207 protein-coding genes, 1 tRNA gene and 1 pseudogene (1 of these 209 only partly in view) are annotated in these 225,422 nt (G+C 72.2%); 104 read left to right on the top strand and 105 right to left on the bottom strand.

Features of this window, described 5'->3' with window-relative positions; all coding sequences use genetic code 11:
- The first annotated feature begins 63 nt into the window (after window positions 1–63).
- The gene (locus tag ACIP5M_RS03900; protein WP_401191446.1) at window positions 64–1,401 is read left to right on the top strand and encodes a histidine kinase; all 1,338 of its coding nucleotides are present in this window, start codon (window positions 64–66) and stop codon (window positions 1,399–1,401) included.
- Window positions 1,398–2,057 carry a response regulator gene (locus ACIP5M_RS03895; protein ID WP_401191445.1) on the top strand — a complete coding sequence of 220 codons (660 nt, stop codon included), beginning with the start codon at window positions 1,398–1,400 and terminating at the stop codon, window positions 2,055–2,057. Before ACIP5M_RS03900 ends, ACIP5M_RS03895 begins: the two co-directional genes overlap by 4 nt.
- Window positions 2,058–2,081: 24 nt before the next feature.
- On the opposite strand, the gene ACIP5M_RS03890 is transcribed toward ACIP5M_RS03895, so the two are convergent.
- The gene (locus tag ACIP5M_RS03890; protein ID WP_401191443.1) at window positions 2,082–3,032 is read right to left on the bottom strand and encodes a GlxA family transcriptional regulator; all 951 of its coding nucleotides are present in this window, start codon (window positions 3,030–3,032) and stop codon (window positions 2,082–2,084) included.
- A 245-nt stretch (window positions 3,033–3,277) separates the two neighbouring features.
- On the opposite strand from ACIP5M_RS03890, the gene ACIP5M_RS03885 reads away from it, so the two are divergent.
- Window positions 3,278–3,868, top strand: coding sequence for an HD domain-containing protein (locus ACIP5M_RS03885; RefSeq protein ID WP_401191881.1), 591 nt, complete (start codon window positions 3,278–3,280; stop codon window positions 3,866–3,868).
- A gap of 19 nt (window positions 3,869–3,887) precedes the next feature.
- Window positions 3,888–5,090: a cytochrome P450 gene (locus ACIP5M_RS03880; protein WP_401191441.1), complete on the top strand. Its 1,203-nt coding sequence runs from the start codon at window positions 3,888–3,890 to the stop codon at window positions 5,088–5,090.
- Between the two features lie 56 nt (window positions 5,091–5,146).
- Here the strand turns inward: ACIP5M_RS03880 and ACIP5M_RS03875 are convergent, their stop codons facing one another.
- Together ACIP5M_RS03875 and ACIP5M_RS03870 are read right to left on the bottom strand one after the other, a co-directional pair.
- Window positions 5,147–6,796, bottom strand: coding sequence for an ABC transporter permease (locus ACIP5M_RS03875; RefSeq protein WP_401191440.1), 1,650 nt, complete (start codon window positions 6,794–6,796; stop codon window positions 5,147–5,149).
- Window positions 6,793–7,698: an ATP-binding cassette domain-containing protein gene (locus ACIP5M_RS03870; protein ID WP_401191438.1), complete on the bottom strand. Its 906-nt coding sequence runs from the start codon at window positions 7,696–7,698 to the stop codon at window positions 6,793–6,795. The genes ACIP5M_RS03875 and ACIP5M_RS03870 overlap by 4 nt, the downstream gene beginning before the upstream one ends.
- Window positions 7,699–7,773: 75 nt before the next feature.
- Between ACIP5M_RS03870 and ACIP5M_RS03865 the strand changes: the two genes are divergently transcribed.
- Window positions 7,774–8,262 carry a GbsR/MarR family transcriptional regulator gene (locus tag ACIP5M_RS03865; protein WP_401191878.1) on the top strand — a complete coding sequence of 163 codons (489 nt, stop codon included), beginning with the start codon at window positions 7,774–7,776 and terminating at the stop codon, window positions 8,260–8,262.
- 76 nt (window positions 8,263–8,338) lie between these two features.
- Here ACIP5M_RS03865 and ACIP5M_RS03860 read toward each other — a convergent pair whose 3' ends face one another.
- The gene (locus ACIP5M_RS03860; RefSeq protein ID WP_401191876.1) at window positions 8,339–9,166 is read right to left on the bottom strand and encodes a diacylglycerol kinase; all 828 of its coding nucleotides are present in this window, start codon (window positions 9,164–9,166) and stop codon (window positions 8,339–8,341) included.
- A 184-nt stretch (window positions 9,167–9,350) separates the two neighbouring features.
- On the opposite strand from ACIP5M_RS03860, the gene ACIP5M_RS03855 reads away from it, so the two are divergent.
- Entirely contained in the window at window positions 9,351–10,634 is a 1,284-nt protein-coding gene (locus ACIP5M_RS03855; protein WP_401191436.1) for an adenylosuccinate synthase, read from the top strand.
- Window positions 10,635–10,712: 78 nt separating this feature from the next.
- On the opposite strand, the gene ACIP5M_RS03850 is transcribed toward ACIP5M_RS03855, so the two are convergent.
- Complete coding sequence (locus tag ACIP5M_RS03850; RefSeq protein WP_401191434.1) at window positions 10,713–10,982, bottom strand: hypothetical protein; 270 nt, start codon at window positions 10,980–10,982, stop codon at window positions 10,713–10,715.
- A 136-nt stretch (window positions 10,983–11,118) separates the two neighbouring features.
- Between ACIP5M_RS03850 and ACIP5M_RS03845 the strand changes: the two genes are divergently transcribed.
- The gene (locus tag ACIP5M_RS03845) at window positions 11,119–11,607 is read left to right on the top strand and encodes a carboxymuconolactone decarboxylase family protein (RefSeq protein WP_401191433.1); all 489 of its coding nucleotides are present in this window, start codon (window positions 11,119–11,121) and stop codon (window positions 11,605–11,607) included.
- Between the two features lie 11 nt (window positions 11,608–11,618).
- Here the strand turns inward: ACIP5M_RS03845 and ACIP5M_RS03840 are convergent, their stop codons facing one another.
- From ACIP5M_RS03840 to wrbA, 5 genes are all read right to left on the bottom strand, one after another.
- Window positions 11,619–12,503 carry an alpha/beta hydrolase gene (locus ACIP5M_RS03840; RefSeq protein ID WP_401191431.1) on the bottom strand — a complete coding sequence of 295 codons (885 nt, stop codon included), beginning with the start codon at window positions 12,501–12,503 and terminating at the stop codon, window positions 11,619–11,621.
- A gap of 171 nt (window positions 12,504–12,674) precedes the next feature.
- Complete coding sequence (kynU, locus tag ACIP5M_RS03835; RefSeq protein WP_401191429.1) at window positions 12,675–13,898, bottom strand: kynureninase; 1,224 nt, start codon at window positions 13,896–13,898, stop codon at window positions 12,675–12,677.
- Entirely contained in the window at window positions 13,891–14,739 is an 849-nt protein-coding gene (locus ACIP5M_RS03830; protein WP_401191427.1) for a tryptophan 2,3-dioxygenase family protein, read from the bottom strand. Before ACIP5M_RS03830 ends, kynU begins: the two co-directional genes overlap by 8 nt.
- A gap of 192 nt (window positions 14,740–14,931) precedes the next feature.
- The gene (locus tag ACIP5M_RS03825; RefSeq protein WP_382635129.1) at window positions 14,932–15,345 is read right to left on the bottom strand and encodes a DUF3151 domain-containing protein; all 414 of its coding nucleotides are present in this window, start codon (window positions 15,343–15,345) and stop codon (window positions 14,932–14,934) included.
- A gap of 100 nt (window positions 15,346–15,445) precedes the next feature.
- Window positions 15,446–16,069 carry an NAD(P)H:quinone oxidoreductase gene (gene wrbA / locus ACIP5M_RS03820; protein WP_401191425.1) on the bottom strand — a complete coding sequence of 208 codons (624 nt, stop codon included), beginning with the start codon at window positions 16,067–16,069 and terminating at the stop codon, window positions 15,446–15,448.
- Window positions 16,070–16,424: 355 nt separating this feature from the next.
- Between wrbA and ACIP5M_RS03815 the strand changes: the two genes are divergently transcribed.
- Window positions 16,425–17,216, top strand: a complete 792-nt coding sequence (locus tag ACIP5M_RS03815) for an alpha/beta fold hydrolase (protein ID WP_401191423.1) — start codon at window positions 16,425–16,427, stop codon at window positions 17,214–17,216.
- A gap of 129 nt (window positions 17,217–17,345) precedes the next feature.
- Window positions 17,346–18,674 (top strand): IS701 family transposase, encoded by a 1,329-nt coding sequence (locus ACIP5M_RS03810; RefSeq protein WP_401191421.1) that lies wholly within the window; start codon window positions 17,346–17,348, stop codon window positions 18,672–18,674.
- A 73-nt stretch (window positions 18,675–18,747) separates the two neighbouring features.
- Here the strand turns inward: ACIP5M_RS03810 and ACIP5M_RS03805 are convergent, their stop codons facing one another.
- The 5 genes from ACIP5M_RS03805 to ACIP5M_RS03785 form a co-directional block, all read right to left on the bottom strand.
- On the bottom strand, window positions 18,748–20,658 hold the full coding sequence (locus ACIP5M_RS03805) for a GAF domain-containing protein (protein WP_401191419.1): 1,911 nt from the start codon (window positions 20,656–20,658) through the stop codon (window positions 18,748–18,750).
- A 574-nt stretch (window positions 20,659–21,232) separates the two neighbouring features.
- Window positions 21,233–21,991 carry a BTAD domain-containing putative transcriptional regulator gene (locus ACIP5M_RS03800; protein ID WP_401191417.1) on the bottom strand — a complete coding sequence of 253 codons (759 nt, stop codon included), beginning with the start codon at window positions 21,989–21,991 and terminating at the stop codon, window positions 21,233–21,235.
- Between the two features lie 283 nt (window positions 21,992–22,274).
- Window positions 22,275–22,991, bottom strand: a complete 717-nt coding sequence (locus ACIP5M_RS03795) for a ScbR family autoregulator-binding transcription factor (protein ID WP_401191415.1) — start codon at window positions 22,989–22,991, stop codon at window positions 22,275–22,277.
- Window positions 22,992–23,065: 74 nt separating this feature from the next.
- Window positions 23,066–23,833 (bottom strand): SDR family NAD(P)-dependent oxidoreductase, encoded by a 768-nt coding sequence (locus tag ACIP5M_RS03790; RefSeq protein WP_401191413.1) that lies wholly within the window; start codon window positions 23,831–23,833, stop codon window positions 23,066–23,068.
- A 73-nt stretch (window positions 23,834–23,906) separates the two neighbouring features.
- Window positions 23,907–24,614: an HAD family hydrolase gene (locus ACIP5M_RS03785; protein ID WP_401191411.1), complete on the bottom strand. Its 708-nt coding sequence runs from the start codon at window positions 24,612–24,614 to the stop codon at window positions 23,907–23,909.
- Between the two features lie 393 nt (window positions 24,615–25,007).
- Between ACIP5M_RS03785 and ACIP5M_RS03780 the strand changes: the two genes are divergently transcribed.
- The gene (locus ACIP5M_RS03780; protein ID WP_401191409.1) at window positions 25,008–26,015 is read left to right on the top strand and encodes a ScbA/BarX family gamma-butyrolactone biosynthesis protein; all 1,008 of its coding nucleotides are present in this window, start codon (window positions 25,008–25,010) and stop codon (window positions 26,013–26,015) included.
- A gap of 203 nt (window positions 26,016–26,218) precedes the next feature.
- Here ACIP5M_RS03780 and fbaA read toward each other — a convergent pair whose 3' ends face one another.
- The 6 genes from fbaA to ACIP5M_RS03750 all read right to left on the bottom strand — a co-directional run bounded on the left by fbaA (window position 26,219) and on the right by ACIP5M_RS03750 (window position 32,189).
- On the bottom strand, window positions 26,219–27,241 hold the full coding sequence (fbaA, locus tag ACIP5M_RS03775; protein ID WP_401191407.1) for a class II fructose-bisphosphate aldolase: 1,023 nt from the start codon (window positions 27,239–27,241) through the stop codon (window positions 26,219–26,221).
- A gap of 258 nt (window positions 27,242–27,499) precedes the next feature.
- Window positions 27,500–28,039, bottom strand: a complete 540-nt coding sequence (gene pyrE, locus ACIP5M_RS03770) for an orotate phosphoribosyltransferase (protein ID WP_381752184.1) — start codon at window positions 28,037–28,039, stop codon at window positions 27,500–27,502.
- A gap of 21 nt (window positions 28,040–28,060) precedes the next feature.
- Entirely contained in the window at window positions 28,061–28,849 is a 789-nt protein-coding gene (locus ACIP5M_RS03765; protein WP_401191406.1) for an aldose 1-epimerase, read from the bottom strand.
- 59 nt (window positions 28,850–28,908) lie between these two features.
- Window positions 28,909–29,793, bottom strand: coding sequence for an SRPBCC family protein (locus tag ACIP5M_RS03760; protein WP_401191404.1), 885 nt, complete (start codon window positions 29,791–29,793; stop codon window positions 28,909–28,911).
- 33 nt (window positions 29,794–29,826) lie between these two features.
- Complete coding sequence (locus ACIP5M_RS03755) at window positions 29,827–31,470, bottom strand: polyamine aminopropyltransferase (RefSeq protein ID WP_401191402.1); 1,644 nt, start codon at window positions 31,468–31,470, stop codon at window positions 29,827–29,829.
- Between the two features lie 164 nt (window positions 31,471–31,634).
- Window positions 31,635–32,189 (bottom strand): DUF2617 family protein, encoded by a 555-nt coding sequence (locus ACIP5M_RS03750; RefSeq protein ID WP_401191400.1) that lies wholly within the window; start codon window positions 32,187–32,189, stop codon window positions 31,635–31,637.
- A gap of 733 nt (window positions 32,190–32,922) precedes the next feature.
- Here ACIP5M_RS03750 and ACIP5M_RS03745 point away from each other — a divergent pair.
- A complete protein-coding gene (locus tag ACIP5M_RS03745; protein WP_401191398.1) occupies window positions 32,923–34,122 on the top strand; it encodes a pyridoxal phosphate-dependent aminotransferase in 1,200 nt (399 codons plus the stop codon).
- A 130-nt stretch (window positions 34,123–34,252) separates the two neighbouring features.
- Window positions 34,253–35,443 (top strand): hypothetical protein, encoded by a 1,191-nt coding sequence (locus ACIP5M_RS03740; protein WP_401191397.1) that lies wholly within the window; start codon window positions 34,253–34,255, stop codon window positions 35,441–35,443.
- Between the two features lie 26 nt (window positions 35,444–35,469).
- Here the strand turns inward: ACIP5M_RS03740 and ACIP5M_RS03735 are convergent, their stop codons facing one another.
- Complete coding sequence (locus ACIP5M_RS03735; protein ID WP_401191395.1) at window positions 35,470–36,015, bottom strand: YbjN domain-containing protein; 546 nt, start codon at window positions 36,013–36,015, stop codon at window positions 35,470–35,472.
- Between the two features lie 133 nt (window positions 36,016–36,148).
- Window positions 36,149–38,749 carry an ATP-dependent chaperone ClpB gene (gene clpB / locus ACIP5M_RS03730; RefSeq protein ID WP_401191393.1) on the bottom strand — a complete coding sequence of 867 codons (2,601 nt, stop codon included), beginning with the start codon at window positions 38,747–38,749 and terminating at the stop codon, window positions 36,149–36,151.
- Window positions 38,750–38,896: 147 nt separating this feature from the next.
- Between clpB and ACIP5M_RS03725 the strand changes: the two genes are divergently transcribed.
- A complete protein-coding gene (locus ACIP5M_RS03725; RefSeq protein WP_401191391.1) occupies window positions 38,897–39,310 on the top strand; it encodes a pyridoxamine 5'-phosphate oxidase family protein in 414 nt (137 codons plus the stop codon).
- Window positions 39,311–39,460: 150 nt separating this feature from the next.
- Here the strand turns inward: ACIP5M_RS03725 and ACIP5M_RS03720 are convergent, their stop codons facing one another.
- Window positions 39,461–39,775: a (2Fe-2S)-binding protein gene (locus ACIP5M_RS03720; RefSeq protein ID WP_073917230.1), complete on the bottom strand. Its 315-nt coding sequence runs from the start codon at window positions 39,773–39,775 to the stop codon at window positions 39,461–39,463.
- Window positions 39,776–40,158: 383 nt separating this feature from the next.
- On the opposite strand from ACIP5M_RS03720, the gene ACIP5M_RS03715 reads away from it, so the two are divergent.
- Window positions 40,159–41,172 (top strand): helix-turn-helix transcriptional regulator, encoded by a 1,014-nt coding sequence (locus tag ACIP5M_RS03715; protein ID WP_401191389.1) that lies wholly within the window; start codon window positions 40,159–40,161, stop codon window positions 41,170–41,172.
- Window positions 41,173–41,231: 59 nt separating this feature from the next.
- On the opposite strand, the gene ACIP5M_RS03710 is transcribed toward ACIP5M_RS03715, so the two are convergent.
- Genes ACIP5M_RS03710 through dnaK form a run of 4 tightly spaced genes read right to left on the bottom strand, consistent with a single transcriptional unit; the run spans window position 41,232 to window position 45,422 of the window.
- Entirely contained in the window at window positions 41,232–41,702 is a 471-nt protein-coding gene (locus ACIP5M_RS03710) for a heat shock protein transcriptional repressor HspR (RefSeq protein WP_215016044.1), read from the bottom strand.
- Between the two features lies 1 nt (window position 41,703).
- The gene (dnaJ, locus tag ACIP5M_RS03705) at window positions 41,704–42,885 is read right to left on the bottom strand and encodes a molecular chaperone DnaJ (RefSeq protein WP_401191386.1); all 1,182 of its coding nucleotides are present in this window, start codon (window positions 42,883–42,885) and stop codon (window positions 41,704–41,706) included.
- Window positions 42,886–42,921: 36 nt separating this feature from the next.
- Entirely contained in the window at window positions 42,922–43,572 is a 651-nt protein-coding gene (gene grpE / locus ACIP5M_RS03700) for a nucleotide exchange factor GrpE (protein WP_401191384.1), read from the bottom strand.
- Window positions 43,572–45,422 (bottom strand): molecular chaperone DnaK, encoded by a 1,851-nt coding sequence (dnaK, locus tag ACIP5M_RS03695; protein WP_401191382.1) that lies wholly within the window; start codon window positions 45,420–45,422, stop codon window positions 43,572–43,574. Before dnaK ends, grpE begins: the two co-directional genes overlap by 1 nt.
- 275 nt (window positions 45,423–45,697) lie before the next feature.
- Between dnaK and ACIP5M_RS03690 the strand changes: the two genes are divergently transcribed.
- From ACIP5M_RS03690 to ACIP5M_RS03680, 3 genes are all read left to right on the top strand, one after another.
- Window positions 45,698–46,249, top strand: coding sequence for a sugar transferase (locus ACIP5M_RS03690; RefSeq protein ID WP_401191381.1), 552 nt, complete (start codon window positions 45,698–45,700; stop codon window positions 46,247–46,249).
- Window positions 46,250–46,359: 110 nt separating this feature from the next.
- Window positions 46,360–48,960, top strand: coding sequence for a (Fe-S)-binding protein (locus ACIP5M_RS03685; RefSeq protein WP_401191379.1), 2,601 nt, complete (start codon window positions 46,360–46,362; stop codon window positions 48,958–48,960).
- 193 nt (window positions 48,961–49,153) lie between these two features.
- A complete protein-coding gene (locus ACIP5M_RS03680; RefSeq protein ID WP_401191377.1) occupies window positions 49,154–50,074 on the top strand; it encodes a Yip1 family protein in 921 nt (306 codons plus the stop codon).
- Between the two features lie 89 nt (window positions 50,075–50,163).
- Here ACIP5M_RS03680 and ACIP5M_RS03675 read toward each other — a convergent pair whose 3' ends face one another.
- Window positions 50,164–50,664, bottom strand: a complete 501-nt coding sequence (locus ACIP5M_RS03675; RefSeq protein ID WP_401191375.1) for a phosphoribosyltransferase — start codon at window positions 50,662–50,664, stop codon at window positions 50,164–50,166.
- Window positions 50,661–51,248: a dCTP deaminase gene (dcd, locus tag ACIP5M_RS03670; RefSeq protein ID WP_401191373.1), complete on the bottom strand. Its 588-nt coding sequence runs from the start codon at window positions 51,246–51,248 to the stop codon at window positions 50,661–50,663. The genes ACIP5M_RS03675 and dcd overlap by 4 nt, the downstream gene beginning before the upstream one ends.
- Window positions 51,249–51,705: 457 nt before the next feature.
- Here dcd and ACIP5M_RS03665 point away from each other — a divergent pair.
- The 8 genes from ACIP5M_RS03665 (at window position 51,706) to ACIP5M_RS03630 (ending at window position 62,210) form a co-directional block, all read left to right on the top strand.
- Window positions 51,706–51,779, top strand: a tRNA-Gly gene (locus tag ACIP5M_RS03665).
- 216 nt (window positions 51,780–51,995) lie between these two features.
- Window positions 51,996–53,561, top strand: a complete 1,566-nt coding sequence (locus ACIP5M_RS03660) for a sigma-70 family RNA polymerase sigma factor (RefSeq protein WP_401191371.1) — start codon at window positions 51,996–51,998, stop codon at window positions 53,559–53,561.
- 382 nt (window positions 53,562–53,943) lie between these two features.
- Window positions 53,944–56,316, top strand: coding sequence for a non-reducing end alpha-L-arabinofuranosidase family hydrolase (locus tag ACIP5M_RS03655; protein WP_401191369.1), 2,373 nt, complete (start codon window positions 53,944–53,946; stop codon window positions 56,314–56,316).
- A gap of 40 nt (window positions 56,317–56,356) precedes the next feature.
- Window positions 56,357–58,981: an RICIN domain-containing protein gene (locus ACIP5M_RS03650; protein WP_401191367.1), complete on the top strand. Its 2,625-nt coding sequence runs from the start codon at window positions 56,357–56,359 to the stop codon at window positions 58,979–58,981.
- A 389-nt stretch (window positions 58,982–59,370) separates the two neighbouring features.
- Window positions 59,371–59,574, top strand: a complete 204-nt coding sequence (locus ACIP5M_RS03645; RefSeq protein WP_401191365.1) for a cold-shock protein — start codon at window positions 59,371–59,373, stop codon at window positions 59,572–59,574.
- A 307-nt stretch (window positions 59,575–59,881) separates the two neighbouring features.
- A complete protein-coding gene (locus ACIP5M_RS03640) occupies window positions 59,882–61,396 on the top strand; it encodes a DEAD/DEAH box helicase (RefSeq protein ID WP_401191363.1) in 1,515 nt (504 codons plus the stop codon).
- A 46-nt stretch (window positions 61,397–61,442) separates the two neighbouring features.
- Window positions 61,443–61,847, top strand: a complete 405-nt coding sequence (locus tag ACIP5M_RS03635; RefSeq protein ID WP_401191873.1) for a CBS domain-containing protein — start codon at window positions 61,443–61,445, stop codon at window positions 61,845–61,847.
- A 51-nt stretch (window positions 61,848–61,898) separates the two neighbouring features.
- A complete protein-coding gene (locus tag ACIP5M_RS03630; RefSeq protein ID WP_401191361.1) occupies window positions 61,899–62,210 on the top strand; it encodes an SCO5918 family protein in 312 nt (103 codons plus the stop codon).
- 151 nt (window positions 62,211–62,361) lie between these two features.
- Here ACIP5M_RS03630 and ACIP5M_RS03625 read toward each other — a convergent pair whose 3' ends face one another.
- A complete protein-coding gene (locus ACIP5M_RS03625) occupies window positions 62,362–62,643 on the bottom strand; it encodes a hypothetical protein (protein WP_401191359.1) in 282 nt (93 codons plus the stop codon).
- A 390-nt stretch (window positions 62,644–63,033) separates the two neighbouring features.
- On the opposite strand from ACIP5M_RS03625, the gene ACIP5M_RS03620 reads away from it, so the two are divergent.
- The 5 genes from ACIP5M_RS03620 to ACIP5M_RS03600 all read left to right on the top strand — a co-directional run bounded on the left by ACIP5M_RS03620 (window position 63,034) and on the right by ACIP5M_RS03600 (window position 67,187).
- Entirely contained in the window at window positions 63,034–63,237 is a 204-nt protein-coding gene (locus ACIP5M_RS03620; RefSeq protein ID WP_023586116.1) for a cold-shock protein, read from the top strand.
- Between the two features lie 341 nt (window positions 63,238–63,578).
- Window positions 63,579–65,081: a DEAD/DEAH box helicase gene (locus tag ACIP5M_RS03615; protein ID WP_401191356.1), complete on the top strand. Its 1,503-nt coding sequence runs from the start codon at window positions 63,579–63,581 to the stop codon at window positions 65,079–65,081.
- A gap of 155 nt (window positions 65,082–65,236) precedes the next feature.
- Window positions 65,237–65,464: a hypothetical protein gene (locus ACIP5M_RS03610; RefSeq protein WP_401191355.1), complete on the top strand. Its 228-nt coding sequence runs from the start codon at window positions 65,237–65,239 to the stop codon at window positions 65,462–65,464.
- A gap of 685 nt (window positions 65,465–66,149) precedes the next feature.
- On the top strand, window positions 66,150–66,488 hold the full coding sequence (locus ACIP5M_RS03605; RefSeq protein ID WP_401191353.1) for a helix-turn-helix domain-containing protein: 339 nt from the start codon (window positions 66,150–66,152) through the stop codon (window positions 66,486–66,488).
- A 117-nt stretch (window positions 66,489–66,605) separates the two neighbouring features.
- A complete protein-coding gene (locus ACIP5M_RS03600) occupies window positions 66,606–67,187 on the top strand; it encodes a hypothetical protein (RefSeq protein ID WP_401191352.1) in 582 nt (193 codons plus the stop codon).
- Window positions 67,188–67,237: 50 nt separating this feature from the next.
- Here ACIP5M_RS03600 and ACIP5M_RS03595 read toward each other — a convergent pair whose 3' ends face one another.
- The 6 genes from ACIP5M_RS03595 to ACIP5M_RS03570 form a co-directional block, all read right to left on the bottom strand.
- A complete protein-coding gene (locus ACIP5M_RS03595) occupies window positions 67,238–68,005 on the bottom strand; it encodes a GNAT family N-acetyltransferase (protein ID WP_401191351.1) in 768 nt (255 codons plus the stop codon).
- Between the two features lie 89 nt (window positions 68,006–68,094).
- Window positions 68,095–68,730, bottom strand: coding sequence for a histidine phosphatase family protein (locus ACIP5M_RS03590; protein ID WP_401191349.1), 636 nt, complete (start codon window positions 68,728–68,730; stop codon window positions 68,095–68,097).
- Between the two features lie 5 nt (window positions 68,731–68,735).
- On the bottom strand, window positions 68,736–69,215 hold the full coding sequence (locus tag ACIP5M_RS03585) for an SRPBCC family protein (RefSeq protein ID WP_401191347.1): 480 nt from the start codon (window positions 69,213–69,215) through the stop codon (window positions 68,736–68,738).
- Window positions 69,216–69,244: 29 nt separating this feature from the next.
- Window positions 69,245–71,038: a carbamoyltransferase gene (locus tag ACIP5M_RS03580; protein WP_401191345.1), complete on the bottom strand. Its 1,794-nt coding sequence runs from the start codon at window positions 71,036–71,038 to the stop codon at window positions 69,245–69,247.
- Window positions 71,039–71,060: 22 nt separating this feature from the next.
- Complete coding sequence (locus ACIP5M_RS03575; protein WP_401191343.1) at window positions 71,061–72,107, bottom strand: NAD(P)/FAD-dependent oxidoreductase; 1,047 nt, start codon at window positions 72,105–72,107, stop codon at window positions 71,061–71,063.
- Window positions 72,108–72,209: 102 nt separating this feature from the next.
- Window positions 72,210–73,157 carry a hypothetical protein gene (locus ACIP5M_RS03570; RefSeq protein ID WP_401191342.1) on the bottom strand — a complete coding sequence of 316 codons (948 nt, stop codon included), beginning with the start codon at window positions 73,155–73,157 and terminating at the stop codon, window positions 72,210–72,212.
- A gap of 574 nt (window positions 73,158–73,731) precedes the next feature.
- Between ACIP5M_RS03570 and ACIP5M_RS03565 the strand changes: the two genes are divergently transcribed.
- From ACIP5M_RS03565 to ACIP5M_RS03555, 3 genes are all read left to right on the top strand, one after another.
- The gene (locus tag ACIP5M_RS03565; RefSeq protein WP_401191340.1) at window positions 73,732–74,277 is read left to right on the top strand and encodes a potassium channel family protein; all 546 of its coding nucleotides are present in this window, start codon (window positions 73,732–73,734) and stop codon (window positions 74,275–74,277) included.
- Complete coding sequence (locus tag ACIP5M_RS03560; RefSeq protein WP_401191338.1) at window positions 74,274–75,641, top strand: chloride channel protein; 1,368 nt, start codon at window positions 74,274–74,276, stop codon at window positions 75,639–75,641. The genes ACIP5M_RS03565 and ACIP5M_RS03560 overlap by 4 nt, the downstream gene beginning before the upstream one ends.
- 144 nt (window positions 75,642–75,785) lie before the next feature.
- Window positions 75,786–76,427 carry a hypothetical protein gene (locus ACIP5M_RS03555; protein ID WP_401191336.1) on the top strand — a complete coding sequence of 214 codons (642 nt, stop codon included), beginning with the start codon at window positions 75,786–75,788 and terminating at the stop codon, window positions 76,425–76,427.
- Between the two features lie 31 nt (window positions 76,428–76,458).
- On the opposite strand, the gene ACIP5M_RS03550 is transcribed toward ACIP5M_RS03555, so the two are convergent.
- The 7 genes from ACIP5M_RS03550 to ACIP5M_RS03520 form a co-directional block, all read right to left on the bottom strand.
- Window positions 76,459–77,721 carry an ATP-grasp domain-containing protein gene (locus ACIP5M_RS03550; RefSeq protein WP_401191334.1) on the bottom strand — a complete coding sequence of 421 codons (1,263 nt, stop codon included), beginning with the start codon at window positions 77,719–77,721 and terminating at the stop codon, window positions 76,459–76,461.
- A complete protein-coding gene (locus ACIP5M_RS03545; RefSeq protein ID WP_401191332.1) occupies window positions 77,714–78,946 on the bottom strand; it encodes an MFS transporter in 1,233 nt (410 codons plus the stop codon). The genes ACIP5M_RS03550 and ACIP5M_RS03545 overlap by 8 nt, the downstream gene beginning before the upstream one ends.
- Complete coding sequence (locus ACIP5M_RS03540; protein ID WP_401191330.1) at window positions 78,939–79,505, bottom strand: RBBP9/YdeN family alpha/beta hydrolase; 567 nt, start codon at window positions 79,503–79,505, stop codon at window positions 78,939–78,941. The genes ACIP5M_RS03545 and ACIP5M_RS03540 overlap by 8 nt, the downstream gene beginning before the upstream one ends.
- Window positions 79,506–79,509: 4 nt before the next feature.
- Window positions 79,510–80,307: an arylamine N-acetyltransferase gene (locus tag ACIP5M_RS03535; protein WP_401191328.1), complete on the bottom strand. Its 798-nt coding sequence runs from the start codon at window positions 80,305–80,307 to the stop codon at window positions 79,510–79,512.
- A 51-nt stretch (window positions 80,308–80,358) separates the two neighbouring features.
- Window positions 80,359–81,306 carry a 2Fe-2S iron-sulfur cluster-binding protein gene (locus ACIP5M_RS03530; protein ID WP_401191326.1) on the bottom strand — a complete coding sequence of 316 codons (948 nt, stop codon included), beginning with the start codon at window positions 81,304–81,306 and terminating at the stop codon, window positions 80,359–80,361.
- Window positions 81,303–82,304, bottom strand: coding sequence for a diiron oxygenase (locus ACIP5M_RS03525; RefSeq protein ID WP_401191324.1), 1,002 nt, complete (start codon window positions 82,302–82,304; stop codon window positions 81,303–81,305). Before ACIP5M_RS03525 ends, ACIP5M_RS03530 begins: the two co-directional genes overlap by 4 nt.
- 270 nt (window positions 82,305–82,574) lie before the next feature.
- The gene (locus tag ACIP5M_RS03520; RefSeq protein ID WP_401191322.1) at window positions 82,575–83,381 is read right to left on the bottom strand and encodes a helix-turn-helix domain-containing protein; all 807 of its coding nucleotides are present in this window, start codon (window positions 83,379–83,381) and stop codon (window positions 82,575–82,577) included.
- 230 nt (window positions 83,382–83,611) lie between these two features.
- On the opposite strand from ACIP5M_RS03520, the gene ACIP5M_RS03515 reads away from it, so the two are divergent.
- From ACIP5M_RS03515 to ACIP5M_RS03505, 3 genes are read left to right on the top strand one after another with little or no spacing between them, the layout of a single operon-like run.
- Entirely contained in the window at window positions 83,612–84,985 is a 1,374-nt protein-coding gene (locus tag ACIP5M_RS03515; RefSeq protein ID WP_401191320.1) for a beta-ketoacyl-[acyl-carrier-protein] synthase family protein, read from the top strand.
- On the top strand, window positions 84,982–85,395 hold the full coding sequence (locus tag ACIP5M_RS03510) for a MazG nucleotide pyrophosphohydrolase domain-containing protein (RefSeq protein WP_401191318.1): 414 nt from the start codon (window positions 84,982–84,984) through the stop codon (window positions 85,393–85,395). Before ACIP5M_RS03515 ends, ACIP5M_RS03510 begins: the two co-directional genes overlap by 4 nt.
- 59 nt (window positions 85,396–85,454) lie before the next feature.
- Window positions 85,455–86,723 (top strand): benzoate/H(+) symporter BenE family transporter, encoded by a 1,269-nt coding sequence (locus ACIP5M_RS03505; protein ID WP_401191316.1) that lies wholly within the window; start codon window positions 85,455–85,457, stop codon window positions 86,721–86,723.
- Window positions 86,724–86,729: 6 nt separating this feature from the next.
- On the opposite strand, the gene ACIP5M_RS03500 is transcribed toward ACIP5M_RS03505, so the two are convergent.
- Both ACIP5M_RS03500 and ACIP5M_RS03495 read right to left on the bottom strand, forming a co-directional pair.
- Window positions 86,730–87,194: a hypothetical protein gene (locus ACIP5M_RS03500; RefSeq protein WP_401191314.1), complete on the bottom strand. Its 465-nt coding sequence runs from the start codon at window positions 87,192–87,194 to the stop codon at window positions 86,730–86,732.
- Entirely contained in the window at window positions 87,191–87,751 is a 561-nt protein-coding gene (locus ACIP5M_RS03495; protein WP_401191312.1) for an RNA polymerase sigma factor, read from the bottom strand. The genes ACIP5M_RS03500 and ACIP5M_RS03495 overlap by 4 nt, the downstream gene beginning before the upstream one ends.
- A gap of 454 nt (window positions 87,752–88,205) precedes the next feature.
- On the opposite strand from ACIP5M_RS03495, the gene ACIP5M_RS03490 reads away from it, so the two are divergent.
- The 3 genes and pseudogenes from ACIP5M_RS03490 to ACIP5M_RS03480 form a co-directional block, all read left to right on the top strand.
- Window positions 88,206–88,409: a cold-shock protein gene (locus ACIP5M_RS03490; protein WP_030011983.1), complete on the top strand. Its 204-nt coding sequence runs from the start codon at window positions 88,206–88,208 to the stop codon at window positions 88,407–88,409.
- 97 nt (window positions 88,410–88,506) lie between these two features.
- Window positions 88,507–88,866, top strand: coding sequence for a hypothetical protein (locus ACIP5M_RS03485; protein WP_401191310.1), 360 nt, complete (start codon window positions 88,507–88,509; stop codon window positions 88,864–88,866).
- A gap of 120 nt (window positions 88,867–88,986) precedes the next feature.
- Window positions 88,987–89,886: pseudogene (locus ACIP5M_RS03480) on the top strand (SigB/SigF/SigG family RNA polymerase sigma factor); the annotation flags it as partial.
- Between the two features lie 163 nt (window positions 89,887–90,049).
- Here the strand turns inward: ACIP5M_RS03480 and ACIP5M_RS03475 are convergent.
- Window positions 90,050–90,337: an ATP-binding protein gene (locus ACIP5M_RS03475; RefSeq protein WP_401191870.1), complete on the bottom strand. Its 288-nt coding sequence runs from the start codon at window positions 90,335–90,337 to the stop codon at window positions 90,050–90,052.
- A 366-nt stretch (window positions 90,338–90,703) separates the two neighbouring features.
- Here ACIP5M_RS03475 and ACIP5M_RS03470 point away from each other — a divergent pair, with 366 nt between their 5' ends.
- A complete protein-coding gene (locus ACIP5M_RS03470) occupies window positions 90,704–92,065 on the top strand; it encodes an aspartate aminotransferase family protein (protein ID WP_401191308.1) in 1,362 nt (453 codons plus the stop codon).
- A 230-nt stretch (window positions 92,066–92,295) separates the two neighbouring features.
- Window positions 92,296–93,213, top strand: a complete 918-nt coding sequence (pucL, locus tag ACIP5M_RS03465; RefSeq protein WP_401191306.1) for a factor-independent urate hydroxylase — start codon at window positions 92,296–92,298, stop codon at window positions 93,211–93,213.
- Between the two features lie 79 nt (window positions 93,214–93,292).
- On the opposite strand, the gene ACIP5M_RS03460 is transcribed toward pucL, so the two are convergent.
- Window positions 93,293–93,733 (bottom strand): histidine phosphatase family protein, encoded by a 441-nt coding sequence (locus ACIP5M_RS03460; RefSeq protein ID WP_401191304.1) that lies wholly within the window; start codon window positions 93,731–93,733, stop codon window positions 93,293–93,295.
- A gap of 190 nt (window positions 93,734–93,923) precedes the next feature.
- Between ACIP5M_RS03460 and ACIP5M_RS03455 the strand changes: the two genes are divergently transcribed.
- From ACIP5M_RS03455 to ACIP5M_RS03430, 6 genes are all read left to right on the top strand, one after another.
- On the top strand, window positions 93,924–94,136 hold the full coding sequence (locus ACIP5M_RS03455) for a CbtB-domain containing protein (RefSeq protein WP_215015957.1): 213 nt from the start codon (window positions 93,924–93,926) through the stop codon (window positions 94,134–94,136).
- A 31-nt stretch (window positions 94,137–94,167) separates the two neighbouring features.
- A complete protein-coding gene (locus ACIP5M_RS03450) occupies window positions 94,168–94,926 on the top strand; it encodes a CbtA family protein (protein WP_401191302.1) in 759 nt (252 codons plus the stop codon).
- 21 nt (window positions 94,927–94,947) lie between these two features.
- Window positions 94,948–95,190, top strand: coding sequence for a hypothetical protein (locus ACIP5M_RS03445; protein WP_401191300.1), 243 nt, complete (start codon window positions 94,948–94,950; stop codon window positions 95,188–95,190).
- Between the two features lie 263 nt (window positions 95,191–95,453).
- Entirely contained in the window at window positions 95,454–96,083 is a 630-nt protein-coding gene (locus ACIP5M_RS03440) for a hypothetical protein (protein ID WP_401191298.1), read from the top strand.
- A gap of 92 nt (window positions 96,084–96,175) precedes the next feature.
- On the top strand, window positions 96,176–96,532 hold the full coding sequence (locus ACIP5M_RS03435) for a hypothetical protein (protein ID WP_401191296.1): 357 nt from the start codon (window positions 96,176–96,178) through the stop codon (window positions 96,530–96,532).
- Between the two features lie 55 nt (window positions 96,533–96,587).
- On the top strand, window positions 96,588–96,746 hold the full coding sequence (locus ACIP5M_RS03430) for a hypothetical protein (RefSeq protein WP_401191294.1): 159 nt from the start codon (window positions 96,588–96,590) through the stop codon (window positions 96,744–96,746).
- Between the two features lie 68 nt (window positions 96,747–96,814).
- On the opposite strand, the gene ACIP5M_RS03425 is transcribed toward ACIP5M_RS03430, so the two are convergent.
- The gene (locus ACIP5M_RS03425) at window positions 96,815–97,222 is read right to left on the bottom strand and encodes a hypothetical protein (protein WP_401191293.1); all 408 of its coding nucleotides are present in this window, start codon (window positions 97,220–97,222) and stop codon (window positions 96,815–96,817) included.
- Between the two features lie 205 nt (window positions 97,223–97,427).
- On the opposite strand from ACIP5M_RS03425, the gene ACIP5M_RS03420 reads away from it, so the two are divergent.
- The 4 genes from ACIP5M_RS03420 to ACIP5M_RS03405 all read left to right on the top strand — a co-directional run bounded on the left by ACIP5M_RS03420 (window position 97,428) and on the right by ACIP5M_RS03405 (window position 102,404).
- The gene (locus ACIP5M_RS03420; protein ID WP_401191291.1) at window positions 97,428–98,255 is read left to right on the top strand and encodes a hypothetical protein; all 828 of its coding nucleotides are present in this window, start codon (window positions 97,428–97,430) and stop codon (window positions 98,253–98,255) included.
- 109 nt (window positions 98,256–98,364) lie between these two features.
- Window positions 98,365–100,344 carry an FUSC family protein gene (locus ACIP5M_RS03415; RefSeq protein ID WP_401191290.1) on the top strand — a complete coding sequence of 660 codons (1,980 nt, stop codon included), beginning with the start codon at window positions 98,365–98,367 and terminating at the stop codon, window positions 100,342–100,344.
- An 84-nt stretch (window positions 100,345–100,428) separates the two neighbouring features.
- Window positions 100,429–101,151 (top strand): hypothetical protein, encoded by a 723-nt coding sequence (locus ACIP5M_RS03410; protein ID WP_401191289.1) that lies wholly within the window; start codon window positions 100,429–100,431, stop codon window positions 101,149–101,151.
- Entirely contained in the window at window positions 101,094–102,404 is a 1,311-nt protein-coding gene (locus ACIP5M_RS03405; protein ID WP_401191287.1) for a sensor histidine kinase, read from the top strand. The genes ACIP5M_RS03410 and ACIP5M_RS03405 overlap by 58 nt, the downstream gene beginning before the upstream one ends.
- A gap of 84 nt (window positions 102,405–102,488) precedes the next feature.
- Here ACIP5M_RS03405 and ACIP5M_RS03400 read toward each other — a convergent pair whose 3' ends face one another.
- Window positions 102,489–104,588, bottom strand: a complete 2,100-nt coding sequence (locus ACIP5M_RS03400) for a PhoX family protein (RefSeq protein ID WP_401191285.1) — start codon at window positions 104,586–104,588, stop codon at window positions 102,489–102,491.
- Between the two features lie 295 nt (window positions 104,589–104,883).
- On the opposite strand from ACIP5M_RS03400, the gene ACIP5M_RS03395 reads away from it, so the two are divergent.
- Window positions 104,884–106,341, top strand: a complete 1,458-nt coding sequence (locus ACIP5M_RS03395) for a VWA domain-containing protein (protein WP_401191283.1) — start codon at window positions 104,884–104,886, stop codon at window positions 106,339–106,341.
- 69 nt (window positions 106,342–106,410) lie between these two features.
- Here the strand turns inward: ACIP5M_RS03395 and aspS are convergent, their stop codons facing one another.
- The gene (gene aspS, locus ACIP5M_RS03390) at window positions 106,411–108,228 is read right to left on the bottom strand and encodes an aspartate--tRNA ligase (RefSeq protein WP_401191281.1); all 1,818 of its coding nucleotides are present in this window, start codon (window positions 108,226–108,228) and stop codon (window positions 106,411–106,413) included.
- A 136-nt stretch (window positions 108,229–108,364) separates the two neighbouring features.
- Between aspS and ACIP5M_RS03385 the strand changes: the two genes are divergently transcribed.
- Together ACIP5M_RS03385 and ACIP5M_RS03380 are read left to right on the top strand one after the other, a co-directional pair.
- A complete protein-coding gene (locus ACIP5M_RS03385; protein ID WP_401191279.1) occupies window positions 108,365–110,551 on the top strand; it encodes a SpoIIE family protein phosphatase in 2,187 nt (728 codons plus the stop codon).
- A 39-nt stretch (window positions 110,552–110,590) separates the two neighbouring features.
- On the top strand, window positions 110,591–111,655 hold the full coding sequence (locus ACIP5M_RS03380) for an AI-2E family transporter (RefSeq protein ID WP_401191277.1): 1,065 nt from the start codon (window positions 110,591–110,593) through the stop codon (window positions 111,653–111,655).
- 47 nt (window positions 111,656–111,702) lie between these two features.
- On the opposite strand, the gene ACIP5M_RS03375 is transcribed toward ACIP5M_RS03380, so the two are convergent.
- The gene (locus ACIP5M_RS03375; protein WP_401191275.1) at window positions 111,703–112,344 is read right to left on the bottom strand and encodes a hypothetical protein; all 642 of its coding nucleotides are present in this window, start codon (window positions 112,342–112,344) and stop codon (window positions 111,703–111,705) included.
- A gap of 119 nt (window positions 112,345–112,463) precedes the next feature.
- Window positions 112,464–113,462 (bottom strand): pirin family protein, encoded by a 999-nt coding sequence (locus ACIP5M_RS03370; RefSeq protein ID WP_401191274.1) that lies wholly within the window; start codon window positions 113,460–113,462, stop codon window positions 112,464–112,466.
- A 161-nt stretch (window positions 113,463–113,623) separates the two neighbouring features.
- Between ACIP5M_RS03370 and ACIP5M_RS03365 the strand changes: the two genes are divergently transcribed.
- Window positions 113,624–113,995, top strand: a complete 372-nt coding sequence (locus tag ACIP5M_RS03365) for a hypothetical protein (RefSeq protein WP_401191272.1) — start codon at window positions 113,624–113,626, stop codon at window positions 113,993–113,995.
- 87 nt (window positions 113,996–114,082) lie between these two features.
- On the opposite strand, the gene ACIP5M_RS03360 is transcribed toward ACIP5M_RS03365, so the two are convergent.
- The 5 genes from ACIP5M_RS03360 to ACIP5M_RS03340 form a co-directional block, all read right to left on the bottom strand.
- Window positions 114,083–114,460, bottom strand: a complete 378-nt coding sequence (locus tag ACIP5M_RS03360; RefSeq protein ID WP_401191270.1) for a hypothetical protein — start codon at window positions 114,458–114,460, stop codon at window positions 114,083–114,085.
- 109 nt (window positions 114,461–114,569) lie between these two features.
- Window positions 114,570–115,529 (bottom strand): helix-turn-helix domain-containing protein, encoded by a 960-nt coding sequence (locus tag ACIP5M_RS03355; RefSeq protein ID WP_401191268.1) that lies wholly within the window; start codon window positions 115,527–115,529, stop codon window positions 114,570–114,572.
- 36 nt (window positions 115,530–115,565) lie between these two features.
- Entirely contained in the window at window positions 115,566–116,021 is a 456-nt protein-coding gene (locus tag ACIP5M_RS03350; RefSeq protein ID WP_401191266.1) for an SseB family protein, read from the bottom strand.
- Window positions 116,022–116,069: 48 nt separating this feature from the next.
- Entirely contained in the window at window positions 116,070–116,273 is a 204-nt protein-coding gene (locus tag ACIP5M_RS03345; protein WP_401191264.1) for a DUF397 domain-containing protein, read from the bottom strand.
- The gene (locus ACIP5M_RS03340; RefSeq protein ID WP_401191868.1) at window positions 116,254–117,105 is read right to left on the bottom strand and encodes a helix-turn-helix transcriptional regulator; all 852 of its coding nucleotides are present in this window, start codon (window positions 117,103–117,105) and stop codon (window positions 116,254–116,256) included. Before ACIP5M_RS03340 ends, ACIP5M_RS03345 begins: the two co-directional genes overlap by 20 nt.
- 112 nt (window positions 117,106–117,217) lie before the next feature.
- On the opposite strand from ACIP5M_RS03340, the gene ACIP5M_RS03335 reads away from it, so the two are divergent.
- The 5 genes from ACIP5M_RS03335 (at window position 117,218) to ACIP5M_RS03315 (ending at window position 122,021) form a co-directional block, all read left to right on the top strand.
- Window positions 117,218–117,427, top strand: a complete 210-nt coding sequence (locus ACIP5M_RS03335; RefSeq protein ID WP_401191262.1) for a hypothetical protein — start codon at window positions 117,218–117,220, stop codon at window positions 117,425–117,427.
- The gene (locus ACIP5M_RS03330; protein ID WP_401191260.1) at window positions 117,424–117,819 is read left to right on the top strand and encodes an ATP-binding protein; all 396 of its coding nucleotides are present in this window, start codon (window positions 117,424–117,426) and stop codon (window positions 117,817–117,819) included. Before ACIP5M_RS03335 ends, ACIP5M_RS03330 begins: the two co-directional genes overlap by 4 nt.
- 94 nt (window positions 117,820–117,913) lie before the next feature.
- Complete coding sequence (locus tag ACIP5M_RS03325; RefSeq protein WP_401191865.1) at window positions 117,914–119,740, top strand: acyl-CoA dehydrogenase; 1,827 nt, start codon at window positions 117,914–117,916, stop codon at window positions 119,738–119,740.
- A gap of 156 nt (window positions 119,741–119,896) precedes the next feature.
- Window positions 119,897–120,628: a hypothetical protein gene (locus ACIP5M_RS03320; protein WP_401191259.1), complete on the top strand. Its 732-nt coding sequence runs from the start codon at window positions 119,897–119,899 to the stop codon at window positions 120,626–120,628.
- A gap of 100 nt (window positions 120,629–120,728) precedes the next feature.
- The gene (locus ACIP5M_RS03315) at window positions 120,729–122,021 is read left to right on the top strand and encodes a M18 family aminopeptidase (protein WP_401191257.1); all 1,293 of its coding nucleotides are present in this window, start codon (window positions 120,729–120,731) and stop codon (window positions 122,019–122,021) included.
- Window positions 122,022–122,051: 30 nt separating this feature from the next.
- On the opposite strand, the gene ACIP5M_RS03310 is transcribed toward ACIP5M_RS03315, so the two are convergent.
- From ACIP5M_RS03310 to ACIP5M_RS03290, 5 genes are all read right to left on the bottom strand, one after another.
- Entirely contained in the window at window positions 122,052–123,893 is a 1,842-nt protein-coding gene (locus ACIP5M_RS03310; protein WP_401191256.1) for an NHL domain-containing thioredoxin family protein, read from the bottom strand.
- Window positions 123,894–123,957: 64 nt separating this feature from the next.
- On the bottom strand, window positions 123,958–124,821 hold the full coding sequence (locus tag ACIP5M_RS03305; RefSeq protein ID WP_401191254.1) for a hypothetical protein: 864 nt from the start codon (window positions 124,819–124,821) through the stop codon (window positions 123,958–123,960).
- Between the two features lie 122 nt (window positions 124,822–124,943).
- The gene (locus tag ACIP5M_RS03300) at window positions 124,944–125,744 is read right to left on the bottom strand and encodes a hypothetical protein (protein ID WP_401191252.1); all 801 of its coding nucleotides are present in this window, start codon (window positions 125,742–125,744) and stop codon (window positions 124,944–124,946) included.
- Window positions 125,745–125,823: 79 nt separating this feature from the next.
- Complete coding sequence (locus ACIP5M_RS03295) at window positions 125,824–126,684, bottom strand: GNAT family N-acetyltransferase (protein WP_401191250.1); 861 nt, start codon at window positions 126,682–126,684, stop codon at window positions 125,824–125,826.
- Window positions 126,681–127,475 (bottom strand): carbon-nitrogen family hydrolase, encoded by a 795-nt coding sequence (locus ACIP5M_RS03290; RefSeq protein WP_401191248.1) that lies wholly within the window; start codon window positions 127,473–127,475, stop codon window positions 126,681–126,683. The genes ACIP5M_RS03295 and ACIP5M_RS03290 overlap by 4 nt, the downstream gene beginning before the upstream one ends.
- Window positions 127,476–127,632: 157 nt before the next feature.
- Here ACIP5M_RS03290 and ACIP5M_RS03285 point away from each other — a divergent pair, with 157 nt between their 5' ends.
- A complete protein-coding gene (locus ACIP5M_RS03285; RefSeq protein ID WP_401191246.1) occupies window positions 127,633–128,457 on the top strand; it encodes a maleylpyruvate isomerase family mycothiol-dependent enzyme in 825 nt (274 codons plus the stop codon).
- A 115-nt stretch (window positions 128,458–128,572) separates the two neighbouring features.
- Here ACIP5M_RS03285 and ACIP5M_RS03280 read toward each other — a convergent pair whose 3' ends face one another.
- Together ACIP5M_RS03280 and ACIP5M_RS03275 are read right to left on the bottom strand one after the other, a co-directional pair.
- Entirely contained in the window at window positions 128,573–129,928 is a 1,356-nt protein-coding gene (locus ACIP5M_RS03280) for a nitrate/nitrite transporter (RefSeq protein WP_401191244.1), read from the bottom strand.
- Window positions 129,925–130,575 (bottom strand): GntR family transcriptional regulator, encoded by a 651-nt coding sequence (locus ACIP5M_RS03275; RefSeq protein WP_401191242.1) that lies wholly within the window; start codon window positions 130,573–130,575, stop codon window positions 129,925–129,927. Before ACIP5M_RS03275 ends, ACIP5M_RS03280 begins: the two co-directional genes overlap by 4 nt.
- Window positions 130,576–130,719: 144 nt before the next feature.
- On the opposite strand from ACIP5M_RS03275, the gene ACIP5M_RS03270 reads away from it, so the two are divergent.
- Window positions 130,720–131,919, top strand: a complete 1,200-nt coding sequence (locus ACIP5M_RS03270) for a DUF418 domain-containing protein (protein WP_401191240.1) — start codon at window positions 130,720–130,722, stop codon at window positions 131,917–131,919.
- Here ACIP5M_RS03270 and ACIP5M_RS03265 read toward each other — a convergent pair.
- Window positions 131,906–132,205: a protease inhibitor I42 family protein gene (locus ACIP5M_RS03265; RefSeq protein WP_401191238.1), complete on the bottom strand. Its 300-nt coding sequence runs from the start codon at window positions 132,203–132,205 to the stop codon at window positions 131,906–131,908. The genes ACIP5M_RS03270 and ACIP5M_RS03265 overlap by 14 nt on opposite strands.
- A gap of 12 nt (window positions 132,206–132,217) precedes the next feature.
- Window positions 132,218–134,110: a C1 family peptidase gene (locus tag ACIP5M_RS03260; protein WP_401191236.1), complete on the bottom strand. Its 1,893-nt coding sequence runs from the start codon at window positions 134,108–134,110 to the stop codon at window positions 132,218–132,220.
- 120 nt (window positions 134,111–134,230) lie between these two features.
- Between ACIP5M_RS03260 and ACIP5M_RS03255 the strand changes: the two genes are divergently transcribed.
- Together ACIP5M_RS03255 and ACIP5M_RS03250 are read left to right on the top strand one after the other, a co-directional pair.
- Window positions 134,231–134,767: a nucleotidyltransferase domain-containing protein gene (locus ACIP5M_RS03255; RefSeq protein ID WP_401191234.1), complete on the top strand. Its 537-nt coding sequence runs from the start codon at window positions 134,231–134,233 to the stop codon at window positions 134,765–134,767.
- A complete protein-coding gene (locus tag ACIP5M_RS03250) occupies window positions 134,760–135,038 on the top strand; it encodes a hypothetical protein (protein WP_401191232.1) in 279 nt (92 codons plus the stop codon). Before ACIP5M_RS03255 ends, ACIP5M_RS03250 begins: the two co-directional genes overlap by 8 nt.
- Here the strand turns inward: ACIP5M_RS03250 and ACIP5M_RS03245 are convergent.
- The 6 genes from ACIP5M_RS03245 to ACIP5M_RS03220 form a co-directional block, all read right to left on the bottom strand.
- Window positions 135,004–137,739 carry a PKD domain-containing protein gene (locus ACIP5M_RS03245; protein ID WP_401191230.1) on the bottom strand — a complete coding sequence of 912 codons (2,736 nt, stop codon included), beginning with the start codon at window positions 137,737–137,739 and terminating at the stop codon, window positions 135,004–135,006. The two genes, ACIP5M_RS03250 and ACIP5M_RS03245, sit on opposite strands and share 35 nt — an antisense overlap.
- 189 nt (window positions 137,740–137,928) lie before the next feature.
- On the bottom strand, window positions 137,929–138,063 hold the full coding sequence (locus ACIP5M_RS03240; RefSeq protein WP_401191229.1) for a hypothetical protein: 135 nt from the start codon (window positions 138,061–138,063) through the stop codon (window positions 137,929–137,931).
- Window positions 138,064–138,075: 12 nt separating this feature from the next.
- Window positions 138,076–138,516: a hypothetical protein gene (locus ACIP5M_RS03235; protein ID WP_401191227.1), complete on the bottom strand. Its 441-nt coding sequence runs from the start codon at window positions 138,514–138,516 to the stop codon at window positions 138,076–138,078.
- 2 nt (window positions 138,517–138,518) lie between these two features.
- Window positions 138,519–143,183: a putative T7SS-secreted protein gene (locus tag ACIP5M_RS03230; RefSeq protein WP_401191225.1), complete on the bottom strand. Its 4,665-nt coding sequence runs from the start codon at window positions 143,181–143,183 to the stop codon at window positions 138,519–138,521.
- On the bottom strand, window positions 143,183–143,740 hold the full coding sequence (locus ACIP5M_RS03225; RefSeq protein WP_401191223.1) for a hypothetical protein: 558 nt from the start codon (window positions 143,738–143,740) through the stop codon (window positions 143,183–143,185). Before ACIP5M_RS03225 ends, ACIP5M_RS03230 begins: the two co-directional genes overlap by 1 nt.
- A complete protein-coding gene (locus ACIP5M_RS03220; protein ID WP_401191221.1) occupies window positions 143,740–144,135 on the bottom strand; it encodes a hypothetical protein in 396 nt (131 codons plus the stop codon). The genes ACIP5M_RS03225 and ACIP5M_RS03220 overlap by 1 nt, the downstream gene beginning before the upstream one ends.
- A 186-nt stretch (window positions 144,136–144,321) precedes the next feature.
- Between ACIP5M_RS03220 and ACIP5M_RS03215 the strand changes: the two genes are divergently transcribed.
- Together ACIP5M_RS03215 and ACIP5M_RS03210 are read left to right on the top strand one after the other, a co-directional pair.
- Window positions 144,322–145,536, top strand: coding sequence for a DUF1266 domain-containing protein (locus tag ACIP5M_RS03215; RefSeq protein ID WP_401191219.1), 1,215 nt, complete (start codon window positions 144,322–144,324; stop codon window positions 145,534–145,536).
- A gap of 64 nt (window positions 145,537–145,600) precedes the next feature.
- Window positions 145,601–146,017: a PPOX class F420-dependent oxidoreductase gene (locus ACIP5M_RS03210; RefSeq protein WP_401191217.1), complete on the top strand. Its 417-nt coding sequence runs from the start codon at window positions 145,601–145,603 to the stop codon at window positions 146,015–146,017.
- Between the two features lie 64 nt (window positions 146,018–146,081).
- On the opposite strand, the gene ACIP5M_RS03205 is transcribed toward ACIP5M_RS03210, so the two are convergent.
- The 7 genes from ACIP5M_RS03205 to pdhA (ACIP5M_RS03175) all read right to left on the bottom strand — a co-directional run bounded on the left by ACIP5M_RS03205 (window position 146,082) and on the right by pdhA (ACIP5M_RS03175) (window position 155,010).
- Complete coding sequence (locus tag ACIP5M_RS03205) at window positions 146,082–148,838, bottom strand: PKD domain-containing protein (protein ID WP_401191215.1); 2,757 nt, start codon at window positions 148,836–148,838, stop codon at window positions 146,082–146,084.
- A gap of 178 nt (window positions 148,839–149,016) precedes the next feature.
- Window positions 149,017–149,781, bottom strand: a complete 765-nt coding sequence (locus ACIP5M_RS03200) for a hypothetical protein (protein ID WP_401191213.1) — start codon at window positions 149,779–149,781, stop codon at window positions 149,017–149,019.
- 34 nt (window positions 149,782–149,815) lie between these two features.
- Entirely contained in the window at window positions 149,816–150,748 is a 933-nt protein-coding gene (locus ACIP5M_RS03195) for a GNAT family N-acetyltransferase (protein WP_401191211.1), read from the bottom strand.
- A gap of 69 nt (window positions 150,749–150,817) precedes the next feature.
- Window positions 150,818–151,228 (bottom strand): hypothetical protein, encoded by a 411-nt coding sequence (locus ACIP5M_RS03190; protein WP_401191209.1) that lies wholly within the window; start codon window positions 151,226–151,228, stop codon window positions 150,818–150,820.
- 164 nt (window positions 151,229–151,392) lie between these two features.
- Complete coding sequence (locus ACIP5M_RS03185; protein ID WP_401191207.1) at window positions 151,393–152,802, bottom strand: dihydrolipoamide acetyltransferase family protein; 1,410 nt, start codon at window positions 152,800–152,802, stop codon at window positions 151,393–151,395.
- 13 nt (window positions 152,803–152,815) lie between these two features.
- A complete protein-coding gene (locus ACIP5M_RS03180; RefSeq protein WP_401191205.1) occupies window positions 152,816–153,796 on the bottom strand; it encodes an alpha-ketoacid dehydrogenase subunit beta in 981 nt (326 codons plus the stop codon).
- 5 nt (window positions 153,797–153,801) lie between these two features.
- Window positions 153,802–155,010 (bottom strand): pyruvate dehydrogenase (acetyl-transferring) E1 component subunit alpha, encoded by a 1,209-nt coding sequence (gene pdhA / locus ACIP5M_RS03175; RefSeq protein ID WP_401191203.1) that lies wholly within the window; start codon window positions 155,008–155,010, stop codon window positions 153,802–153,804.
- A gap of 325 nt (window positions 155,011–155,335) precedes the next feature.
- Between pdhA (ACIP5M_RS03175) and ACIP5M_RS03170 the strand changes: the two genes are divergently transcribed.
- Entirely contained in the window at window positions 155,336–155,998 is a 663-nt protein-coding gene (locus tag ACIP5M_RS03170) for a response regulator (protein WP_401191202.1), read from the top strand.
- Between the two features lie 92 nt (window positions 155,999–156,090).
- Here the strand turns inward: ACIP5M_RS03170 and ACIP5M_RS03165 are convergent, their stop codons facing one another.
- On the bottom strand, window positions 156,091–157,671 hold the full coding sequence (locus ACIP5M_RS03165) for a protein kinase (protein WP_401191200.1): 1,581 nt from the start codon (window positions 157,669–157,671) through the stop codon (window positions 156,091–156,093).
- 217 nt (window positions 157,672–157,888) lie between these two features.
- Here ACIP5M_RS03165 and ACIP5M_RS03160 point away from each other — a divergent pair, with 217 nt between their 5' ends.
- The 11 genes from ACIP5M_RS03160 to ACIP5M_RS03110 all read left to right on the top strand — a co-directional run bounded on the left by ACIP5M_RS03160 (window position 157,889) and on the right by ACIP5M_RS03110 (window position 170,973).
- Window positions 157,889–159,550 (top strand): protein kinase, encoded by a 1,662-nt coding sequence (locus tag ACIP5M_RS03160; protein WP_401191198.1) that lies wholly within the window; start codon window positions 157,889–157,891, stop codon window positions 159,548–159,550.
- A gap of 130 nt (window positions 159,551–159,680) precedes the next feature.
- Window positions 159,681–160,160 carry a hypothetical protein gene (locus tag ACIP5M_RS03155; protein ID WP_401191196.1) on the top strand — a complete coding sequence of 160 codons (480 nt, stop codon included), beginning with the start codon at window positions 159,681–159,683 and terminating at the stop codon, window positions 160,158–160,160.
- A gap of 73 nt (window positions 160,161–160,233) precedes the next feature.
- Window positions 160,234–160,905, top strand: coding sequence for a PadR family transcriptional regulator (locus ACIP5M_RS03150; protein WP_401191194.1), 672 nt, complete (start codon window positions 160,234–160,236; stop codon window positions 160,903–160,905).
- 24 nt (window positions 160,906–160,929) lie between these two features.
- Window positions 160,930–161,676: an ABC transporter ATP-binding protein gene (locus ACIP5M_RS03145; protein ID WP_401191192.1), complete on the top strand. Its 747-nt coding sequence runs from the start codon at window positions 160,930–160,932 to the stop codon at window positions 161,674–161,676.
- On the top strand, window positions 161,673–164,522 hold the full coding sequence (locus ACIP5M_RS03140; protein ID WP_401191190.1) for an FtsX-like permease family protein: 2,850 nt from the start codon (window positions 161,673–161,675) through the stop codon (window positions 164,520–164,522). The genes ACIP5M_RS03145 and ACIP5M_RS03140 overlap by 4 nt, the downstream gene beginning before the upstream one ends.
- 95 nt (window positions 164,523–164,617) lie before the next feature.
- On the top strand, window positions 164,618–165,157 hold the full coding sequence (locus tag ACIP5M_RS03135; RefSeq protein WP_401191188.1) for a bacterial proteasome activator family protein: 540 nt from the start codon (window positions 164,618–164,620) through the stop codon (window positions 165,155–165,157).
- Between the two features lie 108 nt (window positions 165,158–165,265).
- Window positions 165,266–166,537 carry an MFS transporter gene (locus ACIP5M_RS03130; RefSeq protein WP_401191186.1) on the top strand — a complete coding sequence of 424 codons (1,272 nt, stop codon included), beginning with the start codon at window positions 165,266–165,268 and terminating at the stop codon, window positions 166,535–166,537.
- A gap of 54 nt (window positions 166,538–166,591) precedes the next feature.
- A complete protein-coding gene (locus ACIP5M_RS03125; RefSeq protein WP_401191184.1) occupies window positions 166,592–167,464 on the top strand; it encodes an NTP transferase domain-containing protein in 873 nt (290 codons plus the stop codon).
- Complete coding sequence (locus tag ACIP5M_RS03120) at window positions 167,461–168,867, top strand: molybdopterin molybdotransferase MoeA (protein ID WP_401191183.1); 1,407 nt, start codon at window positions 167,461–167,463, stop codon at window positions 168,865–168,867. Before ACIP5M_RS03125 ends, ACIP5M_RS03120 begins: the two co-directional genes overlap by 4 nt.
- Entirely contained in the window at window positions 168,855–169,955 is a 1,101-nt protein-coding gene (locus ACIP5M_RS03115; protein WP_401191181.1) for a potassium channel family protein, read from the top strand. Before ACIP5M_RS03120 ends, ACIP5M_RS03115 begins: the two co-directional genes overlap by 13 nt.
- Before the next feature lie 40 nt (window positions 169,956–169,995).
- Entirely contained in the window at window positions 169,996–170,973 is a 978-nt protein-coding gene (locus ACIP5M_RS03110) for an NAD(P)H-quinone oxidoreductase (protein ID WP_401191179.1), read from the top strand.
- Here ACIP5M_RS03110 and ACIP5M_RS03105 read toward each other — a convergent pair.
- Window positions 170,963–171,529 (bottom strand): TetR/AcrR family transcriptional regulator, encoded by a 567-nt coding sequence (locus ACIP5M_RS03105; protein ID WP_401191178.1) that lies wholly within the window; start codon window positions 171,527–171,529, stop codon window positions 170,963–170,965. The two genes, ACIP5M_RS03110 and ACIP5M_RS03105, sit on opposite strands and share 11 nt — an antisense overlap.
- An 80-nt stretch (window positions 171,530–171,609) precedes the next feature.
- On the opposite strand from ACIP5M_RS03105, the gene ACIP5M_RS03100 reads away from it, so the two are divergent.
- Window positions 171,610–172,722, top strand: coding sequence for an FAD-dependent monooxygenase (locus ACIP5M_RS03100; RefSeq protein WP_401191176.1), 1,113 nt, complete (start codon window positions 171,610–171,612; stop codon window positions 172,720–172,722).
- 28 nt (window positions 172,723–172,750) lie between these two features.
- Here the strand turns inward: ACIP5M_RS03100 and ACIP5M_RS03095 are convergent, their stop codons facing one another.
- Genes ACIP5M_RS03095 through pdhA (ACIP5M_RS03085) form a run of 3 tightly spaced genes read right to left on the bottom strand, consistent with a single transcriptional unit; the run spans window position 172,751 to window position 176,228 of the window.
- Window positions 172,751–174,076 carry a dihydrolipoamide acetyltransferase family protein gene (locus tag ACIP5M_RS03095; RefSeq protein WP_401191174.1) on the bottom strand — a complete coding sequence of 442 codons (1,326 nt, stop codon included), beginning with the start codon at window positions 174,074–174,076 and terminating at the stop codon, window positions 172,751–172,753.
- The gene (locus tag ACIP5M_RS03090) at window positions 174,076–175,044 is read right to left on the bottom strand and encodes an alpha-ketoacid dehydrogenase subunit beta (protein ID WP_215014581.1); all 969 of its coding nucleotides are present in this window, start codon (window positions 175,042–175,044) and stop codon (window positions 174,076–174,078) included. The genes ACIP5M_RS03095 and ACIP5M_RS03090 overlap by 1 nt, the downstream gene beginning before the upstream one ends.
- Before the next feature lie 47 nt (window positions 175,045–175,091).
- Entirely contained in the window at window positions 175,092–176,228 is a 1,137-nt protein-coding gene (gene pdhA, locus ACIP5M_RS03085) for a pyruvate dehydrogenase (acetyl-transferring) E1 component subunit alpha (protein ID WP_401191172.1), read from the bottom strand.
- Window positions 176,229–176,407: 179 nt separating this feature from the next.
- Here pdhA (ACIP5M_RS03085) and ACIP5M_RS03080 point away from each other — a divergent pair, with 179 nt between their 5' ends.
- A complete protein-coding gene (locus tag ACIP5M_RS03080; protein ID WP_401191170.1) occupies window positions 176,408–176,977 on the top strand; it encodes an Lrp/AsnC family transcriptional regulator in 570 nt (189 codons plus the stop codon).
- A gap of 88 nt (window positions 176,978–177,065) precedes the next feature.
- Here the strand turns inward: ACIP5M_RS03080 and ACIP5M_RS03075 are convergent, their stop codons facing one another.
- The 3 genes from ACIP5M_RS03075 to ACIP5M_RS03065 form a co-directional block, all read right to left on the bottom strand.
- Window positions 177,066–178,763, bottom strand: coding sequence for a hypothetical protein (locus ACIP5M_RS03075; RefSeq protein ID WP_401191168.1), 1,698 nt, complete (start codon window positions 178,761–178,763; stop codon window positions 177,066–177,068).
- Between the two features lie 123 nt (window positions 178,764–178,886).
- Window positions 178,887–179,477 (bottom strand): TetR/AcrR family transcriptional regulator, encoded by a 591-nt coding sequence (locus tag ACIP5M_RS03070; protein WP_401191166.1) that lies wholly within the window; start codon window positions 179,475–179,477, stop codon window positions 178,887–178,889.
- Window positions 179,474–181,030 (bottom strand): 3-hydroxyacyl-CoA dehydrogenase, encoded by a 1,557-nt coding sequence (locus ACIP5M_RS03065; protein ID WP_401191164.1) that lies wholly within the window; start codon window positions 181,028–181,030, stop codon window positions 179,474–179,476. Before ACIP5M_RS03065 ends, ACIP5M_RS03070 begins: the two co-directional genes overlap by 4 nt.
- Window positions 181,031–181,154: 124 nt before the next feature.
- On the opposite strand from ACIP5M_RS03065, the gene paaN reads away from it, so the two are divergent.
- Window positions 181,155–182,837, top strand: coding sequence for a phenylacetic acid degradation protein PaaN (paaN, locus tag ACIP5M_RS03060; protein ID WP_401191162.1), 1,683 nt, complete (start codon window positions 181,155–181,157; stop codon window positions 182,835–182,837).
- Here paaN and ACIP5M_RS03055 read toward each other — a convergent pair.
- From ACIP5M_RS03055 to ACIP5M_RS03045, 3 genes are read right to left on the bottom strand one after another with little or no spacing between them, the layout of a single operon-like run.
- On the bottom strand, window positions 182,834–183,634 hold the full coding sequence (locus tag ACIP5M_RS03055; RefSeq protein WP_401191160.1) for a TrmH family RNA methyltransferase: 801 nt from the start codon (window positions 183,632–183,634) through the stop codon (window positions 182,834–182,836). The genes paaN and ACIP5M_RS03055 overlap by 4 nt on opposite strands.
- 56 nt (window positions 183,635–183,690) lie before the next feature.
- The gene (locus ACIP5M_RS03050) at window positions 183,691–184,914 is read right to left on the bottom strand and encodes an HTTM domain-containing protein (protein ID WP_401191158.1); all 1,224 of its coding nucleotides are present in this window, start codon (window positions 184,912–184,914) and stop codon (window positions 183,691–183,693) included.
- On the bottom strand, window positions 184,911–185,573 hold the full coding sequence (locus tag ACIP5M_RS03045; RefSeq protein WP_401191156.1) for a DUF5819 family protein: 663 nt from the start codon (window positions 185,571–185,573) through the stop codon (window positions 184,911–184,913). Before ACIP5M_RS03045 ends, ACIP5M_RS03050 begins: the two co-directional genes overlap by 4 nt.
- Before the next feature lie 216 nt (window positions 185,574–185,789).
- Here ACIP5M_RS03045 and paaA point away from each other — a divergent pair, with 216 nt between their 5' ends.
- The 6 genes from paaA to ACIP5M_RS03015 all read left to right on the top strand — a co-directional run bounded on the left by paaA (window position 185,790) and on the right by ACIP5M_RS03015 (window position 190,657).
- On the top strand, window positions 185,790–186,815 hold the full coding sequence (gene paaA, locus ACIP5M_RS03040) for a 1,2-phenylacetyl-CoA epoxidase subunit PaaA (protein ID WP_401191154.1): 1,026 nt from the start codon (window positions 185,790–185,792) through the stop codon (window positions 186,813–186,815).
- On the top strand, window positions 186,812–187,096 hold the full coding sequence (gene paaB / locus ACIP5M_RS03035) for a 1,2-phenylacetyl-CoA epoxidase subunit PaaB (RefSeq protein WP_030009045.1): 285 nt from the start codon (window positions 186,812–186,814) through the stop codon (window positions 187,094–187,096). The genes paaA and paaB overlap by 4 nt, the downstream gene beginning before the upstream one ends.
- On the top strand, window positions 187,093–187,818 hold the full coding sequence (gene paaC, locus ACIP5M_RS03030) for a 1,2-phenylacetyl-CoA epoxidase subunit PaaC (protein ID WP_401191151.1): 726 nt from the start codon (window positions 187,093–187,095) through the stop codon (window positions 187,816–187,818). The genes paaB and paaC overlap by 4 nt, the downstream gene beginning before the upstream one ends.
- A complete protein-coding gene (gene paaD / locus ACIP5M_RS03025; protein ID WP_401191150.1) occupies window positions 187,812–188,318 on the top strand; it encodes a 1,2-phenylacetyl-CoA epoxidase subunit PaaD in 507 nt (168 codons plus the stop codon). Before paaC ends, paaD begins: the two co-directional genes overlap by 7 nt.
- Window positions 188,319–189,419: a 1,2-phenylacetyl-CoA epoxidase subunit PaaE gene (paaE, locus tag ACIP5M_RS03020; protein ID WP_401191148.1), complete on the top strand. Its 1,101-nt coding sequence runs from the start codon at window positions 188,319–188,321 to the stop codon at window positions 189,417–189,419. It abuts the gene before it with no gap.
- A gap of 95 nt (window positions 189,420–189,514) precedes the next feature.
- Window positions 189,515–190,657 carry an acyl-CoA dehydrogenase family protein gene (locus ACIP5M_RS03015; protein ID WP_401191146.1) on the top strand — a complete coding sequence of 381 codons (1,143 nt, stop codon included), beginning with the start codon at window positions 189,515–189,517 and terminating at the stop codon, window positions 190,655–190,657.
- A 7-nt stretch (window positions 190,658–190,664) separates the two neighbouring features.
- Here ACIP5M_RS03015 and ACIP5M_RS03010 read toward each other — a convergent pair whose 3' ends face one another.
- The 5 genes from ACIP5M_RS03010 to ACIP5M_RS02990 form a co-directional block, all read right to left on the bottom strand.
- The gene (locus ACIP5M_RS03010) at window positions 190,665–191,009 is read right to left on the bottom strand and encodes a rhodanese-like domain-containing protein (RefSeq protein WP_401191144.1); all 345 of its coding nucleotides are present in this window, start codon (window positions 191,007–191,009) and stop codon (window positions 190,665–190,667) included.
- Between the two features lie 126 nt (window positions 191,010–191,135).
- Window positions 191,136–191,990: a hypothetical protein gene (locus tag ACIP5M_RS03005; protein ID WP_401191861.1), complete on the bottom strand. Its 855-nt coding sequence runs from the start codon at window positions 191,988–191,990 to the stop codon at window positions 191,136–191,138.
- Between the two features lie 143 nt (window positions 191,991–192,133).
- Window positions 192,134–193,588: a DUF2252 domain-containing protein gene (locus tag ACIP5M_RS03000; RefSeq protein ID WP_401191142.1), complete on the bottom strand. Its 1,455-nt coding sequence runs from the start codon at window positions 193,586–193,588 to the stop codon at window positions 192,134–192,136.
- Between the two features lie 49 nt (window positions 193,589–193,637).
- On the bottom strand, window positions 193,638–194,297 hold the full coding sequence (locus ACIP5M_RS02995) for a response regulator (protein WP_401191140.1): 660 nt from the start codon (window positions 194,295–194,297) through the stop codon (window positions 193,638–193,640).
- 8 nt (window positions 194,298–194,305) lie between these two features.
- Window positions 194,306–195,985 (bottom strand): sensor histidine kinase, encoded by a 1,680-nt coding sequence (locus tag ACIP5M_RS02990; RefSeq protein WP_401191858.1) that lies wholly within the window; start codon window positions 195,983–195,985, stop codon window positions 194,306–194,308.
- 213 nt (window positions 195,986–196,198) lie between these two features.
- Here ACIP5M_RS02990 and ACIP5M_RS02985 point away from each other — a divergent pair, with 213 nt between their 5' ends.
- Window positions 196,199–196,996: a BTAD domain-containing putative transcriptional regulator gene (locus ACIP5M_RS02985; protein WP_401191138.1), complete on the top strand. Its 798-nt coding sequence runs from the start codon at window positions 196,199–196,201 to the stop codon at window positions 196,994–196,996.
- 107 nt (window positions 196,997–197,103) lie between these two features.
- Window positions 197,104–197,739 (top strand): NADH oxidase, encoded by a 636-nt coding sequence (locus ACIP5M_RS02980; protein WP_401191136.1) that lies wholly within the window; start codon window positions 197,104–197,106, stop codon window positions 197,737–197,739.
- Here ACIP5M_RS02980 and ACIP5M_RS02975 read toward each other — a convergent pair.
- From ACIP5M_RS02975 to ACIP5M_RS02960, 4 genes are all read right to left on the bottom strand, one after another.
- Window positions 197,736–198,344: a DNA-binding response regulator gene (locus ACIP5M_RS02975; RefSeq protein WP_401191134.1), complete on the bottom strand. Its 609-nt coding sequence runs from the start codon at window positions 198,342–198,344 to the stop codon at window positions 197,736–197,738. The two genes, ACIP5M_RS02980 and ACIP5M_RS02975, sit on opposite strands and share 4 nt — an antisense overlap.
- A gap of 93 nt (window positions 198,345–198,437) precedes the next feature.
- Window positions 198,438–199,682 (bottom strand): sensor histidine kinase, encoded by a 1,245-nt coding sequence (locus ACIP5M_RS02970; protein ID WP_401191132.1) that lies wholly within the window; start codon window positions 199,680–199,682, stop codon window positions 198,438–198,440.
- Window positions 199,683–199,766: 84 nt separating this feature from the next.
- Window positions 199,767–202,100: a TOMM precursor leader peptide-binding protein gene (locus ACIP5M_RS02965; RefSeq protein ID WP_401191130.1), complete on the bottom strand. Its 2,334-nt coding sequence runs from the start codon at window positions 202,098–202,100 to the stop codon at window positions 199,767–199,769.
- Window positions 202,097–202,291, bottom strand: coding sequence for a hypothetical protein (locus ACIP5M_RS02960; protein WP_401191129.1), 195 nt, complete (start codon window positions 202,289–202,291; stop codon window positions 202,097–202,099). The genes ACIP5M_RS02965 and ACIP5M_RS02960 overlap by 4 nt, the downstream gene beginning before the upstream one ends.
- 331 nt (window positions 202,292–202,622) lie before the next feature.
- Between ACIP5M_RS02960 and ACIP5M_RS02955 the strand changes: the two genes are divergently transcribed.
- The 7 genes from ACIP5M_RS02955 to ACIP5M_RS02925 all read left to right on the top strand — a co-directional run bounded on the left by ACIP5M_RS02955 (window position 202,623) and on the right by ACIP5M_RS02925 (window position 209,002).
- Window positions 202,623–203,315, top strand: coding sequence for a tryptophan 2,3-dioxygenase family protein (locus ACIP5M_RS02955; RefSeq protein ID WP_401191127.1), 693 nt, complete (start codon window positions 202,623–202,625; stop codon window positions 203,313–203,315).
- On the top strand, window positions 203,312–204,172 hold the full coding sequence (locus ACIP5M_RS02950) for an alpha/beta hydrolase (RefSeq protein WP_401191125.1): 861 nt from the start codon (window positions 203,312–203,314) through the stop codon (window positions 204,170–204,172). The genes ACIP5M_RS02955 and ACIP5M_RS02950 overlap by 4 nt, the downstream gene beginning before the upstream one ends.
- Window positions 204,169–204,861: a 4'-phosphopantetheinyl transferase gene (locus tag ACIP5M_RS02945; protein ID WP_401191124.1), complete on the top strand. Its 693-nt coding sequence runs from the start codon at window positions 204,169–204,171 to the stop codon at window positions 204,859–204,861. The genes ACIP5M_RS02950 and ACIP5M_RS02945 overlap by 4 nt, the downstream gene beginning before the upstream one ends.
- A gap of 125 nt (window positions 204,862–204,986) precedes the next feature.
- Window positions 204,987–206,546, top strand: coding sequence for an amino acid adenylation domain-containing protein (locus tag ACIP5M_RS02940; RefSeq protein WP_401191122.1), 1,560 nt, complete (start codon window positions 204,987–204,989; stop codon window positions 206,544–206,546).
- A gap of 239 nt (window positions 206,547–206,785) precedes the next feature.
- Entirely contained in the window at window positions 206,786–207,004 is a 219-nt protein-coding gene (locus ACIP5M_RS02935) for an MbtH family protein (protein WP_401191120.1), read from the top strand.
- A gap of 43 nt (window positions 207,005–207,047) precedes the next feature.
- Window positions 207,048–207,980, top strand: a complete 933-nt coding sequence (locus tag ACIP5M_RS02930; protein WP_401191119.1) for an ATP-binding cassette domain-containing protein — start codon at window positions 207,048–207,050, stop codon at window positions 207,978–207,980.
- A gap of 116 nt (window positions 207,981–208,096) precedes the next feature.
- On the top strand, window positions 208,097–209,002 hold the full coding sequence (locus ACIP5M_RS02925; protein WP_401191117.1) for an ArsR/SmtB family transcription factor: 906 nt from the start codon (window positions 208,097–208,099) through the stop codon (window positions 209,000–209,002).
- Window positions 209,003–209,086: 84 nt separating this feature from the next.
- Here the strand turns inward: ACIP5M_RS02925 and ACIP5M_RS02920 are convergent, their stop codons facing one another.
- The 5 genes from ACIP5M_RS02920 to ACIP5M_RS02900 form a co-directional block, all read right to left on the bottom strand.
- On the bottom strand, window positions 209,087–211,654 hold the full coding sequence (locus ACIP5M_RS02920; RefSeq protein WP_401191116.1) for an FtsX-like permease family protein: 2,568 nt from the start codon (window positions 211,652–211,654) through the stop codon (window positions 209,087–209,089).
- The gene (locus tag ACIP5M_RS02915; protein ID WP_401191856.1) at window positions 211,651–212,460 is read right to left on the bottom strand and encodes an ABC transporter ATP-binding protein; all 810 of its coding nucleotides are present in this window, start codon (window positions 212,458–212,460) and stop codon (window positions 211,651–211,653) included. The genes ACIP5M_RS02920 and ACIP5M_RS02915 overlap by 4 nt, the downstream gene beginning before the upstream one ends.
- 78 nt (window positions 212,461–212,538) lie before the next feature.
- Window positions 212,539–213,057 carry a flavin reductase family protein gene (locus ACIP5M_RS02910; RefSeq protein ID WP_401191114.1) on the bottom strand — a complete coding sequence of 173 codons (519 nt, stop codon included), beginning with the start codon at window positions 213,055–213,057 and terminating at the stop codon, window positions 212,539–212,541.
- Window positions 213,054–214,364: a cation:proton antiporter gene (locus tag ACIP5M_RS02905; RefSeq protein WP_401191112.1), complete on the bottom strand. Its 1,311-nt coding sequence runs from the start codon at window positions 214,362–214,364 to the stop codon at window positions 213,054–213,056. Before ACIP5M_RS02905 ends, ACIP5M_RS02910 begins: the two co-directional genes overlap by 4 nt.
- A gap of 34 nt (window positions 214,365–214,398) precedes the next feature.
- Window positions 214,399–215,952: a tryptophan halogenase family protein gene (locus ACIP5M_RS02900; protein ID WP_401191110.1), complete on the bottom strand. Its 1,554-nt coding sequence runs from the start codon at window positions 215,950–215,952 to the stop codon at window positions 214,399–214,401.
- A gap of 303 nt (window positions 215,953–216,255) precedes the next feature.
- On the opposite strand from ACIP5M_RS02900, the gene ACIP5M_RS02895 reads away from it, so the two are divergent.
- The 8 genes from ACIP5M_RS02895 to ACIP5M_RS02860 all read left to right on the top strand — a co-directional run.
- Complete coding sequence (locus ACIP5M_RS02895) at window positions 216,256–217,053, top strand: BTAD domain-containing putative transcriptional regulator (protein WP_401191108.1); 798 nt, start codon at window positions 216,256–216,258, stop codon at window positions 217,051–217,053.
- Between the two features lie 301 nt (window positions 217,054–217,354).
- Window positions 217,355–218,353 (top strand): LysR family transcriptional regulator, encoded by a 999-nt coding sequence (locus tag ACIP5M_RS02890; protein WP_401191106.1) that lies wholly within the window; start codon window positions 217,355–217,357, stop codon window positions 218,351–218,353.
- A 160-nt stretch (window positions 218,354–218,513) separates the two neighbouring features.
- Window positions 218,514–218,795, top strand: coding sequence for an acyl carrier protein (locus tag ACIP5M_RS02885; protein ID WP_401191105.1), 282 nt, complete (start codon window positions 218,514–218,516; stop codon window positions 218,793–218,795).
- Between the two features lie 31 nt (window positions 218,796–218,826).
- A complete protein-coding gene (locus ACIP5M_RS02880) occupies window positions 218,827–220,059 on the top strand; it encodes a beta-ketoacyl-[acyl-carrier-protein] synthase family protein (RefSeq protein ID WP_401191103.1) in 1,233 nt (410 codons plus the stop codon).
- Window positions 220,059–221,150 (top strand): beta-ketoacyl synthase N-terminal-like domain-containing protein, encoded by a 1,092-nt coding sequence (locus ACIP5M_RS02875; protein ID WP_401191101.1) that lies wholly within the window; start codon window positions 220,059–220,061, stop codon window positions 221,148–221,150. Before ACIP5M_RS02880 ends, ACIP5M_RS02875 begins: the two co-directional genes overlap by 1 nt.
- A gap of 214 nt (window positions 221,151–221,364) precedes the next feature.
- A complete protein-coding gene (gene fabG / locus ACIP5M_RS02870; RefSeq protein ID WP_401191099.1) occupies window positions 221,365–222,111 on the top strand; it encodes a 3-oxoacyl-[acyl-carrier-protein] reductase in 747 nt (248 codons plus the stop codon).
- Between the two features lie 111 nt (window positions 222,112–222,222).
- Complete coding sequence (locus ACIP5M_RS02865) at window positions 222,223–222,927, top strand: 2-hydroxychromene-2-carboxylate isomerase (protein ID WP_401191097.1); 705 nt, start codon at window positions 222,223–222,225, stop codon at window positions 222,925–222,927.
- Between the two features lie 118 nt (window positions 222,928–223,045).
- Window positions 223,046–225,422, top strand: the beginning of a protein-coding gene (locus ACIP5M_RS02860) for an amino acid adenylation domain-containing protein (RefSeq protein WP_401191095.1). 8,675 nt of this gene lie beyond the right edge of the window; 2,377 of the gene's 11,052 nt are visible here — the first part of the coding sequence; its start codon is at window positions 223,046–223,048; its stop codon lies off the right edge, out of view.

Here is a 225,422-nt window from a genome sequence, read left to right as displayed (position 1 = left end):
GACGCCGCGAAATCCCCTTCGGTGCCGACGCGGACCAGGTGGGCACGGACCTACGGTTCTTGTATGAGCGACACGACCACCGGGGGGACAGCCCGGACACCTGAGTTCCGCATGGCATCGGGGGTGATCGAGACCCTGCGCCAGGACCTCGTCACCGATGCCTTCGCCTACCGACCGCTGCCGCTGCTGGAGACGCCCGGGCGTCTCGTGCGCCGGCTTCCCGAGGCGATACGGCGCTACTTCCCGTGGACGCATTATGCGGCGGTGTCGGTGCTGGCGTTCTTCGTCATGCTGCTCACGGCCTCCTCCCAGTCCGGCTACCTGGGAGACGCCGGCGGGTTCCTCATGGGGTTGGTGGCAGCGGCCCCGGTCCTCATGACGCTGGTGCGGCCGGTCGGCGCGTGGTGGGCGGCGGTGGCGATGACGGTGGTGCTCGCCGCGTTCGGCGGGGACGGCGAATGGCCATGGGGCCCGGGCGGTTTCGTCGCGTACATCGCGGTCATGGTCCTGGTCGCGCTGCGCACCGGGCCCCGGGTGGCGGCCTGGATGTGGACGCTGACCCTCGCACTCGGCTTCGTCCTCTCGGTGGTGTTCGGGAGCCGGTTCGGGACGAACCTGCCCGCGATGGCGGTGGTCTCGGCCTTCGCCCTGGTGGTCACGAGCAGCATCCAGATACGCCGCAACGCCAGGGCCGAGGTGAGCGCGCAGCAGGAGGTCACGGCAGTCGAGCGGGACAAGCGCACGCTGCTGGAGGAGCGCACGACGATCGCCCGGGAGTTGCACGACGTGGTGGCGCACCACATGTCAGTGGTGGCGATCCAGGCGGAGGCCGCCCCGTACCGGGTGGAGAATCCGCCGCCGGAGCTGGAGGCCGCCTTCGTCACCATCCGGGAGAACGCGGTGGCGGCACTCACGGAGCTGCGGCGGGTTCTGGGAGTGGTGCGCTCCGCGGACTACGAGGCTCCGGACGCCCCGCAGCCGACGCTGGCCTCTTTGGACGGGCTGTTGGCCAATGTGCGGGAGGCCGGGCTCAGTGTGGAGAAGACGGTCACCGGGGCGGTGCGGGAGCTGCCGCAGGGGGTGGAGCTGTCGGCGTACCGGATCATCCAGGAGGCCCTGAGCAACACGCTGCGGCACGCGCCGGGCGCGGCGGCGGCGGTGGAGGTGTCGTACGTTCTGGGCGGCCTGGGGATACGCGTGGTCAACGGCGCGGGAACCGGGGATGCGCGGCCTTCGCCGGGGGCCGGACACGGGATCACCGGGATGCGGGAGCGCGTGGCCATGCTCGAAGGGGAGATGACGGCCGGCACCACCGGGACGGGCGGGTACGAGGTGGCGGTGTTCATACCGGTGCCCGGCCGTCCGGAGGCGGGACGGGTTGCGCAGGAGGGGGCGGCATGACGATCAGGGTGCTGATCGTCGACGACCAGATGATGGTGCGGGAGGGGTTCTCCGTCCTTCTGAACGCCATGGAAGGCATCGAAGTGGTGGGGGAGGCGGTCGACGGTCGGGAGGCCATCACGCAAGTGGCGGCGCTGCGGCCGGACGTGGTGCTGATGGACATCCGGATGCCGCAGATGAACGGCCTGGAGGCGACGCGGGAGATCGTGGCCGCCGACACGGACGCGAAGGTGCTGGTCCTGACGACCTTCGACCTCGACGAGTACGTGTACCAGGCACTCCGGGCGGGGGCGTCGGGGTTCCTGCTGAAGGACGCGTCGGCCCGTCAGCTGGCGGACGGGGTCAGGGTGGTGGCCGCCGGGGAGGCGCTGCTGGCGCCTTCGGTGACCAAGCGGCTCATCGCGGAGTTCTCGAAGCTGTCCGAGGCGCCGAGGCTCGTGGACCCGGCGGGGTTGGGTGAGTTGACGGAGCGGGAGAAGGAGGTGCTGGTGCTGATCGCGCAGGGGTTGTCCAACGGGGAGATAGCGGGCCGGCTGATCGTCGCGGAGTCCACGATCAAGACCCATGTCAGTCGGATCCTCGTGAAGCTGGGCCTTCGGGACCGCACCCAGGCGGCGGTGTTCGCCTATGAAACCCGGCTGGTCACTCCGGGCTAGTGCGGGTCGGGTACGGCGGGCCGGTCAGGCCGTGCGGGTGGTGCGGAAGCGGGAGGCGTAGGCGGAGGGGGTGGTGCCGAGGTGGCGGGCGAAGGTGCGGCGGAGGGATTCGTCGGAGCCGAGACCGCTGCGGCGGGCGGCCACGGTGACCGGCTCGCCTTGCTCCAGGAGGATCCGGGCGGTCTCCAGGCGGAGGGTCTCCAGGTGGGCGGCCGGAGTGGTGCCGGTGTGGGCCTTGAAGAGTCGGGAGAGGTGGCGGGGGCTGAGGCCCGCGCGTCGGGCCAGGGCGGTGAGGCTGTGATCGGCCGCGGGGTCGGCGGCCATGGCGTCGAGGAGGGGGCGCAGCACCGGGTCGCGGGTGGGTGAGGTGCGGGAAGCCGCGGAGAACTGGGACTGGCCGCCGGGGCGTTGGAGGAACACCACGAGGTCCCGGGCGACGCGTCGGGCGGTGTCGGGGCCGAGGTCCTGCTCGACGAGGGCCAGGCAGACGTCGATGCCGGCGGTGACTCCGGCGGAGGTGAGCACGGGGCCGTCCTGGACGTAGATGGCGTCGGGGGTGACGGTGGTGCCCGGGTAGGAGCGGGCGAGGTCGGCGGCGTGCTCCCAGTGGGTGGTGGCGCGGCGGCCGTCCAGCAGCCCGGCCGCGGCGAGGGCGAAGGCGCCGGTGCAGACGGCGGCGACCCGGTCGGCGCGGGCGGCCAGCCGGGCGACGAGCTCGACCAGTTCGGGCCGGATACGCAGGGTGGCCAGGTCGGCGGGACCGGGGACCACCAGGGTGTCGGTGCGGGAGACCGCGTGGGCCGGCAGGTCGGCGTCGAACCGCAGGCCGGTGGAAGTACGGACGGGGGCACCGTCGGGGGTGCAGACCTGGACGGCGTAGGGGAGGCCGGCGGTGGTGAAGACCTCCAGCGGGGCGGCGACGTCCAGGAGGCGTACGCCGTCGAAGGCCAGGACGGTGATCGTGTGGGTGCCCATGCCCGCACGGTAGCCGGGGCGGGGTGGGATCCGTGTCCGGATGTGTGGGGTGCCTGGCTCTGGGGACATGGCGGGCGGAAGGGGTGCGCGGGGAGGCTGGAGGCCGGTCGAGAGGAGCACTGGTGAATGCGAAGGGGCACGGCGTGAAGCGGGACGGCGTAAGTCGGGACAGCGCGAAGCGGGACAGGGCGGGAGCGCGCGGGGAGGGCGCCGCCGGGGTGGCCGTGCCGGACAGCCGGATCGCCATGGAGGCAACCGAGCTGGTGCGCGACACCGTGAGCGAGTTGATCTACCACCATTCGCGGCGGGTCTACTGGTTCGGCAGTCTCCAGGGGCGGCGGCGGGGGCTGGCGTTCGATCCGGAGCTGCTGTACGTCGGGGCGATGTTCCACGATCTGGGGCTGGGCAAGGAGTTCCGGACGAGCGGGCGGCGGTTCGAGGTCGACGGGGCGGACGAGGCCCGGCGGTTCCTGGAGCGCCACGGGATACCGGAGGACGGAGTCCGTCGGGTGTGGACGGCGATCGCCCTGCACACCACCCCCGGCATACCCGAGTTCATGGAGCCTGAGGTGGCGCTGCTGACGGCGGGCGTGGAGTACGACGTGCTCGGCATCGGCTTCGATGACATAGACGCGGCCGCCCGCGCCGAGGTCACCGCGCTGCATCCGCGGCCGGACTTCAAGCGGCGCATCCTCCAGGCCTTCACCGAGGGGATCGAGCAGAAGCCGGAGACCACCTTCGGCAATGTGAAGGCGGACGTACTGCGGCACTTCGTGCCCGGCTTCGACCCGGCGGATTTCGTGGAGGTGATCCAGGGTTCCCCGTGGGCGGAGTGACACCCCCTAGGCTGCGGGGATGGGCTTTGATCCGTGGGATGCCGCGTTCGTCGCCGATCCGTATCCGGCGTACCGGGAGGTGCGGGAGCAGGGGCGGGCCGTGTGGTGTGAGGCCACCGGGCAGTGGCTGGTGGCGCACTACGCCGATGTGAGTGCGCTGTTGCGGGACCGGCGGCTGGGGCGGACCTATCTGCACCGGTTCTCGCACGAGGAGTTCGGGCGCGAGGCGCCGCCGCCCGAGCACGAGCCCTTCCACGTGCTCAACGGGAACGGCCTCCTGGACCTGGAGGATCCCGCGCACGCACGGGTGCGCCGGCTGGTGGCGAAGGCCTTCACCCCTCGGACGGTGGAGCGGCTCGTGCCCGCCGTGCGGAGGATGGCCGGGGAGCTGGTGGGGCGGCTGCTCGCGGACGGGGGCGGGGATCTGCTCACCACGGTCGCCGAGCCGCTGCCGGTGGCGGTGATCGCGGAGCTGCTGGGGGTGCCGGAGGCGGACCGGGGGCTGCTGCGGCCTTGGTCGGCGGACATCTGCGGGATGTTCGAGCTCCGGCCGGACGAGGAGACGGCGCGCCGCGCGGTGCGGGCGAGCGTGGAGTTCAGTGCGTACCTGAGGGACCTGATCGGCGAGCGGCGCATGCGGCCCGGCGAGGATTTGATCTCCGGGCTGATCGCCGCCCACGATGACGAGGGCCGGCTCAGCGAGCAGGAGATGATCTCCACCTGCGTGCTCCTGCTGAACGCGGGGCACGAGGCGACCGTCAATACGACCGTCAACGGGTGGTGGGCGCTGTTCCGCAATCCCGGGCAGCTCGACGACCTCCGCGCGCATCCCGAAAAGTTGTCCACAGCTGTGGATGAACTGATGCGCTACGACACCCCCCTCCAGATGTTCGAGCGCTGGGTGCTCGACGACATCCGGGTCGGTGACACCGTCATCCCCCGCGGAGCCGAGGTCGCCCTGCTGTTCGGCTCCGCGAACCGGGATCCGTCGCGGTTCGACGCGCCCGACACGCTCGACCTCGCACGGGCCGACAATCCGCACCTGAGCTTCGGGGCCGGGATCCACTACTGCCTGGGCGCGCCGCTGGCGCGGCGGGAGCTGGAGGGCTCCTTCGGGGCCCTGCTGGCAGACGGGGTCCCGCCCCTGCGGCTCGTCAAGGAGCCCCAGTGGCGGGACGGGTACGTCATCCGGGGGCTGCGGGAGTTGATCGTGGAGTTCTAAACGAGTCTTGCCGATCAGGCCGGAGCAGCCGGCCCGGCCTGATCGACGACCACGACCTACGCGAGCATGTCCCGGCGCCTCAGGGCTGCCAGGCCCGTGGCCGTGAAGGCCGCCGCCAGGCCGGTCAGGGTCAGCAGCGGCGCCCAGGCCAGGGAGTCCGCGCCCGGGAGCTTGGGCAGGTGGGCGAACGGGGAGAGGTCCAGGACCGCCTGCGGGAGGTTCAGCGCCGGGCCGATCCAGCCCAGGACCAGCGCGCCTCCCGCCACCGCCCAGGCGGCCGCGGCGAACCGGGGGGCCGCGCCGTGCAGGAGGGCGGCGAGCGCCCCGATCAGCCACACGGCAGGGAGCTGCGCCAGCGTGGCGCCCGCCGCGGCGCCCACGTCCCGGCCGTGCCCGATGCCCAGGCCGAGCCCGGCGAGGAGCAGGACCAGTGCCGAGCCGCCGAAGGCCACGGCCAGGTGCCCGCCGGCCCAGCGCAGCCGGCCGACCGCGCTCGCGAGGAGCGGTTCGGCGCGCTGGGCCGACTCCTCGCCGCTCAGCCGCAGCACCGCCGAGACGATGTACAGGGCGGCGACCATCCCGAACATCCCGGCCATCGTGGCGAGGAACGCGTCGGTGATTCCGCTCTGCCCGCCCATCCGCTCGATGATCTCGCGCGTCTTCTCGTTGTCGCCGACCAGCTCGGCGGCACCCTCCGTCATCCCGCCGAAGACCATGCCCGCCGCGAGGAATCCGAGGCTCCAGCCGACCAGTCCGGGCCGCTGCAGCCGCCACGCCAGCGCCCCGGCCGAGCCGAGCCGACCCCGCGCCGGGCCCGGCCGGGCCGGCAGGAAGCTCATGCCCAGGTCACGGCGGCCGGCCAGGACGTACGCCGCCGCCACCTGCGCGGCGGTGGCCGCCGCGAACAGGCCGAGCACCCACCAGCGTTCGGCCGCGAAGGCCCGTACGTGCTCCAGCCAGCCCAGCGGCGAGATCCAGGTCAGGGCCGAGGAGCCGTCGCGGGTGCCCGCGTCGCCCGCGGCGCGCAGGACGAAGGCGGCGCCGAGCAGCGCGCCCGCGAGCCCCTTGGCCAGTCGCGCGCCCTCCGTGAGCTGCGCCGCGACGCCGGCCAGCCCGGCGAACAGCATCCCGGTGGCGCCGATGGCGAGCCCGAGCGCCAGTGCGCCGCCGGTCCCGCGCCCGGCCAGCCCCGCCGTCACCAGCAGGGCGACCGCCGCGTTGGCCACGAAGGCCGCGAGCAGCGCCGCCGTCAGCGGCGCCTGACGGCCCACCATGGCGGCGGAGAGCAACTCCTGACGGCCCGTCTCCTCCTCCTCGCGGGTGTGCCGGACCACGATGACCAGGCTCATGATCCCGGCGAGCACCCCGGCGAAGACCCCGCCGCGCCAGGCGGTCAGGGCCCCGACCGAGTCCCCGAAGAGCGGGCCGTACAGGGCGCGCAGCGAGCCGTTGGTGCCCATCGTGCGGACCAGGCCCGCCCGTTCCGCGGCCGTCCCGTAGACCGATTCGAGCGCGCCCGGCAGGCTCAGGACCAGCATCGCCACGCCCAGGATCCAGACCGGCATCATCACGCGGTCACGGCGCAGCGCGAGGCGCAGCAGCGCACCGGTCCCGGCCAGCCGGTTCCGCGGCGGCCGGTTCCGCGGCCGCCGGTTGCCCGCCCGCCGGCTCTGCGTCACGCCGTTCCGCGTCGGGCGGTTCCTCATCGCGACGCCTCTTCCGTGTAGTGGCGGAGGAAGAGCTCCTCGAGGGTGGGCGGGGTCGAGATCAGCGACCGGACGCCGGAGGCGGCGAGGGAGCACAGGACGGCGTCGAGCTTGTCGGTGTCGGCCTGGAGGCGGACCTTCAGCCCCTGTACCTCCACGTCGTGGACGCCCGGCAGGTGCGCGAGGCCGTTGGGCGGCCCGACGAGCTCGGCGCTGATCGACGTACGGGTGAGGTGGCGCAGGTCGCCGAGGCTGCCGGTCTCCACGGTGCGGCCCTTGCGGATGATGCTGACCCGGTCGCAGAGGGTCTCGACCTCGCTGAGGATGTGCGAGCTGAGCAGGACGGTGCGTCCGGCGGCGCGGGCCTCCAGCACGCAGGACTGGAAGACCTCCTCCATGAGCGGGTCGAGGCCGGAGGTCGGCTCGTCGAGGATGAGCAGTTCGGCGTCGGAAGCGAAGGCGGCGACGAGGGCGACCTTCTGCCGGTTGCCCTTGGAGTACGTACGCCCCTTCTTGGTGGGGTCGAGTTCGAACCGCTCGATCAGCTCGGCGCGGCGGACGCGGTCCAGGCCCTCGCGGCCTCCCCCGCGCAGCCGGCCGTAGAGGTCGATGACCTCGCCGCCGGAGAGGTTGCGCCACAGGGTGACGTCGCCGGGTACGTAGGCGACGCGGCGGTGGAGGGTCACGGCGTCGGCCCACGGGTCGCCGCCGAGGAGTTCGGCGGTTCCGGAGTCGGCGCGCAGCAGGCCCAGCAGGACACGGATGGTGGTGGACTTGCCGGCGCCGTTGGGGCCGAGGAAGCCGTGGACCTCGCCGGTGGCGACCGAGAGGTCGAGTCCGTCCAGTGCGTGCGTGCGGCCGAACGACTTGTGGAGCCCGGCGACGCTGATTGCCTTCGTCATGTTTCCGAACGTACGCTACTTTCACAAAATTGTGAACCTCGGGAATCGCGTAAAGTTTGGAAGGTGGCGGACGACATGGCGGTACCGGCGGTACGGAACGAGGAAGCGGTCTCCCGCTTCGTGGAGCGGTTCGCCGCGCAGCTGACCGAGGCGGGGATGCAGCGGATGGCGGCGCGGGTCTTCGCGCAACTGCTCGCGAGCGACGAAGGCGCGATGACCTCGGCGGAGCTGGGCGAGGCCCTGCGGATCAGCCCGGCGGCGGTGTCGGGGGCCGTGACGTACCTCAGTCAGGTGAACATGATCAGCCGCGAGCGGGATCCGGGCTCGCGGCGGGACCGGTACGTGCTGCACAACGAGCTCTGGTACGAGACCTTCACCCGGCGGGACCAGGTGCTGACGCAGTGGGAGAAGACGCTGCGGGAGGGCGCCTCGGGGTTGGGAGCGCATTCGCCGGCCGGGGCGCGGGTCGCGGAGACGGCGGCGTTCTTCGAGTTCATGCAGGGCGAGATGCTCGGCCTCATGGACCGGTGGCGGGCCCACCGGGCGACCCTGGACCTCGGCTGACGGGTCGGGCGGTGGTCGCCTTCGTGCCCGCCACCCTGGGCTCCGCCCCGGAGGCCGGGGCGGAGCCGGCCGCCTCTCAGGTTTCCGCCGGGCCCGAGGGATGCGGCAGGGTCAGCGTCCAGGCGGTGGGGTGGAGGATCCAGGTGCGGCGGCGGACCGGGCCCGTCAGGGAGGCGTCGGCGCGGTAGCGGAAGTCCGCGCCCGAGACGGTGATCGATCGGGCGCGGGTCCGGACCGCGCCGGCATCCGTGCGGACCGTCACCTCCGCCAGGCCGCCCTCCTCCCGGGTGGTCACCGCCACGTCGTGGACCGGCCGGTCCACGTCCGCCAGCAGCTCCCCGTCCGCCTCCACCCGCAGCCGGTGCCCGTCGGCGGCCGGGGCCGCCGGGCGGGTCAGCGTCCGGACCAGGGAGCGGTACGCGCTCCACACCGACGGCCCGGCCGGCCGCGGCGGCACCGGCCCCGAGGCGATGCGCAGCGCGCTCAGCACCACCCCGTCACTGTCGTCCACCAGCAGGTCGCACATCCGGACGCGGCCGTCCAGCACCGCCCGCGCCGCCGAGACCGCCGAGAGCGGGACCCCCAGCGACCTCGCCAGTCCCAGGGACCCGACGGGCCCCACCGGCACCAGGGCCAGCGTGGACTCCGCCAGCCGCCGCTCCCGGTGCAGGAGCCCGACGGCCCGCACCAGGGCCCGGTCGTCGCCCACGATCACCGGCTGCCGATGACCCCGGCGGGCGAGAGCCCGCGCAAATTCCTCCTGCGAATCCGGGAGGCAGATTTTCGCCGCAGCTCCCGCTGACAACACATCCTTCGCAATGCGCACGGACTCGCCGTCAAGTCGGCGGGCGACCGGGTCGACGAGCACGAGCAGGCCGCCTACCGGCGCGCCCGCGTGGCTCATGGTGGGCTCTGGAGCCGACACCTCGGTCCTTCCTCGGGTAGCATCTTTGTGCAAGAGGCCCTTGCGCTATTGCGCCAGGGCCTTCGTCTATTCCGGGGTACCGGTCCGACGGCTCAGCCTGCGGTGTACATCGTCGTACGCCCCCTGACCTTGGACATGCCCCATCCGGAAGAGGTGTACGCCTGTGCCCGCTCTTGTGCTGCTCGGAGCTCAGTGGGGTGACGAGGGCAAGGGAAAGGCCACCGACCTGCTCGGTGGATCCGTTGACTATGTAGTGCGCTACCAGGGTGGCAACAACGCCGGCCACACGGTCGTCGTAGGCGACCAGAAGTACGCGCTGCACCTTCTCCCTTCCGGCATCCTCTCCCCCGGATGCACCCCGGTCATCGGCAACGGTGTCGTCGTCGACCCGGCCGTCCTGCTCTCGGAGCTGCGCGGCCTCAACGAGCGCGGGATCGACACCTCCAAGCTGCTCATCAGCGGTAACGCGCACCTGATCACCCCGTACAACGTCACCCTCGACAAGGTCGGCGAGCGCTTCCTCGGCAAGCGCAAGATCGGTACGACCGGCCGCGGCATCGGCCCGACGTACGCGGACAAGATCAACCGCATCGGCATCCGCGTCCAGGACCTCTACGACGAGTCGATCCTGCAGCAGAAGGTCGAAGCGGCGCTGGAGGGCAAGAACCAGCTCCTCGCCAAGCTCTACAACCGCCGCGCGATCGACGCCGCCGCGATCGTGGAGGAGATGCTCCAGTACGCGGAGCAGATCAAGCCGTACGTCGCCGACACCACCCTGATCCTCAACAACGCGCTGGACGAGGACAAGGTCGTGCTCTTCGAGGGCGGCCAGGGCACCCTGCTCGACGTGGACCACGGCACGTACCCCTTCGTGACCTCGTCGAACCCGACCGCGGGCGGCGCCTGCACCGGTACCGGTGTCGGCCCGACGAAGATCAGCCGCGTCATCGGCATCCTGAAGGCGTACACGACCCGCGTCGGCGCCGGTCCGTTCCCGACCGAGCTGTTCGACCAGGACGGCGAGGACCTGCGCCGCATCGGCGGCGAGCGCGGTGTGACCACCGGCCGCGACCGCCGCTGCGGCTGGTTCGACGCGCCGATCGCGCGCTACGCCACCCGCGTGAACGGTCTGACGGACTTCTTCCTCACCAAGCTGGACGTCCTGACCGGCTGGGAGCAGATCCCGGTCTGCGTCGCGTACGAGATCGACGGCAAGCGCGTCGAGGAGCTCCCGTACTCGCAGTCGGACTTCCACCACGCGAAGCCGATCTACGAATACCTCCCCGGCTGGTCCGAGGACATCACCAAGGCCAAGACCTTCGAGGACCTCCCGGCGAACGCCCAGGCGTACGTCAAGGCCCTGGAGGAGATGTCGGGCGCCCCGATCTCCGCGATCGGCGTCGGCCCCGGCCGCACCGAGACGATCGAGATCAACTCGTTCCTCTAGGCGCTACCGGTACGCACCACGAAGGGGCGGTGTGCGCGTCGCGCACACCGCCCCTTCGCCTGCCTCGGGGTGCGCGGGCTACCGGCCGGTCTCGAGGGCCTGGTGGGCCGTGTCGTTCAGGCTGTCCGTGAAGTGCGCCAGGTCCGACAGGACGCCGGGGGACTCCTCCGCGCCCCAGGTCTCGTTGTGGGCGAGGGGGAGGTGGTCGAGGTCGGTGAAGTCGGCGAGGGCGGCGGTGTCGGCGATGCCCGGGGTGTCGTCCGCCTCGGCGGCGGTGGCCAGGGGGGCGGCTGCGGCAACGGTGGCCAGGGCGAGGGCGCCGGCGGCCAGCATGCTCTTGATCTTCATGCCGTGCTCAACGAAGGGCCCGGGCGGACGTCACCGAAAAACCTTCCGGCACGCTGTCACATTCGTCTGCGCCCATCCGTCAGTGCGGTGAAGGCCGGGGCAGACGGCACCGGCCACCGTTGACGGAGACGCGACCATGGAGATCAACACCGCCCCCCGGATGGCCGACCCCACCCAGTTCGTCCCCGAGGTGGCCGACATCAGCGCCGCCCTCTTCCGGGCCACGGGCAACCGCTCGGTTCCGCGCACCACGATGAGCCTCGTCCACCTGCGCGCCGGGCAGATCGTCGGCAACACGTACCTGACGATCCTGAACACCAGCTTCCTGCGCAAGGCCGGGGAGACCGAGGACCGCATCACGGCCGTCTCCTCCTGGCAGGACGCCCCGTACTTCACCCCGGCCGAGCGGGCCGCGCTGGCCCTGGTGGAGGCCACCCTCCAGCCGGCGCCGCACGGCCGGGAGCGGGTGACCGACGAGCTGTACGCCGAGGTGGCGAAGCACTACGACGAGAAGGCGCTCGCCACCCTGATCATCGCGATCGGCCAGATCGGCTTCTTCATCGCCCTGGCCGTCATCGGCAAGCCCACCCCGGTCACCTCCCTGGCCGAGGAGCAGTGGGCCTGAGGCCGCCGGTTCTACCAGGCCAGTTGCGAGATCTCCTCCGAGACCACCGCGCAGGCGTCCGCCGCCGGGTCGATCAGCGGGAAGTGACCGACCCCGTCGAGGAGGGTCAGGCCCACCATCTCCCCCGCCTGCGCGGCCGCGGCCACGTACGACTCCGCCACCCGGGCCGGGACCACGATGTCCTCGCGGCCGTGGACCACCGCGGTGGCGATGCCCGTCGGGAGCAGGGACGCCGGGTCCGCGTACGGCAGGCGGACCGCGAAGTGGTCGGTGCCGCCCAGCAGTTGGGCCGAGGCGCCGCCGCAGACGCCGAGTTCCTCCGCCACCGCGAAGTCCGCGATCGGGGCCAGCGCAACCACACCGCGCAGCGGCGGCGGGGACGGCAGCCTCCACGGGGAGTCGTCCGGGAGCCGGTGGCGGGCGGCCGACCACAGGGCGAGGTGGCCGCCGGCGGAGTGGCCGGTGACCACGGTGCGGCGGAGGTCGGCGGCCGGGAGGGCCGTCGCGGCCAGGCCGGGCAGGGCGTCCAGGGCGGCGGCGACGTCGTCGAAGGTCTCCGGCCAGCGCCCGGCCACCGGCCCGTCGGCGCTCTGGTGCGGGACGGAGCTACCGCGCCGGTACTCGACGTTGGCGACGGCGAAACCCTGGCGGGCCAGGAAATCCGCGAGGGGGGTGATGTGCTGCCGGTCGTAGGGCGCCCGCCACGCGCCGCCGTGCAGGACCACGACCAGGGGCGCGGACGCGGGGCCCTGGCTCTCGCCGCGCGGGGCGTAGAAGTCGACGACCTGGTCCGGGTGTTCTCCGTACGCGGCGGTCGCGTCCGGCGCGACCGCCGGATGGGAGAAGGCCGAGGCGGCCTCGGCGGCGTCCCGTTCCACTGCGGCGGGGTCCGTCATCGGCTCAACCTCTCGGTAACGCGTGGGACAGCGGGGACAGATGTTCCGGTGGTCCGGCAGAGCGGGACCGTATCAGGCTGGAACGGGGCGTTCCGTGCGGGCCCCGGGATGCGGGAGGGCGGGCGGAGCCGTAGCCCCGCCCGCCCGGTGATGTGACGTTTCGCTACCGCGTCACCCGAAAATGTGACCCAGCGTGCGCGCGGCGCGCTCGGCGTCGGCGAAACCGACGTACAGCGGGGTGAAGCCGAAGCGCAGGACGTCGGGGGCCCGGAAGTCGCCGATGACGCCGCGGGAGATGAGCTCCGCCATGACCTCCCGGGCGTTGTCGGTGCTCAGCGAGATCTGGCTGCCGCGGTGGGCGTGCTCGGCCGGGGTGACCGACCGGACCCGCCCCTGCGGGACGTACGCCGCGACGCACTCCAGGAAGAAGTCCGTCAGGGCGAGGGACTTGGCGCGGACGGCTTCGACGGAGACCCCGTCCCAGGCGTCGAGCGCCGCCTCGAGGGCGAGCATCGACAGGATGTCCGGGGTCCCGACCCTCCCCCGGACCGCACCGGCGGCCGGGGTGTAGCCGGATGTCATGGCGAACGGGTCCGCGTGCCCGTTCCAGCCGGGCAGCGGGGAGTCGAAGGCGTCCTGGTGGCGGCCGGCAATGTAGAGGTACGCCGGGGAGCCGGGTCCGCCGTTCAGGTACTTGTACGTACAGCCGACCGCGAGGTCGACCCCGTGCGCGTCGAGGCCCACCGGCAGGGCGCCCGCGCTGTGGCACAGGTCCCAGACGGTGATCGCGCCGACCGCCCGGGCCGCCCGGGTGAGGGCGGGCAGGTCGTGCAGCCGGCCGGTGCGGTAGTCGACGTGGTTGAGCAGGACGACCGCGGTGTCCTCGCCCATGGCCTGCGCCGCCGCGGCCGGGTCCACCGGGACGACGCGCAGGCCCGTCATACGGGCGGCCGAGGCGGCGATGTAGCCGTCGGTGGGGAAGGTGTTCGCGTCGACCAGCATCTGCGTGCGGCCGGGCGGGGCGAGCCGGGCCGCGCCGACCAGCGCCTTGAAGAGGTTGACGCTGGTGGAGTCGCCGACGACCACCTGGCCGGGGGCCGCGCCGACGAGGGGGGCGAGCTTGTCGCCTATTCGCTCGGGGGCGGTCCACCAGTTGCTCTCGTCCCAGGAGCGGATGAGGAGCTCGCCCCATTGCCTGCGGACCACGTCGGCGGTGGTGTCCGGGACGGCGGCCGGGAGGGCGCCGAGGGAATTGCCGTCGAGGTAGACGACTCCGTCGGGCAGGGTGAAGCGGGCGCGGAGCTTGGCGAGCTCGTCGGCCGCGTCGAGGGCCTCGGCCCGCGACGCCAGGTCGGCGGGGCCGGGGGCGCCGGTGGTGGGCTGCGGGTCAGACATGGCTGCGGGCCGTCCAGAGTTCCGGGAAGACGTTCTTCGTGGCGCGCTTCTCCAGCCAGGTCACGCCGGCCGAGCCGCCCGTGCCCGTCTTGGCGCCCATCGCGCGGCGGGTGGCGACCAGGTGGTCGTTGCGCCAGCGCCAGACCAGTTCGGCCACGTCGGTGAGGACCTCGCCGAGGCGGTGGAGGTCGAGGTGGTCGTCCGGGGCGGCGTACAGGGCCGTCCAGACGGCCTCCACCTCGGGCGAAGCCTCGTAGCGCTGCGAGAGGTCGCGGTTCAGCACGGCGTCCGGAACCGGCAGGCCGCGGCGGGAGAGGAGGCGCAGGACCTCGTCGTAGAGGCTCGGCTCGTGCAGGGCCTTCTCCAGCTCCGCGTGGACGCGCGGCGCGCCCCGGTGCGGGACGAGCATGGAGGCCGACTTCTCGCCGAGCAGGAACTCCATCCGGCGGTACATCGCCGACTGGAAACCGGAACCCTCGCCGAGGGCGGAGCGGTAGGCGTTGAACTGGCCCGGGGTGAGCTGGGCGAGGGGGCGCCAGGAGGAGTTCAGGGCCTCCAGTTCACGGAGGGAACGTTTCAGCGCATCCATGGCGACCGGAAGGTCGTCCTTGCGCAGGGCCTCCGCCGCGGTTTCCCACTCGTGGACGATGACCGTGAACCACAGCTCCATGACCTGGGTGGTGACCAGGAAGACCATCTCGCCGGGGTCGTCCGAGCGGAGGTGCTGGAGGTGGGTCAGGACGTCCGCCTGGACGTAGTCCTCGTACGGGGTCGTGCCGGCGAAGTCGAGGTTCGGGGTGTCCGAACCGCCGACTCCGGAGGCATCAAGGGTGTTCGACATCGCTGTCTCCTCGACACGTGCTTCCGGGTAGCGGTCCGCTCCTTCCGTGAGGTGAGTGGAGCCCCGGTCCCCTGCCCGCATCGTAAGACACGGGTGGGGCGGGGCTCCAGCGGGGAGTGGCGTACGTCACATTCCGCTTGTGAGGGTACGGGGCGGACGTGCGGACCGCCGCGTACCGCGTACCGGGGCGCCTCAGGCGTTCAGCGCGTCCGCCGCCGTCTCGGAGGAGTCGCGCAGGAAGGTCGAGCAGCGCTCGTACTCGTCCTTCTCGCCGATCGCCTCGGCGGCGCGGGCCAGCGCGTGCAGGGCACGGAGGAAGCCGCGGTTCGGCTCGTGCTCCCACGGGACCGGGCCGTGGCCCTTCCAGCCGGCGCGGCGCAGCGCGTCGAGGCCGCGGTGGTAGCCCGTACGGGCGTACGCGTACGACTCGACCGTGCGGCCGGCGGCGAAGGCCTCGTCGGCGAGGGTCGCCCAGGCGAGGGAGGAGGTGGGGTGCGCGGCCGCCACCTCGGCCGCGGGGGTGCCGGCGGCCAGGGCCTCGCGGCCGGGCTCGTCGGGGAGGTGGGTGGGGGCGGGGCCCCCGAGGAGGTTCTGGTGAATGGACATGTCCCTAGTCTGGCCGACCGGGAGCCCCGGGCGGGTGCGGGGCCGCGCGGTGGCGCCGGCGCCCCGCCGCGCAAACGGCGGCGGGGCGGGAGGCGGTTCGTCAGGCGGTGGCGGCGGCCAGGCCGGTCTTGAGGGCCGCGGCGATCTCGATGGCACGCCGGGTCTGGAATTCGATCGAGGCGAGGTTGTCGTCCGTGACGGCGGCCTTGCCGCTCTGGGTGACCGCGCTCGCGCCGTACGGGTTGCCGTTCGACACGGCGAACTGGACCGGGTCCGCGAAGCCCGGAGCCACGATGATCGCGCCCCAGTGGTAGAAGGAGTTGTTCAGCGCGAGGAGGGTGCTCTCCTGGCCGCCGTGGGTCTGCGAGGTCGACACGAAGGACGAGCAGACCTTGTTGACCAGCTTGCCCTGGAACCACAGACCGCCCGTGGTGTCGATGAACTGCTTGATCTGCGCGGCCGGCTGGCCGAAACGGGTCGGAGTGCCGATGAGCACCACGTCGGCCCACTCCAGGTCCGCCAGTGTGGCCGTCTCGACGTCCTTCGTCGCCTCCGCGTGCGCGGCCCAGGCCGGGTTCGCGGCGATGGCCTCCGGCGGGGCCAGCTCGGCCACGCGGCGCAGCCGGACCTCCGCACCGGCCTTGACCGCGGCGTTCTCCGCGGCCTGCGCCAGCTGGTGAACGCTGCCCGTGGACGAGTAGTAGATGACGGCGACGTTGGTCATGGTCCGCTGCGCTCCTCTGGTGACTTCCGATGTCCAGGGCGCCGGGCCCCGGGCCTGCAGGTTCCTTGGCGGAGAGCAGGACGCGCCATCGCGAAAGCGGCACTCCGTCACATTCGGCACGGCGCTCGCAGGGCAGTTGACGGACTGTCCCGGGGATGACTGACACCGCCGTTCCGGCAGCAACACGATGGCTCGATCCCACCTCCTCGGAGTCGTTCGCCGACCGGGCCCCGATGCCCGCTGCCGCCGGCGGCCGCGGCACGCGTGCCCGTACGGCCGGACCCGCGAACCCGCGAGTCCGCGCATCCACGGCTCAGCGAAGCCCCCACACCCGACACCTGGAAAGGACTTCCACATGCCTCATGTGACCGTGGGAAGCGCCCGGCTCCCGTACGAGGTCCACGGCGAGGGCACCGGACCCTCCCTGGTCCTCGTCCCAGGAACGGGCCCCGGCTCGGTCATCTTCGACCACCTGGTCCCCGGGTTCACCGAGGGCGGCCGCCGGGTGGTCCAGGCCAACTTCTCCGGCAGCGCGCACGCGCAGGACGACGGCGGCGAACTGACCCTGGAGCTCCTCGCCGAGCAGGTCATCGCCGTCCTGGAGGAGGCCGGCAACGGCCCGGTGGACCTGCTGGGCTTCTCGCTCGGCTCGCTGGTCTCCGCCACCGTCGCCGCGACCCGGCCCGACCTCGTCAACCGGCTGGTCCTGGTGAACGGCTGGGCCGGCCCGGGCGACCAGTACCTGCGCAACATGATGACGGTCTGGCGCGAACTGCGCGGCAACAGCGACGCGTTCGGCCGCTACGCCACCATCACCGCGCTCAGCCACGCCACCCTCAACGCCGGCGGCCACGACGGGTTCGAGTCGATGCTCGGCATCATGCTGCCCACCGCCGGCACCCTGCGGCACATCGACCTCAACCTGCGCGCCGACATCCGCGGCGCGCTGGCCCGGATCCAGGCGCGGACGCTGGTCATCGGCTCGACGCTGGACCTGACGATCCCGGTCCAGAACGCCCGCGAGGTGTACAGCCTGCTGGCGAACGCCACCTACGCCGAGATCGCGAGCGGACACGGCGTGATCGGCGAGTGCGCCGAGGAATTCACCAAGGTCGTGCGGGACTTCCTGGCCGCCGATGCCCGCTGAGGACTGACGGCTGACGAGGGGGTGGTGGGCGCCCCACCACGCGGCGGCTCAGCCGTGTGGCGGGGACACCTCCCGGGGAGGGGGGTCTGCGGCGGACGGTGGAAGGGCAATCGACGAAGGGGGCATGTCGTGAACACCACCATCCGCCGTGAGTTCCGCGGTGAGTTCCAGTTCCACAGCACGGGTCGGCAGCCGGCGGGGGGCCCGGTCCGGGTGCCGCGCGATCCGGTCGATGACGCGGCCGAGGACCTGTGCAAGGCGGTGCTCACCTCATTGCGGCGCCGGGACCAGCGGGAGCGGGGGCGCCAGTACGTACGGGGGCTGCTCGCCACCGAGGGCCGCAAGTCGATCCGCAACATCGCGCAGCAGTTCGGCGGTCCGGCCGCCGAGCAGAGCCTGCACCACTTCATCGCCGGCTCCACCTGGGACTGGCAGCCCATCCGCACCGCGCTGTCGCAGTACCTGGAGCAGTCCACCCCGCTCACGGCGTGGGTGGCGCAGCCGATGGCCATCCCGAAGGGGGGCGACCACTCGGTGGGCGTGGGGCACCGCTTCGATCCGCACCAGGGGCAGATGTTCCGCGGGCAGCAGGCCTTCGGGATCTGGTTCACGTCGGCGGAGGTGATCACTCCGGTGGGGTGGCGGCTGTTCCTGCCGCCGGAGGAGGGCGGGCTTCCGCCGGCGCCGCCCTCGTCGCCGTCGCCGCTGGAGGCGGCCGAGGAGAAGTACGAGTCGTACGAGGAGTGCGCGGTCACCGGTGTCCTGGACACCGTGCGGCAGTGCGGGATGCCGTCGCGGCCGGTGGTCCTGGACATCCGGGGCATCGGGACCCGGTCGACCATGAACCGTTTCGCCGAGGCGCGGCTGCCGGTGCTGGCGCGGATCGACTCCGGGGCGCGGCTGCTGGTCACGGACCCGGCGCTGCCGGGGTACGGGGCCGGGGCACTGGCCGCCCGGGACATCCTGCAGAACGTCAAGGGGCTGCGGATACCGGTGGAGTGGTCGGACCCCTCGCACCCGGGCACGCGGCGCACGTCCCTGGTGACGGCGGTGCGCGCGATGATGCCGGACCCGTCGCCGGCGCGGCGTCGGCAGGTGCTGCTGGTGGGCGAGTGGACGGACCCGCGGCGGCTGCCGTCCCAGCTCTGGGTGACGGACATGACGCGGCTGACGCCGGCCGCGCTGCTGCGGCTGACGAAGCAGGCGCGACGGGTGTCGGCGGCGGCTTCGGCGAGCGTGCAGGAGGTCGGGCTGCGGGATTTCGCGGGGCGGTCGCTGTCGGGGTGGCACCGGCACGTGACGCTGGCTTCGGTGGCGCATGCGGCCCGCTGCCTGGGCGACTCCGTCGGGGCGACCGGACCGCAGGGCTCCGCCGGGCACGCGATCCCGGCCCCGTACCTCCCGGCCACCCGTCGCCGCCCGGCCACCCCGGCCTGCCCCTACCCGGCGGCCCGCTGACCCGGCCCGCTGACCCGGTCCGCGCCCGGTCCCGCGCCCCGGACACCGCGGGCCCGGCCTGATCCGGAAGCCGCTAGCCGGCCCGCGGGGTGCGGAGGGCCGTGCGGGCCTTGCGGAGGCGGAGGGCCATCTGGATCTCCAGGGCCTGGGCCGGCTTCTGCCAGGCCTCGCCCAGGAGTTCCGCGATCCGCTCCAGGCGCCGCGACACCGTGTTCGGGTGGACGTGCAGCGCCTCGGCGGCGTGCGTGGGGCTGCCGCCCGATTCGTAGTACGCGTCCAGGGTGCGCGTCAGGTCCGTCAGCCGGGTCTCGTCGTACTCCAGCACCGGCCCGATCGTCGACGCGATGAAGGCGTCCACGTCGTGGTCCGTGGAGAGCAGCAGCCCCAGGAAGCCCAGCTCGCGCAGCGACGCCGTGCCCCCGGCCCCGTCCAGCGCCGTCAGCGCGTCCAGGCAGCGCGCGGCCTCCTCGTACGCGCCCGCCACCGCCGCGGCCCCGCGCGCCGGGCCCGACGCGCCCGTCGACACCGGGTGGCCGAGCAGCGGGGAGAGTTCCGCCGAGACCGTACGGGCCACCGCCGACGCGTCCGTGCCCGGCAGCAGCAGCACGATGCAGCCGCGCCGGACGCCCTTCAGGCCCCCGCACCGGTAGGCGTACGAGCTGGCCCACGCCACCGCCCTGCCCAGTTCCCCGCCCTCGGGCCGGGCCACCACCACGACGTGCGGCACGTCGAGGTCGATACCGAGCCGCCGGGTCCGTTCCCGCAGGTGCAGGTCGGAGTGGGGCGGCCGCTCCAGCAGGTCCTGGAGCAGTTCGTCGTGGACGGGGCCCTCGGCCGCCGCCGTGCCCCGCTGGATCAGCAGCAGCGCCGCCACCGACTGCGCCGCAAGCTCCAGCAGCCGTACGTCCTCGGGTGTCAACTCAGCCGCGGCGCGCAGCACCAGCACGCCCAGGTCCTCGGCCCCGGCCGTCACCGGCGCCACCCAGACCTCCCCCGGCAGCGGGACCGGCGTACGGTCCGTGTGCGCCTGGAGGGCGGCCCGGGTGACGGCCTCCTCGTCCAGGTCCGGCAGTTCACCGGCGCCGGTCAGCGGTCGCCCGCCCGGGTCCCGTACCTGCAGTACGCCGTCCAGCGCGTCGGCCGCCGCCCGCGCGAGCGTGGACAGCCGGGCCCCGTCGAGCACCATCCGGGCCAGCCGGGCGTGGCAGTCCCACAGGTGGCGGACGCGCGTGAGGGTGGTGTGGGTGGCCGAGCCGAACCGCTCCAGCTCGGTGACCTCGTCGCGGGTGCGCTCCAGCAGGGCCGCCTGCTGGATGGCCAGCGCCGCGAGGTCCGCGAGGGAGAGCAGCACCCCGATCTCGTCGGGGGTGAAGTGGCGCACCGTGCGGTCCGCGCCGTACAGGGCGCCCAGCGTGGTGTCCCCGGTCCGCAGCGGCACCGCGATGACCGCGCGCAGGCCCTCGGCTCGGACCACGGCGTCGATGCCGGGCGGGTGGGGCACGGAGTCGTCGTCGAGGTAGTCGGCGCTCCACACCGGGGCGCGGCGCTCCTCGGCGAGGCTGCCCAGGCTGGGGCCCTCGCCCAGTTCGCGGCCGGCGTTGAGGGCGGTGGTGCCGCCTTCGGAGGTGTGGACGTACGAGGTGCCGTCGGAGCGGCGCAGGCTCACGTACGCCATGTCGAAGCCCAGCAGGCGGCGGGCCCGGCGGGCGATCACCCGGAGCAGGGTGTCGAGGTCGTAGGGGGAGGTGAGGTCGTGCGCGGTGTCCACGAGCGCGGCGAGGGCCGCCTCGCGGTCGCGGCCGCGGAACGCGCGTGCTTGGACGGTCCGGGCCAGTTCCACGGCCCGGGTGAGCTCGGCGAGTTCGCGGTCCGCGGCGCCGGACCGGCGGGCTTCGTGCAGCAGGCTTTCGATGCGGGTGTCCGGGGCCTCCTGGGCGAGGAGTTCCAAGACGGCGAGCGCACCTGTCCCGTTGTCGCCGGTCATAGCCCCTCATCCCCCGATGTGCCGGTGCCGTTCCGTGGTTCCCGAAGGAGCGGAATCAGGCCGTCTGAACCTAGGTTCCCGTACGGCGAGGGTCAAGTGAGGGCTGGTCACGGGAGTGAGGGGTGGCGGGACCACCATGGTTTCCGCCATCCGGTGTCGCCGGCCCACCAGGGCCGGGGACGACCGTCAGGCCGAGAAGGCCGCGGGGTCGGTGACGACGCCCCATCCCTGGTCGTCCCCTGCCGGGCGGTACAGGGTTCCCGTGGCCGAGTGGTGGTTGGTCATGCCGGGCACCTCCACAGATCGATGGAAAAAGACCCGCCGGACGTGATGCTCCGGGGGGTTGGTCCAGTCCATCCTGTGCCGCTGCCCAGTGCCCCGCCAATGCGCCTTCGGGCTATCCGTCAAGTACCGCAGGCAGTGCGTCAAGTCGCCTTCGAAGCCGCCCTGCCGTGCCCCGGAATCCTTGTGACGCAAGGGAGTTCGGGCATGAAGAGGCCCCCCGGGGCGGGGGTTCCCGGGGGGCCGATCAGGGGGTGGCCCGCCGGCGCGGGCCGCGCCGCGGAACGCCCGGTCACGCGAGGGAAGGCGCCGGGGCTCCGCGCAGGAGGGAGCGCCGCAGGGTGTCCGCGGTGACCGCCGGACCGCGTCCGAAGTCCGCGCGGAGCACGGCGGCCGGCTCCCGGTATGTTTCGCTCCGCCCGGCGGGCTCACAGGAGGGGGTCCGGGCTGCGCGCGCCGGGCGCGGAGCGGTGCGCACCGCCGTACGGGCCGGCCCCGCCGACGGGACCGCCCGGTGGAACCGGCCCCAGCCGGAGTCCGTTTCGCGCAGGCCCGGGACCAGGCGCAGTTCGGCCAGTCCCGAGCTCAGTTCGCGGGGCCGGCCGAGGGCCAGCTCAGCCTCCACCCACTGCTCCACGACCGCCTTGCGGGTGGCCTCCAGGTCCGCCGTCCGCTCGCGCAGACGGGGCCCGGGCGTCACCCCGTCGAAGACCGGGCCCTTCCACAGCCCGAGTGCTCCGCGCAGCCGGCGGGCCGCCGACTCGTGGTCCCCGCGGGCCATGGCGCGGTATCCCGCTCCTGCTTCGCGGGAGAATTCGTGCAGGTCAGACCGGCCGTTGTCGGTGTCGAGCAGGTAGCCGCCGGGAGTCTGGACCAGGACCGACTCCGGGGTGCGGCGCCCGCCCGGGGCGGCGACCGAGGCGATCCTCTCGCGCAGCAGGCGCACGCAGGAGTACAGCGTGGTGCGCGCGTGCTCCGGCGGTACGAGCACCGCGAGCTCCTCGGCGAGGACGACGACGGGGACCACCTGGTCGGCATGCGCGGCCAGCATGGCCAGAACCTGTCGCGCGGGCGGTGTGGCGGGCGCGAGGGGAACACCGTTCTCGAGGACCTCAAGCCCTCCGAGCACGTCTATGTCCACAGTCTTCTCCCAGGGCAAGGCAAGGCAGGAGCCGATGACCACGTGCTCCGCTGAAAAAAGAATACCTGGGATTTTGTTTCTGGCTAGCGATCACGGCGGGCAGCTGCCGGGGGCCGCCCGGCCCACGCCTGAAAAAGCGCGATCCCCCGCCCGGTGGGGCGGGGGATCGCGTGGAGGAGAAGGCGGTCCGGGCTCAGCCGGCGATGGCCGTCTCGGCGGCCGGGGCGGCCAGCGGCGAGCCCGAACAGTCGCACAGGTGGGCGCCGTTCGGCCCGTGCAGCGCCCTGCCACCGCGGCCGGGAGCCGTGTCGAGCCGGATCGCCACGGCCGAGACCACCAGGCTGGGCATCACGGTCGTGTAGAGCGCCGACACCTCGTGGTCCAGGTCCAGCTCCAGGGTCTGCGACATGACGTTGAGGCCCGCGAAGGCGCCGACGATCAGCCGCGCGGGCCCGGCCGGGTCCACGTGCGAGAGCAGCTCGCCGCGCTCCTTCGCCTCGGCCATCAGGTCCGTGTGCAGGTCGATCCACCCCTGGTAGGGCGCGGCGCGGTCCAGCGCCCGGCCGTTCTGCTCCAGGGTCAGCCGCGCGCTGCCGCGCATCAGCACGTCGTGCTGGAGGCGGTGCGAGAAGATCATGCCGATGTCGACGAACTCCTGTGCCTTGAACTCCTGCGGAGTGAAGGCCGGGTGCATGCCCACCTGGGCGTCGATGACCGCCTGCGCCAGGTCTTCCTTCGAGTCGAAGTGGAAGTAGAGCGCGCCCTTGGTGACGTTGGCGAGCCGGACGATGTCCGTCAGCTTGGCCGCGTCGTAACCGCGGTCCTCGAACACCACGGCGGCGGCTTCCAGGATCGCCTGGCGGGTGCGCACGGCGCGGTCCTGCTTCGCCTGCGGTCGTTCCGTCCTCATGCGTATCTGTCCCTCTCCATGCCCCCGATCGATCGGCAATACATGCCCCCGGGTACGTACTTTTGAGTTCAGTTTCACACCATCGTGAAGCCGCCGTCCACCGGCATCGTCACCCCCGTCACGAAGGAGGCCCGGGAGCTGCACAGCCAGGCGGCCGCCTCGGCGATCTCCGCCGGCTCGGCCGTGCGCGGCTGGGGGGTGGCCTCGTGCAGCCGCTCCTCCATGCCCGGTACGGCCGCGAACCACTCCTCGACCACCTCGGTGCGGGTGGTGCCCGGGGCCACCGCGTTGACCCGGACGCCCTGCGCCGCGTACTCCGCGGCGGCGGCCTTGGTCAGGCCGATCACCGCGTGCTTGGCGACCACGTAGGGCGCGGCCACCGGGGTGGCCAGCAGGCCGGCCACGCTGCTGTTGTTGACGATCGTGCCGCCGCCGGTCTTCAGCATGGCGGCGACCTCGTCCCGCAGGCAGTTCCACACGCCGCGCACGTTGACGTCCATGATCCGGTCGTACAGCTCGTCGTCCATCTCGTGCAGCGGGGTGCGGCCGGTCCCCCAGCCCGCGTTGTTGAAGGCGCAGTCCAGCCTCCCGAACCGGCTCACGGCCAGGTCGACGGCGCGCGCCGTGTCCTCCCGGCGGGTCACGTCGGCCACGGCGTACTCGGCCTGCGCCCCCGCGGCGCGCAGTTCCCCGGTGAGCTCCTTGAGCCGGTCCTCGCGGCGCGCCACGAGGACGATCCGGGCTCCCTCGCGGGCGAACACCCGGCCCGCGGCGGCGCCTATGCCACTGCTCGCGCCCGTGATCAGCGCGACCTTTCCCTCCAGCATGCGCTCCCCTGCCATGCCTCTCCTTCCATGTCGGTGCGGTGGCGGTTCCCGGCTCGGGGTCCACCGCCCGCTTACGGCTTACTGCCCGTCAGACCGGGGCCCACGCCAGACCGGCGGCGGCCTCCTCGTCGAGCACCCGCAGGAGATCTTCGTCGATCTCGTCGAGCGAGCGGACCAGGTGCCGTACCCCGGCGTCGCGCATCAGGTTCCCCTGGTGGCCGTGCTCGAAGGGGCTGGGGTGTCCGATGAAGGGAACCCGCAGGTCGCGGGCGGCCTCGGAGACCCGGGCGACGTCGTCGATGAAGAGCGCCCGGTCGTAGTCGAGACCGAAGGCGTCCACGGCGATCTCGTGGATGCCGGGGCGGAAGTCGTTGGTGCAGATGTAGCCCGGCTCGTCGAAGAGGTGCGCGTAGCGGCCGAGGTGGGTGTCGAAGTGGCTCGCGTCGAGGCCGCCGTAGCAGACGGTGCGCAGGCCGAGGGCGCGCAGCCGGTGCAACAGCGCCTCGGCGCCCGGCAGTACCTGCAGCGGGTGCTCGGCGAGGTAGGCGGCCCGCTCCTCGAAGTAGACCTCCAGCACCTTCTCCGGAGTCCAGTCCAGCCCGGCCGCGGCGCCGAGCGCCCGGGCGGCCGTGGTGCGGGACTGGGAGAAGACCGCGCGCTCCACGTCCGCGCCGTAGGTGCCGCCGCGGCTGGTGACGAAGTGGTGGATCACCGGGCTGAAGGTGTCGTTGAGCAACACCCCGTCGATGTTCACGGCGGCGAGCCGCAGGTGCCCCAGCGGGCGGAGGGCGTGCATCGGTCTCCAATCGGCGGGGGCCGGGCGGTGACAGGACGCGGTGCGCCGCCGGGAAAGCGGCCGCCGCGATACGGCCCGGGGACCCCCGAAAAATACTCCCGGTACGCGGCTGCCGCTCGGCAAAAAGATACCCGACGGCACTGGGGACCCCCGTCCGTCGGCCGGATTTCGACAGAGCGTGCCCAAACCCTCCCTTGCCGGTCACTGACCTGCGCGACGATCTACTGGAGGCATTCATTCCACTACTCCCAGTGGTGTGGTTTGCGTCACTTTCGGTCCCAGGGGTCCGTAAAAATCAGGTAATCCTCTCTCTAACAAGCAAACCCAGAAGTACGTACTTTGCGTCAGGCAAGTAAGTGCGACTCGCTTTCGGCCTTGATCTCGAGGGACTTCATGCTCACGACCCTGGAACCGACGGAACCGACGGACGTCCTCGCCGACCCGGCCTCCTCCAGCGGCGTGTGCCGGTGCCCCGGCCGGAAGGAAGGGGGACTGACCACCACCGTCCCCCGCGAGCTCGTGCACCGCGCGGCCCTCGCCGAGGTCTTCCTGACGGGTATGTGCCGTCCGGCCGAGGGGCGGTTCCACGTCACCGCGCAACTCCCGCGCGCCCACAGCTTCTTCACGCCGATCGCCGGAACGCACTACGACCCGATGCTGATCTGCGAGACCATCCGCCAGGTCGGTTCGTACGTCGCCCACGAGGCCTTCGACGTCCCCCTCGGCCACCAGTTCCTGCTGTGGGGCCTCGACTACACGACCGTCCCCGAGAACCTGGTCATAGGTGACACGCCCGCCTCCCTCGACCTCGACGTCGTCTGCACCGAGGTGCGCCTCCGTGGGACACAACTCCAGGCACTCCGCTACCAGGTGACGATGCGTCACGGCGATGCCGTGATGGCCACGGGGGACGTCTGCTACAACGTCGCCTCGCCCGCCGTGTACCGCCGGCTGCGCGCCGGACAGCTCGACCGGCGCCCCGAGCCCTCGCTGCCCCCGAACCCGCTCCAGCCGGCCCAGGTCGGGCGCGTCTCCCCCTTCGACGTGGTGCTCGCCGCCGCGCCGCAGCAGCAGGGCCCCGGATGCACCTGGCAGCTGCGCTACGACACCCGCCACCCGGTCCTCTTCGACCACCCGGGCGACCACCTCCCGGGCATGGTCCTGCTGGAGGCCGCCCGTCAGGCGTCGGTGGCCCTGACCCCGGCCCTCACCGTCCTGCCGGTCTCCGTGAGGAGCACGTACCAGCGGTACGCGGAGTTCGGCGAACCGATCTGGATCCGCGCGGAGCGCACCGGTCCGGCCCTGATCAAGGTCACCGGCACGCAGACCGACGAGGTGATCTTCGAGGCCCTCGTCGCCACCGGCGTGGTCGACGCCCTGCCGTACGGCATGACGGCGTGACGGCGTGACGGCGTGACGGCGTGACGGCGTGACGGCATACGGCATGAAGGCGTGACGACATGAAGGGCACGACCGCAGAGCGGCACACCGGGTTCCCGGGCGTCGGGGGGCGTCGCGGGGAACGGGAGATCCAGGAGAAATGCCGAAGGGCCCGGCCGCCGTCGTGAGACGGGCCGGGCCCTTCGCCGCGGAGTGCCGCGGGACTACTTCAGCTTGGTGCCGGTCGAGCGCAGGTTCGCGCACGCCTCGGCGACACGCGCGGCCATGCCCGCCTCGGCGGCCTTGCCCCAGGTGCGGGGGTCGTACTTGGACTTCGTGCCGACCTCGCCGTCGACCTTCAGGACGCCGGCGTAGTTGGTGAACATGTGGTCCACGACCGGGCGGGTGAAGGCGTACTGGGTGTCGGTGTCGAGGTTCATCTTCACGACGCCGTTCTCCAGCGCGGTGGCGATCTCCTCGGCCGTGGAGCCCGAGCCGCCGTGGAAGACGAAGTCGAACGGTGAAGCCTTGCCGAACTTCTCGGCGACACCAGCCTGGAGGTCCTTGAGGAGCTCGGGGCGCAGGACGACGTTGCCCGGCTTGTAGACGCCGTGGACGTTGCCGAAGGAGGCGGCCAGCAGGTAGCGGCCCTTCTCGCCCAGGCCCAGGGCCTCGGCGGTGCGGATCGCGTCCTCGACGGTGGTGTACAGCTCGTCGTTGATCTCGTGGCTGACGCCGTCCTCCTCGCCGCCGGTCGGGGTGATCTCGACCTCGAGGATGATCTTCGCCGCGGCGGCCTTGGCGAGCAGCTCCTGGCCGATGGCCAGGTTGTCGGCCAGGGTCTCAGCGGAGCCGTCCCACATGTGCGACTGGAAGAGCGGGTTCAGACCCTTGGCGACGCGCTCGGCGGAGATGTCGAGCAGCGGGCGGACGTAGCCGTCCAGCTTGTCCTTGGGGCAGTGGTCCGTGTGCAGCGCGACCGTGATGTCGTACTTGGCGGCGACGATGTGCGCGAACTCGGCCAGGGCGACCGCACCGGTGACCATGTCCTTGTTGTGCTGGCCACCCAGGAACTCCGCACCACCGGTGGAGATCTGGATGATGCCGTCGCTCTCGGCCTCCGCGAAGCCGCGCAGCGCAGCGTGCAGGGTCTGGGACGAGGTCACGTTGATGGCCGGGTAGGCGAACTTGCCTGCCTTCGCCCGGTCGAGCATCTCGTTGTAGACCTCGGGGGTTGCGATGGGCATCTGTCCGCTCCTTGGATGTGCGGGGAGTGTGCTATTGCTGGCCCTGACCTGGGGGCGACGTCACCGTCGCGCCTATCTTTCCAGACTCCGCGCGACACTCCACCCCACCTGTCCAGAGTGCGAGCCGAGCGGGCCGGCATGTTTCACGTGAAACACCCCCGCCGCCCGCATACGCGCAGGTCAGCGCCTGCTTCTCAGGGTGCAGAGGACCGACGTCACCCCGTGCGCGTGGCCGGGATCCGGCCCCCGGCAGACCCCCTAGGACAGGCCGAGGTCCTCGAGGCGGTAGCCGGTGAGGTACGGGAGCCCGGCCTCGGCGATGGCGCCGGCCGCGCCGCGGTCGACGATCGTGGCGACGGCGACGACCTCGCCGCCCGCCTCACGGACCGCCTCGACGGCCGTCAGCGGGGACCCGCCGGTGGTCGAGGTGTCCTCGACGACGAGGCAGCGCTTGCCCTTGACGTCGGTGCCCTCGATGCGGCGCTGCATGCCGTGCGCCTTCTGCGCCTTGCGGACGACGAAGGCGTCCAGGCGCTGCCCGCGCGCGGCCGAGGCGTGCAGCATGGAGGTGGCGACCGGGTCGGCGCCCAGGGTCAGGCCGCCGACGCAGTCGAAGTCGAGCTCGGCGGTCAGGTCGAGCATGACCTGACCGACCAGGGGGGCCGCCTCGCCGTCGAGGGTGATCCGGCGGAGGTCGATGTAGTAGTCGGCCTCCCGGCCGGAGGAGAGGATCACCTTGCCGTGCACGACGGCCTTGTCCTTGATCTGCTGCAGAAGCGCATCCCGTACGTCACTCATGCCCTGAAGCTTAAAGGGGCCCTACGGGAGCCGCCGCCACGTCCAGGTGCTGGAGATCTCCAGCGGGTCGACGGGGGTGACCAGGCGCGGCAGCGTGTTCAGCCCGTTCGGCGGGCCCGACTGGGGCTCAACGCAGACGGCCTCGGCCTCCTCGTCGTAGACGACCACCCATTCGGTCCGGCTGGTGACCTTCAGCTCCAGGGCGCCGGGCCAGGTGAGGGTCACGTCGACCCCGTCCGGCATGCCGAAGCAGTCGTCCCACGGGCCGGGCTTCGGGTCGATGCGGCGGCCGGTCGGGATGTGGTCGGCGCCGCGCTCCTCCTGCCAGGCAGGGTCGAAGCCGAGACGCACGTCCTCGCCCCCGGCGCCGAGGTTCCGGCGGAACCAGGGGTGCCAGCCGGCCTGGGCGGGGAAGGAGTCCCCGTACGTCTCGATGCCCAGGGTGAGGGTGAGCGCGTTCTCCGCGAGCTCGAAGATCTGCGTGACCCGGCCGGGGTACGGCCACGGCTCGCCGAGGTCGTAGGTGAAGACCGCGTCGGTGGCGGTGACGCGGGCCGGGCGCCAGGCCGCGTCGCGGCCGAATCCGTGCAGGGCGTGCGGCGGGTGGTTGAGCGGCATCTGGTGGACGGTGGCACCGTCCCAGAACCGGCCGTTCGCGGTCCGGCCGCACCACGGGACCATCGGGAAGGACCCGTAGTGCGCGCCTTGGCGCAGCAGCTCGGTCCCGTCGATGCGCAGGCTGCTGATCCGGCAGCCGTTCTCCTGGTCGACGGTCACCTCGGCGCCCCCGGCGCTCAGTTGCGTACTCATGCGGTCGACCCTAGGGGGTGTCTTGCGGATCAGGCCGACACCCCCCGGGGCACGGCCGGTCAGCGGCGGCGGCGCAGGGCGCGGCTGATGACCACCGCCGACGCGAGGGCGAGCGCGGCGGCCGGGGCCATCCAGCGCAGGCTGTCGCCGGCCGTGGTCGCGGACGGCGCGGGGACCGGGGCGTACCGGCCGCGCGGAGGCGCGTGGTCCACCTCCTCTGCGCTGCGGCCGATCATCGTGCGGCGGGCGTGCGCGGCCTCGGCCGGGGGCCGCGGGGGCCCGTCCAGCCCGTCGAACCCGCCGGAGAGGAAGGGGTCCAGGGAGGGCGGCGGCACCTCGGTGTCGAACACGGACGCGGTGACCTCGGTGACGTCGTCGTCGGTGGCCCCGGCGCCCCCGAAGTCCTCGGTGTCCCGGGCTTCCTCCGCCTCCGCCTCCTCGGCCTCGGCCACCGGATCGGCGACCACCTCGGGCCCCGGCGCGGTGTCCGGCGTGGCGGCGGTACCCGCCGAGTCCTGGGCCGCCTCGGCCAGCAGTTCGGCGGCCCGGTCCAGCAGCCGCCGCACGGCGGTGGCGGTGGCGTCCGCGGTGAAGGCGGCGGCCCGGCCGTCGGCGGTGCCCCCCGCGGTGAAGTCGAGCCGCGTCCCGTCCTCCCGCGGGAGCAGCCGCAGCACCAGCGAGAGGGTGACCGTCCCGCTCCCGCGGACCTCGGTGCCCTCTCCGTCGAGGTCGAAGCGGCCGGGGTCCCGCTCGGTGACGGTCAGCGCCCCGCGGTAGGTCACGGTGCTGCCGCCGACGCGGATCTTCAGCCGGCCCGAGGGCGGCCCGGAGCCGGTGTCGGCGTCCTGCTGGAGTCCCGGCACGCACCGGGCCACCCGGACGGGGTCGCGCAGCACGGCGCGGAGACTGTCTGCCGGTACCGGAACGAACACCTGATGCTCCATGCGGCCGAGCCTACCGACGAGACCCGCGCCGGGTCACGAATACCGCGGGTGCGGCAGGGTCGACGGCGGAAGTCCGGTCATCCGGGTGCGTTCCGCGTCGCGCGCGGCGTCCTGGAGGGAGCCGGTCGACAGCGAGCGGAGACCCGGCGTGTCACGGTCCACGTGCAGCGCCGGCGCCTGTTCGCGGGCGGCCAGGACGAATCCCCAGTCCTGCGGCGGTGTGCCGGTCACCCCGTGCGGGGTGCGGTCGGGCCCGGCGGCGAAGCCGGAGAGCCGGCCGCCGGCGCTGTAGGGGGCGGTGCGCAGTCCGGCCGCGCGGAGGGTGGACTCGACGGTCCAGTACGTACGGGGCCGCGTGGCGAGCGGTCCGGCGTGTACGGCGATCCGGCCGCCGGGGCGCAGGGCCCGCGCTGCCAGCCCGTAGAACTCCTGCGAGTACAGCTTCGTGCTGGGGGTGATGCCGGGGTCCGGGAGGTCGGAGACGATGACGTCGAACCGGTCCCCGGCGGCCGGGCCGCGCAGCCAGCGGAAGGCGTCCTGCGTGACGACGCCGAGGCGCGGGTCCCCGTAGACCCCTGCGTTGAGCGCGGACAGCATCGGGTCGGTGCGGGCGAGGCGGACCACGCCGGGGTCGAGCTCGACGACGGTGACGGAGGCGACGTCCCGGTAGCGCAGCACCTCGCGGGCGGCGAGCCCGTCACCGCCGCCGAGGACCAGGACGCGGCGGTGCGGGCCGGTCATGGCGGGGTGGACGAGGGCCTCGTGGTAGCGGTACTCGTCGTAGCCGCTGACCCGCAGCCGGCCGTCGAGGTACAGGTCGAGGGAACGGGGGGAGCCGGTGGCGGGCCCGGTGAGCACCAGCTCCTGCACCCCGGTCTGGACGGCGACCCGGACCTCCCCGCCGTAGACGGCACGGCGGGCGGACCGCTCGAAGTCGTCGGCGAGTACGGTCGCGCAGCCGAGGACGGCCAGGACGGTCGCGTTCGCGGCGATCAGCAGCCAGCGCTCGCGCCGGCCGAGGTCGCGGCGGAACAGCCACAGCACCAGCCCACCGCCGATGACCACGTTGACGGTGCCGGTGAGCATGGCCCCGGTGAGCTGGCCGAGCACCGGGAGCAGCAGGAAGGGGAAGGCGAGGCCGCCGACCAGGGCGCCCACGTAGTCGGCGGCGAACAGGTCGGCGACGGCCCCGCCCGCGTCCTGTCTGCGGATGCGCTGGATCAGCACCATCAGCAGCGGGATCTCCGCACCGATGAGCACACCGATCCCGAAGGAGAAGGCGACGAGGGCGGGCCGGGACTCCCCCAGCCAGGCGAAGCTCGCGTACAGCGCCATGGCCGAGAGCCCGCCGAGCAGGGCCAGCCCAGTCTCGATGGCGCCGAAGCCGAGGGCGGGCCGGTTCCGGAGCCGTTTGGCGAGCAGGGAGCCGACGCCCATGGCGAAGACCATGACGGACAGGACGACCGACGCCTGGGTCACGGAGTCGCCGATGAGGTAGGAGCCGAGGGCGAGCAGCTCCAGTTCGTACACGAGCCCGCAGGCGGCGCAGACGAACACGGTGGCCAGGACGAGGAGTCGGCCGGTCCGGGGCCGTACGGGCAGGGCGGCCGGGACGGTCGCCGCGCCCCGGGACTCCGGAGCCGGGAGCACCCGGCGCGGGACGGAACGGTCGATCATGAAGCGAACCGTACGTCACCGCCCACCCGCATCCGGTCACCCACATGGGTGCAAGTAGCGTACTGATGGGGCCAGTTGGCGTAACGGCGTCGGAACACCGGCGCCCGGAACGCGCCCGGGCGCCCCAGGCCCCACGCCGCAGGGCCGGACGGGGCGAAAGCCCCCTACCGCAGCGCGGGCGACTCCCGTACGGGGGCGACCGCCGCGGTCGCACCCGTGCGTACGCCCACACGGGTCCGGGTGGCCACCAACTGGCCCTCCTGCGGGTAGGCGTGCCAGGTCCGCCAGCGCACCTGGCCCTCGTGGCGCTGCGCCAGCATGGCGGTGAAGGCGTGCGGACTGCCGGGGAAGGTACCCGCCAGCCCGTTCGGGTGGTCGGCGACCAGGGCGAGCAACTCCTGCGCCCGCCCCGCGAAGGAACCGCGGGACAGGGTCTCGACCCGTGCGGCGAACTCGTACTCCCAGTCGCCCACCCGCTTGGCCACGCCGAGCGGCAGCGGCGTACTGCTGCCCGGCATGCAGGCGACCGTCTCCGAGCAGAGCACCTCACCCTCTTCCAGGAGCACCTGGTGGGAGGCGCCGAGCAGGCGCAATTCCACTTTCGCGCTCGTCAGTTCGAGGTTCAGTACGGCCAGGGCGGGCAGCCGGTCCCGACCCAGGGCCCAGGCGAGATCGGCGGCACGCGTGTCGGTGTAGGTGGTCTGGAGGGTCGTGAGCATGAGTCGGCTCCGCAAACGCGCGAGGGAGATGGGCCGGGGCCCGCCGGCGGGGGTCAACGGGTGGGGGGAGACCGGCACTGGTCCACAGGAAGTCCCGGGAGGTCCCGGGACTGGTCTACTCAACCGAGGGAATCATGAAAGGCACGGCACTCACAGCGCTTTTACCCAACTTGACGGGGTTTACATCCCCCCGGGGGCTTCGCAGTTCACGTGTTCAACAGGTTGCGTCCCGCGCGTCGTGGTGCATCCGTGGCGCATGGGCGAACGAGAGGGCGCCCGGCGGAATCCAGACCGCCGGGCGCCCCCCTCGACGCGGTGCCCGCTGCCCCGTGTCAGCTGGAACCGCACCCCCCGCCACCGCAGGAGGAAGACGATCCGCCGCAGGACGAGGAGGATCCACAGGAGGAAGAGGAGGATCCGCAGGAGGAAGAGGATCCACACGAGGAGGAAGAGGAGCCGCCGTCGCCTCCCCACCAGCTGGTGCTGCCGGAACCGGAACCGGACGACGACCCCCCGCCGCCGCGGACCAGCCGCGCGATCGCGGCCACGACGATCCCGACGAACAAGAGGAGCACGAGCCCGAACACAACGAAGAAGGACATGACACTCGTCCCCTCTCTCACGCCCCGGTCTTCCCGGGGGAGCGGGATCCCCTCGTCCCGCGTGGAAGGGGGATGCCCGCAGGCCACGCGGCCCAAAGCACACTTGAGCAAGTCCAGAGGTTCCCCGCAGGATGGCGCCCATGAGCGCACCCGTGAGCAGCGACCACAGCGACCGCCCCTTCCTGAACCGCCGGCTGGCGCCCTTCGGCACGACGATCTTCGCGGAGATGTCCGCGCTGGCCGCACGCACCGGGTCGATCAACCTGGGGCAGGGCTTCCCCGACACCGACGGCCCCGCGGCCATCGCCGAGGCGGCCTCCCGCGCGGTCCTCACCGGCCTCGGCAACCAGTACCCGCCGGGCCCCGGCGTCCCCGAGCTCCGCACCGCCGTCGCCGCCCACCAGCAGCGCTTCTACGGACTGTCCTACGACCCCGACACGGAGGTCCTGGTGACCGCCGGTGCCACGGAGGCCATCGCCGCCGCCCTCCTGGCCCTCCTCGAACCGGGCGACGAGGTCATCGCCCTCGAGCCCTTCTACGACTCGTACGCGGCCTGCATCGCGATGGCCGGCGCCGTCCGGGTCCCCGTCACCCTGCGCCCCCACGCCGGAGCCTTCGCCCTCGACCTGGACGAGCTGCGCGCCGCCGTCACCCCGCGCACCCGCCTGCTCCTGCTGAACACCCCGCACAACCCCACGGGCACCGTCCTGACCCCGCCGGAGCTCGCCGCGATCGCCGAGCTCGCCGTCGAGCGGGACCTGCTCGTCGTCACGGACGAGGTGTACGAGCACCTGGTCTTCGAGGGCGCCCACACCCCGCTGGCGGGCTTCCCCGGCATGCGCGAGCGCACGGTCGGCATCTCCTCGGCCGGGAAGACGTTCTCGTTCACGGGCTGGAAGGTCGGCTGGGTCACCGCGCCCCCGCAGCTGGTGGCCGCGGTCCGCTCGGCGAAGCAGTTCCTGACCTACGTCTCCTCCGGCCCCTTCCAGTACGCGATCGCCGAGGCCCTGGCCCTCCCCGACACCTACTACGACGCCTTCCGCGCGGACCTGGCCGCCAAGCGGGACATCCTCGCCGACGGCCTCACGGCGGCCGGCTTCGAGGTCTACCGCCCGCAGGGCACCTACTTCATCACCACGGACATCACCCCCCTCGGCGAGAAGGACGGCCTCGCCTTCTGCCGCGCCCTGCCCGAACGCTGCGGGGTGGTCGCCATCCCGAACCAGGTCTTCTACGACAACGCCTCCGCCGGAGCCACCCAGGTCCGCTGGGCCTTCTGCAAGCGGACCGAAGTCCTCCAGGAGGCGGCCTCCCGGCTGGGCCGGCTGTAGGGCAGGGGGTGCCGGTTCCGGGCCGTGGTTGCGGGGTGACTGAGGGCGGTGTGAAGCTGGCGGTCGTGCACATGCCCGGAGCCCTCACCCACGGGTGAGCGTCGTCACAAGAGCTGGAAAGTCGGGATACATGGCAACGGGCAGAGCGACGGTGACCGCGTCGCCCTTGGAGATCCGCGCGGTCAGGGCCGTACGCTCGGCCGCGCCGACGACGGTCCTCGCACTCGGCGTCTTCGCCGCCGTCCGCGGGCTCGGGGTGCTGGTGCTCGCCCTCGGCTCCCTGTGGGCCGGCAAGGACCCCGTGCGGGTGCTCGGCAGCTCCTGGGACTCCGTCTGGTACCTCGGGATCGCCGCGAACGGCTACGGCCGGACGCAGATGTGGCCCGACCTGGCGACCGGCACCGGGTACATCCAGAGCGACTACGCCTTCTTCCCGCTCTTCCCGGCCCTGATGCGGGCGGTCGCCGCCGTGCTGCCCGGCGGTCTGATGCCCGCCGGGATCCTGATCGCCTGGGTCTGCGCCGCCGTGGCCGCCGTCGGCGTCTACCGGGTCGGGGAGCGCGTGATCGGGCCGCGCGCCGGGCTGCTCCTCGTGGGGCTGTGGGCGGCGCTGCCGCACTCCGTGGTGCTGTCCCTGGCCTATACCGAGCCGCTGCTCGCCGCGCTCGCCGCCTGGGCCCTCCACGCCCTGCTGTGGGGCCGCTGGACGGTGGCTGCCGGCCTCGCCGTGCTCGCCGGACTCACCCGCCCCACCGGACTCGCCGTGGCGGCCGCCGTGTCCGCCGCGGCCCTGTACGCGATCCTCGTCCGCCGCTCCCGCGCGCCCGAGGTGTGGGCGGCCGGGCTGCTGGCCCCGGCGGGCTGGGCCGCGTACGTCCTGGCCGTGGGGATCCACGTCCGCGACCCCCTGGGCGGCTACTTCGCCGTGCAGCGGCACTGGGGCTCGCGCTTCGACTTCGGCGCCGGGGCGCTGCGCTCGGCGGAGCGGGTGCTGACCGGCGGGCACGTGCCGCTCGCCACCACCGTGACCGTGGTCCTGCTGGCCGCGGCCGGGCTGCTCGCCCTGCTGCTGTTCCTGGACCGGACCCCGCTGCCGCTGCTCGCCTACACGGCGATACTGCTGGTGATCACCTTCGGCGGGGCCGGGTTCTTCGAGTCGAAGCCGCGGTTCCTGCTCCCCGCCTTCCCGCTGCTGCTGCCGGTGGCGGCCGTCATGGCCAGAGCCCGGCCACGCACCGCGGTCCTGGTGACCGTGGGGCTGGCCGGGCTCAGTTACGGCTACGGGCTCTACCTGATGCTCGTGGCGCGCGTACCGCTGTGACAGCGGGTCAGTGTGTCACCGGGTGACTAGTTGCCATCGCCGTTCGTCTCGTCGTCGTCGCCGTCGGCGGAGTCGACGTCCTGCTCCAGGCCGAGCTGCTCGACGAGCCACTTGTCGAACTCGATGGAGGCGCGGACCCAGCTGACCGTGGAGGACACGAAGTGCTCCAGGTTGACGCCGGTGCCGATCAGCATCTGCGCCTCACCGATCAGACGGACCGAGCCGTCGTCGTGGGTGTGGCTGTACACCTTGGGCCACAGGGTGCGGCGGTTCCAGTCGTCGATGGACTCGAGCAGCTGCGGCTTCTCGTCGATCTTGTGCGGACGGTCGTAGAAGGTCCGCACCGAGAAGACCTGCTGCTCGTTCTCGCCGCGGAACATGAAGTACGTCCGGAACTCCTCCCACGGCGCCGCGAGGTCACCCTCGTCGTCGACGACGTACTTGAGCTCCATCTGCTCCAGCAGCTGCTTGACCAGATCCTGGTCGGGGACGACGGGGCCCGCCGGTCCTGTGGCCTGCGGATCGGGCTGCTGCCCTCCGAAGTTCGGAATCGAGGCCGGGTCGATGCTCACCGTGTACTTCCCTTCGTGCGGATACCTGCATCCTCCCCCATCCCGCCCACCCCATGTCCAGCCCTGCACGGACGATCCGCTCCCGGCGGAACCCCGCGGCCGCGGATCCTGCGGCCACCGGGCCTGCCGGGCGTCAGAGTGCCTTGCCGACCAGCAGGTCTTCGCCCGCCACGTCGACCCGCACCGTGTCGCCGTCCCGGACCTCGCCGGACAGGATCTCCTTCGCCAGGCGGTCGCCGATGGCCGTCTGGATCAGGCGGCGCAGCGGGCGCGCGCCGTAGGCGGGGTCGTTGCCCTTGTCCGCCAGCCAGGCCAGGGCCTGCGGCGTGACGTCCAGGGTCAGGCGCCGGTCCGACAGCCGCCGGGCGAGGCGGTCGATCTGGAGCCGGGCGATGTGGGCGAGCTCGTCGCCGGTCAGCGCGGAGAAGACCACCAGGTCGTCCAGGCGGTTGAGGAACTCCGGCTTGAAGCTGGCCCGTACCAGCCCCAGGACCTGCTCCTTCTTCCGGTCCGCCGGGGTCAGCGGGTCGACCAGGAACTGCGATCCCAGGTTCGAGGTCAGGACCAGGATCGCGTTGCGGAAGTCCACCGTGCGGCCCTGGCCGTCCGTGAGGCGGCCGTCGTCCAGGACCTGCAGCAGGACGTCGAAGACCTCGGGGTGGGCCTTCTCGACCTCGTCCAGGAGCACCACGCTGTACGGGCGGCGGCGGACGGCCTCGGTCAGCTGGCCGCCCTCCTCGTAGCCGACGTAGCCGGGCGGCGCGCCGACGAGGCGGGCCACGCTGTGCTTCTCGCCGTACTCCGACATGTCGATGCGCACCATGGCGCGCTCGTCGTCGAAGAGGAAGTCGGCGAGGGCCTTGGCCAGCTCGGTCTTGCCCACGCCGGTCGGGCCGAGGAACAGGAAGGAGCCGGTCGGGCGGTCCGGGTCGGCGATGCCGGCACGGGTGCGGCGCACGGCGTCCGAGACGGCCCGCACGGCCTCGCCCTGGCCGATCAGCCGGCGGCCCAGCTCGTCCTCCATGCGCAGCAGCTTCTGCGTCTCGCCTTCGAGGAGGCGGCCCGCCGGGATGCCCGTCCAGGCGCCGACCACGTCGGCGATGTCGTCCGGGCCGACCTCGTCCTTGACCATGGCGTCTTTGGAGTGTCCGGTCTTGGCGACTTCGGCCTCGGCCTCCGTGGCCTGCGCGAGCTCGCGCTCCAGGGCCGGGATCTCCCCGTAGAGCAGCTTGGAGGCGGCGTCGAAGTCCCCGTCGCGCTGGGCGCGCTCCGCCTGCCCGCGCAGGTCGTCCAGGCGCTCCTTGAGCTCACCGACCCGGTTGAGGGACTGCTTCTCCTTCTCCCAGCGGGCGGTCAGGCCCCGCAGGTCCTCCTCCTTGTCCGCCAGGTCCTTGCGGAGCTTCTCCAGGCGCTCCAGCGAGGCCGGGTCGGACTCGTTCTTCAGCGCCAGCTCCTCCATCCGCAGGCGGTCGACCGCGCGCTGGAGCTCGTCGATCTCCAGCGGGGAGGAGTCGATCTCCATGCGGAGGCGGGAGGCGGCCTCGTCGACGAGGTCGATGGCCTTGTCGGGGAGGAAGCGGGAGGTGATGTACCGGTCGGAGAGGGTCGCGGCGGCGACGAGCGCGCTGTCGTTGATGACGACCTTGTGGTGGGCCTCGTAGCGGCCCTTGAGCCCGCGCAGGATCGCGATGGTGTCCTCGACGGAGGGCTCGGCGACCAGCACCTGCTGGAAGCGCCGCTCCAGCGCCGGGTCCTTCTCGATGCGCTCGCGGTACTCGTCGAGGGTGGTCGCGCCGACCATGCGCAGCTCGCCGCGGGCCAGCATGGGCTTGAGCATGTTGCCCGCGTCCATGGCGGAGTCGCCGCCGGCGCCCGCGCCGACGACGGTGTGCAGCTCGTCGATGAAGGTGATGATCTGGCCGTCGCTGGACTTGATCTCGGCGAGGACGGTCTTGAGCCGCTCCTCGAACTCGCCGCGGTACTTGGCCCCGGCGACCATGGCGCCGAGGTCGAGGGCGACCAGCCGCTTGTTCTTCAGGGACTCGGGGACGTCGCCCTTGACGATGCGCTGGGCCAGGCCCTCGACGACGGCCGTCTTGCCGACGCCGGGCTCGCCGATGAGCACCGGGTTGTTCTTCGTACGGCGCGACAGCACCTGGACGACGCGCCGGATCTCCTGGTCGCGGCCGATGACCGGGTCGAGCTTGCCCTCGCGGGCGGCCGCCGTGAAGTCGGTGCCGAACTTTTCCAGGGCCTTGTACTGGCCCTCCGGGTCGGGGGTGGTCACCCGCCGTCCTCCTCGTGCGTTCTGGAAGGCGGCCAGCAGCTTCTGCGCGGTCGCGCCTTGGGCGGAAAGGGCCTCACCGGCCGCGCCGCCCTTGGCGGCGATGGCGATGAGCAGGTGCTCGGTGGAGAGGTAGTCGTCGCCGAGCCGGCCCGCTTCGGCGTCCGCCTCGGCGAGGACGGCCAGCAGCTCGCGGGTGGCCTGCGGGGGCGCGACCGTGGAGCCGGTGACGCTGGGCAGGGCGGCGAGCAGCCGCTCGGCTCCGTTGCGCACGGCGGCCTGGTCGGCGTCGGTGGCCGCGAGGAGGTCGGTGATGTTCTCGTTCTCGTCGCCGGCGAGCAGGGCCAGCAGCAGGTGCGCGGGGGTGAGATCGGCGTGGCCGTCCTTGACGGCCCTGCTGGTGGCGGCGTTCAGCGCATCCCGGCTCTTGTTGGTCAGCTCGGCATCCACGGGGGACTTCTCCTCTCCGGAGGGGCGAAGGCGTCGACTTCGGAACTATGACAGGTGCAACCTATGCAAAGTTGAGTCTATTCCACTCAAGGCAGCTTCCGGCACCCCTGGGGCGTTTCGGAAGCCCCGCGGCCGTACCCTTCGCCCATGCCCCATGACGTACTCAACCCGACGCCCGAGTACCTCGCCTTCTGGCGGGAGCGGCACGTCTGCACGCTGACCACTCCGCGCCCCGACGGCACGCCCCACGTGGTCCCGGTGGGCGTGACGTACGACCCGGAGGCGGGTCTGGCACGGGTGATCAGCAACAAGCACAGCAAGAAGGTGCGCAACATCCTGGCGGCCCAGGCCGTGCAGCCGGGCGGGGCGCGGGTCGCGGTCTGCCAGATGGAGGGGCGCCGCTGGGCCACCCTGGAGGGGCGCGCGGTGATCCGTACGGACGAGGCCTCGGTCGCCGACGCGGTGGCGCGCTACGCGGAGCGCTACGGGCGGACGCCCTCACCCAATCCCGACCGGGTGGTCATGGAGATCACGCTGGACCGGGCGATGGGACGGGCCTGAGCCGGGAGGCGGGACATCCATTCACCCGTTCAACTTGTCCGGTCCGCGTCTGGACGCGGACAGCACAACGGCGCCATCGTGGTCAGGTCCACGATGGCGCCGTTGTGTGGGGGTAGCACCTGAGCGATCTGCAACGACGGGGGAATCGCGTCAGGCACTGCGGGGGGTGGCGGTGGTGATATCGGGTTCGAAGAGCTGGTGGTCGCGCTGATCAAGGTTGACGAAGACCATTCCGTAGCGCACCTCGCAGCGGACGGGCTGCGGCGCGCCACGCGGGCGGCGCAGGCACCGGTACGCACGTACGTCCTCGTCCTCCTCGCGCACGACGACGATCGGTTGGCCGAACAGGGTGACCATCAGCGAGTCCCCGGGGTACGGAATCGCGGTGGCCAGGTCGATGAACTGCCATCCCGAGCGGTAAGCGGAGGCCATTTCGCGGCGGAAACCGCGGTCGTCGGGGGTCATGCGTTCGAAGACTTCCCACCCGCACCCCAGCCACTGTCAGACGGCGCGCCCCCCGGCGCGCTGCCCCAGCCGCTGTCGTCCGCGCCGGGTGATCCCCATCCGCTGTCATTGCCTGTCGGACCGGCGCCCCAACCGCTGTCGGCGGGAGCGCTGCCCCAGCCACTGTCCGCGAGCGAGATTCCACCGACAGCAGCGGCCGTAGAGAGAGCAATGACAGCCACCGAGCGAAGCAATTTCTTGTACATGGTCGACGTTGTCCTCACTTGATGGATTCCTCTCCCCCGCATCTCAGACGATGACTTATCGAGCCACGCCATTGCCACCGTGGCGATGCATCATGTTCCTGTACATGCAGGACCCTGGGGGTGGGAGATTTGCCGATTATGCGCACGAACCAGACACATCCCCATGCGGTGACGGAACTGTGCGACCTGGGGGCCGAGCTGTACGCAAGTGCCCTCAGCTCGGGCCGAATCGCCCGTGAGGAAGTCGAGCAGACGCCCTGCCTGCTGGAATTCGCGCTGCTTCACCCTGATCCGGACGACGACAACTGGCTCCGTCCGGTTCCACCTTCGGTGGCACTTGCCCAGCGACTGCACCCGCTGGAACGGGAGATCCTGCAACGCCGGCGCTCCTCGATAGAGCTCACCGAAGCGTTTGAGCCATTCATGGCCATCAGCGCGCTGACTCCCGCACCCACGCACGCCATCACCGTGCTGGAGGGATTCAACAGGATCAACGCGGCACTCAATGTGGCCACGGCCGAGTGCCAGGCCGAAATGCTGACCATCCAGCCGGGCGGCGGACGTTCGGAAAACATTCTCAACCAGGCGATAGAACGGGACCAGCCGCTCATCCGGCGCGGCGTCAGCATGCGCACCCTCTACCAGCACACGGTGCGCCACAGCCGCGGCACGATGGCCTACGTCGACCGCATGGCCAGCGGAAAGGTCGAGATCCGCACCCTGGAGGAGCTCGTCGAACGGCTCATCATCTGCGACGAGTCGGTCGCCTTCATCCCGGCCAGCGACGACCAGCAGATCGCCCTGGAACTGCGCCACCCGGCCCTCGTGCGCTACCTGGTCCGCGTCTTCGAACAGCTCTGGCGCCGCGCCACCCCGCTCAACGAGCAGATCCCCTACGACCCCACCCCGTCGGGCATCTCGGGCGTCCAGCGCTCCATCGCCCAACTTCTCGTCGAAGGCCACGTGGACGAGGCCATCGCCCGCCGCCTCGGCATGAACGTACGCACCTGCCGCGCCCACATCGCCAAGCTCGCCACCGCCCTCGGCAGCGGCAGCCGCGCCCAACTCGGCTTCCTGATAGCCCACTCGGGCATCCTGGGCCGCCCGACGACCCCGCCGGGCCCGGAGGTCCGCGAGGCCGACGAGGCATGAGTGCGAAAGGCCCCCGCCCGGATCATCCGGGCGGGGGCCTTCTCGCGTACGGGGCCGGCTCAATCCAGCGGCCGCTTGGGGGCGGGGCGCCAGACCACCAGGGCGTTGCCCGGCTGCGGGGGCTGGTACTTGACCAGGTCGCGCCGGTAGGAGGCGTGCACCTGGGCCTCGCGCTGCTGCATGGCGACCGCCGCGCCGTCCACCGCCGCGGACAGTTCGGCCACGCGCTGCTGGAGCGCGGCGACCTGGTTCTCCAGCTCGATGATCCGCTTGATGCCCGCCAGGTTGATGCCCTCGTCCTGGGACAGCGCCTGCACCGTGCGGAGCAGTTCGATGTCCCGGGCGGAGTAGCGCCGGCCGCGGCCGGCCGTACGGTCCGGGGAGACCAGGCCGAGCCGGTCGTACTGGCGCAGCGTCTGCGGGTGCAGGCCCGAGAGCTGGGCGGCCACCGAGATCACGTAGACCGGGGTCTCGTCGGTGAGCTGGTAGCCCCCACCCAGACGGGAGGACTGTCGTCGGCGGCCGTCCATCTCATGCTCCCTTCGCGGACTCGAACAGCGCGGAACGCGGGTCGTCGGACTCCGTCGCCTCGCGGTACATCTCCAGCGCCTCACGGGCCTTGTCCGACAGCTCGGTCGGAACCGCGACCTCCACCGTCACCAGCAGATCGCCTCGGGTGCCGTCCTTGCGGACCGCGCCCTTGCCGCGGGCCCGCATGGTGCGGCCGCCCGGGGTGCCCGGCGGCAGCTTCAGCGTCACCGAGGGGCCGTTCAGGGTCGGAACCTTGATCTCGGCGCCCAGTGCCGCCTCGGCGAAGGTCACCGGGACGGTCACCGTCAGGTTGTCGCCCTTGCGGCCGAAGACGGGGTGGGAATCGACGTGCACGACGACGTAGAGGTCCCCGGCCGGGCCCCCGCGCTCGCCCGGCGCCCCCTTGCCGCGCAGCCGGATCCGCTGGCCGTCGGAGACGCCCGCCGGGATCCGGACCTGCATGGTGCGGGAGCTGCGGGCGCGCCCGCTGCCCTTGCAGACGTCACAGGGAGTCTCCGCGATCAGGCCGCGGCCCTTGCAGTCCGCGCAGGGGTCGGTCAGCGAGAAGCCGCCGCCGCTGCCCCGCGAGACCTGGCCGGTGCCGACGCAGGTCGGGCACACCCTGGGGGTGCCGTTCTTGTCGCCGGTGCCCGAGCAGGCCTTGCAGGGGGCCTGGGAGGACATCCGGAGCGGGACCGTGGCCCCGTCCACCGCCTCCGTGAAGGAGAGGGTGACCTCCGACTCGATGTCCTGGCCGCGGCGCGGCTGGGTGCGGGTCCCCGCACCGGCGCCGGCGCCGCGGTTGAACAGGCCGCCGAAGACATCGCCCAGGCCGCCGCCGAAACCGCCGCCCGGACCGCCCGGCTGCTGACCCCCGAAGAGGTCGCCGAGGTCGAAGTTGAACGAACCGCCGGCCCCGCCCGGCCCGGGGCGGAAGCCTCCGTTGCCGAAGAGGGCGCGCGCCTCGTCGTACTCCTTGCGCTTCTTCGGGTCGCCGAGGATGTCGTTCGCCTCGGAGACCTCCTTGAAGCGCTCCTCGGCGGAGGCGTCACCCTTGTTGGCGTCCGGGTGGAACTCGCGGGCGAGCTTCCGGTACGCCTTCTTGATCTCGGCCTCGGTGGCGTCCTTCGGGACACCGAGAACCTTGTAGTAGTCCTTCTCGACGAAGTCCTTCGTGCTCATCCCCGGTGTCCCTCCTCCCGTGACGTGCTGATCGATTCAGCCCTTTTCGGGGGCATCCGTGTCCTTGTCCGACGATGCCTCGCCGTCCGCGGACTCCGACTTGGGGGCCGCGCCCGGCTGGGGTTCGGCCACCGCGACCCGCGCGGGGCGGATCGTACGCTCGCCGATCCGGTACCCCGGCTGGAGGATCGCCACGCAGGTCGTCTCGGTGACGTCCGGCGCGTACGAGTGCATCAGCGCTTCGTGGATCGTCGGGTCGAAGGGCTCGCCCTCCTTGCCGAACTGCTGCAGACCCATCTTGGCGGCGACCGTCTCCAGCGATTCGGCCACCGACTTGAAGCCGCCGACCAGCTCGCCATGCTCCCGCGCCCGGCCGATGTCGTCCAGAGTCGGGAGCAGTTCCGTCAGGAGGGACGCGACCGCGATCTCCTTGACGGTGATCCGGTCCCGCTCCACCCGGCGGCGGTAGTTCTGGTACTCGGCCTGGAGCCGCTGGAGGTCCCCGGTGCGCTCGGTGAGCGCGGTACGGGCCTGGTCCAGCTGGGCCAGCAGGGCCACGTCCTCGGCCCCGTCCCCGGCCGGGGCCGCCTCCGCCTCCTGGGAGGAGTCGGCGGCCTTCGGCTCGTCGGGCGTGCCGTCGACGGGGACTTCGGGCTTCTCCTCGAACCCCGGGGTCTCCTCCGACATCAGGCAGCGCCACCCTTCGGCTTCTCGTCGTCGACGATCTCGGCGTCGACGACGTCGTCGTCGGCCTTGGCCTGGGCACCCTCGGCGCCCGCGGCACCGGCGGCGCCCTGAGCGGCCTGGGCGTCGGCGTAGATGGCCTGGCCGAGCTTCTGGCTGACGGCGGCGAGCTTCTCGGTCGCGGTGCGGATCGCGGCCGTGTCCTCGCCCTTGAGGGCTTCCTTCAGCTCGGAGACGGAGGCCTCGACCTCGGTCTTCACCTCGGCCGGGACCTTGTCCTCGTTGTCCTTGACGAACTTCTCCGTCTGGTAGACGAGCTGCTCGCCCTGGTTGCGGGACTCGGCGGCCTCGCGGCGCTGCTGGTCCTCCTCCGCGTACTGCTCGGCCTCCTCGCGCATGCGGTTGACCTCGTCCTTGCCGAGCGAAGAGCCGCCGGTGACGGTCATCTTCTGCTCCTTGCCCGTGCCGAGGTCCTTCGCGGTCACGTGCATGATGCCGTTCGCGTCGATGTCGAAGGAGACCTCGATCTGCGGGACGCCACGCGGGGCCGGCGGCAGGCCGGTCAGCTCGAACATGCCGAGCTTCTTGTTGTACGCCGCGATCTCGCGCTCACCCTGGTAGACCTGGATCTGCACCGACGGCTGGTTGTCCTCCGCCGTCGTGAAGATCTCCGACCGCTTGGTCGGGATCGTGGTGTTGCGCTCGATGAGCTTGGTCATGATGCCGCCCTTGGTCTCGATACCCAGGGACAGCGGGGTCACGTCGAGGAGCAGGACGTCCTTGACCTCACCCTTGAGGACACCGGCCTGCAGGGTGGCGCCGATGGCCACGACCTCGTCCGGGTTGACGCCCTTGTTGGCGTCCTGGCCGCCCGTGAGCTCCTTGACGAGCTCGGCGACGGCCGGCATACGGGTGGAGCCGCCGACCAGGACCACGTGGTCGATCTCGGACAGCTGGATGCCGGCGTCCTTGATGACGTTGTGGAACGGGGTCTTGCAGCGCTCGAGGAGGTCCGCGGTCAGCTGCTGGAACTGGGCGCGCGTGAGCTTCTCGTCCAGGTGCAGCGGGCCCTCGGCGGACGCGGTGATGTAGGGCAGGTTGATCGAGGTCTCCGTGGAGGAGGACAGCTCGATCTTCGCCTTCTCGGCCGCCTCGCGCAGACGCTGGAGCGCCATCTTGTCCTTGGACAGGTCGACGCCGTGGCCGTTCTGGAACTGCTTCACCAGGTAGTCGACGACGCGCTGGTCCCAGTCGTCGCCACCGAGGTGGTTGTCACCGTTGGTGGCCTTGACCTCGACGACACCGTCGCCGATCTCCAGGAGCGACACGTCGAAGGTGCCGCCACCGAGGTCGAAGACGAGAATGGTCTGGTCGTCCTTGTCGAGGCCGTAGGCCAGGGCGGCGGCCGTCGGCTCGTTGACGATGCGCAGGACGTTCAGGCCCGCGATCTCGCCGGCCTCCTTCGTCGCCTGACGCTCGGAGTCGTTGAAGTAGGCCGGGACGGTGATGACCGCGTCCGTGACCTTCTCGCCCAGGTACGCCTCGGCGTCGCGCTTCAGCTTCTGCAGGATGAAGGCGCTCATCTGCTGCGGGTTGAAGTCCTTGCCATCCAGGTTGATCTTCCAGTCAGTGCCCATGTGGCGCTTGACGGAGCGGATGGTCCGGTCCACGTTCGTGACCGCCTGGCGCTTGGCCACCTCGCCGACGAGGACCTCGCCGTTCTTGGCGAAGGCGACGACGGACGGCGTGGTCCTGGCGCCCTCGGCGTTGGTGATGACGGTGGGCTCGCCGCCTTCCAGAACGCTGACGACGGAGTTAGTGGTGCCCAGGTCGATGCCGACCGCACGTGCCATTTCGATTCCTCCAGCTGACTTGAGTGCAACAGACTCAAGGATGCCGTAACGCTGCGCTGGCGTCAACAGACCTGAGTCGGGGCGGCTCAACCTTTAGCTGCCGCTTAGGCGCAACCCCTGGAGTACGAGCTTTCACCGTCGCCTGCGGCCCGGCCTCCCGGGGCTCCGCCCCGGACCCCGCGCCTCAAACGCCGGCGAGGCTGGGTTACCCCGGCCGGGGCATACCGCCGCGCGGCACCCCGCTCGCGCCGGGAGGCGTGCGGCACGGTGCTGGCATGCCTCTGCTGCTGCCCGTCACCGCCCGGCCAGGGCCACGGCTACCGCTCCTACCCGCCCGGCCCCCGGCCAAGCGCGTGCTCGACCTCGCCGGGGCGCTGGTGCTGCTCGCCGCGCTCGCCCTGCCGCTGGCCGCCGTCGCCGGGCTGCTCTGCGCGACCCGGGGGGCCCGGCGGGTCTTCGTACGGGCCCCCGCGGCGGGTCTGGCCGGCCGGCCGTTCCGGACCTGGCGGTTCGACACGGCCGACGCCGGGCGCACCGGGGCCGCGCTGGAGCGCTGCGCCCTCGACGTCCTCCCCCAGCTGCTGAACGTCCTGCGCGGGGAGATGTCCCTGGTCGGGCCGCGCCCGGAGCCCCGTACGGACCGCCCCGAGCGGTTCCTCGTACGGCCCGGGATGACCGGATTGTGGCAGGTGAGCGGGCGGTCGGACCTCCCGTGGGAGGAGATGGCCCTGCTCGACCGGCACTATGTGGAGAACCACTGGCTCGGGATGGATCTGGCGATCCTGGCGCAGACGCCGCGGGCGGCCTACCGTCATAGGCAAGCCTGAGCGACACAGATCACCGCGCGCTCGGCTACATTGCGGCGTCGGGAGTGGGTAACCTCATGCCTTGACTCAATAAGTTACCGCTTAGTAAGTACCGCCCGAGGAGCCCTCCCATGCAACTCGCCGCGATCATCGTGTCGCTGGTCATCACGGTGGTAGCCGTCGCGCTGTTCGGCCGTGCCATCGCGCAGATCTACCGCTATGTGCGCCTCGGCCAGCCAGTGCCCGCGGGCACGCGCACCGGCGACCCCACTCAGCGCACCATCACGCTGGTCAAGGAGTTCCTCGGCCACACCCGCATGAACCGCTGGGGCATCGTCGGATTCGCGCACTGGTTCGTGGCGGTGGGCTTCTTCTCCCTGCTGCTGACCATCGTCAACGCCTTCGGTCAGCTCTTCCAGGCCGACTGGCTGATCCCGATCATCGGTGACTGGCTGCCGTACGAGGTCTTCACCGAATTCCTCGGCCTGATGACCGTGCTCGGCATCGTCACCCTGATCGTGATCCGGCAGCTGAACCGGCCGGGCGGGGCGGGGCGCAAGTCCCGTTTCGCAGGCTCCAAGACGGGCCAGGCGTACTTCGTAGAGGCCGTCATCCTGATCGTCGGCATCTGCATCATGACGCTGCGCGCGCTGGAGGGGGCCCAGCACGGCGTCGACGGCTGGGAGCCCGGCTTCTTCGCGTCGTACCCGCTGATCGCCGCCCTCGACGGGCTGAGCCTGAGCACGCTCCAGCACCTCACCTACTTCTTCGCGGCGCTCAAGATCGTCACGTCCTTCACCTGGATGATCACGGTCTCGCTCAACACCAACATGGGTGTCGCCTGGCACCGCTTCCTCGGCTTCCCGAACATCTGGTTCAAGCGCAACGCGGACGGTTCCACCGCCCTCGGCGCCCTGCAGCCGATGACCAGCGGCGGCAAGCAGATCGACTTCGAGGACCCGGGCGAGGACGACGTCTTCGGCGTCTCCCAGGTCGAGCAGTTCTCCTGGAAGGGCATCCTCGACTTCTCCACGTGCACCGAGTGCGGTCGCTGCCAGTCGCAGTGCCCGGCCTGGAACACGGGCAAGCCGCTGTCCCCGAAGCTCCTGATCATGTCGCTGCGCGACCACGCCCACGCCAAGGCCCCGTACCTGCTCGCGGGCGGCGGCAAGGACATGGAGGGCAACGAGAAGGCCACGGCGGAGCAGCTGAAGGACGTCCCGGCCGCCGCGATCGCCGAGGCCGAGCGCCCGCTGATCGGCACGGTCGAGGAGAACGGCGTCATCGACCCGGACGTGCTGTGGTCCTGCACGACCTGCGGTGCGTGCGTGGAGCAGTGCCCGGTCGACATCGAGCACATCGACCACATCGTCGACATGCGCCGCTACCAGGTGATGATCGAGAGCGCGTTCCCGTCCGAGGCGGGCACGATGCTCAAGAACCTGGAGAAGAAGGGCAACCCCTGGGGCCTGGCCAAGAAGCAGCGCGTCGAGTGGACGAAGGAGGTCGACTTCGAGGTCCCGATCATCGGGAAGGACGCGGAGGACCTCTCGGAGTTCGACTACCTCTACTGGGTCGGCTGCGCCGGCGCCCTGGAGGACCGGGCCAAGAAGACCACCAAGGCCTTCGCGGAGTTGCTCAACATCGCGGGCGTCAAGTTCGCGATCATGGGCGGCGACGAGAAGTGCACCGGTGACTCGCCGCGCCGCCTGGGCAACGAGCCCCTGTTCCAGCAGCTGGGCCAGGAGAACGTGGCCATGCTGAACATGGCCTTCGGCGAGGACGACGAGGACCCGTCGACGAAGAAGCCGAAGTCGGCGAAGCGGATCGTCTCGACCTGTCCGCACTGCTTCAACACCATCGCGAACGAGTACCCGCAGCTGGGCGGCGAGTACGAGGTCATCCACCACACGCAGCTGCTCCAGCACCTGATCGACGAGGGCCGGCTGACGCCGGTGACGCCGGTCGACGGCCTGATCACGTACCACGACCCGTGCTACCTGGGCCGGCACAACAAGGTCTACACGCCGCCGCGCGAGATCATGTCGGCCGTGCCGGGGCTGCGCCAGCAGGAGATGCACCGCCACAAGGAGCGGGGCTTCTGCTGCGGCGCGGGTGGCGCGCGGATGTGGATGGAAGAGCGGATCGGCAAGCGCATCAACAACGAGCGCGTCGACGAGGCCCTGTCCCTGAACCCGGACATCGTCTCGACCGCCTGCCCGTTCTGCCTGGTCATGCTGACCGACTCGGTGAACGGCAAGAAGAACGAGGGCCAGGCCAAGGAGTCCGTGCAGGTCGTGGACGTGGCCCAGCTGCTGCTGGACTCGGTGAAGGCCCCGGGGCCGACGGAGGCGGAGCTTGCCGCCGAGGCGGCTGCCGCCGCGGAGGCGGAGGCCGAGGCTGCGGCTGCGGCTGCCGCCGCGGAGGCCGAGGCCAAGGCGAAGGCCGAGGCCAAGGCGAAGGCCGAGGCCAAGGCCAAGGCGGAAGCCGAAGCCAAGGCGCAGGCCGAGGCCAAGGCCAAGGCGGAAGCCGAAGCCGCCGAGGCCGCCGCGAAGGCCGAAGCCGAGCCGAAGGGGGACGCAGAGGCGCAGGCCACGGCCGACGCCGAACCGGCCGCCGAGGCCGCGCCCGAGACGGCGCCGGCGCCGGAACCGGAGCCCGCGGCCGAGCCGGAAACGGAAGCGGAGCCGGAGGCCAAGGCCGACGGGGCCGGAGCCGAGAGTGCCAAGTAGCAGGAGTCCGCACCACGCACGTCCGGAACGGCCGGTCCCCCTCGGGGCCGGCCGTTCCGGCGTTCGGGCCCGCCGCACCGGGGTGGGGACGACCCCCCAGGGTTCCCCTAGGGGATGTCACAGGTCGGCCGCAAAGGCCACGAATCCGGCCGCCCGGCCACCGGGCCCCGCCGGACCAGGTACTTTCGATCACGTGGCTGGATTCAGGATCGGACGGGGCCGGGACAACAACCGCACCCCGCAACAACCCCCGCGGCAGCAGCCGTACGCCTCGCAGCAACCGCCGCAGGCGCCGTACGGCCGGCAGCCCTACCCTCCCGCAGGCCCGCCCCCGCAGCAGCAGTGGCCGCAGCCGGGCGCCGGAGGCCACGGCGAGCCCGAGTACTTCGACCCGTACGGTCAGCAGCACCCACAGGCGCCGCAGCCCCCGTACGGCCAGGGAGGCGGCGCGGGCCACGGGGGCTACTCGAACGACAACAACCCGGGGTACACCCAGGTCTTCGCCGTCGGCGAGGACCCGTACAGCCAGGGCGCGACCTACCACGCGGGCGCAGGGGCGGCCGCCCCGGCCGGCCCGCGGCTGCCGTGGAAGGAGCTGCTCCGCGGCATCGTGACGCGCCCGGGGCAGACCTTCCTCCAGATGCGCGACTACGCGGTCTGGGGCCCGGCGCTGACGGTGACCTTCCTCTACGGGCTGCTCGCGGTGTTCGGCCTCGACGACGCCCGCAAGGACGTGATCAACGCGACCCTCTCGAAGGCCGTCCCGATCGTCCTGTCGGCGGGCGTGGCCTTCCTGATCTGCGGCCTGCTCCTGGGAGCGGTCACGCACACCCTGGCCCGCCAGCTGGGCGGCGACGGGGCCTGGCAGCCGACCGTGGGCCTGTCGATGCTGGTCATGTCGCTGACGGACGCCCCGCGCCTGATCTTCGCGGTATTCCTGGGCGGTGACAACGGGCTGGTCCAGGTGCTGGGCTGGGCCACCTGGGTGGCCGCCGGCTTCCTCTTCACCTCGCTGGTCGCCAAGTCCCACGACCTGCCGTGGCCGAAGGCGCTCGGCGCCTCCGCGATCCAGCTGATCGCACTGCTGTCGATCATCAAGCTGGGCACGATCTAGCACCGGCCCGACAGCCGCACGAGGAAACGACGAAGGCCCGCCCGCACACCGTGCGCGGCGGGCCTTCCGGCCTGGCCCGGCCTCCGGGGTCAGGCGTCGAGCACCTGGCCCTCACGCTTCACGACGGGCGGCTCGACGGACCACGGGAAGTTGACCCACTCGTCGGTCTTCTTCCACACGTACTCGCACTTCACGAGCGAGTGGGACTTCTCGTAGATGACGGCGGACCGCACCTCCGCGACATGGCCCAGGCAGAAGTCGTGGACGAGCTTCAGCGTCTTGCCGGTGTCGGCCACGTCATCGGCGATGAGGACCTTCTTGTCGGTGAAGTCGATCGCCTCGGGGACGGGCGCCAGCATGACCGGCATCTCCAGGGTGGTGCCGACACCCGTGTAGAACTCCACGTTCACCAGGTGGATGTTCTTGCAGTCCAGCGCGTACGCCAGCCCGCCCGCGACGAAGACCCCGCCCCGGGCGATGCTCAGGATGATGTCGGGCTCGTACCCGTCGTCGGCGATGGTCTGCGCGAGCTGCCGCACGGCCCGCCCGAACCCCTCGTAGTCGAGGTTCTCGCGCACTACGTCACTCATGCCTCGTGCCTCACCTGGGTGCGGTGGAAGTTCTGGAAGGAGCGCGAGGCGGTCGGCCCGCGCTGCCCCTGGTACCGGGACCCGTACCGCTCGCTGCCGTACGGGAACTCCGCGGGCGAGCTGAGCCGGAACATGCACAGCTGCCCGATCTTCATGCCCGGCCAGAGCTTGATCGGCAGCGTGGCGAGGTTCGACAGCTCCAGGGTCACGTGACCCGAGAAGCCGGGGTCGATGAACCCGGCGGTCGAATGCGTCACCAGACCGAGGCGGCCCAGACTGGACTTCCCCTCCAGTCTGGAGGCGATGTCGTCGGGCAGCGAGATGACCTCGTACGTCGAAGCCAGGACGAACTCCCCGGGATGGAGGATGAACGCCTCGTCCCCCTCCGGCTCGACCATCCGGGTCAGGTCGGACTGCTCGACCGCGGGGTCGATGTGCGCGTAGCGGTGATTCTCGAAGACCCGGAAGAACCGGTCGAGACGCACGTCGATGCTGGAGGGCTGCACCATCGACTCCTCGAACGGGTCGATGCGAACCCGTCCGCTGTCGAGCTCGGCCCGGATGTCTTTGTCAGAGAGAAGCACGTCCCGAGGATACGCAGAGCGCGCGGGCCACCCCCAATCGAGAGCGGCGCCGCGCGCCCGTCCGCTATCGCTTGACCGCTGCCCCCACGGGCACGGCCTGCCTCAGCCGCGCGCACCGCGGGCACCGCAGCAGCCGCCCCGGCCCGATCCGGCCGGCACCGAGGTGCTGCAGCGGGAAGGAGGCGGTACTGAATACGTGCCCTTCGGCACAACGGACGACGGTGTGCTCCATCGAGTCCCTTTCCCCAACGAGCGATACTGCGATGAATCGCCACATTAGGGGATGATCGCGACCCCACTCCAGCCGCCGCTCCGCACCCACACGGTACGCCCCAACTCCCGTGCCCACACGCCCCGGTGCACCCACCACACAACAACGACCCCGCGGCAAATTCACCGGGGGTCGATCATGAGGTAGAGTGAGCAACGATACGGCTCCAGGCAGCTGGACCGCCGTGCGGATGTAGTTTAATGGTAGAACATGAGCTTCCCAAGCTTATAGCGCGGGTTCGATTCCCGTCATCCGCTCCACGACAAACCCCCAGGTCAGAGACCTGGGGGTTATTTGTCGTCCGGACCGATGCTGAGGCCACGCACGTGGTGCCGGGCCCTCCGAAGTTCGGCACGGGCCGGTCCGTTGGCCCACGGCACAGGCTTTGGCCGCATACCCTGCCGACGCTAAGGTGAGGCGCCGTACTCGGCGGGTCGCTTCCCTGAGGGAAGAGCGCTCCCCTGAGGGAGGTGGGAATGGGGCTCATGGACGCGCACCACGCGGGGCTGGTCGTCGCGGCGCAGGCCGGTGACGATCGGGCGCGCGAGGAGCTGATCGCCGCGTACCTGCCGTTGGTCTACAACATCGTCGGGCGAGCGCTGAGCGGACACGCCGACGCCGACGACGTCGTCCAGGAGACCCTGCTGCGCGTGGTGCGCGACCTGCCTGCCCTGCGTGCCCCGGAGAGCTTCCGGTCCTGGCTGGTGTCGATCACGCTCCGCCAGATCAATACCTACTGGCACCGGCAACGCACCTTCGCCGACCGGACCACGGTCATCGACGAGGCACACCAGATACCCGACGCCGGGGCCGAACCCGAAGACGTCACGATCGTGCGTCTGCACCTGTCGGACGAGCGCCGGCAGGCCGTCGAAGCCGGCCGGTGGCTCGACGAGGACCAACGGGCGCTGCTGTCGCTGTGGTGGCAAGAACGCGCCGGCTCGCTGAGCCGTGACGACATCGCCGCCGCGACAGGACTCACCGTCGCCCACGTCGGAGTACGCCTGCAACGCATGCGCGAGCAGTTGGAACTGAGCCGGGCGATCGTCGCCGCGCTGGAGGCCCAGCCGCGCTGTCCGCAGCTGAACGAGACCGTCGCCGGCTGGGACGGTCTCCCCGCATCGGTGTGGCGCAAGCGGATCGCGCGGCACACACGCGGATGCCAGGTCTGCACGGCGACGACGACAGAACGGGTACCGGCCGAACTACTGCTCCTCAGCCTCGCGCCGCTGGCCGTCCCTGCCGGGCTCGTCGCCGCGCTGGCCGCCAAGGGCCTGCTGTCGGGTACGGCCGCGAGCGCCGCCGGGCTGGCCACGGCACACGCCGCCGTCGGCACGGCGACGGCGGGAGGCGGTCTCCACAGCGCGCTGATCGGCAAGCTCCAGGCGGTGACCGCTCACCAGCTGGTGGGCCTCGCCACCGGCGCGGTGCTCATCGCCGGGACCGCCACCTACGCGACCTGGCCCGAACCGGCGCATCGGGAGCCCGGGGTCATCGCCACCCCTACGGTCGGCAGCCCCGCGGCCGGCACTCCCACGCCGGTCCCGTCGCGCACCACCACGTCGGCCGAGCCGCCCCCGGTGAGTCCGTCCGCCTCCGCAGGCACTGTTCCGCTGGGCGCACAGTCGCTGGAGTCCGTGGACCAGCCCGCCCTGTACCTCACATACGCCGACGACTTCGCGACGCTCGGCCGAGTCGACGCGTCCAGCAGCGCGCGGACACGCCAGCGGGTCACGTTCACGGTCATCGGGGGGCTGGCCGACACACGGTGCGTCACCTTCCGCGCCGCCGACGGCCGGTATCTGCGCCATCGTGACCTGCGGCTGCGGCTGAGCAGCGACGACGGCAGCGAGCTGTTCCGTGAAGACGCCACCTTCTGTCCGCGCCCGGGCGCGGTCGCCGGGTCGGTGACCCTGCACGCGCACAACTATCCGGGATCGGTCATCCGCCACCGCGACGGCGGCGTCTGGCTCGATGGGTCCGACGGCACTCCGGCCTTCGCCGGCCAGGCTTCCTTCATCCTGCGCAGGCCCTGGGCCTGAGAACCGCTCTTTGAGCGTGTGATCCGGCTTCGGTGCGTATGCATCGACGGCTGCCGCCATTTCCGAAAACCTTCACCGGTGATCAGGGCGGCGCGCCCTTTCCACAGCGACGACCAGACCGCGGGGCTTGGCATAACGCTTTCTGCCCGCGAGATGCATCACTGAGCAATCGTCCGGACGGCGCGACTTTTCCGTTACGAGACCGCGAGCGCGGAAGCCTCCCTTGCATGGGGTGCTCTTCCCGCCGCTCACCAAGACGGGCAGGCGTGGGGGGTTCCCCGGTATCCCCCTTGACGTATCCCCGGAAGAAAGCCCCTCCCATGACGCGACACGACCCCACGACCACGGCACCCAGGGTGACCCGCGACCCCCGAGGAGAATCATGAAGGGCCAGCACCGGCTCAGCCGGCGTCGCCGAACAGTGGCAATAGGAACGGCGGCCGCGTCGGTGGTGGCCGGTGTCGTGACACTCCTCCCCAGCTCCGCCGGAGCCGCGAACCTCGGTACGCAGGCGGCCCCCTCGGGCAGGTACTTCGGCACCGCCGTGGCCGCCGGCAGGCTCGGCGACTCCGCGTACACCGCGATCGCCGACCGGGAGTTCAACATGATCACCCCGGAGAACGAGATGAAGTGGGACGCCGTCGAGCCGTCCCGCGGCAACTTCAACTTCGGCCCCGCCGACCGGATCGTCGACCGTGCGAAGGCGAACGGCCAGCGCCTGCGCGGCCACACCACGGTCTGGCACTCGCAGCTCCCGGCCTGGGTCGGCTCGATCGGCGACGCGAACACGCTGCGCGGCGTCATGAACGGCCACATCACCACCACGATGACCCATTTCAAGGGCAAGATCTACGCGTGGGACGTGGTCAACGAGGCATTCGCCGACGGCCCCGGCGGCCGGCTCCGCAGCTCGGTGTTCCAGAAGGTCCTGGGCAACGGCTTCATCGAGGAGGCGTTCCGCACCGCCCGTGCGGCCGACTCCTCGGCCAAGCTCTGTTACAACGACTACAACATCGAGAACTGGTCGGACGCCAAGACCCAGGGCGTCTACGGAATGGTCAAGGACTTCAAGTCCCGCGGCGTTCCCATCGACTGCGTCGGACTCCAGAGCCACTTCGGGGCAGGCGGCCCGCCCGCGAGCTTCAAGACCACCCTGGCCAACTTCGCCGCCCTGGGCGTCGATGTCCAGATCACCGAGCTGGACATCGCCCAGGCATCGCCCACCCACTACGCCGACGCGGTCAAAGCCTGCCTGTCCGTGTCCCGGTGCACCGGCATCACGGTGTGGGGCGTTCGTGACAGCGACTCCTGGCGCAGCCGCGAAAGCCCGCTCCTGTTCGACAACAACGGCAAGCCCAAGCCCGCGTACGCCACCGTCATGAGTGCCCTCAACTCCAGCCCGGGTACCACCCCGAGCAAGCCGTCCGACGGTACTGGTACCGGTACGGGGGAGATCAAGGGCGTGGCCTCCGGCCGCTGTATCGACATCCCCGCCTCCACCACCGCCAACGGCACCCAGGCGCAGCTGTGGGACTGCAGCGGCCAGGCCAACCAGCGCTGGACCCACACCGCCGGCAAGCAGCTGAAGATCCACGGCGACAAGTGCCTGGACGCCAAGAGCAAGGGCACCACCAACGGCACCGCGGTGGTCATCTGGGACTGCAACGGCGGCACCAACCAGCAGTGGAACATCAACGACAACGGCACGATCACCGGCGTCCAGTCCGGGCTGTGCCTCGACGCCGTCGGCGCGGCCACCGCCAACGGCACCAAGATCCAGCTGCACGCCTGTGGGGGCGTCGGCAACCAGAAGTGGACCGCGCCGTCCGGATCGGGCGGCGGCACGTGCCCGCTTCCGTCGACGTACAAGTGGAATTCGACGGGTGCCCTGGCGCAGCCTGCGAACGGGTGGGCCTCGCTGAAGGACTTCACCAGCGTGGTGCTGGGCGGCAAGCACCTGGTCTACGGGTCGAACTTCAACGGATCGAAGTACGGATCGATGACGTTCGGCCCCTTCACCAACTGGTCGGACATGGCGTCCGCCGGACAGAAGGCGATGGACCAGCCCGCGGTCGCGCCCACGCTGTTCTACTTCGCGCCCAAGAAGATCTGGGTCCTCGCGTACCAGTGGGGTCAGTGGCCCTTCATCTACCGCACGTCGAGCGACCCCACCGACCCCAACGGCTGGTCCGCGCCGCAGCCGCTGTTCACCGGCAGCATCCCCCGCACCGACTCCCCCACCGGCCCGATCGACCAGACCCTGATCGCCGACGACCAGAACATGTACCTGTTCTTCGCCGGTGACAACGGCAAGATCTACCGGGCGAGCATGCCGATCGGGAACTTCCCGGGCAGCTTCGGCTCGTCGTACACGACGGTCATGAGCGATACGGAGGCCAACCTGTTCGAGGCCCCCCAGGTGTACAAGGTCCAGGGCCGACAGCAGTACCTCGTGATCGTCGAGGCGAAGGGCGCGAACGGGCGCTACTTCCGCTCGTTCACGGCCTCCAGCCTGAACGGCTCGTGGACCCCGCAGGCCGCCACGGAGAGCAACCCCTTCGCGGGCAAGGCCAACAGCGGTGCCACCTGGACCAACGACATCAGCCACGGTGACCTGGTCCGCAACAACCCCGACCAGACCATGACCATCGACCCCTGCGACCTGCAGTTCCTCTACCAGGGCAAGTCCCCCACCGCGGGCGGCCCCTACGACCAGCTGCCGTACCGGCCGGGTGTCCTCACCCTGCAGCGCTGACTGCCCGATCCACGGTCATACGCAAGGAGGAACACCCCCCATGAAGAACCCCACGAACGGTGGGCGCCGCGGGCGTCACCGCCGCCGCCGGACCGCGATCGGACTGCTGCTCGGAGCGCCCGCTCTCGTCGTGCCGTATCTCCTGTTCGTGCAGGAGGATTCGCAGGCCGCGACCGTCGACGGCAATGCCCACTACCGGCTGATCTCCGTACGCAGCGGCAAGGCGCTGGACGTCAACGCCTTCTCCACGGCCGACGGCACCCGCATCCAGCAGTGGACCGACCAGAACACCGCCAACCAGCAGTGGAAACTGCGACCCGCCGGGGACGGCTACTACGAGCTGGTGAACCGCAACAGCGGCAAAGTGCTGGGCATGGCGGGCGGTTCGTCCGCCCAGGCGGCCGCCGCCGAGCAGCAGACCGACAGCTCCTCCACCTCTCAGGAGTGGCGGATCGACGAGGTGAGCGGTTCCGACGCCGTCACCTTCACCTCCCGCAGGAGCGGCCAGGTCCTGGACGTCTCCGGAGGCTCCACGGCCGACGGCGCGGCGGTCATCCAGTATCCCGGCAAGGGCAGCACCAACCAGCAGTGGAAGCTGGTGAAGACGGCCGAGTCCCCGGCGGCCGGGACCGGACCGTATGTGTGGAGCAACGCCCAGGTTGTGGGCGGCGGTTACGTCACCGGGCTGGTGTTCAACCCGCGTGAGAAGGGCCTGCTGTACGCGCGCACCGACATGGGCGGCGCCTACCGCTGGGACACCGCGGCCGAGCAGTGGATCCCGCTGACCGACTGGGTCGGCGAGAAGGACTGGAACCTGCTGGGCATCGATTCGCTGGCCACCGACCCCGTCGACCCCGAGCGGCTCTACCTCGGGGCGGGCACCTACACCAACGAGTGGGCGGGCAACGGCGCGATCCTGCGCTCCACCGACAAGGGCCGCACCTTCGAGCGCACCGACCTGCCCTTCAAGCTGGGCGGTAACGAGGACGGCCGCGGGGCGGGCGAGCGGCTGGTGGTCGACCCCGCGAACAACGCCAACCTGCTCCTCGGCAGCCGCAAGAACGGCCTGTGGCGCAGCACCGACCACGGCGTCACGTGGAGCCAGGTCTCCTCGTTCCCCGTCAAGGACGGGGCGAGCAGCGGCGGCGGCATCTCCTTCGTGACGTACGGGCCGGCCGACAGCAAGACGGTCTACGTCGGCGTCGCCGACAGGTCCACCTCCCTGTACCGCTCCACGGACGGCGGCAGCACCTGGCAGGCCGTCTCCGGGCAGCCCGCCGGCCAGATGCCGCAGCACGGCGTGCTCTCCGGTGACGGATCGCTGTACCTGACGTACACCAACAATCTCGGGCCCAACGGCGTGACGGCGGGTTCGGTGTGGAAGTACACGCCGGGCAGCGGGGCGTGGAAGAACATCTCCCCGTCCCAGGGAAGTTACGGCTTCTCCGGTCTGGCGGTCGACCCGCGCAAACCGTCCACGGTCATGGTCACCACCCTCGGCCGCTGGTGGCCCGAGGACGAGATCTACCGGACCACCGACGGCGGTTCGAACTGGAAGGCACTGGCCGACAAGTCGGTGCGGGACGCCTCCGGCGCTCCTTACGTCGGCACTCACACCGGGCACTGGATGACCGCCCTGGCCATCGATCCCTTCGACGCCGGGCACGTGCTGTACGGCACCGGCAACGGCATCCTGCGCAGCAAGGACGCCAATGCCTCCGACAGCGGCGGCACCAGCCACTGGAGCATGGGAGCCCGAGGGCTGGAGGAGACCGCGGTGCTGGACGCGATCGCCCCTCCCGGCGGCGCCACCGTCATCACCTCCATGGGCGACCAGGGCGGCTTCCGGCACGACTCCCTGACCAAGGTGCCCTCCGGGCGGCTGAAGAACCCGTTGATGACCAACAGCACCGATATCGACTTCGCCCAGTCCAAGCCCTCGATGATGGTCCGCGTCGGCCGTGGCGGCGAGCAGGACGGCGCCTACTCCACCGACGGCGGCAGCAACTGGACAGGCTTCACGGCAGAGCCTGTGGCCGGTGCACGGGACGGCCGTATCGCGCTCTCGGCGGACGGCTCCACCATCGTCTGGACCGAGGCCGCTCAGGCCCCGTACCGCTCGACCGACAACGGGGCGAGCTGGTCGAGGGTCAGCGGCCTGGGCAACGACGCCGCAGTCGTCGCCGACCGCTCCTCGGCCAGGACCTTCTACTCCCTGTCCGGCGGCACGCTCTACGCCGGCACCGACGGCGGCGCGACCTTCACCGCCCGCGCCGGCAACCTGCCCGTCGGCCGGCTCACGGCCGTCCCCGGCGTCGCCGGGGACCTGTGGATCGCCGGCGGTGACAAGGGGCTGCTGCACTCCACCGACGGCGGCCGCACCTTCACCACGCTCACGACGGTGCAGTCCGCCTCCGCCCTCGGCTTCGGCAAGGCCGCGCCGGGCGCCTCCTACCAGGCCCTGTACCTGATCGGTACCGTCAAGGACGTCACCGGCGTCTTCCGCTCCACCGACATGGGCGCCACCTGGCTGCGCGTCAACGACGACGCCCACCAGTGGGGCAACATCAGCGGCGGCGGCGTCGTCACCGGCGACCCCGACACCTTCGGGCGCGTCTACATCGGCACCAACGGACGCGGCCTCCAGTACGGCGACCCGTCCTGACCCCAGCACACCCGAGCGGGGCCGCACGCACGACTGCCTGCGGCCCCGCCATGGCTGAGGGAACACGCCGGCCATTGCCGCCGAAACGCTGCCCTCGGGGTGAATCAATATCTGTGCCCGCGGTCTGAGAGTTCATTTGACCCCGCGAGGAGAGTTTTTGCCGCACCGCATAGGGTGGGGATGCTTAACGCACACGGGCCACCGATGCGTGCTACTGTCGATCTCGGTTGCAGTTTTGGTACCCAAAAAACTTCAAGCGCCTCCAGTCGGCCTCCGCGCCACATTCGAGCGCTTTATATTTCCGGGCTGTTTTCCGGCGGGGCATCATCGCGGCGACACGGCATCCGCACGGCGCGGGTGCCGGTGTACTGCCCCGAAGGAGATACGACATGACTGCCGGCACCGTGAAGTGGTTCAACGCGGCAAAGGGTTTCGGCTTCATCGAGCAGGACGGTGGCGGGGCCGACGTCTTCGCCCACTTCTCGAACATCGCCGCCCAGGGCCTCCGCGAGCTGCTGGAGGGCCAGAAGGTCACCTTCGACATCGCGCAGGGCCAGAAGGGCCCGACGGCCGAGAACATCGTCCCCGTCTGACGCTGACGCGCATTTCGTAGCTGGGGCCCGCATCCCTGGGGGTGCGGGCCCCAGCTGCAAGCATTTCCCGCAGTGATGTCACCTGCGGACGAACTATTCAAGGTGCAGCCTCTCAGATTTGCACCACGGTTGATTTCTCTGGGTATGCGTCTGCAGGACGCGACCCCATCTCGGCGACTGCGCCCCGACAGAATTCCTGCGGGCCAGAATCGCTTTCGCATTCCATTCGGCCCGTTCTTGTGATTCCCCGCGCTGCGTTTCCGCTGCGGGAATTCCTTGATACGTGCCGTATCGAGGAAGGTTCTGAATGAACCCCACACGTACGAACGACCGTTCCTCCCGCACCCGCGGCCGCTCCGGCGGCCCCGCTTTCGGCACTGGCGCCGGTGCGGGTCGGAGCAGCCGCTTCGGCTCCTCCACCCCGGTCCGTTCCGGAGGCCCGAACCGGTCGGGCGGCTATGGCCGCCGACCCACGACGGTCCAGGGCGAGTTCGCCCTGCCCAAGACGATCACCCCCGCGCTGCCCGCCGTCGAGACCTTCGCCGATCTCGCCATGCCGGCCGAGCTGTTGGCCGCCCTCGGCGCGCAGGGCGTGACCGTGCCCTTCCCCATCCAGGGCGCCACCTTGCCCAACACCCTCGCCGGCCGTGACGTACTCGGCCGCGGCCGGACCGGATCCGGCAAGACCCTGGCCTTCGGCCTCGCTCTGCTGGCCCGCACCGCCGGGCAGCGCGCCGAGCCGCGCCAGCCCCTCGCCCTGATCCTCGTACCGACGCGTGAGCTCGCGCAGCAGGTGACCGAGGCGCTGACTCCCTACGCGCGCTCGGTGAAGCTGCGCCTGGCCACCGTCGTGGGCGGAATGTCGATCGGCAAGCAGGCCGGCGCCCTGCGCGGGGGTGCCGAGGTCGTCGTCGCGACCCCCGGACGCCTCAAGGACCTCATCGACCGAGGTGACTGCGGGCTGAGCCAGGTCGCGATCTCCGTCCTGGACGAGGCCGACCAGATGGCCGACATGGGCTTCATGCCCCAGGTCACCGCCCTCCTGGACCAGGTGCGCCCCGAGGGCCAGCGGATGCTGTTCTCCGCCACCCTGGACCGCAACGTCGACCTGCTGGTCCGCCGCTACCTCTCCGACCCCGTCGTGCACTCCGTGGACCCCTCCGCCGGCGCGGTCACCACGATGGAACACCACGTCCTGCACGTGCACGGCGCCGACAAGCACCGGACGACGACGGAGATCGCGGCCCGCGACGGCCGGGTGATCATGTTCCTGGACACCAAGCACGCCGTGGACCGGCTGACCGAGGACCTGCTGAACAGCGGTGTCCGGGCCGCCGCCCTGCACGGCGGGAAGTCGCAGCCGCAGCGCACCCGCACCCTTGCCCGGTTCAAGACCGGGCACGTCACGGTGCTCGTCGCCACCAACGTCGCCGCACGCGGCATCCACGTCGACAACCTCGACCTCGTCGTCAACGTCGACCCGCCGACCGACCACAAGGACTACCTCCACCGCGGCGGCCGCACCGCCCGCGCCGGCGAGTCCGGCAGCGTCGTCACCCTGGTCACGCCCAACCAGCGCCGCGACATGACCCGCCTCATGCAAGCCGCCGGGATCGTCCCCCGGACCACCGAGGTCCGCCCCGGCGAGGAAGCACTGAACCGGATCACCGGCGCCCAGGTCCCATCCGGCGTCCCGGTCACCATCACGGCGCCGGTGTCCGAGCGGCCCAAGCGCGGCGCAGCCTCCCGCGGTCGACGCAGCGCCGCTTCGGCGGCCCGGCGCCTCAGCGTGCGGCAGTCCGCCTTCGATGCGGCGGCCTGACCAACACGTGATCAGAAGACTGACCCATCTCAGCAGGAGGCACATGTTGACGCTGGTCCAGATGCAGCCCCGCTCGGTGAGTGCCGACCCTGTGGCCCAGACCGTGGACAACGCCATGGAGGCGGCCGGGCCACAGGTCTGTGACGACATGACGGTCGAGGTGGCCCTGTCCGTCATGGCCAGTGCCCGCGCCGGACATCTGCTCCTCTGCGACAACGACGGCCTGTGCACCGGACTGGTTACCCAGGCCCGGCTCGCCGCCGTCCGCGACAGTGACGCGTACACGGACCGGGTCCGGCTGCGTGACGTCCTCGGTGACCGCGGGCCGTTCACCTCGCCCATGACCACGACGGCCGAGGCCGAGCACGCGATGCGCTACCGCCGGCTCGACGCCCTGCCTGTCGTCGATGAGCAAGGCAGCGCTCTGGGCGTCCTGGCCCTTGCCCACTGAACGACCTCACCGCGCGGTCGGACCATTCACCTCTTCCCCCTGTGAGGCATCATGCGCTGCGTCATCGCCCGCTTCCCGTTCGACCTGACCAAGAGCGGCGTCCTGGAATCGATGAAGGGCGTCAAGCCCGAGCAGGTCATCGGCGAGTCCGTGATCATCGGCCGCCGGACCTACCCCGTCAAGCAGGTCGGCCAGGTCATCACCCGCCAGGACCGCCGCGACTTCAGCGCCGGCGAAGTCCTCCGTGCCATGACCCAGCTCGGGTTCACCTGCCGCGGCCTTCCCCAGGCCGCAGCACCCACCCGTGTCCTCAGCCCGCTCCAGAAGGCGGCCGCGATGCTCGGCCACCCCGCCACCGTCTGACCGGCGGGACCGGCGCGAGCCGACACGGACCCAGCGACGAGGGCCCGACCGGCACGTGCCGGTCGCCCCCGCCTGCGTACCGGCGGCTTTCTCTACGCGACGTGGTAGCCGCCGGAATGGCCACCGGTGGCCGTTCCGGCCAGAGCTACGCTCAGACGCCGTCGGCTGTGCCCAGCTCAGCCTTTCGCCGGCGGGCGTAGCCCTCCAGGTCCCGCTTGATGGTCATGACCTCCTCGACCTGAATGCGGATGGGCCGGCAGTACTGGGCGTCGCACGAGCGCGGGAAGCTGCCGTCGATGAGCGAGATACCGCTGAGCACCACCCAACCGTCATCGTCGATCTCCGTGCAGAGAACCGGGTGGAAGAAGCAGTCCTCGTAGATGTCCCCCACCCGGATGCCCGCCGGGTTGCGTGGGTCTATGGCCTCGTTCATGCCGCACAACCTGTCATGGCGGGCACAGAAGCGCTGAAACGAACGGCCCGCCGGGCCTTCGGGGCCGCTGCGGCGGACGGGCGGACCGGGGTTCGCGCTTCCGAAACACTGCGCTCGGGGTAAATCAATATCTGTGCCCGCGGGCTGAGAGTTTAACGCGCCCCGCAGGGAGAGTATTTACCCCATCGCGCGGAGCGGGTTCTTTTTTCGCACCGAGGCCGCTGAGGCGTGCTACTGTCGATCTCAGTTGCAGTTTTGGTACCCGAAAACTTCAAGCACCTCCGTAGGCGGCGCTTTGCATTTCCGGTCTTTTTCCGGTCGGGGCATCATCGCGGCGACACGGCATCCGCACAGTGTGAATGCCGGCGTACTGCCCAAAGGAGAAATGACATGGCTGCTGGTACCGTGAAGTGGTTCAACGCGGAAAAGGGCTTCGGCTTCATCGAGCAGGACGGTGGCGGCGCCGACGTGTTCGCCCACTACTCGAACATCGCCGCCCAGGGCTTCCGCGAGCTGCTGGAGGGCCAGAAGGTCACCTTCGACATCGCGCAGGGCCAGAAGGGCCCGACGGCCGAGAACATCGTTCCCGCCTAAAGCTGACGCGCAGTTCGTAGCTGGGGCCCGCATCCCTCGGGGTGCGGGCCCCAGCTGCATGCATTTTCCGGCAGCGGTTCCACTGCATGGCGCCCGCCGATGATCTTCACCCATGGACCCTTCAGGGACGCCTGCCGCTTCGAAGCCGCGTTCCGCAGCCGTCCTGGCCTCGACGTTCGTTCGACGTCACACTCTTTTCGGATTTCAGCGCCCGCGCCGACACGGATTCCATGCGGGCGAGATTCGCTTTCGCATTCTCTTCGGCCCGTTCTTATGGTCCCCGCACTGCTCCACCGTTGCGGGAATTCCTTGATGACGTGCCGCTTCAAGGAAGGTTCTGCATGAACCCCGTACGCACGAACAGCCGCTCCTCCCGCACCCCCCGCCGCACCGGCGGCTCCGGTTTCGGCTCCGCCGCCGCTCCGGTTCGGGGCGGTCGCTTCGGTTCGTCCGCCCCGAGCCGTTCGGGAGGCCCCAGCCGTGCCGGCGGCTACGGACGCCGATCCGCCCCGGTACAGGGAGAGTTCGCCCTCCCGAAGACGATCACCCCCTCGCTGCCCGCCGTCGAGGCGTTCGGCGAGCTCGACATGCCCCCGGAGCTTCTGGCCGCGCTCACCGCGCAGGGCGTGTCCGTGCCGTTCCCGATCCAGGGCGCGACCCTGCCGAACTCCCTCGTGGGTCGTGACGTGCTGGGCCGCGGCCGGACCGGATCCGGCAAGACCCTGGCCTTCGGCCTGGCTCTGCTGGCCCGCACCGCCGGGCAGCGCGCCGAGCCCCGCCGGCCGCTCGCCCTCGTCCTCGTCCCCACGCGCGAGCTGGCCCAGCAGGTGACCGACGCCCTCACGCCGTACGCACGCGCCGTCAAGCTGCGCCTGGCGACCGTGGTCGGCGGCATGCCCATCGGACGCCAGGCCGGCGCCCTGCGCGGGGGTGCCGAAGTCGTCGTCGCCACCCCCGGACGCCTCAAGGACCTCATCGACCGAGGTGACTGCGGGCTGAGCCAGGTCGCGATCTCCGTCCTGGACGAAGCCGACCAGATGGCCGACATGGGCTTCATGCCCCAGGTCACCGCCCTCCTGGACCAGGTGCGCCCCGACGGCCAGCGCATGCTGTTCTCCGCCACCCTGGACCGCAACGTCGACCTCCTGGTCCGCCGCTACCTCTCCGACCCCGTCGTCCACTCCGTCGACCCCTCCCAGGGCGCGGTCACCACGATGGAACACCACCTCCTGCACGTGCACGGCGCCGACAAGCACCGGGTCACGACGGAGATCGCGGCGCGCGAGGGCCGGGTGATCATGTTCCTGGACACCAAGCACGCCGTCGACCGGCTGACCCAGGACCTCCTCGACAGCGGAGTCCGCGCCGCGGCCCTCCACGGCGGGAAGTCCCAGCCCCAGCGCACCCGCACCCTCGCCCAGTTCAAGACCGGGCACGTCACCGTCCTGGTCGCCACGAACGTCGCCGCCCGAGGCATCCACGTCGACAATCTGGACCTCGTCGTCAACGTCGACCCGCCGACCGACCACAAGGACTACCTCCACCGCGGCGGCCGCACCGCCCGCGCCGGCGAGTCCGGCAGCGTCGTCACCCTGGTCACCTCCAACCAGCGCCGCGGCCTGACCCGCCTCATGGCCGACGCCGGCATCGTCCCCCAGACCACCCCGGTCCGCTCCGGCGAGGAAGCCCTCCACCGGATCACCGGCGCCCGGACCCCCTCCGGCATCCCGGTCACCATCACCGCGCCGGCGGCCGAGCAGCGCAAGCGCGGCCCGGTGTCCCGCGGTCGACGCAGTCCCGCCGCGGCGGCCCGCCGCGTGAGCGTGCGCCAGTCCGCCGCGTGAGCATGCGCCAGTCCGCCGCCGACGCGGCCGCCTGAACACCACGTGATCAGGAAACCGACCCATCTCTGCAGGAGGCACTTGTGACGCCGGCCCAGACGCAGTCCCGCTCGACTCACGCCACCCCCGTGCACAGGACGGTGGCCGACGCCGTGGAGATGGCTGCACCGCAGGTCTGCGATGACATGACCGTCGAAGTGGCCCTGTCCGTCATGATCAGCGCCCGCGCGGGGCATCTGCTCATCGGTGACGAGGGGCTGCGCACCCCCCGGCTGATCACCCGGGCCCAGCTCGTCGCCGTCCGTGACAGCGACGCGTACACGGACCGCATCCGGCTGCGCGACGTCCCCGGCGACCGCGGGCCGATGACCCCGGTGGCCGTCTGACCGACGGGCGCGAGCCGCCACCGGAACAGCGAGAAGGGCCCGACCAGCGCGCGCTGGTCGGGCCCTTCCGCGTACCGACGGGTCTTCCCACGTGCCGTCTCCCACGAAAGTCGAGCTCTTCCCGGCAGGTACGAAAATCTATCCTGGCCGGAGTAGACATTGGGCAGTGGCGTGGTTATGGTTTCTCTCGTAACCAAGCGAGACAACAGGGCCCGGCAGAGACGAACTGCCGGGCAGCACCCGCAAGTTGGCAGGACGGTGCGGTGGTGGAGTCCCGAAGCCAGGGTTGTTGAAGGACGGCGACGGGGCTGACGACCGGACCGGGGGGCCCGCAGTGATCAGGGGCCCCCATGAGCGGTACCGCTGTCATGGCAGTGGCGGTATCCGCAGGTGCAGTACGCAGGACGCAGTCCCTGGTTGGTCATCGAGGGAAGAACGGAGGAGCCGAGCACCATCAGGATCGCCCGGGCCGAATTCTTGGGGCCGGGTACCGCAGGACATCGATAGTGAGGTGGTCTCCGGTCAAGCAACCGCGATCCCCGCGCACCCGGCAGCACCTCGGCCGGGTCGGCGGAAACAGAAGGCCGGTGCGGTATCAGGACCGGCAGATGGTGTAGTAGTTCCTTCGGGGCCCCGGTGCCGTACGGCACCGGGGCCCCTCAACGCGTTCACCGGAGAGGTGCAAGTGACAGCAGACGACTCGTTCAACCGGCTCGATGACGACGACTACCCCGCCTACACCATGGGCCGCGCCGCCGAGATGACCGGCACCACCCAGAGTTTCCTGCGCGCCCTCGGCGAAGCCCGCCTCATCACCCCGCTCCGCTCCGGTGGCGGCCACCGCCGGTACTCCCGCTACCAGCTGCGCATCGCCGCACGCGCCCGCGAGCTCGTCGACCAAGGCACCCCCATCGACGCCGCCTGCCGCATCATCATCCTCGAAGACCAGCTCGAAGAAGCCCAGCGCCTCAACGCCCAGTACCGCAGCGCCGCCGAATCGTCCCCTCCGCCGGCCTCGTACTGAGCCGGGTCCGCCCGTCGGTCCGGCGGGCCCGGCTCCGATACGGGTTCCCGTGATCCGCTCCGCAAGAGCCGCATGTGTGAGACTCGCTCCGAATGATCACTCGGGGGGAGTTTCGCGTTGAACGCGCTGTTGAAAAGAGTGTGGATCGGCCTGGCCGCGACCTTGATCGTGAGTCTGGGCGCCGTGGTCATGCCGGATCAGATCCAGATAGCCGACGACGGGCGCATCCATCTGGGCGCGCCCGCGCCCACGCCGTCCTCATCCACGGCGCCGCCCACACCGGAGTCCACGTCACCGCCCCTCACACGGGACGCCGTGGACGAGGCGATCCGGACCGCGGTCGGCGCGGCGGGCCTCGACCCGGCGCAGGGCCACCCGCTCGGCCCGGCCGGCGCCGACTCGAACAGGACGGGCTGGACGGCCGTCCGCGAGAAGACGGCCGCCCAGTCGGAGATGGACGCGGTCTGCGCCGACCTGGAGCGCCAGGGCTGGACGCTGAACCCGAACGGCGACCGCCCCGACGCCTCCCGCAGCTACAAGCGCGGGGGCTGGTACCTGCTGGTGAGCACGCGCGGGAAGACCCAGGCGCCGTCCACCAGCTCGCCCTTGACCGACTCGCAGACCTACCTGACCCTGGCCGGGCTCCAGCTGAACCTCTCCGACATACCTCTCCCCGAGATCACCGTCCGCATCGGCTGACCCCGCACGGCGAAGCCCGCCCGAAAGCGGCGGGCTTCACCGCGGCGGTGTCACTGAGAGGCCCACCACGTCGAGGGCGCCGCGACGGTGTAACCCAGCGACTCGTACAGCGGCCTGCCCAGCTTCGAAGCGGTGAGCGTGACCGGCAGGTGCGCCACGTGGGCGAGGGAGCCGAGCATCACGGCCCGCCCCACGCCACGCGACCGGAAAGCCGGTGAGGTGCCGATCCAGTAATGGCTGCCGACGCCGTCGTCCACGACGCTGACGCCGGCCCCGGCGGGCACGCCGTCGTGCATGGCGACGAACACGTCCACGCCCGGCTGCTCGATGAGCGCCGCCGGGAACAGCTCGCCGGGGCGGTGAGGCGTGAATCCGGCCAGCTCGAAGCCCTCGATCACGATCCGCTCGGCCGCCTGGAGGTCCTCGGGCCGCCGTACCCGGATCACGTCCAGCGCCGGTTCGCCGACGGGCCCGGGCCGGCGCAGCATGACCGGCATCTGCCAGCTGCGCAGGCCCAGGTGGCTCAGGTCGGTCGAGCTGAACGGATCCTCGGCGTTCACCGTGCCTGCGGCTCGGCCCACCAGCTCGCTCACCTCGGCCAGTTCGTCCGGGTCGAGGACCGGCTCTTGGATCAGGATCCGCAGGCCGGCGCGCACGTCACCGTCGACCGCGACGAATCCGCGGCGCCGGATGACCTCGTGCCCCCGGCACCGGCCGGTCGCGGTCCACAAGGCGGCGGAGTTACGGGCCTGACGCAACGGCGCCTCGGTCAGGTCTACGGACACGGGCCGGTCGGCCGACATGGATCGTGTTGTCATTGCGCCTACGGTACGGCTCAACTCCCGTATCGCAGGGGCCAATTCCTTACGGCCTGACTGGGCCACCGCGCCCAGGATGCCGATCGCGGTCATGCACGATGGCACTTCCCGGTCAGGTGGTGGGTGTCGTTGAGGGACTGCACCGTGGCGGTGCCGTCCTTGTCGTACGTCACCGTCGACAGGGAGGCCGCCGCGACCTCCATGCGGAACAAGGTGTGCGGCGGGGCCTGGAGGGCGAGGCGAAGCAGGGTCCTGACCGGTACGACGTGGGAGACGATCAGGACCGTGGCGCCGGCGTACCGGGCCAGGAGGCCGTCCCGTACCGCGGTGACCCGGCGGGCGACCTGGTGCATGGTCTCGGCCGCGCCCGTGGGCGGGCTGTCGGGCGAGGTGAACCAGGCGTTCAGGTCGTCCGGGTAGCGGGCGCGGACTTCGGAGAAGGTCAGGCCCTCCCAGGCTCCGAAGTCCGCTTCCCGCAGGTCCGGGTCGACCTGGAGGTTCAGGCCGAGGCGCTCGGCCACCGGCCGGGCGGTCTCCCGGCAGCGCCGCATCGGTGACGTGACGACCGCCTCGATGTCGCCGCGGTGGGCGAGGGCGTCCGCTGCCGCGTCCGCCTGGCGGCGTCCGGCCGGCGAGAGTCCCGGGTTGGAACCTCCGCTGCCGGAGAGCCGCCGCCCGGGGGTGAGCAGGGTTTCGCCGTGCCGCAGCAGTACGAGCGTCGTCACGTCGCTCACTTCGCGGTCTGCGCGAAGTGGTCCCGTACGCAGTCGGTCTGCTTCTCCATGATGTCGATGATGCCCTCGACCACGCTCAGGTCGGCGTCCTCGGCGATCTCCAGGATCCGCGACCAGTCGAAGAAGCTGCGGGCCGGGTCGTTGGTGATGGGGAACACCCGGATGGTGGCCTCGTAGCTGGCGACCCCGCTGGTGGGGGCGACGGCACGGTAGGACTGGGTCCTGTTGATCTCGTCGCGGGCGGCGATCTCCTGCTGGACGACCTTGCCGCTGAGCGTGAGCTTGAAGTCGTAGCGGGCCGGGACCGTTTCGACCGAGCCGCCCTCCACCCAGCTCACGTCCCGGTGGACGTCCAGGTCGCCGGGGGACACGATCTCCAGGATCTGCATGGCGTCGCGGATGGTCGCCCACACGGTGTCCGGGTCGGCGTCGAGGATGGTGGAGTGGTACATGGTGTGCTTGCGCTGGATCGGCACGGAGTGCTCCTTCTTGCGGTGGTGGACGGTCATCGCTTGGCGACGAGGTGGTTTCCGAGGATCAGGTAGTCGATCTCGGTGCCCATGAAGCAGTTCAGGGCGTCGGTCGGCGTGCAGACGATGGGTTCGCCGGCGACGTTGAACGAGGTGTTGATCAGGCAGGGCGTGTCGGTGAGTTCGGTGAACTTCCGCAGCAGCGCCGTGAGCCTGGGGGTGCCCTCGTCCGTCAGGGTCTGGATGCGGGAGGTGCCGTCCACGTGTACGGCGCCGGGGATGCGGTCCTTGTACTCCTCGCGGACGGGGAAGACGAACGTCATGTACGGGGAACTGGTCTTGCGCCCCATGTCGAAGATCTTCGGCGCCTGCTCCTCGAGGACGAGGGGAGCGAACGGGCGGAACGGCTCGCGGTGCTTGACCCGGGTGTTGATGATGTCCTTGATGTCGCTGAAGCCGGGGTTGGCGATGATGCTGCGGTGCCCCAGCGCACGCGGCCCGTGCTCGACGCGGCCTTCGAACCAGCCGATGACGACCTTCTCCGTCAGGAGCTTCGCCACGTGCTCGATGACCTCGTCATCGTCCAGGCGGGAGGCGACGACACGGTCGGCGAAGCCCTCGAGGGCCTCCTCGATCGCGGCCTCGTCGTAGGCCGGTCCCAGATACGGGGTGACGGGCGTGGAGGCGGCGCGGATGTCCGCGCGGTCGGTGTCGGGGTGGCCCAGCCAGGCGTGGACCGCGGCACCGATGGTGATGCCGGTGTCGGAGGCGCCGAAGCTGACCTGCATGTCCTCGAAGCGGGAGCCCTCAAACAGCGGTGTGTTGTTCAGGCAGTTCAGGGCGACGCCGCCTTCGAACAGCAGCCGGTCGAGATCCGTCCGCTTCTCCAGGTGCCGGACCTGGTGCGCGGTGGCCACGTTGAGCATCTCCTGGGCGGCCGCGGCCACCCGGGAGGTGTATTCGAGGGTGTCCTCGAAGGGTCCGAAGTACTCCTCGAACAGCGCGTCGTGGCTGTGCAGGTTGTCGGTCTGCAGGGCCTTGGTGAAGGAGTACCGACCGTCGTCGTGCAGCACCAGGAGGTTGTCGAGGAACGGGTTCGGGGCCGGCGGGGCGGCGTACCCGGCCAGGCCCATCACCTTGTACTCGTCGTTGTTGGGGACGAAACCGAGGAAGCGGGTGATGGAGGAGAACAGCGTGCCCATGGAGTACTGGGCACCGATGACGCTGTCCTCGAAGACGGTGATCCTGCCGTCGCGGATCTCGCCCGTCAGGGTCGAGAAGCGTTCGGCGCGACCGTCGCTGACGAGGAAAGCGGCGTCCTTCATGCCGGCGAGGTAGTAACCGGTCGTGGCGTGCGCCAGGTGGTGCGGAACGAAACGGACCTTCGCCGGGTCGGGGCGGTGCCCGGTGCGGGCCTCGAAGTCCGCGAGGATCGCCTCGGGGCTCACGACCTGGTCGAAGAGGTCGGTCATGTCGCCCAGGAGGCGGGTCTTCGCGTCCTGCGCCATCGGCGAGGTGCGGATGCCCTCCTTGATCGCGTCCAGGACCTCGGTGGTCCAGTTCCAGGGGAAGGCGAACAGGTCGACGTCGTCGAACGTGATGCCCGCTTCCTTCAGGCACCAGTCGATCGCGTGCGCGGGGAAGTCGGTGGTCTTCTTCTCCCGGTTGAGGCGTTCCTCCTCCACCGCGGCGACCAGACGGCCGTCCACCAGGAGTGCGGCGGCGGCGTCGTGGCCCAAGAGGTAATGCTTGTTGATGCCGGTCGCGCCGAGGCGCTCGGAGAAGAACTCCGAGACCCGACTGAAACCATTACATCCAAGAACAATCACGGCATTCTTTCCTGTTCTGGGGCTACTTGACGATCAGCAGGTCGCGGAGCTGCTCCCCAGCCGCCGGGGCCTGGCACAGGCCCGCGCCCGTGAATCCGGCCGCGTACAGGAAGCGGCGGGTGGGGTGTTCCCCGATGAAGGCGGTGTTGCCGGGGCTGGCGTCGAAGTCACCGGACCACGCGCGGTGCAGGCCGATGCCGTCCAAGGCGGGGAACAGGGTGCCGAGGTGGCCGGCGATGCGGCCGAGCCAGTCCTCGCGCGCTTCGCCGTCCTTCGGCGCGCCCATGGCGAGGAGGATGCGGTCCTTCCAGGACCGGATCCGCAGCCCCGAGGCGGCGTCCATCGTCATGGGCATGTCCCGGTGCGGGGACGGCGGGACGTCGGTGAACAGCATCTCCATCACGCGGGGCGCCAGCGGCAGCTCGACCGACGCCATGGAGGCCACCTCGCCGGACCACGGCCCGGCCGTGCACACGATGCTGTCCGCCTTGATGCTGCCCTGCGGGGTATGGACGGTGTTGTCGTCGTCGATGCGAGTGACGGGTGTGTGGGTGAACAGCCGGGCACCGTGGTTGCGGGCGGCGGCGGCGTAACCGCGGACGATGTCGAGGCCGTCCACGTGGTACGCCTCGGGAGCCCAGCCGGCGGCCAGTACGGCGCGCTCGCTGATCAGCGGGTTGAGCTCGGCCGCTTCACGGGCACTGATCAGCTCGACCCGGACGCCGGCGGCCCGCTGGGCCTGCTGGTCGGCCTCGAACTCGGCGATCTGCTGTTCTTCGGTGAACAGCGCCATGAACCCGAGCCGCTTCAGCCCGAGGGAGGCTCCGGTGTGGCGGGCGAAGTCGTGATAGGCGTTCAGGCTGCGCACGGCCCTCTGCCCCGTGGCGGGGTTGCCGGGGAAGTAGGTGCGGACCATGCCCGCCGTGTGCGCGGACGCCCCGCCGCCGAGGCCTCCGCGTTCCAGCAGCACGGTGTCCACGCCGGCTTCGGCGAGGTGGTAGGCGGCCGATGTTCCGATCACTCCCCCGCCGATGACGACGGCGTCAGCGCGGGCGGGCAGGGCGCTCAAGGTCTTCCTTCTCCTGGGGTGTGGGGTGCAGGGGGCGGGGGATGACCGCCGATGGCGTCATCCCCTCGCCGGACTCCGCTCCGGGCATGGCTGCGCGTTCTCTCAGGCGCCCTGCTGGCGCAGGTGGTCTCCGGTCTCCCACGGGTACAGCTGGAGGTTCCAGCCGCCGAGGCAGTTGATGTAGAGGGCCATCTGGCTCGCGACGGCGTAGAAGTCGTCGCGGTCGAGGTCGTCCAGGACGGCGAGGAAGCGCTGGGTGAAGGCCCACAGCTTCTCCAGGCCGCAGTAGCCCAGGAACTCGGCGGGGACGCCGACCAGGAGCCGGGTCATGTGGACGAGGGACTCCATGGGCATGCCCTGGACGGCCGCGCGCACGATGCCGCCGTAGGCCGCGTAACCGAGCGGCCGCGTCTCGCCGTTGACGAACAGCAGGGTGGGCAGGACGGTGCCGAAGTTGCCCGCCTGGGAGGGGATGATGCCCTGGTGGAGGCCCTCCAGCTCGACCGGGGGTGCGAGCCAGATCTTCTCGGTCTCGGCGACGATGTCGGCGATCAGGCGGGCGGCGTCCGCGTGGGCGGCGCGGAGCGTCGGGATGCTGTGACCGCCCGGCTCGCCCGCGCGGCGGACTTCGGCGACGATCTGCTTCTTCGTGGAGTAGACGGCGTCCCAGATCGCGGCCCCGGCCTCCAGCAGGGCGGGCATGTCCGCCTCACGGATCTGGCCGACGGGGGTGGCCGGCATCGGCTCGGTCAGCGTGCCGTACTTGATGCCCAGGTGCTGCAGGCCGGAGCAGAACACGGTGCCGTTGGGGGCCTCGCGCCGGTCGGGGATGCGGGTGTCGTGGGGCGTGTGCAGCAGAGCGGGTATCGGCGATACGTGGTAGAGGTGCTCGCCCGCGATGAGGGCGTGTCCCTGGAGGCTCTGGTAGGGCAGCGACTCCCACAGGGCGTCGGCGAGTGCCGGATTGCGGTCGTCAAGGTCGGCGGTGACGGTGATGCCGAGGTCGGGCCAGGAGATCTCGATCTGACGGCCGGGCAGCTTCTCGGACAAGGTTTCCCCGTTCGTTGGTTCGTCTTGTCCAGCGAGTACATCGCCAACCGGCTTGATTCAGACAGGCGTTGAAAACATGAAACCTGGGCGGTCCAATAGATCAACAGTTCGTATGTTTCTACGGAACCCCAGCTCAGGCCGGTTGGTGTGCGGTGACTTCACGGCTCACGCGCCGGTTGATTCACGAGGATTCAGGCAGATCCGCATCAACTGGCTTTCCCGGGAAGGCTGTTGCGCCGTTTGGCCGAACAGGACCGGGTCGACGTGCGCCCACCGCCCCGGTCGGAAGTGCCCGGATCCGGCCCTGTGGGCGCGTCCGACCCCCGGATGACTCGGCGGCCGCGGCCGGGCCCGCTCTTCACTGGTTTTCCCCTGCAACGCCCGCACCCGGCGCCGCGGCCCCCCAGGGCAGGGACCGCCAGCGCCCTCGGCAGCGAAGATGCGGGCGTCGGCGGCGGGTGCTGCAATGGCTGTGGAGCTCCGCCCGCCCGGGGATGCGCGGGAAACGCCCGCCGCGTGCGAGGAGTGGTCGAGGTGGTCATGAGCGACGCCGTCGAAGAGCCGTCCTGACGCCATGGAACGCTACGCGGGCCGGCAGGGCCGGCGCCTCCTGGCGGGGTGCGTGCTGCGTTCGACGGCCTCGGTGGTGCTGCTCACGGCGCTGTTCTACCTGGCGCCCCTGGACGGCGGGTTCGTGGTCCTGACCGTCCTGACCCTCGGAGTCGGGCTCCTGCTCTTCGGCCTGCTGGTCGCCTGGCAGGTCACCGCGGTCGCCCGTGCCCCCTACCCGCGGCTGCGCGCCGTCGAGGCGCTGGCCACCGCCGTGCCGCTGTTCCTGCTGCTGTTCTCCGCGGCGTACTTCCTGCTCTCGCAGGACGCGCCGGAATCGTTCTCGGAGCCGCTGAGCCGCACCGACGCCGTGTACTTCGCGGTCACGGTGTTCGCGACCGTCGGGTTCGGGGACATCGCGCCCACCGGTCAGACCGGCCGGGTGCTGACCACCGTGCAGATGGTCTGCGACCTGATCGTGGTGGGCCTGATCGCCAAGGCACTCTTCGGCGCGGTCAGGATCGGGGTGCGCAGGCGCCGTCCGCAGGACGAGCCCGGGAGTGAGTCATGACGCAGTCGAGCCCTCGGTCCGGACCGCCCGTCAGCGGGACGCAGCCGCACGAGGCGGACGTCCTGCGGCACACGCTGCGCAGCGCCGGATACCTGAAGACGCTCGGTTTCTGCGCCCTCATCGGCATCCCGGTGTCCCTCGCCGCCTTCTGGTTCCTCGTCGCCCTGCACGAACTGCAGGACGCGCTGTGGGGGGACCTCCCCGAGGCGCTGGGCTGGGACACCCCGCCCTGGTGGTGGCCGCTGCCCCTGCTGCTCTTCGCCGGGTGCGCGGTCGGCCTGGTCGTCATGCACCTGCGCGGCGGCGGCGGTCACGTCCCCGCCTCCGGCCTGCACACGGGTGGCACCCCGCCGGCCGCCCTGCCCGGGGTCCTGCTCGCGGCGATGGCCGGCCTGCCGTTCGGAGCGGTGCTGGGACCGGAAGCCCCGCTGATCGCCCTCGGCGCCGGGCTGGCCCTGCTGTTCCGGGACCTGGCGCAGGCACCGGCGACCGCCCAGAGCACCGCGCTCGTGGGCGCGGCGGGGGCGGCCGCTGCCATCTCCGCCATCCTCGGCAACCCACTGGTCGCCGCGGTGCTGCTGATCGAGGTGGCGGGCGTGGGCGGGCCGCAGCTGTTCGCCGTCATGCTGCCCGCCCTGCTGTCCACCGGGGTCGGCTCCCTCGTGTTCACGGGCCTCGGGCGCTGGACCGGGTTGCACACCGGCGACCTGTCGCTGAACGCGTCCGTCCCCGTCCCCCACCTGGACGCGGCCGACGTCCTGTGGGCGCTGGTCCTCGCCGTGGCCCTCGCCGCCGCCCTGCACCCCGTACTGGCGGCGGCCCGGGCGGTCGCCTCGTACCTCACGGCCCGGCCCTTCACGGGGACCGTCCTGTGCGCCCTGGGCGCCGCGGTCTGCGCCGCCCTCTACGCGCTGGTCACCGGCCGCGCGCCCGACGAGGTCGCCTTGTCCGGGCAGGCGTCGCTGGCCGCCCTGGCCGCCGACCCGCACGCGTGGGGTGTCGGTGCGCTGCTGGCCCTCCTGCTGCTGAAGGGGGCGGCCTACGCCCTGTGCCTCGGCGGCCTGCGCGGCGGCCCGGTGTTCCCGGCGCTCTTCCTCGGCGCGGTGACGGGCGTGCTCCTCGCGCCGCTGCCCGGCCTGGGCGTCGTGCCCGCGATGGCGGCGGGCATGGCGGCGGCCGCGGCGGCCATGCTGCGGCTCCCGGTGAGCAGCGTGGTGCTGGTGACCCTGCTGCTGGGCGGCGCCGCGATGATGCCGGTCGTGATCCTGGCGGCCGTGGTGGCCTTCGTCGTCACCGAGCTGCTGCCCGAGGGGGCGTCGCCCCCGGCGGTGCCGGCGGAGCCCGCCGGCGACCGGGCTGCGTAGCCCTTCCCGAGGTCCTCCCGGCAAGGGCCGGGCCGCGTACGGGCACGGGCGGGGGCCGGCGGCTTCCGTTTCCGGGGCCGGGGCTGCACGATCGGCTGACGATCTCGTGCGGGAAGACCGCCGGCCCCACCACAGGAGAACCTCATGCACCCGTTCCTCACCGCCCTCAGCGGGCTCGCCTGGACGGTCGTCTACGTCGAAGCGATCCGGATCGGGTTCCGGCAGAAGACGTACGCGATGCCGATGGCCGCTCTGGGCCTCAACTTCGCCTGGGAGTCGATATACGCGGTGGACAGCCTGGCGGCCGGAGTGTCGCTCCAGGGCGTGATCAACCTGATCTGGGCGCTGGCCGACGTGGCCATCGTGTACACGTTCTTCGCCTTCGGGCGCGCCGAGCTGCCGCGCTTCGTGACCCGGACGATGTTCGCCGCCTGGGGCGTGCTGCTCTTCGCCGCCTCGTACGCGGTGCAGTTCCTGTTCATGGCGGAGTTCGAGCACCCTTCCCGCTACTCGGCCTTCCTCCAGAACCTGCTGATGTCGGGCCTGTTCATCGCGATGCTGGTCTCCCGGCGCGGCCTGCGCGGGCAGAGCCTGACCATCGCCGTCGCGAAATGGCTCGGCACGCTGGCCCCCACGATCCTGATCGGCGTGCTCGACCACGCGCCGTTCATCCTGGGCCTGGGGCTCCTGTGCTGTGTGTTCGACCTCGTCTACGTCGGCCTGGTGGTCTGGGCGAGGCGCAACCCGGACGCGCTGCGGACCGGCGAAGGCCCGGCTCCGGCGTGAGCCGGATCCGGGCCTTCGTGCGGGACGGTCGTCACGCGCCCGCGGCGACCTCGATGAGCGCGCCGCGGCGGTCCAGGTCGAGTACGTGTTCCAGGTCCCGTTCCAGCACCCCGGGGTCCTCGTGGGCGAGGACGACGCGGCCGTAGGACGTGATCAGGTCGGTCGTCTTCTCGATGCGGTCGCCCGGCGCCTGCTCGCAGGTGTCGAAGAGGTAGCTGTCGAGCTCCCGGCAGGACTCCCGTACCCGGTTCGCCGCGACCACGCCCCCCGCGGGGGAGGAGAGGAAGCACTCGACGACGCCCCGCCGCAGGGAGGGCCGTACCCGGGTCAGGCGCTCGAACTCCTCCGGTGCCACGCGCGACGCCAGGGTCAGGTCGATCACGGAGTGCGAGGAGGACTCCTCGACCAGCCGCGGTCCCAGTCCGCCGTGCATGCGGGCGCCCGTCTCGATGAGGACCGGGCCGTCCTCGGTGAGGATGAGCTCGCTGTGGGCGGGGCCGTTCTCGATGCCCAGCGCCGCGAGCACCTGCTCCACGTAGGCCACGATGTCCGGGTGGTCGGCGACCTCCACCGACGACATCGCACGGTAGACGGGGTTCCCGTCGACCGTCTCCTTGGTGTAGCGGAACATGTTGACGACGAAGGCCGAACCGTCCAGGGACACCGAGTCGACGACGAACTCCGGTCCCACGATCCGCTCCTGGACCAGGACCTGGGTGATGAGCTCACCGGCCAGGTCGTCCCGGCCGAAGAGCTTCTCGCAGGCCGCCCGCACCTCGTCCGGCGAGGAGCAGAAGAACACCCCGTCGGTGGCGAAGGACTTCACCGGCTTCACGACGTACTCGGCCAGTCCGCTCGCGGCACACCAGGCCAGAGCGGACTCGGTGTCCTCGGCGAGGTGGTGCGGGATGTACCGGACGCCCGCGTCGCGCAGCCGGCCCTGCATCAGGAACTTGTCGCGCCGCGCCTCGGACGACCCGGTGTTCGGGCGCATGCCCCAGTGGGCGGCCAGCAGGTCGTACGCCTCCACCCCCGGCTCGGAGCCGCAGATGAGGTGGTCCGGCCGGCCACCGCACAGGGCCTCGACCGCCCGGGCCGTCGTGAGGACGTCCGTGTGGCGCAGCTCCGCGACGAAGTCCCCGGCCGGGTAGGTCGCGACGAGCGCGGGCGGCAGGGTCTCGGAGGTCAGCACGGCGACGGAGTCCAGCCCGTACCGCTCCTTCGCGCGCCGGGCGAGCGCCGAACCGCTCGAGTACGGATCCACGATCACGAGCTTTCCCGTGCGCTCAGGCATTCTCCAGCACCTTCCCTTCCTTCTCGTCGCTCTCGGCGCGGGGCGCGGGCTCGTTGCTGCGGACCATGGTCATCGCGAGCGACCCCACGAGGGCGCAGCCGGCCGAGACCCACAGGGCCGTCTGCCACTGCCCGCCGTCGAGCAGGTCCCCGTAGACGGCGGCCGCGACCGCTCCGCCCAGGTAGAACGAGGACTGCCGCATGCCGATGGAGACCATCTGGCGCGCCGGCGCGAAGCCCGACATGGCGACCGTGTCCAGGAGCGGCATCAGGCAGTAGTTGAACAGCAGCCGCAGCAGGTAGAGCACGATGAAGACGGCCAGCGGCACGGTCAGCGACTGGAGCAGCAGGCCGAGGACGGCCAGGACCCCGAAGAAGGCGGCGCTCGGGCGCAGCGAGAAGCGCTTGACCAGGACGGGGGCGAAGATCGCGCCGAAGATGCTGACGATCTTGTCGGTACCCAGGATGAGCGAGATGTCGCTCACCGGGATGTCGTAGATCTGCTGGAAGAGGACGTTGGCGAAGCGGAAGAAGAGCGCGATCGACGCGCCGAGGAAGCCGGCCGCGAGGAACAGGGCCACGAAGTTGCGCTTCTCGACGGGCGCCCGGCTCTCCTCCTGCGTGACCGCCGCGGCCGTCTTCGCGACCGTCCGCGCCGACGGGAGGCGCAGGACGAGCATCAGGCAGGCCGCCAGGAAGGACAGCAGCAGGAAGAAGCGGTACTTCTCCAGGTCGCTGGTGTGCAGCCAGCCGCTGACGGCGGACACCAGCGCGGAGCCGATGACTCCCGCGCCCAGGTAGGAGATGAAGAACGCGCTGAACAGGCGCGTGCGGGAGGCCTGCGGAACCTGCGCGCCGGCGATCGCGTTGCCCACCGAGAGCAGGCCGAGCATGCCGGCGAGGATCAGGCTGAGGACGACGGAGGCCGAGGCGACCGAGGCCACGAACGGCAGGCCGGCGAACGGCAGGGTGTAGAGCACCGACGCGCCGATGAGCAGGGCCCGCTGCGACATGAACCGGCCGAGGAAGAGGAGCGGGATGACGGCGACCGCCATGGCTCCGGTGGCGATGGCGTAGATCACGCCCGCGTCGCCCTCGTTGATGCCGCGCTCGGCGAGGTAGAAGTTGAACACCACGTCGAAGATGGTGTTGGCGAGCCCCATGAAGAAGGACGCGGCCAGGTAGAAGTAGATGGGGCGGGGGACCGAGGACAGTTTGCTAAACAAGGGGAGCACGTCCCTGGATCGGTTCAAGTACGTGTCCGGAGTGGAGCTCGATCAGCGCCGCCCCGTGGCTCCACGGGCCGTAGCCGTCCCGGGTGGCCAGGTGTCCGCCGCCGGGGACGACCTCGACGGTGCTCCCCCAGGTGGCGGCCAGCGCCAGACCGCGGTCCAGCGACAGGAACGGGTCGTCGTCGGAAACCACGAGGTGCGTCTTCACCGGCAGCCCGACGGTGGGCAGCGGCGCCTGCGGGCTGATGGCGGGCAGCGTGTCGGCCGCCTCGACATCGGCCGGGGCGACCAGGAGCGCCCCGACGACCCGGCTGTCGAAGTGCGTCGCCGCCCACTGCGCGACGGTCACCGATCCGCAGCTGTGGCCGATGAGGAAGACCTCGCCGTCGATGCCGCGCACGGTTTCGTCGAGCCGGGCGACCCAGCGGTCGCGGTCGACGACCGCCCAGTCGTCCTGGACCACGCGGGAGAACCCGGCGTAGGTGTTCTCCAGGTGTGTCTGCCAGTGGTCCGGGCCTGACCCGGTATACCCCGGTACGGTCAAGTAGTGCATGGAATTACCTTTCGAGCCCGAGGTCCTGGAGGGGAACGCTGAGGCCGAAATGGAGCCCGAGCAGTTCTTGGAGCTGTGCGCCGTCGTCGACGGGGGTGGTGGTGCTGCTGCCGTCCGCCACGATCGTGAGGTTGCCGTCGCGGACGCTCACCCGGCCGGTGGGGGTGGGGATGCTGGCCACCTTGTGCTGGTTCAGCAGGCTGTTGGGCGACGCCGTCGTGTAGAAGTGCGCCATGTCCAGATCGGGCGCCTCGACGGGGGCGTCGACGAACCGGTAGATGTCCTGCCACTCGGCCGCGTTGACGGCGTGTTCGTGGATCGACACCGTCCAGACCGGAGCACCGGGGCCGGACTCGAGCCTGACCCGGGTGGAGAGGGCGGGGTGGGTCAGCTGCTCCCCGTCCGCCAGCCGGACCGGGCCCCGGGGGCCCCGGGCGCCGTAGCCGATGTCGAAGAGCCAGCGCTCGGCGTCCAGGGTCACGATGAAGATCTGGTGGGTCGCGGGGCCCTTGGGGCTGACGCTGCCGCCCAGCCGCAGCTCGTAGTCGAATCCGCAGGCGTCGAAGAGCCACTGCATCATCCGCCCCGTTTCGAAGCAGATGCCGCCGCGGCGGCGGTCCACGATCGTCTCGTGCAGCGCCTCCCGGGTCAGGCCGCGCTCCGCGTTGCCGTGCATGCTGAAGTTCTCGAACGGGACGTTGTACAGGTGTGCTTCATGGAGGTGCCGAAGGCAGTCGAGGGTCGGCTCCAGGGGCGTGCGGAGCCCGAGCCGGCCGGCGTAGTCGGCGATGAACTGGTTCACAGGGGTCTTTCCGGTCACTGTCGTGGGGGGGCGTGGGGGCGGTCGCCGGCGTCAGACGTTCAGCACGAGCCGCGTGCCGATCGACTTGCTCACGCAGGGGAGCATGTAGCTGGACTCGGCCTTCTCCTCGTCGGTGAGCACCTCGTCGCGGTGGTCGATCCGGCCGGTGCGGACCTCGACCTCGCAGGTCCCGCAGATGCCCTGCCGGCAGGAGGACGGCACCCCCACGCCGTTGCGGTTCAGCGCGTCGAGGAGCGGCTGGTGCTGGGCGGCCTCGAAGGTGATGCCGGTCTTGACGCACTCCACCTCGACGGAAGGGGGCATGCCGGTGGCGGCGCCCGCCGCCGAGCCGTCGGTGACCAGCTGCCGCGCACCCGGCGCGCGCTCCACGGCGTCCCGTACCGCCGCGACCATCCCGGCCGGGCCACAGACGCCGACGGTGCTGCCGACGGGGATGCCGGTGACCACCGCGTCCCAGTCGGGGCGGCCGTGGCTGCCGGTGTCGAAGGTGACGACGCTGCCGTTCTGCTGCCGGGCCAGCTCCTCGATGCGGTCCAGGAACGGGAACTCCTCCGCGCCGCGGTCGACGTAGAAGAGCCGCCAGTCGCGCAGCCGGCCCCCCGCCAGGACCGCGAGGATCGGGTTGATGCCCACGCCGCCGGCCACGAAGTGGCTGAACGGGGTGGCGTCCTCGGCGGTGAAGTGCCCGCCCGGGGCGGAGACCTTGACGGGTGCTCCCACGTGCAGGCGCGGCGAGAGGTGGTCGCGTCGGCCGCCGCGGTCGCGGTTGCGGACGGCCAGCTCGTAGCCCTCGTCACCGGACGCCAGGATCGTGTACGTCTTGTAGCGCGGGCCCACGCGCAGGGTGAGGTGCTGGCCGGGCACGGCGGCCGGCAGCGGGGCGCCGCCCGGGGCGCCGGTGAGCCAGTACTGGGTGACGCTCGGGGTCAGGGCGCGCGCGGCCTGGACGGTCGCGGCCCGTACGGTCTCGGTCCTCACGCGATCAGCCCCGATTCCTGGAACGCCTCGAGCGTGGCGGCGTGCTCCAGTGCCCCGGCCTCGACGAAGTACTGGAGGGTGGGTCCGGCGCCGCGGCGCACGTCGTCCACCACCTTGTCGTGCGTGTAGCAGTCGCTCATGATCTGTTCCACCTCGTGACCGGTCAGGCCGGACGCGCGCAGTCCGAGGGCGGCGCTCGCGTAGTCCGGCTCCAGGAACGCGAAGATCAGCCGCGGGATGTACGGGCCGGCCAGCTCCCGTTCCTTCTTCGTCATCGCGGGCCACAGGAACCGGAGCAGCGTCGAGAAGTAGGAGTGGTGCTTGGCCTCGTCGACCGCGTGGTCGGCGACCATCTCGCGCACACCCTCGGGAAGCCGCTTGTCCTGCGGCAGTTCGTCCAGGATCGAGGAGATGAGCGTCTCGCTGACGATGGCGAACAGCAGCTCGTCCAGTCCGCGGATCTCGCCCGGCAGCTCGTCGTGGATCCGCGCGAGCTCGGCGGTGAAAGTCGGCGTGTCCGGGAGGGCGGGGGCGACCTGCGTACGGGTGCGGACCTCGCGCAGAATCTCGTACGTGAACTGCGCGTGCCAGGCCTCGTCGGTCACGATCTTGAAGGCGTCCAGCAGCATGTGCTCGGGCAGGTCCAGTCCGGACATGCCGCGGCTGATGTGCCCGGTGACCGGGATGACCGCGCTCTGCTCCAGGTCGATGGTGAACTTCAGGTACTCGTACAGGCGGTGGACCAGGACGGTCTCACGGATGCGGGGCTCGGCCTGCTGGAGGATCGGGTGCGCGAGCGCGGGGACGAGCTCCGGGCTGAAGAAGAGTTCGCCGTCGCCCTCCAGGACGCGCATCGGGCTGTTCCGGACGGTGGCGACGCGTTCCCAGGTACGGAAGCGGCTGCGGTAGTCGGCTTTTACAAAAGCCTGGTCGAGGCGATTCTGGTGCCGGCGGGCGAGAACGGTCCGGTTCGCCGTTCTCGCGAATTGCAGTGCCATGCTCTAAACCTTCATGTGACTGCCCAGGTCGTCGTGTGACCTGTATGTGTGGTGGTGTCGTTGGCTGGAGGATGTCCATGGACACAACTGCCCGTCAAGCGGCAGAAGTTTGCCGCTGTACGGGGTTGTCCGGTTCGTCAGCATTGGAAAAACGTCGAATCGGACAAATGAAAGACGACCGGCAAATGATTGCCGGTCGCCGGTCGGAACGGGCGGGCGAGCGGCAGAAGTTTGCCGCTCGGGCTCGCACCGGGGTGTGTACAGTGTTCGCTATTCCGCCGAACTGCCGTTCTGCTGGGCGGGGATGTGCGGACGCGGGGGCGTGGCGGGATTCTGCGGCAGCAGCATGACGCAGCGCATTCCGTGCTGGTAGGCGGGGAGGAGCACCTGAGAGGTGACGGTGATCTGTTCGGGTGAGACGTGGGGAAGGCTCAGCCGGTAGCGGTGACCCTGGCGGAATGCGACGACCTTCGGCCCCCGGGCCCAGAGCTGACGGCATTCGGGATCCTGCAGGATCCGCTGGAGAAGACGGTCGAGGGGTGCGGGGTCCGCGCCCGTGGCGAGGGCGAAACGGAGCATGGCCAGATAGATTTCGGCGTGCCGGCGCCAGTCCAGCATCTGTTCGCGGGCCTCTTGTTCGGTCAGCGCCCAGTGCATGAGATTGGCATTCGGTTCGCGCACCCACGGAAACCAGGTGGCCATCAGGGTGTTGTAGCCCAGGATGTTCCAGCCGCCGTCCGTGAGATAGGCGGGGAACTGCGTCTGGCTCGTGACCAGCCGCAGGAGCGCGAGCTGGTCCTCGGCCGCACCCTCGTCGTCCGCGAGGGCGACGCCTGCGCCGTCGAGTGCGCGGCTGTACAGGACCATCCGCTCGTCGGGACCCAGTACCAACGCTTCGGAAAGCCGTCCCAATATGTCACTCGAAAGCGATACGGAATCCCCCGATTCCAGGCTTCGGTACCAGCGCTCGCTCACGCCCATGAGTTCGGCGACTTCCTTTTGCGGAATCGCCTTGTCGCGCCGCAGTTTCACACCTGCGTCAACTCGCCAGACGCGCAGGAGCTGCGGCAGTTCCATGGACTGAAGAGGCGGGTCGGGCAGCGTGGAAGGGCGATGATGAACGCCACTTGTCCCCATCGTTAAATCTCCCCCCGATGGTGCGATATCGACTCGTGGTATGGAGTCGCAGTGTACAGCGTGACGCGCGTCTCAGGGCCTTGCGCAAACAGCCGCGGGGCCGCTTTCATGCATCCAACTGCCTATCACCCACAGGCGGTTGAGAGCCTGGAACAGGAAAGCAGATCCCCATGCACCAGCCGACCCCACCCCACGGCCGGCCAGTCGAAGTGACCCGCGCGACAAAGCGGCGGGTCGTCATTACCGGTTTGGGTGCGATCACCCCTCTCGGCACCGGCGTTCCGCACCTTTGGCACGGGCTCCTCGAAGGACGAAGCGGCGTACGGCCCCTGGAAGGCGAAGAGTTCGACGGTCAGCCCGTGCGCATCGCCGGGACGGTGCCCCAGGACCCTGCCGAACTGCTTCCCAGACCCCAGGCCCGGCGGATGAGCCGGGCCTCCCAGTTCGCCGTCGTCGCCGCCCGCGAGGCATGGCGCGACGCGGGCTTCACCGCCTCCGGGACCGTCGAGAGGGGCATCGACCCGAGCAGGGTCGGCGTGTCCGTCGGCACCATCATCGGCGGCGCCCCCGTCCTCGTCGACGGGGACCGCCGGCTGCGCGAGAAGGGCCCGCGGGGCGTGTCCCCGCTCACCGCCCCGATGACCGTGCCGTCCCAGCCGGCCGCCCAGATCTCCCTCGACCTGCGGATCACCGGTGAGGCGCGCACCGTCGTCAGCGCCTGCGCGTCGGGCACCGAAGCCATCGGGCAGGCCATCGACCGCATCCGGCACGGGCACCTCGACGTGGTCCTGGCCGGCGGGGCGGAAGCCGCCGTCACCCCGGCCGTGATGGCCTCCTTCGCCGCCATGCGCGCCCTGTCCACGCGCAACGACGAGCCCGAGCGGGCCTCCCGCCCCTTCGCCAAGGACCGCGACGGCTTCGTCCACGGGGAGGGCGCCGGGCTGCTCGTCCTGGAGGCGGAGGAGCACGCCCTGGCGCGGGGCGCGCACATCTACTGCGAGGCGGCGGGCTGGGGCCTGTCCGCCGACGCCCACCACCTCGCCGCGCCCGACCCCTCGGGCGACGGGATCGTCCTCGCGATGCGCCGCGCGCTCGCCGACGCCGGATCCCGGCCGGGCGATGTCGTCCACGTCAACGCCCACGCCACCGCCACCGTGGACGGGGACCTCGCCGAGGCCACGGCGCTGCGCAGGCTCCTGGACGAGCGCGGCGCGCAGGCCCCGGAGGTCCCGGTCACGGCCGTGAAGGGCAACATGGGCCACCTCCAGGGCGCCGCGGGCGCGGTGGCGGCCGTGGTCGCCGCCCTCACCCTCGACCGCGGGCAGATCCCGCCCACCCTCGGCTGCGACGATCGCGACGACGCCTGCGACCTGGACGTTGTCACCTTCGTGCCGCGCCCGCTGCCCGCCGGCGGCGACGTCGTCCTGAGCAACTCCTTCGGCTTCGGCGGGCACAACGCGGTCCTCGCCCTGCGCCGCGACACCTCGGACCGCACGGACCGCTCGGACCGCTCGGACCGCTCGAAAGAAGACAAGGCCGCATGACCGACACCGCCCCCGCTCCCGCACCCTCTCCCACGTCCCAGGACCTGGTCCGCGCCTTCCACCGGGCCTTCGGCCTCGGCGTCGGATCCGCCCCGGCCAACGTCTCGCCGGAACTGGCCCGGCACCGCCAGGTCCTCCTGGAGGAGGAGGTCGCCGAACTCGCCGAGGCGACGGAGTCCGGCCGCCTGGCGGACATCGCGCAGGAACTGGCCGACGTCGTCTACATCGCGTACGGGACCGCCGCCGTGCACGGGATCGACCTCGACGCCGTCCTGGCCGAGGTCCACCGCGCCAACATGTCGAAACTCGGCCCGGACGGCCGCCCCTCGTACCGCGAGGACGGCAAGGTGCTCAAGGGCCCGTCGTATCGTCCGCCGCAGGTCGCCGACGTCCTGCGCGCGCAGTCCTGACGGGGCACCCCCACCAAAACGGCTGGGCACGGGCCGAAAAGCAGCCGAGGATCGGGGGCGTGTCCCGAACCGCATCCGACCCCGTGCCCCCTGCCGCCGAACCCGCCGAGCCCCCGCCGGCCGTACCGCGGTACTCGCTGCGCCGCGACGTGTCCTTCCCGGCGCTCCTCGCCGGGTTCATCGCGGTGATCGTCTCCTACTCCGGCCCGCTGGTCGTCGTGCTCGCGGCGGCCCGCGCCGGGCACCTCGACCAGGCCCACACGGCCTCCTGGATCTGGGCGGTGTCCATCGGCTCCGGCCTGACCTGCCTGTTCCTCAGCCGGCGGACCCGGATGCCGGTCATCACCGCCTGGTCCACGCCCGGCGTCGCGCTGCTCGTGACCAACCTCGGCGACTACCCGTACGCCCAGGCGGTCGGCGCCTTCCTGCTCAGCGCGGTCGCGATCGCGGTGATCGGCTACAGCGGCCTCTTCGGCCGGCTGATGCGCGCCGTGCCCACCGGGGTGGTCAACGCCATGCTCGCGGGCATCCTGTTCTCCTTCGGCGTCGGCATCTTCACCGAGCTGAAGGCCTCCCCCGCGATCGTGCTCGGCGCCTTCACCGCCTTCTTCGTGATGAAGCGGATCAGCGTCCGGTGGGCCGTGCCCGTCGCCCTGCTCGTGGGCGCCGGCGCCGCGCTCGCGACGACCGGGCTGGACTTCGAGCTCGGGTCGGGCGGGGGCAGTGTCCTGGTGCGCCCGGTCTTCACGGTGCCGGAGTTCTCGGTGGCCGCGCTCGTCGGCATCGCGGTCCCGCTCGCCGTGGTCACCCTCGCCTCGCAGAACGCCCCCGGCGTGGCCGTGCTGGAGGGCGCGGGCTACGCGCCGGACGACCGGCTGCTGATCGGCTCCACCGGGGCGGTGTCCGTCCTGCTGGCCCCCTTCGGCTCGCACGCGGTCAACCTCGCCGCCATCACCGCCGCCCTCTGCACCGGGCCGGAGGCCCATCCCGACCCGGAGCGCCGGTACGTCGCGGGCATGTCCTGCGGTTTCTGGTACCTGCTGGTGGGCTCCTGTGGCGGGGTGCTGGTCATCCTGTTCGCGGGGCTGCCGGCGGCGCTGATCGCCGTGGTCGCCGGCGTGGCGCTCCTGGGCGCCCTCCAGGGCAGCCTGACGGCCGCGCTCGGGGAGACGGCCACCCGGGACGCCGCGGTCGTCACCTTCCTGTGCACCGCCTCGGGGATGAGCCTGTTCGGCATCGGTTCCGCCTTCTGGGGGCTGGTGCTGGGCCTGCTCACGCACGGCCTGCTGACCGTCGGTCGCTCCCGCCGGGGCCGGACCGCCGGCTGACCCTCCTCACTCCAGCTGGTCGGTGAACCGCTTGAGCGCCTTGGCGCCGAGCGGGTCCACCAGCGGGTGCAGGGCCCGGTCGATCAGCCGGACGCCCGGGATGCGCAGGGCGCCGAAGAAGGCGAAGCGGGTGCCGTCGCCCTCCGGAACGGCGGCCATGCCGCCGAGGACGAACCGGCTCTGCATGAGGCACCAGCCGGGCCGCAGCTCGATGTCGAAGCGCGCCCTCATCCCCAGCGGACTGCGGGCCCTGGCCTCGAGGCGTTCGCCGGCGGCCGCGGTCACGGTGAAGGCGCTGATGTCGGTGATCAGCACCGGCATCTGGTGCTCCAGGTCCGAGGCGAGCGCCCAGACCCGGTCGAAGGGGGCGGCGAGCAGGTGGTCGGCGTAGCTCGCGCCAGGTGTGGTGCGGGCGATCACCCGCAGCCGGCGGACCGGGTCGAGCGCGGCGACCGGCCAGGAGTCGTTCAACGTTCCCACGCCTTCCGGAAGGTGCGGCGGGCCCGGAACAGCCGGGTCCGTACGGTGGATTCGGGCACTCCGAGCAGTGCGCTGACGGCGTGCTCGTCGAACCCTTCGAGGTCGCGCAGGACCAGGACGGCGCGGTGCGCCGGCGTAAGCCGCTCCAGCACGTCCCGTACGTCGGCGGCGAGTTGGGGGTTGTCCCGGGCCGGGACCTCGTCGAGCGGGTCCGGTACGGCCCGTGAGGCCGCACGGGCGACCCGTACGGCCTCCCGTACGGCGATCACCCGCGCCCAGCCGAACAGCGCGGCGGGCTCCCGCAGGGTGCCGATGCCGCGCAGGATGACGATCAGCGCCTCCTGGGTGGCGTCGGGCCCGTCCTGCAGCGCGATCGGCCCGCACAGCCGCGCCACGTACGGGGTGAGCAGGTCGAGGAGCTCCGAGGCCGCCAACCGGTCGCCGCGCTGGACCGCGCGTACGAGGTCCGCCGAATCCACCGCGCCCGCCGGTCCGGTCGTGACCGCGCGGCACGCGGGCCCGGCCGAACCGGCCCCCGGGTTGCCCATCGCTTCCTCCTTCTCGAGCGGGTCTCGGAAAGGAGGAGGCGCCGGACCGGCCGGACATTCCCGTGAGGCGGGTCACACGGGGCCGGGCGACGCGTCGTACGCGGTCTCGATGGCCCCGCAGCGCTGGGGCCCGAGGACGAGGATCAGCCGTTTTCACGGCCGGAAAATCCCGGAGCAGGCTCCACCGTTTATATGACTTTTCCGTTCGTGAATATCTGCCACCGCGGCTGCGGAATTACGGGAGACACGGAAAGCTTCCCGGCCTGCCACTTCCTCCTGTGCTACGGTGCCGTTAGTTGCAGTTGTGGTTCCCAAAAACTTACAAGTGCTCTCGTCGGATCTTCGGCGGGCGCTCTTTTTATTTACCGGGTGTTTCTTTCCGGTCGGGGCAACCAAGCGGCGACGCCGGGCCCGCACAGTGCGGTTCCGGGCACTGCCCCAAAGGAGAATTCATATGGCATCTGGCACCGTGAAGTGGTTCAACGCGGAAAAGGGCTTCGGCTTCATCGAGCAGGAGGGTGGCGGCGCCGACGTCTTCGCCCACTACTCGAACATCGCCTCCTCGGGCTTCCGTGAGCTTCAGGAAGGCCAGAAGGTTACCTTCGACGTCACGCAGGGCCAGAAGGGCCCGCAGGCCGAGAACATCGTTCCCGCCTGATCGCCGACGCTCCACCCAGCCGGGGCCCGCACCTGAAGGTGCGGGCCCCGGTGGCAAACTCAGCGGCTCCTTCCGGCGCTTGCTAGAGTGCCGGTCCATGTCGAACCCTGATGACCTGCTCATCGATCTCGCTGCCAAGGTCGAGTCGGAGCAAACCAATCAGATGTCCCTCACGGTCGTGGTCCACGGCGCCGTCATCACCGGCCGCCTCGCCCCGGAGAGCGTCTGGCGTCAGCGCGTGGCGGAAGTCCTCCACGACTCCGACCGACTGGCCCCGTTCGCGGAAGTCTTCCGCGCCTCCGGCCCCGCCGACGGACCCCCCTCACACCTCCACTTCCACGTGGCGCGCATCCTCCAGGGCACCCTGGGCATCCCCGAAACCGGCGGCATGTACCGGATCGCCATCAAGGACGTCGGGGCGTGGACCGTCGGGGACTTCAGCTACTCCGACCGCTAGGCAGCTGCTCCGACCGCCGGCCCCGCCGGCTCCGGGAACCGCACGGCACCGCACGACGGCGTCATGCGGTTCTCGGTGCTGGGCGCGCGCCCGAACCCGGCCGGGTGGAATCGGTGGGGTATGTGTGGTTTGGTTCGGGTATATCCCCTTGGACAGCGCAACGACGTCCCCCGGGTACGCGGCCCCCGCCGCCCGGGTCACACCGTCGGAGGAGCGCAGGCCATGCACCGTACAGACCTCACAGACGTCGCAACCCACGAGGCCAGGACCCTGTCCGTGTCCCTGTTCCGCCGGCTGGCGGAGCTGCAGGAGGGCAGCGCGGAGTACTCGTACGTCCGCAACACCCTCGTCGAGCTCAACCTCAGCCTCGTGAAGTACGCCGCCCGCCGGTTCCGGGGCCGCAGCGAGCCGATGGAGGACATCGTCCAGGTCGGCACCATCGGCCTGATCAAGGCCATCAACCGGTTCGACCCGGAGCGCGGGGTGGAATTCACCTCGTTCGCGATTCCGACGATCACCGGTGAGATCAAGCGGTTCTTCCGGGACACCAGCTGGGCCGTCAAGGTCCCGCGCAGGCTCCAGGAGCTGCGGATCGACACGGCGAAGGCGCACGACGTCCTGGAGCAGGAGCTGGGCCGCGAGCCGACGGACACCGAGCTGTCCAGCCACCTGGACGTCACGCCCGAGGAGCTGTCGGAGGGACGGAAGGCGGCGTGCGCGTACTCCGCGCGCTCCCTGGACGCGCCCCCGCAAGAGGACAGCGGCGAGCGGGACGCCTATGCCGAGCGGCCCTCGCTCGGCGAGGAGGAAGAGGCGTACGACCGGATCGAGTGCCTGGAGTCGCTCAAGCCGATGCTGGCCGGTCTGAGCGAGCGGGAGCGCACGCTGCTCTCGCTGCGTTTCGGGCAGGAGCTGACACAGACCGAGATCGGCGACCGGCTGGGCCTGTCCCAGATGCACGTGTCCCGGCTGCTGACCCGGACCCTGACGCGGCTGCGCACCGGGCTGCTCACCGACGAGGCGGACGGGACGGAGGCGGCGCAGGGGACCGCCCACGCCGCGCACGGCGGCGCCGAGGCGCACGGGACCAAGGCGGCGCACGGGACCGAGGCCGCGCACGGGACCGAGCCTGCGCAGGGCCCGAAGACGGCCGACGGGGCCGGTCCGTCGGACCCGCAGGGGCCTACGCGCGCCGGGCCGCCACCTCCAGCCAGACCGTCTTACCGGGCCGGTCACCCCCGGAAGGTTCAGACCCCCAGCTCCGCGCGAGCCGTTCCAGCAGGATCAGTCCGTGTCCACCCGGTAGCGCCCGGTCGCCGGGCAGCCGCCGGCGCGGGGGCTCGGAACTGTCGTCGCTGACCTCGACGCGCAGCCGCTCGGGCATGTGCCGCAGGACCAGTTCGCGCGGGCCGCCCGCGTGCAGGCAGGCGTTGGTCACCACCTCGGAGACCAGGAGCAGTGCGTCCTCCACGGCCTCCGGCCGCCCGCCCTGGCCCGGCCACTGCCAGTCCGTGAGCGCCAGGCGGGTGAAGTCCCGGCATCTGCCCACGACCCCGGCCGTGGCACCGCCCAGGACCAGCCGCCGCGTCTGCTCCGTCACCTGGCCTCCCGCCTCATACCGCCGAAGGGCCCATCCTAGGACGCCGCCGAACAGTCGTCCTGACGCTTGATTCCGTATCTCGGAAGTTGGATTCCATGATGCGGTAAAAAAGAGGGTCGCCGCGTCCACGCCTCCGGATCCGCCGAGGGGGCTGTGGCCACATCGTCCGAGTCCGGCATGCGGGATGCGCCCCCAAGGCACCCCCGGACCCGCATGCCGGACTACTACCCTCGTTTCATGAATGCAGAGTCCGACGCCCTCACCGCCGCACACGACGCCGTCAAGGAAGCAGACCGGAAGCACGTCTTCCACTCCTGGTCGGCGCAGGAGCTCATCGACCCGCTCGCCGTGGCCGGTGCCGAGGGCTCGTACTTCTGGGACTACGAGGGCAACCGCTACCTCGACTTCTCCAGCGCCCTCGTCTACACCAACATCGGCTACCAGCACCCCAAGGTCGCCGCGGCCATCCAGGAGCAGGCGGCCAAGCTGTGCACGGTCGCGCCCGGCTTCGCCGTCGACGCCCGCTCGGAGGCGGCCCGGCTGATCGCCGAGCGCACCCCCGGCGACCTGGACAAGATCTTCTTCACCAACGCCGGCGCCGAGGCCGTCGAGAACGCCGTCCGCATGGCCCGCTTGCACACCGGCCGGCCCAAGGTGATGTCCGCGTACCGCTCCTACCACGGCGCCACCTCCACCGCGATCAACCTGACCGGCGACGCCCGCCGCTTCGGCAACGACACGGCGACCGCCGGTGTCGTCCACTTCTGGGGGCCCTTCGCCTACCGCTCGCCCTTCTACGCGACGACCGAGGCCGAGGAGTGCGAGCGCGCGCTGCGGCACCTCGAGGACACCATCGTCTTCGAGGGCCCGCAGTCCATCGCCGCGATCATCCTGGAGACCGTCGGCGGCGCCCCGGGCGTGCTCGTCCACCCGGACGGCTACCTCGCCGGCGTGCGCGCCCTCTGCGACCGCTACGGCATCGTCTTCATCCTCGACGAGGTCATGGTCGGCTTCGGACGCACCGGCAGGTGGTTCGCCTCCGAGCACTGGGACGTGACCCCCGACCTGCTCTGCTTCGCCAAGGGCGTGACCAGCGGATACGTGCCGCTGGGCGGGGTCGCCATCTCCGCGGCCATCGCCGAGACCTTCGCCCGCCGGCCCTACCCGGGCGGGCTGACGTACTCCGGGCACGTGCTGGCCTGCGCCGCAGCCGTCGCCACGATCAACGTCATGGAGGAGGAGGGCATCGTCGAGCAGTCCGCCCGCACCGGCGCCGAGCTGCTCGGCCCCGGCCTGCGCGCGCTCGCCGAACGCCACCCCTCGGTCGGGGAGGTCCGGGGTCTGGGGACCTTCTGGGCCCTGGAACTCGTACGGGACGCCGCGACGCGCGAGCCGCTGGTCCCCTACAACGCCTCCGGGGCGGACAACGCGCCGATGGGCGCCTTCGGGGCCGCCTGCAAGAAGGGCGGGCTCTGGCCGCTGCTCGCCGGGAACCGCATCCACATCGCGCCGCCCTGCAACATCGCGGCCGACGATGTCGCCAAGGGGCTGGAGATCCTCGACGAGGCCCTCTCCGTCGCCGATGCGCACATGGTCTGACCTGGGGGAATGTGAGGTCGCCCAATCCGTGGGTGCCTGTCTTGGAGGTTCGGCGCCATTACGAACACCACGTGAACATGCTGAAATCCGACAGAGCACCTACGGACCGGGATGCATGTCAGTCCCGGGGCGGTCCTCCGTGACCGAACGGCGGGGAGCGGTTCGACCGCTGGACGCCGGGCGTACGGGATCCAGTCAGTCGGACTCCGTGTACCCGAAGGAAGACAGCCATGAGCAAGCACGTCCTGGGCCAGAACCAGTACGGCAAGGCCGAGAACCGCATCGTCAAGGTCACCCGCAAGGGCAACGACGGATCCTGGCACGAGATCCGCGACCTCAACGTCTCGGTCGCGCTCCGCGGTGATTTCCGTGACGTCCACCTGACCGGCGACAACGCCAACTGCCTGCCGACGGACACCACCAAGAACACGGTGTACGCCTTCGGCAAGGAGCACGGCATCGAGTCCCCCGAGGCCTTCGGCATCGCGCTCGCCAAGCACTTCGTCTCCTCCCAGTCGCCGATCCGCGAGGCTCAGATCCGCATCGAGGAGTTCGCGTGGGACCGCATCCCGGTCCCGACCCGCAAGGAGCAGCACTCCTTCGTCCGCAAGGGCCAGGAGGTGCGCACCGCGCAGATCACGTACAGCGAGACGACGGGCCTCCAGGTCATCTCGGGTCTGAAGGACCTGACGGTGATGAACTCGACGAACTCCGAGTTCCACGGCTACATCAAGGACAAGTACACGACCCTGAAGGAAGCGTACGACCGCATCCTGGCGACCAAGGTCACCGCGCGCTGGGCGCACTCGGCGCTCGCCGCGGACGACACCTCCTACGACTGGGACCAGTCGTACAAGAAGGTCCGCCGGAACATGCTGGAAGCCTTCGCGGAGACGTACTCCTACTCGCTGCAGCAGACCCTGAACCAGATGGCCGAGCGGGTGCTCGACAACTGCCCCAAGGTCAACGAGGTGCGCCTCAACCTCCCCAACAAGCACCACTTCCTCGTCGACCTGGAGCCCTTCGGCCTCAAGAACGACAACGAGGTCTACTTCGCGGCGGACCGCCCGTACGGCCTGATCGAGGGCACCGTCCACCGTGAGGGTGTGCAGCCGGTGATCGCGACCTCCGACTGGATCGTCGCGTAACGGCCCTCTTCGCAGGACCAGTTCGGCCCGGACCGCGTCGCGGGGTCCGGGCCGCACTGTTGTGTCCCGCCCTGCGGAGTCACTGGCCCACGAGGAGGTTCCAGCGGCCCGCGCGCCCGGTGAGCGTGGTGACCGACTCCGGGCGGACGTCCAGCCGCCAGAAGGTGGCCGCGGGCAGTTCCAGCGCGTGCACCACGGCCGCCCGTACGACGGCCTGTTCGACCTCGGCCCGGTGCGTGGCCGCCGCCAGCCCGTCCAGTTCCGCCCCCACGCGGGCGATCAGGGCCGCCACCGATTCGCCGCCCGGCGGCGCGTAGTGGGGGTCCGTCAGCCACGCGTGCACGGCGGCCGGATCCGCCGCGGCGACCTCGTCCAGGGTCCGTCCCGCCCACTCGCCCGTGTCCAGGCCGCGGAAGCCCTCGTGGCCCGGACACGGCGCCCCGTGACCGAAGCGGTCGGCACGTCCCGGTGCGGCGTGCGGGAGTCTCACGAACCGGACTCGTACCAAGGGGGTCTTCATAAGGGGAGCGTAAGCGCGGTACGGTCTCGGACGACATAACTACATGACGACGGTACGACGGAAGCATCGGTGAGAATCCGGCACGGTCGCGCCACTGTGAACCCTCCCGGAAGGGGGAGGCAAGTCAGACCCGCCGCCGTCGTCGCGAGCACCACTGACCGGGACGCGTGTTCCCTCTGGAGGTACTGCCATGGCCCACTCCGCCGTGCCCGCTTCGGCTCCCGCCGTCGCCCCGATTTCGCTCTCCGCGCTCGCCCCCTGGGCGGCCTTCGTCGCCGTCCTCATGCTCGTCCTGCTGTACTTCGTCGGCATCGAACAGGGTGCCACCGCGGTCTTCCAGGGCGAGAACGTCCACGAGTGGCTGCACGACGGCCGCCACCTCCTCGGATTCCCCTGCCACTGATCGCGCATCGCTGCCGCAAGGGAACCGAACCGTGAACCCTCTCTCCCCACGCGTCCTGCTTGTGCGGGGCATGCTCGCCGGCCTGCTGGCCGGCGTGGCCGCTTTCCTCGTCGCGTACCTCCTCGGTGAGTCCAAGGTGGACGCGGCGATCGCCATCGAGGAGGCCGGCCACCTCGCGGCCGGCCACGACCACGGCGAGGAGGCCCCGGTCAGCCGGGCCCTCCAGGCCACGGCCGGGCTCGGCACGGGCGTCCTGCTGTACGGGGTCGCGCTCGGCGGGATCGCCGCGCTCGTCTTCTGCTTCGCCCTGGGCCGCATCGGCCGCTTCGGCCCCCGGGCCACGGCGGCCCTGGTCACCGGCGGTCTGTTCGTGACCGTCACGCTGGTGCCGTTCCTCAAGTACCCCGCCAATCCGCCGGCCGTCGGAGACCCCGACACGGCCGCCCGGCGGACCGCCCTCTACCTCCTGATGATCGCTCTGAGCGCGCTGCTCGCGGCCGGCACGCTGATCCTGGGCCGCCGGCTGGCCCCCAGGCTCGGCAACTGGAACGCGTCGGTCGCCGCCGGCGCGGCCTTCGTCCTGGTCGTCGGGATCTCGTACGCGGTGCTGCCCGCCATCAACGAGGTGCCGGAGGACTTCCCGGCCGCGCTGATCTGGCAGTTCCGCCTCGCGTCCCTGGCCATCCAGGCCGCGCTGTGGACGACTTTCGGCCTCGTCTTCGGTTATCTAGCCGAACGCGCCCTTGTGCCGACCGCCGCACCCAAGGAGGCTGTGCAGCCGACCAGTTGATGAAGAGGGGGCCGGTGGTACATGCCGACGGCAATACGGGAGTGGCGCGGCTGGACGGGCGCGGCCCCGTTCTGGCTGAGCTCGTTCCTGCTGCTCCTGGCCCCCTTCACCGCGATCACGCTGTTCGGTCAGATCGGCGTGATCGCGGCCTTCGCCGCACTGGGCGGCCTGGCCCGCCACCTCTGGTTCGGCGACTACGGCCACCCGGCCGTCCACCTCGCCGCCGCCCTGATGGGTACGGCGGCGGCTCTGATCGCGGTGTGACGGCCCACGGGGTCCCGCCCGCGCGCTGCCGGGGCCTCGGGCACCGTGGCCGGCGGCAACAGCCCTCACCCGTTCGGGCGTAGCGGCCCGCGCCCGCGGTCCGCGCCGGGCGCACCGCTGCCAGCTGGGCAGACGGCCGGATCGCGGCACGACACGCCAGTGACGTTCTGTCAGTCCCGCGTGTTTCACGGAGTGCGGACGGGCCGTGGAGGTGTCCACTGCTCACAGGACCCGGCCGCACGAGCCGGACAGAAGGGAATTCCATGCCTCGCGCCTCGGCGGAACCGTCCAGCGGCGGCTGGGGGAAGGTGGCCGCCGTACTGGCGGTGGTCCTGCTGGCCGGCGGCATCGGTGCGCTGCTCCGTACCGAGGGGGCCAAGCCCGTGGCCGCGGCCACCGACGACGCGCTGCCCTCGCGGGCACTGGGGCTGTCGGACCACCGCCGTCTCGTGCGGCAGCTGGAGGAGTCCGGCGAGCACCGCCCCGGCCAGGGCGCCCGATCGCCGAGGACGGCCGCCGGTCCGCTGCGGGGGGTCACGCATCCGCTGCGGCCCGCGGCGCCGCTGCGGCTGCGCATCCCGAGCCTGGGCGTCGACGTACCGGTGGCGGCCGACGGCCGCGGGGAGGTCGCCTGGGACGAGGGCAGCCCGGCGCCGGGTGCGGAGGGCACCGCCGTCATCAGCGGCGCGCGGCTGCGCCTGTCCGGGCTCCAGCGGGGCCGCACCATCGAGATCCCGCGCGCGGACAGCCGCACCGCCGTGTTCACCGTGGTACGGATCTCTCCCGGCCAGGCGAGCGGCCGGGAGGACCGGGCCGGGCGGGCCCAACTGCGGCTGGTCGGCGGCGAAACCGCCGTGCTCGCCCGGCTGACCGGGCAGCGGCGCGGCCGCTGACCGTCAGCCGTGGGGGGTGACTTCGTCCCCCGGTCGGGGGCTTCTCGCAGCCGTTACGGGAGTCGCCCGGCGTGTCGGGGCACACCCCTCGCATGAGCGGGAGGCAACACGCACGGACGGCACTGACCAGGGCCCTGACGGTGGCCTGTGTCGTCCTGCTGTGCGTGTTCGGTGCCGGTCCGGCGGCCGCGATGGCCGCCGAGTCCCGGCCCTCCTCCACCGCGCCGGCCGAACCGACCGAGGGCCAGTCCGACCCCGGCCCGGCCGACCCCGAGGTACGGGCCGCCGTACGGACGCTCCCGCGTGCAGTGCCCGGCGTACGGCAGACACCGCTTCCGGTGTTTCACGTGAAACAGGCGGATCCGGCGCAGTACTCGGGCCCCCCGTCGCAGGCGGCCGAGCCGGCGCTGTCCCTGCGGACGGTGCGGAGTGTGGTCCTGCGCTGCTGAGAAGGCCGAGCAGCGCAGATCCCCCACACCCCCTTGAGCACCGTGAGGTTCCGTCATGCCCATCGACCCGTACGCCGCCCTGAACGCCATGCTCCGCGCCGAAGCGGCCCGCTTCACCCCGCCGGTCCGCCAGGCCGATCCGGCCGAGGCCGCCGAGTCCGAGAGCGAACCACAGCAGGGCGCCGGCCCCGCTCCCGCGGGCTCGGCCGCGTAGCCGGAGGATCCGGACTCCGCGGGCATGCGTCGGCCCGGCCGCAGGTGCGGCCGGGCCGACCGGCGGGCTCAGTCCTCGCGGGTGTAGTAGCGGTAGAACGCGACCCCGCCGACACCCAGGGCCACGAAGAGGCCGATGACGCTCGCGCTGAGCACGGAGGAGTCGGTGAGGCTGTGCAGGTAGCCCACGGCGATGCCCGCGAAGACCCCGTACGCCGTGGCGTGGACCTCGCGCTTCAGCCGCGGTCCGACACGGGCCAGGGCGAACACGCAGGCGGCGAAGATCGCGCCGCACAGGATCCCGTAGAAGACGTTCCCGGCGTCGACGGGGCCCATCTGGCGCTTGATGAAGGCGGCCCAGACCCCGTAGACGAGTCCCATGAGCAGCGGCCTGGTGAAGTCGCTCCTGCTCAGGTGGGTCATGTCCGCCATCTGCCGGTGCTGCCGCCGCGAGGCGGTGGGTGCCGCATGTGCCATGACGGGCTCCTCTCTCCCATCATCCAGGGCACACCCGCCACCCACGGGCGGCAAGTGGATCACCCGGGCGCGACGGGCGCGCCGATCGCGCGGAGCACGCCGGGCGGAGCGGGGTGCCACACGGGGGCACCGTACGGAGGTGCCGCACCACCCACCCGAACCAACACTGCTGGCGCGGGCCCCCGTCTGCGCATTCCCTGGTGACGTGCGCACCATCCTGTCGGCTGTACTCATCGCGCTCGTGGCCCTGCTGGTGCCCGCGAGCGCCGTCGCGTACTGGGCCGACCGCGAGCTGGGGGACGCCGACCGCTACACCGCCGTCATGTCCCCTCTCGCCCGCAACCCGGCCGTCCAGGACGTCGTCGTCACCCAGGCCGGCCGCGCCCTCGCCGGGCAGATCGACGCGGGCCCCTTCCAGGGCGGGGTGGACGCCCTGCTCGGCGAAGCCCTGCGTTCCTTCGCCGACACGCCCGCCTACCGCACCGCGTGGGACGCGGCCAACCGCGCCGCCCACACCGCCTTCCTCGACGCGCTCACCACCGGCCACGGCGATGCCCTGACCATCGACCTCGCTCCGGTCATCGACCAGGTCAAGTGGGAACTCGTCGCCGACGGCGTGCCCTTCGCCGACCGCATCCCCGTGACCCACCTCTCCGTGAAGGTCATGGAGTACGACAACCTCGCCGCGCTCCGGAAGGGGTTCCACATGCTGCAGGTCGCCGGCATCTGGCTGCCCGTACTGACCCTGGTCCTGGCCGCCGCGGCCATCGCGGTCGCCGTCCACCGGCGGCGCGCCGTCATGGCGACCGGGCTGGGGCTCGCGGTCGGGGCCGTACTGCTGGGGGTCGCCGTGGACGTGTGCCGGCGGCTGGCCCTCGAGGACCTGCCCGCCGACATCGACCGGCCGGCGGCCGGGGCGGTGTACGACGCCCTCACCTCGTTCCTGCGCACCACCGCCTGGGTGGTGCTGGCCCTGGGTCTCGCCGCCGCGTTCGGCGCCTGGCTGGTGGGACGGCTGCGCCGTACCCCATAAGCTCGGAAGGTACCAACGCACGCAGAACGACGCAGAAGAGCCCAGAACAACCGATCGGCAAGCGGCGGCACGCACGCCGGGGACACCTCCCGGCGGCAGCTGGGGGATCATGAGCACCGAACAGATACCGTCCGGGCGAACCAGGCAGCATCCGCTGGCCCCGCCCGCCTGGCTGCTCAAGGGACTGCGGCCGAGCACCGCGCCGATCCCCTGGGCCGCCGTACTGCGCGCGGCGGTCGCGCTCGCCGCGCCCCTCGCCGTCGGATTCGCCCTGGACGAGCCCGAGTACGGAGCGCTCGTCTCCATGGGCGCCCTCTCCGGGGTCATCGGCGACACCGCCGACGCCTACCGGATGCGGATCCTGAACATCGCCGTTCCGCAGCTCTTCGGAGCCGTCGGCGTCGCGCTGGGCACCCTGGTCTTCGGGCACGGCTGGCTCGCCGTCGGCGCCCTCACCCTCATCGCCCTGATCTCCGGGATGATCTCCTCCATCGGCACGGTCGCCTCCGTGGCCGGACTGCTGCTCCTCCTCAACGCCGTGGTCGGAGCCGGGCTGCCGCTGCCGCGGCCCTGGTGGACCGCCCCCCTGCTGCTGACCGCGGGCGGGCTGTTCGTCCTCCTCCTCACCCTGCTCGGCTGGCCGCTGCGCGGCCGGCAGCCCGAGCGCGCCGCCGTCGCCGCGACCTACCGGGCCCTGGCCGACACCCTGGAGGCCGCCGGCGGCCCCGCCTACGAGGAACGCCGCCGGCAGGTCACCCAGGCCCTGAACCACGCCTACGACCTCGTACTCGGCCGCCGGGCCCGGGTGCACGGCCGCAGCCCCGCCCTGGTGCGGATGCTGGCCCAGCTCAACGTGGTGATCCCGCTGGTGGAGGCCGCCCCCGCCGCGCACCTGCGCGGCCGGCCGCTGCCGCCGGAGATCCCGGCCGCGGTACGGGAACTGGCGGCCGCCGTCGAGGAGGGCCGCACCGGCGCCCCCGTCCTGGACCTGCCCGCCCCGCACACCCCGGCCGAACGGGCCGTCGACTCGGCCCTGCGGCACGCGGCGGCCATCGTGCACCTCGCCGAACCGGACCCCTACAACGTCGACGACCGGCTCGGCCGTCCCGCCGCCCTGCGGGTCCGGGCCCGGCGGGCGGTGCGGGACATGATGATGTCGCGGGCCTCCTGGCGGTACGGGCTGCGGCTCGCGCTGTGCATCGGACTCGCCCAGTGCCTGGTCTCCCTCGTCGAGGTCGAGCGGTCCTACTGGGTTGCGCTGACCGTCACCTTCGTCCTCAAGCCCGACTTCGGCTCGGTGTTCTCCCGGGCCGTCCTGCGCGCCCTGGGCACCGCGGCCGGGCTGGTCATCGCCGCCGCCGTGCTGTCCGAGGTGCCGCGCGGCTGGTGGGACGTGCCGGTCATGATGCTGCTGGCCGCCCTGATCCCCGCCTTCTCCGCCAAGGGGTACGCCTTCCAGACCGCGGCGATCACCCCGGTGATCCTCCTCCTCTCGGACCTGCTCAACCACCAGGGCTTCGACCTGATCCGCCCCCGGCTGCTGGACAGCCTGATCGGCTGCGCCATCACGCTGCTCGCGGGCTACCTGCTGTGGCCGGAAAGCTGGCGCACGCGGATCGGGGACCGGCTCGCCGACACCGTGGAGGATGCCGCGCGCTACGTGGAGCGGGCGTTCGGCGCCCATCCCCCGACCGAGGCGGGGCTGCGGGCGGCCCGCACGGCCCGCCTGGCCGCCCGGCGGCGGATCTACCGGGACCTGTCGGGCGTCCGCAGCGAGTTCCAGCGGGCGCTCACCGAACCGCCGCCGACGGGCGCGCGGGCAGCCGCCTGGTGGCCGCTCGTCGTCGCCGTCGAACGCGTCGTGGACGCGACCACCGCCGCCCGCGTGCGCGTCAACCACGGCGCGGAGCCTCCCTCCCCGGCGGAGGTCGCCGCCATCACCGCCCGGCTCCGCTCCCTCGCCGAGGCCGTCCGCAGCAACGAAACCCCGCCCCGCGCCGCCCCGGTGGACCCCCCCTCCCCCACCTCCGGCGTCCTCGCCCCCCTCCACCAGGAGGTCGCGGCAGCCCGCGCCCTCACCCACCCGTAGGGGGCGTCCCGCCCCTGCCGCGCCGGGTCCCCCGGATGGGTGCGTGGCCGGGCCCCGGGCGCGGTGGCGGGGGAGCATCGGGGCATGCGCATGCGCTGCCACCGCGCCCTCGCCGGGACCGCCCTCACCGCCGCGCTCGCGGCGGTGACCGGCTGCGCCGACGTCCAGGGGCTGAGGAGCGAAGGCGACCTCGGCACCGTGCACGCCCCCCAGAGCCTGTGGAAGAACATCCGCCCCGCCCCGCCCGACCCCGGCCAGAAACCCGGAACGGCCGCCGTCGTGCCCGGCATCCCCAAGGTCGCCAACCTCAGCATGCGGGGGGTGAGCGTCCCGGCCGTCGTTCGCGCCGACCTCACCGCCGCCCTCGCCCAGGACGGCGGGACCGGCCGCCTCGTCGACCCCCGCGCCGTCGAGCGGCTCGCGCTCTGCACACAGGCTGTGGACGGCGGTCCCGGCTGCCCGGTGCGGCCCGGTGTCCTGCACGACCTGACCGGCAACGGCCGGGAGGAGCTGATCACCGCCCTCGACATCGACGGCCGCCTGAGCGAGCTGCGCGTCTACACCGTCCGGGACGACGGCTCCATCGCCCGCGTACTGGCCCGTCGCGCGGTCCTGGAAGGCGTCGAGGTGGCCGCCGAACACCTGGCGGTCCGCGAGCCCACCTCGAACCCGAAGTACGTCGCCGTCTCCGACTACGTCTGGGACCAGAAGGCCGGGATCATGAGCCTCTCCCAGCTCACCCTGGACGAATGCCCCGCCCTGTCGGACACCACCCCCACCGGCGACGGACCGCGATGCGCGCGCTGAGCAGCCTGCGCTGGAAGATCGCCCTCACCACCACCCTCGTGTGCTGCGCGGTCGCGGCCGCCCTGGGGATCCTCGTGCACAACGTGGTCGCCCGGCAGGTCGTCGGAGAGGTCCGCAAGGACGTGAACACCGAACTCGACCACGCCCTCGGCCACTACGAGTACGGCACCACGCACGGCGACGTGAACATCGCCCTCGACCCGCCCGACCTGCCCCGCCCCCTGCGCGACCTCGTCGCACGCGGCCGGACCGGCAGCATGGTCGGCGCGCACGACGACAGGCCCGTCATGTGGGCCGCCGCCCCCGCCGACAACAAGGCCCTCGCGGTCTGGATCCCGTACGAGAGCACCCGCCACCGGCTGCGGGACATCGACACGGCGATCCTCGCCTCCTCGCTGCTCGCCGCCGGGGTGGTGGCACTGGCAGGTCTGTTCCTCGCCAACCGCATCAGCCGGCGCCTCGCGACCACGGCCGCCGTGGCCCGCCGGATCAGTGCCGGGGACCTGGACGCCCGCGTGGGCTTCCCGGCCGGAGGGGGCCCCGACGACGAACGGCCCACCCGCTACCGCGACGAGGTACGGGACGTGGCGCACGCCCTGGACTCGATGGCCGGGTCCCTCCAGGAGCGGCTGGAGGCCGAGAAGCGCTTCACCGCGGACGTCGCGCACGAGCTGCGCACCCCCCTCACGGGCTCGCTGGCCGCGGCCGCGCTGCTGCCGGAGGGGCGTCCCAAAGAGATGATCAACGACCGGCTCAACGCCCTGCACCGGCTCACCGAGGACCTGCTGGAGATCTCCCGGCTGGATTCGGGTGTCGAACGGGCCGACCTGGCCCGGGTGGAACTCGGCCGGGCGGTACGGCGGGCGGTCGCCGCGACCCGGCTGGCCGCCGAGGTCACGGTGGTGCGGAACGCGACGGTGCTCACCGACCGGCGCCGGCTGGACCGGATCCTGGCCAACCTGCTGGTCAACTCGCACAAACACGGCCGGCCCCCCGTCGAGGTGACCGTGGAGGGCCCGGTGATCGTGGTCCGCGACCACGGACCGGGCTATCCGCCCGAGCTCATCCAACAGGGCCCGCAACGGTTCCGCACCGGCGATCCGGGCCGCGGTCGCGGCCACGGTCTGGGCCTGACGATCGTGGCCGGCCAGGCGGCGGTCCTGGAGATCGCGCTGGGCTTCACCAACGCCCCCGACGGGGGCGCGATGACCACCCTCCGGCTGCCCGTCGGCAGGCTGTCCGAGGGGAGTTGACCGGATTGGCCGCCCGACGGCGTGTTTCACGTGAAACACGCCGACATGCCCCTCGGGTCAACCGGCTCGGGTCAACCGGCTCGGTCAGACGCCGATGTTGCGGCCGTCCTTGCGCCAGACGGACACGACCGCCGGGCGCACGATCTTGCCCGGTCCGTCGGGCCACACCGACTGGGGCTTCTCGACGGAAGCGCCGTCGATTTCGCCCGGGTGCTGGACGGAGACCAGGACGCGCTTGTCCTGGACCAGCGGGCCGCAGGTCTCGGCGCCGCGCGGGACCGTCAGGAACTGCTTCAGCTCACCGCGGCGCTCACCGGCGGTCGCGACACCGAACAGGCCGTCGTGGGAGCCGAGCTGGTTGCCGTCCGTGGAGATCCACAGGTTGCCGTGCGGGTCGAAGGTCACGTTGTCCGGGCAGGAGATCGGGCTGACCTTGTCCTTCGGGAAGCCCGCGAAGTAGGTGGCCGGGTCGTTGGGGTCACCGGCGACCAGGAAGAGCCGCCAGGCGAAGGCGTCGCCGGCCGGGTCGTCGAAGTACTCGGCCAGCTCCAGGATCTGGCCGTGCTTGTTCAGGTTGCGCGGGTTCGCCTCGTCCGCACCGGCCTTGCCGGCCTTGCCGCGGTCGGTGTTGTTGGTCAGGACCACGTAGACGCGGCCGGTGCGCGGCGAGGGCTCGATGTCCTCGGGACGGTCCATCTTGGTGGCGCCGACCTTGTCACCGGCCTGGCGGGTGAAGACGAACACCTCCTCGGCGGTCATGCCCTCGACGTGCGAGACGTTGCCGGAGGGAGAGGCGGTGGCGAGCTTGATCCAGACGCCGGAGCCGTCGAACTCGCCGTCGGAGGGGAGCTTGCCGGAACCGTCGATCTCGGCGGCGGGGGTGTCACCGGTGAGCTTGGCGACGTAGAGGGTGCCCTCGTCGAGCAGCGTGAGGTTGTGCTCCTTCGCCGCGCGGGAGTTGCCCTTCTTCATCTGCTTCGAGGAGACGAACTTGTAGAAGTAGTCGAAGCGCTCGTCGTCGCCCATGTAGACGACGGGGCGCCCGTCCTCGGTCAGGCGGGGCTGGGCGCCCTCGTGCTTGAAGCGGCCGAGCGCGGTGCGCTTGCGCGGGGTGGAGTTCGGGTCGTACGGGTCCAGCTCGACGACGTAGCCGAAGCGGTTCGGCTCGTTGGGCTCCTGCGTGACGTCGAAGCGCTTGTCGAAGCGCTCCCACTTGCGCTCGGTCTCGCCGGTGCTCACGCCGTAGCGCTTCAGGCGCGCGGCCTGGGTGGCGTCGGTGACCTTGCCGGCGTGGGCGAAGTACTGGTTGAAGTTCTCCTCGCCGTGGAGGGTGGTGCCCCACGGGGTCGTGCCGCCGGAGCAGTTGTTGAGCGTGCCGAGGACCTTGGTGCCGGTGGTGTCGGCGGAGGTCTTCACCAGGGCGCTTCCGGCGACCGGACCGGTCAGGCGGAACTCGCTGGTGGCGGTGAGGCGGCGGTTCAGCTGGTGGCGGTTGACCGCGGTCAGCTTGCCGGAGCGGTGGTCCTCCTGGACCACGACCACGCCGAGGCCGTGCGCGGCCCAGGCGATCTCGACCTGCTCGCGGGTCGGGTTGGCCGGGTCGTAGCCCTTGAACATGAGGTTCTCGTCGGTGTACTCGTGGTTGGCCACGAGCAGCTGCTGTCGCGCGTACCTGTCGTCGAGCGGGAGCAGGCTCAGGAAGTCGTTGTTGTAGCCGAACTGTCCGGCCTGGGCGGCGGCGGTCTGCTGGTCGGGGTTGAAGCCCGGGGCGCCCTTGACGATCGGGTCACCCCAGCGGATGACCACGTTCTGGTCGTGGCCCTCGGGGATGGTGACCTGGTCGGCGGTGTTCGGCGCGACGGGCGTGAACCGCAGGCCGCGGGCGGCCCCGCCGCCCTGGCCCGCGCCGGCGGCCTCGGCCTCGCCGGCGGGGGCGGCGTTGGCGCTCTGGCCGGGGCCGCTCAGGGTGATGGCGGCGCCGCCGGCGGTGGCGACGGTGACGATGGCGGCGGTCCGCAGCATCGAGCGACGGGAGTACGCCTTGGCTATGACGTCGCCCACGTACTCGTTGTCACTGGTGTTCGGCACCTCGTGGAAGCAGGCGTCGCCGCAGCGGTAGCGGCAGGTGAGGGCGGAACGGCCGCCCCCATGCGGATTGCCGATGAGCGGCAGGAGCTTGCGCACGAGTGTCCTCCGAGTAGCTGCATGAGCGCCGACAACGTGTCGGAATCGATCCAGCGTGACGCTAGGGCCGGGTTGCGCCGAAGCGGCGGCGGAAGGATGAACGTCCGGTGAACCCGGCGCGTCGGGGCGGAAGTTCGGTGGACGGTGCGAGGGTCGGGACCGGCCGGACGCCACGAAAGGCGCCCCTGCCGAAGATCCAGCTCGGCGGCCGATAACCTTACGTGTCCACTCTGGGCAGGGATCATCCGCGCAGCACGGACAAATGACGCACGCACTCATGCGAAAGGCCTGGCCCATGGGTATTCGGAGCTTGTTGCGCAAGGTGTTCGGACGGTCTGCGGAAGCCGTTCCGGAGACGTCGGACTCCACTTCTGCGGCCGTCCCCAGCCAGGCGGAACGCACCCCGCTGGACGTGGCGGCCGAGCTGGTGGCGGCGTCCTTCGACAACCCCACCGTTCCGCCGCAGTCCGCCCCGCGGGACCGCGAACCGGGCACCGTCCTCACGGCCCCGGCGCCCGACCCGGCCCCGTCCCAGGCGCAGGCGCAGGGACAGGGGCAGGCGCCGACGCAGGGACAGGCGCCGGACCCGACGGTCCCGGAGGCCCGCCGCCCCGAGTCTGCGACGGTTCAGCAGCCCCCGGCCGCCGAGCCGAAGCCGGAACCCGCCGCCGCCGAGCAGGAGGCTCCCGCCCCCGAGCCGGAGCCGGAGACCCAGCCCGTGGCCGTCACGGCCGAGCCCGAGGCCGCCGCCCCCGAGGCGGAGGCACCGGCCGAGCCCGAGGTCGTGGCCGACGAGGCCGCCCCCGCACCGGAGGCGGAGTCCGGGGTCACGGCCGAGGTCGCCCCCGAGGCGGAGGCCGAGCCCGAGGTCGAGGCCGAGCCCGTGTCGGCCGAGACGGCGCCCGAGGCCGTGGCCGCCGAGGCCGAGGCCGAGCCCGTCGCCGAGACGGCACCCGAGGCGGAGCCGGTGGCCGCCGAGGCCGAGGTCGCCGCCCCCGTGGCGGAGGCCGAGCCCGAGACCGAGCCCGAGCCGGTCGCGGCGGCGGAGCCCGTCGCCGTCGAGGCCGGCACCGAGGACGCGGCCGCCGCGGAGCCCGCGGCCCCCGCGCACGCACTGGCGAGCGTCAAGCGGCGGGCGCCCGGCGTGCTCGCGGCGTACAAGGCGGCCGGCCAGGTGCTGCGGGGCAAGGGGAAGACCGGGGCGCGCGCCAAGGTGTACCTGGTGCTGGACCGCTCCGGCTCGATGCGCGGGTTCTACAAGGACGGCAGCGCCCAGCACCTCGCCGACCACGCCCTCGCCCTCGCCGCGCACCTCGACGACGAGGCGACCGTGCACACCGTCTTCTTCTCCACCGAGGTGGACGGGACCGCCGACCTGACCCTGGACGACCACCAGGACTGGGTGGAGGCCCGCCACGCCGAGCTCGGCCGGATGGGCCGCACCAGCTACCACGTGGCCGTCGAGGCCGTCGTCGAGCGCTACCAGAAGGACGGCGAGGGCCCGGCCCTGGTCGTGTTCCAGACGGACGGCGCGCCCGACAACCGCCAGCCGGCCCGCCAGGCCATCGCCGACGCGGCCACCACCGCCCCCGGCATCCACTGGCAGTTCGTCGCGTTCGGCGACCACGACTCCAAGGCCTTCGACTTCCTGCGCAAGCTGGACGCCGAGAACGCCGGGTTCTTCCACGCCGGCCCCGCCCCCGCGGAGCTGAGCTCGGCCGCGCTCCTCAAGGGCATCCTCGAGCGCTTCTAGCAGCCGCACCACGCGCAAGGGCCCGGGGTCACAGACCCCGGGCCCTTACGCGTACGGCTACGGCTACGGCTAGCGCGCAGCGTCCGGGTGGACGGCCTCCGCGATCGGCTTCGCGTCCGCCGGCTTCGTCTCCACCGGCTTGCGCAGTGCGATGTTCAACTCCCGCAGGCGGGACTCCTCCAGCACCGTCGGCGCGCCCATCATCAGGTCCTGGGCGTTGCCGTTCAGCGGGAAGGCGATGGTCTCGCGGATGTTCGGCTCGTCGGCCAGCAGCATGACCATGCGGTCCACGCCCGGGGCGATGCCGCCGTGCGGCGGGGCGCCGAGGCGGAACGCGCGCAGCATACCCGCGAACTCCCGCTCGACGGTCTCGGCCTCGTAGCCCGCGATCTCGAAGGCCTTCAGCATGACCTCGGGCTCGTGGTTGCGGATCGCGCCGGAGGACAGCTCGATGCCGTTGCAGACGATGTCGTACTGCCACGCCAGGATGTCGAGCGGGTCCTTCTCCTCCAGGTCCTTCATGCCGCCCTGGGGCATGGAGAAGGGGTTGTGCGAGAAGTCGATCTTGCCCGTCTCCTCGTCCTTCTCGTACATCGGGAAGTCGACGATCCAGCAGAACCGGAAGACGTTCTCCTCGAACTGCCCGGCGCGCTTGGCGGCTTCGACGCGGACCGGGCCCATGATCTTGGAGACCTCGTCGAACTCGCCGGCGCCGAAGAACACGGCGTGGCCGGGGGTCAGGCCCAGGCGCTCGGTGAGGACCTTGACGTTCTCCTCGGTGAGGAACTTGGCGATCGGGCCGGTCAGCGAACCGTCCTCGCCGACGCGGACCCACGCCAGGCCCTTGGCGCCCAGCGAGATCGCGTACTCGCCGAGGCCGTCGAAGAACTTGCGCGGCTGCGCGGCGGTGTCCGGCACGGCCAGGGCGCGCACGTGCTTGCCGGCGAACGCCTTGAACTCCGAGGCCTCGAAGACGTCGGTGATGTCGACGAGCTCCAGCTTGGCGCGCAGGTCGGGCTTGTCGTTGCCGTACTTCAGCATCGACTCGCGGAACGGGATCCGCGGGAACGGCGAGGTGACCTCGCGGCCGTTGCCGAACTCGGTGAAGATCTCCGTCATCAGCCGCTCGATGGGCTGGAAGACGTCCTCCTGCTCGACGAAGGACATCTCCACGTCGAGCTGGTAGAACTCGCCCGGCGAACGGTCGGCGCGGGCGTCCTCGTCGCGGAAGCAGGGCGCGATCTGGAAGTACCGGTCGAAGCCGGAGATCATCAGCAGCTGCTTGAACTGCTGCGGGGCCTGCGGCAGGGCGTAGAACTTGCCCGGGTTCAGGCGGGAGGGGACGACGAAGTCACGGGCGCCCTCGGGGGAGGTCGCGGTGAGGATCGGGGTCGCCATCTCGTTGAAGCCGAGGGCCACCATCTTCGAGCGGATCGAGGCGATGACGGCCGAGCGCAGCATGATGTTGTCGTGCATGCGCTTGCGGCGCAGGTCGAGGAAGCGGTACTCCAGGCGCCGCTCCTCGTTCACACCGTCGTCGGTGTTGATGGTGAAGGGCAGCGGGGCGGCCGCGCCGAGCACCTCGACCTCGACGGCCTCGATCTCGATCTCGCCGGTCGGCAGCTCGGAGTTGATGTTCTCGGCGCCGCGCGAGACGACCTTGCCGTCGACCCGGACCACGGTCTCCTTGGAGAGCTTGTCCAGGACCTCGGCGGCGGCGGTGCCGGGACGGGCGACGAGCTGCGTGATGCCGTAGTGGTCCCGCAGATCGATGAAGAGGATGCCGCCCAGGTCTCGACGATTGTGCAGCCAGCCGCTCAGCCGGACGTCGGCGCCGACGTCAGAGGCACGGAGCTCGCCGCACGTGTGGGACCTGTACCGATGCATCAGTCATCCAGTTCTTCGCGATACCAGGGTGGACTCAACCCTTGCAAGGTTACCGTCCGAGAGGGACAGCTCGCGGGCACGCCCGGACAGGGCGCCGAACAGGCACGTCCGTGGGATGACCTGTAAAGATGACCAGGTGCGCACCGAGGACGTCCTGGCCGCCATCGCGACGGGCCTGTGGCGGTGGGACAACGCCTCCGGGACGGTCACCCTCGACGGCGAGGCCGCCCGGCTCCTCGGGCTGCCCGCCGAGCCCGTGATCCTCCCCGAGGTCGCCGTACGGTCGCGGTTCCACCCGGTGGACTGGAACGAGATCAACGGCATCGTCAACCTGGCCGTGGCCGAGGACACCCTCGCCGAGGCCCGGCTGCGGATCATGGACGAGGACGGGCGTGTCCTGCGCACCGTACGCAGCCGCTCGAAGCCGGTGGAGAACCGGACGGCCGGGGGCCGGGTCGACTACGAGCTGATCGGCACCATCCAGGAGATCGCCGAGCCGCAGCCCGGCACCACGGCCGCGCACACCCCGATCACCGGCGACTGGCGGCGCTCCCGCGAGGCCTTCCTCCTCGACGCGGGACGCGCGCTGGCGGAGGCCCGCTCCACGGAGGAGGTGCTGCGGGTCGCGGCCTCGCTGTCCATGCCCGGCTTCAGCCCGGACGGGCTGGCCGTCTTCGGCGTGTCCGGGGACCGGCTGTCGATCATCGGGCACCACGGGCACGACGCCGGGGACGAGACCCCCTTCGCGGACATGCGGCTGGAGACGGACTACCCGGCCGCGGAGGTCGTCCGTACCGGCCGGGCGATCTACCTCCCCAGCCCCGAGGACTACAAACGGCGCTTTCCGGCCACCTGGCCGCTCGTCCAGCGCTTCGGGCGGACCGCCTGGGCCTTCCTGCCCCTGATCGTCGCCGGGCGGACGATGGGCGCCTGGATGGCCGCCTTCAAGCACCCGGTGTCCTTCTCCCCCGACGAGCGGTCCGTCCTGACGACCGTGGCACGGATGCTGGCCCAGGCGCTCCAGCGCGCCGGGGTGGCCGAGAGCGAGCGGGAACTCACCACCGGCCTCCAGCGGTCGATGATGCCGCAGCTCGGCCCCGAGATCCCCGGCATGCGGATCGCGGCACGCTACGTCCCGACCGGCGGCGGGCTGCAGGTGGGCGGCGACTGGTACGACATGATCCCGCTGCCCTCGGGACGGTTCGCCCTGGTCATCGGCGACGTCCAGGGCCACGACGTCCGCGCGGCGAGCCTGATGGGCCAGCTGCGGATCGCGGTACGGGCGTACGCCTCGGAGGGCCACCGGCCCGACGCCGTGCTCTCCCGCGCCTCCCGCTTCCTCGCCGGGCTGTGCTCCTCGCAGGAGCCGGAGGCCTACGAGGGGGCCGGGGACGCCGAGGACGCCGACTTCCGCAGCCCGCGCTTCGCGACCTGCCTCTACGTGGAGTGCGACCCCCGGACCGGCATGCTGGAGGTGGCCCGCGCCGGCCACCCCGACCCGGCGATCCGGATGACGGACGGCACCGTCCTGATGCGCCCCACCGCGGGCGGGCTCCCCCTCGGGATCGTCCCCGACACCGACTACCCCACCACCGGCTTCACCCTGGAGCCCGGCGAAACGATGATGCTCTGCACCGACGGGCTCATCGAGACCGGCGGCCACGACCTGGACACCGGCTGGGCCCGGCTGCGCGCCGTCCTGGAGTCCGACCCGGACGAGTCCGGGACGGGGCCGACGCCCGGTCACCTCGAACGGCTGGCGGACCTGCTGGTCCAGGCCGTGCACGGGCCCTCCTCGCACCACACCACCGGCCCGCTGGCCGACCGCCGCGAGGACGACATAGCCGTCGTGCTGCTGTGCCGCGAGGGAGGGGTCTGCGGCTGCGGCGCCCCGCACCCGGCCCGGCCGGCCCGCCGCACGATGCTGACCGTGGCCCAGGCCGAGCCGGAGCGGGTCGCGGGCGCGCGCCGGCAGATCCGCGAGCTGCTGCACGACTGGGCCGACGAGGAGCAGGTGGACTCGGCGGTGCTGATGGTCTCCGAGATGGTGACCAACGTACTGACGCACACCGACGGCGACGCCCTGCTGGTGGCGGAGGCCGTCGGCGAGCTGGGCGAGCGCCGGCTGCGCATCGAGGTCGCGGACGCGAGCGACGAGCTCCCGCACAAGCGGCACCCGGGCGAGATGGCCTCCAGCGGCCGCGGGGTGCTGCTGATGGAGATGCTGGCCGACACCTGGGGCGTGGACCCGCAGGGCGAGGGCAAGTCGATCTGGTTCGAGCTGTACGAGCGGTCGAAACCCGACCCCGACCCGCTGGACTGACGGCCCCGCCGGCGGGCGGCTCCGTGCTTGGATACAGCCGTGCCGACACCGCAGACCCCACCGGCCGCCCTGCTGCCCGAGCCCGTGCGCCGGGTCGCCGCCTGGTGCGCCGTCGTCCTCCTCGTCACCGCCGTGCTGGCCCTCGTCGTATGGCTGTGCTCCGTCTTCCGGACGGTCGTCACGCCGGTCCTGCTCGCCGTGCTGGGCACGGCCCTGCTCGGGCCGCTGCACCGGCGCCTGGTGCGCATGGGGGTCAACCGCTCCCTCGCCGCGGCCCTCACGTGCCTCGCCGTGCTCGCGGTCGTCGGCGGGACCGCGTACGTCGTCGTCCTCGCGCTCATCGAGACGGGTGACCAGATCGTCGACGCGCTCCGGCGGGCCGGCCAGAGCCTCGCGCAGCACTTCGGGGCGGTCGGCACCTCGCTGGACGACATGGCGAAGAACTCCAAGGACCTGCTCGCCAAGTTCGGCGGCACGGCCGCCTCGGGCGTGGTCACCGGGCTCAGCGTGGTCGGCACCGTGATCGGGACGGCCCTGCTGGCGCTGGTGCTGATCTTCTTCTTCCTCCGCGACTCCGACCGGGCCGCCGGGGCGCTGCGCGCGCTGGTCCCGAACCGTTCGGGCGACCTGGTGGAGGCCATGGGACGGCGCGCCTTCGGGGCCGTCGAGGGCTTCATGCGCGGAACCACCTTCGTGGCACTGATCGACGCCGTCCTCATCGGGACGGGTCTGCTGGTGCTCCGCGTGCCGGGGGCGGTGGGGCTGGCCGCCCTGGTGTTCGTGACGGCCTACATCCCCTACCTCGGCGCCATCCTCTCGGGCGCCGTGGCGGTCCTGGTCGCCCTCGCCGACCGGGGCTGGGCCATCGCCCTGTGGGCGCTGGGGGTGGTGGTGGCGGTCCAGATGATCGAGGGCCACGTGCTCCAGCCCGTGGTGCAGAGCCGCACCGTGCAGATGCACCCGGCGGTGGTGATGCTGGCCATCGCGGCCGGGGCGAGCGTCGCCGGCATCCTCGGCATGCTGCTCGCGGTGCCGCTGACGGCGGCCGCCTTCGGGGTGGTCTCGGAACTGCGGTCCCGCTACGGCGCCGAAGCAACGGCCTGATCCGGTCGGCCGCGCGCGGCGACCGGGCGCGACCGGGCGCGACCGGCCTACTGCACCTGGTCCGCGAGGGCGCTCGCCAGGCTCTCGACCTTGGCCCGGCCCAGGGAGGTGCGCCCGTCCTCGCCGACGCTGACCAGCAGGTACGCGTCCCCGTCACCGTCGGGCTTCAGCCGTACGCCGGCGACGTTGCCGCTCCCCGTCACGACCGGCTCGCCGGTCTCGGCCTCGCCGACCTGCTTCATGTAGGCGGTGAGGTCGTCGAGGGACATCCCGGCCAGCTGCTGGGTGAGGGGCGCGAGCTGGTTGCCCGCCGAGGGGTTGCGCGTGACGACGGTGCGGACCTCGAGGTCCTCCTGGCCGATGTGGAAGGTGCAGCTCACCAGCGCGCCGGGGTTCTCGGCCAGCGGGGATCCGGGGGGCGCGTTCTTGCCGCCGTCGCCGGTGGCGAGGGGTTCGCCGGTGTCCTTCACCGGCCCGGGTCCGGTCGGGGCGTCCACTCCGGCGGTCTTCGCCGCCTTGGTGAGGTCGTAGGGCAGCGGGCACGAGTCGGCTCCCCTGGGCGGCATGCCGTCGACCGTCTTGGTGAGCCCGTCCAGGCTCAGGGGTGACGCTCCGCCGCTCTGGCAGCCGGCCAGCAGGGCCGCTGCCGTCACGGCGGCGATCGTCAGGCCGTACCGGCGGTGTGTCACGAGCGCTCCCGGTGCCGAGGAAAACCCGATCATATGCACAGCCCGGGAGACGGCGGCGGGCCCGGTACGCCGCCCCTGCGACGTCCGGGCCCGCGGGTCCCGCTCGGCCCTGCGGCCGGTCAGTCCTCGTCCGGCTCGCCCGCGCCCCGGTGGCCCAGCCCGGTCCGCGCGGTGGTCGGGATGGTGCCGAGGCGGCCCGCCTGGAAATCGTCGAAGGCCTGCTGGAGTTCGTGCCGGCTGTTCATGACGAACGGCCCGTAGTGCGCCATCGGCTCCCGGATCGGACGGCCGCCGAGGAGCACGACCTCCAGGGCCGGGGCGTTGGAGTCCTGGGACTCGTCCGCCCGCAGCGTGAGCGAGCCGCCCTCGCCGAAGACGGCCGTCTGCCCGGTGTGGACGGGCCGGCGGTCCTCGCCGACCGAGCCGCGTCCGGCCAGTACGTACGCCAGGGCGTTGAAGTCCTCGCGCCACGGCAGGGTGATCTGCGCGCCGGGGGTGACGGTCGCGTGGATCATCGTGATCGGGGTGTGGGTGATGCCCGGGCCGGCGTGGCCGTCCAGCTCACCGGCGATGATGCGGAGCAGGGCGCCGCCGTCCGGGGTGGACAGCAGCTGGACCTGGCCGCCGCCGATGTCCTGGTAGCGCGGAGGCATCATCTTGTCGGCCGCCGGGAGGTTCACCCACAGCTGGAGGCCGTGGAAGAGCCCGCCGCTGACGACGAGGGCCTCCGGCGGGGCCTCGATGTGCAGGAGGCCCGAACCGGCGGTCATCCACTGGGTGTCGCCGCCGTTGATGACTCCGCCGCCGCCGTGGCTGTCCTGGTGGACGAAGGTTCCGTCGATCAGGTACGTGACGGTCTCGAAGCCCCGGTGGGGGTGCCAGGGGGTGCCCTTGGGCTCGCCCGGCGCGTACTCCACCTCGCCCATCTGGTCCATCATGATGAACGGGTCGAGGTACTGGTAGTTGATCCCCGCGAACGCCCGGCGGACCGGGAATCCCTCACCCTCGAAACCACCGGGGGCGGTCGTGACGGCCAGCACCTTGCGGGTGATCGTCTCCTGAGCGGGCTCCGCGACGCGAGGGAGCGTCAACGGGTTCTCCACAGTCACTGCAGGCATGGTCGGAACCTCCTTCTGCGTCGAGTTTAGTTGAAACCCGAACTTTCTGCCACACCTGCAGAACAGCGCTCCGCTCCCTGTCATTCCCGCGTCAACCTGCGACCCGGATCAGCCGTCCTCACAGCGGGGAAGACCACGCACGACCGTCAAGGGGACACCGCATGACCAGCACTTCCGGCACGTTCTTGAAACCCCTGGGCGCCTCGGCGGCGCTCGTCGCCCTCGGCTGGGCGGCCTGGCGGTGGGCGGCGACCGGCATGCCGATGACGCCGCTGCCCGGTTCGCCGTGGCCGTACCTGGCCACCTGGGGCGCGCTCTGCCTGGCCGGCTGCCTGCTCCTGCGGTGGGCGACGGCACGCCGCGGGGCCGAGGGGACCGACTACGTCGTCGGCGTACTCGCCTTCGCGGGCGTCCGGCTCTCCCTCGCGCACCGGCCGGAACTGCCGCTGCTGTGGACGTACGCCGCGGTGGCCCTGGCGGCCGGCGCGGTGGCGGCCGGCCTCCTGTGGTGGCGCACGCCCCGCCGCGCCTGAAAAAACGGCGCAGGGCCCGCCCCCGGCCGCGGACTGCGGCGGGGACGGGCCCTCGGCTTACGAGCTGCGGGCCACCGGGCTGGCGGGCTACGGCGTGACGACCACCGAGTTGATCGGCGTGAGGTTCACCCACCACAGGTCGTCCTGGTACATCGTGTAGCAGGTGCCCGTGCCGTTCCAGCCGGTGCAGAGCTTGAACTTCCAGCCGTCGGTCTGGTTGTTCTTCACGTAGTGGTAGTTCTCCTGGCCGCTCAGGTTGTAGGTCCCCGCCTGCCGGTACTGGTGGGTCGGGCCGGTGTTCAGGGCGGCGCCCGCTCCCCAGATGCACGCGTTGCCGGAATGGCAGCCGTAGAAGTCCTGGTCCGACGCGGCCGCCGGCGAAGCCGCCAGGACCCCCGTGCCCAGCGCCAGCATCCCGGTGGCCGCCACCGCGGCGAGCTTCGTCCGGATCGACGTACGAGCCATCACTGCCTCCTCGTGGATGGGGCGGAGGGCCCCCCGTGGATTCCCTCCGCAGCACCGATACTCCGGAGGCCACGCCGCCGCCGCGATCGTTTCGGGCACGCCCGAAAGGTCAGCCGCCGCTGTGCAGCAGGTCCACGCCCAGGCCCGTCACCGAGTGCAGGACCGCCTTCCCGTCCCGTTCCGTGGTGATCAGCCCGGCCGCGCGCAGGGTGCGGGTGTGTTCCGAGACCGAGGGGAGGCTGATGTCGAGGTCCCGGGCCAGTTCGCTGGTCGTGCGCTGCCGGACCAGCTGCTGCAGCACGGCAGCCCTGGTCCGGCCCAGCAGCGCGTCCAGCGCGCCCTCGGCGGCATCGGCCGCGGCCAGGGGAAAGGGGGTGAGCGCCGGGTAGAGCAGGGCGTACGGACCGCCGGGCGGACCGGACAGCAGCGGACGGCCCGTCCAGAAGGACGACGGCATCAGCGTCAGTCCGCGCCCGCCCAGGTGGACCTCGTAGTCCGGCGGGCTGCCCACCTCGAAGGCCGTCCCGGACCAGCGGGCGGCCGGATGCGTGCTCGCGAGGGCCGCCTTGATGCCGTGCGAGGCCAGGAGGCGGGTGCGCCAGGCGACGTCCGCGTGGAAGGACCGCCGTATGCGCGGCCAGTACGGGGCGAGGACCGAGGCGTGCGCGGAGCGCAGCGCCGCGTCCAGGACGTCCCACGCGTCACGGTCCTGACCCCACAGCGCGCGCAGCCAGGAGGCCGAGCCGGGGGCGCGGGCAGCGGCCCGGTGCAGCTGCTCCACGGTGAGCAGCGGGCCCGCGTCGCGCACGAGCACCAGCCCCTCTTCGAGGTCCCGCACGAAGGGCTCGACGAACTCCGGGTTGTCGCCGTCCGGCCGCAGCAGGTCCAGCAGCGGGCGCGCCCGCGCCGGGAACTCCCGCCCGACCCGGCCGCGCCAGCGCCCGAAGACCGCCTGCGCGTCGGTGCGCTGCCAGACCACCAGCGCCAGGGCCAGCTCCACCAGCGGGATCGGCTCGCTCGCGAACGTGACGTTGAACAGGTCCTCGGCCGTGAAGTGCACCCGCAGCATCGCCACCCCCCACAGGCGTCGGTCGGCCGGCCGTACCTAGCCGTACATGCGGCGCATCGCGAAGTCGACCATCTGCTCGACCGCCTTCGCGTCGAAGACCATCCGGTGGTCGCCCTCCATGTCGAGGACGAAGCCGTAGCCGGTGGGCAGCAGGTCGATCACCTCGGCGCCGGTGATCACGAAGTACTTGGACTCCTTGCCGGCGTACCGGCGCAGCTCCTTGAGCGTGGTGAACATCGGGATGACCGGCTGCTGCGTGTTGTGCAGCGCCAGGAACCCCGGGGTGTCGCCGCGCGGGCAGTAGACCTTCGAGGTCGCGAAGATCTGCTGGAAGTCCTCGGCGGAGAGCGACCCCGTGGTGAAGGCCCGCACCGCGTCCGCGAGCGAGGGCGGCGACGGCTCCGGGTACAGCGGCGCCTGCCCGTAGCCTTGCGGCGGCTGGGGTTGGGCGTACTGCTGCTGGGCACCCGGGTTCTGGTCGTAGCCGTACATGGGCCGAAGCCTACCGAGGCCCGGGGCGCCTGGGACGCCGAGTTCCGGTCAGCCGGCCTTGAGGGTGGCGACGAAGGGGGCCCAGGCTGCCGCCGACAGCACGAGAACGGGCCCGTCCGGCCTCTTGGAGTCCCGGACGGGGACGAGTCCGGCAAGCCCGTCCGCTACCTCGACGCAGTCGCCGTTGTCGCCATTGGTGTAGCTGCTCGTCCGCCAGACGGCCTTGGTGAAATCAGTCCCGTAGCTTGCCATTTCGGAGGTCCTCGGCTGTCGATTCGATCATGGCGAGGGACACCTCAGACGACAGTGCGGCGGCCCTGAGCCGATCGTATGCCTTCTTATACCGCTTCACGGTGGCCGGATCATCGATGAGTTGACCGTGATACGGGCCCTCGGTGTACATGACCGGCGGCTCGTCATCGAACTCCATGAGTTTCATCGAGTGGGCCATGAAGGGACTGAGGGGCGCGTTCCACGGGAGGATCTGTGGAACGATCCGGCGACGCCGCGCCAGTGCCGCCACGTGGTCCAGCTGGTCCGCCATCTCCCGGGACGGCAACAGCGGACTCCGCAGCAGCGACTCGTGCATGATCACCCAGTACTCCGGCCGTTGCGGGTCATCGAAGAGCCGTCCCCGCTGGAGTCGGTTCCGCACCTTCGCATCCACCTCCTCCGGCAGGTCCAGCGGGTGCGTGACGTGGGTGATCGCCCGGGTGTACGGCGCCGTGTGAAGCAGTCCGGGAATGAGCGCATGGCCCCACTCCTCGATGGACCTGGCCCGCTTCTCCATCTCGGCGACGGGCGCGAAGTACTCGGCGTGCACGCCCCTCCGGGCGTTCCGGACGTCCTCGCAGCGCCGCTCGAAGAAGCCGTCCGTCGCCAGCACCTGATCCACATGCCGCGCCAGATCCATCGGCATGCGTCGCTGGGCGCGCTCGATCTCGCTCAGGTAGCTGACGCCGTAGAAGCTGCCCTCCACCGTCTGCTGCAGGGTGAGGCCCGCCGCCTCCCGCTTCCAGCGCAGCTCCTTGCCGTAGAGGGCTGGCACGCTCGCCGAGCCGTCAATGTCCTTACTCGCGGCCACCATCGCCCACTTTCCACACTTCGCACTGTGGAGCCGAAACCCTTCCCACGCTACGCCGCACCGCGCCAGCCTGTGAGCAGTTCGTCACACTCCGCACAGGAAGGCACCGGCCATGGGCACCCACCCCCACGACCGCGAGGCCATCGAATGCCTCGACCGGCTCCGCGCAGCCCTCGCAGGGCACGGCATCACCCTCCCCTCCCTCGAACTGCACCTCCTCTCCTACGCGGGGAGCTACACCACCCCACCCCTGATCGCCCTCGGCAACTGCAACCTGGCCACGGCCCACCGGCTGGCCGACGTGCTGACCGGCGTCCGGTGAACGACCTCACCATCCGCCTGCTCGCCGTCCCCAAGGCCGCCGGACTGCTCCGGCACGCCGTGCGCGAGCACCTCGGGGCCGAGGTCTGCCCCGAGGCGGCGGAGCTGTGCGTCAGCGAGCTGCTGAGCAACGTCATCACCCACCTCGGCGAGGGCACCCCGGTCACCCTGCGGATCAGCGGAAGCGGAAGGGCAACCCGTACGCGGGTCGAGCTCACCGATCCCGATCCGCGCGCGTGGCCGGAGCCGCGGCAGGCGACGGACGAGGACGAGTCCGGGCGGGGCCTGGCCCTGCTGGCCGCCGTGGCACTGCGGTGGGGGGTGCGCCGAGGGCCCCGGGGGAAAACGGTGTGGTGCGAGCTGCCGAGAGAGTCGTCACAGTCCCCGCGCTAGGGGTTGCGCCTTATTACTGGTGGGTAGCATCATTACGTTACCGATTGGTATGTACGAGGAACCTGTCTCCCCGAGCCTTAACGGAGCCGTCGCCATGGGGCACTACAAGTCGAATCTCCGCGACATCGAGTTCAACCTCTTCGAGGTGCTCGGCCGCGACAAGCTGTACGGCACCGGTCCGTTCGAGGAGATGGACTCCGAGACCGCCAAGAGCATCCTGGCCGAGCTGGCCCGCCTCGCCGAGAACGAGCTGGCGGAGTCCTTCGCGGACGCGGACCGCAACCCGCCGGTCTTCGACCCGGCCACCAACACCGCGCCCGTCCCCGCGTCCTTCAAGAAGAGCTACGAGGCCTTCATGGACTCGGAGTACTGGCGACTGGGCCTCCCCGAGGAGATCGGCGGCACCGTCTCGCCCCGCTCCCTCATCTGGGCCTACGCGGAGCTGCTGCTCGGCTCGAACCCGGCCGTGTGGATGTACTCCTCCGGCCCGGCGTTCGCCGGCGTCCTCTTCGAAGAGGGCAACGAGGCGCAGAAGAAGATCGCCCAGATAGCCGTCGAGAAGCGCTGGGGCTCCACCATGGTCCTCACCGAGCCGGACGCCGGCTCGGACGTCGGCGCCGGCCGCACCAAGGCCATCCAGCAGGCCGACGGCTCCTGGCACATCGAGGGCGTGAAGCGCTTCATCACGTCCGGTGAGCACGACATGGAGGAGAACATCCTCCACTACGTCCTCGCGCGCCCCGAGGGCCACGGCCCGGGCACCAAGGGCCTGTCCCTCTTCCTGGTCCCGAAGTTCCACTTCGACTGGGAGACCGGCGAGCTGGGCGAGCGCAACGGCGTCTACGCCACGAACGTCGAGCACAAGATGGGCCTGAAGGCCTCCAACACGTGCGAGATGACCTTCGGCGACCAGCACCCCGCCAAGGGCTGGCTGATCGGTGACAAGCACGACGGCATCCGCCAGATGTTCATGATCATCGAGTTCGCCCGGATGATGGTCGGCACGAAGGCCATCGCCACCCTGTCGACCGGCTACCTGAACGCGCTGGAGTACGCCAAGGAGCGTGTGCAGGGCCCGGACCTGGCCAACTTCATGGACAAGACCGCGCCCAAGGTCACCATCACGCACCACCCCGACGTGCGCCGCTCGCTCATGACGCAGAAGGCGTACGCCGAGGGCATGCGCGCCCTCGTGCTCTACACCGCCTCGGTCCAGGACGAGATCCAGATCAAGCAGGCCGCGGGCGAGGACACCACCGCGCTGGTCGGCCTGAACGACCTGCTCCTGCCGATCGTGAAGGGCTACGGCTCGGAGAAGTCGTACGAGCAGCTCGCGCAGTCCCTGCAGACCTTCGGTGGTTCCGGTTACCTGCAGGAATACCCGATCGAGCAGTACATCCGGGACGCCAAGATCGACACCCTCTACGAGGGCACCACGGCGATCCAGGGCCAGGACTTCTTCTTCCGGAAGATCGTCCGCGACCAGGGTGCCTCGCTGAACGTCCTCTCCGAGACGATCAAGAAGTTCCTGGCCGAGGCCGTCGGCGGCGAGGAGCTGGCCCCGGCCCGCGACGCGCTCGCCAAGGCCGCCGTGGACCTGGAGGCCATCGTCGGCCAGATGATCGTCGACCTCACCGCCACCGGCGAGGACGTCAAGAACATCTACAAGGTCGGCCAGAACACCACCCGCCTGCTGATGGCCTCGGGTGACGTGGTCGTCGGATACCTGCTGCTCAAGGGCGCGGCCGTGGCCGCCGAGAAGCTCGCCACCGCCTCCGCCAAGGACGTGCCGTTCTACACCGGCAAGATCGCCGCCGCGAAGTTCTTCGCCGCGGAGGTCCTGCCGGGCGTCGCGGTCCAGCGCGCGCTGGCCGAGGCCGTCGACAACTCCCTCATGGAGCTCGACGAGGCCGCCTTCTAGGCTCCGGCGCCGCCGGCGCACACCCCCGGACGACCAGCGGCCGGGCCCTCCCGCACGGGGGCCCGGCCGCCGGTCCGTCCGGCCCCGCTCGCCGGTGTGCGGGGCCGTGTGCTGCGGCTTTCCCCGTTGTCGGTGCTTCATGGGACTCTCGTACGTATGAGTGCACAGGAGCAGCAGCGCAGCAGGGGGTACTCCGTCCCCACCGGGCGGCCGTACGCCCTCAAGGAACTCCAGGCGAACGTGGGCGCGCTCGGCGACCGCGTCACCGACCTGTACGACGGCGCGCACCCCGCCGAATACGACGGGATCGCCGACGCGCTGTACGTGGCCTTCCAGACGGCCGCGGCCCTGGCCCCCGCCAAGAGCTACACCGGCTGCCCCGAGCACCCCAACGGCGCCCTCGACCCCGAGGCGCCCGACGGCTGGGGCCGCTGCCTCCTGTGCAACAACCGGCGCCGCCTCGGACAGCGGCTCCAGGGTGGCCGCGCGGCCACCGCCGCGCCGGGCGAGCAGCGGCGCCTCGGCTACCCCGTACCGGACGGCCCGTACACCCTCGACATGCTCCGCCGGTACCTGCGCACCATCGACGAACAGCGCTTCCACCTGACCATCGGCTCCCCCGACCAGGACTTCGTCCGCATCGCCGACGACCTGCACCGCGCCTTCATCGTCGCCCGCGAACTGTCCCGGCCGCGCAACGCCTCCGGCTGCTCCGAGCACCCCGGAGCGCCCATCGACCCCGACGCGCCGCCCGGTGAGGCCTGTATCTTCTGCGCCGGACGCAAGAGACGCGCGCAGCGCTCCGCGCAGACCCCGGAGATGCTCCCGCGCATCCGCCGGGGCGAGCGCAGGCAGCTGCAGCGCCGCTTCGAGCGCCCGCCGGGCTGAGAATCGACGGGACCGCCGAACCACAGGCGCGGGACCAGTCCTCTCGGCCATCCGCCGCAGTCCGGCCATGGCGTACACGACCGTCGTTAAGGTGAACCACATGAGCTCTCCCGCCCGCTTCGACCGCGGCCACACCGACGATCTGATGACCTTCCTGACGGCCAGTCCGTCGCCGTACCACGCCGTGGCCAATGCGGCCGAGCGGCTGGAAAAGGCAGGCTTCAGGCAGTTGTCGGAAACGGACGCCTGGGATGCGGGCACCGGGGGCAAGTTCGTGCTCCGTGGCGGCGCGCTCATCGCCTGGTACGTCCCCGAAGGCGCGGCGGCGCACACCCCGTTCCGGATCATCGGCGCGCACACCGACTCCCCCAACCTGCGCGTCAAGCCGCTCCCGGACACGGGCTCGCAGGGCTGGCGGCAGATCGCCGTCGAGATCTACGGCGGGACGCTGCTCAACACCTGGCTCGACCGCGACCTGGGCCTGGCCGGGCGGCTGACCCTGCGCGACGGCACCGAGCACCTGGTGAACGTGGACCGCGCGCTGCTGCGCGTACCCCAACTGGCCGTGCACCTCGACCGGTCGGTGAACACCGACGGCCTCAAGCTGGACAAGCAGCGGCACATGCAGCCCATCTGGGGCCTGGGCGAGGTCCAGGAGGGCGACCTGATCGCCTTCCTGGAGGAGGAAGAGGGCCTGGAGCAGGGCTCGGTGGCCGGCTGGGACCTGATGGTCCACTCGATCGAGCCGCCCGCCTACCTCGGCCGTGACCGCGAGCTGCTGGCCGGCCCGCGCATGGACAACCTGCTGTCGGTGCACGCGGGCGTCGCCGCGCTGGCCGCCGTCTCCACGGTCGGCAAGCTCGACCACATCCCCGTGCTCGCCGCCTTCGACCACGAGGAGAACGGCTCGCAGTCGGACACCGGCGCGGACGGCCCGCTGCTGGGCAACGTGCTGGAACGTTCAGTCTTCTCGCGCGGCGGCACCTACGAGGACCGCGCGCGGGCCTTCGCCGGCACCGTCTGCCTGTCCTCGGACACCGGCCACGCCGTGCACCCCAACTACGCGGAGCGGCACGACCCCTCGCACCACCCGCGCGCCAACGGCGGCCCGATCCTGAAGGTCAACGTCAACCAGCGGTACGCGACGGACGGCAGCGGCCGGGCCGTCTTCGCGAGCGCCTGCGAGCGGGCCGGCGTGCCGTGGCAGACCTTCGTCTCCAACAACGCGATGCCGTGCGGCACCACCATCGGCCCCATCACGGCCGCGCGCCACGGCATCCAGACCGTGGACATCGGCGTCGCGATCCTGTCGATGCACAGCGCCCGCGAACTGTGCGGCGCGGAGGACCCCTACCTGCTCGCCAACGCGCTGGTGGCCTTCCTGGAGGGCTGAGCCCCGGGAAGGCCACCAGCACGCTTCTGATTACCCCTCGTCGTCCATCCCGGCGAGGACGAGGGGCAGCCGGGCCGCACCGGCGGCGGTGACCTTCACCGGAACGCCCCAGTCCTGCTGGTGGACGTGGCAGGCCGGGTACTCGTTGTCCGGGTCGTCGTCGCAGGACGCCGCCATCGCGGAGACGTGCAGGACGCCCTCCGTGACGCCGTCCGCGAGGACCAGCTCCCGGAAGAGGTCGGTCCCCGGCCCCTCCCCCGCCGCCAGCAGCCCGGGCGGGGTCGAGGAGACCAGCAGGCGCGTCGACGGCCCGTAGCGGTCGTCGAGCTTCTGCCCGGCCGGAGCCCGAAACACCACGTCGAGACGGAGCGTGCCCGGCGCCACCTCGGTCGCGGCGCGCTGCGTGCGGTGGGCGACGGCGTCGACCCGTACGGCCTCCTCCGGCAGCCGCAGCCGGGTCAGCCGGTGGCGGGCGGACTCGACGACCACGATGTCGTCCCCCGCGAGGACGGCGTCGCTGGGCTCGCGCAGGTCGGTGGCGAGCGTCGTCACCTGCCCGGTCGCCGGGTCGAACCGCCGCAGCGCGTGGTTGTACGTGTCGCACACCGCGACCGAGCCGTCCGGCAGGGCGGTGACCCCGAGCGGGTGCTGGAGCAGGGCCTGGCCCGCCTCCCCGTCGCGGTGCCCGAAGTCGAACAGGCCGGTGCCGACGGCCGTCCGGATCACGTAGCCCTCCGGGGTGTCCTCGACGTACCGCAGGGCGCTGGTCTCGGAGTCGGCGATCCACAGCCGGTCCCCGGCCGCCGCGAGCCCGGAGGGCTGGGCGAACCAGGCCTCGGCGGCCGGCCCGTCGTGCAGCCCCTCGTTGGTCGTACCGGCGGCGACCTGCACGGTGCCCGCCTCCGGATCCCACGTCCACAGCTGGTGGACACCGGCCATCGCGATCCACACCCGGCCCTGCCACCAGGCCACGTCCCACGGCGAGGACAGGTCCACGTCCAGCGCCGGCCCGGCGGTGGGCGAGCCCTGCCACCACTGCCGCCCGGTCCCGGCGACCGTCTCCACGGCCCCGGTGGCGGGGTCGTACGTCCGCAGCGCGTGGTTGACGGTGTCGGCGACGACCACCCGCCCGTCGGGCAGCAGCGCCAGGCCCTGCGGCTCGCTGAAGCTCTGCGCGGTGAACCCGCGCTCCCCGCTGCCGATCCGCCGTACGACGCTCTCCCCATCGGCGGCCAGCTCCACGAGCTGGTGCCGCGTCGAGTCGGAGACCAGGAAGTTCCCGGAGGGCAGCGGGAGCGCCTTCCCGGGGAACCGCAGATCGGTCGCCACCGGCTGGGGCGCCACGTACGGGCCGTCACCGCGCCGCAGGGTCCCCTTGGCCTCGTGCTCGGCCTCCAGCTCCTCGACCAGCCGCGCGATGGCGTGCGCGTGCCCCTCCCCGGCGTGCTGCGCGACGACGTACCCCTCGGGGTCGATCACGACGAGCGTGGGCCAGGCCCGTACGGCGTACTGCTTCCACGTCGCGAGCTCGGGGTCGTCGAGGACGGGGTGGTGCACCTCGTAGCGCTCGACGGCGTCGACGACGGCGGCGTGCTCGGCCTCGTGCACGAACTTCGGCGAGTGCACGCCGATGATCACGACGGTGTCGCGGTGCTTCTCCTCCAGCTCGCGCAACTCGTCGAGGACGTGGAGGCAGTTGATGCAGCAAAAGGTCCAAAAATCGAGAATGGTGATCCGTCCCCGCAGGTCGGCGAGGGTGAGGTCTTTCCCGCCGGTGTTCAGCCAACCGCCCTTGCCGATCAGCTCGGGGGCACGGACGCGGGCACGGCGGGGCGCGGGCGCGGGGGTGGGCGCCGGGGCAGCATCGTTCATCCTTCAAGCTTGCCATTCGCATGTGAACCCCCGGTCACGCCGGTGCGATGGCGGCCGGTCAGGGTCAGCTGCGGGAGTACGAGCCGAGGCCGACGAGGCAGTACACGTACTCGTTGATGACGGCGCCGTTGAGGGTGTAGCGGTGGGAGAAGGCGTACTCGGTCTTGGGGTAGTCGTCGCAGCGGTCCATGTCGGAGGTCATGGGGATGCTCCCGATCACCCGGTAGTGGGCGTCGGACGCCGAGCAGGAGACCTCCTCCACGTCGTCGACGCGCTGGGCGGTGGTGGAGTCCGGCAGGGTCCCGTTGAGGCAGGTGCCGCGGTCGTACGGGGTGGGCTCGGCGGGGGCGGCCGGGTAGGTGGGGCTGTACGAGGGCTCGGGCTCGGCGGAGGGGCTGTAGGACGGGCTCGACGAGCTGTACGACGGATACGGCGAAGGCGACCAGCCAGTGCCCGAGGGCGAGGGCGTGGAGGTCTCCGTGGCCGTCGGGGTCGGCGTCGAAGAGGCGGAGGCCTTGCCGTCGGTGTCGCCGTCCCCGGAACCCACCACGACGAGGCCGATGATCACGGCCACGACGACCCCGACCGCCACCAGCCATCCGGCACCCTTCCTGGCGGGCTGCCCGGGCTGCGCCGGCCCGGGGGTCCCGGCCGGCGGCCACCCCTGGATCTGGGACTGCACCTGGGTCGGGGCCTGTGCCTGGGTGATGAACGGGCTCGGCGCGGGCACCGCGGCCCCCGGGGCCGGGGAGACCTTGACCCGCGCCAGCACCTCCTGGCCGCCGACCCGCAGCCGCACCAGTTCACCGTCCCGCGTCCCGGACGGGATGCGCAGGCGGGCGGGGCCGGTCGGCAGGGTCACGGTCTTGATCACGCCGTAGGTGGCCTGCTCGGGGGTGATCGTTATGTCGAGTTCCTGCGACGACACGAGGTGCTCCTAGGGACGAGGGCGCAAGCCGTCGGACGGACCTCCTCGCAGTGTGCCAAGCGGCGCAGGGCTGACGCAGGCATTCCGCCAACCTCCCGCCAAGACCACCCAACCGACCCGGATCAGGCCAGGAAGGAACGAAGGGAGCCCGCGAGCGCGTCGACGAAGGCGTCCTGGACGGGGGCCGGGAGGAGGTCGAGGGACAGATAGGGATTGAGATCCTCCAGCTCGACGAGGAGCAGCTCACCGGAGGGCGCCCGGCAGGCGTCCACCCGCTGAATGCCGTGACTGAGGCCGTTCCACTCGACGAACGCCCGCGCGAAGGCCAGATCCGCGTCGGTCGGGGAGTAGGGCCGCAGCTCCCAGCGCCGTTCGGGGTCCGGGGCGTAGAGCGCGTATTGGAAGGCGTGGTCGACGAAGTAGAAGGACACCTCGTACGCGAAGTCGATGCGCGGCTGGATGAGGACCTCCCCGGCCGTGCCGGTCGGCTCCGCGGTGAAGGCGAGCCCGATGGAGTCGGCGCCCTGCATGGGCTTGACCACGTACTCGGGCACCTGCGGCAGCTCGGCCAGGCGGGCCGGGTCGTCGACGGTCGGTATGACCGGGTACCCGGCGGCGGTCAGATCGAGGAGGTACTGCTTGCCGGCCATGTCCCCGCGCCCGGTGAGCGGGTTGTACACCCGCACCCCGGCGGCGAGGGCGGCCGCCCGGAAGGAGTCGTAGGCCTCCTGGTAGTGCAGCACGGGCCCACTGTTGCGCACGACGACGGCATCGAAGCCGCCCATCAGCGCTTCGGCGTCGGCGGGATGACACAGCGCGAGGGCAAAGTGCTCCCGCAGCCGGGAGGTGAGGAATATGTCCTCGTCGCAGTACCGACGCCCGCGCGCCGGGTACGCCAGATCGGTCACGTAGAGCAGAGCCATGGCCAGAACCTATCCCGGGCCGGCTCCCCTGCCGCTGGAGCGCGAGGGCCGGACAGCCGGGGCCGGGGGGGGTCCCGGGTCAGCGTGGGGCCTTCCGCTCCCGCCCATCGAGGGCGGCGAGCGCCTGCCGTACGACGGCGCGCAGCTCCGCGTCCGTCACGTCGTCGCTCTCCCGCAGGTCGGGATCGATCGGGTAGTCGTCCAGCGCGTAGAAGACCTGGTCGAGCTCGTGTGACAGGGCCGGACTGATCCGTTCCCCCACCCGCAGCGCTTCCCTCCGCGCACCCAGCCACAAGGTGGCGAACCCCTCGGGCGGGACCCTTCCCGACGACAGATCCCGCATCAGCGCCAGCTGCCGGCCCGTCGCAGAGTCGGCCGGTACCGCTTGTGCGGTCCTCCAGTACCTGTGCGCCGTGGGTGCGGGAGCGGCGTAGCAGTGGACCGGGACCGTTTGGGTCGGGCTCCATTGCTGGTTGACCGTGGCCAGGTGGGTCCAGCCCAGGCGGTCGTAGAGGGCTGTTGCCGTCTTGTCGGAGGCGGCGACGTCCAGGACGGGGTGCAGGGACAGGGCGTGGGCGGCGCGTGCGGCGTGGGTCAGCAGCCGGGCGCCGATGCCGTGTCCGCGGGCCGTCGGGGAGACGAAGAGGCGGCTGATCACGGCGGTGGTCTCGGCGGGTACTCCCGTGTGACGGCTCCACACGGCCGGCGCCGCGTCGGACGTTCCGTTGCAGGACAGGCCGATGTGGCCGGCCACCCGGCCGGCCCGTTCCGCCACCCAGGCCGTGAGGAGGCCGGGCGGACTCAGCCACTCGGTGGGGCGGTCGGGCCAGTTCAGCGGGTAGCCGTCGGCCGCGTGGACCTCGGCGAGTACCCCGGCGCAGGCTTCGAGGTCGGTGTGCTTGCGGCGCCGGATGCGGTGGGAGGTCGCGCGGGTGGTCATCGGGTCGGGGGGCGCAGGCCCAGGGCTCGGTCCTTGAGGGCCGGGAACTGGGTGCGGGTTTCCGGGACCTTCGTCGGGTCGAGGTCGACCGTCAGGACGGTTTCGCCGGGGCCGGCTTCTGCCAGGACTTCGCCCCACGGGTCCACCACCAGGCTGTGGCCCGCCTGCTCGACGCCCGCGTGGGTGCCGGCCAGCCCGCAGGCGAGGACGTACGACTGGTCCTCGACGGCGCGTGCCCGGCTGAGGAGGGTCCAGTGGGAGCGGCGGCGGGCGGGCCAGCCGGCCGCGACGACCATCGTCGTGGCGCCGGCGTCGACCAGGCCGCGGAACAGTTCGGGGAAGCGCAGGTCGTAGCAGGTGGCGATGCCGAGGGTCTGCTCCGGCAGCTCCACCGTGGTCAGGGAATCGCCCGCGGACATGAGCACGGCCTCGCCCTGGTCGAAGCCGAAGCGGTGGATCTTGCGGTAGGTGGCGGCCAGCTCGCCCGCCGGGGAGAGGACGAGGGCGGTGTTGTAGAGCGAGCCGTCACCCGCGCGCTCCACGATCGAGCCGGCGTGCAACCAGACGCCGGCGTCGCGCGCGGCCTCGGACATGGCCCGGAAGGTCGGGCCGTCCAGCGGTTCGGCCTCCGTCTCGAACTGTTCGTAGGCGAAGGCGCCGACCGTCCACAGTTCGGGCAGGACGACGAGCTCGGAGCCGCCCTGGTCCCGTACGAGATCGGCTGCCCGGGCACGCCGGGAAGACACCGACTCGCCCTCGTTCACTGCGATTTGGATCAGCGAGGCGCGCACACTACCACCGTCCTGGCGTTCAAGCCGTCAACTCGGGCCTACGATCGTCACACGAAAGCACTGCCGGGGTGCTCACCGGCAGCGTAGTTTTGGAATCCGAGTCTCCGATGTCCAGAGCTTCCAGAACGCGCCACTGAACAGCACGCGAGGGGTCCCGTTGACCGTCCATCCCAGCCTCCAGCCCTATGCCGACGCGTGGACCCATTCCATCGAGGCGATATCCGAGCTGGTCCTCCCGTTGCCGGAGGGCGAGTGGAACCGGGCGACGCCGTGCCCCGGATGGTCCGTCCGTGACGTCGTGTCACACATCATCGGTATCGAGTGCGAGCAGCTCGGCGATCCGCGGCCGATCCACACCGTGGCGCGGGACCTGCGGCACGTGGTGGACGAGTTCAGCCGCTACATGGAGGTGCAGGTCGACGTACGGCGCCACCACACGGCGCCGGAGATGACGGCGGAGCTGGAGTACACCGTCATCCGGCGCGCGCGGCAGCTGCGCAACGAGAAGCGGGATCCGGGCACGCTGGTGCGCGGGCCGCTGGGCGACCAGGTGACGCTGGAGCACGCGCTGCGGCTGCGGGCGTTCGACGTGTGGATCCACGAGCAGGACCTGCGGGCGGCGCTGCGGGCGCCGGGGAACTGGGACTCGCCGGGGGCGTACGTGGCGCGGGACGTCCTGCTGGCCGGACTGCCGAAGGTGGTCGCGAAGCGGGCCGGGGCGCCGGCGAACTCGGCGGTGGTGATCGACGTGCACGGTCCGCTGGAGTTCATGCGGACGGTACGGGTGGACGCCGAGGGCAAGGGGACGCTGGACTCGTCGCCGTCGCTGGGGCCTGCGGTGCAGTTGACGCTGGACTGGGAGACGTACGTGCGGTTGGCCGCCGGGCGGGTGCGGGCCGGCGCCGTCGCCGACCGGGTGAAGGTGGAGGGGGACGGGGAGTTGGCGGACGCGATCCTCGCCCACTTCGCCGTTACGCCGTAGGCGGGCGCGGGCGGCTCGGGGCCGGGCCGAGGAGCCCGGCTCCGCGTTACTGCGTAGGCCGGGCCGAGGAGCCCGGCTCCGCCGGGACCTGGGGCTCCGCCCCAGACCCCGCGCCTCAAACGCCGGCGGGGCTGGATGTGCCCCCGCCGCCTGCCCCGTGCGGTGCGTGAGGGGCCGCCGCCCCCGTTGGCTGCGCCGGGAGCGTGACGCCGGTGCGCGTCGCCTCGCGGGTCAGTGCCCGGCCCCGCAGCCGCAGGATCCGGGCGGTGCCGAGCGCCTCCAGGACGAACACCGTCGAGAAGGCGATGCGGTAGTTGTCGCCGGTGGCGTCCAGCAGGATGCCCACGGCCAGCAGCGTGGTCATCGAGGCGAGGAAGCCGCCCATGTTCGTGATCCCGGAGGCGGTGCCCTGCCGTTCGGGGGGGTTGGCCGGGCGGGCGAAGTCGAAGCCGATCATCGACGCCGGACCGCAGCCGCCCAGGACCAGGCACAGGGTGACCAGCAGCCACATCGGCGCCCGGTCGCCCGGGTAGGCGAGGACGGAGCCCCAGAGCAGTGCCGTCAGGCCCACGGTGCCCAGGGCGAGCGGGATGCGCGAGGACTGGCGGCGGCCGACGATCTGGCCGTAGACGAGCCCGAGGGCCATGTTCGAGGCGACCACCAGGGTCAGCAGGCCTCCCGCGGTGGTCCGGGACAGCCCCTGCGCCTCCACGAGGAACGGCATCCCCCACAGCAGCAGGAACACCATCGCCGGGAACTGCGTGGTGAAGTGCACCCACAGACCGAGCCGGGTGCCCGGTTCGGCCCAGGACTCCCGGATCTGGCGGCGGACGAAGCCCCCGCCGCCGCCCCCGCGCACCACGGGCGCCGGCTCGTGCCCCTCCGGGTGGTCCCGCAGGAACAGCACCAGCGGGACCAGCACCACCAGCCCGGCCGCCGCACTGCCCGCGAAGGCCGGCACCCAGCCGACCCCGTGCAGGACGGGCGCCAGCACCAGCGTGGAGACCAGGTTGCCCGCCATGCCGACCAGCCCGGCCAGCTGCGCCATCAGCGGCCCGCGCCGGGCCGGGAACCAGCGGGTGCCCAGCCGCAGCACCGAGATGAAGGTCATGGCGTCGCCGCAGCCCAGCAGGGCGCGGGCCGCGAGCGCCATCCCGTACGAGGGCGAGAGCGCGAAGCCGAGCTGCCCGACGGTGAAGAGGACGGCGCCGAGCGTCAGCACCCGCTTCGTGCCGAGCCGGTCGACCATCAGGCCGACGGGGACCTGCATGCCGGCGTAGACGAGCAGCTGGAGCAGCGAGAAGGTGGCCAGCGCCGAGGAGTTGACGTGGAAGCGGTCGGCGGCGTCGAGTCCGGCCACACCGAGACTGGTACGGAAGATCACCGCGACGAAGTACACGGCGACGCCGATGCACCAGACGGCGACGGCCCGCCGCCCGCCCGGCGGATCGCGGTGGAGGGAGGCGCTCACCGGCCCGTCCCCCGCACGAGCGCCTCGACCCGGCCGATGTGCCCGCGCACGGCGGCGGCCGCCGACTCCGCGTCCCCGGCCCGCAGCGCGTCCAGGATCTCGGCGTGCTCGGCCATGCTCCGCTCGACGCGGTCCGGGTGGGCGTGCAGCAGGGCTACGCCCATCCGCAGCTGGCGGTCGCGGAGCTGGTCGTAGAGGCGGCACAGGATCTGGTTGCCGGCGCTGCGCACGATCTCGGCGTGGAAGGCGCGGTCCGCGGCCATCATCGCGGCGAGGTCGCCCGCGGCGGCGTGCCCGCGCTGCTCCTCGACCAGTGCGGCCAGCCGGTCCAGCAGGCCCGGTGGCGCGGGGACGGCCCTGCGGACCGTGAACTCCTCGACGAGAAGCCGGGTTTGGAGGACATCGGTGATCTCCTGGGCGGAGACCGGCTGCACCAGCGCGCCCTTCTTCGGGTAGAGCTTCAGCAGCCCCTCCGTCTCCAGGCGCAGCAGTGCCTCGCGGACCGGCGTGCGGGAGACCCCGACGGCCTCGGCCAGTTCGCCCTCGGTGAGGAGGGTGCCGCCTTCGTAGCGGCGGTCGAGCACCCCCTGCTTGACGTGCAGGTAGACGCGTTCTGCGGCGGTGACGGTGCTGGCGGCGGGCGGCATGCGCACAGCTTAGATACAACAGGGGTGCACGCCGGTTCCCGTCCAGGATGCGGACAGCGCGGGCGGCCACTGCATCGAAGGATGTACCGCGCCTTCGTCCGCCCGCACGACGTACGGGGTCCCGCGCGCCGGGAGCCTGGAGTCATGGCCGACACCCTCTCCACCACGGGCGCCCGTTCGAGCGCCGCCGGCGCCGCCCGGCTCCCGCTCCTCGACGTCCTGCGCGGCGCCGCGATCCTCGGCACGCTCATGACCAACGTCTGGATCTTCGCCTCGCCCGGTTCCGAGTGGAGCGTGCTCCGCGGCGGGCTCACCGCACCGGACCCGCTCACCGACCCGTCGGCCGCGACCGTCGCCGAGGGCGTCTTCCGCTTCCTCGCGGACGGCAAGTTCCTGGCCCTGCTGACCGTCCTCTTCGGCGTGGGCCTGGCCATCCAGTACGACTCCGCCGCGCGCCGCGGCGAGCCCTGGCCGGGCCGCTACCCGCGGCGCGCCGCCTTCCTCTTCGCCGAGGGCACCGTCCACTTCGTCCTCGTCTTCGCCTGGGACGTGCTGATGGGGTACGCCGTCACCGCCCTGCTCGTCGCGCGGCTGCTGGCCCGCTCCGAGAAGGTCCGCCGGTGGGCCATGGGGACGGCCGCCGGGATCCACCTGGCCCTGCTCGCGCTGGTCACGCTGGACGCCCTGTCCCGGCCCGACTCCGCGCCGCGCTCCCCGGACCCGGCCGCCGTCGAGCTGTACGCCCGCGACGGCTTCGGCGGCTACGCCGCCCAGGTCGCCTTCCGGCTGGAGAACGTCGCCGCGCTGCGCATCGAGCCCGTCTTCTCCTTCGGGCTGCTCGTGTTCCTCTTCCTCCTCGGTGTCCGGCTGCACCGGGCCGGCGCCTTCGCGGACACGGCCGCCGGCCGCCGGATCCGCGTCCGGATGGCCGGGTGGGGCCTGGGCCTCGGGCTGCCGCTGAACGCCGCGACCACGCTCGGCGGCGGCGACTTCTTCGCCCTGGGCCGCTACGGCGTCGCGCCACTGGTCGCCATCGGCTACATCGGCCTGATCGGGACCGCCCTCGACCGGCGGTGGCTGCCGAGGCCCGCCGCCACCGCCCTCGGCTCCGTCGGCCGTACCGCCCTGACCTGCTACGTCGCGCAGAACCTGCTGTGCGTGCTGCTCTGCTACGGCATCGGGCTGGGCCTGGCCGAGCGGCTCGCGGGCAGCGGGCCCTGGTGGGTAATGGCCCTGTGGGCGGGCGTGGGTCTGGTCCTGGTCGCCGGGTCGCGGCTCTGGCTGCGCCGCTTCGACCGCGGCCCGCTGGAAGCCGTACAGCACGCGGCGCTCAGGTCACGGTGACGTCGAGGACGAACTCGTCGTACGGGGCCTCCTGCGGGTAGGGCGGCCGGATCTGCGCCCAGCGGATCCGGGCCCGGCCTCCCGGCGGGCGGCCCCGGATCAGGTAGGCCCGCTCCACCGGCGCCCCCGGCAGGGTCTGCGCCGCCGGGGACGGCTCCTCGGAGACCGCCACCGTGTCCGTGTCGCCCGTGACCTGCCAGGTCCACACGTACCCCCGCGCGCCCCGCCCGGTCAGCCGCAGCTCGTACGTGTCACCGGCGGCCAGCGCGATCCGTCGTACCTCCACCGGCGGCTCCTCTCAGGCGGGGCCGATCACCGCACCCTCGTGCCAGCCCGCGCCGTCCCGCCAGTAGTGCTGGAGCAGGCGGTCCGTGCGCAGGACGACGACTTCCAGGTTGAACCCGAAGCTGCCCTGGAGCATCCCGGTGACGGCCAGGACGTCGTGCCCGAAGACCGCGCTGCGGCTCCAGGCCGCGCCGGCCGCGTTGCCGCGCCACCAGTGCTCGACGCGCCCGCCGGCGACGGCCACGCACAGCTCGTAGTTCCCTGCGGTGTCCTCGTCCACGGCCCCGTACTGCCCCTCGATCAGGCAGGGCGCGGAAACGGCCCCCGTACCGCTGCCGAAGACCTCCCCGGGGCGCCAGGCGAAGCCGTTCGCGTCGTCGCGCCACCACAGCTGCATCCGGCCGTCGCCGCGGGCGGCGACCAGGTCGAGCCGGCGGCCGCGGGTCTGGACGAGGGCGGGGCCGTAGTGGGCGATGCCGGAGGCGAAGCGGCCGCCGTCGTTCCAGGTCCAGGGGGCGCCGTTGATCCGCCACCAGTGGTTCAGGCGGCCGTCGGCGGTCCGGACCACCACCTCGAAGTTGCCCGGCTTGCCGTAGTCGCTCTGGATGAACGCGGGGGTCGAGCCGACGGCCGCGTCACCCGGGCCGAAGGCGCCGCCGTCGCGCCAGACCCCGGCGGACTGCTCGTAGTACCAGTGGCGCAGCCGGCCTCCCGTGGTCACGTGCAGGGACTCCATGTTCCGGTTGTAGGTGGTGCCGGTGAAGGCGGGCTGGCCGGAGGCGTCGTGGGCGAAGGTGCCCGCGCGGGCCCAGGCGAAGGGGGCGTCGCCCTCGCGCCACCAGTGCTGGAGGCGGCCGGCGCCGGCGGTCGCGAGCAGCTCGAAGTTGCGGTGGGCGCGGCCGTTGCCGCTCTCGTAGACGGCGCCGGTGTGCAGGCGGCGCTTGCTCCACGGGTCGATGTTGGTGCCGCGCAGACCGCACTTGGCCCAGTAGTCGATGTTGACCTCGCCGTAGGCGATCCGGCCGTAGCCGCCGGCGTGGTAGCCGGTACCCCAGGAGTTCTTGAACAGCCAGCAGCCGGCCGCGTCGTCGTATCCGACGATCAGCACGCAGTGCCCGCCGGCGAGGTGGTCGCTGGTGCGGTGGTAGACCCCCGAGCCCAGGCCGAAGAAGTCGTCGTAGACGTCGAAGCAGGCGGTGAGCGGGCCGACCGTGTCCAGCCAGACCTTCTGCTGCTCCACGTCGCCGAGCCGGACGTAGTCGGTGATCCGGACGGTCCGGCCCGAGCGGTCCCAGCTGGGCGTGTACTCGGCGCGCCAGGCGTCGCGGCGGGCGGCGGGCAGACCGGCGGGCGGGGTGCTGTACGGCCAGCAGTCCGGGTCGGCGAGGCCGCCGTTGTCCTTGATCCAGTCGAGCGCGGTCTCCGGGTTCGAGCCCTGCCCGCAGCTGAAGCGGAGCCCGTCGTGGACGTCCCCCTCTGACCTTTTCGCCCACACACCGTGCTCTATGCGGGCCATGGACTCCACCAGCCCGGCCGCGCCGAAGGCCCAGCAGGAACCGCACGGATTCTGGTCCTTGACCTTGGTGATCCAGGGCCGGCCCCAGCGGCTGCGCCAGTCGACGGAGGCGGGGCGGGGGGCGCGGGTGGCCTGCGACCCCGGCAGCAGGCCGTGCGCGGCCCTGCGCCGGGTCAGGTGCGGATTGGCGCTCTCCCGCCCGATGAGCGCCCGCAGGTCCACGTCCCGCACCGCCTCGGCGGGCGTCAGGTTCGCCCCGGGCTCCAGGCCCAGCGAGGGCCGCGGCACGGGCTCCTCGTCGGCCAGGTGCTCGATGACCGACCACCGCGCCCCCCGCGCCACGAGCTGCGCCCGTAGCTCCCCCGCCGTCTGGACAGACTCCTCCGGCATGCCGGCCCCCCAGCTGCATCCGTTCGGCTCCGAACCCCGGGAGCGTCCCCCCGCCGCCGGTGGCCGTCAAGGGGCGCCGCGCGGTCGCGCGGGCGCACGGGGGGCTCGTACGGTACGGGGATGGACCAGGCGCGCACGGCACGGCAGTTGGCGGCGATCGGGGAGGTGCTCGGCCTGGGGGTGGAGGTCTGGCTGCGGGGCGGCTGGGCCATGGACTTCTGGCTCGGCGGCGCGCCGACGCGGGACCACGAGGACGTGGACTGGTTCGCGTGGTCCCGGGACGCGGAGCGACTCGCGGAGCTCTTGGCGGCACGCGGCTACGAGGTCCAGCGGGCGGACGACCAGCAGCTGGACCTCGTACGCGACGGCGAGGAGCTGAGCTTCGCGCTGGTCTCCCGCGATCCGGCGGGCCGGGTCGTGGTGGCGGGCGGCCCGTGGGCGGGGACTCCGTGGCCCGACGGAATGCTGGAGCCGGTCGTTCTCGGCCGCCTGGGCGCGCTGGAGTGCCCGGTGGTCTCCCCGGCGGCGCAGATCGAGATCAAGCGGATGATGCCGGTGTGGGTACCGGACCGCCCCCGCCGCCCGAAGGACGCCGAGGACGTGGCCCTCCTGGAGGCGGCGCTCAGGGAACGGGCGGGGCCGGCGGGCCGTGCCTGACGGCCTCGGTCAGCGGGCCGCCGCGAAGGCCGCCCAGGCGGTGTCGGTGACCCTGATGACCGGCCCGTCCGCCCGCTTGCTGCCCCGCAACCTCCTCGGGCGCTGCCTGCACTTCGACGAGGAGGAGTTCGGCGAGTGGTACGACTCCTCGCTCCGCCAGGGCGGACAGCCGGGAGCCCTGGCCCCGCGGTACGTCCGCGGGGCCGGGGCTCCGGTGTGTGGTGCCGCCGGTGCGGCTAACGCGGGGCGAAGTAGCCGAGCAGGTCGGTGACCACGTGGTTGCTGCCGCCGTAGCTGTTGGTGATGTTGATGCGGCCGCCGAAGGCGGGGGTGGTGACGTGGTTGGGGACATTGGCGCCGGGGCGGGTGTTGAGGCTGCTGGCCCCGGGGAGGGTGCCGCCGTAGCCGTAGACGGTGAGGAAGCCGGGGGCGGTGGTCTCGGTGGCGGTGACGTTGACGACGGCGCCGAGGGCGGCCGCGGGGACGCCGGCGACGGTGGTGGTGGCGCCGGGGCCGAGCTTGCCGGTGCTGCGGGTGTCGGCCAGGCGGGTGGGGACGACCGGCGTGAAGAGGGCCTTGCCGTCCTTGGCGTAGTAGCCGACCGCGTCCAGAACCAGATCGGTCGAGCCGCCGTTGTTGTAGAGGGTGATGGTGCCGTTCGGACCGACCGGGACGATCGCCTGGTTGGACTTGTCCTGACCGGGCTCCGGGTTGAGGTTCGAGGTCGCGGGGCGCTCGTCCGGGTCCGGGTAGGCGATCACGTGCGTGGGCGTCGTGGTGTTGGTGCTGGTCAGGTTCAACGCGACGGCGGAGGCGTCGGCGGGGACACCGTTCACGCCGGCCACCTTGACGGTACGGGTCTGACCGGCACCCAGCGCGCCGCCCGCACGGCGGGTGTCGGTGAGGCGGGTCGGGGCGACCGGGGTGAAGCCCTGCCCGGTGTTGGGCTGGTAGTAGCCGACGAAGTCGACGATGAGGGAGGCCTTGCCGGCGTTGAGCTGGGCCAGCACCGTGCTGCGCGCCCCGACCGGGACGGTCACCGTGTTGGAGGCGGTGCCGCCCGCGTGGACGTTGACGTTCGAGGTCGCCGGCCGCGCCTGGCCGGCGGGCCAGACGCTGAGGTGCGTGTCCTGGCTCGCGTCGGTGACGGTGACGTTGAGGACGGCCACGGCCATGCTGCCCGAGAGGACGTGGCCCGGCACGGTGAGGCCGGCCGGCAGGGGTACTTCGACGGGGGAGCCGCCCCAGACAGGAACGTTCCGCGAGCGGGTGTCCAGCACGCGGAACGGAGTGCCGGGCACGTAGCCGGAGGGGGCGTAGTCGACCCGCACACTGTGGGCGGCCGTGGACGTGGCGCCCGTGGAGTCCTGGAGGGTGACCGTCACGGTGTACGTACCGGGCACGCTGTAGGCGTGGCTTGGGTTGCTGCGGCTGTCGCCGTGCTCCTGTTGGCCGTCACCGAAGTCCACGTCCATGCGCTGCACCGGCCACGGTGTCGCCGAGGCCTCCGTGTCGACGAGGACGCTCAGCGGGAGGACGTGGCTGAGCGGGTCGGTCGAGGTCGGCAGGAGCGGCGTCGCGGTGAAGGCCGCGGTCAGGGGGACGGCCGGGGTCACGTTCACCCCGTTCGTGGCTGTCCGCTCCACCCCGTCGCTGGCGACCGCCGTCACCTTGACCTGGCACCACGTGCACGGCGAGCCGTAGGCGTGCTCGGCGCTGAACTCCTTGGTGACCACCGGGGGCGTACCGTCACCGAAGTCGTAGTGGAAGGTGAGCCCGCCGGGCCACCGGTTGTCCGCGACGGCCGTCGCCTTCACCTTGGTGCCGACCGGCGCCCAGGACGGCTCGACCTTCAGCTCGACGCCCTTGAGGAGGTCCTGGGTCTCACGGGCACCGCGGTCGATGTACGCGCCGTCCTTGCCGGTGTTGGGCACGCGCGGGTCGTCGGCGGTCGGCTTCCCGTAGTAGTCGGTGGGCAGCACACCCGGAGCCGTGGCGTCGCCGGAGTCGATGGTCGGGGACGTGTCCCACGAGTCGACGTCCGTGCCCGCCGGGGTCAGGATGTCGTGCGCGCCCTGGCCGGTCGCGGTCCGGAAGGCCTCCGTGGTCGAGTACGAGGTGCCCGCCCACCGGTAGGCCGGGACCTTGCCCGTGTGGTCGTGGGTGGTCAGGTTGTAGTCGGCGCGGGTGCCCGGCGCCGAGGTCTGCGACACCGCGAGGGATTCCATCTGCCCCGCCGGGCAAGGGCCGGTGGAGTAGGAGTGGAGCACGTTGTTGAAGAGCGCCGAGCCGGGGACGGCGCCGCGGACCCAGATGCGCGGGGCGCAGCCGCCATACAGTGTGTTGTTGGTGACGACGGTGCCGGGAGCGTCCGACACCTTGAGGGCTGCCTCGTCCCCGGTGCCGTGGATCTCGTTGCGGCCGAGCAGGGTGCCCTGCGAGCCGCCCTCGATCCGCGCGATGTCGATCGTGCTGCGGGTGACGCGTACGCCCTTGCTGCCGTCGCCGACCGCGAGACCCGTGGAGCCGTCCGGCTGGAGGTGGGACCGGTCCACCTCGACCTCGGAGGAGCGGGTGATCTGCAGACCGTTTCGGAGCTGGAGACCGCGGAGCACCACGTGGGAGGCGCCGCTCACTGTCAGACGGGCACCCAACACACCGAGACCCGACGGGGTCCCCGTGAACGTGATCGGCTTGCCGGGCTCGCCTGAGCGGTCGATGGTGACGGCCTCGTTGAAAGTGCCCAGCGGGTCGATCCGTACGGTCTGGCCCGGCCGCACGACCTTCACCGCGGCCGAGATCGTGCAGAACGGAACGGCCTGCGTACCGGATCCGGTGTCGGAACAATGGGAGCCGTCGCCGTTGCCGACGTACAGCAAGGCCGGGGTCTCGGCAGCCGCGGCGCCGGCCGGAAGGCCGAGAAGGGTGACGAGACCTGCGGTCAGCAGGACCGTCGCGCGAATGGAACGCACCGGAAGGGTTTCCTTCGTGAAGAGAGACGTGGAGTCACGAAGGACGGCGCGGCGCCGCACGACTGGTGGACGTCCTGTCGGCAGGCGTCCTGTTCCCCAGCAACGATCGGCGCACGCGACCCCCCGCGCACGGCCGTCATCATCGCTTGTCCGCAAGGCGGATGTCACCCCCCCATGGGGCGACCGGGCTTACGGCAGCCGCGGTCGCACCGCCGACCAGGCATCGACCTCCCGCGCCAGGGGGTCGGTGTCGCGGAGGAGCAGGACGAGGCGGATCTCCGTCACCTCGTAGATCAGGCCGTCGGCCGGGCCGGGTGCCGTCACCCACCGGTCCGGTCACACGGGACCGTCCTCGAAGTGGTGCACGACGATCCAGTAGTCGTCGTCCTCCTCGGTCAGCGCGCACAGCCGCCGGCCGTCCGGCGACATCGCGATGACCATGGAGCCGGCACCGGGCACGAGGGCGGCGGAGAGCGCGGTGTGCGCCGTGCCGCGCACACGGACCCAGTCCCGATCGGCTCCCCGGACCAGGAAGCAGCCCTCGCCGTCGATGACACCGGCGGCCCGGGCGTGCTCGCGCCACAGCCGGTCGGCTTCCTGCAACGCTCCCGGAGCGGTGCGCGGCACCGTGGCCACCGGCTTCACCTCGACGTTGACGACGGCCTTGAAGGCCCGCGCGTACGAGGGCACCTCCTCGCCGGCATGCCCGGCCACCGCCTCCAGCCCGGCCTTCGCAAGCTGCGGCGCCGGCGCGCCCGCACTCTGTTCCCCGGTCATGCTCAGCCACCATTCTCGTAGAACAGGTGATGGTCGCCGCCCTCTTTGTTGATCTTGGCGTAGCGTTCCATCTCTTTGTAATTGCTGTTGTCCCAGCCGAAGTTGACGAACTGGCCGCCGTCGGGCCGCTCACCCATCGCCTTGGGCATGCCCGCGTGGAAGTGCGGGCCCGCCGGGTCGTGGGTGTGCTCCACCACCACGCGGGAGCCCCCGCCGTCCTTCAGCTCGTACTGCCAGAAGGTACCCAGGTGAGAGGGGTTGTCGGAGTAGGTGTAGCCCTCGACGTGCTTGAGGCTGATGTCATCGGTGACCTTCCAGGTGGCCCACAGGTCGTCCACGTCGGGGTCCACCCCGGCCAGCTTGTGCGCGGCGTCACGGGCTTCCTCCCGGGTCTTGAAGGGGTTGCTCTTCTCGCCCTTGGGCGGGCAGCCGTCCGGGGCCAGGCCCAGCGGGTCGGCCCAGGTGTGCGGGTTGACGACGTACGTCGACGGGTTCGGCGCGGGGGCCAAGCCCAGCGGGTCGGGGCTCAGGTAGCGCGCCGTCAGCGGGTCGTAGTGGCGGAAGACGTTGTAGTGCAGGCCCGATTCCGGATCGAAGTACTGGCCCGGGAACCGCAGGGGCGTGTAGGCCGTCGCGTCCCGGTTCCAGGTGGTGCTGCCCCAGAGGGTCGACCGGGTGCGCCAGGCCACGGTGCCCCGCTCGTCGACCAGCTCCGTCGGGGTGCCGATCAGGTCCGTGACGATCGCGAAGAACCGCTGGTCCACCTCGCCCTGTGCGGCGGTGCGGATGCGCTCGGTCTGCGCCAGCGGGTGCAGACCCCGGTGGTCCCACGTGAGGGTCACTTCCCGGTCCGAGCCGGCCGTGCGCGTGGTCTGCTCGCACAGGGTCGAGCCGTCCCAGGTGAACAGCACCTCCTCGGCCACCTCGCCGGCTGCCGTGAGCCGCTGCTTGGCGGTGCGCCGGCCCACTTCGTCGTACCGGTAGCGCCAGTGGGTGCCGTCCGGCGTCCGAACGGCGACCAGCCGGTCCCGGGCGTCCCACTCGTAGCGCCAGGTGTCGGGCTTGCGCGAGATCCGGGCCTGCTGTCGCAGTACCACGCGTCCCAGTGCGTCGTACTCGTAGCGGACCCGGCCCGCCCGGGTCAGCCGCGTTCCCTCGTAGGCGCGCGGCCCGGTGGCCGACTCTCCGCCCGGGTGCACCTGCGGCCACGAGGCCGAACTCTGGTTGCCCGCCTCGTCGTACGCGTAGACCTCGGTCCACTCCTCGGCCCGTACGGCGGTCACGCGTCCGGCCGGGTCCAGCTCGAACCGCCGCAGGCCGGCGTGCAGGTCGTCGATCTCCACGAGGGCGCCGTCCGGGCGGTAGGCGTAGCCGCGGCGCTGGATCACCCGCCCGTCGTGGCCGGTGACGGCTCGGCCCGCCAGCCGGCCCCGCTCGTCCCAGGTGCTGGAGAGGCTGAGGTGGTCGCCGATCCGCCGGACCAGCTCGCGGCCGGCCGAGTCGTACTCGAACGTGATCGTGCGGCCGGCGGTGGTCATCTCGCGGCAGTGGCCGGCTTCGTCGAAGGTCCAGCCGCTCACCGCTCCCGCCGGTGTCCTGCGCCCGGTGCGGCGGCCCAGCTCGTCATACGTGTACGTGAGCGTGCGCCCGTCCACCGTCTCCGAGCGCAGGCGGCCGGCACTGTCGCGCAAGCGGGTCAGCGTGCCGTGCGGCCCCGCCGCGTGGGCGAGCTTCCCGAAGAGGTCGTACTCCAGGGTCGTGATCTCCCCTTCGCACTCCCTGCGGACCGCCTGCCCGAGTTCGTTGCGGTGGTAGAGCGTCTGGCCGAGGGCGTTCTTCCGGCTCAGCAGCCCGCCCGCAGCGTCGTAGGCGTATTCCACGGTCCGGCCGTCGAAGTCGGTCTCGGCGATCAACCGGCCCGCCGGGTCGTAGGTGTACGACCACTGCATGCCCTGCGGATTGGTGACCCGCGTGAGCTGGAGGTCGGCGTCGTGCTCGAAGGTGTGGCGCACGCCGTCAGGGCCGGTGCGTGCCACGAGGAGGTCGAAGTCGCCGTATTCGTAGGACGTGACCCCGCCGCAGGCGTCGGTGTGGCGGACGCAGTTGCCCTCGCCGTCGTACTCCCAGGACTGTTCGGTGCCGTCCGGTTCGGTCCGGTGCAGCAGGCGGCCTTCGGTGCTCCAGGCCAGGCGGGCGGTGTTGCCGAGCGGGTCCGTGACCGCGACCGGGCGGCCGAAGGCGTCGCGCTGGTAGCGGGTCACGGCACCCATCGGGTCGGTGATCTCCAGCGGCAGGCCGGCGCGGTCGCAGCGGATGGCGGTGGTGCGCCCCAGCGCGTCGGTCAGCGATGCCAGGTTGCCGCGCTCGTCGTAGGTGAAGGTGGTGGTGCTGCGGGCGATGTCCGTGGCGGAGGTGATGTTGCCGCGTTCGTCGTAGGTCCGGTGAACCGTGGTGCCGTCGTGGCGGGTGAGGCGGATCGGGCCGCCGGGACCGTCATAGCGGGCGGTGGCCTCACGGCCGTCCGGCCGGATCAGGGAGACCAGTCGGCCGTCCTCGTCATAGGCCATGCGGCTGGTACGGCCGAGCGGATCCGTACGCGAAGTGATCCGGTTGAACCGGTCGTAGGTGAAGCGGGTCGCCGATCCCGTGGCGTCGATCTCGGCGACGATCTGGGCCCGGTCGTTGACCTGGTACTGGCGTCGGTGTCCGAGGGCGTTGACCACGGTGGTGACCGTGTCGGTGTACTCGAACCGGGCGTTGAGGTGGCCGTTGGTGCCGGACTGGGCGATGCAGCGGTGCCGGTCGTCGTAGGTGTAGTCGAAGTGGCGGCCGTTGGTGTCGGTCCAGGAGATGATCCGGCCGAGGTCGTCGTATCCGAACCGGAAGGGGCGGCCGGAGGAGTTGGTGATCTCGGACAGGTGGCCGTCGGTGTAACCGTAGTGGAGGATTCCGGTCCCGTCTGCCAGGGCGAGGCCGGTCACCCTCCCCTCGGAAACGGTCAGCTTCAGGTGGTAGCCCCCGCTGTGGAGCACCTCGCGGGGGGTGCCCTCAGCGTCGTGGACGAAGGCGACGTGGTTGCCGTTGCGGTCGTCGATCTGCACCAGAAGCGCCAGCTCATCGCTGTGGGCGGCGAAGTGCCAGACACGGCCGCTGTGCGGATCGGTGATCCGGTAGCCGCGGCCGTCGGCGTCGCGGGACAGCGGCCAGCGGTGTCCGTGCGACGGGTGGACGGGAACGCCGGGCGCCGGGTGCGGGTAGGAGAGGACGCTGGTGTCCTCCCGCACGAAGACGATGCCCTCCGCGTCGATCTCCAGCCGCTGGTCGATGGTGCTGGCCCAGGCCGGCCCGAACCAACGGCCCGCACGGTACGAAGACTCGAAGGTGCGCTCGAAGAGCAGCGGGAGGCTGCCGGGCAGGGCGAGGTCGGTCTGGGTGAGGATCATGCGGCCCGTCGCGACGTCCACCGGGTCTTCCGCGCACACCTTGTCCTTCGACGAGTCGCGGGAGGAGGTCTCCGGGCCGTCCTTGTCCACGTGGGTGCGGCCGGGGCCCTTGAGGTCGTCGGCGTGCTTCGCGATCGTGGCGCCCTTCTTCAGGGCGCCGAGACCCTTGCTGCCGACCAGCTCGGGAAGCATCTTGCCGATGCCCTCGGAGGGGTCCTTCATGAACTCGTCGAGCATCTGCTTGCCCGCGCCCATGGGGTCGTTGGCCGCCACCGCCAGGCCCGCGACCGTGGAGTTCAGGCTCGTCAGGTACTCGGCGGGGTGGGTCAGGTTGTAGGGGTCCATCGGGTTGACCGAGCGGACGAAGTTGACCAGACCCGCCGTGCCCTTGACGACGCCGCCCGCGAGATGTGTCTTCGCGATCTCCAGGTAGTCCAGGCCGTCCTTGAGCTGCTCGGCGTACGAGGGCTTCGGCGGGGCCGCGTCGCGGGCGGCGCGGACCGCCGTGGCGGCGCTCTCCGCGACCTCGTTGCGCTGCTTGCGGGCCGTGTCGAGCTTGTCCTGGGCGGCCTTGGCCAGCGGGACGCCCGGGTCGGTGAAGTGCTCGGACGGACGGGGCGGCAGCGTGTCCTTCTTCGCCTCGACCGCGTCCTTGTAGGCGTCGATCGACTTGTTGTAGGCGTCGCGCGCGTCCTGAGAGGCCTTCTTGGCCTTGTTGTACTCCTCCAGGGCCTCCTTGGCCTGGCCCTGCGCCCACTCCACGGTCTCCGCGAAACGGCCCATCGCGTCGGCGGCCTTGCCGAAGGCCTCCGCCGCCTTGAACCAGCGCGGCGGCTCCTTCGCTATGGCGTCCCGGTAGGCGTCCGCCGACTTGCCCTTCAGGCCGTCGCCCTCCAGGCCCTTGAGGCCGTTGCCCACCTGCTCGAAGGACGACTTGAAGTCGTTCAGGTGCGAGACCTGCGCGCGGATCTTGGAAACGCTTCCGTAGACGAGCTTCTTCGGGTCCTCGGTCTGGCCCAGCTCCAGTTCCGCAACGTCCGCGCCCAGTTGATTGGCGGCCGAGCGGCTCTTGTCCCGGATCCAGTCGCCCGCCTCGTCGAGGCCGACGTCCTCCGCGACATCGGCGACCTTGTCACCGGTCCACTCGATCGCATCGCCCAGCTTCTCGGCACCGTCCTCGACGACGTCCTCGACGACATCCGGAACGAAATCCCGCCAGCCCATCAGTTACCGTCCCCCTTCGCCTGGTCCAGCAGGTCCTTCAGCGAGCCGATCTTCCCCGTGGAGGTCAGCTTGTCGCCCGTGTCCGACCAGGTCTGCTTGATGTCCTGCCGGCTCTTCTCGAACGACTCCGCGCTGTAGTCCGGCTTGTAGACGTCCGCCCGCCAGATGTCGTCCCAGCTCTTCTTCTCGATGTCGTCCTCGCTCGCGTGCGGATTGCCGTACGCGGCGTTCGCGGCGACCTTGAAGGCGCCCTCGATGTACTGGTCCTCCTCCCACACCGTGCCGGCCGCGATGCCCAGGTTCCCGGCCAGGGCACTGGCGTTCTGGATGAGGCTGCGCACGCCCCACTCCCAGCGCTCGCAGAAGTCCTCGAAGTCCTTGGCCAGGCCCATGTGCCCGGCCTCCATCCCGGTCATGGACAGGTCCTCGAAACCCGACCCCATCGATGCGCCGCCCGCGTCCCCGGTCTCGCGGAGCTCGGCGATGGCCTTGCGCAGGCCGTCCTGGATGTTCTTGACCGCTGTCGGCGAAACCTCGAGGTCCCCGTTGCCCGCCATCAGGCAGCGTCCCCGGTGTCGACGGCGACCGCGTCCGGGACGATGCCCACGACCGGCGGGAACAGCATCGAGCCGTCCTCGTCCGCCACGTCCACGGCGACGCCGGTCGGGCCGTCGATCGTGGGAATCACCTCGTCGACGAGGCGGGCCCCGAGGATCGCGAGGTACTCCCACTCGCGGTGGGCGGCGCCGCGCTGCTGCGCGAAACGCGCCAGGGCCGCCTCGTCGGTGAAGGCGTAGATCCAGCGGACTCCGCCCTGCCACCCCGACATCAGCCCGCTGCCCTCGCCCTCGGACAGCGGTACGAGCAGTGCCGTGCGGCGGAATTCACCAAGCAAACGACCCGAATGCCCGGAACCGCCGCGCATGGCAACGATTTCCTCGATCAGTCCCATGTGCTGTGCCCCCGTTTCCCGGGAGCCATCGGCCGCCCCCGATTCGCATACGTTACTAAGGCAAGCGACAGCCTGGTACCCGAGGCCTCCGCCGGATCCCGCAGCGCCCCGGCGCCCGCACCCTCGGCCCCCGCACGGGGAGCCGGCCCGTACAGCGGCCGGAGCGGCCCCGTTAGGCTGCTCGGCATGCATGGCTGGACTGCGCCGAGCGCCATCGAGCGGGAGTTGTACGAGACCAAGGCACGCGGCGACTGGGCCGGGTTCCTCGACGCCCTCGCGCGCGCCGAGCTGTTCATGCCCCAGCCGCGCGCCCAGGTCGACGCCGAGCCGCAGCACGCGCGGTTCCACCCGGCCCCGGACGGCAGGAGCCTCGCCGTCTACACCCGCGGGATGCTTCCGGCGCCCACCCCCGAGACCGTCTTCCACCGCCAGAGCCTCGCCTGGTTCGCGAACGCCTGGGACCACCGGGACCCCGCCTTCCTCGCCGTGAACCCGGGCAGCCCCGCCGAGGCCTACCTGACCACCACCCCCGCCGACCGGGCCCGCTGGCGCGCGCACTGGGACAGGGCCGCCACCTGGGGCCTGGCCCCCGGCGCCGTACACGCCCTGCACACCGGCGGACCGCTGCACGGCCCGGTGGCCCACGGGCTCGCCGTCGGGGCGCACCTCGCCGTCAGCAACGGCGAGTTCTGGAACGCCCTCGCCTACCACGGCAGCGGCTACACCCGCGAACGCGACCGCATCCGCGCGTCCTGGGGCATCACGGACACCGCCGGCTGGCTCGACGTCCTCCAGAGCATGCTGAACGCCGAGATCGTCAGTCCCGTCTGGGAGTTCGCCCTGCGCGTGCGCCGGGTCCTCGCCTCCGACTTCGCCGGTCCGGTGGACGTGGAGCACTGGCGGCACGCCGCCGAGACCACCCTGCGCCGCAGCGCCGAGCGGTCCGCCGAGCCGCAGCTCACCCCCGACGGGGTCACGCTGGCGCAGCCGCGCCCCACCGCCGAGGTCGAGGGGGAGATCGCCGGCGTGCAGCGGCTCATCGGCCGGATCGCCCGCTACGAGCAACGCTTCCGGGCCGACGGGCTGCTCGCGGCGGAGGGCTGGGTCCGCTCGGTCGAGGCCTGGGACATCGGGCGGGCCTCCCAGATGGCCCGGTGGGGGGTCGGCACCCGGTACGGGACCCTGGAGGACGCCGAGCGCGCCGTCCTGCGCGCGAGCGAGGCCGCGCGCCGTACGTACCGTTCGTGGGAGGACTTCTCCGCCGGGTACCTGCTCGGGCGCTGCCTGCACTTCGACGAGGAGGAGTTCGCCGAGTGGTACGACACCTCGCTCGCCACCCACCTCACGCTGACGACCGACCCGGCCAGCCCGTGGCGGAACATCCCGTGGGCGACGACGTGACGAAGAAGGTGCGGGCCGCGCACATTCCGGACGGCTTCCCCGTGCGCCAACTAGCCTGCGCAACATGACTGTTGAGCTGAACGACACCGTACGGGGACTGCTCGACGCACCGCACCCCGCCGTCCTGTCCACCCTCAACCCCGACGGAAGTCCGCAGAGTTCGGTCGTCTGGGTGACGCGCGAGGGCACCGACCTGCTGGTCTCCACCGAGCAGGGCCGCCGCAAGGAACGCAACATAGTCCGCGACGGGCGGGTCGGCCTGACCGTCTTCGACCTGGCCAACCCCTTCCTGTACGCCGAGATCCGCGGCACCGCCACCGTCGCCGAGGACGCCGGGCGGGCGGTGGCCGTCCGCATCGCCGAGGAGTACCTGGGCCCGGGCGCCGGCAAGGAGTACGCCGAGGCCCCGCCCGAGCAGGTCCGCGTGGTCGTCCGCATCACACCGACCAGGATCCTCGGCAACGCCGTCGCGAAGGGGTAGCGCGAGAGCCCCCGGCCCCCGCGGAGTGCGGGGGCCGGGGGCTCCGTGGTCCCACCGGCTGCGACTAGCCCTGGGTGAAGTAGCCGAGCAGGTCGGTGATCACGTGGTTGCTGCCGCCCCAGCTGTTGAAGACGTTGACCCGGCCCGACGCGACCGGGGTCGTCACATGGTTGGGGACGGTCAGGCCCGGCAGCGTGTTGAGGCTGCTGGCGTCCGTACGCGTGGTGCCGTAGACGGTGAGGAAACCGGGTGCGGTGGTCTCCGTCGCCGTCACGTTCAGGACCGCGCCGAGGGCGCCCGCCGGGAGGCCCGCGACCGTGGTGGTCGCGCCGGGCGCGAGCTTGCCGGTGGTGCGGGTGTCGGCGAGGCGCTTCGGGACGGCGGGCGTGAAGAGGGCCTTGCCGTCCTTGCCGTAGTACCCCACCGCGTCGAGGACCAGGTGGATGGAACCGGCGTTGTTGTAGAGGGTGACGGTGCCGTTCGGGCCGACCGGGACGATCGCCTGGTTGGACTTGTCCTTGCCGGGCTCCGGGTTCAGGTTCGACGTGGTCGGCCGCTTCGCCGGGTCCGGGTAGGCGATCACGTGCGTGTTGGCCGTCGTGCCGGTGCTGGTCAGGTTCAGCGCGACCGCGGTGGCGTCGGCGGGGATGCCGCCCACCCCGGCGACCTTCACCGTACGGGTCTGGCCGCCGGCCACCGCGCCGCCCGCCGCACGGGTGTCGGCGAGGCGGGTCGGGGTGATCGGGCTGAAGCGCTGCCCGATGCCGGGCTGGTAGTAGCCCACGAAGTCCACGATGAGCTCGGCCTGGCCGGCGTTCAGCTGCACCGCCATCTGCCGGTCGGCGCCGACGGGCACGGTCACCGTGTTCGACGAGGTGCCGCCCGCGCGGACGTTGACGTTCGAGGTCGTCGGGCGCGGCTGCCCGGACGGCCACACCGTGAGGTGGGTGTCCTCGGTGGCTCCGGTGACGGTCACGTTGAGGACGGCGGCGGCCATACCGCCCGAGAAGGCGTGGCCCGGCAGCCAGTTGCCGACCGGCAGGGCGACGGGGTTGGCGGCGCCGCTGCGCAGGGGGCGGCCGGTGGTGCGGCTGTCCAGCAGACGGAACGGCTCGGTGGCGACGTAACCGGAGGGCGCGTAGTCGGCCCGCACGGTCTTGGTCACCGAGGACCGCGCGCCCTTGGAGTCCCGGAGGGAGAGCTTCACCTGGTACTCGCCCGGCGTGCTGTAGGTGTGCTGGAGGTTGAGCAGGTGATCGCGGGCGTCGGAGGTGCCGTCGCCGAAGTCCACCTCCATGCTCTCCACGGGCCACGGCGCCGCGGTGGCGTCCAGGGCACCGATGTGCACCGTCAGCGGAGCGATGTGCCCGATCGGGTCGTCCGCGGTCGGCAGGACGGGCTTGGAGGTGAAGTCCGCGGTCAGCGGGCCGGCCGCCGTCACCTTGGCCGGCTGCTCGGTGGAGACCTCCTGGCCCGCGCCGTTGACCGCCGTCACCTTGACCACGCAGTCGCACGGCGAGGTGTAGACGTGCTCGGCGAGCCCGTGTGCGGCGTTGCCCTGCCGGGTGACGACGGGGGCCGTACCGTCGCCGAAGTCGACCCGGTAGCTCATCGCCGTGGGCCAGCGGCTGTCCGAAACGGCCTGCACCTGCACCGTGGTGCCGACCGGCGCGTGGGTCTGGTCGAGGTTCATCCAGACCTGGCTCAGGCCGTCCTGGCTCTCCTGCGCGCCGCGGTCGACGTACCCGCCGTCGCGGCCCGTGTTGGGAACCCGCGGGTCGTCCGCCGTCGGGTCCCCCTCGAGGTCGCTGGGCAGGACACCGGGCGCGGTCGGGTCACCGGAGTCGATGGTGGGCGAGCCGTCCATGGTGCCGACGTTCTCCGCGGACGGGGTCAGGATGTCGTGCGCGCCCTGGCCGGTGGCGGCAGCGAACGCCGCCGGGTCCTTGTAGGCGGTGCCCGACCACCGGTACGGCGTCACGGGGTGCGTGGGCAGGTCGGTGGTCAGGTTGTAGTCGGCGCGGGTGCCGGACACCGCGCTCGCCGACACCGCGATGCCGTTGCTCCCGTCGGCACACGTGCCGTTGTACTCGGAGTGGAGCAGGTTGTTGAACAGCGCCGAGCCGGTCGAGCCTCCGCCGAGCGAGAGGGACCCCCCGCAGCCGCCATAGAGGGAGTTGTTGGTGATGACGGTGCCGGGCGCGTCCACCGCGGCCACGGCGGGCCGGGCGCCTCCGCCGATCATGTTGCGGCCCAGTACGGTGCGCTGGGATCCGCCCTCGATCCGGGCGCCCGTCAGGCGGCTGCGGGTGATGCGCACGTCGGCGCTGCCGTCGGTCACCAGGACCGAGTCGAGCCTGCCCCTCATGACGCGGGACCGGTCGAGCTCGACATCGACGGAACGGCTGATCTGGACACCGCCCTGGGCGAACAGCCCGCGCAGCACCACGTGCGAGGCGCCGTTGACGGTCAGCAGCCTGCCGTAGTTCAGCTGCACCAAGGACTCGCCGAGCCCGGTCCCCGGTTCGGCGACGAACGCGATCGGCCTGCCCGGCTCCCCGGAGCGGTCGATGGTGACGGCCTCGTCGTACGTCTTGCCCGGCTTGATCCGCACGGTCTGGCCCGGCCGCACGACCTTGGCCGCCGCCGAGATCGTGCAGAACGGGGCGATCTGCGTGCCGGATCCGGCGTCGGAACAGTGGGCGTCGGGCAGGTTGCTGACGTAGAGGGAGGCCGGCGTCTCGGCGGCGGAAGCGCCGGGAACGCCGAGGAGGGTGACGAGACCTGCGGTCAGCAGGACCGTCGCGCGAGTGGGACGCACCAGAAGGGTTTCCTTCGACGGAGAAGCGGTGAAGAAGCCTGGACGCATCACGGGTGTGGCGCCGCACGACCGGCAAACGTCCTGTCCCCCAGCGACAGCCGGGCGCACACGAAACCCATGAGTACAGCGATCATCATCCAATGGCCGAAAGCCGATGTCACGTCCTTTGGACGATGACCTACGGCAGGTGCGGGCGCACCGCCGACCAGGCGTCGACCTCCGCCGCCACGGGGTCGGTGTCCCGGAGGCAGGGGCGTACGGAGGTGAGGTGGGCGACCAGGTTCTTGATGCGGCGCAGGTACAGGATCCGGGGCGGCGGCAGGTCGCGCCAGGTGCGGGCCTCCGCCGCGGCCGCGGCCGGGGTCAGGTCGAACAGGTCCAGCACCTCCCGGCACAGGACGGCCGGGTCGCCGCCGCGCTCCGGGCCGAGGGTGCGGATCATGTAGGCGCGCACGTGGGCCAGTTCGGACCACCAGGCCAGCTCGTCGGTGCCCTCCGCCGCCGCGCAGCGGTGGGTCGCGGCCACCGCCACCCGGCCCCAGCGCAGGCGGATCCCGTCCGGCAGCCCGTCGTCCTGCATCCGGCCGACCGCCAGGACGCGCAGGGTCCGCGGATACGGCTCGTCCACCAGCGGCGGATCGGTGGCCAGCCAGTCCTCCAGCGCCTCCAGGGAGTGCGCGTCGGGCGGTACGGAGGTCAGCACCTGGCCGCGGGTGAGCAGGGCGACCACGGCGCCCGTGAGGTGGACCTTCGCCGAGTGCCCGGCGTCGAAGGAATCGACCCCGCGCCCGTGGCGCTCGATGCGGCGCAGCCAGAGCCGCAGCTCCCCGGCCGCGTAGACCTGCCCGGCGCGCGCCACTCCGCCGATGCACCGCACCACGCACACGCCGCCCGTGGGACCGGCCTCCTCGACGGAGTACACCTGCAATTCGGCGATGGACACCCGCGCCCCCTTCTCCCAGGCCCCGATCGGGAGGCTACCGCCCGGGCTCCAGGACGAGGCGGATCTCCGTCACCTGGTAACCGGCACGGTCGAAAGCGGCCGCCATCGGGACGTTGACGGTGTCGGTGGTCGCGGTGATGCGGTCGGCGCCCGCGGCCGCCTGGAAGCGGGTGATCTCGCCCAGGACCTCGTCGATCAGGCCCTTGCCGCGCTGTTCCGGTACGACGCCGAGGTAGCCGACGTTGCGGTGGTACGGGGTCGCGGAGGGGATGGTCATGCCCGCGAGGGAGCCGTCGGGCAGGTGGGCCAGACGCCACCAGGAGCGCTCGCCGGGGCAGTCGGCGTAGAACGCGATGTCCTCGCGGGCCAGTTGCTCGGCGTCCATGGTGCGCAGTTCGTCCACGGTGGTCAGGTCGAGACTGCCGTGGGACAGCCGGACGAAGGCGTCGAGGAACTCCTCGTCCGTGCCCTCCCGGAAGACGAGGCGCCCGGTGGGCTCCGGGATCCCGGCCGCCGGGGTCCACTCGTAGCGCAGGCGCTCGATCTCCCGGGTCAGCCCGGTCTTGTAGGCCGCCTTCCGGCGCCAGCCGACGGCCGCGGCGAGTTCCGCGTCGGCCCGCCAGCCGCGGGGCAGGGACAGGTTGTACAGCGGGAGCGCGCCGAAGGCGGCGTGCCCGGCGGCGAGGAGCCCGGCGGCAGCCGCGGCCGGGTCGGCCACGGTGGAGCGCACCTGGAGGCAGTCCAGCGCGATGGGCCGCTCGCTGTCGGCGCGGCCCCACCACAGGGCACGCGCGAGGACCTCCCCGTCCTCGCCCTCGGCGTACCAGATCCACTCGGGCCGCATCCGGTTCCCGGCGAGCTCGTCACGGATCGTGCCGTTGGTCATGGCGGGAAGGGGCCCGTCGGCCGGGTAGGCAAGGGCACGGTCCAGACCGGCGGGGTCTGCGGTGGCAGCGCGAAATCTCATCGGCCCGATGATCACACGCCCCCGATTCCGCCGACCAGGCCTTTTCCCTGCCCCCTCGCCGGAGGGGGCTCAGCGCCAGGTGTTGGTGTCCACGATCTCGCCGGTCTCCAGGTCGATGCGGCCGTGGAAATCGCCCGCGCTGCGCGTGACCATGATCAGGAGCGGTCGTCCGTCCTGGGGGAACGCGTCGTGGAAGCCGTGAACGCCGTTCCGGTCCCCCACCAGGTCGTGCGGCGGGCGCAGCCGAAAGCGCTCCGAGCCGTCGGCCCGGTAGACCACCGCGTTATCGGTAGGGGTGAAGGGCGTGGGGTCCAGCGCTTCCACCACCAGCACCAGCGTCTCGCCGTCCTGCCTCCACGCCAGGACGGACTGCGGCGGCTTCTCGTACCGCTGCTCCACGGCTCCGGCGGGACCGCTCCAGCGGAGCGTGGTGTCACCCGTGGTCCAGTCGACCACCACGTCCGCCTGCCGTGCTGTCATGGTCCCAGCATGTCTTACGGCGTGGGACCCTCCGTGGGGCACCCTGGTCCTGCACCTGTGGAACGACTACGAGTCGGGTCAGGGCCGGCCCGCCGTAACCCCCCGAAGGCCGATGGCCGGTCTCCTCGGGGGAGACCGGCCATCGGGGACTGTCGTCCGTACCGCTACGACCAGGTGACGAGGCGGCGGGGGTGTTCCAGGACCGCCGCGATGTCGGCCAGGAAACGGGAGCCGAGCTCGCCGTCGATGAGGCGGTGGTCGAAGGACAGGGCCAGGGTGGTGACCTGGCGCGGCTTCACCTTGCCCTTGTGGACCCACGGCTGGAGCTTGATCGCGCCGACCGCGAGGATCGCGGACTCGCCGGGGTTCAGGATGGGCGTACCGGTGTCGACGCCGAAGACGCCGACGTTGGTGATGGTGAGGGTGCCGTTCTGCATGTCGGCCGGGGAGGTCTTGCCGTCTCGGGCCGTGGCGACCAGGTCCGACAGGGCCGTCGACAGCTCGCCGAGCGTCTTGGCGTGGGCGTCCTTGATGTTCGGGACGATCAGGCCGCGGGGGGTGGCCGCCGCGATGCCCAGGTTGACGTAGTGCTTGAGCACGATCTCCTGGGCCGCCTCGTCCCAGGAGGCGTTGACCTCCGGGTTGCGGCGGATCGCCACCAGGACGGCCTTGGCGATGAGGAGCAGCGGGTTGATGCGCAGGCCCGCCAGGTCCGGATCGGCCTTGAGCTCCTGGACCAGCTTCATCGTCCGGGTCACGTCGAGGGTGATGAACTCGGTGACGTGCGGTGCGGTGAAGGCGGAGCCCACCATCGCCTGGGCGGTGACCTTGCGGACGCCCTTGACCGGGATACGGGTCTCCCGCGCCGAGTCCCCGGCCTGGACGGCCGGAGCCGGGGCGGCCGCAGCGGCGGGGGCCGCCACGGGCGCGGGAGCCTCCGCCTGCGGGGCGACGGCCGCCGCGGCGGCCGCGTGGACGTCCTCGCGGGTCACGACTCCGCCGTCGCCAGTGGGCACCACCGCGGCGAGGTCGATCCCGAGGTCCTTGGCCAGCTTGCGCACCGGCGGCTTGGCCAGGGGCCGCTCGCCGGCCGGCTGCGCCGGGACGGCGGCCGGAGCGGGAGCCGCCGGAGCCGCAGCCGGAGCCGCCGCGGCCGCCGGGGCGCTGCCGTTCTGCGCCGGCGCGGCCGCCGCCTTGCGCGGGCGGCGCTTGGTGGAGGCGGTGGAGACCCCGTAGCCGACCAGAACGGGCTGGCGGGCCGCGGCGGCCGGCTCCTCCTCCGCCGCGGGGGCGGCGGCCGGAGCGGCCTCCTGCACCGGGGCCTCGGCGCCGGCCTCCGTCCGGACGGAGATGATCACCTGGCCGACGTCGACCGTGGTGCCCTCCTCGAAGAGGAGCGCGTGCACGACCCCGTCGAAGGGGATCGGCAGCTCGACGGCGGCCTTCGCGGTCTCGACCTCGCAGACGACCTGCCCGTCGGTGACGGTGTCACCCGGCTGGACGTACCACTTGAGGATCTCGGCCTCGGTGAGGCCCTCGCCCACATCGGGCATCTTGAATTCGCGGATCGTCATCGCAGGGCTCTCCTCAGTACGCCAACGAGCGGTCGACGGCGTCGAGCACCCTGTCCAGGCCCGGCAGGTATTCGTCCTCCAGGCGGGCCGGCGGGTACGGGGCGTGGAAACCGCCCACGCGCAGCACCGGGGCCTCCAGGTGGTAGAAGCACCGCTCCGTGATGCGAGCGGCGATCTCCGAGCCCACGCCCAGGAACACCGGCGCCTCGTGGACGACGACGAGCCGGCGGGTCTTCTCCACCGACGCCTGGATCCCGTCGAAGTCGACCGGGGACATCGAGCGCAGGTCGACGACCTCCACCGACTTGCCCTCCTCGGCCGCCGCGGCCGCCGCCTCCAGGCACACCTTCACCATCGGGCCGTACGCCGCCAGGGTGAGGTCCGAGCCCTCGCGCGCCACGCGCGCCTTGTGCAGCTCGTAGGGGATGGCCTCGACATCGACCTCGCCCTTGTCCCAGTAGCGCCGCTTCGGCTCGAAGAAGATCACCGGGTCGTCGCTGAGGATGGCCTGCTGGAGCATCCAGTACGCGTCGCTCGCGTTCGACGGGGAGACCACCTTGAGGCCCGCGACGTGCGCGAAGAGCGCCTCCGGGGACTCGCTGTGGTGCTCGACCGCGCCGATGCCGCCCGCGTACGGGATGCGCACCACGACCGGCATCTTGATCTTGCCGAGGGCGCGCGCGTGCATCTTCGCGAGCTGCGTGACGATCTGGTCGTACGCCGGGAAGACGAACCCGTCGAACTGGATCTCCACGACCGGCCGGTAGCCGCGCAGCGCCAGACCGATCGCCGTGCCGACGATGCCCGACTCGGCGAGCGGGGTGTCGATGACACGCTCCTCGCCGAAGTCCTTCTGCAGGCCGTCGGTGATCCGGAAGACACCGCCCAGCTTGCCCACGTCCTCGCCCATGATCAGGACCTTGGGGTCCGTCTCCAGGGCCTTGCGCAGCGACTCGTTGAGCGCCTTCGCGATCGACATCTTCTCGATGGCCATGGTGGTCACTCCCCACCCTCGAAGGACGCGAGGTAGGCCGCGAACTGCGCGCGCTCCTCGTCGACGAGCGCGTGCCCGTCCGCGTAGACGTTCTCGAAGATCGCCATGGTGTCGGGGTCGGGCATGGCGCGCACGGCCTCGCGCACCCGCTTGCCCAGCGCCTCGCTCTCCGCCTCCAGCCCGTCGAAGAAGGCCTCGTCGGCCCCTCCGGTGGCGAGCAGGTGGGTCTTCAGGCGCAGGATCGGGTCCTTCGCCTCCCAGGCCGCCGTCTCCTCGTCCCGCCGGTACTTCGTCGGGTCGTCCGAGGTGGTGTGCGCGCCCATCCGGTACGTGAACGCCTCGACCAGGGTCGGGCCCTCGCCGCGGCGCGCCCGGTCCAGGGCCCAGCGGGTCACGGCCAGGCAGGCCAGGACGTCGTTGCCGTCGACGCGGACGCCCGGGAAGCCGAAGCCCTGCGCGCGCTGGTAGAGCGGCACGCGCATCTGGCGCTCGGTCGGCTCGGAGATCGCCCACTGGTTGTTCTGGCAGAAGAACACCACGGGGGAGTTGTAGACGGCCGAGAAGGTGAACGCCTCGGCCACGTCGCCCTGGCTGGACGCGCCGTCGCCGAAGTAGGCGATGACCGCGGAGTCGGCGCCGTCCTTGGCCACACCCATCGCATAGCCGGTCGCGTGGAGCGTCTGCGAGCCGATGACGATCGTGTACAGGTGGAAGTTGTTGGTGTTCGGGTCCCAGCCGCCGTGGTTCACACCGCGGAACATGCCGAGGAGGTTGGTCGGGTCGACGCCGCGGCACCAGGCCACACCGTGTTCACGGTAGGTCGGGAAGACGTAGTCGTCGTCGTTCAGCGCCCGGCCGGAGCCGATCTGCGCCGCCTCCTGGCCGAGGAGCGAGGCCCACAGGCCCAGTTCGCCCTGACGCTGGAGCGAGGTCGCCTCACCGTCGAAGCGGCGGGTGAGCACCATGTCGCGGTACAGCCCGCGCAGGTCCTCGGTGGTGATGTCGGCGACGAAGGGGGCGAACTCGGCGTTCTCCGGGTGCTCCGCGTCGTCGACGCGAACCCCTTCGGGCGTCAGCAGCTGTACGAGCTGAGGTTCAGCGTCCTGCGTCTGCGCGGTGGCAGCGGCGGGCTTGGCGGCGCTCGCCGCGCCTGCCGCCCGCTTGGTGCCGCTGCTGCGTCGCGGCTTGCGCGCGGCAGTGCTCTCCACGGTCACTTGGTGCTCCTCCGTCGGTCCGGCACCCGGGTTCTCCGGGGTCCAGTGCGGCTCACCTGGCTCTGTACCCGCGCACGGGGTGGGTGCGCGCTGTGTACGGATCCAGGCGTGACAGGTGCCCCGGCGAGTGCCCTGCGCAATGCACGTTACCCAGTACGCCGCATTACTGCGAAACCCCGTTTGACCTGGGATTTTGCTTGGATATCCAAGTAAATCCGGGGAAGCGGGAACAACCACTGGTCACAGCCTTGCAGGGGGCCGGAACACCGGCACGTTATCCCGGGTAACTCCGGCAGGGAAGGGGTGAGTGTGTGAAACTGACTTCGTGCGCGAAGACGGAAAAATCAAGGTATTCCTCCTGGACGACCACGAAGTGGTACGTCGGGGTGTTCACGAGCTGTTGTCGGTCGAAGAGGACATCGAGATCGTCGGCGAGGCCGGTACCGCAGCGGACGCCCTGGTCCGGATTCCCGCCACCCGTCCGGACGTGGCCGTCCTCGACGTGCGCCTGCCGGACGGCAGCGGCGTGGAGGTCTGCCGCGAGGTCCGCTCGCAGCACGAGGACATCAAATGCCTGATGCTGACCTCGTTCGCCGACGACGAGGCACTGTTCGACGCGATCATGGCCGGCGCCTCCGGCTACGTGCTCAAGGCGATCCGCGGCAATGAGCTCCTGAGCGCCGTACGGGACGTGGCGGCGGGCAAGTCGCTGCTGGACCCGGTGGCCACCGCCCGGGTGCTGGAGCGGCTGCGGGACGGCAAGAACGGCAAGGGCGACGACCGCCTGTCCCACCTCACCGACCAGGAGCGCAAGATCCTCGACCTGATCGGCGAGGGCCTGACGAACCGCGTGATCGGCGAGCGGCTGCACCTGGCCGAGAAGACCATCAAGAACTACGTCTCCAGCCTGCTCGCCAAGCTGGGCATGGAGCGGCGCTCCCAGGCCGCCGCCTACGTGGCCCGCCTCCAGGCCGAGAAGCGCGTCTGAGCCTCCCCCCGGTGGACTGCGGAATTTCCCGTCGCATACGGGAGCGGGCCCGGCGGAATTGATTCCGCCGGGCCCGTTCGATTTTCCGTCCCTCACTCTTCGCCGGCGCCGCGTCCTACGTCCGGCTCCGTGGTCTTGGTCGGCTGCGCCGTCTGCGTGGCCGACTTCGTCGGCGTCGGCGAGCTGGACTTCGACGCGGAGGCCGAGGCGGAGGCCGACGCGGTGGCCGACTCCGACTCCGACGCGGAGGGCAGCGGGCTGGAGCTCTGCGACCTGCTGCGGCTCGCCGTCGGCGGCGTGAAGGTGGGGCTGTCCTCCTCGCTCGACTGGGACGTCGAGGGCTGGGGGGAGGCCGTGGTGCCCGGCTGGCCGCTGGAGCTGGACACGGAGGTCGTCGGCCCCTGGGGCTTCTTCCCCTTGCCGCCGACGCTGCTGACCGCGAAGGCCACGCCCGCCGCGACCGCGACGATCGCGAGCACCGCGAACAGCCACATCCGCCAGCGGCCGCCGCCGCGGTCCTCGTAGCCGTCGTAACCGCCGCCGTGCCCGCCCGGGCCGCCTCCTCCGGGGAAGGCCGTGCCGTCGTCCGGGTTCAGCGGCGGCACCATCGCCTGCTGGAACTGCGAGGTCGACGCGTGGACGGGGCGCTGCTGGCCGCCGGCCCCGCCCAGGGGCATGGCCGTCGTGGCGGCGGCGCCGCCCCGGCCGTGCGGCAGGGCCATGGTGACCGGGCCGGTGTTCCAGGTGCCGGTGTTCGGTCCCTGGTCGTGCAGCATCTGGAGCGCGTACTGGACGAGGCCGCGCATCTCCTCGGCGCTCTGGAACCGGTCGTCCGGGTCCTTGGCGAGCGACCGCATGACCAGGCCGTCGAGCTCCTGCGGAATGTGGTGGCCCTCCGGCAGCTGCGAGGGCGGCACCGGGGCGTCCTGGACGTGCTGGTAGACCACCGACAGTGGGGTCTCACCGGTGAACGGGGGCCGCAGCGCGAGGAGTTCGTACAGCAGACAGCCGGTCGCGTAGAGGTCCGAGCGGTGGTCCACGGCCTTGCCGAGGGCCTGTTCGGGCGACAGGTACTGCGGGGTGCCCATGACCATGCCGGTCTGAGTCATCGTCGACTGGGCGCCGTGCAGGGCGCGGGCGATGCCGAAGTCCATCACCTTCACCGCGCCGGTGTCCGTGATGATGACGTTGGCGGGCTTGATGTCGCGGTGCACGATGCCGTGCTGGTGCGAGTACGCGAGCGCCTCGAGCACGCCCGAGGTGATGATGAGCGCCTGCTCGGGGCCGGGGGCCTCGGCGCTGAGCAGCAGGTCGCGGATGGTGCGGCCCTCGACGAGCTCCATCACGATGTACGGGACGGTGGTCGGGCCGACCCTGTCCTCGCCGGAGTCGTAGACGGCCACCACCGCGTGGTGGTTGAGCCCTGCGACCGACTGCGCCTCACGCGTGAAGCGCGCCTTGGACACCGGGTCCTCGGCCAGGTCCGCGCGCAGCAGCTTCACGGCCACGGTGCGGCCCAGCCGTACGTCCTCGGCGGCGAAGACCTCCGCCATGCCGCCACGGCCCAGCCGGTGGGTCAGCCGGTAACGGCCGTCCCCCACCAGGCCGCCGGCGCCCCAGTGCGAAGGGTCCTCGGCCATCCCGGCGCCGCCTGCCTCGGGTTCGGGTGCCATCAGTCCTCGCCGTCGTCTCTCTTGGCCGCCGCTCAGCGGTAGGTCCTCTGCATCGTGTCTCTGGTGCTCCGGTGAACGCTACAGCCTCGGAACCGGTCACCGTTCGGACATGGGCGCCGCGTGCACGTGTGGTCACGGAACGGGCACCTGGCTTGACGTGTGCTTGCCCTCCGGCAGACTGGGCGCGACACAAGCAGCTCGAGGGGAAGCAACAGTCATGAGCCAGGACGGCACTCAGGGCCGGTACGCAGGCGGTTCCCTGGCCCGCGGCCGTTACCAGCTAAGGGATTTGCTCGGCGAGGGCGGCATGGCCGCGGTGTACCTCGCGTACGACACCGCGCTCGACCGCCAGGTCGCGATCAAAACGCTGCACACCGAGCTGGGACGCGAACAGTCCTTCCGCGAGCGCTTCCGGCGCGAGGCCCAGGCTGTTGCCAAACTGTCGCACACCAACATCGTGTCCGTGTTCGACACCGGCGAGGACGAGTTCGACGGCTCCGTCATGCCGTACATCGTCATGGAGTACGTGGAGGGGAAGCCGCTCGGCTCCGTGCTCCAGGCGGACATCGCGCAGTACGGCGCGATGCCGGCGGACAAGGCGCTGAAGGTGACGGCCGATGTGCTGGCCGCCCTGGACACCAGTCACGAGATGGGCCTCGTCCACCGCGACATCAAGCCCGGCAACGTCATGGTGACCAAGCGCGGCGTGGTCAAGGTCATGGACTTCGGCATCGCCCGCGCCATGCAGTCCGGTGTCACCTCGATGACCCAGACCGGCATGGTCGTCGGCACCCCGCAGTACCTGTCGCCCGAGCAGGCGCTGGGCCGCGGGGTCGACGCCCGCTCCGACCTGTACTCGGTCGGCATCATGCTCTTCCAGCTGCTGACCGGGCGGATCCCCTTCGACGCCGACTCGCCGCTGGCCATCGCGTACGCGCACGTGCAGGAGGAGCCCGTCGCTCCGTCCTCCATCAACCGGTCGGTGACCCCGGCGATGGACGCGCTCGTGGCCCGGGCCCTGAAGAAGAACCCGAACGAGCGCTTCCCCACGGCCGCGGCCATGGGCGACGAGATCGCGCGCGTGCTGGCCTCCGGGCAGACCGGGGCCCCGGTCATCGTCCAGGGCGCCCCCACCGGCGGCAGCGGGGCCGGGGTGTCCTCGGCCGTGTTCCCGCCGGTGGACTCCGGCTTCCAGGCGCCGCCGCAGTCGGTGCAGCAGCCGTACCAGTCCCCCTACGCGCCCACGCCCGCTCCGGTCCCGCAGCACCAGCAGCACCAGCCCCAGCAGCACGCGCAGGGTGCCTACGCCTACCCGCACACGCCGGCGCCGATGCCGCAGCAGCAGTACGCGCCGCAGACCCCGCCGCCGTACACGATCTCCCCGGCGACCTCGGCGGGCCAGGGCGGTCCGGCCGGAGGCGCCGGCGGCGGCAAGAAGAACACGCCGGTGATCGTGGGCGCGATCGCGGTGGCGCTGCTGGCGGTCGGCGGTCTGATCGCGGCGCTCAACGGCGGCGACAAGGACAAGGGCGACGCGAAGGGCGGGGGCGCCGGCGCGTCGGCGGCGGCGTCGGGCTCCGCCAAGGGCGGTTCCAAGGGGCCGGACCGGTCCCGCGTGATCGACGCGTCCAAGTGCAAGGAGCCGACCAAGCACTTCAGCGAGGCCGGCAAGTACCAGGCCCCGGACTTCAAGTACAAGGACCTGCTCTCCGTGAAGGCGTGCATCCAGGCCTCCGGCGGCAAGTACAACATCGTCGAGAAGGACGAGGCCGTGTGGGGCAAGGACACCGTGCTGGAGCAGGTTCCGAGGGCCCAGGACAAGATCGAGAAGGAAGGCACGGAGTACACGCTGACCGTGTCGACCGGCAACCCGGAGTAGGAGCGGGAACCGCCGCACTGCGCCAGACCGGCATCCCGGGCACCCTCATGGGGCGCCCGGGATGCCGCTTTTGTCCCCCTGTGTAAATCTGAGCGGACCATCGTGGCTGCTCGGGACGGAGGGGCTCCCCGTGATCCATGGCTTCCGCCCGGCGCACTGGCCGGCCTGTGCCGCACTGGCCGTCGCCGCGCTCGTCCCCGCAGCCGCCGCATGCGCCGCGCCCCGCGCTGCGGCCCCTGGTACCGCCGCGGCCGTCGCGCCGCGTGCCGTCGCACCACGTGCCGCCCCGGTGGATGATCCCGACCCGGAGCTGGCCGGCAGTCCCGCCGGGGTGGGCCGGGAACGGCCGGGGAGGCCCGTCGGCGACCCCGCGAACCCGGAGATGCTGGTGGCCTCCCGCCCGCTGGCCGCACGGCCGCCGCACACCGAGCCGCCTCCACCCGCCCCCCGGGCCACCCCCAGCCCTCCCGAGGCGGTCACCGCACTCGGCACCGGGCCCAACGAGCGGGCGGCCGACCTGGCCGCGCACATACTGCCGCTGGGCACGGGATGCGCCCTGATGGGGATCGGTCTGGGCTACCTGGGCATGCGGCTGCGCCGGGGCATCTGACCCCACGCCGACGCCGGACCCTCGCTCCCGGAATGGTTGCCGAGCGTGAGCATACTCGGTATACATACTCGGTATGTCGATCCGTCACGGGCTTCTCGCCCTGCTGGAACGGGGTCCTCGGTACGGCTCCCAGCTGCGCACCGAGTTCGAATCCCGGACCGGCTCCACCTGGCCGCTCAACGTCGGGCAGGTGTACACCACCCTCGCCCGCCTGGAACGCGACGGTCTCGTCGCCCCCGGCGGCGAGGACTCCGCCGGGCACACCCTCTACGCCATCACCGACGAAGGGCGCGCCGAGCTGCGCGCGTGGTACGAGCGCCCCGTCGACCGCGCCAACCCGCCGCGCGACGAGCTGGCCATCAAGCTCGCCATGGCGGTCGGCGCCCCCGGTGTGGACATCCGCGCCGTCATCCAGTCCCAGCGGCACGCCACGATCAAGGCGATGCAGGACTACACCCGGCTCAAGGCCACCGCGCTCGCCGCGGTCGAGAGCGGGCAGTCCCGCGAACGCGACGACGTGGCCTGGCTGCTGGTGCTGGAACAGCTGATCTTCCAGACCGAGGCCGAGGCCCGCTGGCTCGACCACTGCGAGGCACGGCTCGTCCGGCTCGCCCGGCCGGCCGAGGGGACGGCCGCCGCCGGCGCGACCGAGGCCGACGCCGAGGCCGACGCCGGGGGCGACTGCGCAGGCCCCGCCCCGGCCACCACCGCCCGAGCCCGTACCGCCCGCACGCGGCGGGGCTGAACCACCCTTCAGGGGGGAACCTCCATGCCTGACCAGCGTCATGCCCAGCAACCCGTACTCCAGTTGGACCGGCTCGTCCGCACCCACGGCAGCGGAGCCACCGAGGTGCACGCCCTGCGCGGCATCAACCTCTCCGTCTTCCCCGGCGAACTCGTCGCCGTGATGGGGCCGTCCGGATCCGGCAAGTCCACGCTGCTCACCCTCGCCGGCGGCCTCGACACCCCCACCAGCGGCCGGGTCGTCGTCGAAGGCACCGACATCACCTCGGCGAGCCGCAAGCAGCTGGCCGCGCTGCGCCGCCGCAGCATCGGGTACGTCTTCCAGGACTACAACCTGATCCCGGCCCTCACCGCCGCCGAGAACGTGGCCCTGCCCCTGGAACTCGACGGCACCTCCGCCCGCAAGGGCCGCGCCGCCGCGCTCGCCGCGCTGGAGGAGATGGGCCTGGGCTCGCTCGCCGACCGCTTCCCCGACGAGATGTCCGGCGGCCAGCAGCAGCGCGTGGCCATCGCCCGCGCCCTCGTCGGCGACCGCCGCCTGGTCCTCGCCGACGAGCCCACCGGCGCCCTCGACTCCGAGACCGGCGAATCCGTCCTCGCCCTGCTGCGCTCCCGCTGCGACGCCGGTGCGGCCGGGGTCCTCGTCACGCACGAACCGCGCTTCGCCGCCTGGGCGGACCGCGTCGTCTTCCTGCGCGACGGCAGCGTCGTCGACGAGACCCTGCGCAGCCACGCCGACTCCCTCCTCTCGGGGCAGGCGGCCGGCCAGTGATCTCCTGGTACCACTCCTGGATCGCGGCCATCCGCATAGCCCGCCGCGACGCCTGGCGCTCCAAGGGCCGCAGCATCCTCGTCCTCGCGATGATCGCCCTGCCCATCGTCGGGGTGAGCGCCGCCGACCTGACCGTGCGCAGCGCCCAGCTCTCCGTCGAACAGGACCTCCAGCGCCGCCTCGGCGCCGCCGACGCCGAGCTCCGCCTCTCCGGCATGAACGTGCCGGTCCACCAGTCCCCCGACGGCGAGCGCTCGGCGCCGGTCGGCGGCTACGACTCGTACGAGCCGCCCCCGAAAGAGGACCCCGCGCTGCTGGCGCAGTCGCTCCCGGCCGGCGCCCAGACCGTCAAGGACAGCACCGGGCACGCCAAACTGCGCACCACCCACGGGCTCCTCGACACCGACCTGCGCGAGATCGACACGCACAGCCCACTGGTGAAGGGCCGGTTCACCCTCGACCGGGGGCGGCTGCCCGAGGCGGCCGGCGAGGTCATCGCCACCCAGGCCTTCCTGGAGAAGTCCGGCTACTTCGTCGGCTCCAGCGTCAACCCGCGGGGCACCGACCACGAGTACAAGATCGTCGGCGCCTACGAACTTCCCAGCGCGCTGGGCGCCGTCGAACTCATCGCCCGGCCGGGCACCTTGCTCACCCCGCTCGACAAGGCCCTGCAGGCCGCCGGGGCTCCCGGGGTACGGGCCGACGACAAGTACCTCGTGAAGGTCGGCGGCGCCGATGGTTTCACGTGGAACATGGTTAAGGAGGCCAACGGCAAGGGCGTGCTCGTCGTCTCGCGCGCCGTCCTCCTCCACCCGCCCGCCGACTCCGAAGTGCCGCTGTACGCACAGGAGCCGAAGGACCAGTTCACCTCCGACTCGACCCACGCCGTGGAAATGGCCGTCCTGGCCACCGTCGTCGGACTCGCGATGCTGGAGATCTGCCTGCTCGCCGGACCCGCCTTCGCGGTGGGCGCCCGGCGCTCGCGCCGCCAGCTCGGGCTCGTCGGCGCCAACGGCGGCGACCGCCGGCACATCCGGGCCGTCGTGCTCTCCGGCGGCCTGGTCATCGGCGCGGCCGCCGCGGTCGTCGGCACCGTCATCGGCATCGCCCTCACCGTGGTGCTGCGGCCGCTGCTGGAGGAGTACCTCGGCCTGCGCTGGGGCGGGTTCGAGGCCCGTCCGCTGGAACTCGCCGGCATCGCCCTGCTCGCCGTGGTGACCGGCCTGCTGGCCGCCATCGTCCCCGCCGTCACCGCCTCGCGGCAGACCGTACTGGCCTCGCTCACCGGGCGCCGCGGCGTCCGCCGGGCCAACCGGGTACTGCCCCTGGTCGGCCTGGTCGCCGTCGCGGGCGGCGTCGCCATCGCCCTGTACGGCACGCTCTCCGAGACGGGCTCCCTCGTCGTCGCGGGCGGCAGCGCCCTCGCCGAACTGGGCGTCGTCGCGCTCACCCCGGTGCTGGTCGGCCTCTTCGGACGCATCGGGCGCTGGATGCCGCTGTCGCCGCGGCTCGCGCTGCGCGACGCCGTGCGCAACCGGGGGCGTACGGCGCCCGCCGTCGCCGCGGTCCTGGCCGCCGTGGCCGGCACGGTCGCGGTGGCGACGTACCAGCACAGCAAGGAGGTCCAGGCGCGGCACGAGTACGTCGCCGACCTGCCCCACCTCGCCGGGATGGTCTCGGTCGCCGACAACAGCTCCTACAAGGAGGTGCCGGCCGTACGCGAGGTCCTGTCCAAGGAGTTCCCGCTGTCCGTACGGGCCGACGTGGACCGCCTGGTGGTCGGCAAGCCGGGCTGCGACACCTTCTCGAACGACACCGGCTGCGGGCGCGCCGAGATCGTCGTGCCCAAGGAACAGCGCTGCCCGCTCTACGAGAGCGAGCACGGACCCGCCGACTTCAGCCCCCAGCAGGCCAAGGAGCTGCGCAAGGACTGGCGCTGCGAGGAGAGCCGGTACCAGAACTACGTGGAGAACGACGCGGCCGTCGCCGACGAGAAGCTGCTGACCGCGCTGGCCGTGACCGACCCGGGCGCCGTGGCCGCGCTCCGGTCGGGCCGGCCGGTCTCCTTCGACAAGCGGAACGTGAAGGACGGCGCGGTCACCCTCCGGCTCATCACCGATCCGGACGCGGCCGACAGCGCGCGCGGCAAGGGCCAGGAGAAGCCGGGCGAGGACAAGGTCCTGCCCGTCTACCAGGTGCCGGACGGCGTCAACGGCTGGGGCCTCAAGCTCGTCCTGCCCCCCTCGTCGGCCAAGGCCGCCGGGCTGACGACGGTCCCGTACGGCTCGTACTTCACACTTGACGGCCTGCCGGGCAGCGAGCAGCGCCAGCGGCTGGACGGCACGTTCGACCGGATGGGCGTGGACGCCCAGATCAAGATCGAGCAGGGTTACCAGGGCGAGAACAGCATCGAGGTGCTGGCCCTGACCCTCTTCGCCGGCCTCGTCACCATCGGCGCGGCGGGCATCGCCACCGGGCTCGCCCAGGCCGACGCCGAGGCAGACCTGAAGACGCTGGCCGCGGTCGGCGCTCCTCCGCGGGTCCGCCGGACGCTCAGCGGCTTCCAGTGCGGGGTGATCGCCCTGATGGGCGTCCTCCTGGGCTCGGCGGCCGGCATCCTGCCCGCGGTCGGACTGCGGCTCGTGCAGGCGCGCGAGGCGGAATGGTTCCTCCATCACGCCGTCGAGATGGGCTACGAGCCCTCGGGGACCGAGCTCTACGTGCCGATCGAGGTGCCCTGGGCCACCCTCGGCTCGCTGCTGGTACTCGTCCCGCTGGGCGCGGCGCTGCTGGCGGCCCTGGTCACCCGCTCCAGCGGGGCGCTGGCGCGGCGCGCCGCCGGATAGCGCACACGGAGTGACACGGTGCCTCCGTACAGGGTGGATCACGCCTGTACGGGGGCACACCGTGTGAGAACGAAGGTGTGCGAGAGAATGACGGCATGGAGATGCCGAGGAGTGAACGGTCGCAGGACAGTCCCCCGCACGTCCTGATCGTGGGACAGGACGGGATGACGGTCGGCGGCGCCGATGACGAGTCGCGCGAGGTCCCGGTGACGGAGATGGTCGAACAGCCCGCCAAGGTCATGCGCATCGGAAGCATGATCAAGCAACTCCTGGAAGAGGTACGCGCCGCGCCTCTCGACGAGGCGAGCCGGGTCCGGCTCAAGGACATCCATGCCGCCTCGGTGAAGGAGCTCGAGGACGGCCTGGCCCCGGAGCTCGTCGAGGAACTGGAGCGCCTGTCCCTGCCGTTCACCGAGGAGGCCATCCCCTCCGAGGCGGAACTGCGCATCGCGCAAGCCCAGTTGGTGGGCTGGCTGGAAGGTCTCTTCCACGGCATCCAGACGGCCCTGTTCGCGCAGCAGATGGCGGCGCGGGCCCAGCTGGAACAGATGCGCCGCGCCCTCCCGCCCGGCGCCCCGCACGACGACGACGAGGACGGCGGACACGGCGCCATCCGCTCGGGTCCCTACTTGTAGCCCTCCGCTTCGGCAGGATGAAGGCGGGCCCGGACGCGCCCAGCGCGCTCCGGGCCCGCCTTCGTCGTGCCGACGGCGGCCGAGGCTCCGAGAGGGAACCGAGCGAACGTGAAGACCTTGGAGCGCACCTTCCAGTCGCTCGCGGTGCGCAACTTCAGGCTGTTCGTCCTCGGGCAGGTCCTGTCCGCCACCTGCACCTGGATGATGGTCATCGCCCAGGACTGGCTCGTGCTGGACCTGTCGGGTGACTCGGGGACCGCACTGGGCGTGGTGACGGCGATGCAGTTCACGCCCGTCCTGCTGCTCACGCTGTACGGGGGACGGCTGGCCGACCGGTACGACAAACGGCACCTGCTGGTCCTCGCGAACCTGGCGGCGGCGGTCCTCGCGCTGGCCCTGGGCGCGTGGGTGCTGATCGGGGAGGTGCGCCTGTGGCACATCTGGCTGTTCGCGCTCGCCCTCGGCACCGTGAACTCCGTCGAGGCGCCCACCCGCATCTCCTTCGTCGGCGAGATGGTGGGCGGCGAACTGCTGCCGAACGCGTCGGCGATGAGCGCCGCCTACTTCAACGTCGCACGGGTGGTGGGGCCGGCCGTCGCGGGGCTGCTCATCGCCCGCCTCGGTGTCGGCGCGGTGGTGCTGGTCAACGCCGTCAGCTACCTGGCGACCGTGGTCAGCGTGCTGATGATGCGCCCGGCGGAACTCCACCGGGCCGCCGTACGGCCGCACCGGGCCCGGGTGGTGGACGGGCTGCGCCACATCCGCCGGCGCCCCGACATCATGCTGCCGATCGCCCTGGTGGGCGTGCTCGGCCTGGTCGGCTACACCTTCCAGCTCACCCTGCCCCTGCTGGCCAGGACGGAGTTCCACACGGACCCGACCGCCTTCGGGCTGCTCAGCAGCGCGCTCGCGGCGGGCTCGCTGCTCGCGGCCCTCGTGACCACCGCCCGGCGGGGGCGGCCGACGGCGGCGGTCGTGGCGGGCTCGGCGCTGGCCTTCGGCGCCCTGGAGGCCGTCACGGGCCTCGCCCCGGACCTGCCCGCCGCCTGCGTGCTCCTCGGGCTGACCGGCTTCGCGATGATGTACTTCGCGCAGGCCTCGAACCATCGCGTCCAGCTCGGCTCGGACCCGCTCTACCGGGGCAGGGTGATGGCCCTCTACACCCTGGTCTTCCAGGGCACGACCCCGCTGAGCGCGCTCCTCGCCGGGCGGCTCGCCGAGCACTGGGGCGTCCGCTGGGTGCTCTGCGCGGGCGGTCTGATCTCCCTCGCCGCGGCCGGGGCCGCCCTGGCGGCGGGCCCCTTCATCGCCCGCCTGCCGGCGCCCGAGGAACCCCCGGAACCCTCGTCGCGGCCGGCGGACTTCCGCTCCGGGGGCTGACGGCGGGCAAGTGGGGCTCCCCGGAGGAGACATGGGCGCCGCATACTCTGGGGCATGAGCTACGACGCGATCGTGCTGGCCGGGGGCGCCGCGCGACGTCTCGGCGGGGCCGACAAGCCCGCGCTGAGCGTCGGTGGCCGCGCCCTCCTGGACCGGGTCCTCGACGCCTGCGCGGACGCCGGGACCACCGTCGTGGTCGGCGGGCGCCGGGCGACCGGGCGCCCCGTGCGCTGGGCGCGCGAGGAGCCGCCCGGCGGCGGCCCGGTGGCCGCGCTGGACGCCGGACTGCGGCAGACCACGGCCGAGCTGGTCCTCGTACTCTCCGCCGACCTGCCGTTCCTGGACCGGGACACCGTACGGGCGCTGCTCGACGGTGCCGCGGCCGCCGAAGGGGCCCTGCTGCGGGATCCCGACGGCCGGGACCAGCCGCTGGTCGCCGCCTACCGGGCCGAGTCCCTGCGCCGCGAGATCGCCCTGCTCGCCACCGAACACGGCCGGCTGACGGGGCTCCCGCTGCGCAGCCTCACCGCCGAACTGGACCTCGCCCGCGTCGAGGGGAGGCCGCTCGCCTCCTTCGACTGCGACACCTGGGACGATCTCGCCTCCGCCCGAGCCCGGATCAGGGAGCATGGAACCGTGCTGGACCAATGGATCACCGCCGTCAAGAACGAGCTGGGCATCGACCTCCCCGTCGACGTCAAGGCCCTGCTCGACCTCGCCCGCGACGCCGCCCACGGCGTCGACCGGCCCGCCGCCCCCCTGACCACCTTCCTGGTCGGCTACGCCGCCGCGCGGGCCGAGGCCGCCGGGGCCGACCCCGCCCAGGCCGTGGCCGAGGCCTCCCGCAAGGCCGCCGACCTGGCGCTGCGCTGGGCCGCCGAGGCGGAGGCCGATGCCGCCGACCCCCGACAGAACGGCTCCGGATGACCCCCACCGATGCCGAACGCGCCCTGGACCAGTCCCTGGCCGGGGCCACCGGTGCCTCCCCCACCACCCCCGGTCCGGCCCCGGCCGGCGCCGAGGGCTCCCCCTCCGTAACGCCGCAGACCACGGCCGAGCAGGCCCTCGAGGAGGCCCTGGCCCTCGTCAGCCGGCCCCCCAGGGGCGGCGGAACCGGCGGCCACCGCGCCTGCGCCTGGCCCCGGGCCCGGGACGCGGCCGTCCACTCCGGCGCCGGGGCGCGGCCCCGCACCCATCGGGTCCCGCTCGCGGACGCCCTCGGCGAGGTGCTGGCCGCGCCCCTGGACGCCCTGACCGACCTGCCGTCCTTCGACACCTCCGCCATGGACGGCTGGGCCGTCGCCGGCCCCGGCCCGTGGTCCGTCCGCGCGGGCGGCGGGGTACTGGCCGGCTCCGACCGGCCCGCGGCCCTCGCGGACGGCGAGGCCGTTCGGATCGCCACCGGTGCCCGGATCCCCGCCGACACCACCGCCGTCATCCGCAGCGAGCACTGCCGCGAGAGCGGCACCCAGCTCTTCGCCGACCGGCCCGTCCTCACCGGCCAGGACATCCGCCCGCGCGGCCAGGAGTGCCGCTCCGGCGACCTGCTGCTACCCGCCGGGTCCCTGGTCACCCCGGCCGTCCTCGGCCTCGCCGCGGCCGCCGGGTACGACGAGCTGACCACCCGCCCGCGGCCCCGCGTGGAGATCCTGGTCCTCGGCGACGAACTGCTGACGGAGGGCCGCCCGTACGACGGCCTGATCCGTGACGCGCTGAGCCCGATGCTCGGCCCCTGGCTCACCCGCCTCGGCGCCGAGGTCATCGCCACCCGGCGGCTGGGGGACGACCAGGCCGGGGCCGAGGCCCTCTTCCGGGCCGTCACCACCTCCGCCGCCGATGTCGTCGTCACCACCGGCGGCACCGCCTCCGGGCCCGTCGACCACGTCCACCCCGTACTGGCACGGGCCGGCGCCGACATCCTCGTCGACGGGGTGGCCGTACGGCCCGGGCATCCGATGCTGCTGGCCCGGATCGGCGACCGCGCCGAGGGACGGCACCTGGTCGGGCTCCCCGGGAACCCGCTCGCCGCCGTCTCCGGCCTGCTGACCCTCGCCGAACCGCTGCTGCGCTCCCTCGCCGGGCGCCGGCGGCGGCCCCGCTACACCGCCACCGTGCAGGACGAGGTGCCCGGCCACCCGCACGACACCCGGCTGGTGCCGGTGCTGCTGAGCGGCGACCACGCGGTGCCCCTGCGCTACAACGGGCCGGCGATGCTGCGCGGCGTGGCCGCCGCCGACGCGCTGGCCGTCGTACCGCCCCGCGGGGCACGGGCCGGGCAGGACCTGGAGATCCTCGATCTGCCGTGGGCCTCCGGAGGATGTTTCACGTGAAACTTCACGGCCAGGACGCCATGGCCCGCGGCGCGGACGAGAAGCTCGTCTCCCGGCGCATCAAACTGCCCAAGCGGGTCGTCGAACAGCCGCTGCGCCAGGTCTCCCGGCGCCTGCTGATGGCCCTGTTCGTGCTCTGCCTCACGGTCCTGATCGTGTGGCTCGACCGCGAGGGCTACCACGACAACGCCAACAACCGGGTCGACTTCCTCGACTGCGTCTACTACGCCACCGTGACGCTGTCGACGACGGGATACGGCGACATCGTCCCGTACAGCGACAGCGCCCGGCTCGTGAACATCCTTTTGATCACGCCGCTGCGCGTGCTGTTCCTGATCATCCTCGTCGGGACCACCTTGGAGGTCCTCACGGAACGGACCCGGGAGGAGTGGCGGCTGAACCGCTGGAGGAAGAACTTGCGTGAGCACACGGTCGTCGTGGGCTTCGGCACCAAGGGCCGCTCGGCCCTCCAGACGCTGCTGGCCACCGGCCTCCCCAGGGACCAGGTCGTGGTCGTGGACCCCAGCGCCAAAGTCGTCGACGCGGCGAACGCGGAGGGCTTCACGGGAGTGGTCGGCGATGCCACCCGCTCCGACGTGCTGCTCCGCGCCGAGCTGCAGAGGGCCCGTCAGATCATCATCGCCACCCAGCGGGACGACACGGCGGTCCTGGTCACGCTGACGGCCCGGCAGCTCAACCGGGGGGCGAAGATCGTCGCAGCGGTGCGCGAGGAGGAGAACGCCCCGCTGCTGCGCCAGTCCGGCGCGGACGCGGTCATCACCAGCGCGAGCGCGGCCGGCCGGCTGCTGGGCCTGTCGGTCCTGAGCCCGAGCGCGGGCACCGTGATGGAGGACCTGATCCAGCAGGGCAGCGGCCTCGACATCATCGAACGCCCCGTCAACCGGGCCGAGGCGGGCAAGTCGGTCCGCGACACGGAGGACCTGGTGGTGAGCGTGCTGCGCGGACACCGGCTGCTGCCGTACGACGACCCGCACGCGAGCCCCCTCCAGCTGACGGACCGTCTTATCACCATCGTCCGCGCCGCACCGCCGTCCTCCCCGCCGGTGACCCTGGGCCCCGCCGAGTAGGTGCTGTCGCGGCCCGGCCGGTTGGCGTAGCCTCCGGGCCATGCATGCGATCACCATCGAGCAGCCCGGCGGGCCCGAGGCCCTGGTCTGGACCGACGCACCCGATCCGGTGGCGGGCGACGGCGAGGTCCTCGTCGAGGTCGCGGCGAGCGCCGTGAACCGGGCCGACCTCCTCCAGCGGCAGGGGTTCTACGACCCCCCGCCCGGTGCCTCGCGCCACCCCGGCCTGGAGTGCTCCGGGCGGATCGCCGCGATCGGGCCGGGGGTGTCCGGCTGGTCGGTGGGTGACGAGGTGTGCGCCCTGCTGAGCGGCGGCGGGTACGCGCAGAAGGTGGCCGTCCCGGTCGGCCAGCTGCTGCCGGTGCCGGCGGGCGTGGACCTGGTGACGGCGGCCGCGCTGCCCGAGGTGGTCACGACGGTGTGGTCGAACGTGTTCATGGTGGCCGGGCTGCGGCCCGGCGAGACCCTGCTGGTGCACGGCGGGTCCAGCGGCATCGGAACGATGGCGATCCAGCTGGCGAAGGCGGTGGGCGCGACGGTCGCGGTGACGGCCGGGGGCCCGGAGAAGCTCGCGCGCTGCAAGGAGCTGGGCGCCGACATCCTGATCGACTACCGCGAACAGGACTTCGTGGCGGAGCTGAAGGAGGCGACGGGCGGGGCCGGGGCGGACGTGATCCTGGACATCATGGGCGCCAAGTACCTCTCCCGGAACGTGGACGCCCTCGCCGTGAACGGCCGGCTCGCGGTGATCGGGCTCCAGGGCGGGGTGAAGGCCGAGCTGAACCTCGGCGCGCTGCTCGCGAAGCGGGCGGCGATCACGGCCACCACCCTGCGGGCCCGGCCGCTGGAGGAGAAGGCGGCCATCGTGGCAGCCGTACGGGAGCACGTGTGGCCGCTGGTGGCTGCGGGGCGTGTGCGGCCGGTGGTGCACGCGACGTTCCCGATGGCGGAGGCGGCGGAGGCGCACCGGGTGATGGAGTCGAGCAGCCACGTGGGCAAGCTGCTGCTCACGGTCTGAGCGCGGCGGCCACGAGCCCTTCGAGGGCGTCGCGGCCGACTTCCCCGGCACCGGCCAGCAGGTGGTCGAGGATCAGTCCGTCCACGCAGGCGAGCAGGGTGTGGGTGCGGGCGTCCGGATCACCGCCGGCGCCGTGCGCGGCCAGGAAGGCCCGTACGAGGTCCCGGCCCGCGTTCTCGCGCGGGACCAGGATCTCGCGGAGCTCCGGGTCCCGGACGCTCTCGACGGCGCAGGTGTAGCGGGCGAGGGAGCGGCGCCGCCCCTCCCCCGTAAGCCGCTCCCGGGCCAGGGCGGCGAAGCCGTCGACGAGCTCGGCCGCGGAACGCGGTGGCGCGATGGCGGCTGCGGCGGCCTGCAGTTCGGCCTGGTCCCGCGCCACGAGGCGGCGTACGAGGGCGGTCAGCAGGGCCGCCCGCGTGCGGAAGTAGGCCGAGGTGGTGCCGGGCGGCAGACCGGCGGCCCGGTCCACGGCGCGGTGGGTCAGCCCGCGCATGCCGGTGTCGGCCAGGACTTCGATGGCCGCGTCGGCCAGGACGGTTCGCCGTTGTTCGCTCACCCCCCATTTCTACACCTGTAGAAGCCGCGGGGTACGCTGCACCCCAGGGCTTCTACACCTGTAGAAAAGGGAGGCGTCTGATGGGCGGCAGGGCCGTGGTGGTCGGCGGGGGCATCGGCGGGCTGGCGGCCGCGATCGGACTGCACCGCACGGGATGGGAGGTGACCGTCCTGGAGCGGGCCGCCGCCCTGGACGACGCCGGCGCCGGGATCTCCCTGGCCGCCAACGGGATCCGCGCCCTGGACGCGCTGGGCGTGGGCAGGGCCGTACGGGACGCCGCGCACCGGCAGTACACGGGCGGGACCCGCACCCCCGACGGCTCCTGGCTCGCCCGGATGGACGGCGCGGCACTCGAACGCGCCGTCGGCATCCCGATGACCGGCATCCCGCGGGCGGAGCTGCACCGGCTGCTGCGGGAGGCACTGCCGGCGTCCTGCCTGCGGACCGGGGTCGGTGCGCTGTCCGCCGGGGACGCCGCCGACCTGCTGGTGGCCGCCGACGGGGTGCGCAGCGGGATCCGGGCGGAGCTCTTCCCCCAGCACCCCGGGCCGGTCCACAGCGGCTCCACCGTGCTGCGCGCGATCACCGCCGAACCGGTGGTCCTGGACACCGACTTCGAGCTGACGTGGGGGCCGGGGGCGGAGTTCGGCCACATCGCCTTCGCCGACGGGCGGGCGGAATGGCACGCGGTGCTGGCCTCCCCGCCGGGGGTCCGTCACGCGGACGCCCTGTCCTTCCTCCGGGCCCGCTTCGGGGCGTGGCACCACCCCGTCCCGGCACTGCTGGCGGCGACCCGCCCCGAGGACGTCCTGCACCACGACACGTACGAGCTGGTGACGCCCGTGCCGTCGTACGCGGTGGGGCGGGTGGCGCTGCTGGGCGATGCGGCGCACGCGATGACCCCGAACCTGGGGCAAGGGGCCTGCCAGGCGCTGGAGGACGCGGTGGTGCTGGCCGCGGAACTGGCCGCGGGGCCGTCGGTGGAGGCCGCGCTGTCCCGCTACGACGCCGTGCGCCGGCCGCGGGCATCGGGCGTGGCCCGCGCGGCCCGCCGGGCCGGCCGCCTGGGCCACCGGCTGTCCCACCCCGCGGCGGTGGCGGCGCGCAACGCCGCCCTGCGCCTCGCCCCTTCCGGGGCCACCATCCGCGCTCTCCTCACCCACGCGTCCTGGACCCCGCCTCCACTCCCCTGACGGGGGCGGGGAGGCGTACCGCCGCCCGCTACAGGGTGCGCAGGAGGACCGCCGGGGATTCCACGCAGTCGGCCACGTACCGCAGGAAGCCGCCCGCCGTGCCGCCGTCGCAGACCCGGTGGTCGAACGTCAGCGACAGCTGGACGACCTGGCGGACCGCCAGCTCGCCCCCGTGCACCCACGGCTTCGGCATGATCCGGCCCACGCCGAGCATCGCCGCCTCCGGGTGGTTGATGATCGGCGTGGAGCCGTCGACCCCGAAGACCCCGTAGTTGTTCAGCGTGAACGTGCCGCCGGTGAGGTCGGACGGGGCCAGCTTCCCGGCCCGGGCGAGCTCGGTCAGGCGGGCGAACTCCGCCGACAGGGACTCCGGGTTGCGGGTATGGGCGTCGCGGACCACCGGGACCATCAGGCCCCGGTCGGTCTGCGCCGCGAAGCCCAGGTGGACGCCGGGCAGCCGGACGATCTCGCCCGCCGCCAGGTCCACCGTGGAGTTGAGCTCCGGGTACCGCGCCAGCGCCGCCGTGCAGATCCGCGCCAGCAGCGCGAGCACCGAGATCTTGGGCCCGCCCACGGCGTTCATCGCGGCCCGAGCCGCCATCAGCTCGGTGGCGTCCGCGTCGACCCAGCAGGTGGCGTCCGGGATCTCCCGACGGCTGCGCGACAGCTTCTCGGCGACCGCGCCCCGGACCCCCTTCAGCGGAATCCGCTCCCCCTGTGGAGCCGGAGCAGCCGGCCCCTGCGCCGCCGCCGGCTCCGGTGCCCGCAGTGCCGCCTCCACATCGGCGCGCAGGATCAGGCCCTCGGGCCCCGACCCCCGCAGCGCACGCAGATCGAGCCCGTTGTCCTTGGCCAGCTTGCGCACCAGCGGCGAGATCACCGCGACGGGCCCGCCGCCCGCGACCGGCGGGGCCGGGGCGGCAGGGACCACCGGTGGAGCCGCCACGGCCGGGACCACCGGCGCCGCGATCCCGGCGGTGACGGGTCGCACCCGTCGCCGACGCGCCGAGCGCGAGTGGTCCGAGCCGTAACCGATCAGCGGCCGGGGCTCCTTCGCGGAGCCCGGGGACTCCGCCTCCGGGGCGGCCTCCGCGGCCGGCAGGGCCGCCGCTCCCACCGCCACGGTGATCAGCGGAGCGCCGACGGGCAGCTCCTGCCCCTCCTCGCCGAAACGGGCGGTGACCACGCCGCCGTACGGGCAGGGCACCTCCACCATCGCCTTGGCCGTCTCGACCTCGACGACCGGCTGGTCGACGGCGACGACATCGCCGACCGCCACCAGCCAGCGCACGATCTCGGCCTCGGTCAGGCCCTCCCCGAGGTCGGGGAGCTTGAACTCCATTACCTGCGGCATCAGTTCTCCCACTGCAGGCGGGCCACGGTGTCCAGGATCCGGTCCACTCCCGGCAGGTGGTGCTTCTCCAGCATCGGCGGCGGATAGGGGATGTCGAAGCCCGTGACCCGCAGCACCGGCGCCTCCAGGTGGTGGAAGCACCGCTCCGTGACGCGAGCGGCGATCTCCGCGCCCGGCCCGCCGAAGCCGCCGGCCTCGTGGACGACCACCGCACGCCCGGTGCGGCGTACGGACTCCACGACCGTGTCCTCGTCGAAGGGGACCAGCGAACGCAGGTCGACGACCTCGAGCTCCCAGCCCTCGGCGCGGGCCGCCTCGGCCGCCTCCAGGCAGACCGGCAGCGAGGGCCCGTAGGTGATCAGCGTCGCGCTGGTGCCCGTACGGCGGACCAGGGCCTTGCCGATGCCGGGGACGGCGGCGGGGGCCGCCGGGTTCCAGTCCGCCTTCGACCAGTAGAGGCGCTTCGGCTCCAGGAAGACCACCGGGTCGTCGCTCGCGATGGACGCGCGCAGCAGCCCGTACGCGTCCTCGACCGTCGCCGGGGTCACCACGTGCAGGCCGGGCGTCGCCACGTAGTACGCCTCGGAGGAGTCGCAGTGGTGCTCCACCCCGCCGATCCCGCCGCCGTAGGGCACCCGGATGGTGATCGGCAGCGGCATCGCGCCGCGCGTGCGGTTGCGCATCTTCGCGACGTGTGAGATCAGCTGCTCGAAGGCCGGGTACGCGAACGCGTCGAACTGCATCTCGACCACGGGCCGCAGCCCGTACATGGCCATGCCGACCGCCGCGCCGAGGATCCCTGCCTCAGCGAGCGGGGTGTCCGTGCACCGGTCCTCGCCGAACTCCTTGGCGAGGCCGTCCGTGATCCGGAAGACACCGCCCAGCGTCCCGACGTCCTCGCCCATGACGTGGACCGTCGGGTCCTCCGCCATCGCGTCGCGCATCGCCCGGGTCAGGGCCTGCGCCATCGTCGCCGGCTTGACCCCCGGCTTCGCGGACTTCGCCGCCACGGTCGTCACTCCTGCTCCTCGGCTTCCAGTTCGGCGCGCAGCATGGCCGCCTGCTCGCGCAGCCGGCCGGTCTGCTCCGCGTAGACGTGCGCGAAGAGGTCCATCGGGTCCACCACCGGATCCGCGTTCATGCCCTCGCGGAGCGCCGCCGCCATCGTCTCGGCATCGTCGCGCGCCTCCTGGATGCCCGCCTCGTCGAGGATCCCGCGCGCGGTCAGCTCGCGCTCCAGGAGCTCCACCGGGTCGTGCGCCTTCCAGGCCTCGACCTCGGCGTCGCCGCGGTAGCGGGTGGCGTCGTCGGCGTTCGTGTGGGCCTCCATCCGGTACGTGACGGCCTCGATCAGGGTCGGGCCGCCGCCGGCCCGGGCCCGCCGGACCGCCTCGGTCAGCACCTCGTGCATCGCGGCGATGTCGTTGCCGTCGACCAGCCGGCCGGGCATGCCGTAGCCGACGGCCTTGTGGGCCAGGGTCGGGGCGGCGGTCTGCTTGGCCAGCGGGACGGAGATCGCGAAGCCGTTGTTCTGGACGAGGAAGACCACCGGGGCCTGCCACACGGCGGCGAAGTTCAGCGCCTCGTGGAAGTCGCCCTCGCTGGTGCCGCCGTCGCCGACCATGGCCAGGGCCACGACGTCGTCGCCGCGCAGGCGGGCCGCGTGTGCCAGGCCCACCGCGTGCGGCAGCTGGGTGGCGAGGGGGGTGGACAGCGGGGCTATCCGGTGTTCGCGGGGGTCGTAGCCGGTGTGCCAGTCGCCGCGCAGCAGCGTCAGCGCCTGTACGGGGTCCAGCCCGCGGGCGACGGCCGCCAGGGTGTCGCGGTAGCTCGGGAAGAGCCAGTCCTGGTCCTCGAGGACCAGCGCGGCCGCGATCTCGCAGGCCTCCTGGCCCACGGTGGAGGGGTAGACGGCGAGCCTGCCCTGCCGCGTCAGTGCCGTGGCCTGGGCGTTGTAGCGGCGGCCGCGCACCAGCTCGGCGTAGCAGCGGCGCATCAGCGCCGGGTCGAGCCGGTCTGCTCCCGGCGTACCGAGGACCCGGTAGGGCTCGGCGTCCGGGAGCAGCGGGGCGGCATCCGTACGGGGCCTCCAGGCGGGCGGCGGGGTGGGTCGGTGGGACGCACCGGCACCGGGCAGCTCTTGGACCGTCATGGCGGCGTACACCTCCTCGTGGGAAGCGGGCAGGACGACGGCTCGGATGTGAGGCGCCTCACCTACCGATTGTTCGGTTGTCCGCGCAATTTGGCTACAGGCGGCTCCAGGCTGTGGACAAAGTGGCGCCGGGGCCTTGGGATGGGTGCAGGACGTCCAGGAGAGGGAGGCATCGGGCAATGCCGGATGAACAAATGGCCGGAGCGGGGTCCGCCCCGGTCCCGCCGGGGCCCGTCCCCGGGACCCCACCGGTACCTTCCGTTCCGCCCCGCCCACTGGATCCGATCGACCGGTCGATCATCCGGCTGCTCCAGGCCGACGGGCGTGCGTCCATACGGTCGGTGGCGGAGCAGGTGCACGTCTCGCGCGCCAACGCCTACGCGCGGATCAACCGGCTCATGGACGACGGGGTGATCCGCGGGTTCACCGCCCGCGTCAACCACGAGCGCGCGGGGCAGGGCGCCTCCGCCTACATCACCCTGAAGATCGTCCAGAACTCCTGGCGCACGGTCCGCGAGCAGCTGCGCGAGCTGCCGGGCGCCGCGCACATCGCGCTGGTCAGCGGGGATTTCGACGTGCTGCTGCTGGTGCACACGCCGGACAACCGGACCCTGCGCGAACTGGTCCTGACCCGCCTCCAGGCCATCCCGGAGGTGCTCTCGACGCGCACCCTGCTGGTGTTCGAGGAAACGGATCTGCTGGCCCCCGGGCCGGGCCCGGCCGGCGGCCCGGCGCTCGCCGAGGAGTAGCGCCAGGCCCCGCACACGCGAACGCCCCGGGAACGGGCCTGGACGGCCGTTCCCGGGGCGCTGTGCGCGGTGTCCGCGCGGGCCTGGATCAGCCCTTGTCGTAGTAGCCGAACATGTCGACGATGACGTCGGTGCTGCCCGGGCTCCAGTTGAAGAAGTCGACGATGCCGTTCTTGCCCGTGCTGGCCTGGACCAGGTTCGGGACGGTCTTGCCCCGCGTCCAGTTCAGGGTGGACGAGTTGGGCACGGGCACCTCGCCGGCCGTCCCGTTCTCGTACTGCTCGCGCGAGTTCGGGTCGGGGGCGACCGACAGGTGGCCGTGGTCGGTCGTGTTGGTGACCGTGCTGTTCAGGGCGAATCCGGTGATGTTGGGATTCCTCGTGGACAGCGGCATGATCAGGTACTCGAACGCCTGCAGCGGCCCGGAGTTCCAGTTGGCGTCGCCGCGGGTGTCGATCAGCCGCTCCGGCGCGACCGGCATGTAGGCGCTGGTGCTGCCGGTGCTGTAGTAACCCACGACGTCGACGATGACGTGGGTCCCGGACCCGGAGCCGTTGCGGACGTTGATCTTTCCGTCGGCGCTGACCGGCACGATCACCGCGTTGGCGATCGTCTGGCCGGCGGAGAAGTTCAGGTTCGACGTGGAGGACGCGGCCTGGCCGGCCGGGTAGACGGTCAGGTGACCGGCGGCCTGCGGCTCGGTGGTGGTCACGTTGAGCGCCACCGCCGTCGCGCCGGCCGGGACGCCGCCGCGGCCGCTCATCTGGGCCGTGAAGGTACCGAACCCGGGCACCAGGCCCTTGGCGGTGCCGTTGCCCTCGCGCGAGTCGACGAGGCGGGCCGGGTCCAGGGGGGTGTAGCCGCTGGAGGCGGTCCGGGTGAAGTAGCCGGTGACGTCGGCGATCAGGTCGACCGCGCCGCCGCCGCTGTTGTACAGCTCGACGTAGCCGTCCTTGCCGACCGGCACGATCACCATGTTCGGGACCGTCTGGCCCGCGTCGAAGTTGACGTTCGACGTCGTCGGCCGCGGGCCGCCCGAGCCGTAGACCCGGATGTGCCCGGCCGTGGCGGGGTTGGTGACGGTGACGTTCAGGGCCACGGCGGTGACCCCGGCCGGGATCTGGGCGTTTCCGGCGATCTTCACCTTGGTCGTGCCGAAGCCCGGGACCTTGGCCTTCGAGCCGCCGATCCCCTCCCGGGTGTCCAGGAGGCGGGTGGGCGTGTGCGGGGTGAAGTCCGAGCCGGCCGTCATGATCTGGAAGTCGTTGACGACCTCGGCATTGTTCCCGATGTCCCTCACAGTGACCTTGACGGTGTACTCGCCGAGCTCCGCGTAGACGTGCTTGTGGTTCAGGACGACGGAACCGGAGGCGGGGAGGTCGGTCCTGGTGCCGTCACCCCACTCGATGGCGACGCCGAGCGCCGCCTGCGCGCTCGTGATGGTGGTGGTCAGATCGAGCCCGTGCGCCGTGGAGCTCTCGGCGTTCAGCAGGATCGACAGATCCGGGTTGCCGGCGGCGGCCTGGGTCTCGCCCTGCGCCGTGGCGGCGGCCGCCTTGTCCCCCTTGGCCTGCGGCAGCGCGCGGCGGACCGTACGGTCGGCGGGGCTGGTGAAGGTCTTGAGGTTGGCGGCCCCGCTCTTGCCGAGGTCGACCTCGGGAATGGACGTTCCGTGCGAGCCCTGCGCGGGCGCGGCCGGGCCGGCCGCCTGGGCGATGCCCGGTATGAAACCAACGCTCGCCGCGACGATCACGGCGGCGGAAACTACGAGTCGGCGATTGCGCACCGGCCCCCCATGTGTGGTTGTGAAGGCATGTGTGAGCGCCGTTTTGAACGCGCTCAGGATCGAAAATCCCGCTAAGACTACATAGCCCCACGGACAGTCCCTCAGGGGATTACCCGCCAACGGTCAGCCGCGGATGGTCCGCAGGCCGTCGAAGGCCATGTGGACCACCGCGTCCGCGAGCTGGTCATGGCCCGTCCCCGGGTGCGGCCGGTACCACTCGACGAGGGAGTTCACCATGCCGAAGAGCAGCCGGGTGGCGAGCCGGATGTCCACGTCCGCCCGGAGGTCGCCCTCGGCCGCGGCCGCCTTGAGCAGGTCGGCGACCTGGTGGTCGAACTCGCGCCGCCGCTCCAGGGCCCAGCGCTCGGTGCGGGTGTTGCCCCGTACGCGCAGCAGCAGCGTCACGTACGGCAGCTCGGAGACGAGCACCTCGACCGTGCGGCGCGTGACGTACTCGACGCGCTCGACCGCCCGGCCCCGTACGGCGCCCGGTTCCTCCAGGACGGCGAAGAGACCGTCGAGGGCGCGGCTGACGGCGCGGCGCAGCAGCTCCTCCTTGCCGGTGACGTGGTGGTAGATCGAGGACTTCGAGATGCCCGCGGCCTTGGAGAGGTGCTCCATGGAGGTGCCGTCGTAGCCGCGCTCGTTGAAGACCTGGACGGCGACGGAGAGCAGGGTCTCGGGGGTGTAGGTGTCCCGCTTGGCCGTGGTCATTCGGTCCCCTCCGCCCCGTCCGGGCCTTCTTCCGCGTCCGGGTGTCCCGCCTCGTCCCCGTCGCCGGCGGCGTAGCCCAGTTTGAAGAGGGCCAGCGAGGGCGCGTACCGGCCGCCGGGACAGCGCTCGTCGAGGTGGTGCAGCAGGTCGTAGGCCCAGTCCCGGCCGAGCCGGTCGTGCCATTCGGCCGGGCCGAGGGGGTAGTTCACGCCGAGCCGCATGGCCGTGTCGATGTCCTCGGCGGAGGCGACGCCGCGGGCGACCGCGTCGGCCGTGAGGTCGATCAGCATCGCGACGGTCCGGGCGACGATCATGCCGGGGACGTCGCCGATGACCGAGACCTGCTTGCCGAGCGCCTGGAAGAGGCCCACCGCCTCGGCGAGGGTCCGCTCGCTCGTGTCCTCGCTGACGGAGAGCGCGATGCGGGTGGCCTCGCGGTAGTCGAGCGCGAGGTCGAAGTAGACGACGTCGGCGAACTCGACGGCGGTCTTGCCGTCCGCGAGCACCAGCTGGCCCTCGCCGGGCAGCTGGATGTACGGGCCCCCGTGCCCGGTGGCGGTGACCGCGATGCCGGCCTCCTCCATCAGCGCGGCCAGCTCCGCCGCGGGCCCGAGGTCGCCGACCACGGTGACCTTGGCCGGGGCCTCCTCGGGGGCTGCGGTGTGCGGCTGCGGCAGCGCGGCGTCGGGCCCGTACGGGAACCATCCGTGGCCCGACTTGCGGCCGAGGCGGCCCGACTGGACCAGCCGGCGCTGGGCGAGGGAGGGGGTGAACTTGGGGCTGCGGAAGAAGGACTCCCACACGGAGCGGGTCACCGCTTCGTTGACGTCCTGGCCGATCAGGTCGGTCAGCTGGAAGGGGCCCATCTTGAAGCCGCCGCTCTCGCGGAGCACGGCGTCGATGGTGGCCGGGTCGGCGCCCTGCTCCTCGTACACCGCGAAGGCCTCGGCGTAGAAGGGGCGGGCGATGCGGTTGACGATGAATCCGGGGGTGTCGGCGCAGCGGACCGGCGTCTTCCCCCAGCCCAGGACGGTGCGGTAGGCGCGCTCGGCGGCGGCCGGGTCGGTCGCGAAGCCGCTGACCACCTCGACGAGCGGGAGCAGCGGGGCCGGGTTGAAGAAGTGCAGGCCGAGGAAGCGGCCGGGGTGCGCGAGCCCGGCGGCCAGCTCGGTGACGGAGAGGGAGGAGGTGTTGGTGGCCAGCAGGCAGTCGGGCGACACCACCCCTTCGAGTGCGGCGAAGAGGCGGCGTTTGACCCCGGTGTCCTCGACGACCGCCTCCACCACGAGCGCGGCGCCCGCCACCTCGGCGAGCGTCGGCGCCGATCCGATCCGGCCGATCGCGTCCTCCGCCTCGGCGCGGTCCAGCCGCCCCTTGGCGGCCATCCGCTCGACGCGGTCGCGGACGGCGGCGACACCGTCGGCGGCCGCGGAGGCGTCGATGTCGTGGATCAGCACGCGGTGACCTGCGAGAAGGGCGACCTGGGCGATGCCTTGCCCCATGGTGCCCGCGCCGACGACCGCCACAGTGCGGGACCGCTCGATTGCTGTCATGTCCTGATCCTCCCGCACCGACTTGTCCACAGGTCCGCCGGGCCCTCTTGTCCCGACCGATCGTTCGGTTACTCTAACTCCAGTCTGCTCTTCTTCGCCCGGCTCAACGAGGAGTTGGTCTGTGATGGCCGCCGAGCTCACCGTCCCCCAGCTGTCCGACAAGCACCGGCCCACCCTGGATCAGGCCTTGTCCGCGATCCGCAGCCGGGCCTACTGGTCCCCGCACCCCGAGCACCCCAAGGCGTACGGCGAGAGCGCCCCGGCCGACGGCCTCGCCGCCTTCCAGGCCCTCCACGGCACCCGCCTGGACCTGGGACAGCCCGGCACCGACGGCTGGACGGGCGGCGAGGTGTCCCCGTACGGCCCGGAGCTGGGCGTCGAGTACCCGCACGCCGACCCGGACGTCCTGCTGCCCGCGATGAAGGCCGGCATGGGCGCCTGGCGCGACGCCGGACCCGAGGCGCGCGCCCTGGTCTGCATCGAGATCCTGTCGCGCATCTCCGCGCGGACGCACGAGTTCGCGCACGCGGTCATGCACACCAGCGGCCAGGCGTTCATGATGGCGTTCCAGGCGGGCGGACCCCACGCGCAGGACCGCGGCCTGGAGGCCGTGGCGTACGCATACGAGGAGCAGACGAGGGTCCCGGGGCAGGCCGACTGGTCGAAGCCGCAGGGCAAGAAGGACCCGCTGGAGCTGGGCAAGACCTTCACCGCGGTCCCGCGCGGCATCTCCCTCATGATCGGCTGCAACACCTTCCCGACCTGGAACGGCTACCCGGGCCTGTTCGCCTCCCTTGCCACCGGCAACCCGGTCCTGGTCAAGCCGCACCCGCGGGCCGTCCTGCCCCTGGCGCTGACCGTCCAGGTGGCCCGTGAGGTCCTCGCCGAGGCCGGCTTCGACCCGAACCTGGTGGCCCTGGCCGTCGAGCGTCCGGGCGAGGGCATCGCCAAGTCCCTCGCGGTCCGCCCCGAGATCAAGCTGATCGACTACACCGGCTCCACGGAGTTCGGCGACTGGCTGGAGACCCACGCCCGCCAGGCCCAGGTCTACACGGAGAAGGCCGGCGTCAACACGGTGGTCGTGGACTCCACGGACAACTACAAGGGCATGCTGGCGAACCTCGCGTTCTCCCTGTCCCTCTACAGCGGCCAGATGTGCACGACCCCGCAGAACCTGCTGATCCCGCGGGACGGCATCGAGACGGACGCCGGCCACAAGTCGTACGACGAGGTCGTCGCCGACCTCGCGGCCTCGGTCGGCGGCCTGCTGGGCGACGACGCGCGGGCCAACGCGCTGCTGGGCGCGCTGGTCAACCCGGACGTCAAGGCCCGCCTGGAGGCGGCGGCGGCGCTGGGCGAGGTCGCGCTTGCCTCCCGTGAGGTCGCGAACCCGGAGTTCCCGGGCGCGGTGGTCCGCACCCCGGTGATGGTGAAGCTGGACGGCTCCAAGCCGGACCCGGAGGCGCCCTACCTCTCGGAGTGCTTCGGCCCGGTCTCGTTCGCGGTGGCCGTGGACTCCACGGCGGACGCGCTGGACCTGCTGCGGCGCACGGTCCGCGAGAAGGGTGCGATGACGGTCGGCGCCTACACCACGTCCGCGGACACCGAGCGGGCGATCGAGGAGGTCTGCCTGGAGGAGTCGGCGCAGCTCTCGCTGAACCTCACCGGCGGGGTGTACGTGAACCAGACCGCGGCGTTCTCGGACTTCCACGGCTCGGGCGGCAACCCGGCGGCGAACGCGGCCCTGTGCGACGGCGCCTTCGTGTCGAACCGCTTCCGCGTGGTGGAGGTCCGCCGCCAGGCCTAGACCGTCCAGCCGGCGTCGGGGCCGGGCACCCGCTGGTCGGTGCCCGGTCCCGGGCCGCCCCAGTGGAACAGGGCCATGGCCACGCTGGTGGCCAGGTTGTAGCTGGAGACCTGCGGCCGCATCGGCAGGGACACCAGGTGGTCGGCCCGTGCACGCAGCTCGGGTGAGATGCCGTGGCGCTCCGAGCCGAAGGCGAGCAGGGCGTCGTCCGGGAGGGTGAGGGTGCGGATGTCCTCGCCCTCCGGATCGAGCGCGTAGAGCGGCCCCGGCGGCAGCGTCTCCAGGGTCACCTTGTCCACGACGGTGGCGTAGTGCAGCCCGGCCCCGGCCCGGACCACGTTCGGGTGCCAGGGGTCGAGGTCGCCGCGGGTCACCACGCCCGTGGCGCCGAAACCGGCGGCGAGGCGGACGACGGCCCCGACGTTGCCGAGGTTGCGGGGATTGTCGAGCACGACCACGGGCGCGACCCGGGGGCTGCGCGCCAGCGCCACCCGCCCGGCCTCCCGGTCGGGCCGGACGGCGAGCGCGGCCACGCCGGTGGGGTGCACGCGCGGCACCAGCTCCTTCAGCGGGGCCGCCCGCACCAGCCGGGCCACGTCCGCCTCGACGTCCGGGGCCAGCCCGCCGGCGAGCGCGCGTACGCCCGCGGGGTCGTCGGCGACGGCCATGTGCACGCGGGCCCCGAAGCGCAGGGCGTGCTTCAGGGCGTGGAACCCGTCCAGGAGCACGAGGTCCTCGCGCCCGGCAGCCTCCCGCCAGCGCCGCACCGTCTCATCCGCACTCCCATGGTCACTCATACCCCGACCCTACGGTCCCCCCGAGCGGGCCCGGGCCCCGGCAGCGGCGCCGCAGGTCAGCCCTCGGCCGGCACGGGACGCGGCTCTGTGGCGGGATCGGCTGCCGGCTCTGGCGCGGGACCGGCCGCAGGCTCTGCGGTACGACCGGCCGCACGCGGCTCGGCGGCCGGACCCCGCCCCGGCCGCAGGACGGCGGCCCGGGCGCCGAGCCACACGAGGAACCCCGTCGGCAGGAACACCGCGTCGGCGGCGATCATCGCCATCGAGAAGAACGGCAGGCCCAGCAGCACCGCGATCCCCGCGTGCTCCAGCATCATCACCGCCAGCAGCACGTTCTTGATCCGCCGGTTGAACAGCGTGAACGGAAACGCCACCTGCACCGCCACCGTCCCGTAGGACAGCAGCATCACCACCGTCCCGCTGCTCGCCACCAGCCCCGACAGGCCCGGCCAGGGCGTGAAGTAGTCCAGGCCCAGCGGGTAGTACAGCGCCGTTCCGTCCTGCCACCGCGACCCCTGGATCTTGTACCAGCCGGCCGTCGCGTAGATCAGGCACACCTCCGCCATGATCACCAGCATTCCCGCGTTGTGCAGCAGGTTCGCCAGGACGTCCAGGAGCGCCCGCCCCTCCCCGTCCGGCTCGTAGCGGTCCACCAGCCACCACAGCCCGCACACCACCCACAGCGCCGCGAAGGCCGCCAGCCACCCGGCGCCGAACCGTCCCGTGGCCGCCCCGTACGCGAACACCCCGCCCAGGACGGCCCACAGCACCGGCCCGGCCGCCCCCGCCGACGCGGAGCCGCGCAGCCGGGCCCGCCGCGCGTCCAGTGACCACACCCGGGCGCACCGCGTCAGCACCAGGTAGATCGCCATCAGGTGGATGACGTTGTCCCCGCCGTCCCCCATGAACACGCTGCGGTTCTGCAGCGCCAGCACCCCGATCATGAACACCACCGACGTGGCCCGCGTCCGCCAGCCCAGCAGCAGTCCCGCGCTCGCCAGCACGCTGATCCCGTAGACGATCTCGAACCACAGGGTCGAGTCCGACCACATCAGGACCGTGAACGCTCCGTTCGAGGCGATCAGCCGCTCCGCCAGCGCCCAGCTCCACGGGCCGTCCGGGCCGTACAGCTCGGCCCGGTGGGGGAACTCCCGGAGCAGGAAGAACAGCCAGGTACCGGCGAAGCCGATCCGCACCACGGCGCTCTGGTACGGCCCCAGCGCCCGCCCGCTGATCTTGGCCAGCGCCCGCGCCGCCGAGGCCCTCACGGAGGCCCTCACACCGACCACCACGGCAGCTCCCGGTAGGAGGTCCGGGTGTCGGTCGTCTCGTCGCTCCACTTCGGGGCGGCCACCGCCGTCGTCGCCGAGCGCAGCTGGATGCTCAGGATGTGGCCGTCCCGGTGGTCCGGCCGCAGCCGGTCCAGCGCGATCCGGCGCAGGTACTCCTCGGACAGCTCTCCGCGCTCCCCGGTCGGGTTGTCGTCCTCGTCGTGGGAGCCGGTGAAGAAGTCCCAGGCCCGGCGGAGCTCGTTCTGCTCCGTGTGGCTCGGCAGCAGGCTGTGCCGGATGGCCGCGCCGTCCTCGGCGCTCAGGTCACGCCAGTTGGTGGTGGTGAGCTCGCCGGCCGCGGTGCGCACCTGGGCCCGCACCTGCACCGCGATGTTCTGCTGGAGCGGGTTGGGCGCGAAGAGCTTCCAGTTCTGTTCGAACTCGGGGTAGATCCACTGGTCGATGGTCTGCGCGTGCCGCTTGCTCATCGTGTTGGACGGCGCGACGTGCAGGAACACGAGGGCGAGGTGCCCGCAGGCCGCCACGGCGACGGCTCCGAGGGCCAGTGCGGCGACCACCCGGTACGGGGTGGACAAACCGGCGATTCCGGGCGCCCGAGGGGGTGGCGGAGCGGTCCCGTCGGCGGGCTCGTGCGCGTTGGAATCCATCCCGCCCCGATCGTCCGGCGTCCACAGGGTTGACCACAGAGGTTGACACCCTACGGGCCGCCGTCTCACCATTGAAGAGGATGAACCGAACGATCGGTCGGTCGGGCGGACGGCGGACTCTGACAGGGGGCCGGGATGGTGGCAGTGACCCCGGAAACGGGGCCGGACAGGGCCCTCGGGACGGACAGGACCGATGGGACGGGCGGAACCGGTGCGATGGACGGGACTGGCGGGACGGATGGGACGGGCATGACGGCTGACCTGGGCGCACAGCTCGCGGCGGCCTTCGACGCGGCGGTCGCGGCGGAGGAGCGGGTGGAGCCGCGCGACTGGATGCCGGACGAGTACCGCGCCACCCTGGTCCGCCAGATGGCCCAGCACGCCCACTCCGAGATCATCGGCATGCAGCCCGAGGCCAACTGGATCACCCGCGCGCCCTCGCTGCGCCGCAAGGCGATCCTGATGGCCAAGGTGCAGGACGAGGCCGGCCACGGCCTGTACCTGTACAGCGCCGCCGAAACCCTGGGCACCAGCCGCGACGAGCTGCTCGACAAGCTCCACGCGGGCAAGCAGAAGTACTCCTCGATCTTCAACTACCCGACCCTGACCTGGGCCGACGTCGGCGCCATCGGCTGGCTCGTGGACGGCGCGGCGATCACCAACCAGGTACCGCTGTGCCGCTGCTCCTACGGGCCCTACGCGCGCGCCATGGTCCGGATCTGCAAGGAGGAGTCCTTCCACCAGCGCCAGGGGTACGAGCTGCTCCTCGCCCTCTCGCAGGGCACCGAGGCCCAGCACGCGATGGCCCAGGACGCGGTCGACCGGTGGTGGTGGCCCTCCCTGATGATGTTCGGCCCGCCGGACGACGAGTCGGCGCACTCGGCGCAGTCGATGGCCTGGCGGATCAAGCGGCACTCGAACGACGAGCTGCGCCAGCGGTTCGTGGACATCGCCGTCCCGCAGGCGGAGGCGCTGGGCCTGACCCTCCCCGACCCGGACCTGAAGTGGAACGAGGAGCGCGGGCACCACGACTTCGGCGCCATCGACTGGACGGAGTTCTGGCAGGTGCTCAAGGGCAACGGTCCCTGCAACGAGCAGCGGATCGGCCAGCGGCGCAGGGCCCACGAGGACGGCGCCTGGGTGCGCGACGCGGCCGCGGCGTATGCGGACAAGCAGACCGCGAAGCAAGCGGAGAAGCAGGCCGGCGAGACCGCCGGCCAGAACGAGGAGGCACGGGCATGACGCAGAACTGGCCGCTGTGGGAGGTGTTCGTCCGTTCGCGGCGCGGCCTCTCGCACACGCACGCGGGGAGCCTGCACGCCCCCGACGCCGAGATGGCCCTGCGCAACGCCCGCGATCTCTACACCCGGCGCGGCGAGGGCATCTCGATCTGGGTGGTGCCCTCCACCGAGATCACCGCCTCCTCGCCCGACGAGCGGGACCCCTTCTTCGCGCCCTCCGCCGACAAGCCGTACCGGCACCCCACCTTCTATGACATCCCGGAGGGAGTGAGCCACCTGTGACCAGCACCGATGTCACTCACGCGGCGGCGCTCGCCCTCGGCGACGACGCCTTGGTCCTCTCCCAGCGCCTCGGCGAATGGGCGGGCCACGCCCCCGTCCTGGAAGAGGAGGTCGCCCTCGCCAACATCGCCCTCGACCTCCTCGGCCAGGCCCGTCTCCTGCTGTCCATGGCGGGCGACGAGGACGAGCTGGCGTTCCTGCGCGAGGAGCGCTCCTTCCGCAACCTCCAGCTGGTCGAGCAGCCGAACGGCGACTTCGCCCACACCATCGCCCGCCAGCTGTTCTTCTCCTTCTACCAGCACGAGCTCTACGGGGAACTGGCCGGCGGGGACGGCCCGTTCGCGCCGCTGGCGGCCAAGGCCGTGAAGGAGACCGCCTACCACCGCGACCACGCCGAGCAGTGGACCCTGCGCCTCGGCGACGGCACCGAGGAGAGCGCGCGCCGCATCCGGGCCGCCCTGGACGCGCTGTGGAAGTACACCGGCGAGATGTTCCAGCCGGTGGAGGGCCTGGACGGCGTGGACTGGGCCGCCATGGAAGGCCGTTGGCTCGCGGCCATCACCGATGTACTGCAGCGGGCCGGGCTGGCGCTGCCCGAGGGGCCGCGCACGGGCGCCTGGGCGGCCGGAGCCGGGCGCCAGGGCCTGCACACCGAGCCCTTCGGCCGGCTGCTCGCCGAGATGCAGCACCTGCACCGCAGCCACCCGGGGGCGTCATGGTGACCGCCGGGACCGCGACGACCCGCCTGGAGGCGGAGCTGGCCGAGCTGGCCGGATCCGTCCCGGACCCCGAGCTGCCCGTGCTCAGCCTCGCCGAGCTCGGCGTCCTGCGCGGACTGCGGGTGCACGAGGACGGGCACGTCGAGGTCACCCTCACCCCCACCTACACGGGCTGCCCCGCCATCGAGGCCATGTCCGCGGACATCGAGCGGGTGCTGACCGGTCACGGCATACCGGACGTCCGGGTGACCACCGTGCTGGCCCCCGCCTGGTCGACCGACGACATCAGCGCCGAAGGCCGCCGCAAGCTCGCCGAGTTCGGCATCGCCCCGCCGCGCCCGCACGCGGCCGGCGGGCCGGTCCCGGTGGCCCTCTCGGTCCGCTGCCCGCACTGCGGATCGACCGACACCGAGCTGCTCAGCCGGTTCTCCTCCACCGCCTGCAAGGCGCTGCGCCGCTGCACCGCCTGCCGCGAACCGTTCGACCACTTCAAGGAGCTGTAGATGGCCGCACCCCGCCACGGCGCGTTCCACCCGCTGACGGTGGCGGCAGTCGACCGGCTCACCGACGACTCGGTGGCCCTGACGCTCAGGGTCCCCGAGGAACTGCGCGAGGACTACCGGCACGCCCCCGGCCAGCACCTGACCCTGCGCCGCACCGCCGCCGAGGGCGGAGAGGTCCGGCGCACCTACTCGATCTGCTCCCCCGCCCCGGTGCCGGAGGGCCCGGGCCCGGCCGAGCTCCGGGTCGGGGTGCGGCTGGTGGAGGGCGGCGAGTTCTCCACCTTCGCGCACAAGGAGATCGCCGCCGGCGACGTGCTGGAGGTCATGGTCCCGGCCGGCCGGTTCGTGCTGGAGCCGGCCGCCGCCCCGGCCGGCGCGCACTACGCGGCCATCGTCGGCGGCAGCGGGATCACCCCCGTGCTGTCGATCGCCGCGAGCCTGCTGGCCGCCCGGCCCGACGCCCGGTTCTGCCTCGTCCGCAGCGACCGTACGGCGGCCTCGACGATGTTCCTGGAGGAGGTCGCCGACCTCAAGGACCGGTACCCGGACCGGTTCCAGCTGGTCACCGTCCTGTCCCGGGAGGAGCAGGAGGCCGGCCTGCCGTCCGGGCGCCTGGACCAGGAGCGGCTGGCCGCCCTGCTGCCGGCACTGCTGCCGGTGGCCGAGGTGACGGGCTGGTTCCTGTGCGGACCGTACGGCCTGGTGCAGAGCGCGGAGCGGGCGCTGAGCGCGCTCGGCGTCGTACGGACCCGGGTGCACGAGGAGATCTTCCACGTCGAGGACGCCACGGCGAAGGCCCCCGCGGCCTCCGCCGCGGCCCCCACGCACGGCCGGGTCACCGCCCGCCTCGACGGACGCTCGGGCACCTGGCCCGTCCGGGAGGGCGAATCCCTGCTGGATGCGGTGCTCCGCAACCGCGCGGACGCCCCGTACGCCTGCAAGGGCGGCGTGTGCGGCACCTGCCGGGCCTTCCTGGTGACGGGCGAGGTCCGGATGGACCGCAACTTCGCGCTGGAGGCGGAGGAGACGGAGGCCGGCTTCGTCCTGGCCTGCCAGTCGCACCCGGTGACGGAGGAAGTGGAGATCGACTTCGACCGGTGAAGGTCCGTCCGCCGCTGCCGTCCCCCTGGGCAATTTCAGGAACGTGTTCTATCTTGACGCCCCGTCAGACCTGAATGCGCGCGGGAGGACAGGCAGTGGACTTCACCTTCACCGAGGAGCAGCAGGCGGCCGTCGAGGCGGCCCGGGCCGTGTTCGCGGACGTCGCGCCCGACGGGGTGCCCAGCCCCGCGCTCACCCCCGGGGCCGTCGCCGACGGGTTCGACCGCCCGCTGTGGGGCAGGCTCGCGGCCTGCGACCTGCTCGGCCTGGTCCTCGCCGAGGAGCACGGCGGCGCCGGCCTGGACACCATCGCCCTGTGCCTGGTGCTGCGCGAGGCCGCCAGGGTGCTCGCCCGGGTCCCGCTGCTGGAGCACTGCGCCACCGCCATGGCCGTCCAGGCCCACGGCAGCCGCGAACTGGCCGCCGCCCTGCTGCCGGGCGCCGGGCGGGGCAGCCTCGTCTTGACCGCCGCCGCCCATGGCCGCACCGGCCACGACCCGGCCGAACTCGCCGTCACCGCCCGCCGTGACGGCGCCGGATGGGCCCTGGACGGGATGCAGACCGCGGTCCCCTGGGCGCACGACGCCGACTGGATCGCCGTCCCGGCCCACACCGGCGAAGGCGACGCCGTCCTCGCCCTCCTGCCGCGCACGGCGCAGGGCCTGGTCCTCGCCGACCAGTACTCCACCAGCGGGGAGCGTCTCGCCGAACTCACCCTGTCCGGCGTACGGGTGCCGGACGCGCACCTGATCGAGGACCGCGGCGCGTGGGAACACCTGCGCCAGCTGCTGGCGACCGGGACCTGCGCCCTCGCGCTCGGCCTCGGCGAGAGCGTCCTCACCATGACCAGCCAGTACACCGGCAAACGGGAGCAGTTCGGCTTCCCGGTGGCCACCTTCCAGGCCGTCGCCGTCCAGGCCGCCGACCGGTACATCGACCTGCGGGCCATGGAGGTCACCCTCTGGCAGGCCGCCTGGCGCCTCGACGCGGCCACCGGCGGCGCCGGCGGCCCGCTGCCGAGCGCCGGCGACGTGGCGGTCGCCAAGATCTGGGCTTCGGAGGGGGTGCGCCGGGTCGTGCAGACCGCGCAGCACCTGCACGGCGGCTTCGGCGCCGACACCGACTACCCGCTGCACCGCTACCACGCGTGGGCCAAGCAACTGGAACTCCAGCTCGGGCCGGCCGCCGCCCACGAGGAGGCCCTGGGCGACCTGCTGGCCGCCCATCCCCTCGGCTGACCGGGACCTACAGCACGAAGGCCGGGTTCCCGGTGTCCGTCACCATCGGGCGCCCGGCACCGTCCCACGCCTGCATCCCGCCGTCGATGTTCACGGCGTCGATGCCCTGGCGCACCAGGTACTGGGTGACCTGCGCGGAACGCCCGCCCACCCGGCACATCACGTGCACCCGCCGGCCGTCTTCGACGGCCTCGGTCAGCTCACCGAAGCGCGCCACGAAGTCGCTCATCGGAATGTGCAGAGCCCCCTCGACATGCCCGGCAGCCCACTCGTCGTCCTCCCGGACGTCGAGGACAAAGCCTCCGGAGGGCACCGCGGCGGCGTCCACCGAGGGAAGCGGTCCGAAGTTCATAAGTGTCGCCTTCTCTCGTCACAGATCTCCCCGCAACCTATCCCGCCCCGGGGCGGAATCCACCCCCGCCGGCGTTTCAGGCGCGGACGGCCGGGGCGGAGCCCCGGGAAGCCCCCGCGGCCCGCCTCATCCGGCGTCGAGCCGAGCGGCGGCCAGCTCGGCCTCCCGCTCGGAGACCCGCGCCAGCAACTGCTCCGCGATCTCCTCCAGCAGCCGGTCCGGATCGTCCGGAGCCATCCGCAGCATCGACCCGATCGCGCTGTCCTCCAGCTCCCGCGCCACCAGGGCCAGCAACTCCTTGCGCTGCGCCAGCCACTCCAGCCGGGCGTACAGCTCCTCGCTCTCGCTCGGCGCGGCCGCCTCCGGCGCCGGGCCGGCCGCCCACTCCTCGGCCAGCTCGCGCAGCAGCTGCTCGTCGCCCCGCCCGTACGCCGCGTTCACCCGCGCGATGAAGGCGTCCCGCCGCTCCCGCTCCGTCTCGTCCTGGGCCAGGTCCGGATGGGCCCGGCGGACCAGCTCGCGGTACAGGCGGCGCGCCTCCTCCGTGGGCCGCACCCGCTCCGGCGGCCGCACGGGCCGCTCGGTGAGCATCGCGGCCGCGTCGTCGGACATGCCGTCCGAGTCCAGCCAGTCGTGGAACAGCTCCTCGACCCCGGGCATCGGCATGACCAGGGAGCGCGCGTCCTGCGCCCGCCGCAGGTCCTCGGGATCGCCGGTACGTGCCGCCTTCGCCTCGGCGATCAGCGCGTCCAGCTCGTCGAGCCGCGAGTACATCGGTCCGAGCTTCTGGTGGTGCAGGCGGGAGAAGTTCTCCACCTCGACGCGGAAGGTCTCCACCGCGATCTCGAACTCGATCAGCGCCTGCTCGGCGGCCCGGACGGCCCGCTCCAGACGGGCTTCGGGCCGCTCCTCACCGGAAGCGCCGGAAGTGGCGGACTCGGCGGAATCACCCGGAACCGTCTGCTCAGGCGTCTGGGACATCTCAGGCTGCTCGCTCTGCTCGCTCGTCTCGGGCTGCTCGGTGTGCTCACTCACCCGGCCAGCCTACGGCCCACCCGCCCGGGCGGTGTTTCACGTGAAACACCGCCCGGGCCCGGCCTGATCCGCAAGACACCCCTCAGCCCTCAGACCCCGGACTCCGCGGCGATCCTGCCGCCCCGCACCGCCGCCACCAAATCGGCGTGATCGGCTTCGGTCCGGTCGGCATAGGCCACGGCGAAGGCGGCCATCGCCTCGTCCAGCTCCTCGTTCTTGCCGCAGTACCCGGCCAGCAGCCGCGGATCGGCGCTGTGCGCGTGCGCCCGGGCCAGCAGGGCCCCGGTCATCCGGCCGTAGTCGTCGATCTGGTCGACGGACAGCGCCGCCGGGTCCACGCTGCCCTTGCGGTTGCGGAACTGCCGCACCTGGAAGGGCCGGCCCTCCACCGTCGTCCAGCCCAGCAGGATGTCCGAGACCACCTGCATCCGCTTCTGCCCGGCCACCACGCGCCGGCCCTCGTGCTCCTCGGGCGGCGAGGTGAAGCCCAGCGCGGGCAGGTGCGGCAGCAGCACCGAGGGCCGTGCCTCCTTCACCTGGAGCACCAGCGGCTCGCCCCGGTGGTCCAGCAGCAGCACCACGTACGAACGGGTCCCGACGCTCCCGGTGCCCACCACGCGGAACGCCACGTCGTGGATCGCGTACCGGGCCAGCAGCGGCAGCCGGTCGCCGGGGAGGGTCTCCAGGTACGGGCCCAGCGAGGCCGCGACGGCCGCCGCCTCCCCGTCCCCGACCCGGCGCAGCACCGGCAGTGCGTCGACGAAGCGCCGGCCGCCGTCCGGCCCGGCCTCGGTGGACTTGGCGGCGAACCGGGCGGAGGTGTTGTTGCGGGCCTTTTCCGAGACCCGCTCCAGCGTGCCCAGCAGATCGCGGGCATCGGCGTGCGAGACCAGCTCCTCGTCCGCGATGGCGTTCCACGCGTCGAGGGCGGGCAGCTTGGCCAGCAGCCGCATGGTCCGCCGGTAGGCGCCCACCGCGTCCAGCGCGGCCGCCCGGCAGGTGTCCTCGTCCGCGCCGGCCACCCGGCCGGCCAGGACCAGCGAGGTCGCGAGCCGCTTCACGTCCCACTCCCACGGGCCGAAGACGGTCTCGTCGAAGTCGTTCAGGTCGATGACGAGGCGGCCCCGCGCGTCCCCGTACAGCCCGAAGTTCGCCGCGTGCGCGTCCCCGCAGATCTGCGCGCCGACCCCGGTCACGGGGCCGCCGGACAGGTCGTGGGCCATCAGCCCGGCCGCCCCGCGCAGGAAGGCGAAGGGGTTCGCGGCCATCCGGCCCACCCGTATCGGCGCCAGCTCGGGTACCCGTCCGGCATTGGACTCCTCCACCGCCCGCACGGCGTCCGGGCGTCCGGCCGGTGCCTCGAAGGCGGCGTGTGCCGACCGCGGCACGCGGCCGCGCAGCGCCTTGCCCCGCTCCCTCGGAGAAGCCCCGGACGATCCCTGCGGGGAGCCCGCCCCGGAACCCGCCCCGGAACCCGCGACCGGTCCGGGCGCGAAGCCCGCCACCACCGGTATCCGCCGCCCCGCCACCATTACCGCCGTCATCCGCCCGCCCCTGCCGTACGTGATCGCCTCCGGAACGGGCTGACCGTATCTACAGCCCGGCGTCCCTGGCCAGCAGCGCCGCCTGGACCCGGTTCTCGCAGCCCAGCTTCGCGAGGATCCGGCTCACGTAGGTCTTCACGGTGGCCTCGCTCATGTGCAGCCGCCGGCCCGCGTCCGCGTTGGACAGGCCCTCCCCCAGCAGCGCCAGTACTCCGCGCTCGCGCTCGCTCAGCTCCGCCACCCGGCGCCGTGCCTCCTCGCCCCGCACGGCGGCCTTGCCCGAGGCCAGCTGGTCCACCACGTGCCGGGTCGCGGCCGGCGAGAGGTACGCGTCCCCCGCCGCGGCGGCCCGTACGGCGCCGATCAGCTCACCGGGCGCCGTGTCCTTCAGCAGGAAGCCGGCACCGCCCTCGCCCAGCGCCCGCAGGACGTTCTCCTTCTCGCCGAAGGTGGTCAGGATGAGCGCCCGCGCCTCCGGCACGGCCCGTCCCAGCTCCCCCAGCGCGGTCAGTCCGTCCATCACCGGCATCTGGATGTCCAGCAGCACCACGTCGGGGGCGTGCGCGCGGGCCAGGTCCACCGCCTCCCTGCCGTTCACCGCCTCCGCGACGACCTCGATGTCCTGCGCCGAGGTCAGGATCATCCTGATCCCGGCCCGGATCAGCGGCTCGTCATCAGCGATCACCACTCGGATCACCTTGGCTGTCACCCGTGCTCCTACTGCTTGACCTCGTACGCCTGTTTGTCCACGAGCTTGCCGTCCTTGAAGCAGAACCGGAAAACCGTGTCCGTGCTCAGGTCCGGCGAGTCCTCCGAGGACAGCAGCGCCAGACACGTCGTGCCCTCCGGCCGCGGGGGGCCCTTGCGGTCCACCCCGGCCGTGAGGATGCTGTCCCCGTCCGGCAGCCGGTCGCGCACCACGACTTCGGACTCGCCCACCGTCACCTCGTCGAACTGCGCCCGGTCGATCATCGCGTCGTTCACCGACCCCACCAACAGGGTCATCCCCGCACCGATCACGATCACCAGCAGGACCACCGCCGCGAACGCGATCCCGCATCCCAGCGCGACCCCGCCGGTGCGGCTGCGGACCCGGCCGGCCAGCTCCCGGTCCACCGCCGCCCAGTCCATCGCCGGCGCATCGGGGAGGCCCGGCGCCGGGTACGCCTGCTGCCCGAAGTCGTCGGCGACGTCCTCCACCACCCCGGCCGGCTCGGCCCCGTACGGGAGCACGCCCGCCACCCGGAACCCGCCGTCCTCCGTCGTGCCCGCGTGCACCATCCCGCCGACCAGCCGGGCCCGTTCGTGCAGCCCGGTCAGCCCCTGCCCGCCCGACACCACCTCGCCGGCGGCCAGGCCGGCCGCGGGGCCGTTGGCGATCTCCACCACCAGCGAGTCGTCCTCGTAGCGCAGCTCCACCGTGATCGGCGCGCCGGGAGCATGCTTGTAGGCGTTGGTCAGCGCCTCCTGGACGATCCTGTACGCCGCGTGGTCGCAGGCCGCGACCAGCGGCCTGGGCTGCCCGGCGGTGGTCATCCGGACATCGGTCCCCGAGCCCCGCGCCGCCTCCACGACCCCCGCGATCCCGGCCACCCCGCGCGCCGCCGGCTGCGCCTCCTCCGCCGGGGCCGGCGCCTCCACCCCGTCGCGCAGGATGCCGACGACCTCGCGCAGTTCGTGCATCGCGGCGACCGAGGCCTGCCGCAGCACGCCCACCGCCTCGCGCTGGCGGTCGGTGAGTTCCCGGTCCACCTCCAGCGCGCCGGTGTGCACGGCGATCAGCGCCAGCTGGTGCCCCAGGCTGTCGTGCATGTCCTGCGCGATCCGCTGCCGCTCGCGGAGCCGCGCCTGCCCGGCGACCATGGCCCGCTCGCGCAGCAGCTGCCCGTTGCGCTCCTGCAGCGCGCGCAGCAGCGTACGGCGCTGCGACCAGTAGCGGCTGGCCAGGCCCGGCATCACCGTCACCGCCAGGAACATCAGCGTGGAGAACACGATCACCAGCAGCGTCCGCTGGACCGACCACTGGTCGACCACGCTGAAGCCGACGGCCGCGACGAAGGCCAGCGTGAAGGCGGCCAGCGCCCGGCCCACCCCCACGATCCGGCGCCCCGCCGACCAGCCCAGCAGCCCCGTCACGAGGAACACCCCGGGCAGCACGGCCCCCGCGGCCGATCCGAGCACCAGCGTGAGCGCCGGCAGCCGGCGGCGCAGCAGGGTCAGCGCGACGACCACGACGGCCCCCGCCACCATGCGCTGCGCCGACCCCTTGTCGAGTTCCTCGACGCCCAGCCCGAGCACGGCCAGGATCCCGGCGAGCGCCAGGTCCCCGGCCAGCATCCGCCGGGTCCACGGCTCCGGCCCCTTGAGCCACTCCCAGCCCGCCCGCGTCCTCGCCATCGCATCCACGCGAAGACCCTAAACACCCCGGCCGGGCGGCGGCTGCCCTCTTTCGTCGCACCGCCCCCCGACGAAAGTCGCCGCCGCCCCCTCCTGCGGCATGAAGTTCTCATGGGCAGGGGCGCTGCAGCTCACGGCCGACTGGTGTCGGCGTAACTGTCCGGCGGGAGGGTGCGGGTGGGAGCCTGAGGGCGGTCACCGAAGGGAGTGGACATGGAGCGGCTGGAGATCGGGCTGTTGGGGCCTCTCGTCGTCACGGTCGGCGGCAGGTCCGTCGTACCCAGTGCCGCGAAGCAGCGCAGGCTGCTCGCGCTGCTGGCCGTGAACCTGGGGCGCGAGGTGAGCATGGGGACGATCGTCGAGGAGCTGTGGGGCGGGTGTCCGCCCAGCGGGCCGACCGCGGCCGTGCAGACGTACGTCAAGCACCTCCGGCACCGCATCGCCGCCGCAACGGGCGCCGACCCCAAGGAGATCGTCGCCACCGGGTACGGGGGCTACCGGCTCGGATCCGCCGCCGCCCGGGTCGACACCCGGGAGTTCGAGGCGACCGTGGCGGAAGGCCACCGGGCTCTGGCCGCCGGCGACGACGAGCGCGGCGCCGGCCTGCTGGGCTCGGCACTCGCCTCGTGGCGGGGCCCGGCGCTGGGCGACGTACAGCAGGGCGGGGTGCTGCGGGCCGAGGCGCTGCGGCTGGACGAGGTACGGCTGGCCGCGCTGGAGGCGCGGATCGGAGCGGAGCTGCGGCTCGGCGCGCACACCCGGCTCGTGAGCGAGCTGACCGCACTGACCTCGCTGTACCCGCTCCAGGAGAACCTGCACGCCCAGTTGATCCTCGCGCTGTACCGCAGCGGGCGGGCCTCACGCGCCCTGGAGGTCTTCCGGCGGCTGCGCTCCACCTACGTCAGGGAGCTGGGGATCGAGCCGTCGCGGCGGCTGCAGGAGCTGCACCAGTCCGTACTGGGCTGCGATCCGAGCCTGGAACCGCCCGTTGCGAGCCTCGTCGCGATGTAGGGACGACGTGAAAAGTTCATGGTCGGCATATGACGCCATGGCTGTCGTGGGGCCGGGGCCCGGCCCCATACTCGACGAATCCCGCCGCCGGGCAAGAGAGGTGCGATATGCGGCGCACGACTGGGGATGCCCCAACCGTCCATCTCTGGTCACTGTCCGAGGACGTGGTCGTCGACCAGGGCGCCGGCGACGACGCGCTGCTCCTCACCAGCCGCTGGGGTCAGGACCGGCTCGACCGGCCCAGCCCGGCGGTGCGCGAGGCGCTCCGCCGGATGGAGCTCGGGCCGGTGCTGCTCGGCAATGCCGTGAACGGGCCCGAGGACCTGCGCCTCTACATGCTCCCGGCGCTCACCAAGCTGTCCCACCTGGTGGTGCGCACGCTCGGCGTGGACGACCTCAAGGGACCGCTGCTGTCGGTGTTCCCGCTGTCCCCGGCGGCGCCGTTCGTCCTCCTCCGCCAGCCCGGCGAGCGCCGGGTGCGGCTGCCCGGGCACGTGGCCCTCACGGTGCCGGAGTCGGGCGTGGGGTGTGTGCTGGAGTCCGTGAACTCGCCGCACCGGGTGGTCCTGCACCGGCCGGAGGCGGCCTGGGTGGTGACGACGCTGGCCTGGCCGACCACGCCCGCGGCGGCCTCGGCGGCGCTGCCCCTGCCCCGGAACATGACCGAGGACATCATCGGGTACCTGTACGCGGCCGGCATGGTCACCCCTGTCGACGAGTCCCCGCAGGGGGACACGCCTTAGACCAGCCAGCCGGCGTCGCGCGCGATGCGGATGGCGTCGACCCGGTTGCGCGCGTTCAGCTTCGCCACCACGGTCGTGAGGTAGTTGCGTACGGTGCCGGTGGAAAGGTGCAGCTCACCGGCGATCTCGGTCGCCTCCGCCCCCTGGGCGGCCATCCGCAGCACCTCGGTCTCCCGGTCGGTGAGCGGGCTCTCCAGGCCGCTCCACGCGGCCAGGGCCAGCTTGGAGTCGATGACGCGCTGGCCGGCCACCACCCGGCGGATGGCACTGGCCAGTTCCTTCGGGGAGTCGTCCTTGAGGAGGTAGCCGGAGACCTGGGCCGCCAGCGCCCGGCGCAGGGTGCCGGGGCGGCCGAGGCTGGTGAGCATCAGCGTCCGGCACTCCGGCAGGTGCTCGTGGATCTGGACGGCGGCGCTCAGTCCGTCGAGGCCGGGAAGGTCGATGTCGATGACCGCGATGTCCGGTTTGACGTCGAGGGCGGCGGCGAGGATCTCGTCACCGCGTTCCAGTTCGCTGACGACCTCGAGGTCGTCCTCCAGGTTGAGCAGGGCGACGAGCGCCCCGCGCACCATGTTCATGTCCTCGGCCAACAGGATTCTGATCACCGTTGCGAGCCCCCCGTCCGCGCGGTCGATCTTGTGCTGACGAGCATAGCAACTTGGCCGGTTTCAGCTAGCTGCAGGATGTGAAAAGTCTGTTCAGGCAACGAGTGTTGCACCCTCGTCGTCCGCGGATCCGTCGCGCTCGCCCCGGTCGCGGTCGGCACCGCCCTGCGAGGGCACCCGGGCGGTCAGCCGGAACACGTCGCCGGGACCGCGGTCGACCTCCAGTTCGCCGCCCACGGCACGCAGGCGCAGTTCCAGGTTGCCCAGGCCGCTGCCGCTGTGCGGGGAGCTGTCCCGGTAGCCCTCGGTGACACCGTCGTTGGTGACCGAAAGCGTCATCAGCCCGTCCACCTCGACGGCGGTGATCTCGCACTGCGCCGCCCGGCTGTGGCGCAGCACGTTCGTGACGGCCTCGCGCAGCACGGTGGCCAGAACCGTGTCCACCGGCGAACTGACCCTGCCCATCCGGATGTCGGTCACCGCCTCGACCTCGGCCGCGCTGAGCACCGACCGGGCCGATCCGATCTCCTCCTCCAGCGACATGTCCCGGTATCCGCTCGCGACCCGCCGGACGTCCGCGAGCGACTGGCGGGAGATGGCCAGCACGTCCTCGACCTCCTGCTTGGCCTTGGCCGGGTGGGCCAGGATCAGGCGGTGGATGAGCTCGCCCTTGAGCTGTATCGCGGACAGGCTGTAGCCGAGCAGGTCGTGCAAGTCCCGTGCGAAGCGCAGGCGTTCGCGCGTGACGGCGGCCCGGGTCAGCTCCCCGCGGCTCTCGTGCAGGACCCGGACCAGCTCCGACAGCCGGGTCAGCCCGAAGGTGACCAGCCCGGTCAGCAGGGTGGTCTGCACGAGGTAGACGCTGTCGAGCACCGGCCGGCCCTCCAGGACCGGGGGCACCAGCATGCTGACCCCCGTGAGTCCGTACAGGGCCCACCCCAGGCGCGCGGGCAGGAGCAGCAGCAGGGACCCGGCGAGGAAGCCGGCCATCGCGCCCCACTGGGACTTCAGCGTGATGAGCGGCAGGTAGGTGAAGAGCGCCTGGGTGCCGAGGGTCAGCACCTTGCGGAAAACCGGCACGTGCCGGGCGCCGGGCCGGGAATGCAGGAGCTGGAGCGCGAAGACCGCGGCCAGGCAGCCCATCGCGGCTGCGAGACCGCGGCCTTCCACTCCGGCACTGAGGATGTTGAGGACCGTGATGCCCACATAACAGAGGATCGCGACGATCAGGATGACCTCGGCCATCCGCGGGGCGGGAAGATCCCGACTTCGGCGCAGAATGCCCTCGACCACCACCGCCTCCGGCAGTTCACCCGGCTGCTTGCGGCGGCGAGTCATGCCAATCCCCCTTCGTTACTTCTCTGTTCAAGCTCCAGCGCGAGCATAGGCGAGGGATGCCTACGGAGGGCAGGATTCTGACGGTCAAACGAACAAAGGGATGGGGTTGAGCTGCTCGTATGGTGTGGGAACGGTCAGCCGGCCGAGTGCGACCGGCACGTCGAAAAGGCGGCCGGGCGCGAATCGCGCCCAGAAGTGGCGCAGTCCGGGAACGATGACTTTCACAACCGGAAGTTCGAGATCCGGCCGACTCTGGTCCAGGACCAGCAAGTCCAGGCCCTTTTCCGCGACCAGATTTTTGATCATGTGCACATCATCAAGCAAATTGTCGTGCCGAACCGGATTCCAGTCGGCGGGCGTTCGGGGAGCCGCTTTCGGATCCGGCGCCAGATAGGGCTGATTGGTCACCGTGGCCATGTGCCACCAGGACATCGGCTCCGGATCCGTGACCCGGTATCCCGAACCGTCCGCCCGCACGTCGCCCACCGCGGGCAGCAGCTGTCCCATCTCCGACAGCGCCCGGCGCAGCGCCACCCTCGGGTCGAAGTGCGCACCGAAACCGAAGATCACGTCCTGGTCGGGCTTGTCCGTCCGCCGGCTCAGCGCCGCCATCACCGGTATCCCCAGGTCCGAGGTGAGGTCCAGGACCCACACCTCCCGGTGCACCCGCCGGTACCCGGCGCGCACCCGCTCGGTCCACTCGTCCGCGAAGGCGTCCAGGTCCACCCCCGGCTGACGGGTGCGGTTGTACCACCACAGGGCCACGGCGTCCCGCTCGACCAGCTCCAGGAAGCCCTGCACCACGGCGTCCTCCGGGCTGCTGCCCGCCGCGTTGCCGTTGGAGTCGGCCCACAGGCCGTCCCAGGAGGCGCCCGCGGCCCTTGCGTCGCCCCGGGCGTAGTACAGCATCGAGGTCGGCAGCAGCCGCTGGACGCCCTCCGTGAGCGACCACACCGGCGTCCACTCGGTGGGCCGGTCCTCGTCGAACGGCGCGGAGACGTAGTGGAACCGGGAGTGCTGCGCGTTCCAGTACTCGCGCTCCGCGTACTGGCGGCCGCCGTACAGCTGGCAGCCGTTCGGGTGCACGGCCACCGCGCCCAGGCCCCGCAGCGAGTCCCGTACGACCGGTTCGTCGCCGTGCCGGGTGCCGCTGTAGCGCTCGACCGCCTCGCACAGCGCGCTGGTGCGCGCCTCCTCGTCGGTGCGCCCCTTGCCGCCGTTGAGGGCGCGCAGGCCGGAGCTCAGCCCGGCGAAGGAGGCCGATTCCATGGCCAGGTTGTGCCCGGACACGTAGGAGGACACGAAGTCCGGAGCCCCCGGCGCCCGCCGCACCTCCTTGACCACCCCGGTCACCGGGTCCACCAGGTGCCCGTACCGCCGCAGCATCTGCGCCGCCGTCAGGGCGCGGTCGTCGCCCCCAACCGACGCGGCCTTGGGGCGCGTCACGGGGACGAACGGCGCCGTGACCCGGCGGGCCACCAGTCCGGGGTCCCCGCAGCCCGCGCACTGCGGCCGCCGGCTCACCGGGTGGCTGGCGGTGCGCATCCGCAGGGTGTCCAGGGTCTGCACGTGCCCCTGCTCCGCACGGCGCAGCCCGGCCAGCCACTTCGCGGTCTCCAGGACGGCGAAGTGCACCGCCAGGGCCGTCCCGGAGGCCAGCCCGGCGGGCGGCCGCGGCACCGGGCCGTCCAGACCGAGCGCACGCCGCACCGGCAGCTCGGAGTGGCGGTGACCGCGCAGCCGTACGGCGAGGCAGTGCCAGCAGGGGCCGGTGCCGGGCACGAAGAAGGGGCCCACCCAGGGATCGGTCCCGCACACCTTGACCGGCACCCACGACCGCCCGGCGGCCCGGTGGAACGCGTCCGCGGCGGCCAGCTGCGGGGAGAGGTAGTCGTCGCACAGCACCAGGACCAGCCCCGCGGCCGCGACGTCATCGGTGACCGGGATGCCGGACACCCGGCAGGCCTCGGCCACCGGCGCCGGGTCCAGGCCCGCGAGCGCCTCGATCGCGACGGGGGTCCGCAACAGCTCCGCGGCGGCCCGGCCCCCGTCCAGCCCGGCCAGGTCCCAGTAGGCCTCCGCCTCGGCACTGCGCGGCGCCGGCACCCGGCCCGGCGCGGCCGGGGCGGTGAAGCGGATCAGCCCGGCGTCCGCCAGGGCCTCCAGGGCCGCCTCGACGTCCTCGGGGCCCAGGGTCCGTGCGGCCTCCCGCAGGACCGCCGCCACGGTACGGGTCCCGTCGAGCAGCGGCACGAGGATCTCCGCCTCGCTGCCGTACAGGGCGGTCACCCCGCGCCGGGACACCAGGTAGGCGGCGTCGTCCGGTACGACCGTCGGCCTCAGGTGGGACTTGAAGCCCACCAGCGCGTCCGCGTCCGCCGGCGCGGCCGCCGGACGCCCGCTCTCGGCAGGGGTCATGCCCCCAGCCGTCCGGCGGTCGGGGCCACCGGGCCCGCCAGCTGCGTCACGCTGCAGATCGTGAACAGGACGATCGGCATGTCGGGCACGGCGTCGAGGTTCTCGATCACCAGACCCCGCCTCAGGGATCGGGCGGGAACGGCTGCGGATTCGGTGGAACCGGTGCGGGGGCCTGCCGAAATCATGCTCATGGGGGTGAGTTCCCTCTGCGTCGTCGGGAGCGTGTTCTTCCGTTCGCTGACGATTCTGCGAGGAACGGCTGAGCCCTGACAGTGCCGGGCTCACCACCGCGAGATGAAGATTTCACATGGGCTCGGGACACCCGCCGCGGCGCCCCCGAGCGGGGGGCGGACCCGGACGTCCGGCGCGGTTCGCGGGGCCCCGGGGGCCTTTAAGCGTGCGCTTGATGACGATGTTGCCCGCTCCGGCGCTCCTTACGCTCGAATTCCCCTACAGACGCTCTCCGTCTCCTTCACCCCTCGTATTCGCGGCGGCCCCGCCTCCGCGGGGAAGCAGGTCCACGTGAACGACACCGACGAGGCCCCGCCGTACGGCCGCATCCTGCGGCTCGAAGAGCTCCTGGAGGCGGCGTGTGTCCGCGAGGACGACGTGGAGCGGGTGCTGTTCCTCGCCACCCACCAGTCCTGCGAGATCTTCTTCGCCGTGGTGCTGCGCCACCTCGAGGACGTACGGGACGCCCTCGACGCGGGCGACGGATTCCTCGCGGCCCGCCGCGCCGCCCCCCTGCCCGTCATCTTCCGTACGCTCGTGGGCCAGTTCGACGGGCTGGCCACGCTCACCCCGACCGCCTTCGAGGTCATCCGCACCGCGCTGGGCGAGGCCAGCGGCTTCCAGTCGGCGCAGTTCCGCGAGATCGAGTACCTCTGCGGACTGCGCGACACGCGCTTCCTCAACACCGCCGGCTTCAGCCCCGCCGAGCGGCAGCGGCTGCGCGACCGGCTGGCGCAGCGGTCGGTACAGGAGGCGTACGAGGCCTACGTGTCCGGCGGCCCGGACCCGGAGGCCGCCGACGCGGCACGGCGGACGCTGCTCGAGTTCGACGAGGCGATGGCGATGTGGCGGGCCCGGCACGCTGTGCTCGCCGAGCGGTTCCTGGGCGGCAGCACCGGCACGGCCGGCTCCGACGGGGCCTCGTACCTGTGGATGGCGGCCCGGCGGCGCGTCCTGCCCCAGGCGTGGGCGGAACTGGCGTGAGCACGACCGGAGCCGACCTCGACCTCGACTACTCCCCCAGCTCCCTCGTCCCCGGCTTCGCGGCCCACCTGGCCCGGTACGCGGACGACAGCGCACGCGCCCGCACGGCCATGACGGTCCACCGCGACCTGCCATGCGGGCCGCTGCCGCAGCAGCGGCTCGACCTCTTCCCGGCCGCCGCTCCGGGCGCGCCGCTGATGATCTTCGTGCACGGCGGCTACTGGCAGGAACTCAGCAAGGACGAAGCGGCCTTCGCCGCGGCGGACTTCGTGGCGGCCGGAGTGTCCTTCGCGGCGCTCGGCTACGGCCTGGCCCCGCAGCACCGGATGCCCGCGATCACCGCGATGGCCGCCGACTCCGTACGCCGGATCTGCGCGGCCCGGTCCGAACTGCCGGGCGCCCCCTCGGCCGTCCACCTCAGCGGGCACTCCGCCGGGGCGCACCTGGTGGTCTCGGCGCTCCTCGACACCGCGGGCTGGCGGGCGGCCGGACTGGACCCGGCCGCCGAGATCGCCTCGGCGACGCTGGTCAGCGGCGTCTACGACCTGGAGCCGCTGACGCACACGTACGTCAACGACGCGCTCGGCATGGACGCGCGCGAGGCCCGCGAGGTCAGCCCGCTGCACCGGCTGCCCGCCGGCGCCCCGGCACTGCCCCCGCTGGTCGTCGCCAGGGGCGTCCGCGAGACCGCGGCGTTCGGCCGGCAGCAGGAGGCGTTCGTCCGGGCCGCGCGGGCCGGCGGCGCGGACGTGGACGAGCTGGTGGTGCCCGACCGGCACCACTTCGACCTGCCCTTCGACCTCGGGCAGCCGGCCACCGCGCTCGGCGCCGCGGTCGCCCGCCGGATCCGGGGGTGATCCGGGCCCTGCTGCCCGGGCCGGCCGTCGGAGCGGACCGCTTCGGGGACGCCCCCGAGGGGATGCTGCTCCCGGCCGAGGAAGCGGTGGTGGCCGGGGTCGCGCCCGGCCGGCGGCGCGAGTTCGCGACCGTACGGCACTGTGCCCGCCGGGCGCTGGGCGAACTCGCCGCCCGTGCCCCGGGAACGGCACCGCCGCCCGGGGTGGCGCTGCTGCCGGACCGGGACGGCGTACCCCGCTGGCCCGGCGGGGTGGTGGGGAGCATGACCCACACCCGCGGGTACCGCGCGGCCGCGGTGGCCCGCGCGGCCGACCTGGCCGGACTCGGCATCGACGCGGAGCCGGACCGCCCGCTGCGCCCCGGGGTACTGGAGACCATCGCCTCCCCCGCCGAGCGGGCCGCACTGCCCGGCCCCGGTGGCGGCGGCGCGGTGTGCTGGGACCGGCTGCTGTTCTGCGCCAAGGAGGCGGCCTACAAGGCGTGGTTCCCGCGCGCACGGGTCCGGCTCGGCTTCCGCGACGTGGAGGTGACCTTCGACGGCCCGGCCCCGGACGGCCGGTTCGGCGCACTGCTGCGGCACGGGCCGGGGACGCTGCTGCGCGGCCGGTGGGGCGCCGGGAACGGCCTGCTGGTCGCGGTCGTGACGGTGCCCGCCGACGGTGCGCGCGGTACGGACCCCGGACATTAGCCAGGCGCTTAAGAGCCTGTCCCGGCCCGCGCGCTCCCTCCTAGCCTGCGAAGGCCCCGGCCCGGGGCCCGCGGAGCCCGCGGACCGTACGGCGCACGGCCGCCCGGGCGAACACAGGAGGAGCGATGGTCTCAGCACCCCACCCCAGTCCGATCGCCGGCGAGGTCCGGCCCGTCGCGGCCGGGTCGTTCGTGCACCTGGTGCGCGCCCACGCACGGACCCGCCCGGAGGCCGTGGCCGTCCGCTCGGGCCGGGAACGGGTCACCTACCGGCAGCTGTGGCAGCGGGCACTGGCCGTCGCCGCCGCCCTCGCCGAGGCCGGGACCGGCCCCGGCGACCGGGTCGCGGTGTGGGCCGACCGCACGGCGGGGACGGTGGCCGGCGCACTGGGCGTGATGGCCCTCGGGGCCGCGTACGTCCCCATCGACCCGACGCATCCCGGCGAGCGGACCGCCGCCGTACTGGCCGGTGCGGCGCCCTCCGCGCTGCTCCACGACGGCGCCGCCGGCGGGACGCTGCCCGCCCTGACCGTGCCGGTCATCGACGTACGGGAGCTGCCGGCGCCCGCCGGGCTGCCCGAGCCGGCGCTGCCGCGGTCCGAGGACATCGCGTACGTCGTGTTCACCTCCGGCTCCACCGGCACGCCCAAGGGCGTCATGGTCCCGCACGGCTCGCTCACGAACTACGTCGCCTGGTGCGCGGACCTGGTCGGCGGCGCGGGCGGCGGCAGCCCGCTCTTCGGGAGCCTGGGCTTCGACCTCGCGATGACCTCCCTGTGGGTGCCGCTCGCCCAGGGCCGTACGGTCACCACGGTCGCCGGGATCTGGGACCAGGAGACGCTGTTCGGGGAGCGCGAGGAGCCCCACACCTTCGTGAAGATGACCCCCTCGCACGCCCGCTTCTTCGAAGTGCTGGCCGAGCCGCCGCGCTACGACAGGGTGACGGGCCTGCTGATGTTCGGCGGGGAGGGCCTGGATCCCGCGCTGATCGCCTCGCTCGGCTCCCGGCTGGACGGGGTCCGGCTGGTCAACCACTACGGTCCGACGGAGACCACGATCGGCTGCTGCGCGTACCGCTTCGACCGGCACAGCGTGCCGTCGACGCCCACCGTGCCGATCGGCCGGCCCGCCTGGAACACCCGGGCGTACGTCGTCGACGAGCAGCTGCGCCCGGTGGCGCCGGGCACGCCCGGCGAACTGGTGATCGCGGGGCGGGCGGTGGCCGCCGGGTACCTGGGCGGCGCGGGCGGCGGGAAGTTCCTCGACGAGGCCGCGCTGGGCGGGCCGGCCGGCGGGCGCGCCTACCGGACCGGGGACACCGTGGAGCTGCTGCCCGAGGGGGCGCTGCTCTACCTGGGCCGCGGCGACGACCAGTTGAAGGTCAACGGGTACCGCGTGGAACTCGGCGAGCTGCGCCACCACGTGCTGTCGGTGCCGGGGGTCGCGGACGCGGCCTTCGACATCGTGCGCGGGCCGGTGGACACCCTGGAGCTGTTCGTCCGGCTCGGCGGGCGCGGTCCGCGGCCCGACGCGGAGGAGTTCTCGGCGCTGGTCCGCAAGACGCTCGCCGCCGCCCTGCCCTCGGCACTGGTGCCGGGCGCCGTGCACCTGGTCGACGAGATCGTGGTGAACGCCAACGGCAAGACCGACCTCGCCGCGACCCGGGCCCGGGCGGCGGGCCGGTAGGGCGGACCCGGCGGGCGGTAACCCCTCACGTCCGGGGGGTTACGAGGTCACGCCCGCACGTCAGACACAGCTCAGCGGCCCGTCAGCGCGGTCCGGGAGTCTCACAGGGCGGGCCGCGGCCCCCGCCCTCGAGCGGCGCGGGGCCCCGGGGGTGTCCCGTCGGCCGGCCCGCACGTACGGGCCGGCCGGCGGGGCACCCCCGAGCCCGTCCCTGACGACCGGATGACGGAGTGAGCGACGTGTCGAACCCCTTTGACAACCAGGACGGAAACTTCCTCGTGCTGGTGAACGACGAAGGCCAGCACTCCCTCTGGCCCGATTTCGCCCAGCGTCCCGACGGCTGGACCGTGGCGCTGCCCGCGGGGCCGCGGGAAGCGGCCCTCGCCTACGTGGAGGAGCACTGGACGGACATGCGTCCGGCCGGGCTCCGCGCGGCCGCCGGCGCCGAGTCCGCCTGATCGGGGACCGGTCCGGGGCGGAGGAGGAACTGTGGACGTAGACATGGCGATTCGCGCGGAGGGACTGCGCAAGAGCTACGACAGCCACGAGGCGCTGGGCGGCGTGGACCTGGAGGTCCCGGCCGGCACCGTACTGGGCCTGCTCGGCCCCAACGGGGCGGGGAAGACGACCACCGTACGGATGCTCGCGACGCTGCTCGAACCGGACGGCGGCCACGCGACCGTCGCCGGGTACGACATCGTGCGCGAGCCGCGCGAGGTGCGCCGCAGGATCGGCCTGGCCGGCCAGTACGCGGCCGTGGACGAGATGCTCACCGGCCGCGAGAACCTCGAACTCATCGGCACGCTCGTCCACCTGGGCGGCCGCGCGACGCGGGCACGGGCGCAGGAGCTGCTGGAGCGGTTCGACCTGACCGCGGCCGGCGACCGCCAGGCCCGCACCTACTCGGGCGGCATGCGGCGCCGGCTGGACCTGGCGGCCTGCCTGGTCGCGACCCCGTCGGTGCTGTTCCTGGACGAGCCGACCACCGGGCTGGACCCGGTGAGCCGGATGGCCCTGTGGACGGTGGTGCGGGACCTCGTCGAGGACGGGGTGACCGTGCTGCTGACCACCCAGTACCTGGAGGAGGCCGACTTCCTCGCCGACCGCATCGCCGTCATCGACTCCGGCCGCGTCATCGCGGAGGGCACCCCGGACGAGCTGAAGCGCAAGGTCGGCGAGGAGCGGCTGGAGGTGACCGTGGCCGTACCCGGCCGGCTGCCGGACGCGGTCGGCGCACTGCGGCGGATCACCGCGGCGGAACCCACCGTGGACACCGCCCGCGGGGTGGTCTCCATCCCGGTCGGCGACGGTCTCGGGACGATCGCCTCGGTCGCCGGGGCGCTGCGGCAGGAGGGCGTGGAGGTCACCGACTTCGCCCTGCGCAGGCCCACGCTCGACGACGTCTTCGTGACGCTCACCGGCACTCCGGCCTGATCCGGCCGGGCGCGCGCTCCGCACACCGGGGGCGGCTTCGGCCGCGACCCCGGCGCAGGCGCGGCGCCCGGCCCCCTTTCGACGACGGAACCCAGCACGACCACGGGGGCTTCACTGTGCAAAGGATCCATTTCACCGCGGCCGACGTCGCCCGGACCCGCCTGAAGATCACCGCGGGACCGCTGGTCGAGTCGGCCTTCGCGTACGGGCTGCTCGGGCGGGGCGTCGGCGCCCCGTTCGCGCGCTGGCGCAGTCAGGTCGGGGAACGGCTGCGGCCGGGCCCCGGCGGCCCGGGCACCGACGGCGAGGCCGGCCTGGGCGCCATGCTCCGCGTCATCGAGCAGGGCGCCGCCGGCGGGGACCTCACCCGGGTCTGGACGACCGCGGTGGCTCCGTACTGGGAGCACCTCCTCGCGTTCCTCGAGGTCGAGTGCGAGGCCCGGGGCCGGGTCCTGATGGGCGGCGGAGCCGAGCTGCTGCTGACCACGCTGCACTCCCGGATCACCTGGCGGGCACCGGTGCTGGAGATCCACGACGGGCCCGACCAGGACATCCGCCTGGAGGGGCGCGGCCTGGTGCTCGCGCCCTCGGTGTTCCTGGCGCACCGGGCCGGCCGGGTCACCCGGCACCTGGACCGGTCCGCTCCGGTGGTGCTGGCCTTCGCCGCGCCGCCGGACAGCCACCAGGCGGCCGCCCTGTGGGACAAGCCCGACGGCAGCGGCCAGTCGCTGGGCGCCCTGGTCGGGCAGACCCGGGCCGCCGCACTGCACGTGCTGCGGGCCAGCTGCACCACCACCCAGCTCGCCGACCGGCTCGGCATCTCCGCCGCCGGCGCCAGCCAGCACACCGCCGTACTGCGCCGGACCGGCCTGATCACCACCCGGCGGGTCCGCAACACGGTGCTGCACACCCTGACCCCGCTCGGCGCGGCCCTGCTCAAGGGCATGACCGCGCAGCCCGCCGGCGCCGCCCGGCACCGGGCGCCCGTCCCGGCCGGCGCCGCCCTCCAGCACGCGTCCTGACGTACCGCCGCGGCCCCGGCCGCACCCGAACGGCCGCCCCCGGCACGGATCTCCGTGCCGGGGGCGGCCGCTGCGCCGGTGGCGCTACTCCTTCATGCCCGCCAGGTCGCCGGGCCGGCCGCGCAGCACCGCGCCGGCCGACAGCAGCGTCGTGGCCAGGGTCAGCCCGAGGGCGCCGCCGACGACGGTGACGAGGATCCACGGGGAGCCCGTCGGGAGCGTCGTGCCGAGCACGCTCATGCTGAACGGCACCAGGGTCAGCGCCGCGACCAGCAGGCCGAGGACGATGCCGGCCACGGAGACCAGGACCGCCTCCATCGCCATCATCTGCATGACCTGCCGGCGGGTGGCCCCGATCAGCCGCTGGAGCATGAACTCGCGCCGCCGCTCGGTGGTGGCCAGCACCTGGGTGTTGACCAGGGCGATCGCGGCGTAGCCGACGACCACGGCGAGGACCAGGTACGCCATCCACGACTGGGTGTCGCTGTTGTCGGCGGCGACCGCGGTCAGCGCCTGCCGGTCGGTGATCCGCAGGCCGGGCTGCCGGTCGGCGAGGGTGCGCAGCGAAGCCTCCAGGGCGGCCCGGTCGGTGCCCGGCGCGGCGCTCACCATGATCTGGGGGACCAGGCCCGCGTCGGTGTGCCCCACCAGGACGGACGCCGGGACCAGGGCGGTCTCGTAGCCGCGCCTGCCGTCGACGGTGGCGACCAGCTTGAGATCCACCCGGGTTCCGTCGCCCAGGCGCATCGGCACCGTGTCCCCGATCTTCCGGTCTCCGGCGTACCGGGCGGGCAGGGCGACGGTGTCGCCGCGCAGTGCGCCGAGGCTGCCCGAGGCCGCCCGGAAGGAGGTGGTTTCGGCCACCCCCTCGGGGGTGACTCCCTGCATCGAAACCTCCTGGGGCTGCGGCGCACCGGACTCCCCGCCGCCGTCGTTCACGGCCGGGTCGAGGGGGACGTCGGGCTCGATGAAGCCGAGGCTGGGCACCTGGGCGGAGGCCGCCGCAACCCCGGGCAGCGCGCGGATCGCGTCCACCGTCTCCAGCGGCATGCCGCCGGACACCGAGGTGACCACCGCGTCGGCCCGCAGGCTCTCGTCGAACGCCTGGTCGGCGCCGTCCGCCTGGGTGGTCTGCATGTAGACGAGGCCCACGGCCAGGCCGGTGGCGAGCATGACGGGCATGACCGCGGCCGCGAGCCGGGCCGTACGGGCCTTGGCGTTGCGGGTGGCGAGGTGGCCGGAGAGGCCGGACACGGCACGCACGGGGCGGCGCAGCGAGGCCGTGATGCCGCGGGCCAGGACCGGGCCGAGCAGGCCGAAGCCCGTCGTCCACACCATCGCCGCCGGGGTGGCCACGCTGCCGGCGTCCGGCCCGTCCATCCCGGCCGTGCCGACGGCCATGGCGACCCCGCCGATCAGGCAGAGGAGGCCCAGGACCGAGCGGAAGCCGCTGAACCACTTGCGCTGGAGGCCGGCTTCGGCGAGCGCCTCGGTGGGCCGGGTGCGGGCCGCGCTGTTGGCCGCGATGAACGCGGCGCCGACGGCGGTGACGAAGGCGGTGCCGATGCCGACGATCAGCGGGACCGAGCCCGCGCGGAAGACGATCGAGTCCGGCACCACGCCGGCGTCGGCGAAGGCGCCGAGCAGCCAGCGCCCCACGCGGGGGCCGGGGATGCAGGCCAGGGCCGTCGCGATGGCCGCCAGCAGGACGGTCTCGCCCAGGATCAGCCGGCGCAGCTGGCCGGGGGTGGTGCCGATGGCCCGCAGCAGCGCCATCTCGCGCTGCCGCTGCTGGATGGACAGGCCCAGGGTGGAGGAGGCCACGAAGACGGTGACCATGGCGGACAGGCCGCCGAACGCGGCGGCCAGCGGGATCAGATCGCTGCCGTCGTCGATCACGCCGGGGTTCTCGGCGCGGCCGCGCTCGTCACCGGTCAGCACGGACACCTGCTGTCCGGCGACCGCCTTGCGGATGCCGTCGGCGACCGCGGCGACGTCCGCGCCGGGTGCCGGGAAGACGCCGATGTTGTCCACGGTGCCGGGGAGTCCGGCCGCGGCCTGGGCGGTGAGCGCGGCGGCGTCGGCGAGGAAGACGCCGTTCGCCTCGCCGTTGCCGGCCGCCACGCCGGACACCTCGTACGCCTTCGACGTGCCGCCGGAGCGCAGGTCGACCCTGGAGCCGGGCCGCAGCCCCGCCCGCTCCGCGAGCCGGCTGTCCACGACGACCTGGCCGGCGTCGGCGGGCGGGGCGCCCTGGGTGATCCGGTACGGGGTCAGGGCCGCGGAGGACCAGCCGTGGCCGGTGACCTGCGCGGCCGGACGGCCGCCGGCCGGCGCGAGGGCGCCGGGGAACGTCACGTCCGCGGCGGTGCTCCCCACACCGGGCACGGCCGCGATCTTCGCGGTCAGCGCCGCGTCGAACCGGACGCGCTCGGGGAAGACGAGCTCGCTGGAAGTGCCGAGGTAGCGCTGCTCCCCGGTCACGACGACGGGCGCCGCGGCGAGCCGCTGGGGCGGGGCCGCGTTGTGGATCCCCGTCTCCAGGAGGCCGCCGCAGGCCACGACGATGGTCGCGCCGAAGAACAGCGCGATGAACGAGGCGATGAAACCGCCCTTGTGGTAGCGCAGGGTGCGCAGCGCGATCCTGATCACCGCAGCGACCCCTGTGCCGCCGCGGCCGCCGCCGGGCGGGTGCCCCAGGCACCCAGGTGGGTCATGCGCTCGGCGACCTGGTCGGCGGTGGGCCGGTCCAGGTGGTCCACGATCCGGCCGTCCGCGAGGAACAGCACCCGGTCGGCGTGCGAGGCGGCGACCGGGTCGTGGGTGACCATCACGATGGTCTGGCCGGCCTGTTCGACGGCCTCGCGCAGCAGGGTCAGCACCTCGCGCGCCGTGTAGGTGTCCAGGGCGCCCGTCGGCTCGTCACCGAAGATGACCGCGGGCCGGGTGATGAGGGCCCGCGCGATGGCGACGCGCTGTTGCTGGCCGCCCGACAGCTCGCCGGGGCGGCGGTTCTCCCGGCCTCCGAGGCCGACCCGCTCCAGCACCTCGGCGACCGCGCCCTTCTGCGGCCGCTTGCCGGCGAGCCGCAGCGGCAGGGTCACGTTGTCCAGGACGGACAGCGCGGGGAGCAGGTTGAACGCCTGGAAGATGAAGCCGATCCGCTCGCGCCGGAACGTGGTGAGCTCCCGCTCCTTCAGCCGCGACAGGTCCACGCCGTCCAGCAGGACCGAGCCCGAGGTGGGGCGGTCCAGACCCGCCGCACAGTGCAGGAAGGTGCTCTTGCCGGAGCCGGAGGGGCCCATCACCGCGGTGAAGGTGCCCCGGTCGAGGCCGATGCTGACGTTGTCGAGAGCGGTGACCTCGTTCTTGGCGCCGCCGTAGACCTTCCGTACGGATTCCAGGCGGACGACGTGGCGACCCTGCGGGTCCGGTGTCCCTGTCGGTGTCCCTGTCATGCCGGTCATGCGGTGTCCTTCTGCTGGTGGCCGGCCCCTGGCGGGGCCGGCCGGGTGAGGGGTCTGGGTGGGGCAGGGTCAGGTGTGCGACCAGGAGCGGAACTGCCGCTGTCCGTAGAGGAGCGGCGGGTGGCTGTGCTGCCGGGTTATCCGGCGGGCCGCGCCGAAGACGGTGACGTGGTCGCCCATCCGCTGGGTCAGGACGACCTCGCAGTCCGCGACGGTGTGCGCGTCGCGGACGAGGTGCGGTCCGCCCGCGCCGGGCGGCTGCTCCCAGGGCACCAGCGCGAACCGGTCCGGGTTCCCCGAGGCGAACAGCTCGGCGGTCTCCCGGGCTTCCGCGTGCAGGAAGTTGACGGAGAACGAACCGGAGTTGAGGAGGGCCTGCAGCGTGGGGCTGCCGGCCCGCAGGCACACGAGCAGGGTCGGCGGGTCGAGCGAGACGCTGGTCACCGAGGAGCAGGTCATGCCGCGCGGCTCGCCGTCCAGGTCGCGGGTGGTGACGGCGCTGACCCCGGTGGGGAATTCGCTCATCAGCGCACGGAAGGCGTCGGGCGACGCCTGCGCGGCCGTGGCCGCGGTGGGCTGGGTGGTCATCGGGTGCTGCCTTCCATCGCGAGGGTGAGCTGGGGGTCGGCTGCGCCGGCCTTCCGGCTCCGGTCGGGCACTCGGCGCTCCCGGCGGTCGAGGAGGCCGAGGAGCGGGCCGGTCATCGCGGTGGTGGCGATGGCCATCACGACCAGGGCCAGGACCATGGGCGCGGTCAGGATCCCGGCGCTGAAGCCCGCCTGGAGCACGATCAGTTCGGTCAGCCCGCGGGTGTTCATGAGGGCGGCCACCCGGCGGGCGTCGGCCCGCGGCCGTCCGCCGAGCCGGGCGCCGGCGTAGCCGCCGATCGCCTTGCCCAGGCAGGCCAGCACGAAGGTGGCCAGGATGAGCACCCAGGACGCCTGGGAGAAGCTGCCGTTGAGCACCGTCACGCCCGTGACCACGAAGAACGCGGGCACCAGGAAGCGGCCGGAGCGGGCGATGCCGTCGACGGCGGGCGCCCAGGGCGCGTCCGCGTCCCGCGGGATGGCGAAGCCCACCAGCGCGGCCCCGACGATGGCGGTCATGCCCATCTTCTCCAGGGCGATCGCCACCGCCAGGGTGGCCGCCGCCAGCAGGACGGCGACCGCGCGCGGGGTCTTCCCGTACGCCCGGCGGGCGAGCGGGGTGCGCAGCGCGAACCGGATCGCCAGCGCGCAGACGCCGCCGACCGCCAGCGCCAGCGCCGAGCGCAGGAAGCCGGCGAGGCTGCCCTCGCCGAGGCTGATGGCGAGCATGCACAGGAGCCAGCCCACGGCGTCCACCGTGATGGCCGCGCCGAGCGCGACCCGGCCCGCCGAGGTCTCGGTCATGCCCCGGTCGGTGAGGATCCGCGCCATCACCGGTACGGCGGTGATGGACATCGATACGGCGATCATCAGGACGAACGCGGCCAGGGGGGCGTCACCGCGGGCGGCGGCGTCGTCGGTGGCGAGGATCAGCCCGGCCAGCAGGATGCCGCTGGCCAGCGGCGGGACCAGCGCGCCTGCCGCGACCCAGGCGGTGGTGCGGCGCGCCGGCGCTGCCGGGCCGGCCTGCAGCTTGTGGGCCAGGCCGACCAGGAACAGCGCGAGGGCCGCTTTGGAGATGAGCTTCAGGGTGTCCAGGACGGGCCCGGGGAGCACCGCGTCGAACGCCGAGGGCCCCATCAGGTGCAGGGCGGCCGGGCCGGCCAGGAGGCCCGCCGTGATCTCGCCGATCACCTCCGGCTGACGCAGCAGGCGGGCCGCGGCCCGCCCCGCCCAGGCGAGCAGCAGGATCACGGCGAGGATCGCCACGACGTGGGCGGAGCGGGTCAGGAGGTCGACAACTTCCATGCTTGGGGATCCCTTTCCGGCCGGCGGACCGGCATCAGCCGCGCAACTGGGAGAAGTAGTCGTACGCCTTGGGCAGCACCTCGGTGAGGCGGCGGGTCTTCTCGCGGATCGCCTCGAACTCGCGCTCCGCCGCGGTCGGATCGGCCAGCGCCAGGGCCGGGGACGCCTTCAGCTCGATGCCTCCCATGCCGAGCAGGATGCACATGTAGGAGTACGGCGGCAGGCCGTGGTAGTAGGGGTAGACGGTCTCGGAGTCCGGGAGCTGCGTCTTCCACTTCTCGATGCGCTCCGCCAGGGACTCGGGGATCGCGCGGGTCTTCGCGTCGCGCCAGTACTGGGTGTCGTTGCGCTTGGCCGCGACGTAGTGGAGTACGAGGAACTCGCGTACACCGTCCATGACATGGGCGATGGAGTCGTTGTACAGCTCGCGCTGGACCGGGTTCCAGTCCTCGCCGGGGAAGTTCTTGGCGAGCTGCTCGATCGCATGGTGGATGAAGAAGATGCCGGTGGACTCCAGGGGCTCGACGAAACCGCTGGACAGGCCGATCGCGACGCAGTTCTTGACCCAGGAGTTCTCGCTGCGCCCGATCCGCATGTTGATGTGGTTGGCCGGGACGTCCGCGGCGGCCGGGCCGACGAACTCGCGCAGCGTGCGCTCGGCCTCCTCCGGGGAGATGTAGTCCTTGGCGTAGACGTAGCCGGTGCCGACCCGGCCCATCAGCGGGATGGTCCAGATCCAGCCCGCGTCCTGGGCGGTGGCGGTGGTGCAGGGCAGGATGCCGCGGCGCTCCATGTCCATCGGGACCTGCAGGGCGACGGCGCTGTCGTTGGGCAGCGTGTCCTTGTACGAGATGAACGGCGTCTCCAGGGCCTGGTTGAGGAGCAGGCCGCGGAAGCCGGTGCAGTCGATGTAGAGGTCGCCGGTGATGTCGCCGTGGTCGGTGGTGGTGACGCCGGAGATCCAGCCCCGCTCGTCGAGCGTGACCTGCTCGACGTGGTCGACGACGTGCTTGACGCCGCGCTCGACCGAGTACTTCGTGAGGTACTTGGCCAGCAGCGCCGCCTCGAACTGGTAGGCGTACGGGAACTGCGTCTTGCCCTGGTGCTCGACCATGGTCAGGCCGGCCATCTCGTCGGCGCCCTCGACGAACGGCGAATCGATGAGCGTCCCGTCCTCGTGGCGGGGGCTGAGGCCGGCGTCGATGACCGAGGCCATGACGAAGCAGTCCTTGTCGAAGCGGTCCGTCGGGCCGTTCCGGAGCCACCAGTCGGTGAGCGGGAACCCGTTGACCGAGCGCATCTGCTCGAACGGGTGGTAGAAGTAGTGGCCCTTCTCCCGCCAGTTCTCGAACTTGACGGCGAGTTTGTACGTGGCGTTGCAGGCGGGCATCCAGTCCTTCTCCTTGAGTCCGAGGAACTCGAAGAAGTGGCGGATGTCGCTGAACGTCGCCTCGCCCACGCCGACGGCGCCGACGTGGCCCGACTCGACCAGCGTGATGTCGATGCGGTCGCCGAACGCGGCCTTGAAGTACGAGGCCGTCATCCAGCCCGCGGTGCCGCCGCCCACAATGACGATCTTGTTGAGCATCCTGTTGACTCCCCTGTAGCTGACTGATCGCGGATGACCGGAGCCTAGGAACGGGGATCGGGCGGCCACAGGCCTTTAAGCGGTCGGCTAATGTCCCAGGCGGCGGGCGAATTCCGGACACGTTTTCGGGCGTCAGCGCGGTGTCAGGGGAGACGGGCAGTATGCCGTCAGCGCGTCACCGCGGCAAGACCGCCGTCCCGGCCATACCACGTGGCCGATTTCCGGCTGCCCGGATGGTATTTCCCCCGATCGACCCGCCCGGGACAGCATGAGGGCCTGCCGAGATCAACGGGGGTTACAGAAATGGAAATCAACATACTGGGTTCCGCGTCCCTTTCCTGGGGAGACCGCACCTACGCCATGGCCTCGAAGCGGGTCACCTCGCTCCTGACCTTCCTGGCCCTCTCACCGCGCACCGCGGTGTCGTCCGACCAGATCGAGGACGAGCTCTGGGCGGACCAGCGGATGACCAACGCGCGCAACGCCCTCCAGGCCAACGTGCTGCGGCTGCGCAAGTACCTGGAGTCCCTCACCGGTGTGAAGGGCACCGAGCTGATCCGCACCGTGGGCAGCGGCTACCTGCTGGACCTGGCGCCCGAACGCGTCGACGCCCACCGCTTCCTGCGCCGCGCCGAGGCCGGCGCCGCCCTGGTCCACGAGGACCCGGCGCGGGCCATCACCGAACTGGAGCAGGCGCTCGCGCTGTGGCGCGGGCCGGCCCTGATGGACTCGGTGGACGGCATACGGATCCGGCTGGCCGCCTCCCACCTGGAGGAACGCCGCATCACCGCCTACGAGGACCTGATCACCGCCATGCTCACCGTCGCGGCGCACCGCATCTCCGTGCCCGAGCTGCGCCAGCTCGCCGTGGAGCACCCCGAGCGGGAGCGGCTGAGCGAACTGCTGATGCTGGCCCTGTACCGGGAGGGCCGGCAGGCCGAGGCGCTGGACGTGTTCCACGGCGCGCGGCGCCGGCTCGCCGGGGACCTCGGACTGGAGCCCGGCCGGGCCCTGAACCGTGCGTACCAGGCGATCCTCGAACAGGACGACGTGCTCGGAGAGCCGCGCCAGGCCCTCGTCTACGCCGGCCGGCGGGGCTGATCGCGGCCGCCGGCGGGTCCGGCCGCAGGCGGTCCGGTCCCGCCGGGGGTCCGGTCCCGCCGGGGGTCCGCCCTGTCGCACCGCTGAACCGCCACTGTCGTCCCGCTGACGTCCCGCAGGCGCCCCTTGTCCGCAAGCGGAACGCCGATACCGTGAAAGTGCGCATTCCGGCCGCTCCCCGTGCGCCGCCCTGCCCTCCACTCCCGCCATTCGGGGTGAGCGGTCCTGTGGGCGGCGCCGCCGCGCGGACGGAATTCGCTTTTCCGGGAACCGCCGACGGGGGCAGGACATGGAACTCGAATTGCGTCACGCTCGTATGGTCGTCACGATCAGCACCACCGGCAGCATTTCCGCGGGAGCCCAGGAACTGGGCCTCCCTCAGCCGAGTCTCACCGCCCAGCTCCGCCGTATCGAAAGGGCCGTGGGCGGCAGCCTCTTCGTCCGCTCCCGGTCCGGGGTGACCCCGACCGAGCTGGGCGCGCGGCTCGTGCCGCGCCTGGCCGACCTGGTGCGGCGGGCGGACGAGGTGATGGCCGAGGCGCTGGCCGCCTCCGGTGGCCCGCTGCGCCTGGGGAGCAGCGAGTGGACCCCGCCGACCCTGCGCGACGCCCTGCACGCCGCGCTGCCCGACACCACCGTGCAGACCCAGACGCTGAGCCCCGCCGCCGCCCTGGAGGCCGTGCGGCGCGGGGCACTGGCCGCGGCCCTCGTACCGCGGCTTCCGGGGACCGACGGCGGCGCCCACGACGACGGGGGCGACTGCCCCGACGGCGACGCCGCGCTGGGCGGCGCGCGGATCGTGCGGGAGCCGGTGTGGCTCGCCGTACCGCACGGCCATCCGCTCACCGCCTGCGGGCCGGTGCGCGCGGACGAGCTGGCCGGCCTCACCGACCGCTCCGGACTGGCCTGGGTGCGCTCCTCCCAGGAGCACTGGTTCCACGCCGTGGAGCGCGGTGTCCTCGGCGGATCCGCCCCGGCCCGGGTCCTGCACCATGTCAACAGCCACCAGGAGGCCATGCGCTGGGTGCGCGACATGGGGGTGGCCGCGCTGACCACGCCCTCCGGCGCCCTGCCGGGCGTGGCCCTGGTGCCGGTCACCGGGGCGGAGCGGGTCGAGCTGGTGCTCCGGTGGCGCAGCGGTGCGATCGACCGCGGGACGCTGCACACCCTGGTCGACACCCTGCGCGCGTACTACTGCGACTACGCCCGCTCCCAGCCGGGCTATTGGGCCTGGATGCAGCGACACCCCGGCGACTTCCCGGAGCTGCGCGGGCACCTCCCGGAGCCGGTCGGCGCCTGACGACGGCGGCGTCGGGGCCGGTACGGCCCGCGCCGGCGGTATCCCCGGGGCGGGCGGGCACGGCGCTTCAGCCGTGCGTCAGCGGCGGCTCAGCGAGCACTCAGCAGCTGGTCAGAACGCCGTCAGGGCGGCGTCAGGGCGGTCCGCCAGCATCGGCGGCATGACAACCGCAGCGAACCACCTCGACCTCGAAGCCCGCGACCGGATCAAGGAGATCATCTGCGACATCCTGGAGATCGAGCCCGAGGAGATGACCGACACCAGCCGCTTCAAGGAGGACCACGAGGCGGACTCCATGGGCGCCATCGAGATCCTCTCCCAGCTGGAGCGGATCTTCGGCGCCGACATCGACCAGGCCGAACTCGCCCGGATGGTCAACCTCAGCGCCGTCGTGACGGTCGTCGAGGAAGCCATGGCCGCCAAGTCCGACCCGGCCAACTAGGCCACGGCGCACACGACGACGGGAGCGCAGGGTGTACGACGACGAGCGGGCGCCGCGCCGGGTGGTGATCACCGGCCTCGGCACGGTCACCAGTATCGGCCTCGGTGTCACGGCCTTCCTGGACGGACTGCGGTCCGGACGCAGCGGGGTCAAGCCGATCACGGCCTTCGACACGACGGGCTTCGCCCACGCCAACGGGTGCGAGGTCGACGACTTCGACCCCGCGGATTGGATCCACCGGACCGAAACGGCGGAACTGGGCCGGGCCACCCAGTTCTCGATCGCCGCCGCCCGGATGGCCGTCGAGGATGCCGGCCTGACCCCGGAGGACCTCCGGGAGCGGAAGGTGCTGGTCTCGGTCGGCACCACCGACGCCGAGTCGCGCGACCTCGACCTGCTCGCCGGGCAGCAGCTGGAGCTCGGGCCGGAGCGGCTGGACCCGGGCGTGGTGCGCCGGGCCCAGGCCGGCCGGCTCTCCAGCGGCATCGTCCGCGAACTCGGTCTCGTCGACGTGGAGGCGCTGACCATCCCGACGGCCTGCGCGGCGGGCAACTACGCCATCGGCAGCGGCTTCGACGCCATCCGGGACGGAGACGTCGAAGCCGCGCTGTGCGGCGGCGCCGATGCCGTCTGCCGCAAGACCTTCACCGGCTTCTACCGGCTCGGCACCATCGCCCCGGAGGTCTGCCAGCCCTTCGACAAGGACCGCAAGGGCATCCTGACCGGCGAGGGCGCCGGCATCCTGCTGATGGAGAGCCTGGAGTCGGCGCTGGCGCGCGGCGCCCGGATCTACGCCGAAGTGCTCGGCTACGGACTCAGCTGCGACGCCCACCACCCCGTCGCACCCGACCAGGACGGCCTCGCCCGGTGCATCGAGGTGGCGCACCGCAACGCCGGGGTGAAGGCCGAGGACATCGACTTCATCTCCGCGCACGGCACCGGTACCCATGCCAACGACGTGACCGAGACCGGCGCGATCCGCCAGGTCTTCGACAACCCGCCGCCCACCATCTCCATCAAGTCCATGATCGGCCACTCCATGGGCGCGGCGAGCGCCCTCGCCTCCGCCGCCTGCGCGCTGGCCATCACCGAGGACTTCATCCCGCCCACCATCAACCACCGCGAGACCGACCCCGAGTGCGGGCTGGACTGCGTACCCAACGAGGCCCGGCCCGCCCGGCTGAACGTCGTGCAGAACAACGCCCTGGCCTTCGCGGGCAACAACGCCGTGCTGATCCTCGGCCGGTACGAGGAGGCCGCCTGATGTCCCCGACCCCTCTGGTCATCTCCGGCTGGTCGGCGGTCTCGCCGTTCGGCGTCGGCAGCGAGGCCTTCCGCAGCGGTATCTCCGCCGGGCGCACCTCGGTCCGGGCCGTCGACCCCGAGGCCTTCCCCGGCCCGTTCTCCGAGGGCGCCGTCGTCCCGGACTTCACCGCCGCCAAGTACGTCGGGAAGAAGGGGACCCGGACCATGGACCGGGTCACCGCCATCGCGGTCACCGCGGTCGGCGGCCTCATCGAGGGCTTCCGGGAGGACCTGGCCGCCCACCCGGAGCAGACCGCCCTGGTCCTCGGCACCGGATCCGGCAGCGTGCAGAGCATCATGGACTTCACCAAGGACGGGCTGGCCGGCGAGCGTCCGTACCACGTGGACGCGGCCCGCTTCCCGAACACCGTGATGAACCGGGCCGCCGGGCAGAGCGCCATCTGGCACGGCATCAAGGGCCCCAACACCACCGTGGCGGGCGGCTCCCTGACCGGTCTGCTCGCCCTCGGGTACGCGCTGCGGCTGCACCGCGGCGGCCACTGCTCCCGCGTCCTGGTGGGCGCCGCCGAGGAGTACTCGGCGCAGCGGTCCTGGCTGGAGTGGCACGGCCGCGTCGACGCCGAGCGGGACACCCCGCTCGGCGAGGGCAGCGCCGTCTTCCTCCTGGAGACCGCCGACGACGCGGCCGCCGCCGGGCGCGGCGCCCTCGCCCGGATCGGTGCCACCGGCTTCCGCGCCTTCCACGAGCCGGACGGGGCCCGCGAGGCACTCGCCGTCTGTGTGCGCGGAGCCCTGGAGAAGGCCGGGGTCGACGCCTCCGACGTACGGCTGGTGGCGCCGCTGGGCACCGGCGGTCCGCTCGTCGCACAGGAGGAGGCCGCCGTCGCCGACGTGCTCGGCGAGGACGCCGATCCCCGCTGGGTGCGGATCCGGCCCCTGGTCGGCGACACCTCGGCGGCGTCCGCCGCGCTCCAGCTGGCCGGGGTGCTCGCCGCGGCCGGCGAGCGGGGCCTGGCGCCCGGCGAGGCCGCGCTGGTCACCGGCATCGAACGGGACGGCCTGGTCGGCTGCGCGGTGCTCACCGGCTAGGGCGCGTGCGTGCCGGACCCCGCCGGCCAGGCGGGACGTCGACGGCACGACGACGACACGACCCGGGCGCGTCCGGTGGATCACCGCCGGACACCCCGACCCCCCACACGCCGGCGGCCGGCCGGGGACATTCACCCCCGTCCCGGCCGGCCGCCGGTTCGCCCGTATCCCGTCCGGCACCGGGCCCACGCCACCACCGAGGAGGAGCAAGCACATGTCCGCAACCGAACGCCGCGTCGCGCTGGTGACCGGGGGATCCCGGGGCATCGGCCGGCACGTCGTGACCCGCCTCGCGCGGGACGGCTACGACGTCGCCTTCTGCTACCAGTCCGACAAGGAGGCCGCCGACGCGGTGGCCGCCGAGGCCGCCGCGGCCGGGGCGCGCGTCCACACCGCGCGCACCGACGTCCGCGACCACGACGCCGTACGCGACTTCGTCCGCGGCACCGAGAAGGAGCTCGGCCCGCTGCACACGGTGGTCTCCTGCGCGGGCATCGTCCGCGACAACCCGCTCGTGATGCTGGCGCCCGAGGACTGGGACGCGGTCCTGCGCGTCAATCTGGACGGCACCTACAACCTCTGCAAGGCCGCCGTCTTCGCCATGATGAAGCGCCGCTCCGGCTCCGTGATCACCCTGTCCTCCGTGGCGGGCGTGTACGGCAACGCCACCCAGACCAACTACTCCGCGACCAAGGCCGGGATCATCGGGTTCACGAAGGCCCTGGCCAAGGAGAGCGGCCGGTACGGCATCCGCGCGAACGCCGTCGCCCCCGGCTTCATCGAGACCGACATGCTCGCCGGGCTCTCCGGCGACCACGTGAAGAAGATGACCGAGCGGATCCCGCTCGGCCGGTTCGGCCGACCCGAGGAGGTCGCCGACCTGGTCTCCTTCCTCGCCTCCGACCGCGCCTCCTACATCACCGGGCAGGTCTTCGGGATCGACGGCGGTCTCGTCGTCTGACGCACCCCGGGCCGCCGCGCGCCCCGCCCGGGTCCCGTCGTCCGACGCACCCGGGCCGCCGCTCGAGCCGGCCCCTCCACCCACGCAGCCAGGCCGACCGAAGGGTTCACCGTGCCCAAGAACAAGACGCCACGCTTCTACTTCTCGCTGCGCAGCCCGTACTCCTGGCTGGCGTACCGCGAGATCACCACCTTCCACCCGGACCTCGCCGAGCGCCTGGAGTGGGTCCCCTTCTTCGAACCGGACGAGCTGAGCGCGCGGCTGCTGACCGAACAGGGCGGCCGTTTCCCGTACTCGGAGATGTCCCGCGAGAAGAACCGCTACGTCCTCCAGGACGTCGGCCGGCTCACCAAGGCCCGCGGTCTCACGGTGACCTGGCCCGTGGACCGCGAGCCGGTGTGGGAGGTCCCCCACCTGGCCTACCTGGTCGCGGACCGGCACGGCCGCGGCCACGCCTTCATCGACGCCGTGTACCGGGCCCGGTTCGGCCGCGGCAAGGACATCTGCGACCCGGCCACCATCGAGGACATCGCCTTCGAGATCGGACTCGACCCGCGCGAGCTGGCCCATGCCAGCGACGTCCCGGAGATCCGCGCGCAGGGCATCAGGATCCTGCTCGACGTGTGCCGCGACGGCGTGTTCGGAGTGCCCTTCTTCGTCCACGGCTTCAGCCGCTTCTGGGGCATCGACCGGCTCGACGCGTTCGTCGCCCACCTGCGCGACCAGGAGGTGCCGGCCGGGTTCGTGCCGGAGCCGCTGTCGGCGATCGGCGCGGGCCGGGCCACCGACGACGGCCACGCGGGCGGCTGCGGCTGATCTGCTCCCGTCGCCCGTCAGGGCGCCATCAGTTCGCTTTCAGGCCGCCGTCAGCGCCCGCGGCCAGGATCGTGCCCGTTGACAGGGCGACACCAAAAACCTTCGCTAGGGGATAGCCATGACGCATGTTCAGACGGTCGGCGGCCTTCCGCTCACCGCCGGCCAGAAGGACATCTGGTTCGACGCGAAACTCTCTGGCGGGGGAGCCACCTACAACACCGCCATCTACTGGGACATCAAGGGCCCGCTGGACCACCTGCTCTTCCGCACCGCGCTGGAGCGGCTGGTCGAGGAGTCCGAGTGCCTGCGCACCCGGTTCACCGAAGTGGACGGAGAGCCCCGTCAGTTCGTCGAGCCGCTGACGGACCTGCCGCTGACGGTGACCGATGTCGCCGGGGCGGCCGACCCGGCCGCGGCCGCGCACGAGGCGATCCGCGCCGACCTGCGGGTGCCCTTCGCCCTGACCTCCGAGGACCGGCCGGGCGGCGCGGACGGAGCGGCGTACGAACCGCTGTTCCGGCTCAGCGTGTTCACGCTCGGACCCGAGCGCACCTTCTTCTGCCTGCTCAACCACCACCTGGTCTCCGACGGATTCAGCTACGTCATCTACTGGGAGCGGCTCGGGGCGATCTACCAGGCCCTGCTGGCCGGTACCGACCCCGGCGAGGGCCGCTTCCCGGCCCTGACGACCCTGCTCGACGCCGAGGCCGCCTACACCGGCTCGGCGCGCGCCGAGCGGGACCGCGCCTACTGGGAGGAACGTTTCACCGACCGGCCGGAACTGATCAGCCTCTCCACCGGCGACGCCGAGCCGGCGCAGACCTTCCTCCAGGAGCAGGGCGTCCTGCCCGAGGCCGTCGCCGAGCGGCTGCGCGCCGTGGCCTGGGAGTCCCGCGTCACCTGGCAGACCGTACTGGTCGCGGCGCTGGGCGCGTACACCGGCCGGATGGCCGGCACCGGGGACGTGCTGCTGTCCCTGCCCGTCACCGCCCGGGTCGGCGGTGACACCCAGAAGGTCCCCGGCATGGTGGTCAACTACCTGCCGCTGCGCCTCGCCCTGGACTCCGCCACCACCCGCGCCGACCTGCTCACCGGCGCCTACCGTTCCTTCTCGCAGGCCCTCAAGCACCAGCGCCACCGCGTCAGCCGGATCCGCCGCGCCATGGGCCTGCCCAGCGACGACCGCCGCCCCTTCGGCCCGTTCCTCAACATGATGCCGCAGGTGGAGAAGCTGGCCATCGGCCCCTGCGCGGCCACCATCCACAGCCCCTCCACCGGGCTGGTGGACGACCTGGAGTTCACCGTCGCCGACAAGGGCGACGCCGGCATCGGCATCGACCTCAGCGGCAACGAGGCCCGCTACACGCGCTCCGAGGTGCAGGCCCACCTCGCCCGCTTCACCTCCTACCTCGACCGGTTCCTCACCGCCGGCGCCGACGAGCCGCTGGCCGGCCTGGACCTGCTCTCCCCCGGCGAGGCCGGGGAACTGGCCGCCGCGCTCACCGGCCCGGACCGGCCCACGCCCTACCTGGGCGTCGTCGAGCGGATCCGCGCGCACGCCGCGCAGACGCCCGGCGCCCCGGCCGTCACCGACGACACCGGCACCCTCACCTACGCCCAGCTCGCCGGCCGCGCCGGCGCGCTCTCCCGCCACCTGTCCGGCACCGGCCCGGTCGCCCTCCTCACCGAGCCCGGCCGCGACTTCGTCACGGCCGAGGTGGCCGTCCTCGGCGCTGGACGCGCCTTCGTCCCCCTCGACCCGGGCGCCCCGCTGCCCCGGCTGACCGCGCTGCTGCGCGACAGCGGCGCCGCGTTCGTGCTCACCGACACCGCACACCGGGACCTCGCCGAGCGGGCCGCCGCGGCCGCCGGGGACGGCGCCCCGCTCCCCGTGCGCGAGATCGGCACCGAAGAGGACGCCCCCGACGCGCTGCCCCCCGTACTGGGCGGTCCGCAGGACCTGGCGTACGTCATCTACACCTCCGGCTCCACCGGCAAGCCGAAGGGCGCCATGGTGCAGCGCGGCGGCATGGTCAACCACCTGCTCGCCAAGATCGAGGAGCTGTCCCTGGACCGCTCCGACGCGCTCGTCCACAACGCCCCCGTCACCTTCGACGTCACCGTCTGGCAGACCCTGACCACCCTGCTCGTCGGCGGCCGGGTCCGTGCCTTCAGCCGCGCCGACGCCTCCGACCCCGACGCGCTGTTCACCACGATCGGCGCCGAGCGCCTGACCGTGCTGGAGGTCGTCCCGTCCCTGATGCGCGCCACCCTCGACGTGTGGGACGCGGCCGGCTCCGCCCCCGAACTGCCCGCTCTGCGCTGGATGATCTCCAACGGCGAGGCACTCCCGGCCGAGCTCTGCGCCCGCTGGTTCGCCCGCTACCCGGACATCGCCCTGGCCAACATGTACGGCCCGACCGAGTGCTCCGACGACGTCACGCACGCCTACGCCCTCACCCGCAGCGACCTCGACGCGATGGCGGCGCCGATCG

Origin of the sequence: Streptomyces sp. NPDC088762 (assembly GCF_044750905.1) — a bacterium.
Lineage (GTDB): Bacteria > Actinomycetota > Actinomycetes > Streptomycetales > Streptomycetaceae > Streptomyces.
Note: the sequence above shows the minus strand (reverse complement) of the source record. Positions and strands in the feature narration are given on the sequence as shown.

Excerpts from the sequence above, each read along its gene's own strand:
- ACIP5M_RS03135 (WP_401191188.1), top strand. The coding sequence starts at position 164,618 with ATGGAGATGCCGAGGAGTGAACGGTCGCAGGACAGTCCCCCGCACGTC.
- ACIP5M_RS03510 (WP_401191318.1), top strand. The coding sequence starts at position 84,982 with ATGACCGACACCGCCCCCGCTCCCGCACCCTCTCCCACGTCCCAGGAC.
- ACIP5M_RS02910 (WP_401191114.1), bottom strand. The coding sequence starts at position 213,057 with ATGACCACCCAGCCCACCGCGGCCACGGCCGCGCAGGCGTCGCCCGAC.
- ACIP5M_RS03180 (WP_401191205.1), bottom strand. The coding sequence starts at position 153,796 with ATGGCCATCGAGAAGATGTCGATCGCGAAGGCGCTCAACGAGTCGCTG.
- ACIP5M_RS03455 (WP_215015957.1), top strand. The coding sequence starts at position 93,924 with ATGGCCCACTCCGCCGTGCCCGCTTCGGCTCCCGCCGTCGCCCCGATT.
- ACIP5M_RS03495 (WP_401191312.1), bottom strand. The coding sequence starts at position 87,751 with ATGGGCAACCCGGGGGCCGGTTCGGCCGGGCCCGCGTGCCGCGCGGTC.
- pyrE (WP_381752184.1), bottom strand. The coding sequence starts at position 28,039 with ATGAGTGACGTACGGGATGCGCTTCTGCAGCAGATCAAGGACAAGGCC.
- ACIP5M_RS03325 (WP_401191865.1), top strand. The coding sequence starts at position 117,914 with ATGGGGCACTACAAGTCGAATCTCCGCGACATCGAGTTCAACCTCTTC.
- ACIP5M_RS03625 (WP_401191359.1), bottom strand. The coding sequence starts at position 62,643 with ATGAACGAGGCCATAGACCCACGCAACCCGGCGGGCATCCGGGTGGGG.
- ACIP5M_RS03830 (WP_401191427.1), bottom strand. The coding sequence starts at position 14,739 with ATGTCGAACACCCTTGATGCCTCCGGAGTCGGCGGTTCGGACACCCCG.
- ACIP5M_RS03005 (WP_401191861.1), bottom strand. The coding sequence starts at position 191,990 with ATGTCCCAGACGCCTGAGCAGACGGTTCCGGGTGATTCCGCCGAGTCC.
- ACIP5M_RS03095 (WP_401191174.1), bottom strand. The coding sequence starts at position 174,076 with ATGCCGCAGGTAATGGAGTTCAAGCTCCCCGACCTCGGGGAGGGCCTG.
- ACIP5M_RS03800 (WP_401191417.1), bottom strand. The coding sequence starts at position 21,991 with ATGCTGGCCGCGCATGCCGACCAGGTGGTCCCCGTCGTCGTCCTCGCC.
- ACIP5M_RS03515 (WP_401191320.1), top strand. The coding sequence starts at position 83,612 with ATGCACCAGCCGACCCCACCCCACGGCCGGCCAGTCGAAGTGACCCGC.
- ACIP5M_RS03710 (WP_215016044.1), bottom strand. The coding sequence starts at position 41,702 with ATGGACGGCCGCCGACGACAGTCCTCCCGTCTGGGTGGGGGCTACCAG.
- ACIP5M_RS03345 (WP_401191264.1), bottom strand. The coding sequence starts at position 116,273 with ATGGCAAGCTACGGGACTGATTTCACCAAGGCCGTCTGGCGGACGAGC.
- ACIP5M_RS03900 (WP_401191446.1), top strand. The coding sequence starts at position 64 with ATGAGCGACACGACCACCGGGGGGACAGCCCGGACACCTGAGTTCCGC.
- ACIP5M_RS03640 (WP_401191363.1), top strand. The coding sequence starts at position 59,882 with ATGAACCCCACACGTACGAACGACCGTTCCTCCCGCACCCGCGGCCGC.
- ACIP5M_RS02930 (WP_401191119.1), top strand. The coding sequence starts at position 207,048 with ATGGCGATTCGCGCGGAGGGACTGCGCAAGAGCTACGACAGCCACGAG.
- ACIP5M_RS03080 (WP_401191170.1), top strand. The coding sequence starts at position 176,408 with ATGCCGGATGAACAAATGGCCGGAGCGGGGTCCGCCCCGGTCCCGCCG.
- ACIP5M_RS03270 (WP_401191240.1), top strand. The coding sequence starts at position 130,720 with ATGGCCGACACCCTCTCCACCACGGGCGCCCGTTCGAGCGCCGCCGGC.
- ACIP5M_RS03615 (WP_401191356.1), top strand. The coding sequence starts at position 63,579 with ATGAACCCCGTACGCACGAACAGCCGCTCCTCCCGCACCCCCCGCCGC.
- ACIP5M_RS03215 (WP_401191219.1), top strand. The coding sequence starts at position 144,322 with ATGCATGGCTGGACTGCGCCGAGCGCCATCGAGCGGGAGTTGTACGAG.
- fabG (WP_401191099.1), top strand. The coding sequence starts at position 221,365 with ATGTCCGCAACCGAACGCCGCGTCGCGCTGGTGACCGGGGGATCCCGG.
- paaN (WP_401191162.1), top strand. The coding sequence starts at position 181,155 with ATGGCCGCCGAGCTCACCGTCCCCCAGCTGTCCGACAAGCACCGGCCC.
- ACIP5M_RS03275 (WP_401191242.1), bottom strand. The coding sequence starts at position 130,575 with ATGCCGCCCGCCGCCAGCACCGTCACCGCCGCAGAACGCGTCTACCTG.
- ACIP5M_RS03470 (WP_401191308.1), top strand. The coding sequence starts at position 90,704 with ATGAATGCAGAGTCCGACGCCCTCACCGCCGCACACGACGCCGTCAAG.
- ACIP5M_RS02915 (WP_401191856.1), bottom strand. The coding sequence starts at position 212,460 with ATGACAGGGACACCGACAGGGACACCGGACCCGCAGGGTCGCCACGTC.
- ACIP5M_RS03395 (WP_401191283.1), top strand. The coding sequence starts at position 104,884 with ATGGGTATTCGGAGCTTGTTGCGCAAGGTGTTCGGACGGTCTGCGGAA.
- ACIP5M_RS03310 (WP_401191256.1), bottom strand. The coding sequence starts at position 123,893 with ATGAACGATGCTGCCCCGGCGCCCACCCCCGCGCCCGCGCCCCGCCGT.
- ACIP5M_RS03565 (WP_401191340.1), top strand. The coding sequence starts at position 73,732 with ATGGAACGCTACGCGGGCCGGCAGGGCCGGCGCCTCCTGGCGGGGTGC.
- ACIP5M_RS03300 (WP_401191252.1), bottom strand. The coding sequence starts at position 125,744 with ATGGCTCTGCTCTACGTGACCGATCTGGCGTACCCGGCGCGCGGGCGT.
- ACIP5M_RS03715 (WP_401191389.1), top strand. The coding sequence starts at position 40,159 with ATGCGCACGAACCAGACACATCCCCATGCGGTGACGGAACTGTGCGAC.
- ACIP5M_RS03725 (WP_401191391.1), top strand. The coding sequence starts at position 38,897 with ATGCCCCATGACGTACTCAACCCGACGCCCGAGTACCTCGCCTTCTGG.
- ACIP5M_RS03410 (WP_401191289.1), top strand. The coding sequence starts at position 100,429 with ATGCGCATGCGCTGCCACCGCGCCCTCGCCGGGACCGCCCTCACCGCC.
- ACIP5M_RS03320 (WP_401191259.1), top strand. The coding sequence starts at position 119,897 with ATGAGTGCACAGGAGCAGCAGCGCAGCAGGGGGTACTCCGTCCCCACC.
- ACIP5M_RS03540 (WP_401191330.1), bottom strand. The coding sequence starts at position 79,505 with ATGCACTACTTGACCGTACCGGGGTATACCGGGTCAGGCCCGGACCAC.
- ACIP5M_RS03370 (WP_401191274.1), bottom strand. The coding sequence starts at position 113,462 with ATGCCTGCAGTGACTGTGGAGAACCCGTTGACGCTCCCTCGCGTCGCG.
- ACIP5M_RS03845 (WP_401191433.1), top strand. The coding sequence starts at position 11,119 with ATGGAGATCAACACCGCCCCCCGGATGGCCGACCCCACCCAGTTCGTC.
- ACIP5M_RS03485 (WP_401191310.1), top strand. The coding sequence starts at position 88,507 with ATGTCGAACCCTGATGACCTGCTCATCGATCTCGCTGCCAAGGTCGAG.
- ACIP5M_RS03045 (WP_401191156.1), bottom strand. The coding sequence starts at position 185,573 with ATGGATTCCAACGCGCACGAGCCCGCCGACGGGACCGCTCCGCCACCC.
- ACIP5M_RS03110 (WP_401191179.1), top strand. The coding sequence starts at position 169,996 with ATGCATGCGATCACCATCGAGCAGCCCGGCGGGCCCGAGGCCCTGGTC.
- ACIP5M_RS03365 (WP_401191272.1), top strand. The coding sequence starts at position 113,624 with ATGACCAGCACTTCCGGCACGTTCTTGAAACCCCTGGGCGCCTCGGCG.
- paaB (WP_030009045.1), top strand. The coding sequence starts at position 186,812 with ATGACGCAGAACTGGCCGCTGTGGGAGGTGTTCGTCCGTTCGCGGCGC.
- ACIP5M_RS03460 (WP_401191304.1), bottom strand. The coding sequence starts at position 93,733 with ATGAAGACCCCCTTGGTACGAGTCCGGTTCGTGAGACTCCCGCACGCC.
- ACIP5M_RS03655 (WP_401191369.1), top strand. The coding sequence starts at position 53,944 with ATGAAGGGCCAGCACCGGCTCAGCCGGCGTCGCCGAACAGTGGCAATA.
- pdhA (WP_401191172.1), bottom strand. The coding sequence starts at position 176,228 with ATGACGGTCCAAGAGCTGCCCGGTGCCGGTGCGTCCCACCGACCCACC.
- ACIP5M_RS03255 (WP_401191234.1), top strand. The coding sequence starts at position 134,231 with ATGGACCAGGCGCGCACGGCACGGCAGTTGGCGGCGATCGGGGAGGTG.
- ACIP5M_RS03145 (WP_401191192.1), top strand. The coding sequence starts at position 160,930 with ATGCCTGACCAGCGTCATGCCCAGCAACCCGTACTCCAGTTGGACCGG.
- ACIP5M_RS02895 (WP_401191108.1), top strand. The coding sequence starts at position 216,256 with ATGGAAATCAACATACTGGGTTCCGCGTCCCTTTCCTGGGGAGACCGC.
- ACIP5M_RS03295 (WP_401191250.1), bottom strand. The coding sequence starts at position 126,684 with ATGACCACCCGCGCGACCTCCCACCGCATCCGGCGCCGCAAGCACACC.
- ACIP5M_RS03785 (WP_401191411.1), bottom strand. The coding sequence starts at position 24,614 with ATGCACGCCCTCCGCCCGCTGGGGCACCTGCGGCTCGCCGCCGTGAAC.
- ACIP5M_RS03000 (WP_401191142.1), bottom strand. The coding sequence starts at position 193,588 with ATGACGGCGGTAATGGTGGCGGGGCGGCGGATACCGGTGGTGGCGGGC.
- ACIP5M_RS03415 (WP_401191290.1), top strand. The coding sequence starts at position 98,365 with ATGAGCACCGAACAGATACCGTCCGGGCGAACCAGGCAGCATCCGCTG.
- ACIP5M_RS03220 (WP_401191221.1), bottom strand. The coding sequence starts at position 144,135 with ATGGGACTGATCGAGGAAATCGTTGCCATGCGCGGCGGTTCCGGGCAT.
- ACIP5M_RS03875 (WP_401191440.1), bottom strand. The coding sequence starts at position 6,796 with ATGAGGAACCGCCCGACGCGGAACGGCGTGACGCAGAGCCGGCGGGCG.
- ACIP5M_RS03890 (WP_401191443.1), bottom strand. The coding sequence starts at position 3,032 with ATGGGCACCCACACGATCACCGTCCTGGCCTTCGACGGCGTACGCCTC.
- ACIP5M_RS03550 (WP_401191334.1), bottom strand. The coding sequence starts at position 77,721 with ATGCCTGAGCGCACGGGAAAGCTCGTGATCGTGGATCCGTACTCGAGC.
- ACIP5M_RS03100 (WP_401191176.1), top strand. The coding sequence starts at position 171,610 with ATGGGCGGCAGGGCCGTGGTGGTCGGCGGGGGCATCGGCGGGCTGGCG.
- ACIP5M_RS03405 (WP_401191287.1), top strand. The coding sequence starts at position 101,094 with ATGCCCCGCCCTGTCGGACACCACCCCCACCGGCGACGGACCGCGATG.
- ACIP5M_RS03165 (WP_401191200.1), bottom strand. The coding sequence starts at position 157,671 with ATGGCACCCGAACCCGAGGCAGGCGGCGCCGGGATGGCCGAGGACCCT.
- ACIP5M_RS03125 (WP_401191184.1), top strand. The coding sequence starts at position 166,592 with ATGAGCTACGACGCGATCGTGCTGGCCGGGGGCGCCGCGCGACGTCTC.
- ACIP5M_RS02885 (WP_401191105.1), top strand. The coding sequence starts at position 218,514 with ATGACAACCGCAGCGAACCACCTCGACCTCGAAGCCCGCGACCGGATC.
- ACIP5M_RS03435 (WP_401191296.1), top strand. The coding sequence starts at position 96,176 with ATGAGCGGGAGGCAACACGCACGGACGGCACTGACCAGGGCCCTGACG.
- ACIP5M_RS03815 (WP_401191423.1), top strand. The coding sequence starts at position 16,425 with ATGCCTCATGTGACCGTGGGAAGCGCCCGGCTCCCGTACGAGGTCCAC.
- ACIP5M_RS03790 (WP_401191413.1), bottom strand. The coding sequence starts at position 23,833 with ATGGCAGGGGAGCGCATGCTGGAGGGAAAGGTCGCGCTGATCACGGGC.
- ACIP5M_RS03885 (WP_401191881.1), top strand. The coding sequence starts at position 3,278 with ATGGAGGCAACCGAGCTGGTGCGCGACACCGTGAGCGAGTTGATCTAC.
- grpE (WP_401191384.1), bottom strand. The coding sequence starts at position 43,572 with ATGTCGGAGGAGACCCCGGGGTTCGAGGAGAAGCCCGAAGTCCCCGTC.
- ACIP5M_RS03645 (WP_401191365.1), top strand. The coding sequence starts at position 59,371 with ATGACTGCCGGCACCGTGAAGTGGTTCAACGCGGCAAAGGGTTTCGGC.
- ACIP5M_RS03865 (WP_401191878.1), top strand. The coding sequence starts at position 7,774 with ATGGCGGTACCGGCGGTACGGAACGAGGAAGCGGTCTCCCGCTTCGTG.
- ACIP5M_RS03315 (WP_401191257.1), top strand. The coding sequence starts at position 120,729 with ATGAGCTCTCCCGCCCGCTTCGACCGCGGCCACACCGACGATCTGATG.
- ACIP5M_RS02960 (WP_401191129.1), bottom strand. The coding sequence starts at position 202,291 with ATGAGCATGATTTCGGCAGGCCCCCGCACCGGTTCCACCGAATCCGCA.
- ACIP5M_RS03555 (WP_401191336.1), top strand. The coding sequence starts at position 75,786 with ATGCACCCGTTCCTCACCGCCCTCAGCGGGCTCGCCTGGACGGTCGTC.
- ACIP5M_RS03090 (WP_215014581.1), bottom strand. The coding sequence starts at position 175,044 with ATGGCGCAGGCCCTGACCCGGGCGATGCGCGACGCGATGGCGGAGGAC.
- ACIP5M_RS03560 (WP_401191338.1), top strand. The coding sequence starts at position 74,274 with ATGACGCAGTCGAGCCCTCGGTCCGGACCGCCCGTCAGCGGGACGCAG.
- ACIP5M_RS03720 (WP_073917230.1), bottom strand. The coding sequence starts at position 39,775 with ATGACCCCCGACGACCGCGGTTTCCGCCGCGAAATGGCCTCCGCTTAC.
- ACIP5M_RS03490 (WP_030011983.1), top strand. The coding sequence starts at position 88,206 with ATGGCATCTGGCACCGTGAAGTGGTTCAACGCGGAAAAGGGCTTCGGC.
- ACIP5M_RS03350 (WP_401191266.1), bottom strand. The coding sequence starts at position 116,021 with ATGTACGGCTACGACCAGAACCCGGGTGCCCAGCAGCAGTACGCCCAA.
- aspS (WP_401191281.1), bottom strand. The coding sequence starts at position 108,228 with ATGCATCGGTACAGGTCCCACACGTGCGGCGAGCTCCGTGCCTCTGAC.
- ACIP5M_RS03445 (WP_401191300.1), top strand. The coding sequence starts at position 94,948 with ATGCCGACGGCAATACGGGAGTGGCGCGGCTGGACGGGCGCGGCCCCG.
- ACIP5M_RS03235 (WP_401191227.1), bottom strand. The coding sequence starts at position 138,516 with ATGACCGGGGAACAGAGTGCGGGCGCGCCGGCGCCGCAGCTTGCGAAG.
- ACIP5M_RS03880 (WP_401191441.1), top strand. The coding sequence starts at position 3,888 with ATGGGCTTTGATCCGTGGGATGCCGCGTTCGTCGCCGATCCGTATCCG.
- pucL (WP_401191306.1), top strand. The coding sequence starts at position 92,296 with ATGAGCAAGCACGTCCTGGGCCAGAACCAGTACGGCAAGGCCGAGAAC.
- ACIP5M_RS02990 (WP_401191858.1), bottom strand. The coding sequence starts at position 195,985 with ATGGCGAGGACGCGGGCGGGCTGGGAGTGGCTCAAGGGGCCGGAGCCG.
- ACIP5M_RS03895 (WP_401191445.1), top strand. The coding sequence starts at position 1,398 with ATGACGATCAGGGTGCTGATCGTCGACGACCAGATGATGGTGCGGGAG.
- ACIP5M_RS02980 (WP_401191136.1), top strand. The coding sequence starts at position 197,104 with ATGCGGCGCACGACTGGGGATGCCCCAACCGTCCATCTCTGGTCACTG.
- ACIP5M_RS03690 (WP_401191381.1), top strand. The coding sequence starts at position 45,698 with ATGCCTCTGCTGCTGCCCGTCACCGCCCGGCCAGGGCCACGGCTACCG.
- ACIP5M_RS03765 (WP_401191406.1), bottom strand. The coding sequence starts at position 28,849 with ATGAGTACGCAACTGAGCGCCGGGGGCGCCGAGGTGACCGTCGACCAG.
- ACIP5M_RS03010 (WP_401191144.1), bottom strand. The coding sequence starts at position 191,009 with ATGAACTTCGGACCGCTTCCCTCGGTGGACGCCGCCGCGGTGCCCTCC.
- ACIP5M_RS03230 (WP_401191225.1), bottom strand. The coding sequence starts at position 143,183 with ATGGGCTGGCGGGATTTCGTTCCGGATGTCGTCGAGGACGTCGTCGAG.
- ACIP5M_RS03630 (WP_401191361.1), top strand. The coding sequence starts at position 61,899 with ATGCGCTGCGTCATCGCCCGCTTCCCGTTCGACCTGACCAAGAGCGGC.
- ACIP5M_RS03750 (WP_401191400.1), bottom strand. The coding sequence starts at position 32,189 with ATGCTCACGACCCTCCAGACCACCTACACCGACACGCGTGCCGCCGAT.
- ACIP5M_RS03740 (WP_401191397.1), top strand. The coding sequence starts at position 34,253 with ATGGCAACGGGCAGAGCGACGGTGACCGCGTCGCCCTTGGAGATCCGC.
- ACIP5M_RS03860 (WP_401191876.1), bottom strand. The coding sequence starts at position 9,166 with ATGAGCCACGCGGGCGCGCCGGTAGGCGGCCTGCTCGTGCTCGTCGAC.
- ACIP5M_RS03120 (WP_401191183.1), top strand. The coding sequence starts at position 167,461 with ATGACCCCCACCGATGCCGAACGCGCCCTGGACCAGTCCCTGGCCGGG.
- paaA (WP_401191154.1), top strand. The coding sequence starts at position 185,790 with ATGGACGGGACTGGCGGGACGGATGGGACGGGCATGACGGCTGACCTG.
- ACIP5M_RS03840 (WP_401191431.1), bottom strand. The coding sequence starts at position 12,503 with ATGACGGACCCCGCCGCAGTGGAACGGGACGCCGCCGAGGCCGCCTCG.
- ACIP5M_RS03185 (WP_401191207.1), bottom strand. The coding sequence starts at position 152,802 with ATGACGATCCGCGAATTCAAGATGCCCGATGTGGGCGAGGGCCTCACC.
- ACIP5M_RS03335 (WP_401191262.1), top strand. The coding sequence starts at position 117,218 with ATGGGCACCCACCCCCACGACCGCGAGGCCATCGAATGCCTCGACCGG.
- dnaK (WP_401191382.1), bottom strand. The coding sequence starts at position 45,422 with ATGGCACGTGCGGTCGGCATCGACCTGGGCACCACTAACTCCGTCGTC.
- dnaJ (WP_401191386.1), bottom strand. The coding sequence starts at position 42,885 with ATGAGCACGAAGGACTTCGTCGAGAAGGACTACTACAAGGTTCTCGGT.
- ACIP5M_RS03795 (WP_401191415.1), bottom strand. The coding sequence starts at position 22,991 with ATGAGGACGGAACGACCGCAGGCGAAGCAGGACCGCGCCGTGCGCACC.
- ACIP5M_RS03780 (WP_401191409.1), top strand. The coding sequence starts at position 25,008 with ATGCTCACGACCCTGGAACCGACGGAACCGACGGACGTCCTCGCCGAC.
- ACIP5M_RS02965 (WP_401191130.1), bottom strand. The coding sequence starts at position 202,100 with ATGACCCCTGCCGAGAGCGGGCGTCCGGCGGCCGCGCCGGCGGACGCG.
- ACIP5M_RS03650 (WP_401191367.1), top strand. The coding sequence starts at position 56,357 with ATGAAGAACCCCACGAACGGTGGGCGCCGCGGGCGTCACCGCCGCCGC.
- ACIP5M_RS03685 (WP_401191379.1), top strand. The coding sequence starts at position 46,360 with ATGCAACTCGCCGCGATCATCGTGTCGCTGGTCATCACGGTGGTAGCC.
- ACIP5M_RS02875 (WP_401191101.1), top strand. The coding sequence starts at position 220,059 with ATGTCCCCGACCCCTCTGGTCATCTCCGGCTGGTCGGCGGTCTCGCCG.
- ACIP5M_RS03760 (WP_401191404.1), bottom strand. The coding sequence starts at position 29,793 with ATGGAGCATCAGGTGTTCGTTCCGGTACCGGCAGACAGTCTCCGCGCC.
- ACIP5M_RS03660 (WP_401191371.1), top strand. The coding sequence starts at position 51,996 with ATGGGGCTCATGGACGCGCACCACGCGGGGCTGGTCGTCGCGGCGCAG.
- ACIP5M_RS03595 (WP_401191351.1), bottom strand. The coding sequence starts at position 68,005 with ATGACAACACGATCCATGTCGGCCGACCGGCCCGTGTCCGTAGACCTG.
- ACIP5M_RS03610 (WP_401191355.1), top strand. The coding sequence starts at position 65,237 with ATGGCTGCACCGCAGGTCTGCGATGACATGACCGTCGAAGTGGCCCTG.
- ACIP5M_RS03190 (WP_401191209.1), bottom strand. The coding sequence starts at position 151,228 with ATGACAGCACGGCAGGCGGACGTGGTGGTCGACTGGACCACGGGTGAC.
- ACIP5M_RS03755 (WP_401191402.1), bottom strand. The coding sequence starts at position 31,470 with ATGATCGACCGTTCCGTCCCGCGCCGGGTGCTCCCGGCTCCGGAGTCC.
- ACIP5M_RS03620 (WP_023586116.1), top strand. The coding sequence starts at position 63,034 with ATGGCTGCTGGTACCGTGAAGTGGTTCAACGCGGAAAAGGGCTTCGGC.
- ACIP5M_RS02970 (WP_401191132.1), bottom strand. The coding sequence starts at position 199,682 with ATGACTCGCCGCCGCAAGCAGCCGGGTGAACTGCCGGAGGCGGTGGTG.
- ACIP5M_RS03225 (WP_401191223.1), bottom strand. The coding sequence starts at position 143,740 with ATGGCGGGCAACGGGGACCTCGAGGTTTCGCCGACAGCGGTCAAGAAC.
- ACIP5M_RS03150 (WP_401191194.1), top strand. The coding sequence starts at position 160,234 with ATGTCGATCCGTCACGGGCTTCTCGCCCTGCTGGAACGGGGTCCTCGG.
- ACIP5M_RS03805 (WP_401191419.1), bottom strand. The coding sequence starts at position 20,658 with ATGACCGGCGACAACGGGACAGGTGCGCTCGCCGTCTTGGAACTCCTC.
- kynU (WP_401191429.1), bottom strand. The coding sequence starts at position 13,898 with ATGTCTGACCCGCAGCCCACCACCGGCGCCCCCGGCCCCGCCGACCTG.
- ACIP5M_RS02985 (WP_401191138.1), top strand. The coding sequence starts at position 196,199 with ATGGAGCGGCTGGAGATCGGGCTGTTGGGGCCTCTCGTCGTCACGGTC.
- ACIP5M_RS03160 (WP_401191198.1), top strand. The coding sequence starts at position 157,889 with ATGAGCCAGGACGGCACTCAGGGCCGGTACGCAGGCGGTTCCCTGGCC.
- ACIP5M_RS03850 (WP_401191434.1), bottom strand. The coding sequence starts at position 10,982 with ATGAAGATCAAGAGCATGCTGGCCGCCGGCGCCCTCGCCCTGGCCACC.
- ACIP5M_RS03440 (WP_401191298.1), top strand. The coding sequence starts at position 95,454 with ATGCCTCGCGCCTCGGCGGAACCGTCCAGCGGCGGCTGGGGGAAGGTG.
- ACIP5M_RS03825 (WP_382635129.1), bottom strand. The coding sequence starts at position 15,345 with ATGTCCATTCACCAGAACCTCCTCGGGGGCCCCGCCCCCACCCACCTC.
- fbaA (WP_401191407.1), bottom strand. The coding sequence starts at position 27,241 with ATGCCCATCGCAACCCCCGAGGTCTACAACGAGATGCTCGACCGGGCG.
- ACIP5M_RS03745 (WP_401191398.1), top strand. The coding sequence starts at position 32,923 with ATGGCGCCCATGAGCGCACCCGTGAGCAGCGACCACAGCGACCGCCCC.
- ACIP5M_RS03055 (WP_401191160.1), bottom strand. The coding sequence starts at position 183,634 with ATGAGTGACCATGGGAGTGCGGATGAGACGGTGCGGCGCTGGCGGGAG.
- ACIP5M_RS03525 (WP_401191324.1), bottom strand. The coding sequence starts at position 82,304 with ATGGCACTGCAATTCGCGAGAACGGCGAACCGGACCGTTCTCGCCCGC.
- ACIP5M_RS03675 (WP_401191375.1), bottom strand. The coding sequence starts at position 50,664 with ATGAGTGACGTAGTGCGCGAGAACCTCGACTACGAGGGGTTCGGGCGG.
- ACIP5M_RS02940 (WP_401191122.1), top strand. The coding sequence starts at position 204,987 with ATGGTCTCAGCACCCCACCCCAGTCCGATCGCCGGCGAGGTCCGGCCC.
- ACIP5M_RS03355 (WP_401191268.1), bottom strand. The coding sequence starts at position 115,529 with ATGCTGCGGGTGCACTTCACGGCCGAGGACCTGTTCAACGTCACGTTC.
- paaE (WP_401191148.1), top strand. The coding sequence starts at position 188,319 with ATGGCCGCACCCCGCCACGGCGCGTTCCACCCGCTGACGGTGGCGGCA.
- ACIP5M_RS03115 (WP_401191181.1), top strand. The coding sequence starts at position 168,855 with ATGTTTCACGTGAAACTTCACGGCCAGGACGCCATGGCCCGCGGCGCG.
- ACIP5M_RS03430 (WP_401191294.1), top strand. The coding sequence starts at position 96,588 with ATGCCCATCGACCCGTACGCCGCCCTGAACGCCATGCTCCGCGCCGAA.
- paaD (WP_401191150.1), top strand. The coding sequence starts at position 187,812 with ATGGTGACCGCCGGGACCGCGACGACCCGCCTGGAGGCGGAGCTGGCC.
- ACIP5M_RS03520 (WP_401191322.1), bottom strand. The coding sequence starts at position 83,381 with ATGGAACTGCCGCAGCTCCTGCGCGTCTGGCGAGTTGACGCAGGTGTG.
- ACIP5M_RS03260 (WP_401191236.1), bottom strand. The coding sequence starts at position 134,110 with ATGCCGGAGGAGTCTGTCCAGACGGCGGGGGAGCTACGGGCGCAGCTC.
- wrbA (WP_401191425.1), bottom strand. The coding sequence starts at position 16,069 with ATGACCAACGTCGCCGTCATCTACTACTCGTCCACGGGCAGCGTTCAC.
- ACIP5M_RS02900 (WP_401191110.1), bottom strand. The coding sequence starts at position 215,952 with ATGCTCAACAAGATCGTCATTGTGGGCGGCGGCACCGCGGGCTGGATG.
- ACIP5M_RS03210 (WP_401191217.1), top strand. The coding sequence starts at position 145,601 with ATGACTGTTGAGCTGAACGACACCGTACGGGGACTGCTCGACGCACCG.
- ACIP5M_RS03870 (WP_401191438.1), bottom strand. The coding sequence starts at position 7,698 with ATGACGAAGGCAATCAGCGTCGCCGGGCTCCACAAGTCGTTCGGCCGC.
- ACIP5M_RS02905 (WP_401191112.1), bottom strand. The coding sequence starts at position 214,364 with ATGGAAGTTGTCGACCTCCTGACCCGCTCCGCCCACGTCGTGGCGATC.
- ACIP5M_RS03425 (WP_401191293.1), bottom strand. The coding sequence starts at position 97,222 with ATGGCACATGCGGCACCCACCGCCTCGCGGCGGCAGCACCGGCAGATG.
- ACIP5M_RS03360 (WP_401191270.1), bottom strand. The coding sequence starts at position 114,460 with ATGGCTCGTACGTCGATCCGGACGAAGCTCGCCGCGGTGGCGGCCACC.
- ACIP5M_RS03195 (WP_401191211.1), bottom strand. The coding sequence starts at position 150,748 with ATGAGATTTCGCGCTGCCACCGCAGACCCCGCCGGTCTGGACCGTGCC.
- ACIP5M_RS03065 (WP_401191164.1), bottom strand. The coding sequence starts at position 181,030 with ATGACAGCAATCGAGCGGTCCCGCACTGTGGCGGTCGTCGGCGCGGGC.
- ACIP5M_RS03070 (WP_401191166.1), bottom strand. The coding sequence starts at position 179,477 with ATGACCACGGCCAAGCGGGACACCTACACCCCCGAGACCCTGCTCTCC.